Genomic DNA, 230686 nt, shown 5'->3' with positions numbered 1-230686 from the left:
TTACCAATTTGGCACAGGTTCAATATTACGGTACTGGCCGTCGTAAAAGTTCTGTAGCGCGTGTGCGCTTAGTTCCAGGAGAAGGTCGTATCGTCGTTAATAATCGTGAAATCAGCGAGCACATTCCATCTCCAGCTCTAATCGAAGATATCAAACAACCATTAACTTTAACTGAAACAGCTGGTACTTATGATGTTTTAGTAAACGTACATGGAGGCGGCTTATCTGGTCAAGCTGGAGCAATCCGTCACGGTATCGCTCGTGCGTTGCTTGAAGCAGATCCAGAATACCGTGCAACACTTAAACGTGCTGGTCTTCTGACTCGTGACTCTCGTATGAAAGAACGTAAAAAATACGGTCTTAAAGGCGCTCGTCGTGCACCTCAGTTCTCAAAACGTTAATCGTTTTGGATTGCAAAAACCACAACTTCTTGGTTGTGGTTTTTTTGTATTTTTTTCTCATATCGAAGAGGTTATCCAATGTTTTTCTAGAATTGTTTTGTTATACTCTATTCATTACCAATAAGGAGCGCAGTTATAATGAATCAGTTAGCCATACATAACAGCAAGGCATGGGATAAAAAAGTCGAAACGGGCAATGAATGGACGGTTGCGGTTGATTCCCATACGATTGGGGAAGCGAAAAAAGGCAATTGGAGCATCAGAATGACCCCCGGGAAAGACGTGCCGGAGGATTGGTTCCCATCCATAGACGGTTTGAAGGTTCTTTGTCTCGCTTCAGGAGGAGGACAGCAAGGCCCGATGCTGGCTGCTGCAGGAGCTGATGTCACCGTCTTTGACAATTCGGAAAAGCAGCTTGCGCAAGACAGAATGGTTGCCGAACGGGATAACCTTACACTTCGGACTGTTAAAGGCAGCATGAATGATCTGAGCTGTTTTGATGATGAGTCATTTGATTTTATCGTGCATCCGGTATCGAATTGCTTTGTTGATTCAGTTCTTCCGGTATGGAAAGAAGCCTATCGCGTATTAAAAAAGGGCGGATCGTTAGTCTCCGGTTTTGTAAATCCCGTCGTGTTCTTATTTGATATGGATTTAGAGCAGGAGGGCGTCCTAAAAGTAAAGTATTCCATTCCGTTTTCGGATGAAAAAGATCTGAGCAAGAAAAAAGTACAGGAACTCATGGAGAATCATGAAGCATTTGAATTCGGCCATACGTTAGAGGATCAAATTAAAGGCCAGATTGACGCAGGCTTCATGGTTGCGGGCTTTTATGAGGACAAGGGCGGCCTCGTTCTGGATGAATACATTAATACATACTCCGTAACAAGAAGCATCAAAATATAAAAACAGCATCCCGTCATAGGTGCTGTTTTTTTGCAGCTTTTTACTGCAGGCGGCTGATCACATTAGCTGAAACCGGTTCTATTCCAATTTCTCTGGCCCAAACCGATAGTTGTCCCATATGGTGAATCTCATGCGCAAGGATGTGGCGGAGAATATCATCTTTATGAAAGGTTTGGTCCATCCAGCCTGGCTTAACAAGGTCCGTTCCTTTGCCGGAGACCGCTTGAATGACATCCTCCCGATACTGTTCAGAGAGCTTCCTGAGACCCTGTATGCTGGCATCATCAGACTCAGCGGGCAAAACATCAGCTTTACCTAAAATGGCACGAGCCCAGCTGATTTCGACATCAATGATATGAAATAAAGTCCGCAAGATGCTCTCCATTCCGCCCGTCCGGGATTTCGTCAGTTCCTCTCGGCTCAGCTTTTCACATATCGCAAACCACTCATCACGCACCGTCCAATTGTATTGAAACAGCTTTTTCATCACGTCACCTCTGCTCTTTATTCTCCCAGTTAACATGAAACCCCTTCATTTGGGAGGATTTCCACTATCAACAAAGCATGCTTTTTCCTTATTCCTTTCAAAATAACAGTAAAAAGGAGAGTGAAATGGCAATGGCAGAGGTTTTATCTTTTTCAGACGTGAAACGGCAGAAGGATTATGAGCTTGAGAAAAACTTACTCAAGGAGCTGTCACTGACGCAAATCATTCAATCCGTAAAAGCGTGTCTCACCCCCTTATTTCCCTTTTTTCAGGACGAAAACGGCATTCTCAGTGAAGGGTGCATAGACTTTGCAATCGAAGCGTATTTATTAGGCGGCCGGTTCGGCGTTTTTGGCTATTATGGTGAGTCCTTGCAGAGGGCAAACGCGCGTTCGGCTGAAGAAGAGGAAGAACTGACAGTCGATTTTTTTGAATATCTTTGCAATTGGACGCATGAGCAATATTCTTCCGTAGAACAAAAAGAAATCTATGAAGCGTCCTGCCGGTTTATCAACAGCTGGTGGACGGAAGGATTCCTGCAAAGAGAAAAACAATGTAAGCTCCGCATGAGGTAATCATAATTTCTTCCCTTGTCCCATACTTATTAATAACGGGGACAAGCGGGAGGGAAAAGTATGAGAAAAAAACTGAAATGGCTCGGTTTTTTACTTGGCTTTATCATATTATTGTGTTTATTCCGGTTTCAATTTCATAATGATGATTCCTGGCGGCCGTGGAGCCTGCCGCTGAGCGGGAAAATCATCTATCTCGATCCGGGACACGGCGGACCGGACGGCGGCGCCACGGGAGGCAGTCATCTTGAAAAAGATATTACTCTTGAGGTGGCCTCCAGGGTGAGAGACTATTTACAGGAGCAAGGGGCTTTGGTCATCATGACGCGAGAAACGGATACCGACTTGGCGCCTGAAGGGACGAAAGGCTACAGCAGACGCAAAGCGGAAGACCTTAGAAAGCGTGTGGAACTCATCAACCGTTCAGAGGCGGAGCTTTATATCAGCATTCATCTGAACGCCATACCGTCACCGAGATGGAGCGGCGCCCAAAGTTTTTACTATGGAAAATACGAAGAGAATGAAAAAGTGGCAAAGTATATACAAGATGAACTGAGAATTAACCTGGAGAATACGACGAGAAAGGCGAAACGGATACACGGCATATACTTAATGCAGAATGTAACCAAACCGGGCGCGCTGGTGGAGATCGGATTTTTATCCAATCCGGCAGAAGCGAAAAGGCTCGGCCAGCCAAAATATCAGGATATCATCGCTTCTTCCGTGTATAAGGGCGTATTGAGATACTTCACAGAGAAAGGAGACCCTCCAGAGTAAGGAGGGTTTTTCGCCGATTCTATAATTAATATATGGTATAATATCACTTGTAAACGAATACACAAAGGGTGAGGGTTCGATGATAAGAGAAGATGAAGTTAGAAATATAATCGGAAAAATGCGCGAACCTTTTCTTCATAGACCGCTGGGAGAATTGGATGCCGTTAAGGAAGTAAAGATCAAGCCGGAAAAACGGCATGTCAGTGTGAAAATTGCATTGGCAAAAACGGGGACGGCTGAGCAAATGAGCATTCAGCAAGAAATGGTATCTGTTCTGAAAGAAGCAGGAGCGGAAACTGTCGGTCTTCGGTTTGAAGAGCTGCCGGAAGAGACATTGGCGAAATTCAGCCAGCCGGCGTCTGAAAGTGAAACCTTACTGAATAGGAAACATCTGCCGGTCTTTCTGGCAGTGGCAAGCGGAAAAGGCGGGGTCGGCAAATCAACGGTTTCCGTCAATCTGGCCATTTCTCTTGCTCGGCTCGGCAAAAAAGTCGGTCTGATCGATGCGGATATATACGGATTCAGCGTGCCTGACATGATGGGTATTACAGTTCGTCCGACAGTAGAAGGAGAAAAACTGCTTCCTGTCGAAAGATTTGGAGTAAAGGTCATGTCTATGGGCTTTTTCGTCGAAGAAAACGCTCCAGTTGTTTGGAGAGGGCCTATGCTCGGTAAGATGCTGAACAATTTCTTCCATGAGGTTGACTGGGGAGAGGTTGACTATATCGTTCTCGATCTGCCGCCGGGTACGGGTGATGTTGCGCTCGATGTACACACGATGCTTCCGAGCTGCAAAGAGATTATCGTATCAACGCCGCACCCTACGGCTGCATTTGTAGCGGCGAGAGCGGGTTCTATGGCGATTAAGACAGATCATGAAGTTGTAGGGGTCATTGAAAATATGGCTTACTATGAAAGTGCAAAAACCGGCGAGAAAGAATATGTGTTCGGCCAAGGCGGAGGGGATAAGCTTGCAGAGGAATTGCAGGTGCCGCTGCTTGGCAGAATTCCTTTAAAACAGCCTGATTGGGACAAAGACCAGTTTGCGCCTTCTGTTTATGACAGAAGCCATCCGATCGGAGAAATTTATATGGGGATCGCCCAAAAAGTCACTGAAAAAACAGCTGAATAAAAAAGGGGCCGGGATCAATACGGCCCGGCCTTTTATTAGCTTTCTTTTTCTGAGCTTGAAGCCGCTTTTTTCAGTTCATCCTCAAATTGCTTTTTGAAAAGCGGGCTGGAAAGTGTCTCTGTAATCACATCTTCTAAGTAACTGCGGAATTTTTGGCTTTTCACCAGCTCGTAGTATTTTTTATCCATGCCGGGGTCCTGCATGATCTGCATAAAACTTTTCTGATAATCAGGGTCTTTCATCAGTTTTTTTATGATTTTTTCGTGCTCGGGCTGAAGTGTCTTTGCAAAGCTCTCGGCGAACTTTGAGTCTTCAAAGATGGTTTTCCAGAACTCCGCCCCTTTTTTAGAGGTGAGGGTTTTCTCTATTGTGCCTTTAATGGCATTCTGATCAATCACCAATGCCTCATTCATCGCATCGTCATTTAATATTTCCTTAATTGCTTTTTTTCCATCATCTGTTTTTAATATATCGACAACCATTTTTTTAGTCTGGTCATAATCCATATCCGCTGCTTGGTCTTTTGGAGCGCAAGCTGTTACAGATAATACAACAAAACAGCTTATCAATAGCGTTTTGGCTTTTGACATGCGTAAGCTCCTTCCTTACTTGTTCTTACTTTTAATATGATTCACCGGAATGGATTTATACATAACAAAATATCGCTGAACGCGATTGTCAGGGGGATGAATAAGAGATGAAAAGCCGCGGGCTTGTTCGATTTTTCTTTTCGATTTTAGCTGTGGGCGCTCTTATTACAAGCGTCGTGGGATTTGCACTGAAGTGGGGGGAGTACAAGGGGTTCTTTCTGAATTTTGAGGCCGGTCAGATTTTCTCCGTTCTGATCTGGTTTATCGGAGTAGGCATGATCTTCAGTGTGATCAGTCAAATGGGATTTTTCGTATTTTTGACAGTGCACCGTTTTGCCCTTGAAATCCTCAGATCAAGCTCGCTTTGGAATCTGCTTCAGCTGTTTATCATTCTGTTTGTTGCTTTTGATTTAATGTATGTGAGATTTTTGTTTTTTGGTGAGCGGGATGACTCGATTGCAGGGTTTGTCTGGCTTCCGCTTGCTCTTCTTGCTGTCGGCCTGTTGACGGCGTATATAAAACAAAAGCAGTCCTCAAAAAATACGTTCGTTTCATCATTATTTTTAATGGTCGTTATTACAGCGCTTGAATGGGTTCCTGCGTTAAGGGTGAATAATGAGGACTGGCTTTATTTGATGCTGATTCCGCTGATGGGCTGCAACGCATTTCAGCTTCTAATGCTGCCGAAGTTTGCCCAGAGGTAGCCTATTTCACTTCTGATGACTTGACATCAGTATTTGCGATCAGATCACCGACAGTCACGTTTTTAAGACCCTTTTGCTTTAAATTGTGAATGATGGCGGGGAGCGCTTCTTCCGTTTGCGTTGCTGAATCAGAAGCGTGCAGCAGAACAATGTCGCCGCCTTTTATATGACTGTTTACATTTTCAATGATCTTATCAGGGCCGGGATTTCTCCAATCCTGTGAGTTAATGCTGTAATGAACCACTGAATAGTGGTACTGCTGTGCAATGGTAAGAACCTTTTTATTAAATTGTCCGGTCGGCGGGCGGAGTAAATGAACATTCTTCACACCCATTTTCTTAAATGCTGTCTGGGCTCTAAGGATGTCCTTCTTGATGTCTTGATCCTCTAGACTGGTATAGTTCTTATACGCATAGCCCATGCTTCCGATTTGATGCCCGTCTTTAATCATACGTTCGACTGTGTCCGGGTGCCGTTCCGCCCAAGAAGCTGACAGAAAAAAAGTGGCGTTTTTAATGCCGTTTGCCTTTAGCGCGTTCAGAATCGGAACCGCCTTTTCATCGCCCCAGCTGATATCGAATGTTAATGCCACTTCGTCTAATTTCGTCTCCCCTTTAGAAATCGCTTTTGGACCGTTATCAGTTAAAAATACAGGAAGGGGGACAGCTCTCTGTATATAAAAAAAGCTGGCTGCTGCAAATGCGGCAATAATAATAATAAGCAGCTGTTTTATCCTTTTGATGTGCCACACGTAGAAGTGGTTCACTGATGACGCCTCCTTATCTTGTCCATGCTTGATTACATCGTATGCCGCAGCGGAGATGAATATAACGAATTATAGTTTTAAAAAAAGATGAAAAAAACACTTGCTATATTTAGCGGGTGCATGGTATATTATTAAACGTCGCTGATGAACAGCAGACAAAACAAAAAGCTTAGAAAACGACTTGAAAAAAGTTGTTGACATAAAAGAAGCTGAGTGGTAAGATAATAAAGCTGCTTCAACAAGCAGTAATGATCTTTGAAAACTAAACAAGACAAAACGTACCTGTTAATTCAAAGTTTTAAATAAATCGCACAGTGATGTGCGTAGTCAGTCAAACTACTTTATCGGAGAGTTTGATCCTGGCTCAGGACGAACGCTGGCGGCGTGCCTAATACATGCAAGTCGAGCGGACAGATGGGAGCTTGCTCCCTGATGTTAGCGGCGGACGGGTGAGTAACACGTGGGTAACCTGCCTGTAAGACTGGGATAACTCCGGGAAACCGGGGCTAATACCGGATGGTTGTTTGAACCGCATGGTTCAGACATAAAAGGTGGCTTCGGCTACCACTTACAGATGGACCCGCGGCGCATTAGCTAGTTGGTGAGGTAACGGCTCACCAAGGCGACGATGCGTAGCCGACCTGAGAGGGTGATCGGCCACACTGGGACTGAGACACGGCCCAGACTCCTACGGGAGGCAGCAGTAGGGAATCTTCCGCAATGGACGAAAGTCTGACGGAGCAACGCCGCGTGAGTGATGAAGGTTTTCGGATCGTAAAGCTCTGTTGTTAGGGAAGAACAAGTGCCGTTCAAATAGGGCGGCACCTTGACGGTACCTAACCAGAAAGCCACGGCTAACTACGTGCCAGCAGCCGCGGTAATACGTAGGTGGCAAGCGTTGTCCGGAATTATTGGGCGTAAAGGGCTCGCAGGCGGTTTCTTAAGTCTGATGTGAAAGCCCCCGGCTCAACCGGGGAGGGTCATTGGAAACTGGGGAACTTGAGTGCAGAAGAGGAGAGTGGAATTCCACGTGTAGCGGTGAAATGCGTAGAGATGTGGAGGAACACCAGTGGCGAAGGCGACTCTCTGGTCTGTAACTGACGCTGAGGAGCGAAAGCGTGGGGAGCGAACAGGATTAGATACCCTGGTAGTCCACGCCGTAAACGATGAGTGCTAAGTGTTAGGGGGTTTCCGCCCCTTAGTGCTGCAGCTAACGCATTAAGCACTCCGCCTGGGGAGTACGGTCGCAAGACTGAAACTCAAAGGAATTGACGGGGGCCCGCACAAGCGGTGGAGCATGTGGTTTAATTCGAAGCAACGCGAAGAACCTTACCAGGTCTTGACATCCTCTGACAATCCTAGAGATAGGACGTCCCCTTCGGGGGCAGAGTGACAGGTGGTGCATGGTTGTCGTCAGCTCGTGTCGTGAGATGTTGGGTTAAGTCCCGCAACGAGCGCAACCCTTGATCTTAGTTGCCAGCATTCAGTTGGGCACTCTAAGGTGACTGCCGGTGACAAACCGGAGGAAGGTGGGGATGACGTCAAATCATCATGCCCCTTATGACCTGGGCTACACACGTGCTACAATGGACAGAACAAAGGGCAGCGAAACCGCGAGGTTAAGCCAATCCCACAAATCTGTTCTCAGTTCGGATCGCAGTCTGCAACTCGACTGCGTGAAGCTGGAATCGCTAGTAATCGCGGATCAGCATGCCGCGGTGAATACGTTCCCGGGCCTTGTACACACCGCCCGTCACACCACGAGAGTTTGTAACACCCGAAGTCGGTGAGGTAACCTTTATGGAGCCAGCCGCCGAAGGTGGGACAGATGATTGGGGTGAAGTCGTAACAAGGTAGCCGTATCGGAAGGTGCGGCTGGATCACCTCCTTTCTAAGGATTTTAACGGAATATAAGACCTTGGGTCTTATAAACAGAACGTTCCCTGTCTTGTTTAGTTTTGAAGGATCATTCGATTCTTCGAGATAATGTTCTTTGAAAACTAGATAACAGAAGTAATTCACATTCAATTGTAATGCAAGAAATCACGTAGTGATTCTTTTTAACGGTTAAGTTAGAAAGGGCGCACGGTGGATGCCTTGGCACTAGGAGCCGATGAAGGACGGGACGAACACCGATATGCTTCGGGGAGCTGTAAGCAAGCTTTGATCCGGAGATTTCCGAATGGGGAAACCCACCACTCGTAATGGAGTGGTATCCATATCTGAATACATAGGATATGAGAAGGCAGACCCGGGGAACTGAAACATCTAAGTACCCGGAGGAAGAGAAAGCAAATGCGATTCCCTGAGTAGCGGCGAGCGAAACGGGATCAGCCCAAACCAAGAGGCTTGCCTCTTGGGGTTGTAGGACACTCTGTACGGAGTTACAAAAGAACGAGGTAGATGAAGAGGTCTGGAAAGGCCCGCCATAGGAGGTAACAGCCCTGTAGTCAAAACTTCGTTCTCTCCAGAGTGGATCCTGAGTACGGCGGAACACGTGAAATTCCGTCGGAATCCGGGAGGACCATCTCCCAAGGCTAAATACTCCCTAGTGACCGATAGTGAACCAGTACCGTGAGGGAAAGGTGAAAAGCACCCCGGAAGGGGAGTGAAATAGATCCTGAAACCGTGTGCCTACAAGTAGTCAGAGCCCGTTAACGGGTGATGGCGTGCCTTTTGTAGAATGAACCGGCGAGTTACGATCCCGTGCAAGGTTAAGCAGAAGATGCGGAGCCGCAGCGAAAGCGAGTCTGAATAGGGCGCATGAGTACGTGGTCGTAGACCCGAAACCAGGTGATCTACCCATGTCCAGGGTGAAGTTCAGGTAACACTGAATGGAGGCCCGAACCCACGCACGTTGAAAAGTGCGGGGATGAGGTGTGGGTAGGGGTGAAATGCCAATCGAACCTGGAGATAGCTGGTTCTCTCCGAAATAGCTTTAGGGCTAGCCTCAAGGTAAGAGTCTCGGAGGTAGAGCACTGATTGGACTAGGGGCCCCTACCGGGTTACCGAATTCAGTCAAACTCCGAATGCCGATGACTTATCCTTGGGAGTCAGACTGCGAGTGATAAGATCCGTAGTCGAAAGGGAAACAGCCCAGACCGCCAGCTAAGGTCCCAAAGTATACGTTAAGTGGAAAAGGATGTGGAGTTGCTTAGACAACCAGGATGTTGGCTTAGAAGCAGCCACCATTTAAAGAGTGCGTAATAGCTCACTGGTCGAGTGACTCTGCGCCGAAAATGTACCGGGGCTAAACGTATCACCGAAGCTGCGGACTGTTCTTCGAACAGTGGTAGGAGAGCGTTCTAAGGGCTGTGAAGCAAGACCGGAAGGACTTGTGGAGCGCTTAGAAGTGAGAATGCCGGTATGAGTAGCGAAAGACGGGTGAGAATCCCGTCCACCGAATGCCTAAGGTTTCCTGAGGAAGGCTCGTCCGCTCAGGGTTAGTCGGGACCTAAGCCGAGGCCGAAAGGCGTAGGCGATGGATAACAGGTTGATATTCCTGTACCACCTCCTCACCATTTGAGCAATGGGGGGACGCAGGAGGATAGGGTAAGCGCGGTATTGGATATCCGCGTCCAAGCAGTTAGGCTGGGAAATAGGCAAATCCGTTTCCCGTGAAGGCTGAGCTGTGATGGCGAGCGAATTATAGTAGCGAAGTTCCTGATTCCACACTGCCAAGAAAAGCCTCTAGCGAGGTGAGAGGTGCCCGTACCGCAAACCGACACAGGTAGGCGAGGAGAGAATCCTAAGGTGATCGAGAGAACTCTCGTTAAGGAACTCGGCAAAATGACCCCGTAACTTCGGGAGAAGGGGTGCTCTGTTAGGGTGCAAGCCCGAGAGAGCCGCAGTGAATAGGCCCAGGCGACTGTTTAGCAAAAACACAGGTCTCTGCGAAGCCGTAAGGCGAAGTATAGGGGCTGACGCCTGCCCGGTGCTGGAAGGTTAAGAGGAGCGCTTAGCGTAAGCGAAGGTGCGAATTGAAGCCCCAGTAAACGGCGGCCGTAACTATAACGGTCCTAAGGTAGCGAAATTCCTTGTCGGGTAAGTTCCGACCCGCACGAAAGGCGCAACGATCTGGGCACTGTCTCAACGAGAGACTCGGTGAAATTATAGTACCTGTGAAGATGCAGGTTACCCGCGACAGGACGGAAAGACCCCGTGGAGCTTTACTGCAGCCTGATATTGAATGTTGGTACAGCTTGTACAGGATAGGTAGGAGCCTTGGAAACCGGAGCGCCAGCTTCGGTGGAGGCATCGGTGGGATACTACCCTGGCTGTATTGACCTTCTAACCCGCCGCCCTTATCGGGCGGGGAGACAGTGTCAGGTGGGCAGTTTGACTGGGGCGGTCGCCTCCTAAAAGGTAACGGAGGCGCCCAAAGGTTCCCTCAGAATGGTTGGAAATCATTCGCAGAGTGTAAAGGCACAAGGGAGCTTGACTGCGAGACCTACAAGTCGAGCAGGGACGAAAGTCGGGCTTAGTGATCCGGTGGTTCCGCATGGAAGGGCCATCGCTCAACGGATAAAAGCTACCCCGGGGATAACAGGCTTATCTCCCCCAAGAGTCCACATCGACGGGGAGGTTTGGCACCTCGATGTCGGCTCATCGCATCCTGGGGCTGTAGTCGGTCCCAAGGGTTGGGCTGTTCGCCCATTAAAGCGGTACGCGAGCTGGGTTCAGAACGTCGTGAGACAGTTCGGTCCCTATCCGTCGCGGGCGCAGGAAATTTGAGAGGAGCTGTCCTTAGTACGAGAGGACCGGGATGGACGCACCGCTGGTGTACCAGTTGTTCTGCCAAGGGCATCGCTGGGTAGCTATGTGCGGACGGGATAAGTGCTGAAAGCATCTAAGCATGAAGCCCCCCTCAAGATGAGATTTCCCATTCCGCAAGGAAGTAAGATCCCTGAAAGATGATCAGGTTGATAGGTCTGAGGTGGAAGTGTGGCGACACATGGAGCTGACAGATACTAATCGATCGAGGACTTAACCATTTTTGAATGTATGCTTACTGTTATCTAGTTTTGAGAGAACACTCTCAATGGTTTGGTGGCGATAGCGAAGAGGTCACACCCGTTCCCATGCCGAACACGGAAGTTAAGCTCTTCAGCGCCGATGGTAGTCGGGGGTTTCCCCCTGTGAGAGTAGGACGCCGCCAAGCTTTTTGTTTTATCTACCATGTTTTTGTTTATGAAGCTTATAATATTCCGCAGTAGCTCAGTGGTAGAGCTATCGGCTGTTAACCGATCGGTCGTAGGTTCGAGTCCTACCTGCGGAGCCATTGCTTCCATAGCTCAGCAGGTAGAGCACTTCCATGGTAAGGAAGAGGTCAGCGGTTCGAGCCCGCTTGGAAGCTTATCTAAATACGTTGATCTGAAGCAGTTTCCGCGCGTTATGAAACTGTTATTTTTGTATTTAAATAGGCAAAGACCCTGTTACTGCTCTCCGCAGAAATTAAGGTGAAAATATAACAGCAGCCTTCTTAGGAAGTCTGCTTTCTTCATTTTCAAAGAGATATGGCTCCCGTGATATAAATAGCATAATTAGGTTAACTTAATTGTATGTATAATAGATCTAAGTAGTTTAATTTCTTGAATGGCCAAGTTCTGACCCAGAGAACGAAGTTTTCTTTTTTGCAGCCTTAGGTTAGTACAGATTTAGATTATTATTAAATTGTTAAACGGTATTGACTTTTATCAAAACCCTGATATAATTACTTTTGTCATAATGCACTGTATGAATTTCCGGATATGCTTTTGCTTTAGATTAAGCAGAGAGCTACACCGGTTGGAGCATAACTGAGTTTTCCTTTTTCTGATGCTGTTGTTTTTATTTTGAACAGTTCATTATTTATTTCTTGCGGAAGTAGTTCAGTGGTAGAACATCACCTTGCCAAGGTGGGGGTCGCGGGTTCGAATCCCGTCTTCCGCTCCATTTATTTTTGCGCCCGTAGCTCAATTGGATAGAGCGTTTGACTACGGATCAAAAGGTTAGGGGTTCGACTCCTCTCGGGCGCGCCATAATGCACTTGAAAATCGGGAAGTAGCTCAGCTTGGTAGAGCACATGGTTTGGGACCATGGGGTCGCAGGTTCGAATCCTGTCTTCCCGACCATTCTCAAACTTTAAGATAATGTACTGATTATATTTTTTCTCTTTATTTCAAAAAACACTTGATTTATAGAGAGATAGCATGGTATATTATTAAACGTCGCTGATGAACAGCAGACAAAACAAAAAGCTTCGAAAACGACTTGAAAAAAGTTGTTGACATAAAAGAAGCTGAGTGGTAAGATAATAAAGCTGCTTCAACAAGCGGTGATGATCTTTGAAAACTAAACAAGACAAAACGTACCTGTTAATTCAAAGTTTTAAATAAATCGTACAGCGATGTGCGTAGTCAGTCAAACTAAGGTCTGCACGATGCAGATCACACAGACGTTACTGCAGGATGCAGTGAACTTAGTCTGTGATCCATTTATCGGAGAGTTTGATCCTGGCTCAGGACGAACGCTGGCGGCGTGCCTAATACATGCAAGTCGAGCGGACAGATGGGAGCTTGCTCCCTGATGTTAGCGGCGGACGGGTGAGTAACACGTGGGTAACCTGCCTGTAAGACTGGGATAACTCCGGGAAACCGGGGCTAATACCGGATGGTTGTTTGAACCGCATGGTTCAGACATAAAAGGTGGCTTCGGCTACCACTTACAGATGGACCCGCGGCGCATTAGCTAGTTGGTGAGGTAACGGCTCACCAAGGCGACGATGCGTAGCCGACCTGAGAGGGTGATCGGCCACACTGGGACTGAGACACGGCCCAGACTCCTACGGGAGGCAGCAGTAGGGAATCTTCCGCAATGGACGAAAGTCTGACGGAGCAACGCCGCGTGAGTGATGAAGGTTTTCGGATCGTAAAGCTCTGTTGTTAGGGAAGAACAAGTGCCGTTCAAATAGGGCGGCACCTTGACGGTACCTAACCAGAAAGCCACGGCTAACTACGTGCCAGCAGCCGCGGTAATACGTAGGTGGCAAGCGTTGTCCGGAATTATTGGGCGTAAAGGGCTCGCAGGCGGTTTCTTAAGTCTGATGTGAAAGCCCCCGGCTCAACCGGGGAGGGTCATTGGAAACTGGGGAACTTGAGTGCAGAAGAGGAGAGTGGAATTCCACGTGTAGCGGTGAAATGCGTAGAGATGTGGAGGAACACCAGTGGCGAAGGCGACTCTCTGGTCTGTAACTGACGCTGAGGAGCGAAAGCGTGGGGAGCGAACAGGATTAGATACCCTGGTAGTCCACGCCGTAAACGATGAGTGCTAAGTGTTAGGGGGTTTCCGCCCCTTAGTGCTGCAGCTAACGCATTAAGCACTCCGCCTGGGGAGTACGGTCGCAAGACTGAAACTCAAAGGAATTGACGGGGGCCCGCACAAGCGGTGGAGCATGTGGTTTAATTCGAAGCAACGCGAAGAACCTTACCAGGTCTTGACATCCTCTGACAATCCTAGAGATAGGACGTCCCCTTCGGGGGCAGAGTGACAGGTGGTGCATGGTTGTCGTCAGCTCGTGTCGTGAGATGTTGGGTTAAGTCCCGCAACGAGCGCAACCCTTGATCTTAGTTGCCAGCATTCAGTTGGGCACTCTAAGGTGACTGCCGGTGACAAACCGGAGGAAGGTGGGGATGACGTCAAATCATCATGCCCCTTATGACCTGGGCTACACACGTGCTACAATGGACAGAACAAAGGGCAGCGAAACCGCGAGGTTAAGCCAATCCCACAAATCTGTTCTCAGTTCGGATCGCAGTCTGCAACTCGACTGCGTGAAGCTGGAATCGCTAGTAATCGCGGATCAGCATGCCGCGGTGAATACGTTCCCGGGCCTTGTACACACCGCCCGTCACACCACGAGAGTTTGTAACACCCGAAGTCGGTGAGGTAACCTTTATGGAGCCAGCCGCCGAAGGTGGGACAGATGATTGGGGTGAAGTCGTAACAAGGTAGCCGTATCGGAAGGTGCGGCTGGATCACCTCCTTTCTAAGGATTTTAACGGAATATAAGACCTTGGGTCTTATAAACAGAACGTTCCCTGTCTTGTTTAGTTTTGAAGGATCATTCGATTCTTCGAGATAATGTTCTTTGAAAACTAGATAACAGAAGTAATTCACATTCAATTGTAATGCAAGAAATCACGTAGTGATTCTTTTTAACGGTTAAGTTAGAAAGGGCGCACGGTGGATGCCTTGGCACTAGGAGCCGATGAAGGACGGGACGAACACCGATATGCTTCGGGGAGCTGTAAGCAAGCTTTGATCCGGAGATTTCCGAATGGGGAAACCCACCACTCGTAATGGAGTGGTATCCATATCTGAATACATAGGATATGAGAAGGCAGACCCGGGGAACTGAAACATCTAAGTACCCGGAGGAAGAGAAAGCAAATGCGATTCCCTGAGTAGCGGCGAGCGAAACGGGATCAGCCCAAACCAAGAGGCTTGCCTCTTGGGGTTGTAGGACACTCTGTACGGAGTTACAAAAGAACGAGGTAGATGAAGAGGTCTGGAAAGGCCCGCCATAGGAGGTAACAGCCCTGTAGTCAAAACTTCGTTCTCTCCAGAGTGGATCCTGAGTACGGCGGAACACGTGAAATTCCGTCGGAATCCGGGAGGACCATCTCCCAAGGCTAAATACTCCCTAGTGACCGATAGTGAACCAGTACCGTGAGGGAAAGGTGAAAAGCACCCCGGAAGGGGAGTGAAATAGATCCTGAAACCGTGTGCCTACAAGTAGTCAGAGCCCGTTAACGGGTGATGGCGTGCCTTTTGTAGAATGAACCGGCGAGTTACGATCCCGTGCAAGGTTAAGCAGAAGATGCGGAGCCGCAGCGAAAGCGAGTCTGAATAGGGCGCATGAGTACGTGGTCGTAGACCCGAAACCAGGTGATCTACCCATGTCCAGGGTGAAGTTCAGGTAACACTGAATGGAGGCCCGAACCCACGCACGTTGAAAAGTGCGGGGATGAGGTGTGGGTAGGGGTGAAATGCCAATCGAACCTGGAGATAGCTGGTTCTCTCCGAAATAGCTTTAGGGCTAGCCTCAAGGTAAGAGTCTCGGAGGTAGAGCACTGATTGGACTAGGGGCCCCTACCGGGTTACCGAATTCAGTCAAACTCCGAATGCCGATGACTTATCCTTGGGAGTCAGACTGCGAGTGATAAGATCCGTAGTCGAAAGGGAAACAGCCCAGACCGCCAGCTAAGGTCCCAAAGTATACGTTAAGTGGAAAAGGATGTGGAGTTGCTTAGACAACCAGGATGTTGGCTTAGAAGCAGCCACCATTTAAAGAGTGCGTAATAGCTCACTGGTCGAGTGACTCTGCGCCGAAAATGTACCGGGGCTAAACGTATCACCGAAGCTGCGGACTGTTCTTCGAACAGTGGTAGGAGAGCGTTCTAAGGGCTGTGAAGCAAGACCGGAAGGACTTGTGGAGCGCTTAGAAGTGAGAATGCCGGTATGAGTAGCGAAAGACGGGTGAGAATCCCGTCCACCGAATGCCTAAGGTTTCCTGAGGAAGGCTCGTCCGCTCAGGGTTAGTCGGGACCTAAGCCGAGGCCGAAAGGCGTAGGCGATGGATAACAGGTTGATATTCCTGTACCACCTCCTCACCATTTGAGCAATGGGGGGACGCAGGAGGATAGGGTAAGCGCGGTATTGGATATCCGCGTCCAAGCAGTTAGGCTGGGAAATAGGCAAATCCGTTTCCCGTGAAGGCTGAGCTGTGATGGCGAGCGAATTATAGTAGCGAAGTTCCTGATTCCACACTGCCAAGAAAAGCCTCTAGCGAGGTGAGAGGTGCCCGTACCGCAAACCGACACAGGTAGGCGAGGAGAGAATCCTAAGGTGATCGAGAGAACTCTCGTTAAGGAACTCGGCAAAATGACCCCGTAACTTCGGGAGAAGGGGTGCTCTGTTAGGGTGCAAGCCCGAGAGAGCCGCAGTGAATAGGCCCAGGCGACTGTTTAGCAAAAACACAGGTCTCTGCGAAGCCGTAAGGCGAAGTATAGGGGCTGACGCCTGCCCGGTGCTGGAAGGTTAAGAGGAGCGCTTAGCGTAAGCGAAGGTGCGAATTGAAGCCCCAGTAAACGGCGGCCGTAACTATAACGGTCCTAAGGTAGCGAAATTCCTTGTCGGGTAAGTTCCGACCCGCACGAAAGGCGCAACGATCTGGGCACTGTCTCAACGAGAGACTCGGTGAAATTATAGTACCTGTGAAGATGCAGGTTACCCGCGACAGGACGGAAAGACCCCGTGGAGCTTTACTGCAGCCTGATATTGAATGTTGGTACAGCTTGTACAGGATAGGTAGGAGCCTTGGAAACCGGAGCGCCAGCTTCGGTGGAGGCATCGGTGGGATACTACCCTGGCTGTATTGACCTTCTAACCCGCCGCCCTTATCGGGCGGGGAGACAGTGTCAGGTGGGCAGTTTGACTGGGGCGGTCGCCTCCTAAAAGGTAACGGAGGCGCCCAAAGGTTCCCTCAGAATGGTTGGAAATCATTCGCAGAGTGTAAAGGCACAAGGGAGCTTGACTGCGAGACCTACAAGTCGAGCAGGGACGAAAGTCGGGCTTAGTGATCCGGTGGTTCCGCATGGAAGGGCCATCGCTCAACGGATAAAAGCTACCCCGGGGATAACAGGCTTATCTCCCCCAAGAGTCCACATCGACGGGGAGGTTTGGCACCTCGATGTCGGCTCATCGCATCCTGGGGCTGTAGTCGGTCCCAAGGGTTGGGCTGTTCGCCCATTAAAGCGGTACGCGAGCTGGGTTCAGAACGTCGTGAGACAGTTCGGTCCCTATCCGTCGCGGGCGCAGGAAATTTGAGAGGAGCTGTCCTTAGTACGAGAGGACCGGGATGGACGCACCGCTGGTGTACCAGTTGTTCTGCCAAGGGCATCGCTGGGTAGCTATGTGCGGACGGGATAAGTGCTGAAAGCATCTAAGCATGAAGCCCCCCTCAAGATGAGATTTCCCATTCCGCAAGGAAGTAAGATCCCTGAAAGATGATCAGGTTGATAGGTCTGAGGTGGAAGTGTGGCGACACATGGAGCTGACAGATACTAATCGATCGAGGACTTAACCATTTTTGAATGTATGCTTACTGTTATCTAGTTTTGAGAGAACACTCTCAATGGTTTGGTGGCGATAGCGAAGAGGTCACACCCGTTCCCATGCCGAACACGGAAGTTAAGCTCTTCAGCGCCGATGGTAGTCGGGGGTTTCCCCCTGTGAGAGTAGGACGCCGCCAAGCGATCTTGACCCAGTTCATCATGAACTGGGTTTTTTATATGAAAGATGTGTATATATAAAGCTAATGCCTTTCCAAGGCATTAGCTTTTTTGTTTATATTGATTTTGTTTTGCTGGTGTGATTTTGAAGACTGTTTGATTTTATTGTCTCGAGCATTTTTAAACTGAACACAATCAGCAGCATAAGAAGCATCAGTGCAGTAAACAGCCAGAATGCAGTTTGGGCAGGATATTCATCTAAGCTCCAGCCGACGGCGATCGGAAGGAGTGAACCTCCTAGTCCATTTGAGGCGAGCAGAATACTGGTGGTCGTTTCTGTCTTTCCGGGGTAAAAATGATTGGTGATGATCAGGGTAATTGCAAACATGCCGGCCATGAACAATCCTAAGAAGAAACAAAGGGCAAAACCAAACCATACGTTTTTACTTAAAGCTAGTACAGCAAGTGCAGCCAGACCGCCAATACTTATGATCCGGAGATAACGGTGATAGGTCAGCTTTTCAGATACCGGGCCTGTTAATAACCTGCCGATAATCATGCCGCTCCAATACACTGTTACTGTTATCGTTGCCAAGGAGCTGGGGATATCCCATTTTTCAGCGAAGATGGAGGGGATAAAATGCACAATTGAAACTTCACTGCCGCCGTAAAAGAAGAAATAAGCAGCCGCCAGCGCAATAAACAGCAGTCCGTGTGACCGATACCCGGGGCTTTTCTTTTTCGTATCATCAGAAGAGACCTCTTTGCGTATGAGAAGCTCATCAATGCTGCCGAAACTCATTTGCTTCCATGCGATTAAAAGTGCAAAACTGGATAACCCTAATACTAAGAAAGCAATTGTCCACATGTGATTGTTGATAAGAAAGCCTGAGAGCAGAGGCATGAACAGCGCCCCTAATCCGTATGCCACTTCCATCTTGCTCATGGCCACGGCTTGTCTTTCTTTTATAGCCGTGAGGATGATTGTGCCTACGCAGGATTCCACCAATCCCGCGCCAAGTCCTGCGAGGCTGACGAGAAGAAAGAGCAGCGGCCAAGGCGGCAGGAAGGTGATGAAAATTTCACAGCTGATGAGCGCCAGCCCAAAGATAACGGCGTTTTTGCGTCCGAGTTTTTTCACCATGTAAGGCATTCCGATAACACCTATGAGGAAGCCCATGAACTGAGAAAATACTAATACTCCGCCATTACTGTAGCTTTGTGAATAATGTGTGAGTAACTCAGGCAGTACGGCTCCAAGAATGACAAGTGTAAAAGCAATCGATCCATAAGAGAAACAGCTTATCCACAGCAGACGAGTTTTCATCATTTTATCTCCTTATTGGTAAAATAATTTTTCTCTCTACATGTATGACATGTTGTTTTTACAAAAAATCCAAGTATTGTTACTATATCACATAACCTTTTCACGTACATCCCTTATGGTAACGTTAACAAATTGTTAACATTTTTTACAAGAAAGATCGTTGACATTATTTTCAATAATTAATACGATAAAAAGCGAGTTTCTAATAATTTCATAGGGGTGGTATTTGTGGGAACGAAGGAAATCACGAATCCAGACAGCTTGTATTACAGTGTTGACGATGTAGTCATGGAGCGCGGAGAAGGGATTTACCTGTACGACCAAGAGGGAAATGAGTATATTGATTGCGCCTCTGCCACGTTTAACTTGAATTTAGGATACGGTAACAAAGAGGTCATTGATACGGTTAAAGATCAAGCCGACAAGCTGATCCATGTGACATCGTCCTTTCAAACAGATGCCGTAAATAAACTAGCAGAAAAACTAGTAGAAATCGCCCCCGATAATCTCACAAAAGTACACCCTAAAGTCAGCAGCGGTTCCGGAGCAAATGAAGGAGCTATTAAAATGGCTCAGTATTACTCCGGAAAAACCGATGTCATCTCCTTATTTCGAAGCCACCTCGGACAAACGTATATGACTTCCGCTTTGTCCGGCAACTCATTCAGAAAAGAACCTTTCCCGCCGCAAATTTCTTTTGGCTTACAAGTTCCAGATCCCTATTGCAGCCGCTGTTTTTATAATCAGAAACCGGATTCATGCGGTATGCTGTGCGTAGAAAGAATTAACGATTTTATTGAGTATGCGAGCAATGGAAAAATTGCCGCCATGATTATTGAGCCGATATCCGGAAATGGCGGAAACGTCGTCCCGCCTAAAGAGTATTTTAAACAGCTGAGAAAGCTTTGTGATGAACATGAAATCGCCCTGATCTTTGATGAAATTCAGACCGGGTTCGGACGGACGGGCAAAATGTTTGCCGCGGACCATTTCGATGTGAAACCTAATATGATGACGGTAGCAAAAGGTCTCGGAGGCACAGGCTTCCAAGTCGCCGCCACTCTGACGGAGGACAAGTACACCGGGCTTCCGGGGTATACGCACTCCTTCACGTACGGGTCAAATGTGATGGCCGCCGCTGCCGCTTGTAAAACCATAGATATCATGCAGCGTCCGGGATTTTTGGAGAACGTAACGACAGTCGGTCATTATATTATGGATTGCTTAGAAACGATGAAAGAGGATTTTGCTTTTATTTCTGAGGTAAGAGGCGTCGGTCTGATGATCGGTGTGGAAATTGTCAAAGAGAACAATGAACCGGATGTGGAATTGACCAATTATATTGCCAAACGGGCGATGGATTACGGGCTGATTCTCCGGACATCCCGTTACGGATTCGGAAATGTATTTAAAATCCGTCCGCCTTTAACCATTACACTTAGTGAAGCTGAGGTGCTCTGCTACAGACTTCGCAAGCTATTGGAGGAAATCAAGTGAGAGACTATATCATTGAGCTTGGACAATTTGTTTATCAAAAGGTGAAAAATCAAAAGGGCACACTGAAAAACCGGCTTGTTAACGGATATTCACCTGGTGGCGACGCGCAATTTAATATAGACGCCGCTGCTGAGGAGGCGGTGCTGGATTATATCCAAGAAAAGGGCCATCCGGTTACCTTTTACACGGAGGATGGCGGTCTGAAGCTGATTGGAGAAGATCCGCAATATATTTTAATTGTAGATCCGATAGACGGAACACGTCCGGCCGCCGCGGGGCTTGAAATGTCATGTATTTCGATTGCGCTTGCTTCATATAAGCCAAACGCAAAGATTAAGGATATCGAATTTGCTTTTTTGCTTGAATTGAAATCGGGCGCTTATATGTATGGTGATATTTACAGCGATGCTATTCAGTTTGAGGGGTATCAGGGAGAATTGCCGAATTTGAGCGGAGTGCAGGATATTAAGAATATGTTTTGGAGCCTTGAGTTTAACGGGCATCCGGCGCAGCTGATGACGGAGGCATACGGTCATTTGATTGACCGGTCGGCCAATAACGGCGGAGTCTTTGTTTTCAACAGCGCTTCTTATTCGATTTCACGAATTATTACGGGGCAGATGGATGCTTATGTGGATATCGGCAATCGTCTGCTGAAAGATGATCCGGAACTGCTTTCAGATTTTCAGCAGGTCGGGAACGGACAGGTGCTGCACTTATTTCCTTATGATATTGCCGCCAGCGTCTTTTTGGCAAAGAAAGCGGGAGTGGTCATTACAGATGCGTACGGCCGGTCTTTAGACGAAACGCTTCTGACAGATTTAAGTTATCAGAATCAGCAATCGTGTATTGCGGCATCAACGAAGGAGCTTCATCAAACATTATTAGACCAAATCCGCTGGGGCAGAAAGGAAGAGAGATATGAAAGCGTTGGTCTGGACTCCTAATGATAAGCTTGAATATCAAGAGGTGGACGAGCCTCAAATTCGAAAATCCAATGATGTGAAGGTGAAAATTTTCGGCACCGGAATCTGCGGCACGGACTTAAATGTGCTGAAGGGAAAAATGAATGCGACCCATCATATGATTATGGGGCATGAATCGGTGGGAGCGGTCACGGAAGTCGGACCGGACGTGACAAATGTAAAAGTCGGAGACCGCGTCGTGATAGATCCTACGCAATTTTGCGGGAAATGCCATTATTGCCGGAGAGGGCTGACGTGTTATTGCGAAACCTTTGAGGATTGGCAGCTCGGAATCGGGGCGCACGGGACGTTTGCGGAATATTACGTGGGGGAAGACAGGTTCATGTACAAAATTCCGGATTCAATGGAATGGGAGCGGGCCACATTGGTTGAACCTCTCTCCTGTGTGCTGAATGTTGTGGATAAGGCTTCGATTCAGCCGGAGGACTCGGTTTTGGTTTTGGGGTCCGGACCGATCGGACTGCTTGTGCAAATGATGGTAAAAAAACTGGCGCGATTGACGGTTGCGACTGAAATAGGCAGTTTCCGGAGCGAGGCGGCAAGCCGGATATCGGATTATGTCTACCATCCTGAAGCATTGACTGTAGATGAAGTGAAACGGATTAATCAAGGAAGAAAATTTGATGTGATATTTGACGCGATCGGCAACCAGCTTGATTGGGCTTATCCCTTTATTGAAAAGGGAGGCAGAATTGTGCCGATGGGCTTTGATGATACGTATGAGATGACGGTCAGGCCGTACCAGCTGCTGTCAAACGGCGTGACGATTGTGGGCACAGGTGAAGCCCGGCAGATCATGGAAGCCGCGTTAGCATGCGCATCCGATCTCCCCCAGCTCTATGACTTCATTACTGAAAAGACAGAACTGAAGAATTATGAAGAAGCCATTGATCATCTCATGGGCATCGACCCGGTGACAAAAGAAAGAAAGGATATCAGTGCAATAAAAACCATTCTTGTGTCTGATCCGGAACTTTTATAAAAGCGGAAGCGGCTCCAGTGAGAGCCGTTTTCTTTTCTGATTTACCCGGTCTTGTGCATTCTCTTAACATTTAATATGATACTCTTTGTTAACCATTCCTTTCCTCAACGACATAATACTCTGAGCGTGTCCTCTTTTGCCCCGTAAGCCGTCCTCATATTCCTCATGTGAAAATCAATGCTTCCAACTGATATGGTGCGGATTTTTATAGTGAAAAGGAGTCGTTATCATTTGAAAGATTATACGTTACAGCAGCAGTGGTTCGGGAATGTCCGGAAAGACATTCTGGCGGGTATTCTTGTTGCTCTTGCTCTGATCCCTGAGGCGATCGGGTTTTCAATTATTGCAGGTGTCGATCTGATGGTCGGCCTTTATGCATCATTTTGTATCGCGGTTATTATTTCTATCTTCGGCGGCAGACCGGGAATGATTTCAGCCGCTACGGGTTCGATGGCGGTTGTCATGGTGACATTAGTGGCCGATTACGGGCTGCAGTATTTGTTTGCGGCAACTATTTTGACAGGTATTATTCAATTTATTCTTGGTGTCAGTAAGATAGCGAAATTGATGAAATTTATTCCGCGTTCGGTCATGATCGGATTTGTGAACGCCTTGGCAATCTTGATTTTTTCTGCGCAGCTCCCGCAGTTCAAAGGGGCTTCATGGGTCATGTATGCCATGCTTGCCGGATCACTGGCTATCATATATCTATTGCCGAAGATCACGACTGCCGTGCCGTCTCCGCTGGTGGCGATTATTGTCATGACGATAATTGCGGTGGTCTTCCATGCGGATGTCCGCACAGTCGGTGATATGGGCGGGATTACAAGTTCACTTCCACATTTTTTGATACCGGATGTTCCGTGGACGTTTGAGACATTTCGGATTATTTTCCCGTATTCATTGGCGCTTGCATTCGTCGGATTGCTTGAGTCGCTGCTGACTGCCCAGATCATTGATGAAATGACGGATACGGATAGTGATAAGAACAAAGAAAGCCGCGGACAAGGCATCGCCAATATTGTGAACGGCTTTTTCGGAGGTATGGCCGGATGCGCCATGATCGGCCAGTCTGTCATTAATACGAAAGCCGGCGGACGCGGCCGGTTATCGGCTTTTACGGCCGGAGCGTTTTTAATGTTTTTAATTGCCGTATTAAGCGGCATCGTCGTGAAAATTCCGATGGCTGCGCTGGTGGCGGTGATGGTTATGGTGTCCATCGGCACGTTTGACTGGTCGTCGATTAAAGGTTTGCGGAAAGCGCCCCTTACTGATTCGATCGTTATGGTTATTACTGTCGTGACGGTCGTTCTGACAAATGATTTATCAAAGGGTGTTTTTGCGGGTGTGCTGCTAAGCGCGATCTTTTTCACGGCTAAAATTTCAAAGCTGAAGATTGTGTCACATTCCGAACACAATGATGTCAGAACATATAAGGTAACGGGACAGATCTTTTTTGCTTCCGTGTCTGAGCTGATGAATGCCATCGTTTATGATGAAGGTGTGAAGCGGATTGTCATTGATTTGACTGATGCCCATGTCTGGGATGATTCTGGAGCGGCGGCTCTTGAGAAAATTGTCGGCAAATGTAAAGAATATGGGATTGAAGCTGAATTAAAGGGATTAAATCAGAAAAGCCGAGATTTAATGAAACAAATGGCATAGAATTTGTGAAGTCCGGATGAATATATCCGGGCTTTTTTTCGGTTAAATTCGCCGGTGTGCATTGTTATAATGAATGAGACTTGAAAACCGTATATAGGGGACTTGCATATGATGTGGCTTCAGAAGTTGAACCAAGTGTTGGGGAGAATCATGCCGCTGTTGACTCCGTCAAGTGTGGCGGCGGGTGTGCTGTTATCTCAGCATATCAGCTGGATGGCCGGGGCTGTGCCGTGGATTTTTGCATTTATTACATTTACGGGCAGTCTGAGTGCCAATTTTCAATCGCTGAAGCGCAGTATTGAGCAGCCGCTCCCGATGATTATGGCATTGTTTGTTCTGCATATTTTTATGCCTGTTTTTGCATGGGGAAGCGGCCATCTGATATTCAGCGGTGACCCTTTAACCGTGACGGGGCTGATTATGGGTGTGGTAATCCCGACCGGAATTACGAGTTTGATTTGGGCTGCGATGTATAAGGGAAATGTCGGATTGACGCTGTCTATTATTCTTGTTGATACCGTGCTGTCTCCTTTTATCGTACCGTTAAGCCTTTCTGTCCTGGCCGGGGCAAATGTTCAGATGGATGTATGGGGAATGATGAAAGGGCTGGCGGAAATGGTGGTGATCCCGTCTATTGCAGGGATGATGGTCAACCAGTTTTCTCCGCCGCTAAGGACTCAGGCGATAAGCCGGACGCTGTCTCCATTTTCAAAAATCTGTCTGATGATTGTCATCGCCATTAACAGTTCGGAAATCGCGCCGTATATCACGCACGTGGATATCAAGTTTGCGGGCATCGCGGCTATGGTATTTTTTATTGCCATGACGGGTTATGCCGTGGCTTGGCTGATCGGAAGGCTGATGAAGCGGAGCCGGGATGAAATTGTGTCTCTGATTTATACGGGAGGCATGCGTAATATCAGTGCGGGAGCAGTTCTTGCCGTTTCTTTTTTTCCGTCCCAAGTGGCGGTTCCGGTCGTCATCGGGATGCTTTTTCAGCAAATCCTTGCCGCTTTGTTCGGCTATTTGCTGAGACGTTTTGAACTTAAACCGGTCGTGATGAAGTATGAAAAAAACCGCTCAGCCACGTGAGCGGTTTTTTCCGTATAGCCAGCTTAGAGCTGAATTGAATTGTCTTTTGAACGCTTCTTGATGGTGCACAGCGCCCCCTTCGACCGTGAAAGAGAGCTGCGTTTGAGAAAAGCCTTTTTGCCTCAGGCTTTCATGCACGTCTCGATTTTTTTGGATCATGGTGTTTTGAATGTTGTTTTTATGCTCTGCTTCACGGCTCCCGACAGACATGTAGATACGCTGCCGTGCCTGCTGCAAAGACGCGGAGCGGACAAAGTCAGCCGATTTTTCATACCAAAAGGACCCGGAAATACAGCCGATTCTGCCGAATGTCTCAGGCTTCAGTAACATCGCATATATCGAAAACAGTCCTCCTAATGATGCGCCGATCAGTCCTCTTGTATCCGGATCGGCAGACATGGGATGCATACTTTCAACCGTTGGAATGATGACGTTTGTCAGCTCCTCAAGAAAGAGGCTCCCTTTGCCGCCGAAATCAGGAAACGCAGGACTCAGGGAAGGCACAGGCCATGGCGTGTACTCATCGAGCCTGTTATCCGGTTTGATGCCGGCGAGAATCAATTCAGGGAGTTTTCCGTTTGCGAATCGGAGTTCAAGCTTCTCCATCTGCTCTAAAAACAAATCGCCCCCATCAAGCACGTAGGCACAGGGTAAAGCCTTTGTTTGAACCGGAGCGGAGGGAGGAAGGTACACCGTGCATTCCTTTCCGTATATCCGGTGTTTTGTAAGTGTGCCTCTCAAGCATCCAACTCCTTTTTTTGCTTAAACAGAAGAAAAAAGAAATAAGGAACGCCGAGAATCGCAAGAATAATGCCCGCCGGAACCTCTGAAGGCTGAAAGAATAATTTGCCCGCAAAATCAGCGGATATGACGAGCAGCATACCGACCAGTCCGCTGACAGGTAATGAATATCTGTGTTCAATGCCGGCAAGCCTGCGGGAAATATGAGGCGCGATCAGTCCGACAAATGCCATGCTGCCCGCTGCGGTTACACATGCGCTGATCAAAGCGATGCAGGCAACGAGTAAAATGGTTTTTTCTTTATTGGTTGAGACTCCGAGGCTTTTCACCGTGTCCTCATCGAAACGAATGGTATCCAGCAATGACGTTTTCGCCATCAGCAGAGGAATGAACACGATCAGCCACGGCAGTATTGCGGTAATGGTCATCCAGTTTGCCGACCAGATGCTGCCGTTCTTCCAGACCATCGCCATCTCATAATCCTGCGGGTCCATTTTTAATGAAAGAAATAAAGACAGCGCGCTGAATCCGGAATTCATGGCGATTCCCACAAGAATAATTCTTCCGGATTCTAAATGCCCCCGGTGCCAGGCGAAAATATAAATCAGCACGGCCGCCATCAATCCGCCGATGAGCCCAAAGACAGGCATGCCCATTGCGGAGGCAAGCGCCGTCGCTTCAGATTGACCCTGAAACAGAAGCATAAACGTGACGATTCCCGCACCGGCTCCGGCATTGATGCCCAAAATGCCGGGATCGGCAAGCCCGTTCTTGGTAACGGCCTGAATAACGGCTCCGGCTACCCCCAATCCGAGTCCGACGGCAGCCGCCATGACAATACGCGGCAGCCTCAGTTGAAACAGCAAAATGTCATATTGAGGATTCGGATGGATGCGGAAAAGCGCACTGAGCAGTTCACCCGGTTTTGCTGAAAAAGACCCGCTGGTCATGCTGAAATAACTTACGAGCAGGATGAGAGCAATCAGAATGATATAAATTCCGGCCATTTTACGCACCACGCTGATCCCCTCCTTTTCTTTTAATCAAATAAAGAAAGAAAGGAACACCGATGATAGAAGTGACAACTTCAATAGGCGTCTCAAACGGATAATTGATCAATCGGCTGGCGAGGTCGCAAAGGGTCAGGAAGACGCCGCCGATGATGCACGCACAGGGAATCAGCCGGCTGTAGTCCGATCCGACGAGAAAACGGGTGATGTGCGGAACGACCAAACCGACAAAGGCAATTTTTCCGGCGAGCGCCACCGAGCTTCCGGTCAATATGACAACGGCCGCCATTGCCATGAGTTTGATGGTTCTTTTCTGCTGTCCCAGACTTTTTGAAATGTCGTCTCCTAATGATACGGCTGTGACCTTTTTGCTGAGAATTATGGCTGTGATGATTCCGAGTGCAAAAAACGGGACGGCCAGTTTCAAAAAATCAGGGTTCATTTGATGCAGTCTCGCACTGTACCAAAAACTGAGATCCTGCGAGATTTGAAAATAAATCGAAAGCGCAGCCGACAGACTGCTGAGAAGCATACTGGTCACCGTTCCGATAATGGCAAGCTGCACCGGGGTAAAACCGCCGGGAAGAATGGAGGCCAGCCCGAAAACAAGGGCAGCGCCGAATGCGGAACCGATAAACGAGTATATGATCATTTCAATGGATGTTGATTGAGGGAGCAATACCATGCAAAGGGTAATGATAAAAGCGGAGCCGTCCGACACACCCATGATCGAAGGCGAGGCCAGATAGTTCCGTGTGATTCCCTGCATGAGCGCCCCGGAAACAGCAAGGGCGGCGCCGATAAACATAGCGCCAACCGCCCTCGGGATTCTTGAATGCCATATGATCTGATGGTCGGTATTCTCCGGATTAAAGTGCAGCAATGCGGAGAACACGGTATGGAAGTCAAGCTGCTTCGCGCCGTATAAAACGGAAAGCAGCAGTGACAGAACAATGGCAATCGGTGAAGCGATGATAATCATGTGTGTCCGCCGTTTTGCATACATGTGAAAAACCTACTCTTTATTAGTCTTGAGTCAATTTGTCAGCCGCAACCTGTAAGAAGCGGATTTTACTCCAAGCCGTTCCGCCTTGGGCTAATGGATCGATCGTATTGACGTATACATGGTCTTTTTTGACTGCCGTCAGGCTCTTCCAAATCGGATTTTTCTCTAAGTCCTTCAAAGCGTCCGGCTTATCTGCGTTTTCATCATCAGAAAATTGTACGAATATATGGTCGGGGTTCATTTCGCTTAATTTTTCAAGAGAAATCAGCTCCTGCGCTTTCGCCGCTTTCACTTCGTCCGGCGCCTTCAGGCCTAAATCACCGTAAAGCGTAGAGTTGAAATAAACTTGTTCAGGATAAATGTAAATATTGCCTTGTCTGATTCTGATGACCAGCGCGTTTGCCTGTTTTGCTTTGCTGTTCATCTTTGTTTTCGTCTTTTTCAGATCCTGGTCGTAATCAGCAATGATTTTTTTCGCTTTTTCCTCTTTGCCTGTAAGCTGGGCAAGCAGCATCATGTTCTCTTTCCAGTTTGATGAGATATGAGAGACAGGAATGGTCTCAGCCGTGCCGCTCAATTTTTTTATCGTTTTTTCAGGGAATTTGGTAGATGCCAGAATGACGTCCGGCTGCAGTTCAAGGATCTTTTCCATATTCGGCTGCATTTTTTCACCTGTTGACACGGATTTATCTGTAATATCTTTAAACAGTTCCGGGAATTTGCCGGAGAATGATATCGCTCCTGCCGGATGGACGTCGAGCAATTTGGCGTCTTCCATTGATTCTACGCTGCCCGTAATGGCGATTTTGTCAGTCGGCGCTTTGACTTCATATGTTTTTCCGAGATATTCGATTTTCTTTTTATTTGAAGAAGCGTCCTTACCTTTACTTGCTGTATCAGATGTTTCTGAGCTTCCGCAAGCCGCGGCCGTGAAAGCCAAAAGCAAAATCATGAAAGCGAATGCCAATTTCTTCATCTATTGTTCCTCCTGTTCAATTGATAACTATTATCAATTGGAATTATAGAGAATGAACAAAGATAAGACCATGGACAATTTCCGGTATTACCATGGACGATCTTCGGAAAAAAAGGAAATGCTTTGTTCAATCATCCGCTGATGCCCGCTTGGAGAATATTCAATCCACGGGTCAGATGAAACGGGAAACACACGTTTATTGCTGACGGCTCTAAGGTTCTGCCATATTTCAGACTGCTGAATGCGCTGAAAATAGCGAAGCGTTTCCGGTTCTTTGCAAGTGAAAAGCATGATGCAGTCAGCCTGGCAATCCGCCAGCATTTCCAATGAAATCTTTTCGTCGGGAGCAAAAGATTCCGGTTTTGCGGAGGCAAAGCCCAGATCACCGAAGAAAACATCCTCAATGCTGTTGTTATGGGCAATATACATATTTTCTTTATATATACGGACAAATAAGAAACGCTGATGCCGCACGTGTTCAAGAGCGTCTTTTGCTGAGTGTACGAGATTTTGATAGGCTTCAAGCCAGTGCCGGGCTTCCTGTTCTTCATTCAAGTATGCAGCTGCGTGAAGAAACTGGTCTTTCCAATTGTCTTGAGTCGGAATGTAGAAAACTTCGGTGATGTCATTCAGACGCTGTTTTTCTTCTTCACTGACAGAATCCAGACTGAAAATGATGTCCGGCGCAGCTTGAGACAGCGTATGCAGGTTCTCTTCCCAATTTGCGTTATAGCGGTAAGCGCTGAGGTGCACGGGAATGTCTGAAGAGAATTGTTTATAGTAATAGGCCGTCCATTTCGGATGAAGCGTTGCAGCGTATGGCACGTGATGCAGAGGAATCAGGTGTCCCATCATTTCTTTCCCGTACGCGGCCATTTTTGTGCGCCTTTTTTTCATATAGCTTGTAGGTGAGCTGCCCGTATGTTTTTTAAAGATGCGGCTGAAATAAAATTCGTCTTGGTAGCCGATTTGATGAGCGATTTCCCGCAGTTTGCAGCTGGCCTTGGCCATCAGTTTTTTCGCATTGGTTATGCGGATGTCTGTGATATATTCTGTTACGCTTTGTCCATATAGTTTTTTAAAGGTTTCACTGTAATGCTTAGGACTGATTCCCGCCATTTGAGCAAGCTGGGTAAGTGTGATTTTTGTGTCGGATTGTGCATGTATGAATTGTTTTGTCTGTTCGATTGCCGCTTTCGTATTGTTTTGATGGCAAACTTTTGCGGCATAAAGGTCGTACATCAGCTGCTGAAAGTCGGCTGTTGATTTCATTTTCTGCAATTCATCCGCCGATCGCGCGTTTTCGGAAAGTGACTGAAGCCGGCTTGTCAGGTGTTCAACCGTTTGCAAATTCATTTGCTGAAGTCCGCGGAAGATGTCTCCCCCGTTATCCGGAAGCATCGCTTTATCATCTGATGAATATGAGAAAATACGGAGTCTGACGATATACAAATGGATGCCGTCTGACGATGCAGGGTCAATATTGAATGTCTCATCACAAGGACAGATGTAGAGCGTCTCCTTCTGCAGCGGGAAGCTGTCTGTTCCGATATCAATTTGTCCCTCGCCTGTCACATGAAAGATCAGTACCGGGGAATCAGTGAGCTGATGCTCTGACAAAAGGTCTGCTGTTTTTTTTAGGGAGATGATATCAATTGGGTGAAAGAATAATGTGTTTTTCATGAGAAACCACCTTTTAGGAAACATTCATTTAAATGATAACTGTTATCATTTGAATTGTACCAAATAAATGAATGTTTTCCTATAAAAAGCGGAAATGTGAAATACGTCAAAATGTTACACGTGTAACACGAATGTTGTCAGTATATGAGGTATTGCTTTCTTACAAGCTTGAATTGATCAAGCCGGCGTTGATAGGTGGTGGTGATGTCTTGAATGGAAGCGCCTTGTTCTATTTTTTTGCGTACCCAGCCGTTGCCAATCAGCTTGTCAAAAGCTCCTGTCGGCAGAAATGAGAAGTCATTCGGATATAAGTCATGCATGGTTTTCAGAATGGAGAGCCCTGTTTTTGCCGCTTCAAAGGTGTTTCTGTTCGTTACGTAGACTTGTACGCCGTGGCATAGCTTGCCCTGGTGCTTGGAGAAGCTGGGGATAAATGAAGCGGCTCTGAAGGTGACGCCCGGAAGCTTGAGACTGTTAAGGCGTTCTTCGAGCTCGGTGCTTTTCATATAAGGTGCGCCGATAAGTTCAAACGGCTTTGTCGTGCCCCTTCCTTCAGATACGTTCGTGCCTTCGATTAATCCTGTCGCCGAATAAGCGAATATGCTGTCGGGGGTCGGGATGTTAGGCGAAGGGAGGACGAACGGCAGGCCGGTATCTTCAATGGTCATCGTCCGCTTCCAGCGCTTCATCTTTACGACGGTGAGGTCGGCGCCAATATGAAACTCTTTATTGAATAAAAGAGCAAGCTCGCCGATGGTCATGCCGTGTTTCAGCGGGATTGGATACAGTCCGACAAATGAAGCGTAGTCAGGTTCAAGAACCGGGCCGTCCGGATGTCGTCCGCCTTGCGGATTCGGCCGGTCCAAGACATAAAAAGGAATGCCTTTTTCTTTGGCCGCCTCCATGGCATAGGCCATTGTATAAATGTAGGTGTAGTATCGCATTCCGACATCCTGAATATCGAAAATCAGCACATCGGTATCTTTCAGCATGTCAGGCGTCGGTTTCCTCGTTTCTCCGTACAGGCTGTAGACGGGAAGCCCTGTTTTTTCATCTATATAGGATGTGACTTTGTCTCCGGCCTGAGCGTCGCCGCGAACACCGTGCTCGGGTCCGAATAATGCCGTCAAATGCATGTCTTGTGCCTCATAAAGCACGTCAACGCTGCTTTTTAATGTTGAGTTCACACCGGTCGGATTAGTGATCAGTCCGATTCTTTTTCCCTTCAGTTCTTGTTTATAATCTTTCAGCAGGCGGTCAATGCCTGTTTGGATGCTTGGTTTTTTGGCAGTGTGTGTGTTTCTGTCAGAAGCCGCCGAGACTGCCGTCATAGCACTGATGACGACCAGTCCGGCGAGAAGTGCAGCCGTATGTGTTTTCATGATCAGCCCTCCTGTTTAAAGCGGTTTTCCGGTCTTCAGGTTGATACCGAAACCATAAGGATACAGTGTCGTTCCCGGATGGGTGACGGAAGGAATAGCAGCGGGCAGCCTGCCTTTCGGTTTTGTCTGCCCGAATATCGCTTCAATGCCTGCCGGAATGTTTGGCTGGAGAAATTGTCCGTCTGCATATCCTTTAAACCCGTAGACTGCGATAAGGGCGTCAGCTTCTTCAAAATTCGCGGCGTCGTAAGGATTCCGAAGACTCATCAGCACAAAGGGTTTTTGGTTCGACTGCGCAGCCTTCATGACGGCCCGCGGAAACGCGGTCGTCCATTTGCCGGGATCTGTGACGGAATCGTCAATGACGCCGTCGTTTACGACAGGATCATTTTTTACGACATATGAGCCTGTAATGACGTAATCAGCGTCTGATACCAGTTTTTTGTGCTCATCATGAAATGTGCGCTCGGCGAAGTTCATTTTACTGATGGTTACCGGCCGGATTTTTTTCTTTTTGATGAGCTGCCGAATGGTTTGTTCCATTGACGCTGTTTGATCTTCATAAGGAGCGGCAAGGAGAACGCGGCTGTTCTTTTTCGGTTTGAATGGGAGCGTGCGGTTTTTGTTTTGTAAGACGGTGACGGATCTTTCCGCGATTTGTTTTTCAGCCTTCAGATGGTTTTTGCTGCCGACGGTTTTATGCGCTTGTGCCATCTTCTTTTTCAGACTTGTTTCTTTCGGAGTGGGATATATCCCTCGTTTTATTTTCAGGGAAATGATGCGCTCCACCGATTTGTTGATTTGCTGAAGAGGAATATCCCCTTTTTGAACCGCCTTTTTTAAAGCGGAATGAACTTGGGCAAAGCGGTTTTCTGTTTGCAGCGATGTCACTTGGGCCGGCATCAGGGCGATGTCGACTCCTGCTTTTATTGCCATGACGACCGCCTCTTCCTGGCCGAAATGATCGGCAATGGCTTTCATGTTTAATGCATCCGTCACGATGACGCCGTTAAACCCCATTTCCTCACGGAGAAGATGAGTCATCACTTTTTTCGAGAGTGTGGCGGGTACAAGAATGTCTGAACCGTCCAGCTTGCTTTTATAGGTTGTATCGTCAAAAGCGGGAAATTGCACATGGGCTGTCATGATCATATCGGCCCCCGCCTGAATGGCCTGACGGAACGGATAAAGTTCGATCTGCCGCAGCCTTTCTTGACCGTGGGTGACAAGCGGAAGGCCGTAGTGGCTGTCGACATCCGTGTCGCCGTGTCCCGGGAAATGTTTGACGGCGGAAGCGACATTCTGTTTTTGCTGAGCCTTCATTGAGGCAAGGCCGAGTGTTGCTGTCAGATCACGGTCTGAACTGAATGACCTGACGCCGATGACCGGATTTCCGGGATTATTATTGATATCGAGAACGGGAGCGAAATTCGTATTAATGCCGAGTGCTTTCAATTCTTTCCCGATAATTGCGCCGGTTTGGGATGCGTAGGCTGTTTTTCTTGCGGCTCCGAGTGCCATATTGCCTGGGAAATGAGTGCCCTCACCAAGTCTTGTTACGATGCCGCCTTCTTGATCAATGCTTAATAATAGCGGAATGTCAGGGCTTGCTTTTTGAAAGGCATCTGTCAGGCGGACCGTTTGTTCAGTGTTTTTTACATTTTCTGCAAATAAGATAACGCCGCCGAACCGGTACTTTTGAATAAGCCCTGCGACTTCGTCATTCATTTGAGTAAGAGCCTCAGGTGATGACTGCCCCTTTTTTTGCCAATTGCGAAAGTCAGGCATGAGCATCTGCCCTAATTTCTCATCTAATGTCATGCGGGATACCGTTTGTTCCGCCTGTGACGGAATATCCGGTTTTGTCGATGCATGATGCGTGCCGAAAACAATAAACAACAGTAATACAGCTGAGATGACAAGTTTCAAAATGGCGCCCTCCTGCCGTCATAGTTTGGACAAAAGACATAGGTTGTCATTCAATGGCTTCGTAAATCGCTTTTACGACGCTGCCGTAGCTTCCGGTCGGGAAAAGGTCCCCTTCAAAAACATTCGGATTTTCACCGGGGCTGACGACGGGGGAATGCTTTTTGTTGGTCAAAAGCGCGATCCCGAGATGATAAGCGGGGTCAATGATCGTGACGGTGCCGGTCCATCCGGTATGGCCGTAAGCCTGCCTGCTTGCATAAGGGCCGAACATCCACTCCATATCAGGGCTGCCGTTTTTCCGCCAGCCGAGAGCGAAAGTCGGGTCAGAGGATGCCGCTGTTGTGAACAGATCGGCCGTTTGCCGAGTGAAGAGAGAAACGTGTTTGTAACTGCCGCCGTTCAGCATGACTTGAAGAAGGACGGCCATGTCATCAGCGCTTGAAAACAGTCCTGCATGGCCGGACACCCCTCCCATTGAGTAAAATGCTTTTTCGTCATGAACCTCCCCTTGCAGCGTATACGTCCTGATATGAGGAAACTGGATAACCCCGTCACGTGTGTTGCCTAAACGTTCAGTAGCTGCGAATGTTTTTTCTTTGAAGCCTTTTTGCAGCGGGTTAAACAGTGTGTGCGTCAGTTTCAGCGGTCTGTACAGTTCTTGTTCCGCATAGGCATCAAGGGTTTTTCCGGTTATGTTTTCAATGATGCAGCCGAGCAGCATGTAACCGATATCGCTGTATACGTGTTTTGTTCCCGGTTTGTATTCAAGCGGGATCCGGGTGAGAAAACGAATCGTTTTGTCCCGTTCTTGTGAATAAAAAGGGCCTGCGGTGTCCGGCTTATAAAAATAAAAGCTTGCCGGCAGACCGGATTGATGCTGCAGCACATCAATGACGCGTATGCGGTCTTTTCCTTGTATCGGATCGCTTTTCCTGTCTTTGAAATCGGGAAGGTAAGCCGAGATTTTTTGATACACATCCAGCTTTCCCTGGCTGACGAGGCGCTGTAATGCAAAATTCGCCGCAAACATTTTTGTATTGGAAGCTAAATCAAACATGGTTGACGTTTTCATTTTTTTCGGACGGGATAAAAGGCTGTTCCCGTCATATTTTTTGCTGTAGCCGTATGCTTTCTTTTTGATCACCCGTCCGTCCTTTACGACGACGAGGACGGCTCCCGGGAATCCTGCTGCGATGTCTTTTTCAATCATTTGATCAACCTTTCTGAGTTTTGCTGTGTCGTATAATTTAGATTGGGCTCCGGCTTTGTGCTGCGGCAGAAAAGAGAGGCTGATGACCATGGTGAGTACGGCGGCTACCAGTGTTTTCATATTCTGTTCCCTCCCGGCTTATTCAAATTCAGCAGCCATGTCATCCTTAAATCCGAAAGCATAGGTGAAGACAAAGCCCGCCGCATAAGAGATGAAGAGACCGATGATATACAAAACGATTTGAGCCGGCTGTACGAGAAAAGAGAGCGGAAGGCCGGAGACACCGATTGAAAAAGTCGCTACTTGAAAATGAGCTTGAAAGGCGCCTCCGATACCCGCCCCTAAACACGCTGTTAAAAACGGCCGGCCGAGCGGGAGTGTGACGCCGAAGATGAGCGGCTCCCCGATTCCGAGCAGACCGGATGGAAGTCCGCCTCCAATCGCTCTTTTCAATGAGGCTTTTTTTGTTTTCATAAAGATGGCGAAGGCCGCGCCTACTTGACCTGCGCCTCCCATTGCGAGAATCGGCAGAAGCGGGTCATCCCCGATGGATCGGATGAGCTCCAAATGCACGGGAGTCAAGCCTTGATGCAGGCCGGTGATGACAAGCGGCAGGAAGGCGGCTCCTAATACAAATCCCGACAGCACTCCCCCGACATTCAGCAGCGACAATAAACCTGATGTAATCAAATCAGAAATAAAACCGCCTGCAGGGATGAAGATGACATATGTCACCAGTCCGGTGATGAGCAAAGACAGAGTAGGCGTGACGATAATGTCGATGGATTGATGGACATACTTTCTGATAAACCGTTCAGTATAAGCGATAAAAATCGCAGCGAAAAGAACGCCGATTAAACCTCCCCTGCCAGGGAGCAGATTCTCTCCGAATAAACTGATATTGGCGATCTCGGGGTTTAAGATCAATATGCCTGCAAGGCCGCCCATTGCGGGTGTTCCGCCGAATTCCTTCGCCGCATTGATACCGACAAGGACGCCGAGGTAAGCGAATAAGCCTGAACCGATAACCGTTAAAATAAGTGCGATTTGAGATTCTTTCGGGAGCCAGCCGGCCTGAATGACGGCTTTCGTCATGCCGGTGATTAAACCTGATGCAATGAGTGCGGGAATTAGAGGAATGAAGATGCTTGATATTTTTCTCAGAAGCAGTGTGATGGGTGTTGTATTTTTTCTGTTAAGATCGGCTTTTTTCCGTGAGGCGGCTTCTTTTAAATCAATGTTTTTTCCGGGTGACACCAGTTTTGCGAAAGCGTCGGCGACATGATTGACGACACCCGTGCCGAGAATGATCTGCAGTGTTTCGGCTTCGACGACGCCTATTACCCCGTCAAGACGTTTCAGCGCTTCAATATCCGTTTTGTCCTGATCTAAAGGCGTAATTCTCAGGCGTGTCATACAGTGGGTAAAGCCCGAAATATTCGTTGAACCGCCGCAGTTGTCCAGAATATCTTTGGCCAGCGACTGATAAAATGCCTCTTTGCTCATGAAGACCCTCCTCTTTCCGTACCATTTGTCCCGCGGAGCTGTGCCTGAAACGCGTCCTGAAAGCGCCTGCGCCGATCATGAAAACGGCGCGGGCTGGTAAAAGGCACATTATGCGGAGCCAAAAGAATGATCAGCGATTTTTTTCGCTTGAAACATGCTGTTCTATGGCTTTGTCAATGAAGCCTTCCGATTCTTCGAGCAGTGCTTTCGCGTGTGTTGCGTCCGAATTCGTCTTCAGCATGACGATTGCCGTTTTGACATGGCTGCCTGCGGCCTCAAGGGTTTCTTTTGCTTTATCGTACGGAACGCCCGTAATGCTTTGGATAATGCCGATTGCCCGTTCTTTCAATTTTTCGTTGCTGACATGAACGTCCACCATTAAATTTTCGTACACTTTGCCGCTTTTAATCATCACGGCCGTGGAAATCATGTTCAGAATCATTTTATGTGCCGTCGCGGCTTTCATTCGTGTTGACCCTGTAATCACTTCGGGGCCGACGACGACTTCAATGCTGTGATCGGCAAAGGTGCTGATCAATGAGTGCTTATTGCATGTGAGCGCGACGGTTTTGGCGCCGATTGTTTTTGCGTATTTCAGCGCACCGGCCGCATACGGTGTGCGCCCGCTTGCAGCGATGGCAATCACGGTGTCTTCAGCGGTAAGGCCGATCGTTTTGAGATCGAGAGCGCCGGTTTCCTCGCTGTCTTCTATGCCTTCAGCCGCTTGCAAAAAGGCGTCTGCCCCTCCGGCCATCAGACCGATGACGGTGCCGGGACTTACGCTGTATGTAGGCGGGCATTCAACCGCATCAAGTACACCAAGTCTGCCGCTTGTGCCCGCTCCCGCATAAATCAGCCTGCCGTTTCGCCGCAAAGACTGATGGGCAAATTGAACGGCAATTTCAATATCAGGCAGCACCTGCTGAACGGCGTCCGCCACTTTGAAGTCCTCTTGGTTAATGATGCGGAGGATTTCCATCGTGTCTGCTTGATGGATTGAAGCGGTCTGCGGATTTCTTGTTTCTGTGGTCAATCTGTGAATGTTAAGCCGGTCTGTCATGAATGTACCCTCCCAAGTCGTTATTACTTGAAGTATATGGGCTTCTGAATATATGTTTCAAGAAAAAAATCAAACGCTTTCACAAAAAAAGATGCAGAATGTGCTGTTCGCCGATGGGGCCGATCCTGCGACGCCCTTTATCAATAAAACCGGAAGACTGGTACAGGTTCTTTGCGCGATGATTGCGATGGTTCACTGCAAGCACGATTTCGTCACACCAAGGAAAATAATTTGCGGCAAAAGCGGGGAGCTGCAGCATCGCTTGTTTGGCATAACCTTTTTCTTGCTGCCGCGCATCTATGGACAGTGCGCTCAGTAAAATGGCAGACACGCTGTTCGAATATGGAGCTATGGTTTCCTTTGAGGTATGTAAAATGAAAAAACCGACGGGGGTGTCTTCTTTTAAAATGACTGTAGGATAGCGCTCCCGGATGACAAGAGCCTGCGGCAGTACATCCTTCGGGAGAGCTGTGAACATTTTATCTTCTTCACTGAGTACAAACCCGTTCAGGCCGTCTGCATGCTCCGGTTTATAAAAGGATAGGGCTGCAACCATGATATCTACTCTCCTTTTTATAGTTGATCCAGTTCATTTTCTGATAACACGCGGCAGCCTGCCCGTTTTAATAGAGCGGAAGTGATGCCGTCCCCGATTATCTTTTTCCCGGAGAAAGTGCCGTCATAGATGAAGCTGCTGCCGCAGGACGGACTGTTTTCTTTAAGGATGACCGCTGCGGCGCCTATTTCTTTTGCGTATGCTAACGTTTTTTCCGCGCCGTCTATATATAAAGATGTAACGTCTTCACCTGATGCCGTTACGATTCTTGCTGTTCCGTTCAGCACGTCTTCGCCCGTGCCGCCGATGATTTCCGCCGGTTCGCGGGGAGTGGTGAAGCCGCCCAAAAGTTCGGGGCAGACCATAACAGCTTTCTTTTCCTCTACGAGTCTGCGGATTTTTTCCGAGGCGGCGTGGGAGCCGTTATACCTGCATTCGATACCGCCGAGACAAGAGCTGACTAAGATCATCTGTGTCCATTCCCTTCAATATTTTGATACTTTCATCTTAAATGAAATAAGAGAGAAGGGACGAGTTTTTCAGTTAAAAAACGGGTAAAAAAGTTTGAAAATAAAAAAAATAAATTTTCTCTTTACAAAAGGGGTATAACCTGTATATAATAACTTTTGTCAGCTCGACGCGGACATAACGGCCCGTTGGTCAAGCGGTTAAGACACCGCCCTTTCACGGCGGTAACACGGGTTCGAATCCCGTACGGGTCATATGGAGGATTAGCTCAGCTGGGAGAGCATCTGCCTTACAAGCAGAGGGTCGGCGGTTCGAGCCCGTCATCCTCCACCATATTTGCCGGCCTAGCTCAATTGGTAGAGCAACTGACTTGTAATCAGTAGGTTGGGGGTTCAAGTCCTCTGGCCGGCACTGTTTTCCAAAAAATACGGAGGGGTAGCGAAGTGGCTAAACGCGGCGGACTGTAAATCCGCTCCCTCAGGGTTCGGCAGTTCGAATCTGCCCCCCTCCACCATTTTTGGGCTATAGCCAAGCGGTAAGGCAACGGACTTTGACTCCGTCATGCGTTGGTTCGAATCCAGCTAGCCCAGTCTCAGACACCTTTTGTATAAGGGTGTCTTTTTTTATCGGTATTTTTTCTCGAATTCTGATTGTTCATCAGATATACTATTTTTAAGCTGCTGTTAAGGCAGTATATTCTGTATTTTCCATCTACACCCTGCCTGAAATTTGGTAAAATAAATGTAATAAAAAAAATGAAACCTTTTAAAACAATCAACGTATAGATACAGACCGGTGAAGGGCAGAGGTAAGATAAAACATGGAAAACCTGATTAAAAAAAGAATCAAGCAAGTCAAAAAAGGCGATCAAAATGCGTTTGCGGAAATCGTTGACCTTTATAAAGATAAGATTTACCAGCTTTGCTACCGCATGCTCGGCAATGTCCACGAAGCGGAAGATATTGCGCAGGAAGCTTTCATCAGAGCGTATGTCAATATCGACAGTTTCGACATCAACAGAAAGTTTTCAACGTGGCTTTACAGAATTGCGACCAACCTGACCATTGACCGTATCCGCAAGAAAAAGCCTGATTATTATCTGGACGCAGAAGTGGCGGGCGCAGAGGGGCTGACGATGTATTCGCAGATCGCCGCGGACGGGGTTCTCCCTGAAGACGCCGTGTTGTCATTGGAGCTTTCGGACACAATTCAGAAAAAGATTTTAAAGCTGCCTGACAAGTACAGAACGGTTATTGTATTAAAGTATATTGATGAACTCTCTTTAATTGAAATCGGGGAGATTCTGAATATCCCTGTCGGCACCGTCAAGACAAGGATACACAGAGGCAGAGAGGCTCTTAGAAAACAATTAAGGGATCTTTAAGTGGGGTGATGAAATGAGCTGTCCTGAACAGATCGTGCAGCTTATGCATAAGCATCTTGATGGAGATATCCTTCCTGAAGATGAAGACGTATTAAAACAACATTTGCGGTCATGCGGGAATTGCAAACGGCATTTTCATGAAATGGAGAAATCCGTAGCGCTCGTCCGGAGCACATCGCATGTCACAGCCCCTGCTGATTTTACTGCCAAAGTTATGGCGAATCTTCCAAAAGAGAAAAAACGCGCTTCTGTAAAACGATGGATCAAAACTCATCCGATAATTGCAGCCGCGGCGGTTTTTGTGATTTTAATGGGCGGCGGTTTTTTTAACAGCTGGCATAACGACCACAATTTCAGTGTGTCAAAGCAGCCGAACCTTGTCGTGCAGAATCACACGGTCACCGTCCCTGAAGGCGAGACCGTAAAGGGCGATGTCACAGTAAAAAACGGCAAGCTGGTCATTAAAGGGAAAGTCGACGGCGACGTGACCGTGGTTAACGGAGAAAAATACATGGCCTCAGCCGGACAAGTCACCGGGCAGATTGAAGAAATTAACGAATTGTTTGACTGGGTCTGGTACGAACTGAAAACAGCGGGTCAGGGCGTCGTGAGTGCTTTAGACTCCGATTAAAGATGAGTAAAGCGTATAATCGCTTTACTCTTTTTTTACGCAGCACCGCGCTGGCTGATTTCACTTGATAAATCAAAATGTGGTATAATGAGCACGCTATATGATGTACATATTGCTCATGCAGCACAATTCATAACAAAAAAACGAAATGACTGAATTCTTGGAGGACGAGGAAATGGCTTTTGAGGACATCCCATTTTTGCAATACCTCGGCAATGCCGTTGATATTCTCCTTGTTTGGTATGTGATATATAAATTAATCATGGTCATACGCGGAACGAAAGCGGTTCAGCTTTTAAAAGGAATCGTCGTCATCGTGTTGGTCCGGATGGCCAGTTCATATTTGGGACTCAGTACGCTTCAGTGGCTGATGGACCAAGCGATAACATGGGGATTTTTAGCGATCATTATTATATTCCAGCCTGAGCTGAGACGGGCGCTTGAACAGCTCGGACGGGGCCGGTTCTTTTCAAGGAGCGGCACCCCCGTGGAGGAAGCGCAGCATAAGACAATTGAAGCGATTACAAAATCAATCAGCTACATGGCGAAACGCCGCATCGGCGCCCTCATCGCCATTGAGCGCGACACGGGAATGGGCGATTATATTGAGACGGGCATCCTGCTTAATGCGCAGGTCAGCTCGGAGCTTTTGATTAATATCTTCATTCCGAATACGCCGCTGCACGATGGAGCGGTCATTATGAAAAATAACGAGATCGCGGCGGCTGCCTGTTATCTGCCGCTTTCTGAAAGCCCGTTTATTTCAAAGGAGCTGGGGACGCGGCACAGAGCGGCTGTCGGCATCAGTGAAGTGACGGACAGCTTAACCATTATCGTATCTGAAGAGACGGGCGCCATCAGCGTGGCCAAAAACGGAGACCTTCACAGAGAATTGACGGAAGAAGCACTGAAAGAAATGCTTGAAGCTGAGTTTAAGAAAAACGCCAGAGATACTTCTTCTAACCGCTGGTACTGGAGGGGCAAGAAAAATGGATAAATTCTTAAACAACCGCTGGGCTGTAAAGATCATTGCATTGCTCTTTGCGCTCCTGCTTTATGTTGCGGTTAACAACAACCAGGCGCCGACTCCGAAAAAGCCGGGGGAATCCTTTTTTCCGACATCAACGACTGACGAGGCTACGCTTACTGATATTCCTGTAAAAGCATATTATGATGAAGCGAATTACGTGGTCACCGGCGTGCCTCAGACCGTAAATGTCACGATTAAAGGATCGACAAGCGCGGTGAAAAAGGCGAGACAGACGAAGAATTTTGAGATATACGCCGATATGAACAAGCTGAAGACCGGGACTCATAAGGTCGAATTGAAGGCGAAAAATGTATCGGACGGACTGACGATATCCATTAACCCGTCAGTCACGACGGTTACGATTCAGGAAAAAACGGCTGAGAGTTTTCCGGTTGAAGTTGAATACTACAATAAAAGCAAAATGAAAAAGGGGTATACGCCCCAGCAGCCGATCATCAGCCCGAAAAACGTACAGATTACGGGTTCGAAAAATGTGATTGACAACATTTCGCTTGTCAAAGCATCCGTGAACCTTGAAAATGCAAATGAAACCATTGATAAGGAAGTGAAGGTGACCGTCTATGACAAAGACGGCAACGCACTTCCTGTTGATGTTGAACCGTCAGTCATCAAAGTGACGGTTCCCGTGGCCAGTCCGAGCAAAAAGCTCCCTTTCAAAATCGAAAGGAAGGGAAGTCTTCCTGACGGGGTGAGCATTGCAAGCATTGACTCGAATCCGAGTGAGGTGACGGTTTACGGCCCGCAGGACGTACTGGATTCACTTGAGTTTATCGACGGCGTATCTCTTGATTTAGGCAAAATTGATAAAGATACGGATATAGATGCCGACATCCCGCTTCCTAAGGGTGTGACAAAGGTGTCACCGGGGAAAATTACGCTTCATGTTAAGGTGGACAGTGAAGACAAAAAGGATTTTGACAATGTTGCAATCAAGACGGTCGGATTGGGAGGCTCGCAGCAGATTGAGTTTCTCGACCCAGAATCGCGGGCGATAAATATTACGGCCAAAGGCTCTCCGGCCAACATTAAGGCGCTGAAAAAGTCGGACATTGAACTGTACGCCAATGTCTCAGACTTAGAGGACGGAGTGCATTCTGTAAAGCTTGCAGTAAACGGACCGCAAAACATCACATGGTCCCTGTCCAAAGACACGGCTAAAATCAAGCTGACTTCTAAGAAAAACACAAGTTCAAATAAAAATAACGGCGGCTCCGCCGATTCCGGCAATAATGACGGCACAAGCGGAGACGCAGACAAAGACAAGAACAAGAACCGGGAAGACGACACTGACAGCGATCAGAATAAAAGTCAAAACCAGGATCAAAATCAAGACCAGGATGAAGGCGGATCAAGCGCTGATTCATCTTCAACAGAATGAAAAAGGAGCGATACAAAATGGGCAAGTATTTTGGAACAGATGGTGTAAGAGGTGTTGCCAACAGCGAGCTTACGCCAGAGCTGGCCTTTAAAGTGGGGCGTTTTGGCGGTTATGTCCTGACCAAAGATAAACAGCGCCCGAAAGTGCTGATCGGCCGTGATACACGCATCTCCGGACATATGCTGGAGGGAGCCCTTGTCGCCGGACTTTTATCGATCGGAGCTGAAGTGATGCGCCTCGGCGTCATTTCTACACCGGGGGTATCCTATTTAACGAAAGCCATGGATGCTGAGGCGGGCGTCATGATTTCCGCTTCTCACAATCCCGTACAGGATAACGGAATTAAATTTTTCGGAGGAGACGGCTTTAAGCTTTCTGATGAGCAGGAGGCCGAGATTGAACGTCTCATGGATGAACCGGAAGATAAGCTGCCGAGACCGACAGGCGCGGATCTCGGGCTTGTGAACGATTATTTCGAAGGTGTTCAAAAATATCTGCAATTTTTAAAGCAGACGGCCGACGAAGATTTCACGGGTATTCATGTAGCGCTTGACTGCGCCCATGGTGCGACATCTTCCATTGCGACTCACCTTTTTGCCGATCTTGATGCTGACGTGTCTACAATGGGAACGTCTCCGAACGGATTAAATATCAATGACGGCGTCGGTTCTACACATCCGGAAGCGCTGAGTGCTTTCGTCAAAGAAAAAAACGCCGACATCGGCCTTGCATTTGACGGCGACGGTGACCGCCTCATTGCCGTTGATGAAAAAGGAAACATTGTCGACGGCGATCAGATCATGTACATATGCGCGAAGTATTTGAAATCAGAGGGCCGTCTCAAAGATGATACCGTCGTATCAACCGTGATGAGCAATCTCGGTTTCTACAAAGCGCTTGAAAAAGAAGAAATCAAAAGCGTTCAAACGGCAGTCGGAGACCGCTATGTCGTAGAAGCGATGAAAAAAGACGGCTACAATGTCGGCGGCGAGCAGTCAGGGCACCTTATTTTCCTTGATTACAACACTACCGGTGACGGTCTTTTGTCCGCGATCATGCTTGTGAATACGCTGAAGGCGTCCGGCAAAACCCTTTCAGAGCTTGCGGCTGAAATGAAAAAATTCCCGCAGCTTTTAGTAAATGTGAAAGTGACGGATAAATATAAGGTGGAAGAAAACGCTAAGGTGAAGGCCGTTATTTCTGAAGTGGAAAAAGAAATGAACGGAGACGGCCGGATATTAGTGCGTCCGTCAGGCACCGAGCCGCTCGTCCGCGTGATGGCGGAAGCGAGAACAAAAGAGCTTTGTGACGAATATGTCACAAAAATCGTGGATGTCGTGCGGACAGAAATGGGAGCGGAGTAACGAAGTTTATAAACAGAGAGCGAACAAGACAAGTGCGACCAGCATAATATGATAGTAAACATGATGCCGGGGCGGCAAAAAATAATTGACCGTCCTTGGCACATGCTGTAAAATCAAGCTTGTCCGGCCTTTGTTTTTCACTTGCAGGGAAGGCGGAATTGTTTGCATCTTTTATAATTACAGCGCCCGAACTAAGCGCCCGAAAAACGGCTTAGTTGACGAGGATGGAGGTTATCGAATTTTCGGCGGATGCCTCCCGGCTGATTCATTTAGATCACAGCCGTAAGGATTTCTTCAAACCGGAGGGGCGACTCTCCGAACAAAGGGAAATCACATGATCTTCCAAAAAAACATGTGGGAGGGGACGATTGAAAGTCCCCTTGTAATTCGGCTTTCTTCGTCTCCTTTTACACCTTTAGGAGGAAGAAAAAATGTGTGGAATTGTAGGTTATATCGGTCAGCTTGATGCGAAAGAGATTTTGTTAAAAGGATTAGAGAAGCTTGAGTACCGCGGCTATGACTCTGCCGGTATCGCTGTGGCGAACGAGCAGGGCGTGCATGTGTACAAAGAGAAAGGCCGCATCGCCGACCTTCGTGAAGTGGTGGACCCCGCGGTTGAATCTCAAGCGGGAATCGGCCATACACGCTGGGCGACTCACGGCGAACCAAGCTTCCTGAACGCTCACCCGCATCAAAGCGCACTCGGCCGCTTTACACTTGTTCACAATGGTGTGATCGAGAACTATGTTCAGCTGAAGCGCGAATATCTTGAAAACGTTGAACTGAAAAGCGACACGGACACTGAAGTCATCGTTCAAATGATCGAGCAATTTGTGGCGGGAGGTCTTAATACAGAAGAAGCGTTCCGAAAAACACTCACTCTGTTAAAAGGCTCTTACGCGATTGCATTATTTGACGGCGAAAACACAGACACCATTTTCGTTGCAAAAAACAAAAGCCCTCTGTTAATCGGTCTTGGAGATACGTTTAACGTCGTGGCATCTGATGCGATGGCTATGCTTCAAGTAACGAATGAATACGTTGAGCTTTTGGATAAAGAAATGGTGATCGTGACAAAAGACGAAACCGTGATTAAAAACCTTGACGGTGAAGTCATGACACGTGCGTCTTATATCGCTGAGCTTGACGCCAGTGATATCGAAAAAGGCACATACCCTCACTACATGTTAAAAGAAACGGATGAGCAGCCGCTTGTTATGCGCAAAATCATCCAAATGTATCAGGACGAAAATGGCAGACTGGCTGTGGCCGGCGATGTCGCTGACGCCGTGGCGGAAGCGGACCGCATTTATATCGTGGCTTGCGGAACGAGCTACCATGCCGGTCTTGTCGGGAAACAATATATTGAAATGTGGGCAAACGTCCCGGTTGAAGTGCATGTAGCGAGTGAATTCTCTTACAACATGCCGCTTCTGTCTAAGAAACCGCTCTTTATCTTCCTTTCTCAAAGCGGAGAAACAGCGGACAGCCGCGCCGTGCTTGTTCAAGTCAAAGCGCTGGGCCACAAAGCGCTGACAATTACAAACGTTCCGGGATCCACGCTTTCCCGTGAAGCGGATTACACATTGCTTCTCCATGCAGGCCCTGAAATCGCGGTTGCATCAACAAAAGCGTATACGGCTCAGATTGCCGTGCTTGCGATCCTTGCATCAGTTGCGGCAGAACGCAACGGCGTTGATATCGGCTTTGATTTAGTCAAAGAATTAGGTATCGCGGCAAATGCCATGGAAGCTCTCTGCGACCAGAAGGACGAAATGGAAATGATCGCGCGTGAGTACCTGACTGTTTCAAGAAACGCTTTCTTCATCGGCCGCGGCCTCGACTACTTCGTATGTGTCGAAGGCGCCCTGAAGCTGAAAGAGATTTCTTACATTCAGGCGGAAGGCTTCGCCGGCGGCGAGCTGAAGCACGGAACAATCGCCCTGATCGAAGAAGGAACACCGGTCTTTGCACTGGCGACACAAGAACACGTCAACCTGAGCATCCGCGGAAACGTGAAGGAAGTCGCAGCCCGCGGCGCCAACACTTGCATCATCTCGCTGAAAGGCTTAGAAGACGCAGACGACAGATTCATCCTGCCGGAAGTCAACCCTGCACTTGCTCCGCTGGTTTCTGTTGTACCATTGCAGCTGATTGCTTACTACGCTGCACTGCACCGCGGCTGTGACGTTGATAAACCGCGCAACCTTGCGAAGAGTGTGACTGTGGAATAATATATTTAACCCCTTTGGTTATTAGCCAGAGGGGTTTTTTAATGCGGAAATGAGAAATCCATACTCTTTGCGATTTTAAGGAAATCCCCGTTTATATATTGAAAAGGAATAACACCTGTTTTATAATACGAGATGCATTTCAGTTAACATCCATAAATGTAATCATTAGTAAATCGTTTTGTGTATGCCTCATCGGAAAGTCATCACCTCCAGCAATTTTTCATCATGAATATCCATTATATAAACGTAATCAATCGATTGCACTTCCACATTATGCTTAAGACTTTAAAATCTCTTTTGTGTTTGCCGACTCTTGCTTCATTATGAATTCCTCGACCAGATATAAAAATCACAATATTTTTGCAATAATCCGGTTCAATTCTTAAAAAAGTCCTGACAACAGTGATAGGAGTGGAATGATGTCAAATCTTTTAGAAGTCAGAAACCTCAGCAAATCTTTTGGTCATAAAGCTGTTTTAAAAGATGTCACATTCAATGTGCCTGCCGGGTCCATTGTCGGTTTTATCGGTGATAACGGCGCAGGCAAATCAACAACATTTAAAACGATATTAGGGTTAATCTCTCAAGATAGAGGAAAAGTGAAAATCTTTGGTGAGGAGAATCTGGATAAACATATAAAGTTCAAAGAAGATATAGGGGTCGCATTTGATGCGATGAATCTGCCCGCGCATCTTACGATAAAGCAGCTGAATCATGTATTTAAAAAACTATTCGGTGCTTGGGACCAAGACAATTTTTATCGGTTGGTTCAATCTTTCTCTTTACCTATGGACAAAAAAGTAAATACATTCTCGCGCGGCATGTCAATGAAGTTATCCGTAGCTGTTGCTTTGTCGCATAACGCAAAATTATTAATCTTGGATGAAGCAACGGGAGGGCTTGATCCCTCTTCAAGAGATGATCTGTTAAATGAATTAAAAAGCTTTGTGAGTAAATGCAACGGCGGTATTTTACTTTCATCACATATTATGTCTGATGTTGAGAAGATAGCAAGCCATATCATTATTATGAAAGATGGCGAGATTTTATTAAATGAAGAGAAAGATAAGGTTCTTGAAAGCTATACTGTTATAGATGTTGATGAAGGTCAATTGGCTGAGCTCAACGAAGATATCATTCTTGCAAAAAGGAGCCATGGATCTTATTGGAGTGTGCTTGTATCGGATCGACAGAAATTGCCGAATGGCGTAACGGCCAAAACCATTTCAATAGAAGAAATCAGTGTCTTTTTAACGAGGAGTGAAAAACATGAGAGGTCTGTTATTGACTAACTATTACTTAGTTTATCGAAGTTTCTTTGCATACACGGGGTTGGCCATATTGGTATCAGCAGTCATCTTTTATTTTGGAGACGCTTCAATGCATCGTTTTGTTGCTATGCTGATTATTTTGTTTGTCGTCATGCCCGCACTTGAGGTTATAAAGTATGAGAGTAAGTCTGGCTATGACAAGTATGTGCTGACTTTACCGGTCAGCAGAACAAATATTGTTCAAAGCCACTATGTCTTCTATCTTTTAGTTGTTGTGATCGGAGCTGTGATATCTTATGGTGTCTTCTTTGTATACAGCCTGGGTTCTGATGATCGAATTGACGGCATATTGAATATTGTCTCTTTTGGAACGTTCATCGTGCTCTTTGCCGGTGCAATCGTTTATCCTCTTCTCTATATGATAGGCCCGGAAAAGTCTGATGCTATTGTAATTGGAGGTGCAATGGGGGGACTTTTTGCTACCTTTGGATTGCAAAGTGTCGTTGGTTATGTAGCAGAACAATTATCGCCGTCATTTTTGCACATAGATCCTTCTTTATATGTCCCGATTATATATCTCATGATCGGCGTTATCTTATATCTCGTTTCATTTTTCATTGCCGCAGCTATCTATCATAAAAAAGAATTCACAACAGGATAAGGCATGGCACAGGCTCATAAATTCACTTAAACTCCAAGCATAAAGCCGCCCGCACAATGGGCGGCTTTTCTTCTCATTAATACTGTGATGTCACATCGTACTCATAATCAATCTTCAATTTCACATTTTTCATAGTCGATTTTGCTGTTGCAAGTGTGTTGAATTTAAAATTCCAGATGCTTGAGACTGAGAGGTTATCATCCTGTGTGATACCGTAATTTCCTTGAGTGGAGCTGTTTGCGAGTGCACGGTGCCACACTTTATTTTCTTCAGACATTATGTTGTGTTTTGTGTTTCCTTGACTTGGTATTTGAGTCGCGGTGGTGCTGATTCTTTTCACTATGGCGTCTTTTGGAATGCTTGTCTGTTTGGTTAAGTCGAGCCTGAGAACGGTTGAATCCGATCCGTTCGGACTGAGGCTTGTATTTCCTTTATTTTCAGCTGTGCCGCTGAATGCGAAGGTTTCGCTTCCGGCTTTGATTCGATCGTAAATGGAGAGTGTAAAGTATATATCGTCAGTGTATGAGCCGCGGGACACTTTCACGTAGAACGTCTCGTTATTTTCTTTCGCATCTGTAATGGCATAGATAAAAGGAAGCAGCGTATCAGGGTTTATCACTTCTGTGCCTTTACTGACCAGCACTTTATTTTTATTGTAAATTTCAATGCTCATTCCCTTGTATTCACTTCTTGCTGAGCTCCTGACATAGAGTCTTTCTCCCTTATTGGCAGTGAAAGTGAAGTACGATTCTTTTTCCCCTTCCGGCAATACGGCTGTATCAATATTTTTATATTTCCAGTAGCCTACTGGATTGGCAGTTTCAAATGAGTGATTTCCTGTAATAGTGCTTACTTGAAACGCAGAGGCTGAAGCTGAAGGTGCAAACAATACGCCTGATAATACGATTGCAGTGACAAATAGAATAGATATATACTTTTTCATGGAAAAATCCCCCTTTTTACTTCATCATATATAAAAACGACTATTATGTAAACATTTGTTATTTAAGGTTAAAATCAACTGGGAAACAGCCGATAAAAACACTAGAACATCATCTCAAGCGGAGGTTAAAAACATGCGCCTAAACGCTCGTTATATAAAAAATCAAATAATGGCTCAGCAAGTGCTTCAGCAGTATTCTTCTAAAACAAATGTGAAAGATGCGGCAAAAAGGCCGGACCGCTTATTGATTCAATCAGGCGGGACCCGCGATCTGAGCCAGGTGAATTATTCAAGGAGCGGTGTCACTGAGAAAGGGAGCAGCCTGTCCCGTTTATATCAATCCGCAAATCAGAAAACGATTACGGATAATGGGAATGAGACAGTAATAGCCGCTGATAATCCGTATGAGTCTGAGAGTGATATTGCAAGCAGGATTCTTGATGAGAAATACAGCCGTATCAATGAAATCAATAAACGAAAATCAGATCCTTTACGTTTTATTAAGGACAAATACCAGCGTCCCGATTCACCTTATTTCAGGAGTGATTTATCCGAATCAGAGCGTCAGGCCGCTTATCATAATGAAACGGAATGGCTGTTTAAGGGGAAAGCCCAAAGCTATGATTTCCGTGATGCTGCGTTTCGGGGTGAAACACTCAATGGAGAGATTCAAGGAGAAAATGAAAAGGTGTTTCAGAGAGGACAGGTCAATCAGCAAATCGGTGTGCTTTTTCATCGGAATCATATTCAGATTCCGGAGGATGCGAATCTTACATTTACGATATCACCGATTGATTATCTGTTAAAAGTGAGCGGGACTGACGATCAAGAGCTCACTCAGCAGATCGAAGCCGTCTTAAACTCCGGGGAAAACAGCAAAGAGCTGTTTGCGCACATCATTCGCAGCCGGAGTGATGACTCCTCGCAGTTTACGCCGGAAGCGTATGAGAAATATCAAGTCGTTCGGGAAATGTATGAGGTGACCGGCTATCATCTGAAAGACTTGCAGACTGTGGGCGGGAAGTACGTCACAGAAGACGGACGCGACCTTTTAGAGATTTATAAGGAAGCGCTGCAGCAAGATCCTTTACTGAAACATACGGCGGCAGAAGCGGCTGCCCATTACGGACAGGCGCTTACGAAGCTGGCGAGAACGGGTTATGATGCCATTCCTGATTTGGTGCTGTCCATTGATTACAAAGACGGATCTCTGCGTGATACCGGCCAAAGCAGGCAATACGGATCTGGGGATACGGATTGGCTTTCTGAATGGAAACGGGAGCTGGGTGTGCGTATATAAAATGAGAAAAAAGCTGACGAATGATGCCGTCAGCTTTCTTTATGCGTTTGCTTAAAACTCCTCATACTCCGCCGGGTCTTGGCCGTTTATGCGTCCGTCCGGGCGGGTAAGCGAATCGATAAGTTTCATGTCGTTTTCATCAAGGGAGAAATCAAAAACAGAGATGTTTTCGAGCTGGCGTTCTGGGGATGATGATTTTGGAATCGGGATGGCGCCCAGCTGGATATGCCAGCGTAAAATGACTTGAGAAATGGTTTTGCCGTATTTGTCCGCAATCTGTCCGAGTTTTTGATCGTTCAATACTTCACCGGCGCGGGCTAACGGACTCCATGATTCTGTCACGATGCCCTGTTCTTCATGCCATTGCCGCTGCTGCTGCTGATTAAAAGCGGGATGCAGTTCAATTTGGTTGATGCCTGGCTTTACGCCGGTTTCACGTTCAAGCCGTTCGATATGCTCAGGCAGGAAATTGCAGACACCGATGGAGCGGATCAGGCCCCATTTTTTCGCATCAATCAGTGCCTGCCATGCTTCAGTGTAGCGGTCTTGTTTCGGATTCGGCCAATGAACGAGATACAGGTCATAGTAATCCAGACTTGCGCGGTATAAAGATTCTTGAATGGTTTGTACAGCTTTGTCATATTCATGGTAGCGTCCCGGAAGCTTGGACGTCACGTATAGCTGCTCTCTCGGAACAGAGCTTCTCTTGATGGCTTCTCCGACCGCCCCTTCATTTTCATAGTTATAAGCGGTGTCAATCAGACGATAGCCGATATCAATGGCGCTGGTAACGGCATGAACGCCGTTGTTTCCATGAAGAGCGTATGTACCGAAGCCGATCGCGGGAATGCTTGTCCCATCCAGCAGTTTGTTTTGCGGAATTGCTGCAGTCATCTTAAATCCCTCCTTGTTTTCTACTTTACCATTCTTTTTACAAATGAAACATCAATATTGGAAGAAAATGAGATAATCTGCATATAAAAAAGCTGGCGGAGAACCGCCAGCTTTAAATTTGAAACATCCATGCCACGACAGGGCCGAAGACCGACCCTAACACGGCGCAGAGCGTCATGGAGACAGAACTCATGGAGACTGTTAATTCTCCGTATTCCATTGCTTTTGAGGTGCCGAGCGCATGGGAGGCGCTCCCGAATGCAATTCCTTTCCCGAGTGAGCTGCGGATGCGGATCCACTTGAGAAGCAGCGGCCCTAAGATGACGCCGGAAAACCCTGCGATCATGACGAACACGACTGTCATGGAAGGAACACCGCCGATGCCGGACGCGATCTGAATGGCGACGGGAGTCGTGATTGATTTTGGGATGATAGACAAAATCAAACTCCGGCTGATGCCGAACAGCTCTGCAAATAACAGGCCGCTGACCATTCCGGAGAATAAACCGGCCAATACGCCGCCGATAATCGGAAACATATACTTGATTAATACCCGGCGCTGCTTATAAAGCGGGTATGCCAAAGCTACCACGGCGGGGCCGAGCAGTGAATTGATCCATTGTCCGCCGACCATATACTCTTTATACGGAATATGAAAAACAAGCAGCACGGCAATAATGAAAATCGTAGTCGTCAACACGGGTATGAGAAAGGGATATGGAAAGCGCACATATAATTTCACCATGGCCAGATAGGCGGCGGCCGTGAACAAAATTATAAGGATTGCGATACATGCTTGCTGCACTTCTTTTTCTCCTTTCTCTGATTGGCTTTATGCTCTAACAGCTGGCTTGCGTACCCTGCGGCGATCATTGTGACGATGGTGCTCAGCACGACGATTAAAAACAGGGCCGCCCCGCTGGCGGAAAACAGTGACGGATAATTGATGACGCCCGTCATGGCCGGAATGAATAGCAGCGGAAGAAAAGACAGCAAAAATCCGGCTCCGTCTTCAATCATTTTGGCGGGAATGATCTTAACCGATAAACATATGATGAGCAGGATTAAACCGATGATACTGCCGGGAATGGGCAGGTGGAAGAGCTGCTGAACGGCTCCCCCGATAAAGGAAAATGCGAATAAAATAATGATTTGCAGTATGATGCGTATGATTTTCACAACGATGCTGTTCTTTGGAGAAGAGCAGCTTCCCCCTTTCTTGTTGCTTCGATAAGTTTCTTTACTTTCGGCACATATATTTGTACTATACAAATATATGTATGCAAAATCTTTCTATATGTTTTCTGAGTAAATGTGCATATGTTTGTATTATACAACTAATGTTGCTGTTGTCAACGTAAGGAGTGAGGCGTTTGTCAAAACAAGATCCGATTGAATTAATTGAATATGAGCTCACCACTTTTATCAGGAGGGCTGTTTATCTCGATAACTCCGACCGCAAAATCGGACATCTGGAAAGAGCTGCGTATTTGTTATTACGGCAGCTTGATGAATTCGGGCCGGCGCGTGTGAAGGAATTGGCCGAATCCTTTAAACTGGATATATCTACGTTGTCTCGCCAGGCCGCGGCCTTGGAAACGAAGGAGCTGATCCAGCGCTTCTCCGATCCTTCTGACGGGCGGGTCAGTCTGTTTGCGATTACGAAGCTTGGCAAACAGAGGTTAAAAGCTGATAAAAAGATGCGTCTTGAGCGGTATCATCGCATGCTTGACGATTGGTCCGGCGAGGAGAAAGAAATGTTCGGCAGGCTTTTGCTGCGGCTGAATGAGGCATTTATCGATTAGTGAATGATTTTTGCCGGAGTAAGCAGGATGATGGCGTATGAGAGGGAGAATGATAGAGAGTAAGGCTTTACGCCATTCTGCTTAGCAATATTTATAGAATAGGGGGTGGAACCTTTTCTCCCGGGAAATACTGTTTCTCGGAAGCTGTGGTATTTATTATCTTAATATTCTTAATTTAATAAAAGTGAAAGCGCTTTATTTTTAGTCTCTCGGTCTAGGGTGCATGGTGTTTACCTGAAAAAAACAATTGTGTTTTCCACGAAAATTTATTATGATGGAATAAGGAAATTGGAGACTATATAACAATAGGAAGATAGAATATTTCTAATATTGCGGGAAATGAAGATTGAGTTAGGTTCAACAGGTGCACCTTCTGCTTCATTATTTCACATATATCAGAGCTGTTAAGAGGAGGAAGCGAAGTGGCAAACAAGGAATTAAAGAGAGGCTTAGGCGCGCGTCATATCCAGATGATTGCGCTGGGCGGCACGATCGGTGTCGGTTTATTCATGGGGTCATCCAGCACGATTGGATGGACAGGGCCGTCTGTTCTGCTGGCTTATGCGATCTCGGGTATCTTTATCTTTTTTATCATGCGTGCGATGGGCGAAATGCTTTATGTAGAGCCGAGTACAGGGTCGTTTGCGACATTCGGCCATAAGTATATACATCCGTTAGCCGGCTATATGACGGCGTGGAGCAACTGGTTTCAATGGGTGATCGTCGGGATGTCTGAAATTATTGCCGTCGGTTCGTATATGAAATATTGGTTTCCTGATCTGCCGGCATGGATTCCCGGCCTTATCGCCATGGCCATACTCGGTGCGGCGAATTTGATTTCGGTAAAATCTTTCGGTGAGTTTGAATTTTGGTTTGCCATGATCAAAATCGTCACCATTATTCTGATGATTGTTGCGGGTATCGGCATTATTTTCTTCGGTTTCGGCAACGGGGGTCATGCGATCGGATTATCTAATTTATGGTCGCACGGCGGTTTCTTTACAAATGGTTTTACCGGGTTTTTCTTTGCTTTGTCTTTGGTTGTTGCGGCCTATCAAGGGGTTGAGCTGATCGGGATTACGGCAGGAGAAGCGAAAGATCCGCAAAAAACGCTGCGAAGCGCGATTCAGAGCATTATCTGGCGGATTTTGATTTTCTACATCGGTGCGATTTTCGTAATCGTTACCGTATATCCGTGGAATGAGCTTCACTCACTCGGCAGTCCGTTTGTTTCGACATTTGCGAAAGTCGGGATTACGGCGGCGGCCGGTTTGATTAACTTTGTTGTGATTACCGCTGCGATGTCCGGCTGCAACAGCGGGATTTTCAGTGCGGGACGCATGCTTTATACATTGGGCGTGAACGGACAGGCGCCGAAATTCTTTAAGAAAGTTTCATCGAGCGGTGTGCCGATATTCGGTACGCTTGCGGTATTAATCGGCCTTGTGATCGGTGTCGTGCTGAACTACATCGCGCCTCCGAAAATATTTGTCTATGTCTACAGCGCGAGTGTGCTGCCGGGAATGATTCCGTGGTTTGTTATCTTAATCAGCCATCTCGGTTTCAGACGAGCGAAGGGCGCTGAGCTTGATCAGCACCCGTTTAAAATGCCTTTTGCGCCGTTTACCAACTATTTGACGATTGCTTTCTTAATCATGGTATTGGCCGGCATGTGGTTTAACAAAGAGACGCGGATATCTTTGGTCGTCGGGGTGATTTTTATGGCGATTGTGACGATCAGCTATTATGCGTTCGGCATCGGCAAGCGCATGTCTGATGAAGACTCGAAAATAGAAGACGCTGTATAATTCAAAAAGACACCTCTCTTAAAGGGGTGTCTTTTTCGGCTTGTCAACGAGTGGTATACTGGTTAAAAAAAGCAGAACCGGGGGAAACATCGATGAGTCACTACCGTACGTTATTATTTGATATAGACAATACGCTGCTGGATTTTACCGCTTCAGAAACCGATGCTCTTCAAAAATTGTTTCAAGGTTCAAAGCTGGAACTGACGGCAGAGGTGGAAGCCCGTTATAAAGCGTTAAATCAAGGGTTGTGGAAGGCGTTTGAAGAGGGGGACATGACCCGCGATGAAGTGGTGAATACACGGTTTGCCCTTTTGTTTAAAGAATACGGCCTCGAGGCGGACGGCGTGCTGATGAATGAGGCGTACCGCCGATACTTAGAAGAAGGACACCAGATGATAGACGGGGGTTATGAGCTGATTGAAAAGCTGAGTCCTTTATTTGATTTATACATCGTGACGAACGGTGTATCAAGATCACAATATAAGCGACTGGGTGATTCCGGTCTGTATCCGTTTTTTAAAGATGTGTTTGTATCTGAGGATACGGGTTTTCAAAAGCCGATGAAGGAATACTTTGATTATGTATTTGCGAGAATTCCCGGTTTTGCTGCCGAGCGCGGGCTTATTATCGGTGATTCACTGAGCGCGGACATAAAAGGCGGTCAGATGGCGGGAATTGATACGTGCTGGTTTAATCCCGGAAAGAAAATAAATGATTCCGGGGTCATTCCGACGCATGAAATTCATTCGCTTGATGAGCTGTATGATCTGTTGAACGTGGAGCGAAAAGCCGCCGCCCATCTGTAAGGAGAATACGATGAAGATTGCACATACGAAGTTACTGATCAGGGGCTTTGCGTTACTATCAATTTTTCATGCGATTCTTCAGCTTCCTCCCGGCCGGGGGGAGCTGAAGGTTTTTTTGTCTGTACTCGTGATGCTGCTTGCGGCGAATGACTGTCTGCGGCCGATATATATGAAGAGACGGTCCGTCATCTATCACGGATCTTTTCTCCTGAGCAGCGTCATGGCGGGAGTTCTGCTGTACAATGTCTATTGTACGGGGACACAGGCAATAATGGTGCTTTTATTGGTGGAGGTGCTTATTACTGATAAGCAGATTTCGGCTGTTTTGTTAACGATGAACGCCGCCGCATTTGCCGCCGCTTTATACGCCTCCGGAGCGGGTGTCAGTGATATCGTGCTCCCTTACTTCATCATGTTTGCGGTGATTTATTTATACCGGAAGAATCTGAAGGAGAAGTCAAAGGTTGAATCGCTGAATCGAGAGCTGAAGACGGCCAACGCCACACTGAAGGAATACTCAGAACGCATTGAAGAACTGGCGGTTACGAAAGAAAGAACAAGAATTGCGCAGGAGCTGCATGATTCTTTAGGACATTATCTCGCTGCTCTGAAAATGAATTTAGAGTTTGCCGGGAAGACAGCCGGGCATCAGCCGGAAAAAGTAAAGCAGATCATTCATAAGGCGCATGATCTTACGAAAGAATCGATTTTAAAGCTTCGCCAGGCCGTGATGCTGTTGCAGGGTTCTTTGCCGGGGCGGGGATTTGAACAAGCGCTCCGTGACATTTTCAGCCATTTTCAAGAGGCGGGAGGGATACACTTCGAGCTAGAGATGGACGAGGCCATAGAAGCGGCGCAGCCTGATGTGAAGCACTGTCTTTATCAAACCGTCCAGGAAACGATTACGAACGCGGTGAAGCACGGACATGCGTCATATGTTTCTGTCCGGATGAAAAAGGACCTGAACATGATATTGGCGCATATTCATAATAACGGCTCAGCGTGCGGAACGATCATAAAATCAAATGGTCTGAAAGGAATTGAAAAAAGAGCGGCCGCGCTTGGCGGAGAAGCTGTTTTCTCTTCCGGAAATGAAACGGGTTTTGACGTGAAAATAAGGATACCGTGCAAGGAGGAATGATCTAGTGAATGTCATGATCGCAGACGACCAGTCCATTGTCAGGGAGGGGCTCAAAATGATTCTGAGCCTTCACGAAGGAATTCAAGTATCGGGAGAAGCTTCTTGCGGCGAAGAAGTTCTGCAGCTGCTTCCGCAAACCGAAACCGATGTAATTTTGATGGATATCAGAATGCCCGGCATGGACGGAATCGAAGCGACAAAAGCGGTAAAAGCCAGCTATCCGTCCGTAAAAGTCATCATTCTCACAACCTTTGAGGATGATCACTATATTTTTGCCGGGCTGAAAAGCGGGGCTGACGGCTATATCTTGAAAGATGCTGATTCAGAAGAAATCATTGCCTCTCTTCAGGCCGTTTATGAAGGAAATATGATGCTGAATCCCAAGGTTACGGTTCAAGTCGTAAAAGCGCTGAATCATATCGGCATCCCGGCCGTTCAGGAGGAGCCGCAGCCAAAGCTGACGGAGATTCTCACGCCGAGAGAGCTTGATGTCGCAAAACACATTATGGAGGGCAAAAGCAATAAACGCATTGCCGCAGACTTATTCCTGACTGAAGGCACTGTGAAAAACTATGTATCCAGAATCCTCGATAAACTCGAAGTGACAAACAGAACTGAGCTTACATTATATTTGCAAAACATGATATAACCCCGCTTCACCCCCTCTCTCTTTTCATCACCAAACATATGACGAAAGTAATACTCATATCGAGTACAAAAGTGAATAGAAAACAAGGATCGCCAAGAGTAGAATAAGTGCAGACATGACACAAGGAGTGCTGCACGAATGCTTGAATTAACCGATTTGACAAAGAAGTACGGCGATTTTACCGCTGTCAATCATATATCGCTGCACGTCGAAAAAGGAGAGATATTCGGTCTGCTGGGACCAAACGGCGCCGGTAAATCAACAACGGTGTCAATGATCAGCACCGTGCTCTCACCGACGGACGGAACAATTTGCATTAATGGAATGTCATTACAAAAACAGCCTGCGGCCATAAAAAAAGTGATGGGTATCGTCCCGCAGGAAATAGCCTTGTATCAAGCGCTAAGTGCAAAGGATAATTTGGCTTTTTTCGGGAGCCTGTACGGACTTTCCGGTAAGGAGCTCGATAAGCGGGTCGATGAAGTGCTGGACATCATCGAATTAATGGAACAGCGAAATCAAAAGGTGTCTGAATTTTCAGGCGGTATGAAAAGACGGGTGAATATCGGTGCTGCCCTGATGAACGAACCGAAACTATTCATTTTAGATGAACCGACCGTCGGAATTGATCCGCAATCCAGACACCATATTCTTGAAACCGTTAAGACGTTAAATCAAGAAAAAGGAATGACCGTCATCTACACGAGCCATTACATGGAAGAGGTCGAATATCTATGTGAAAGAGCGGCGATCATGGACCGCGGCTCAATCATTGCCTGCGGAACGAAAGACGAATTGAAACAGTCAGCGGAAGCCCCTGATACCCTGATCGTGAATGCAGAGGGTCTGAATGATGATGCCGTACAAAAAATCCGCCGCATTCCCGGTGTTTCCGAAGCCGCCATCAGCCATCAGACCATTTCGATGCTCGTTTCCGCGGCAGAGCGGAATATCCTTGATATTGCGGATGATATCAGAAGAACCGGTATCATCATTAAGGGCATTCATTTCGAGGAAGCCAATCTGGAAAGCATTTTCCTCCGGCTTACCGGCAAAACGCTGCGGGATTCACAGGGGGCGTCATGAAAACACTGCTCAGGCTGATTTTATTAGATTTTCGGTTAATGGCCGGAGAAAAGTCCTTCTATATAAAACTGATTCTATTTCCGGCGGTGATGATTTTTATTTTAGGAACGGTTTTTCACGGCGATTCGAAAGCGAAGTCATTTAAAATCGCGTTTTATAATGCGGATCACGCGGAGAGTGCTTTGGGAGACACATTAAAGAATGACGTTCTGAAACAAAACGATCTGATCCGTGTAAAAGACATAAGCGGTTATCAAGCAGGGAAACAGCTTGTCGAAAGCGGCAAAGTCTCGGTTTTTGTATACGTGCCGAAAGGCTTTGCAAGAGCGGCGGAACACAATGAAAAAACAAGTATCAACGTCATTTCAGACCAACAAGGCTCTGTAAACGGAGACATTGTTGAGATGATGGCCGATTCGTTTGTCACCAGAGTAAAGATGGAAAGCAGCGAAGAAAAAACGGTGCTGAAACAGTCGGGACATCTGTCAAAGGAGGAAGTCGGCAGCATAATGAGCGGACTTTCCGCTGAGCGCGGACAGGCTGTGTCCATTCCGAAACAGTCGGCCGGCCATCACGCGGCTCCGATTGATGCGATGCAGTATTATTCAATCGCGATGGTCGTCATGTTCTCTATCATGACCGCTTTTGCGCTCATTCACGGCATAGTGGAAGAAAGGCAGCAGCACACATTCTTCAGAATCAAATCAATGCCTGTATTACATATCCAGTACGTGGCTGGAAAGCTTTTGGGGATCATGTTTGCCATCCTTATACAAATGGCTGCCGTCATCATCGCAAGCAGCATCTTGTACCATGTGAAATGGGGCAATTTGTTTGAAATATTGCTGGTGACGATCGTTTATTCATTTGCGATCGGCAGTATCGTGCTTCTTTGGGGGTTTACTGCAAAAAACCATGAGACCGTCTCAAGCATGGCGGCTCCTATTCTGTATGGGTTCAGTTTTTTAGGCGGAAGTTTTATTGCGAAAGACAGCCTGCCTGCCGGTTTGAAAATCGTGCAGGAGCTGATACCGAACGGCAAAGCGATCAACAGCTACGTAAGTGTCACGCAGCATGCCGGCCTGAGCGGTATTTCGGCGGATTTGGCAGAGCTCTCCGTCATCGGCGCCGTGTTTTTATGTCTGACCATATGGGTGTTTAAGCGGAAGGAGGCTGTTTCATGACGCAGCTGTTATTCATGATCAGACATCAGCTGAAACTGATGTTACAGAATCGGATTGCGATCTTTGCGACCATTTCCGTCCCGCTCCTTCTCACATATTTCTTTTCCTTTTCTGCGGATGGCAGTCAGCAGAAGGAAGTCTATGTGGCTGATAAGGATCAGAGCGTCTTTTCAGGACAATTGATGAACATGATTCAGACGGCCGGCCATGTAAAAGTCACGAAGGTCACGGAGGATGTTTTAAAAACAAAGGTTAATCATCAGGATATTTCCTTCGGATTGCTGATCGGAACTCATTTTGAAGAGACATTATTTTCCGGAGATGAATTGAACGTTTCATTCATTCAGAATGAAGAAAAGGGTGATGCTGTTTTGACAGAGCGGCTGATTGCGCAGCAGGTGGGCACGCTGAAAAAGATCGTCCGCGATGCGGCAGTGATGTCCCGCACGCTGCACACTGACGCTAAGCAGGCGGCGGCTGACCTGTTGAAGGATACCCAAAGCCATTCTGCCGTAAGCGTTGACCGCCAGCACGTTTATGCAGGCGGACAAGCGGCTGACAGGCTTATCGGATTTTTAGTGATGTTTATCTGGTTCGTTGCGGTTCAAAGCTTGCGATCATTTATAGACGAAAAAGAAAATCATACATATGCCAGATTGCTGAGCACGCCCGTGTCCTATACGGCATATGCAATCTCTAAGTTTGCGGCGGCGTATCTTTTCGGACTTCTCCATATTATCGTGATTCTCGGTGCCGGAACATTCATGCTGCATATCCGTTTTGCCGATCATGTTCTTGCTGCGGGAGCGATGCTTGCGGCCTGTGTATTTGCGCTGACTGCTGTAACGATGGCGGTGATTCCGTTTATGAAGAGCCAAAAGCAATTCACATCGCTTGCTTCTGTTTTTATCGCTGTCACGGGTTTATTGGGAGGGGCTTTCTTCACTTTAGATGCGGCTCCGGAGTATATGCGGACGCTGTCGTTGTTTACCCCTGAAAAATGGGTAATCAGCGCATATCAAAACAATGGCGGAGACAGCGCACAGATTGCGCCCTTGAGCCTATTTCTTGCTGCCGGCGCAGCGGCACTGGCCTTATCACTCTATTTGATAAACCGCAATATGAAAAAACACAGTTAGGAGGATGGCTGCTTTGTATATGGCAGAAATCATCGGAATGATAGAATTGCTCGCTGGAGCCGCAATGAACGTATGGATCGGCTGGCTCGGAAAAACCTTTTTCGGTAAAGATGACAGAAGTTCAAGAGTCGTGTTAAGAATCTGCGGCATCTTTCTGATCATCAATGGTGTTTCCAGAGCGTTTCATATCTAGTTCACAAAGTTTTCCAGACTCTTTTTTGGAATGTAATCTTTTTCCTTTGGAATCATGTAAAATAGAATAGAGTTCTATGAAAATATGACAAGAGGAGGAAGAAACATGAAAAAGAGAATCTTGATGTTATTCGCCGCGGCCGCCGCTGTATTGATGCTTGTGAGCGGGTTGTGGATGCCGTCAGCGTCTGCGGCGCCTGCTCCTGCTTTAACACAAATCCGTATTATCGGTGTGACGTCTGACGGACAGAATTATCAATGGGAGAATATCGGCCCGAACCAAATCAGCGCATCAAAACCGATGAAGGGCACAACGGGGTATTTAGCTGTATATTTCCAAGGGTATCCGAACAATAACACAATTCAGGCGTTTAACAACGGAACGAATATTACAAATCTCACAGCAAAAGCGCTGGAAGATGAATATACGAAAAACGGCAATATCATTACAGGCTACATTAAATATTACAGCGTTCCTCTTTCTTATGTCAGTTCAGGAACGTTCTCTTTCTCCGCAACGGGGCTGAATGGGCCGTACACACCGTTAAGCAGCGGATTTTTCTCCATTCAGGTACAGAGTTAAAACAGCCGCGCTTTCATGTATAGTTTTTCTCTCTTTCCGGGAAGCTATTCCTAAAGAAAAGGGAGGGCTTACATGATGGACACGACACTCGGGTATTTGCGCGAGTCGCTTTCGAACCACTTGGAGCATGATGTTTGCCGCGGGATTTATAAAAAGCTGCAGGTGAAGCATTATGCAAATGAGGGCGAGTTCGTGAAGGATCTTAATGATCTGGAAATGGATGCGCTGAATCAGGTGCTTGAGAAGGAGATCAAATATGCTGAGAACGAGCAGGATGAGAAGCGTACGATGGAATTGAATGAAGTGTATGAACTGCTGTTTTAAAAAGCCTCCCGCTGACGGAGGTTTTTTTGTGCCGGAAACAGTTTACAGTATCATCCAACCCTTTGTATAATGGATTGCTGTAACAAATACAGATGGAGGAGAAAAATGAACGAAACAAAAAAACAGACGGTTCTTGAGTTGTCATCGGTTGAGAAAGCTTTGATTTTCCTTGTGCCGCCATTATTGGGTCTGGTCATCGGCTGGTTTCTGCCGGTCATTGCGAAATGGGCCGTTACATTGGATTGGCTGCCTTTTCACGGGCCTCTGGAAATTATCGCTTCTTTTCACGGATGGAAGGCTGCGGCTGCAACCGCCGTTATCGGCTTAATTGGGGGAGTGTGGCTGACGCGGGCAGCTTTTAAAGAAAGTCTTGTGGCAGTCGTGACGGACAGCGAGGTGTCCTTAACCATATATAATGAAGAAAGCGTGTTTTCGAAAGACAGCATTTCCGGTGTGTTTACGGATGGGAAGTATCTTGTCTTATTGGGGACTGAAGGGCAGGAGCTTTTTCGGGAAAAGCTTGAGCCGGCGGTTGAAAAAGCGGCTGATGCGTTTCGCGGGCATGGGTATGTCTGGCTGGGGACGGAAGATCCTTTTAAAGAAGAGTACAAACGGTGGGTGCCGGACATGCCGGATTTGGAGCCTGGGGCAAACGCTCTCTTAAAAGCGAGGGAAAAGGCGCTGAAGCAGGATGAAACCGCAGATGCGAAAGAACTGAAAGCGGAAATATCCAAACTGGGCATTACCGTGCGGGATCAAGGGCCGCGCCAATATTGGCGGATCTATAAGAAGCCGTCTGCATAAAAAAGCTGCCGCCGTTTATACGGCCGGGCAGCATGGGAACAGATTATTTCTTCTTGTCATCGTAGTATTGAACCGGATACATGGAGCCTTCGGATACCATTTTGTTATCTTCAATATCTTCGGGATGCGGGTTGCCTGCTTTGTGGACGGGAAATGATTCAATATCGTGCTTCCCTGAAAGCGATGTTTTCATATTGCGGATAAAGTCCTTCACCTTTTGGCGGTTTGATTTATCTTTGAGCAGGTAGGAAGTCACTCCGACAGTCGACACGGCAAGTCCTGAAATGAGCAGTTTTTGTTTCATGATAAAAACTCCTTTCTATTTCTGGCTTGAAGTAGTTATTCCCGCTTGACGGCTGTTTAAACATCAAAGGGTAATTTTGGATTCCTGCTTTAATGCGATAAAGATTGACAAAACTATTTTCAGAATAATATTATAAATATATGATAGCGCTGGAGTCATATTTTAATTGAAAGGTGTTAACTTTATGAATCAATTACATCGCAGAATGGGAACGTTTGCACTCATGATGGTCGGACTTGGGTCAATGATTGGCTCTGGCTGGTTATTCGGGGCATGGCGGGCGGCTCAGATTGCGGGACCTGCCGCAATTATTTCTTGGATTATCGGTATGATCGTTATTTTGTTTATCGCACTTTCTTACAGTGAATTAGGTTCAATGTTCCCGGAAGCCGGGGGAATGGTAAAATATACTCAATATTCTCACGGATCATTTATTGGATTTATCGCAGGATGGGCAAACTGGATAGCGATTGTTTCCGTTATTCCGGTGGAAGCGGTCGCGTCCGTTCAATATATGAGCTCATGGCCGTGGGAGTGGGCGAAATGGACAGGCAATCTCGTTCACAACGGCACACTTACGGGAGAGGGTCTCGGCTTTGCTTCCGTATTGCTGATTATTTACTTTTTACTGAATTATTGGACAGTTAACTTATTTTCAAAAGCGAATTCATTGATTACTATCTTTAAAATCATTATTCCGGGGCTGACAATCGGAGCGCTGCTGTTTACCGGTTTTCACGGCGGAAATTTCACATCCGGGTCAAGCATTGCGCCGAATGGCTGGGCGAGCGTGCTGACAGCAGTGGCCACATCAGGTATCGTCTTTGCGTTTAACGGGTTTCAAAGCCCGATTAACATGGCCGGAGAAGCAAAAAATCCCGGTAAATCGATTCCGATTGCGGTTGTCGGTTCGCTGTTGGTCGCAACTGTCATTTACGTCCTGCTGCAAATTGCGTTTATCGGTGCGGTTGAACCTTCTATGATCGTTCACGGCTGGAGTCACCTGAACTTTAACTCTCCATTTGCCGATTTGGCGATCGCCTTGAATATCAACTGGCTTGTCATTATTCTTTATGCGGATGCGTTCGTATCTCCGTCAGGAACCGGTATCACTTATACCGCTACGACGTCCCGCATGATTTACGGCATGGAAAAAAATAAATATATGCCGAGCATTTTCGGAAAGCTTCATCCGCTGTACGGCGTGCCGCGCCAAGCGATGATTTTTAACCTGATCGTATCGTTTATCTTTCTGTTTTTATTCAGAGGATGGGGCGTGCTTGCTGAAATTATTTCCGTTGCGACACTGATTTCTTATATCACAGGTCCTGTGACGGTGATGACGCTGCGGCGGACGGCGGGGGATTTGTACAGGCCTCTCCGTCTGAAAGGCCTCAGCGTGGTTGCTCCGCTCGGCTTCGTGTTCGCGTCTCTCGTGCTGTATTGGGCGCGCTGGCCGCTAACGGGACAGGTGCTGTTTATCATCTTGATCGGCCTGCCGATTTACTTCTACTACCAAGCGAAAGCGAAGTGGAAAGGATTCCGCAGAAACTTTAAAGGCGGCGTCTGGATGGTTGTCTATCTGCTCAGCATGATGACCATTTCATGGCTCGGAAGTGAAAAATTCGGCGGTCTGAACATTATTCCGTACGGCTGGGATATGGGGCTGATCGCAATCGTTGCCCTTGTCTTCTATACGTGGGCGCTGAAGAGCGGATTCAAGACTGAGTATTTGAAAGACGCCAAAGCAATCAACGATCAATTAAAAGGCGGACAGGCCGAAGCCGCTGCCGGAAAAGAATAATGATTGATACAAACCTTGCGGTAACGTTCCCGCAAGGTTTTTTGATCGGGCAAAAAAATATGGGTTCGGCATCATCTCCGAACCCATGCTGGCTTTATGATTTGTATTCTTTTTTAACCTTTTGGAATATATCCGCATAGTTGGTGAACACACCGGTTACGCCCCAATCCAGCAGGCGGCGCATGTCCGCTTCGGTGTTTACGGTATAAGGGTGGAGCAGAAGGCCGTGGCTGCGTATGCTCCGGACGTTTTGAGCGTTCAGCGCTTTGTAATCCGGTCCGATTCCGACGGCATAGGTTTTGATGTCCGCTAAATCAGCGTCAGTCATTGACGTCATCTGATCCGCTTCAAGCAATTGGACGGCGGGAAGTTTCGGATCGAGCTTTTTGATTTTCAGAAGGCTGTCCCTGCTGAAAGACTGAATGATAACCTGTCCAAGTTTCGCATGCTTACCTGCCAATTTGTATTTTTTCAGTGAAGCGATCAATTTTTCTTCCATACCCGGATACGTTTCAGGCGCTTTCGTTTCAATATAATAATTTGCGTGTCTGCCGAATCGTTTTAACACGTCATCAAGTGTGGGAACGTGAAGTCCGGCGTATTGCGGTTTAGCTTTTTCCGGATAGGCTTTATTGAACCAAGAGCCGGCGTCGAGCTTTTGAATCTCGGCTGATGTATGGTCCTTCACCCAGCCGTGTCCGTTTGTGGTGCGGTCCAGTTTTTCATCATGCATGACGATCAGCTTGCCGTCTTTTGTCATTTGTAAATCCAATTCAATATAGTCTGCTTTCATTTTTTGCGCAGTTTCATAAGAAAGGATCGTGTGCTCCGGGACATACCCCGAAGCACCGCGATGGGCAATGGTTAACATTCTGTCAGGAGACAAAAGGTTTCCTTTTCCCGCCGCCGATACAGGCGTGACGATGAATGATAATAAACCGAATGAAAGCAACACTAAAGCAAACAACTTATGTTTCCGCATGTTTTCTTCCCCCTTAAAAAATCAATATCTGTCTCTAGCGTAGAAAATCGTTGTAAATTCTGTACTGCAAAAATATTAATCTTTTATGTTGTTTTCTTACACATGCTCCGCCCGCTTGCCGGTATTCCACGTCATAGCCAAAAAGACGATGGACAGCGCACATGAGGTGACAAGCATGATAAAGCCTCCGTTCCAGTCAAAGCGGTCTACAACATAACCCATGATGGCGTTGGCAAAAGCCGAGCCTCCGATGTAGCCGAAAAACCCGGTTAAACCGGCTGCCGTTCCCGCCGCTTTTTTAGGCGCAAGGTCAATGGCCTGAAGCCCGATAAGCATGACAGGTCCATAGATTAAGAACCCGATGCTGATGAGCGCGATATTGTCGATGAGCGGATGACCGGCAGGGTTAAGCCAGTAGACCAATACAGCGATAAATACGCCGGCCATGAACAGTACGCCAGCTGGCGCGCGGCGGCTTTTGAAAAACCGGTCGCTGATCCAGCCGCACAAAATCGTGCCCGGAATTCCCGCATATTCGTAAAGGAAATAAGACCATCTGGAGTCTTCAGGAGAGAATCCTTTCGCTTCCGTCAAATAAGTCGGCGCCCAGTCAACGACTCCGTACCGCACGAAATAAACAAACACATTGGCAAATGCGATATACCACAGAAATTTATTATTCAGCACGTATTTAAAAAGAATTTCTTTGGTCGTCATTTCTTTTTCCTGGTCTTTAAACGCATGTTTCGGATAGTCATTCCGGTATTCTTCAATCGGCGGCAGCCCGCAGGATTGCGGCGTGTCCCGAACGAGAAGAACGATGACAAATGAAATGACAATGGCGATAATAGCCGGAAAGAAAAACACGCTTTTCCAAGTAACAAACATGGCGATGCCGAGAGTCACGAGCGGGGCGAGAATACCTCCGCCGATGTTATGGGCGACATTCCATATCGACATTTTCGTGCCGCGTTCACTGATGGAAAACCAATGAGCCATCGTCCGTCCGCAAGGCGGCCAGCCCATCCCTTGAAACCACCCGTTAATAAACATAAAAATAAACATAATCGTCACGCTTGATGTGACCCATGGCATGGAAACAAATAAAATGTTTACGACACCTGACAAAAACAGACCCGTTGCAAGGAAATATCTCGGGTTGCAGCGGTCAGACACCATCCCCATAATAAATTTGCTGAAGCCGTAAGCGATTGATACGGCCGCAAGCACCAAGCCAAGTTCCCCTTTTGAAAACCCTTGCTCCTGAAAGTAAGGAATAGCGAAGGCAAAGTTTTTGCGGAGCAAATAATACCCGGCATACCCGATGAAAATCCCCAAAAATACTTGCAGCCTGAGCCGTTTATAGGCCGCATCCGTCTTTGAATCATCCAATCTCTCAATATGCGGAGCCGGCTTGAACAACTGAAACATCATATCCTCCCCTTTGCTGAACGTCTATCATGATGTATGTATGACTCCTTTCCTTAAAAATAACAAAAAGAACCAGAAATCACCCTCGTGCAAGGGCGGGTTTTTCTGGCTCTCCTCATCTCCATCCAAAAATCATTAACTTGTGTATGATAGCGCTTTCTTAAATTATCACAGTCTGCCATAAATGTAAACGCTTTAAGAAAAGTTTTCATTTTTTTGAATAAATAACCGAAGGGAATATCAGCGTGAGCGCGAAAGGATTTGAAGTACTTGTTTTTGTACTCAGGCATAAGATGTGGTAGGCCGAATTAAGAAAAGGGAAAGGAGTGCATCTGTTGATTGATGAATTGGATTTTGCGTTCGGTGTTCTGCCGCTTTGTATCATCATCTTGTCAGTCGCCGGAACATATCTGTTTAAAAACGTGTTTATTATGCCGGCTGCCGCTTTGGCCGTTTGCCTTATATGCACTTTTACCGTATTGAATTTCTCGTTTATCGGATGGGCCGTTGTGTACACGCTTGTCTCTTTCGCGTTATCGCATATTACGATGGTGGTGATCAGTCAAAATAAAAAATAGGATCGGCGGCAGCCGATCCAGCTATGATAAGCAGAGATGAGGCTCTGCTTTGTTTTATTTATGAATGTTCAGGAAGTCCTTGATGACAGCGGTCTGTTCTTCTTTCGGATAGCTATTGTACAGATGGCTGGCCAAGCGGACGGGGTCACCGAAGAAGTACCGCTCATATTGTGTCTGTCTTGTTCCGAAGGGGCTCATGGTCAAATCCCATGCCAGACGGAACACTTTCACCCGATCCTCAGCATTCAATTCGGTTGCCTGTAAATATTGGTCAAGGTCTCCTCTGATGTCTGAATGAAACGCTTTTTCAGTCGGCAAAGTCACCATTCCGCTTGCCCCGATCAGCTGAATGATCTCTGTGAAACGCGGGTAGATGTCAGGGAAAATCGCGCTGACCACACGAAGCGGAGTCACACTCGGCCGCATATATCCCCATTCATCTGTTTCGGCATCATTCTCCGACTTTTCCAAAAGGGCTTTCATCGTTTCCAGACCAGTGATGATTTCAGCCATCTTAGCCTGAATATGCTGAAACTCGCTGACATCTATCGCATCGACAAGTGTTTGGGCAAGACCCAGGAGAAACTCCGTCTTTACAATTTGTCTCGTGATGACTTGATGAAATGCGAAGGCGTTAAAAGAGCTTTTCATATTGAAGTCATAAGCCGCCTCGTAATTATCATAAAAAAATACGCGTTCCCAAGGGACTAAAACGTTATCGAATACAACGATGGAATCCATTTCTTCATATCTTGAGCTGAGCGGATAATCAAATGATGATTTTCCCAGTACGAAAGATTCCCTGCAGATGAATTTTACGCCCTTTGTATTGGAAGGAATGGAAAAAGCGAACGCTTCATCTGATTCAAAATACATCTTAGGCAGGGAAACCACGAGCACTTCATCCGTCAGGCCGCCTTGTGTGGCCAAAATCCGGGCGCCGTGAATGACGAGGCCTTTTTCATTTTTTTCGACGACTTTTGCGGAGATCGGTGTTGGTGATACGTTTACGCTCATTTGTGAACGATTCACCTGAGGGGTGATAAACGTGTGTGTAAAAGAAAGATCCTGTGTGACAGCGCGTTCGTACAGCGCCTGAACATGCTCCGGAAAACAATGCTCCCGGTCTTTCAAAAGCGCGGCAGAGGAGGCGAAGCTCATCAGCACGGTATTCATGTAATCCGGGCTTCGTCCCATCATGCCGTGCGTGTGCCTGGCCCAATGCTCGAACATCTTTCTTCTTCTTTTGACGTCTTCTTTCGTTTTCGGCTGCAGGTATGAAAGCCCGGCCCGCTCTTTTTTACCGGGGAGACTGTATGTCATCTCGTCTTTCATGCCCGGTTTCGTTTGTAAATCATAAAGAGAGCGCTTCGTTTCCAGAAGGCCCTTAAATGCGGGATGTTCAGAAATAAGTCCCTCGATCTTTTCACCGTCAAGCCAAATCTCATTTTTAAGCTGGTTCAATCGGTCAATATACATTTTGCCATTAATGATACCCATCATGTAGCCCTTCTTTCTTTACAGATCCACTACCACATTATATTGAGAATGAAATTGGGTGTTCCGGTTATTTCCAGTGGGGAAGAGCCTTTTTTGACAAGGGGGATGAGTGGATTGCATAATAAAAAACCCCTTAAGCGGAGGGGTTTTTTAACTGATCATGTCTTTGTATCTTTGTTCAAGGACAAAGTCTATCATTCCGGTAATACGGGTGTTTTCAGATTTTTGTCTGAAACGGTCAGACACTTGGATTTTCCTTGAAAACGGAAATACGGCAAAAATCCAAACAAGGCCGGCCAGACCAAAAACCATTTGCAGCGCCATTTCAATCAAATCATTAAAATGAGTGCTGAAAAAAAAGATATATAACGTGATGAATGTGACGGTGCATACAATCTTGACTGTATGGTTGAAGGTGAGCTGCGGTTCAGTGAAACACATTTTCATTTGATTGAGTGTGAGCGAATCTTGTGTCGTTAAATATGTAAGCAGTTCTTTGTCATTTTGACTTCGCGGAAGCAAATCGCTTTCTATTTTTTGAACGGTTTCCTTGTATGTCTGCATGTCAATCTTCATACGAATCCTCCTTAAAAAATAACTCCAAGAATACTCATTGAGCATTCCCGGAGCAAGGAGCTGCCTGTTCAATTATAGAAATAGTGATAAAACCGTGCTGAACAAGGCTGCAGCTCCCCCTAATTCAGGCGCTAAAACGACTAAAGCACCGATACCTACAATAACAATAATTCCTGCGCCTGCAATGGCCATGGTATTCACGACAGAATCCCAATCCGGAGAGTAAACCTCTTCGGAATCCGGCAGCCTGAAGCTCTTTTGTTTTATTTTAAATGTAATGGTCGTTGTTAGTCCAGTTGTAGCACTGTCACCGACCGGAATATCAGGTGTATAGATTTTAAATTGGATATTCAGCGATCCCGCAGCCGGATTGACGTATACTTCTAAATAACCGTTGCGGACTGACAAGCTCAGACTGTTAAGCAGGTTTTGATAGGAATCAATTTGTGATGCTGTAAAAGAGACTTGTGAATCTCCCATCAGACCGGTAATATAAGCTCCCGGTTTGCCATTTGTAATGGTAACTGTGTTGGGAGAACCTTCACTCGGCACTGTTGCCAAAAGTGAAGTTGATAATAGAATATCCATTTCAGGTGATGCATAAATGGTTTCAGTCTTGTCGAATTCAAACATGGCATTCGCAAGATTCGGTACATTTTCTAAAGCGGGAATGGTTGTTAAAATGTCCGTCAGTGTACGCAGTCTTGCGTCATACACAGGATCAGAAGGCGGATGGACGCTGCTTACACCTGAGTCTTTTCCGGAGTAACCGTCTTTGTCAATGGCGACTTTTCCCGCTCCGCTTCCGATCGTTCCTTCATAAAATTGATCAAAAGCCCAGTTTTTCGGCATCGGGTATCCGAGGTTGCCGCTGAATCCGGTCGACATGTTAGCTGTAAAGCTATATTTGGTCAGACCTGCTTCTGCCGTACGGATACAAATGTTTCTCGGTCCGTATACCCCGATTTCATATTTCGGCGCAGTTGAAAACGCCTGCATTTTCATAAAAGCTGACTTGATTTCTTGAAAGTAAGGGATGATTTTATCTGTGACTTCATAATCATACGCATCGAAATCGACGGCAAAGTAGATGGTCGTGCCTGACGGAAAACCTAATCTTCGGGCGGCTGATGCAGCGCTGTAAGCATCTCTCGTTCCTTGATCTTTTACAAAATAAGAAGATTCATAGCCGCCGTCCTGATAAATCGGAAAAACGCTTAAGCCGGCATCGAAAATAGTGGAAAGCTCTTTTGACGTCAAGGCCTTCGATGTCAGTCCGCTGCTTGTCCGCACATTCCCGGTCAAATATCTTCCCACGATTTTATAGCCATTCTCACGCAAAGTTTTAGCCGTATCTGCCGTTATAATTGCAGCAGTGTCACAAGCCGAAGCAGCCCGCGTTGTGTCGCCTGAGCTTGATAATAAAGCTTTAATCGTCGGCATGTCCGCATAACCTGTTTGCGGCAGGCACATAAACTCTTGGAAAGCTTTCACTGCCGATACAACGCTGACGCCGTATTTTCCGTCGAATTCACCGGGGTCAAATGATTTCCCATTACAGTAAAGCGCGTATTGAACAATCAAAACAAAGCCTGTCCGTGAATCGCCGGGAGTCAAGGTAGGACATAAGCTGGTCGTTCCGTTCCCGAAAAATCCATTGGCGACGCTTGTGCTCATGCCTTCTTCTTTTTGGAGGGCATAAATGAGAGCCTTGTTTGTATCGCGGGCATATAAGCCGTCACAAGGCATCAATCCGATGTAGTCATTGTAATCCCGGTTCAGGTTCTGCTGGATTTGGCGAATTCTTTTGTCGCCTCCCGCTACTAACCGAAAAGCGCTCATATCCAGCAAGGCTTTCATAATGAGTGCCGTGACGATGCCGTCTTGCTTAGTGAGCCCGGCCGCTTTTTGAAACTCTTTTACAGCACTTTCGGTATTTTCATAGAAAACGCCAGAAAATCCGCCCGGGTTAAATCCTTTACACCAAAGCGCCCCTTGCAGAATGTAATTCATGTTTGTCGGCTTAGAATCGGGAGCCTGCTTTTTCAACGGTTTAAACAATCTTTGTGTCGTCGGTCCGAAGTTATCGGCAGGTTCAGAGATACCAAGCTCGATTTGAAGCGCCCGTGTCAGACCGTAAATGGTATCCCAGCCCGTTTTTCCGTTTTCCGGCACTTTGCTGTACCCGTGTCTGCCTTTGTACGTCTCATTCAGCCATTGCTGTGTTTCCAGGACCATTTCGTCCATTGCAATCCCTCCATTACGTGTAGTGTGCGTTCATTTATAGATGGCAAACGTATGACGAGAAAAAAACAGATCGCCATCACGATCCGTTTATTGCTTAAATCTATTGAGCCGCTCTCTTATAACAATATTGAAAAAATCGTTCACATAGGTCTAAAATATCTTGTTTTCTTGTCAGTGTATTAATCCACTCTTCCGGAATACTATTGATCTCATAGCACATGCCGGCTAACGTACCTGTAAGAAAAGCGATAGTATCTGTATCTCCTCCCAGGTTAACTGCTTCTAAGACTGCATCTCTATAGTTTGTATGTTTAAAGAAACACCACAATGCAGCCTCAAGGGAATGTACAACATAGCCGTCAGAGATAATATCTTCTTTTTTCGCATCTAAAATAGATTGATCAAACACGCGTCTGTAATGTACCAATTCATCTCTATATTTTATATCCTTGGATAGTTCTGACCTGCAGGTTTCTGCTGCTCGTTCAAAAGCCCGAGCTGGAGTATTATTATTAAATAAATGGATGAGAAATTGTATATAAACAATACAGGCTAGTGTAGATCTTGGATGCGCATGTGTTAATTCCGCCCACCGTTCAATTTCCCTTTTTCTTGTCGTGAAGTCTTTTTCATTGCATAAGATAAAAACTAAAGGAGAAATGCGCATTAACGCGCCGTTGCCGTTATCAAACTCAGTGATTCCGCCGCATTGACGAACGTTTTTCTCTTTTAAAAAGCGCTCAATGGCTTCATCAGTTGTTCGACCGATATCAAACATATGGCCGTGCGGTGTCCAATAACCATCTTCTCGGTATGAGGTGAATTTTTCCATCAATTCAATTTCGCCATTTTCCTCAATTAAATTTTCTATCAAGCATAATGTCAATGATGAATCATCTGACCACGTTCCCGGGGGCTGATTGTAAGTACCGTATCCGGTCATGCCGTTTACTTCTAAATTCCTGTTCTTGAATTCCACGGGTACACCCAGTGCATCCCCGACAATACCTCCCAATATCGTTGGGAAAAGTTTCTCTTTTATAGATAAGCCCAGGTAAATACGGTCATCGTCGTTCCATCTGTCTGTCATTTTTCTTCTCATTGGTTTGCACCTACTTTTTAATTAAATCTAATACTAAATGTATTTTTTCATCTGCATCAAGTTTAGCACCTCTAATAATCATCTCATGTCCGGAGTTTAAAAGAATCTCTGCCTCTTCTGGAAAGTGGCTTACTTTCGCAATATAGGCTCCGTTAGTTCCTTTAGGAACATTGATGGAATAGGAAACCTTCTTATAATCAAAAGCTGATTCCTTAAGGAGGGCAGTGCTCATGAAAGCATCGTCTTTTATTCTCTGCCCAACTAAATTATTTATGAGCCCTTCTGTCAGCACTTCGTCTCTAGGCAGGATCTTTCTTAAAGCAATTAAGTCTGTACCGCGATAAACAACAATGTCTTCGGGGATTTTTGACTTTTCTAGTGCACTATGAATATCAGTAATTTTTGTAGGATTAATTCCATTTAATGAGCTATTAACGCCGCGCAAATACGCATTGATATCTTCATAATAGTCTCCGGTATAATCAATTAGAGCTTGTTTTTCTTCCGCAGTAAGAGAATTTATCCATTTGTCATAATGTTTTTCTCCCCAAATATGTGCCTGTTCTAGATTATCTATTTTTCGAGGACTTGTTTCACTTATATCCAGATCCCTTTTGTCCCTGAAGGACCCGTTAAAATTTAATAAGGTCTCCTGCTTCACATCAATCGCTTTCCCCGCCGGAGAAGGTGATTCTCCAATTCCGGCAATCGCAGGCTTCCAGGGTTGAGAAATCGAGCTTTTTCCTTTTGCGTAAATTCCAGCTGCTGCTTTTTTCTGATCCGCAATAAACGTCTTCGCTTCCTTTGTCACAAATCTCCCGGCCCTTGTCACCCCGGTGACTTCTCCGGCGCCTTTTGCTCCTAAGAGGGAGACAGCAGCGTAAGCGATATAGTGAGTGCGGCTGTAGGTGTCACCGTGAATGATGTTTTCATTCCATGAAGTTTTGAAGGATTGAACCATATAATCGAATGTTTCCGGTGCATTGTAAATGGCGCCGATGAGTTCTTGTCCGGCTTTGGCCTGTTCTATTGTTCCTGCGTGTCCTTGTGCTCTTTGCAGCCAGATTGCGAAATCGTAAGCGCCGATGACGGTGTCTTTTCCTGCATCCCATATCCCCAGCGTAATGCCTTTTGCCCCGTCGACGAGCATTTGTCCGGCTTGGCGCATGGCTTTTAGCTGGACGAGGCTTGAGTAATATTGTAATTGTTCGGCGCTCATGTTGTCAGCCCCGAGTTTTTCTGCAATGTTTATATATTCATCCGGGTCAGAAATGCGGTCCAGTTTTTTCTGTAAAAAGGCGGTTTCTTCCTGCTGTTTCATTTTGATGTATTGATGGGCTTGTTTTTGTATGCTGTCTTTTCTTTTATATACGTCAGTATCGTGAAATGCTTTGGCGTTAAAAGATTGCGGACCGCCTGCTTTACTTGTTAAGTCGGCCAGCGTCCGGAAGAAGGCTTCAACTTCGTGTTCAAGCGCTTCAGATTGAGCGTACTCGTGAACCAGTTTTGCGTCGAGTTTATGTAAGTGTTCTGCCGTTTGCCGTTTTTTGTGATCGGAGGCATCAAGTTTGCCGGTAACCGAAGATTTGTCAAACGGTGATAAGGACAAAATGTCGTCAATTGATCCTAAAATTCGGCTGATCTCATCGTGCTGGCCATCAATGATATGGTAAGCTCTTTGCCCGGCATGCTTAAGCTCACTATCAAGGAACGATTCTTCCAGCAAGTCATGCCGGCCGAAGCCCGCCTGTTCTATTTCTCTTGGGATGCTTTTGAAAAAAGTAATTTTCATGTCGCAGAGATCAAGCCAAAGCTCTGCTCCGGCGGCCTGTTCAGTATAGAAGGCTTTAATGGCGTCCGCGCCTTTCCCTGACATGGCGTCCGTATTTGCAATGCCGTGAAACTGCTGTTTTAAAGCAATCATGTCATCTTTCGTTTTTTGATAAGCTTTCAGACGGCTGTTTGCTGATTGAATGAGGGTATTGGTTTCGAGTAATTTCATATACAGTGTCCTTTCGCCTGATTTTCTCCGACCGCATTTTACCATGAAGATGCCAATTTCTGTTCGTGAATTGAGAAAAAGAGGAAAAGGGTACTTTTTTACCGATTCTTTTGATTCATTTAAACATGTGCCGATATAAAAATGGCGTCACGCGGTGTAAAATGGCTATATTGATAAATATGGAGGTTGAGATGGATCAAGATTATATGACTGAGCTTGTCTCGGTCCAGCTGAAGAAAATCCGGTCGGAGAGAGGCTATACGCAAGAGAAAATGGCGGATGTGATCGGTCTTTCCAAAAAGGCGCTGGTGCAGATTGAGAAAGGGCGGGCGCTTGCGGAATGGCCGCATGTTGTGGCGGTTTGCGCGCTTTTCAGATCAAGTGAAACACTGCAATCCGTATTAGGAGATGATCCGCTGGAGGTCATTGAAGCGGTTGCCCATCGCACAATTGACAGGCCGAAGGGGAAGACGATGGGCGGCAAGGTGTGGTGGAAAACCATCGAGAAAAAAGGTGAGTTCCGCTTGCAGCAGCATTTGATTTCCCACCATTACCGCATCCTGGATTCTTATGATGATCTGTGGTTCAGCAGTTTTGAAAAGGCAGAGGCTTTGGAGCGGCTTGATGAGCTGTTTTTGGAGGCGGAGGAAGCGAAGCGCTGACGCACCTCCGGTTGATGTATTTTCTGACAAGTGAGAAAATATATATAAATTCCAGCCAGAGGAGAGATTCGAATGAAGCCTGAAGATATCGTGCGAAGCGGCCCGAATCAATATATATGTAAGGAAGGAATCGCAAAAGAGCTTCCGGGGCTGCTGGAGACATTCAGAAAACCCGTGATTGTGACCGGAATCAAATCCTATCAGGCGTTCTCCGATTACAGCGGCGGTTCTTCCTGGGATGTGATTCAGCATAAAGGATACTGTTCACCTGAGGCGGTGCGTAAGGTCTGTGAGCAGGCGGAAGATGCGGATGTGATCATCGGTATCGGAGGCGGCACGATGTTGGATTTGGCAAAAGCGGCGGCAGACCGGCTTGATATTGAGGCTGTGATGGTTCCTTCCATCGCGGGAACGTGTGCGGCAAGTACGCCGTTAAGTGTCATATATGATGAGAGCGGCAATTTTATCAGAGTGGATTATCATAAGCGTTCAAGCTACTTGACGATTGTTGATCCGCTGTTTTTGCTTTCCTCTCCCATTGAATATATGAAAAGCGGGATCGGTGATACGCTGGCGAAATGGTATGAGGCCGAAGCGGTCATCAGAAATACGGGGATGGCGCCGCTGATGGCTCAGGCGGGGCTGAGACAGGCGGAATATATCCGTGATCTGTTATTGCGTAACAGTGAAGCAGCCGTCGGAAGCATGGAGAAAGGCGAGCTGTCAGTACCGTTCATCCAGACGGCGGAAACGATTATTATGCTCGCGGGAACGGTCGGCGGCTATGGGGGCCGTTTGTGCAGGATGGCAGGGGCGCATGCGGTGCACAACGGACTCAGCTTTATTCAGGAGATACATCAGGTGCTGCACGGCCAGAAGGTTGCTTACGGCATATTGGTGCAGCTTGCGCTTGAGAATCGGAGACATGAGATTGAAGAGCTGCTTCCGTTTTACCGCCGGCTCGGATTTCCCGTCAGTCTCCAAGATCTCGGCATCCGTGACATGCATGAGGAAGCCAAGCGCCGCATCTCTTCTCACGCCTGCCGGGCGGAAGAATCGTTATGCTTAATGGGGCAATATGGCGAGAAGGACGTATCAGCGGCGATTGAATCGCTCGAATCAGCGCAAAAGACAGGATAGAGCTTGGTTATCTGTCTTGTCTTTATTTTTTGAATATTTCCGTTATAATGAGGGAGGTATAGAAAGGGAGGGGCCAAAGGACATGTATCAGGCGAAAAAGATGTTGTTATTGGGATCAGGCGAGCTGGGGAAAGAAGTCGTCATTGAAGCGCAGCGGCTCGGGGTTGTCACTGTAGCCGTTGACAGCTATGAGCATGCCCCTGCCATGCAGACCGCGCACAAAAGCTATGTCATCGATATGCTCGATAAAGCGCAGGTCAGAGAAGTCATTGAAAAAGAAAAACCGGACTTGATCGTACCGGAAGTGGAAGCCATTGCGACGGATGAGCTGCTGAAGCTTGAGGAAGAAGGCTTTCACGTCATCCCGAATGCGCGTGCGGCGAAGCTGACGATGGACCGTGAAGGCATCAGACGGCTTGCGGCGGAGAAGCTGCACCTTCCGACTGCCGGCTATGAATTCGCGAATACATATGAAGAATTTAAAGAAGCGGCAGAAACAATCGGCTTTCCGTGCGTGGTGAAGCCGCTGATGAGCTCTTCCGGAAAAGGGCAAAGCGTGTGCCGCTCGGCTTCCGGGCTGGAAAGCTGCTGGAATATGGCGATGGAAGGCGGCCGGGTGAAAAACGGCCGGGTCATCGTTGAGGAATTCATTCCGTTTGAATCCGAAATCACTCTTTTGACAGTGCGCGCGGCGAACGGTACATCCTTTTGCGCACCGATCGGACATGAACAAAAAGACGGTGACTATATTGAATCATGGCAGCCTCATCATATGACAGAACAGCAGATCGAAGAGGCGAAACACATTGCGAAAAGCATAACGGACGAGCTCGGCGGATACGGTTTGTTCGGAGTTGAGCTTTTCCTTACTGAAGATAAGGTATATTTCAGCGAAGTGTCTCCCCGTCCGCATGATACGGGGCTCGTCACACTTGTGACGCAAAATTTGTCAGAGTTCGCGCTGCATGTCCGTGCGATAATGGGGTTCCCGATTCCGGAAATCACACAGCTGTCGCCGGGGGCAAGCCGTCCGCTGAAGGCGCCCAAAGAGCTTGCTGATTACGCGGTTGAAGGTGTTGAGAAGGCCTTGGCGGTAAAAAGCACTCAGGTCCGCATATTCGGAAAACCCGTCACGAAAGCCGGACGCCGTATGGCGGTTGCGCTTTCTGCAGCCGAGACGGCTGAGGAGGCGAGAGAAAGAGCGGCCGAAGCACTTAGTTATTTATCTGTTACATAAACCTATTTTAAGAGGCGTTTTTACCGTAATGGTAAGGCGCCTTTTTTGTGTGGGCAGACTATATACTGGAAAACGGGGTTGTGAGATAATGTATGAGGCCGTTTTGTGCCGGCTTTTCAATTCATGAAACTTTTTATGTCCGCAATCGTTATATGTCATGTTCTCATTTAACGGAGAAGGAAATAACTATACATCATAAGGCTTTTCATTCGTGAAGCGCGGACAGACCGTATCATCAGCATGTAATATTTAAACAGGGTCATCCGGAATAGAGATAACCCCGATTGCTTACCTTAATATGAACGGAGAAAAACAAAAATCACCAGATTAGATTGTTCAAATAACACCAAATGCTGTATAATAAAAGAATTTGAATGATAGCATTGAAAGAATTTCATTTTATGTTTCCGTAAAATGGAGTCTTTATGCATACGCAGTCCGATTTGATATGGTTTTAATTGGAGGTTTGTGTAAACTGTGAATTATATACCTAGTATGATTACAATTGGAAATTTTATTTGCGGGCTTCTATCGATTCATTCCCTTTTGTATCATAATATTCACTCCGCGGTGATCTTTATTTTCACCGGGATGTTTCTTGATTTTTTTGACGGTTTGGCCGCCCGTAAGCTGAACGCGGTATCGGAGATGGGAAGGGAGCTTGACTCTTTTGCTGATCTCGTGACGTTCGGCGTAGCGCCGTCCATGCTCGCTTACAGTGTTTCACTATATACGATTCCGTTCGTCGGAATTTTAATCGCGCTTTCCTACAGCATCTGCGGGATGATCCGGCTCTCGAGATTTAATATCGGACAAAGCAAGCTGCCGACGTTTATCGGGATGCCGATTCCATTTGCGGGGATGTGTCTTGTCATTTTGAGCTTCATCAATAACGCTTTTCTTCTGGGGGCGGGAACGATAGCGCTCAGTTATTTAATGGTCAGCAATCTTAAATTTCCCCACTTTAAAAAACAGGCGCCTGAAAACCTGGAGAGCAGAAGATGGAATTAGTTCAGCAATTAATTTCCGATTACGGATATATCGCGATTTTTCTCATGCTGACACTCGGTATTATCGGATTGCCTATTCCGGATGAAGTCATGATGACGCTTGTGGGCTACTTCGCCCATATAAAAGTGCTGAATTACGAGCTCTCCATTCTGATCAGCTTTATCGGAGCTCTCGTGGGGATGATTATCAGCTACTTCATCGGCAGAAAAGCCGGCCGGCCGTTTATTAATAAGTTCGGGAAATGGGTCGGCCTGAAGGAAAAGAGGATGGAGAAAGTAGACAGGTGGATGAAAAAGTACGGGCCGTACACCATTATTTTAGGTTATTTCATCCCAGGCATCAGACACGTGACCTGCTACTTTTCTGGAATCGGCAGAATGGATTTCAAAACCTACTTATGCTTCGCCGCCATCGGAGCGTTTTTATGGTGTTTTATTTTTATTACTATAGGAAAATTCATAGGAGTAATCAATGTTTAATACTGCAGCTAAAGTTCTTTATCGTTCATTGATTGAACTGACTAATAATCCATTGACGTCCCATCTCATTAAAAACTTCTGTGAATCGAAACTGAGCAAGCCGATGATTCCGCTGTTTTCCAAACACTATCGCATCAACTGGAATGAAACGGAACGCACAGCCTCTGACTTTGATTCACTGGCGTCATTTTTCATTCGTGATATTAATTTGAATCTCCGCCCCGTGGCAACAGAGAAGAACGCCATCGTCAGTCCTGTGGACGGCGTCGTTCAGACGGTAGGCATGATTAATCCGAATCAAACCTTCATGGTAAAAGGGAAGGATTATTCGTTCGCTGAACTGACGGGGTTTAAAAACGCCGATCACAAATACAACGGCGGCCGTTTTGCCGTGCTTTATCTGAGCCCGAGACATTACCACCGCTTCCATTCCCCCATCAGCTGCACGTATCAGAAGCTGGCCGAGCTGGGGAAACGCTCCTATCCTGTCAATACGATGGGATTGAAGTACGGGAAAGACGTGCTCTCAAAAAATTACCGTTATGTGTACGAGCTCACCCGTGGTGACCAGCAGATGCTCATGATTCCGGTAGGTGCGATGAATATTAATTCCATCGTTCAGACAAACACCGGAAACAGGCTTGAAACGGGTGAAGAGCTGGGCTATTTTTCATTTGGATCGACCGTTATTTTAGTATTCGAGAAGGATATGTTTACCCCTTCGGATAACCTCATTGAAGGCCGGGAATTACAGGTCGGCCAGATCATCGGTTATGCGGAGTCACAGGAGGAGGCGTCCGCTTTATAAAAGCTGCTCCTCTTTTTTATATGGTGTAAGGAAGTGAACAATATGGAAGAAAAGGATTTGGCAAAGCTGATAGAGCAATATCGGCTTATAGGCAGTCAGCAAGCTCTGGAAGCCGTGCGGGATGCCTGCTGGCCGGTCATCGAGTCGCTCATCTCGGAACTGGGTGAAGACAGCGCCGATGTCCTGCGGGAAAAAGGCCGTGACCGTTTTCCGTTTATCATCGGCAAGTATCAGACTGCCGCCGGCCTTTCGCTTGAAACCTTTTTGCGCAATACGTATCGGTTTTATTTTCAGCAGATAATAAAAGGAGAAGCGTGACTGGAAGAAAGAGTCCGGACGGAAATGTTCATCTTTCGCCCGTTTTCCTGTATGATATAGTATAGTGTGCGTGATCATTAATATAATTGAACAGGGTGTATAAATCATGGAAAAACAATATAGAGTTTTACTTTATTATAAATATGTAAAGATTGATGAGCCTGAGGAATTCACGGCTCAGCATTTGAAGTTCTGTAAGGAGCTCGGTCTGTTAGGCCGTATTTTGATTTCTGAGGAAGGCATTAACGGTACGGTGTCCGGAACGGTTGAACAGACGGATCAATACATGAATGCGCTGAAAGCTGATCCGCGTTTTGCCGACATGCCGATCAAAATTGATGAGACTGACGGACATGCGTTCCGCAAAATGTTTGTCCGCCATAAAAAAGAGCTGGTGACGCTTCGTCTCGAAGATGATGTTGATCCGAATACCACGACGGGCAAACACTTGAAACCGAAAGACTTTTATGAGCAAATGCAGAATCCTGACACGATCGTGATTGACGCCAGAAACGACTATGAGTATGACCTCGGTCATTTCCGCGGAGCGGTCAGACCTGATATTGAGGCGTTCCGTGAGCTGCCGGACTGGATTGAAGAGCACAAAGACATGCTCGAAGGCAAAAAAATCCTCACGTACTGCACAGGCGGCGTACGCTGTGAGAAATTTTCCGGCTGGCTGCTGAAGCAGGGCTTTGAAGACGTGTCCCAGCTTGACGGCGGTATCGTCACTTATGGTAAAGATCCTGAAGTCCAAGGCAAACTGTGGGACGGACAGTGCTACGTATTTGACGAAAGAATCAGCGTACCGGTCAACCGCGTAGAGCATGTCATTATCGGAAAAGATTATTTCACGGGCGAGCCGTGCGAGCGTTATGTGAACTGCGCAAATCCGGCATGTAATAAAAAAATGATCTGCACACCTGAGAATGAATACAAATACATGCGCAGCTGCAGTCACGAATGCCGTACGAACGAACGCAACATGTATGTGAAAGAGCACGAAATGACTCAGGAAGAAATTAATGAACGCCTCGCTTTGATTGAAAAAGAAGATCATGCGGCGATTGATTAATAGAAAAGACCACCAATAAGGTGGTCTTTTTTGTGTTTACATACTTTCTGTCCGGGCGGTCTGGTCCGCTGTGACGGGCCCTTTATATGTGAAGGCTTTTTCCCATTTGGATACGACGATGCAGGCGACCGCATGGCCGGGCACGTTGACGCCGGTTCTCGCCATGTCCATGACGCGGTCGACACCGGCAATGATGGCGACGCCTTCCGCGGGGAGACCGACGGCATTCGCTGTCGCCAGAAGCACGACGAGTGAGCCTGACGGGACGGCGGCAATGCCTTTGCTTGTCATGACGAGCACAAGCATCATCAGAAGCTGCTGAGAAAGCGGCATCTCCACATGAAAAGCCTGCGCCAGAAAAATACATGACACCGATAAATAGAGACTGGAGCCGTCACAATTCAGCGATAAGCCTGACGGAACCACAAAGGAGACGACCCGCTTCGGGCAGCCGTATTTCTCCATCCGATCCATCAGCTGAGGCAGAATGGTTTCTGTGCTTGTCGTGGAAAAAGCAATCAAAAACAGATCCCAAATCATTTTCAGCACTTCAAAGTACTTAATTTTAAAGATAAGCCCGACAATCGGAAACAGAACGAAGAGTATCAAAAAAAGCCCGAGAAACACAGTGCCGATCAGCTTCAGCATCGGGAGCAAAAGCGCGATTCCGAATTGTCCGACTGAGGCGGCCATAAGGGCAAGAACGCCGATCGGAGCCGTGACCATCACCATTTGCGTCAGTTTGAACATAATATTTGCCGTTGATTCAAAGAAATTCATGACAGGTGCGGAGGCTTTGCCGATGCCGGCTGCGGCAACACCGAATAGGATCGCGAAAAAGATGACGGCGAGAAGATCGTTTTTCGCCATAACGTCAATGATATTAACGGGGATAATATCGAGAAGCATTTGTTTCAGGTCGACTACTTTTTCCGTATAGCCGGAAAGCTCGTGAATGTCTTTTTTAGCAAGGTGAGAGAGGTTAAGGCCGACTCCAGGCTTCAGGACGTTTGCCAATAGGAGGCCGAGCCCCAGAACAAGTGTCGTAATGACTTCAAACCAAATAATCGTTTTGATGCCGAGACTGCCCATCTTCTTCATACTGCCGCTCCCGGCGGCTCCGATGACAATGGTCGAGAACACGATCGGCACGACAATCATTTTAATCAGGCGGATAAATCCGTCTCCCACGGGCCGCAGCGCCATCCCGAAATCCGGGAAGAAATGGCCGATCAGTGCTCCGATGGCTAAGGCGATCAAAATCTGAAATGCGATAAATTTTTTCAAGCGAATCCCCCTTTTACTTGCGCATTTCTTACGTAATTCGTGAAGCAGGCGGCAACCACCTTCCTCTCCGCCATAAATTTGTCACAAAATTGACTTTGCGAAAGAGAGGATTTCTTTACATTATGTAAGCGCAATCATTTAATATGACAGAAAGTCCTCATTGAAAAAAATGAAGGAGAATAAAATAAAGTTAGATTTTCGCTTGAAAATATCAAAAATTGTGATAATTATCCTCTTATAAGTGGTATATTTAATATGATACGGTCAACTGCATCCTCATATATCTGTGCATACACGATTCAGGCAGAGAAAACAGGCAGCTTATAAAAGACTGAAAATTTAAACAATTACAAGAAAGGTGTGCTTTTGTTGAATCAACTGATTGAAAGACGTAAGGTCACAGCTAGAAAAGAAAAACCGGATTCCGCTTCATTGGGATTTGGCAAGTACTTCACTGATTACATGTTTGTCTTGGATTACGAAGAAGAAAGAGGCTGGCATGATCCGAGAATCACACCATATGAACCGGTTCATCTTGATCCGTCCGCATCCGTTTTCCATTACGGGCAGGCCGTATTTGAAGGGCTGAAGGCTTACAGATCAGAAGACGGACGGGCATTGATGTTCCGTCCTGACCAAAATATAAAGCGGCTGAATAAATCGTTGCGGCGGATGAGCATGCCGCCTCTCGATGAGAAGCTTGCGCTGGAAGCATTGGTACAATTGGTGGAGCTGGAGCAGGAATGGATTCCGACAGAAAAAGGAACCTCTTTATATATCCGTCCGTTTGTAATTGCGACCGAGCCTTCTTTAGGCGTCCGGCCTTCCAAGCGGTATAAATTCATGGTTGTCCTGACGCCGGTCGGTTCGTATTACGGCGATCAGCTGAAACCGATCCGTATTTATGTGGAGGATGAGTATGTGCGCGCCGTCACCGGCGGAGTGGGCGATGTTAAAACGTCCGGAAACTATGCGGCCAGCTTACAGGCTCAGCGGAAAGCCGAAGAGCTGGGTTATGATCAGGTGCTTTGGCTCGACGGAGTGGAAAAGAAATATGCCGAAGAGGTAGGCAGTATGAATATCTTTTTCATTATAAACGGAGAGGCTGTAACGCCGGCGCTAAACGGAAGCATTCTCGGGGGCATCACCCGCGCATCTGTGATAGAGCTGTTAAAAAGCTGGGGCATCCGTGTCAGGGAAGAACGGGTTGCCATTGATGACATCTATCATGCCGCGATGAGAGGCGAGGTGTCAGAAGTATTCGGTACGGGAACTGCAGCTGTCATCTCACCGGTCGGCGAGCTGCACATTCACGGAGAAACAATTGAGCTGAATAACGGTTTGATCGGTGAAGTGTCAGAAAGGCTCTATGAAACGATTACCGGCATCCAGGTCGGGAAGGTGCCGGATTCGTTCAGATGGGTGGTTGAAGTATAAACAAAAAAAGAACCCTTGCGCGGCAGGGTTCTTTTTTTGTTTATTGAGATTTTGCGGCTTGAACACGGGTGCGGCTGTTCCGGTTTTTTAAGTAATAAACGCTGTAACAGACGGCCATAAAGGCAATTCCGCAATAAAGGGCGATGGCCTGATTCGGATCAAAAGCAATGCCGATACAGGAGGCAAGGCACAGGATAAAGGCCGCTATCGGCACGGCCGGATATCCCGGTGTCCTGTATTTCAAGTCTGAAAGCTGATGGCCTTCTTTAAGAAACCGTCTTCTGAACAAAAATTGCGATGCGGCAATGCTCATCCACACCGCCACTACCGCAAATCCTGAGACGGAGACGAGAACAAGATACACTGTATCCGCTGCAAACACGCTTGACAGCAGTGACAGAATGCCGCCGATCATACTGAAAATCAGGGCGTTAAAAGGAATGCCTTTAGACGTCAGCCTGGCAAAGGCGGGGTGAAGCTCACCTTCTTTAGACAGGGACCACAGCATTCGTGATGATGCATACAGCCCCGAATTCGCCGCAGACAGAAGCGCCGTCAAAATGACAAAATTCATCAGATCGGCCGCATACGGCACGCCGATTCTGTCGAATACCGTAACGAACGGGCTTTCAATCACACCCGCTTCTTGGATGGAGATCATGCCCGACAGCACAAAAATCGTTCCGATAAAGAAAAGCGCCAGCCGCCAGACTGTAGTCTTAATGGCGCGCGGAACGGTTTTTTCCGGATCAGCGCTTTCCCCGGCGGCAATTCCGATCAATTCCGTCCCTGAAAAGGCGAAGTTTACTGACAGCATCGTCATCAGTATCGGAAAAAAACCATTTGGAAAAAGACTGCCGCCATCCGTAAAGTTCGACAGCATAGGTGCCGCTTCACCGCTTTTCATCGGGACGATGCCGAACATCGCCGCTCCGCCCAATAAAATAAACAGCAGGATGGCTAAGACTTTAATGCTTGAGAACCAAAACTCCGATTCAGCAAAAAATTTCACGGAGAAGGCGTTTAATAAAAAGATGAAAAGAGCGAATACGGCACTCCACATCCAAACCGAAGTATGCGGGAACCAGCGCTGCATGAAGAGCCCGGCTGCCGTGAATTCAGAGCCCAGCGCCACTGCCCACGTCAGCCAGTACAGCCATGCGACCGTAAAACCCGTCGCCGGCCCGATATAGGTTTTCGCATAGGTGTGGAAGGAACCCGTGACCGGCATGGCCACTGACAGTTCACCGAGGCAAAGCATGACAAGATAGACGATGCCCGCGCCCAAAAGGTATGCAAAAATGGTACCCGCCGGACCCGCCTGATGAATGGTATACCCCGAGCTTAAAAACAGCCCCGTTCCGATTACACCTCCGAGTGAGAGCATAAAGAGGTGCCTGCTTTTCATACTTCTCTGAAAATTCGTCTCGTTCTTGTTGTTCATTGTTTTCCAACTTTCTGCGAGAGCCGTTCTAATAAAAAATCTCATGCCGGCGAACGGCACGAGATTCCGGCGAACCGGCTTTTTGAATAGAATATACAAACTATTCCGATTAGTCAAGTTGTTTTTAAGGTTTTGGCCCAAGCCGCAATGGCCTGAATATCCGCGGGCTTCGTCCGGCAGCAGCCTCCGATCAGGCTTGCGCCGTTTTCGTACCAGCTTTGCGCGCTCTCTCCGAAATGTTTTGCGCACGCTTCGCCTTTCCAGGTTTTTGTTTCCGGGTCATATTGTTCGCCTGAGTTCGGATAGACGATAATCGGCTTGGGCGCTGCCCGTTTGATTTCTTCTATCAGCGGCGGAATATGTTCGATCGGTGTGCAGTTGATGCCGATCGCCGCGATCTGATTGCAGGAGCCGAGCAGGGCCGCGCATTCGGAAATAGGTGTGCCTTCGCTGATATGCCGTCCGTCTTTGGCGCTGAAGCTCATCCACGCATAAGTGCCTGGGAATTCCTCCAGCAGCCTTACGATCGCTTTTGCCTCTGACAGGCACGGAATGGTCTCGCACGCCAAAAGATCGGCGCCGGATTCTATAAGGGCTTTCATCCGGGGGCGGTGAAAGCTGATCAGTTCATCCTCCGTCAGTCCGTAATGCCCGCGATATTCAGAGCCGTCGGCAAGGCTCGCGCCGTAAGGTCCGATAGAAGCGGCGATCAAAGGTTTGGGACGGTCTGAACGGTTTTCTTCATGCGCCCAAAATTCATCGCGAGCTTGGACGGCGAGCTCAACTGATGTCTGTATCAGGCGGATCGCATCGGTTTCTGAGATGCCGCGTGCCGCAAATCCTTCAATCGTCGATTGATAGCTGGCAGTAATCGCGCAATCAGCGCCGGCGGCAAAATATTCGGCATGCACCTGTTTGATCAGTTCGGGTTTCTCCAAAAGAATTTTGGCCGACCACAGATCGTCATGTAAATCACAGCCCATCCGTTCAAGCTCGGTTGCCATTGCTCCGTCTATGATCATAACCGGGTATTCATCTAATATGTGTGTAATGGGGTTCATAGGCGCTCCTTTCTGACTTTCTTGAAAATATATGAAAAGGGTAATGGACGCTTTCCTCTTTGTCAATCAACCGGCAGAAAAAAAGATGTTCAGGACGCTGCCCGAACACCTTTTGTTTAGGAAATATGTTTGCCTTTCGCACTTTTCGCGATGTCTGAATACTCCCAGCAGTCGATCCCGTCATCATCAGGGAGCACATCTCTGTAAAAGACGGGGTCCTTTCCGGCTTTCTTTTGCCGGGCATAATCGCTCAAAGCGGCAAACGCTTTTTTCGACAGAAGGAAAATCGCAATTAAATTCACGACCACCATTAAGCCCATGAACAAGTCAGCCATATCCCACACAAGCTGGACTTTGGAAATGCATCCGAACAGAACCATTCCGAGTACACAGATGCGGTAAATGAACAGCCATTTTTTGTTCTGGCTTAAAAATCCGATATTGGTTTCTCCGTAATAATAGTTGCCCATCAGAGCGCTGAAGCCGAACAAAAGTATTAAGACGGCAAGGAAACCTGATGCCCACGCGCCGACATGGTCGCTCAAGGCAGCCTGAGAAAGCGCGATGCCGCTCAGTCCCGGCTGGTGATAAGCGTCTGAAAATAAAATGATTAGTGCCGTGCTTGTACAAATGACGAGCGTATCCGTCAGGACGCCGAAGGCCTGAATGAGCCCCTGTTTCACCGGATGGCTCGTCGTAGCTGTCGCCGCCGCGTTCGGAGCGCTTCCCATTCCCGCTTCATTTGAGAAAATGCCGCGTCTCACACCTTGCATCAAAGCCGCACCTAAAGCGCCGCCCGCTGCCTGATCAATACCGAACGCATTTTTTACGATAAGCGACAGAACGCCGGGCAATTGGGTGATGTTCGTCAGAATGACAAAGAAAGCGACACCGATATATAAAACGGCTAAGACGACTACGATGTATTCCGCCATTTTCGCAATTCGTTTGACGCCTCCGAAAATCACGCAGCCGAAAACCAAAATTAAAATAATGCCCAATGTAAGCCGGCTGGTGCCGAATGCGTTTTGAAAGGCGACGCTGATCGTATTGGACTGAACGGAATTAAAGACGACTCCGAATGACAGCGTGATTAAAACGGCGAACAGCGCGCCCATCCAGCGTTTCTTCAGGCCTTTTTCCATGTAATAGGCCGGGCCGCCGCGGAATCCGTTTTGATCTTTTACTTTATAAATTTGGGCCAGCGTGCTTTCAACAAAGCTTGAAGCCGAACCGATGACGGCGATAATCCACATCCAGAAAATAGCGCCCGGGCCGCCGAGTGCGATCGCAATGGCGATTCCGGTAATATTCCCGGTTCCGACACGCGCCGCCATGCTGATGCAAAATGCCTGAAACGGGGAAATGCTGTTTTTTGACCGGGCGGCCGCGCCTTCTTTCAAAACCCGGATCATTTCCCTCAGCATGCGGACTTGCAGACCCTTTGATCTGAACGTAAAAAACAGTCCCAGAGAAAGAAGCAGTACGATTAACAGTTTTGACCATAAAAAATCATTTGCCGAGCCGATTACATTTTCAAGGAATTCCTGCATCCAATCACCTCTTGGTTCGTTTGATTAAAAAATACTGAGCTCCCACTCCTGTGCGATATGTTTCAGCAGCATGCCGCCGGTCAGGCTGTTGCCGTATTCATCAATGGCCGGACCGTAAATGCCGATGCCGCAGCCGTTATGAAAAGGCTGTTCTCTTCTGGCGCTTGGGGGAACCAATGCCATAATGCCGCCGGATACCCCGCTTTTGGCCGGGACGCCGACGAAAGCCGCATATTTGCCTGACGCATTGTACATCCCGCACGTCAGCATCAGGGCTTTGGCGAGTTTCGCGACATCTTTCGGAATGACCTGTTCCCTGCGGATGGGATGGTAGCCGTCATGCGCAAGAATCAATCCGATTAAAGCGATGTCCTCGGTTGTCCCCTCCATGGCGCATTGCTTTAAATACACTTCAAGCGTTTCTTCCACATCCGCCTCGAGAAAGTTCGTTTCTTTTAAATAGTAGGCGAGCGCTCTGTTCCGGTGTGCGGTCTGCCATTCAGAGCGGAAGACCTCCTCGTGTATGTGAGGCCGTTTTCCTATCAATTTTTCAAAAACGGAAAAGAGATATTCCAATTTATCATGCGCCGTTTCACCGGGAAGAAGCGAGGCGACGGTAATGGCGCCGGCATTGATCATCGGATTGAAGGGCTTCCCGGGTTTATGGATTTCAAGCCGGATGATAGAATTAAACGCATCACCTGTCGGCTCCACGTCCACACGATCGAGTACATAAGGAATGCCCCTGGACATGCAGGCGGCAATAAAGCTGATGACTTTTGAGATGCTCTGCAATGTGAACGGCACATTCCATTCACCGGCATGAATCATTGAGCCATCCGGCTCTAATATGCAAATGCCCAGCTGAGAGTCATTGATTTCTCCTAGGGCGGGGATATAATTTGCGCTTTTTCCATTGACGGAAAACGGTCGGTAATGTTCGACCCAATCTTGTAAAAGTGAAGCCAGTTCCTCTTTTTCAAGGCGCTCTCTGACCATATCTTTCATAACATTCCTCCTCTATTACAAGCCTGTCCGCAAGCGGAACCCGGTCTTGGAAAACGTTTTCAAATATAGCGTGTTCCATGTTAATGTATAATGACATCTACAGAATCATATAAAATACGACAAAATCATTCTTAAAATAAGCCGATAGATTTATAAATCTGCAGGAGCGTCCCGCCATACGGGTCTAAAGAAATTTGCGGACTCACTCGGTCTTATTCAAAATAGATAGAAGAAGGAAGTGATTGTGATCAGGCTCGACTATTTACTAAAAAAAGACGGCTATCTTTTCGCACTTATGCTGATCACCGTGCCGCTGGCGGGGGAACTGAAATTTTACCCCCTGAATGAGGTGTACCGGATCAGCTTCGGCGCCCCGGCTTTTTTCTTTTTTCTGCTGCTGCTGCGGCATGTGCCGGCAGTATTGTCAGGGCTGTTGACAGGTGCAGCCGTTGTGGCATTCCGGATCGGCCTGTCGTGCTGGGGAGGAGAGCATGCCGGCTTTACGGAGGCTTTTTTCAGCCAATATCCCAGTTTCTTTTTTTACTTTACATATGCCTGCTTGTTTTATGTGCTGAGGGTCAGGTTCTTTCGGGATCGGCCGCTCATGATCGGTTTCCTCGGCTTTCTCATTGAAATCGCTTCCGACACCGTTGAAATGGCGGTTCAGTTTTCAGGAGGCCGGCTGATTATGATGCCGGGCAAACTGGCGGATATTGCGGTCATCGCCGTTTCTCACACATTTATTGTGCTGAGCTTTTTCAACGTGATGAAGCTGCACGAATCCCAGGTCAGGGAAAAGCAAACGAGAAAGCAGCATGAACACATGCTGATGATTGTGTCTAACTTATACGAAGAAACAATTCATTTGAAAAAAACGCTGAAAACGACGGAGCATGTGACGAAAGAATCCTATCAGCTGTATCGGGAAATGAGCGGGAACGACCGGGAGCTCGGCAGCCGAATGCTGCGCCTTGCGGGAGAAATTCATGAAGTGAAAAAAGACAATCAGCGGATATTCGCCGGCCTGTCGAAGCTGATTTCAAATGAGAGATTCCGGGATTACATGGATGCCGCCGCTCTGATCGGAATCGTCCTCCGAATCAATGAAAAATACGCCGAATCTTTAGGCAAGGATATTCAATTCCGGAGCGTGGTTGAAGGAGATCATCCCGATTATCACGTCTTTACCGTCCTGTCGATCTTGAATAACCTGACCGCCAATGCCGTAGAGGCCATGGGGGACAGAGGTGAGATCCGCCTCACGCTGCGCAGGGCGGAGGGGGAGATGGCCGAATTTCAGGCGGAAGATGACGGTCCCGGCATTTCGGAAAAAATCGGAGAGGTAATCTATGATCCCGGATTTACGTCCAAATACGATGAATTCGGCACCCCTTCAACGGGCATCGGGCTTTCATACGTGAAGGAAATCGTAACCGAACTTGAAGGCGGCATCTCCTTTCACAACAAGCCAAAAGGCGTCATATTTACGATTCAGCTGCCGGTGAGGCATTTAATTGCAGAAAGGGTGAGTTCATAATGCGCTTTTTTATAGCTGATGATGACCGGGCGATCCGTTCCATTTTGAGACAAATCATTGAAGATGAGGACTTAGGCGAAGTCGTCGGCGAGGCGGAGGACGGAAGCCAGATTGAAGGGCATTATCTCCATTTTAAACAAGTCGATATTTTATTAATTGACCTGCTGATGCCGGGGCGGGACGGGATTGAGACGATACGGCATCTTCAGGATTCGTACACCGGAAAAACGGTGATGATATCCCAGGTGGAAGCGAAGGAAATGGTGGGGGAAGCCTATTCTCTCGGTATTGAATATTATATCCACAAACCGATCAACAAAATTGAAATCATCACCGTGCTCCGAAAAGTGAAAGAGCGGATCGAACTGGAAACCTCGATCGGCGATATCCAAAATTCGCTAAGACGGCTTGTTCAGCGCAATGAACCGCAGCAAAGCCGCTCTTTTAAATCCTGCGAAAAATCCGTGAAAGAGACCGGGAAATTTCTGTTATCAGAACTAGGGATTGTGGGAGAAAGCGGCGCGCACGACCTGATGGCCGTGCTGCATTTTTTATTTGAGGATGAGCAGGCGCAAAAAAGCGTCCCGTCGCTGAAGCGTGTGTTTACAAACGTCGCGCTGCGGAAACTGGGACCCGTGGCGTCGGAAGCAGACGTCAGCAGGGAGACAAAAGCCTCCGAACAGCGGATCAGAAGAGCGATCATTCATTCGTTAAACCATTTCGCCTCATTGGGCACAACTGATTTTTCAAACCCCAAATTTGAATATTACGCCTCGAAATTCTTTGATTTCCCTGCCGTCAGCAAGAGAATGAAAGAAATGCAGTCGAAAGAAACGGTGCCGCTTTCTCCGGTTAAAGTGAATATGAAAAAATTTATTCACGTCTTCTATTTGGAGGCGAAAGATTTACGCGAAGGATCGAAGTTTGTCAGCGGAGGGAGCAGGTAAGCCGATAAATGAGGTTTACTTATATAAGGTCTTTGTGTAAAATCATGTTAACTAAGAAGGAACGTAGGGATCCTGATGGCTGATCAAATTCCGGTTTTCGCACTAATGAAATAGTGTCAAAGTCTCTGCCTTGAGTGCGGAGGAAACCGGGATTGTCTGCCTGAATAAAGGAACCTGACAGTAATAGTGAGGGGGCGGCGATTATGCCGCCCTCTTTTTGGCGTCTTCACATATCTCTTTCTCCTCCGCCTCAGGCGAAGCTCTGTGTCAGTAAATAAGGGAAATGGGGAAACAAGATGACAAAACAAAGGGAAATAGAATCCGTTCTGAACATCGCAAAGGAAAATGGCTTACGGTTAAAATATGAAGGGGCGGACATAAATGAAACGGGAATATATAAAGAAACAGCACAAAACAAAAAAGCTTGTAGAGAAACATCATTTTCTCTACAAGCTGCTTTTTCATTCTTCAAAATAAGGATTCACATGGATGAGCACTTCTTCAACATCTGAAAAGTGTCTTTTGATGTCATTTCGGATTTCGCGGGCAATATCGTGTCCCTGCTTAATCGTCAAATCATGATCTAAAGATAACCGGACATCAAGCAATTTATAGTGGCCGTGTTCTCTCGCTCGGATTTTATCGAGCCGTTTGACTTGAGGACAATGCAAAATAACCGCTTTATATTCCTCTATCAGTTCGGGATCAACACTTTTTTCCATGAGAACGTCAACAGACGGCCTGATTAATTCCATTGAAATCTTAAAAATGAGGTACGCTACGATGACACTGGCAATTGCATCGGCGTACAACAGATAGGACCACCCGCGGGCGTTCCCGATAATCGCCAATAGGACGCCGATAAAAGCGGCAAGAGAGGCAACGATATCGCCTTTATGATCGTATGCAATCGCTATAATCGCTTTACTGTTCCATTTTTCTCCTTGTTTGATCGAATAACGATATAAGATCTGCTTAGCCGCATAGGATATCAGAGCCGCAAACAATGCGCTGTATTGCGGGATGCTTGGACCTTCAACAAAGGACGAAATCGCTTCTATTAGAATATACACGGAAACGAGCACTAATATTATTCCTACAATCGCTTCGCTGATGACCTCAGCTTTGCCATGCCCGAAAGGATGGTCTTGATCGGGCGGCTTATTAGAAATGCCGATGACGGCCAGGACAGCAATCGAAGCCACGACATCCGCTGCAGAGTGTATACCGTCGGCAAAAACGGCTTCACTATCGCCTATCAGTCCAAAAAAGATCTTTCCTGCCATTAAGATCAGATTGGCTATCAATGCAATCAAAGCAACTTTTTTGCTTATTTGTTCTCTTTCACTTGTCATTTTGTCCTCCTATAAAACTGCGCAAAAAAAGAGGAGCGCTTTTGATTCGCTCTCCGTATCCTTTCTTGTGTAATCACTTTGCTTATCATACCAATTCAGTTTCGAGTGGGTCTATAGCAAGGTTTTTTCCTGTTTACTAATAAATAAGGTGACAGAAAAAAAGTTGGAGCAGGGCTAAACAGTACGCAGACAAAATGGCGCTGAATTTAAAAATGAACTGTTGACATTTAAGTATTTATCCTTTATTATTATCTCGAATTCAAGATATTTTAATTCAAGGTAAATTAATTAGAGTGCAGGATAAAAACCTGCCGATCGCTTGAATCACGAAAAGATCAGTGAAGAGAACGTTTCGTTTTTTGATTATATGCTATTTGATTTTTTATACGATAATATCTCGAATTCGAGATAAAAGGGAGTGCAAGAGAAATGGCTGAATTTGTAAAGCTAGTGAATGAAAGAAGATCTGCAAGCAACTTTCTTCCGGATCATCCAATCACAAGAGATGAACTCAATGAAATGTTTGAATTGGTTGCGTTGACTCCATCAGCTTTTAATTTGCAGCACACAAAATATGTGACGGTTCTTGACCCGGATGTAAAAGAAAAGCTGAAGCAGGCCGCAAACGGACAATATAAAGTGTTTAGCTCATCAGCGGTTCTTTTGGTTTTAGGGGATAAGCAGGCATATCAGCAAGCGGCTGACATCTATGAAGGATTGAAGATGCTGGGGGTATTAAATAAACAAGAGTATGATCATATGGTTCAAGACACCGTTTCGTTTTATGAAAACAGGGGAGAACCATTTAAGAGAGATGAGGCGATAAGAAATGCTTCACTTTCTGCGATGATGTTTATGCTGAGTGCTAAGGAAAAAGGCTGGGACACCTGTCCGATGATAGGGTTTGATGCTGAAGCCGTGAAACAGATTTTGAATATAGATGATCAATTTGAGGTCGTCATGATGATTACAATCGGGAAAGAAAAAACAGAAAGCAGAAGGCCGCGCGGCTACCGAAAGCCTGTGAATGAGTTTGTGGAGTATATTTAACTATTTGTAAAGGAGCGGATAAAAATGGCTAAAAAAACGATGGGAATCCATCATATTACAGCAATTGTCGGTCACCCTCAAGAGAATGCTGATTTCTACGCTGGAGTTCTGGGGCTGCGATTGGTCAAGCAAACGGTCAATTTTGATGATCCGGGTACGTATCACCTTTATTTTGGGGATGAAGGCGGGAAGCCGGGAACAATCATCACCTTCTTTCCGTGGGCGGGCGCCCGCCAAGGCATCATTGGAGACGGACAGGTCGGCGTGACATCTTACGTCGTGCCGAAGGGTGCCATGGCGTTTTGGGAAAAGAGACTTGAAAAGTTCAACATTCCATACACCAAAATCGAGCGTTTTGGAGAACAATATATAGAGTTTGATGATCCGCACGGTCTGCATTTAGAAATCGTGGAAAGAGAAGCAGGGGAGGCCAATACGTGGACTTTCGGAGATGTAACCCCGGATGTTGCCATTAAAGGCTTTGGCGGTGCAACCCTGTTATCAGCACAGCCTGAAAAAACAGGTGAACTGCTAGAAAACATCATGGGGCTTGAGCGAGTCGGTAAAGAAGGAGACTTCGTTCGTTATCATTCTGCCGGTGATATCGGAAATGTGATTGACCTTAAATTAACGCCTATCGGCCGCGGGCAAATGGGTGTCGGCACGGTCCATCACATCGCTTGGCGTGCTCAGGATGACGAAGATCAATTAGATTGGCAAAGATTCATTGCTGCGCACGGATATGGTGTAACTCCTGTTCAGGATAGAAACTATTTTAATGCGGTTTACTTCAGAGAACATGGGGAAATCTTATTTGAGATCGCCACTGATCCGCCGGGCTTTGCCCATGATGAGTCCCAAGAAACAATGGGCGGAAAACTGATGCTCCCTGAGCAGTATGAACCGCACCGGGCACAAATTGAACAAGGGCTGCTGCCGTTTGAAGTGAGAGAATTAGATTGATTTATAGATCAACGTGAAGCATGAAGAAAAATAAAAAGACATACATTTAACAGATGTTTGCTGGAAGCGGCTGTTGGTAAACAAGCTGCCTTGCAGCACATCCTATAATATGAAACATAAGGAGAGATAAAAATGGAAGATGCAGGACTATTACTTATTCGAATCATGATTGGTGTGGTGTTTCTGTTTTACGGATCACAAAAATTATTCGGCTGGTTTGGCGGATACGGGATTAAAGGAACCGGACAATGGTTCGAGTCAATTGGAGTTAAACCAGGCAATGCCGCGGCCGCTTTATCAGGTCTCGGGGAACTCGCAAGCGGAATTTTATTTATTTTAGGTGTATTCCTCCCGCTCGGAGCTGCTATTATAACGATTATTATGTTAGGTGCTATCGTAAAAGTTCATGGAGCGAAAGGGTTTGCGAACGGTGCCGGCGGTTTTGAATATAACTTGGTGCTGATTGCAGTCTCCATCGGAGTTGCACTCATCGGTTCAGGAGCTTACGCTTTGCATTTTTAATATAAGGATCTAAGAACAGTTACTGAAAAACGGTAACTGTTCTTTTATGTTTCAAGCACAACGTTCAGGTGCTCTGAATAGCAAAAAAGCGGATATGTTCAATATAAATGTGTATAGTGAATGATATGCATATTGAAAGTCATGAAAGACGAGTCAATTGAAGGAGGAATTTGATGAAAGAGATGGCAGAATTACATTCATTAGATTCTATCGAGAATTTTATTAAACAGCATCAATTCAGTTTTATTTACATTTCAAGACCCGCCTGTACAGTATGTCACGCTGTTCTGCCGCAGCTCAGAAAAGTATTGGATCAGTTTCCGAATATCAAATTGGAGCATATCAATGCTGACGAGGCAGAAGAGGTGGCCGGCAGATTTTCAGTCTTCACTGTTCCCGTGCTTCTTTTGTTCATTGATGGGACTGAGTTTCTGAGAGAAGCCCGCTTTGTTCATTTTGAACAGCTCGAAGAAAGGCTGAAAAGGGTTTATCAGTTATATCAAGATGTATAAAGCGTTTATACCTTTACAAATAAAAAGCCCCCTTTAAGGGGGCTTTTATCCGGCCTTTTTTGCGTTATTCGGACCGGGGCTCTAAAAAACGGGACCCGCCCAAGTCTTTTCTCATCAGATAAATATGGAAAAAATATTCTCCGACCGCGATGATAATGGCGGAAATAAGAGCGGCAAACGCCAGTCTTCCTCCTGAAATGCCCATGGACAGCGGCATTCCCATCAGCCAGACAACAAGAAACGCGATTCCGAAATCAGCGGACGCCGCCGTGATATTATTCCATCTCGGAAGCACGTACAGGTCGCCCGTAAAGTAGGAAACAGCTCCCAACACAATGGTCATCAGCAGCACGTCGCCGAATGTAAAGCGAAAACCTAAGCCGAGTACGAGATACAGAATAATAATGGTCATGATGCCTTTAATGGCAAGCGCTTTAATATGTTCCATGCGAATTCCTCCTTATGGAAATCATGTTAGTATGTTTCCTCATCACGTGAAATATAAACCTTTTTTTGTGAACATTTGTTTTCTGGCTTTTGGCTGTCATCACTGGGCCGCGGCTGAATATGATGAAGGGAGAAAAACGGGAGGTGTCATGATGGCAGTCGTAAAAGCGTCGAGCGCCGATGTCGATCTAATGGCAAGGCTGCTCAGGGCGGAAGCGGAAGGCGAAGGAAAGCAGGGAATGCTTTTGGTCGGCAATGTGGGCATCAATAGGGTGCGGGCGAATTGTTCTGATTTTAAAGGCCTGCGCACCATCAGACAGATGGTGTTTCAGCCGCACGCGTTTGAAGCGGTGACTCACGGATATTTTTACCAAAGGCCGCGCGAATCAGAGCGGAGGCTTGCCCGCCGTAATATTAACGGAGAACGGTTTTGGCCGGCTAAATTCAGCCTGTGGTATTTTAAGCCGCCGGGAAACTGCCCGCAGACTTGGTATGGTCAGCCGTTTGTCGCCAGATTCAGATCCCACTGCTTCTATCAGCCGACAGGTGAAACGTGCGAAAACGTGTACAATACATTTTAATCCCGGAGCACCGTTCTCAGAATGAACGGTGTTTTTTAATTTCTTGTGAAGAAAAATAGGAACAAAGTGCGCTTGACGGATGAAAAGCCAAACAGAAACAGAGGGGGATTTCTCCCGGACGGGAAAGATTTGTCGAAACAATGTGAAAAATGTCTCCCGCCGTTCACTTTCCGCCCTTACAAATCCTTCACACTTCTTCATAACGGTTTAACATTTCTTTTCTATAATGGGGGCGATCAATGAGACGAAAGGGGAACTGACATGACACATGACGGCCGTTTAGATGAATGGATCAAGGAATTGGAGAACAAAAGCTTTCAAAACAATACGTTTGACCGCCGCGCATTTATACAGGGCGCCGGGAAAATCGCAGGCCTTTCCCTCGGGCTGGCGATCGCGCAATCCATCGGCGCGTTTGAAGTGAATGCCGCTCCGATATTTTCAAACTATCCGTTCACCCTCGGCGTGGCCTCCGGTGATCCGCTGTCTGACAGCGTCATTCTCTGGACACGTCTTGCCCCGGACCCGCTGAATGGGGGAGGAATGCCGAATCAGGCCGTTCCGGTTAAATGGGAAATCGCCACTGATGAACATTTCCGCCATGTCGTTAAACGCGGAACGGAAATGGCTAAACCGAATCTCGGACATTCCGTCCATGTTGAAGCGGACGGGCTTAAGCCCAATAAAGTGTACTATTACCGATTTAAAAGCGGGCATGAGCTCAGCCCCGTCGGCCGGACGAAAACGCTGCCCGCTCCCGGTGCTGACGTATCCGCCATGACGTTTGCGTTTGCCTCTTGCCAGCAGTATGAACACGGCTATTATACGGCGTATAAACATATGGCGAAGGAAAAGCTTGATCTCGTATTCCATCTCGGAGATTACATTTATGAATACGGGCCGAACGAATATGTGGCAAAGACGGGGAATGTCAGGACGCACAGCAGCGCCGAAGTATACACGCTGTCAGATTACCGCAACCGTCACGCCCAATACCGCTCTGATGCCAATCTGAAAGCCGCCCACGCCGCTTTTCCGTGGGTCGTAACTTGGGACGATCATGAGGTGGAGAACAATTATGCCAATGTCATTCCCGAAAAAGGCCAATCGGTTGAAGCATTTGTGCTCAGAAGGGCTGCGGCTTATCAGGCTTATTATGAACACATGCCGCTCAGACGCATGTCGCTCCCGAATGGCCCTGATATGCGGCTGTACAGGCAATTTTCTTATGGCAATTTAGCGTCGTTCAATGTGCTTGATACAAGACAGTACAGAGATGATCAGGCCAACGGCGACGGGAATAAACCGCCTTCTGATGAATGGAGAGATCCGAAGCGCACATTGATGGGGACAGAGCAGGAGCAATGGCTCTTCGACAACTTAGCCGCTTCAAAAGCGAAGTGGAATGTGCTGGCCCAGCAAATCTTTTTCGCGCAATGGAATTTCGGAACAACCGACAAGCCGATATTCAGCATGGATTCATGGGACGGCTACCCGGCGCAGCGGGAGCGGGTCATCAATTTTATAAAAAGCAAAAATCTGAACAATGTCATCGTGCTGACGGGTGATGTTCATGCAAGCTGGGCGTCAAACCTGCATACCGATTTTAATCAAACGAATTCAAAGATCTTCGGAGCCGAATTCGTCGGGACTTCCATCACATCGGGAGGAAACGGGGCGGATAAACGGGCTGATACGGATCAAATCTTAAAACAAAACCCGCATATTAAGTTTTTCAACGATTACCGCGGCTATGTCCGCTGTACGGTGACGCCTGCCCAATGGAGAGCGGATTACAGAGTGGTGCCGTATGTGACGGAGCCGGGGGCTGAGGTATCCACGCGGGCTTCATTCATTTATCAAAAAGACCAGACGGGGATTCGGAAGGTCTCTCAAGCGGCGGTTGCAGGCGGCTTAAAGCAGTCAAATGAGGTGGAAGAGGATCGTTTCTTCGCCCATAACAGTGCGCATGAAAAGCAAATGAGAAAGAAACGGGCCAAAATTTCACAATAAGGGGGCATACTTATGTTTTCAAATATCGGCATTCCCGGGTTAATCTTGATTTTTGTTATCGCTCTGATCATTTTCGGGCCTTCAAAGCTTCCGGAAATCGGCCGTGCCGCCGGCCGCACGCTGCTTGAATTTAAAAGCGCCGCAAAAACACTGGTCTCAAATGAAGAGCCGGACAAGCAGCCGGCTGAGAAAGACAAAACGGCAGGCTGAATCCTGACACGGGGGCAGTGATCCGCTTCTGCCCCTTCTTTGATATAAGGAGGATGTACGATTGGATAAAAAAGAAACCCACTTGATCGGGCATTTAGAGGAAGTCCGGCAGCGTCTCATTAAAACCGTTATCGCCTTTCTCGTGTTTTTTATCGGCGCATGCTGGTTTGTGCAGGATATTTATGACTGGCTGATCAAGGATTTGCATGGAAGGCTGGCTGTTTTAGGGCCGAGCGAGATTTTATGGGTGTATATGATGATTGCGGGAATATGCGCCATTACGGCCACGATTCCGGTTGCCGCCTTTCAGCTCTGGCGTTTTACGGCGCCGGCTTTGACCCCGTTTGAACGCCGTGCCGCTTTGCTTTACATTCCGGGGCTCTCAGTTTTGTTTATTATCGGAATTTCCTTCGGGTATTTTGTGCTGTTTCCGATTGTGCTCGGATTTTTAACACAATTATCCGCCGGCCATTTTGAGATGGTATTTACGGCGGACAAGTATTTTACTTTTATGCTTAACATGACATTGCCGTTCGGGTTTTTGTTTGAAATGCCTCTGGCTGTCATGTTTCTGACGCGGCTCGGGATCGTGAACCCATCCCGGCTGGCAAAGGCGAGGAAGCTTTCGTATTTCGTGCTGATCGTCGTCTCGGTGCTGATTACGCCGCCGGATTTTATGTCTGACTTTCTCGTCATGATTCCGCTGCTCGTCCTCTATGAAATCAGTGTGACGCTGTCTCGCATCGTTTACCGAAAGAAGAAATGGGCCGAGACGGCGTCAGCCGCTTAGTGGAGCTCGCCTCCGCCGGTTTCAATATCGTCCTCATGCGCCGCGGCGGTCACCGCGGCGATTTTGAGCGCTTTTGTGATGTGATCCAGGCTGAGGCTCGGCGCGGACTTCTGCAAGGTTTGTTCCGGAATGTACGGGATGTGAATAAATCCGCCGCGGATGTGCGGATGATGGCGGCTGATTTCATCCATCAGCCCGTAAAAGAGATGATTGCATACAAACGTCCCCGCCGTGTAGGATACAGCCGCGGGAATGCCTTCCTTTTTTATTTCTTCAACGATCCGTTTGATCGGAAGGCCGGTCCAGTAGGCCGCGGGACCGCCTTGAGAAATGTCTTCCCCGACAGGCTGATTCCCTTCGTTATCCGGTATGCGCGCCTCATTCAGGTTGATCGCGACCCGTTCCGGCGTGACCTGCATTCTGCCGCCTGCCTGTCCGGCACAGATGATAATGTCGGGCTGATGTTTCTTGATTGCCTCCCGCAGCACGGCAAGGGACTTATGAAAAACGGTCGGCACTTGTTCAGATACGATAGCAGCGGGGCCTTCAGCGATACCGTCCAGCCGTTTGACCGCTTCCCATGAAGGATTGACCGTTTCTCCGCCGAAGGGGTCGAAGCCTGTCAGCAATACTTTTTTCTCCATCATAAACCCTCCTTTTCTTTTTACCATACTCTATAATGGACATATATTCCTGCCGAAGGGGGAAACATGTCTTGAATTCGTCTCTGGTGCCATACCGATCTTTATTTCCGGCGCTCCGCACACATACGATGCTCGCCAGCTGCTCCCAAAGCGCTCTTGCCCGGCCGGTTTCAAAAGCGATCAATGACTACCAGGAAAGCCTGCTTCAGAACGGCGGAAACTGGGATGAAGCCATGGGCCGCACGGAGCAGGCAAGGTGTGAATTTGCGAAATTAATCGGCGCTCAGCCTGAAGAAATCGCCATTTTACCTTCAGTAACGGCTGCCGCCTCTGCCGTCGTCTCAGCTTTACCGGATTGCCGAAAGAAGCAGGCGGTGTATACGGAATTGGATTTTCCGGCAATCGCCCACATTCTGAAGGCGCAGACTGAGATGGAGCTTTCAGTCATCCCGTCTGAAGAAGGAATGATCCCGTTAGAGCGTTATGAAACGTATATCACGGAGCAGACGCGTATCACCTGCGTTCCGCATGTGTCCTATACATCCGGTTTTGTCCAGGATATGAAGCGCATTGCCGAGATATCCGCAAAGAAGGGATCGCTTCTTTTTGTCGATGCTTATCAATCGGCGGGGCACATCCCGATTGATGTAAAAGAATGGGGAGTTGATATGCTCGCTGCGGGCGCGAGAAAGTATATGCTCGGCATACCGGGAACGGCGTTTCTTTATGTCAGAAAGGAACTTGCCGAACGGATGAAGCCGAAAGTCACCGGGTGGTTCGGACAGCAGGGGGAGTCAATGCTGGATTTGACCGGTTTTTCTTATGCGGACGGAGCCAAACGCTTTGAGACCGGAACCCCGGCATTTATCAGCATATATGCGGCACAGGCGGCTTTATCCCTTTTAAACGATGTCGGCACAGACCGCATTCATCGGGAAGTAAAAAAACTCAGCGCATTTGCGTATGAATACGCTTCTGAAAAAGGACTGACTCTCACAGGCCCGCCGTCTGCCGATGACAGACCCGGCATGATTTCCATACGGGATGAAAAAGCGGCGGAGACCGCTGCGCTTTTGAAGCGGAAAAACATCGTATGCGCACCCAGCGGACAAATCATCCGGCTGGCGCCTCATTTCTATAACACAGCAGATGACCTTATCTGTGCGATTGATGAACTGGCTGAAGCGCTCATGATATAAAAAACAGCAGACCCGCGGGGAGTCTGCTGTTTTCTTATGAGTGATTCACTTTGACCCGTTTCATAAAGAAAGCGCTGATCAGACCGATAACGGCGACAATCATCGCGAAGATAAAGGCGTGCTGGACGCCCGCAATCAGCGCGTGAGAGTATGCGGAAGGATCATTCGGGTTTTTCGCGGTGCTCATATAATTCTTCTGGCCGGCAGCCATGATGCTGACCGCCACCGCAGTGCCGATTGCGCCGGCCATCTGCTGGAGCGTATTCATAATGGCTGTTCCGTCCGGATAAAATTCCGGCGGCAGCTGATTTAAGCCGTTCGTTTGCGCCGGCATCATGATCATGGAAATTCCGATCATCAGGCATGTATGAAGCGCGACAATCAGAAGCGCCGTTGAAGCGCCGTTAATGTTTGAGAAAAAACAAAGCACGGTGGCCGTGATGACAAACCCGGGAATGACAAGCCACTTCGGCCCGTATTTATCAAACAGACGTCCCGTTATCGGAGACATAAAGCCGTTTAAAATACCGCCCGGAAGCAGGATGAGCCCGGACGTAAACGCCGTCAGCAGCAATCCGCTTTGTAAATACATAGGCAAGAGAAGCATTGTTGATAAGATAACCATCATACAGATAAATACAATCACGACACCGAGAATAAACATCGGATAGCGGAAAGCGCGCAGATTCATCATCGGCTGCTTCATTTTCAGCTGCCTGATGGAGAATAAAATGAGCGCGATCGCACCGACAGTAAGCGAACCGATAACCGTCGGGCTTGACCAGCCGCCTGATCCTTCGCCCGCATTGCTGAAACCGAAGACGATGCCGCCGAATCCGATCGTAGACAGAATAATGGAAAGCACGTCAATTTTCGGCTTTGTAATGTCGGATACGTTCTGCATGTAGGCGATGCCGAATAAAAGAGCCAAGACGAGAAACGGCAGGGAAATCCAGAAAATCCAATGCCAGTTCAAATGCTCTAACACAAGCCCTGAAAATGTCGGACCGATCGCAGGAGCGAACATGATGACAAGCCCGATCGTCCCCATCGCAGCTCCGCGCTTATGCGGCGGGAAGATGACGAGGATCGTATTAAACATCAGCGGCAGCAGCAGTCCGGTTCCTAAAGCCTGCACGATTCTTGCCGCCAAAAGAAACGGAAAGCTCGGCGCAAGCGCTGCAATCAGCGTGCCGATAATGGAAAAAGCGAGTGAAACGATAAACAGCTGTCTCGTCGTAAACCATTGCAAAAGCAGACCTGAAACCGGGACAAGAATACCGAGAACGAGCAGATAGCCCGTCGTCAGCCACTGGACGGTCGCGGGAGTGATATGCAGCTCCTTCATCAGGTCGGTCAGGGCAATATTCAGCGCCGTTTCACTGAACATGCCGATAAATCCTGCCATCAGCAAAGAAATCATGATCGGCATAACTTTATATTGTTTGGAAGGCTGAGCGTTTTCCAAAATCATTCTCCTCTCTTTCTATACGTAACATGTCTCTTGTATTTTATGTCTTCAGCAGGTTGGGGATTTGTTTGGAAATATGGATGATCGGCATTTTGTCTTTTTTTGCTAAAGACAAAATGATGCCGCCTTCTATCATGGCATTTAAAACAGTGCTGATTTCCGCCGCTTTCTCATCGGAAAAACCGGCTGATCTCAATTTGCCGGCGAACAGATTCTCCCATTCCTGATAAGCGCATTGGCAGGCCTGCTGGAGCTTTTCGCTCGTTAAAGCCGTCTCGGCAGCCAGTAAACCGACAGGAAACCCTTCGAAATTCTCCGGACATGTGAATTGGCTTGATAAGTCCTGTAAAAACGCTTGAATGCTTTCCGCAGGGTCGGGATATGCATCAAGGCTTTCTTTTATTTTCATACGGATATAATGGCTCATTTCTTTGACAGCCTCAATGGCGAGCTGCTCTTTGCCGTCCGGAAAATGATAGTAAAGAGAACCTTTCGGCGCGCCGCTTTCTTTAATAATCTGATTCAGTCCCGTGCCGTAATACCCCTGAAGCTGAAACAGCCTGGTTGCCGCAGCGAGGATTTTTTCACGAGAATCTCCATAACTCATAATGTTCCCACCTTACTGATTGATGACAAATTTAAAATATAGTGACTGGTCTATTATCTTGATTTCCCATGATGGTGTCAAGGATTTTTACAGTTATTTTCTTCGGAAGATTGCCTGACAAGCGCGTTGACCGATGAGAGGGAAATCTTCATAAATAAAGAAAAGGAGAGAAAAGAATGAAAAAACAATTCATGCCATTCATTACATTTATCACGGCTCTATTCTTCATAGCGGCCGGCTGCTCCCAATCTCCTCAGGCGAAAGAAACACCGCACCAGATGGCAGCCGCAGCCTCAGCAAAAAAAGACAGACTGCCGAAGATTAAAATTCTTGCCACCGGCGGCACAATTGCAGGGGCTGCTCCTTCAAAGACGTCCGCCACGGAGTACACCGCAGGGGCAATCGGAGTTGATGCCCTGATTCAGGCCGTTCCGGAGATGAAGGAGGTCGCGCATGTCAGCGGAGAACAGATTGTGAATATCGGCAGCCAGAATATGAATAATGAGACCCTGCTGAAACTTTCAAAACGGGTAAACAAGCTGCTCAAGTCTGATGATACAGACGGCATTGTCATTACACATGGAACAGACACACTTGAGGAAACCGCCTATTTTCTCAATCTGACGGTCAAAAGTGACAAACCCGTCGTTGTCGCCGGGTCAATGAGGCCGTCCACGGCGATCGGAGCTGACGGGCCGTCCAACTTATATAACGCGGTAAAAACCGCGGCTGCGCCTGATGCGAAAGGCAAGGGGACGCTTGTCGTATTAAATGACAGAATCGCTTCGGCGCGATATGTGACAAAAACCAATACAACCGCGACCGACACATTCAAATCGGAAGAAATGGGTTATATCGGTACGATTGCTGATGACGTCTATTTTAATAACATCATGACCCGAAAGCATACGAAGGATACAGATTTCCAGATCGATAAACTTGATAAACTGCCGCAGGTCGATATTATATACGGCTATCAAAATGACGGAAGCTATCTCTTTGAAGCCGCCGCAAAATCAGGAGCGCAAGGCATTATTTTTGCAGGTCCGGGAAACGGCTCAATGTCTGATGCGGCGCTGAAAGGCGCCGTAAAGTCGGTCAAAAGCGGGCTGGCGGTCGTCCGCTCCACAAGGACGGGAAACGGGGCGGTAACACCTAATCGAGAGTATGAGAAAGACCATCTGACAGCTTCAAACTCTCTCAACCCTCAAAAAGCGCGGATTCTGCTGATGCTTGCGCTGACAAAAACGCATGACCCTAAGCGGATTCAAACCTATTTCAATGAGTACTAGGAGAAGAGCACCAGGTGTTCTCTCCTTTTTTTGTTTGCCGTATTAAAGCATAAGTGTGCTTTTGGGAAAGGGGCGTCTTTCTCATTTTTCCGCCTCTTTTTCAATTTTTGAAAACAGGAAAAAATACTCTATTTTTTCCTTTTCTTCTCTAATAGAATGAAAATTGCAAAAAATTACATAACAGGGGGAAAGTTCATGAAACAAATCAAAAGCAAAATCCTAGCGATTCTTACAGTCTGCATGCTGTCCGTCATTTCCGTATTTGCCTTCCAGCCGACCGTATCGAAAGCCTCCTCAGAGCATAACCCGGTTGTCATGGTCCATGGAATCGGCGGGGCGTCCTTTAACTTCGCGGGAATCAAAACGTACTTGGCATCCCAAGGCTGGTCAAGAAATGAGATGTACGCCATTGATTTTCTGGACAAAACCGGAAACAACAGACACAATGCACCGAGACTGTCAAATTACGTGAAAAAAGTGCTCAGCGAAACAGGCGCGAAAAAAGTCGATATCGTCGCGCACAGCATGGGCGGCGCCAACACGCTCTATTACATTAAAAATCTTGACGGCGGGGACAAAATCGCAAACGTCGTCACACTCGGCGGAGCGAACGGCCTTGTGACCAACAGAGCGCTTCCGGGAACTGATCCGAACCAAAAGATTCTATATACATCGATTTACAGCTCAGCGGACTTAATCGTCCTGAACCCGCTGTCACGGCTGATCGGCGGGAAAAACGTGCAGATTCACGGTGTCGGGCACATCGGACTTTTAATGAACAGCCAAGTAAACGGGCTGATTAAAGAAGGTCTGAACGGCGGCGGACAAAATACAAATTAACTGTTTCAAAGCCCCGGAGAAAGAGAAACTCCCGGGGCCTTTTTTTCTTCCAAATTCTTTTTTAGCCGTAAACCAAGCTCTCTGAAGTTATTTTTGTTAAAATAATAAAGTTATATCAGAATTCGGAGGGTTTATTGTGGGAAAAGTGAAAAGAAATGCCCCTTGCCCATGCGGCAGCGGGAAGAAATATAAAAAATGCTGCGGAAGTAAAGCAGCAGCCATTCCGGCAGACATCGCGGCAAAAGAAGCGAAACAGATTCAGGAAAGCCTAATGGAGTACGCCTTTACAGCACATAGAGACGGCATATCATCATTTATTAACCAGCACGAGTTCATTGCGGAGCTGGACAGACAGACAAAAGACATCGGAGTCTTCAACCTCGGTATCTGGGGGATTTTCTTCCGACCGCTGGCAGGCGGCAAGACGATTTTTGAAGAATACCTTCAGAAAAAAGCCGGCGGCATCAACCGTCCGAAAACAAGGGAAATCGTTGAATCATGGAAAAGCATGACACCAGCGGTTATGGTGCTTGAAGATGTGAAAGAAGGAATGATTCACTTTGAAGATGTGATGACGAAAAAACAATTCAAAGTGGAAATGGACGTCAGCCAGCAGGATCTTCCGCCGGAGGGAAGCCTGATTCTCGGCTATCCGATCCACGAAGCGGAAAAAGCGGAGTTCTTCATGCAATTTACGATCTTCCCTGTGAAGCGGACCGAAGCTTTGATCAGCAAAGTGAAAAAGGCGGCGGCCCCGGCCCTTGCGGAAGGAAAATCGCCTGAGCGCTTTATGGAGGAAAACTTCGACACTGTGCTGGCCGCTCTTTTAGGAACTGCAGAAGAGCCTGAGCAGGCTGCTGAAGAAAAACAGACAGAGTGGGCAAACGACATGGAGAAGGAAACGGCAGACGCCATTGAAAAAGGCCTGAGCGGGGATGAATACCCGGCTGAGCTGGTTCCGGCCGTTATTGATCTGTGGAAAACGTTCTGTGTCAAAAAAGCACCGACAATCAGAAAGCCGGAAGCTTTCGCGGCAGCGGTCGAATATTATGTAAACAGCATTTCTCTGAACGGCGCGTCCGTTTCTCAAGCGAAGCTGGCGAAGAAGTACGGCGTCAGCGCCTCAACGATTTCCAGCCGTTATAAGGAAATCGAGGGTGCTCTCACGGATGAAGCCGAACGCTTCGCCGCAGCTCTGACATCTTAATACACGGCAAAAAAACCTTGAAGGGCAAACGCTTTTCAAGGTTTTTTCTGTAGATAGGCTCTCAGGCAGGATAATTCTAACCGTCTATCTAATACTAAACAGAGGTATAAAAGGAAGGGGACCTGGGCCATGGAGGAAACACGTACGCTCGGCAGGACGGATTTACGGGTAAAGCGTATCGGCTTTGGCGCAAATGCGGTCGGAGGACATAATCTGTTTCCAAATCTCAATGATGAAACGGGAAAAGAACTCATCCGCACAGCATTGGATGGCGGCGTCAATTTTATTGATACGGCGTTTATATACGGTTTGGGGCGGTCAGAAGAGTTAATCGGTGAAGTTGTCGCAGAGCGCGGCGTGCGGGACAGCCTCGTCATTGCCTCAAAGGGCGCGCACAAAGAAGTCAGCGGGCAGATCGAACTGGACAACAGCCGTGAATTTCTTCGAAGTGAGGCGGAAAAAAGCCTAAAGCGGCTGAAAACAGATGTGATTGATCTGTACTACGTTCACTTCCCTGACGGAAAAACACCGCTGTCCGAGGTGGCGGGCACGTTAAAAGAACTGAAGGACGAAGGGAAAATCAGAGCAATCGGCGCGTCCAATCTCAGCTTCCGGCAACTGCAGGAGTTTAACGCGGACGGCTATTTAGAGGTTTTTCAGTCGGAATATTCACTGATTCAGCGTGAGGCGGAGCGCGATCTGCTGCCTTACTGTGAAAAGAACGGCATTTCCTTTATTCCTTATTTCCCGCTTGCTTCCGGCTTGCTGACGGGAAAGTTTACAAAAGACACAGTCTTTGAGGACAGCCGAAAGAACAGGCCGCCTTTTCAAGGAGAAGCTTTTCACCAAAACCTGGAGAGAGTGGATAAGATGCGGGCCGTTGCTGAAGAAAAAGGCGTGCAGACAGCGCATATCGCACTCGCGTGGCTTCTGTCGCAGCCTGCGGTGGATGCGATCATTCCCGGAGCCAAACGCCCTGACCAGCTGAAACACAATCTGGACGCGCTTGATGTGCAGTTAACCGAGGACGAGGTTCAATATATCAGTGACATCTTTAAGTGAAAATAAAAAAAGGAAATAGCCTGCGCTATTTCCTTTCTTGTTGTCAGGACGTTTTCAAAAACGCTTCCGTCAATCCTTCCAGATCGGCATCTGTATCCAGATACCACTGGCCGCGGGCATTTTTCTTCATTTCAATTTCTTTTGTCACTGAAGAAGAAGCCGGTTTCAGGCGCATAAACTCTTCTGGATAGACAGAAAGCAGGTGGCTGACAATTTCGTTTTCATCAGCATCGGGGTGCTTTCCGGCATAGTCTTGCACGCGGTCTTGCAGCCGGCCCGCAAGCGGAGACATATCAAGCGGCGTCACATTGGCTTCAAGGACGGCTTTTTTGCCTGACATGGATTTGGTATGCACCTTGAGCTCTGTGTTATCCCGCAGGGCTGATGACATGGCGTCAATAATAGCGGAAATGGCTTTTGAATCCGCCTGTTCCTGTGAAATGCCTGCTGAAGCGATAAAGCTGGCTTTCGCCGATTCCTGATATGCGGCGGCCGTCATTTTTTCATTTACACCGGTCAGGCGGGTGAAATCTTTATTGTGCTTGCCGTACAGCATCACATCAATGTATGCGGATAATGCGTCCGCCGGTTCAGGTTTTGCTTTTGAGGCTGTGCCTTTGACTTTCAGTTTATAAGATAAAGGCTTCGCGTCTTTTGCCTGCGGCTGATATACCAATTCATATGATTTGCCTTCGTCAGCCGTGAAGTACAGATTGCCCGTCACTGTCTTGCCCCCATGAAGCGTGCCGCTCTGCATCTGGTCTTCCTTATCGGCCGCCGCTGTTTTCGCGTCATCCTGATAAAGCGAGAAGTCGCTGCTTTTGACGGTAAGCGGGTCTTTGCCCGTATTTTTGACGGTGACCGTTATTTTAAGCGCGGCCGGATGTTCGGCATCCTCTGAAGCGGCCCACGCCGTATTTTTTATATTCACTTTCGCCGTGCCGCTTTCCTGGCCGCTGCTCGTTTCGCTGCTGCATGCGGCGGTAAATGCCGTGAGAAGCAAAATGAAAAACACGGCGCTCATTTTTTTGATGGACATCTGGTTAACCCCCTGTTGTTGTAATGGTTGATTCAATAGTCATGAAGAAAGGCAGGTTAATCATACTAGATTTGTTTAAAATAGTCTTGGTAATCATGAATCTTTTTGGAAGAAAAGGAAGTGTTATGATGAAAAAAGAAGAATTGAAACAGCTGGCTCTCAGAATCGGAAACGTACCTGCAGGCTACGAGAGTAATGTGGAAGAATACCAGGAAGATGAGGTTCTGTTTTGGTGGGAAGACAAGAATGATCCGGAAGCCGGCATCATGGTCGAATTGGACGGGGGCGGAAAACTGAAATCCTTATCCCGTCCGGCTTTCCGGACTGATCTGCCGCCTCTTTCGGAATCGGACATAGAAGAACGGATGCGGGCGTTTGTAGAAACCCATCGTCCGGGGGCGTTGGCTGAGTTCGAATTGGAGAAAAAAAGCTCCGTAAATGATGGTGATGTGAGATATTCCTATGTTCAGATGGCTGACGGTCTGCCGCTTCCGATGACCGGGTTTTACATCGACCTGGCTGTGACAGGGGAAGTAACCGGCTTTTCTTATCATGGGAGGGCGGATGAGCTGTTAAGACCCGGGACAATTGCGGACAAGCGGGATGCATTGGATCACTTTGTCAAACAAATAGAAGCTGAGCTATTGTTCGCCGTACTGCATCAGTCCGTCTATGTGCAGGGGGATGACAAGCCCCATCTCGTCTATGAAATCGTGTCTCCGACGCGGCCGATATCGGCTGACCTGAAGGAAGAGAATGAAGAATTAGAAGAGTATGAAGAGCTGGAAGACGACATGCGGCCGTATGTCCCGATTTCACGCCCTGCACCTGAAGCGGAAAAGCTGAGCATCAATGACATGATCGGGCTGCATGACGGTTTTTATAAAGAGAGGGAAACTGATCTTGGAGACGGCCGCATCGGCATTGCCTGGCGTCCAGAAAAAACAAAATCCGTACGGGAAGATAAAAGTTTAGAAAGTCTGTTCAAAGAACGGATTGAACACGTATTGAAAACAATGCATGATAAAGAATCGGGCCGGCTCACCGGGGTGATGTCATTTATACAAAGTGAAGGCGAACCGGCGTTTTCCGAGGAAGAATGCCATCACACGGCCATCCGCTTTTTATTTGCCATGTTTCCGGAAGCGGATCAGTATTTCCGGGTTCAATATGATGAACCGGATGATGAAGGAGAAAACGTGGGACTTACATATAAGGCTTGTTCGGGCGGCGTTGATTTGCGATTCGGAGAGGGGAGAATCTGTGTCAGCAAAAAGACGGGTCTTGTCACTGTATATATGCCGCCGGAAATTGATCCGAAAGAGCTTGATCATATCGATCCCGTTCCTTCATTGACAATGGAAGAGGCGAAGGACGCGATCCGCCGGAATATCAAAGCCGAGCTTGCTTGGGATCGCTGTTACGATGACGACAGCGGCAGAAATGTGTACCGGCTCGTATACAAGCCGGTTTTCCCGCGGTTTATTGAGGCTCATACGGGAGAAGCGATTATGAGTTTAATAGGCTGAAGGTCATAGGCGTTCGTCCCGGGGCTTTTGCGGGAAGTGTGACATTTGTATGAAAAACAGCCGCTTTGAATACGGCTGTTTTCCCTCTTTGCTAAAAATAGACACATAAAAGGCACTTTCTTCCCTTTAAAAGGATAAGGCCGTTTTTATATAATAAAAAACAGTTCTTTTTTATACACTCTTCTGAAAGGATGACCCCATTGCTGAAAGAACATCTGAGAAAAAAAGCGCTGGAGATCGGGAACATACCGCCGCACTATGAGCTTGAAATAGAAGATTTTGATGAAAAACAAAAAACGAGAGCCTATTATATATGGAAAGATCGTAACCATCCGGACAAAACGGTAACGATTGAGCTGGGCGGCGATGGATCTTTGCTTGCATATTCGCGCAATGACCGTCCGGATTCAGACATTCAGCTGTCAGATGCCGAATTAAAGCTGACGGCTCTTCGGTTTGCGGCCAGACACCGTCCGCTTACTTTTATGAACTTCACTTTTCAGGCGAGGGAAGAACGCAATGGGTGCATCCGTTTTAACTATACAAAAAAAGTGTTCGGCAGGCCGCTTCCCGATTCGGGTTTTTTCGTTGATGTAACCGAGAGCGGCTTCGTCGTGCAGTTTATCTATTATGGGGATAAGGGTGAAGCGCCCGTCCCGGAAACATTCGTCGATCAGGAGAAAGTGATCTCGCATTATATGAGCGGGCTGTCATTCAGTCTCGTCTATGACGTTGTCAATTTTGAGAAAACGCCGCGTCTCGTCTATGAACCGATCCTGCCGGCCTACAGCTATCCTGCCGGAGAAGATGAAATCGTTCCGGATCAGCCGCTTTGCGAAGAGAGAAACGAACCGGCAAAACCGCTTCCCGCGCTTAAACATAAAGGGGAAGCCAGCCTCTATGAATTGATGGGGTTTACCGCGGATATGATTCAGACGCGCCGCCGCGGTCTCGGAGATGAGATCGGAACGACATGGCGGAAAGGGTCAGTTCCGGAACGGAAAGATTTGAGTATAGAAAGCTATTTTGAAAGCAGCAACAAAAATACAATGAAGATGAAAACGGACAAAAAGACAGGGAAAATGACGGCCTTTAAGTCTTTTATTGAGCATGCGGGCCCGGCCGTTTATTCAGCAGAAGAGTGTGAGGAAGCCGCACTTCAGTTTTTATACAAGCTTTATCCGAGAGCGGACGAGTTTTTTAAAATGAATCCGCTGAAAACGGACGGCAGAGGCCGGTTCCGCTTCCATTTTTCCGTATGGTATCGGGATATTCCGCTCCGGTTCGGCGCTGCGAGGATCATTGTCAGTCCCGTAACCGGGCTTGTGGAAGCTTACATGGCGCCTGATATTGATCCGGAGCAGCTGGAGCGGATCAATCCGGTGCCGGCCGTTACCCTTGAAGAAGCAAAGGCCGCTTTTTTATCTGATTTCCATCTGCGGCTGGAATGGCAGCGCGATTTTACGCCGTCCGGCAGTGAAGGGTATAAGCTTGTGTACAGGCCTGTATATCCTCCGTATATTGATGCGCAAAAGCGAAAAAAGAAAAGGTTTTATTAGCCAGGGATCATTTGTAAATGAGGATAATCTTTAAAGCCTCTCCAATCGCCTCCCCAATCAAAACCGAGCGTTTTGGCAATCGATACGACCTCAAGCCAATCGGGCGTGCCGTTTCGGTTTCCGTCGTACGTCATATCCCAAATCAGGCTGCCATCCTTTTTCTGCAGGGCAAAGTCGATGGCAAGGCCGTAATTGTGGTATGATTCTCCGCCTTTTGCGTAGGTGACGATGTTTCCTTTTTTTGAACGTCCTTGACGATACAATTCGTTTTGTTCCTCAATTGATCTGAAACCCTCTGTGATAATGACGGTGATGCCTTTTTTCAGTGCGGCCGTCTGCAATAATTGCGCATTCTGTTTAACGAGCGGATGAAGATCGCTTGGTATGTCTCTTTCCTGTAATGCCGTTTGCGGCCTCAGTTCTTTCTGCACATAGGAAAAACATAGGTCTGCGGAAAAGAAGAGGATGAAAATCAGCGCTATTCTGGCTGGTAATCTCATGGCGGAATACTCTCTTTCTTTAATTGGTTAAAATCTTTGTTTGCTCACTGTTATAAATTTGCTATGATAAAATATAACATAATTAGTAGCCGGAGGAAGGAGGCAAATCTATGAAATCCAAGATTCCATCTGAAGAAGTAGCCGTAAAGATGAATGAATGGTATAAGCTGATCCGCGCGTTTGAAGCCGATAAAGCTGAAGCGCTGAAGCGGGAGATTCAATATGAACTCGAAGATATGGAAGAGAACCAGGATTTATTATTGTATTTTTCATTGATGGAATTTCGGCACCGCATCATGCTGGATAAATTAAAACCCATGAAAGACTGCGACGGCCGGCCTCCGTTCTCTGAAATGCTCACTGAGATTGAGATGAACCAGCAAAAGCTGACCGGTTTACTGGAATACTATTTTTACTATTTCAGAGGAATGTATGAATTTAAGCAGAAAAACTTCATCTCAGCGATTTCTCATTACAAACGGGCTGAGGAAAAGCTTGAATATGTGGAAGATGACATAGAGAAAGCCGAGTTTTTGTATAAAATTTCTGAAGTGTACTATCATATCAAGCAGACTTTTTTTTCGATGAATTACGCGGGACAGGCGCTTGATATTTACAAGAAATATGAATTATACGGAATGAGAAGGGTGCAGTGCAAGTTTATCATTGCCGGAAATTTGATGGACGCCCAGCAGCATAAAAAAGCGCTGGAATACCTCGAATGCGCCTTGGAGCACGCGGAGCGGCTTGATGATCAATATATGATTGCTGCGGCCTATTATAATATCGGGCACTGTATGTACAGTCTGGGTGACTTTTGCAAGGCGGCAGATGACTTTGAACGTGCGGCTGCCGGCTTTGAAGCGCACAGCTTCCAACAGATCATCCAGGCTGTTTTTTCACTCACGCATATATACTTTAAAATGGAAAAATACAGTGAAGCCGCCGCCAGCTACGCGCGGGGCATGAAAAGCGCGGCGGAGTGGGAAGATGAGATCTATATGACAAAATTCCGTCTGATTAAAGAGCTTTATCAGGGGGAAGGCGGGCAGGATTCGCTCAAAGAGTATTTTGATATTCTGGAATCAAAGGAACTGTTGGCTGACACGGAGGAGCTGCTTCAGGATGCGGCCCATTTCTTTCATAAACGGGGGAACTACAAAGCGGCATCTTATTTTTTCAGCCGGCTTGTCGGCGTGCAAAAAAGGCTGCAGATGAACAACTACGCATAATGAAAAAAGAACGGGGGAACTTCGGTTTCGTCGTTCTTTTTATGATCCCTTTTGTTTTCAGCCGATCAAAACCGGGTACATCCCCTGTAATAACATCAGGGAGGAATTGAGACAATGTATCAGAATTTACAGGGAAAAACAGCGATTGTAACAGGTTCTTCGAAAGGAATCGGAAAAGCCATTGCCGAACGCTTCGGCAAGGAGCGGATGAATGTGGTTGTAAACTACCTCGGTGATGCTGCCGGAGCAGATGAAACGGCGGACATCATTGAGAAAGCGGGAGGCAGAGCCGTCACCGTAAAAGCCGATGTATCCTCAGAGAAAGAGATTCAGGCGCTGTTTGATGCCGCACAGGAGCATTTCGGCGGAGTGGACGTGATGGTCAACAATTCCGGCTTTAACGGTGTCGAAGCGATGCCCCACGAAATGAGTCTGGAGGATTGGCAAAAGGTCATCGACGTCAACGTGACCGGCACCTTTTTGGGGGCGAAAGCGGCCCTTAAACATATGCTCGATCGCGGGAAAAAAGGAACGGTCTTAAACATATCGAGCGTCCATCAGCAAATACCCCGCCCTGAAAACGTGCAGTACTCAGCATCCAAGGGCGGGATCAAAATGATGACGGAAACAATGGCGCTCAATTACGCAGACAAAGGCATCCGGGTCAATGCCATCGCTCCCGGCACGATCGCCACGGAGTCTAATAAGGACCTGGAAGATGAAACACATAAACAGGCCCAGCTGAAAAAAATTCCGATGAACGCCTTCGGAAAACCGGAAGAAGTCGCAGCCGCCGCCGCTTGGATGGTGTCGGAGGAAGCAAGTTACGTGACCGGAACGACACTTTTCGTAGATGGAGGCATGACGCTTTATCCGTCTCAGCTGGAAAGATAAAAGAGGAGGGAAACCTTCTCTTTTTTGTTTAGGTAAGGATTATAAAGGAAATGGTTCTCTAAAAAACAGGAGGACTCCAAGATGGCGAATGACTGGTGGAAAGACGCCGTTGTCTACCAAATCTACCCGCGGAGCTTTCAAGACACGAACGGTGACGGCATAGGCGACTTGCGGGGAATTATCGCGCGTCTCGATTATATAAAAGAGCTTGGCGCCGATGTGATATGGATCTGCCCGATTTACCCGTCGCCAAACGTTGACAACGGCTACGACGTGACAGATCACCAAGCGATTATGGAATCTTACGGAACGATGGAGGATTTTTGCGATCTGCTTACGGAATGCCGCAGCCGCGGATTAAAGCTTGTGATGGACTTCGTCTTAAATCATACATCCACAGAACATCCTTGGTTTAAAGAGGCGGAAATGAATCCCGACAGCAAATACCGCGATTATTATATTTGGCGGCCGGGCACCGAGGACGGCCCGCCGACCGATTGGGTGTCGGCTTACGGACAATCCGTCTGGCAGTACGAAGAACATACGGGCGAATATTATCTGCATATGAACGCCGTCAAACAAGCCGATCTGAATTGGGAAAATCCCGAAATGCGGCAATCCGTGTACGAGATGATGAGATTCTGGCTCGATAAAGGCGTGGACGGCTTGCGTATAGACCAGCTCCATTTTCTGTCCAAAAAAGAATACCTGCCGCCGTATGAAGATTATATCGCTCGCCGGGCCGATCCGAAGCCTTTCCGGCCAAACGGAGCACGGATACATGATTATTTAAAAGAAATGACGAAAGAGGTATTTTCCAAATATGACGTGATGTCGGTTGGCGAGGCCGGATCAGTGACGCCTGAGGAGGGGCTCGTTTATACGGGAACCGATGAGCATGAGCTGAATATGATTTTTCATTTTCAGCATATGGAGCTTGACCAGAAGCCGGGCCAAGAGCATTGGGATGTAAAGCCGCTTGAGCTGGCCGATTTGAAGAAAGTGCTCACAGACTGGCAGAAAACACTTGAACATCAGGGCTGGAATACGCTGTATTGGTGCAATCATGACCAGCCCCGGATCGTATCCCGCTTCGGAGACGAAGGCAAATACCGAAAGGCATCAGCCAAAATGCTTGCCGCCCTGCTTTATTTCATGAAAGGCACGCCATACATTTATCAGGGAGAAGAACTCGGCATGACAAACGCCCCGTTTGACAGAATTGAGGACTATCAGGATATTCAGACCGTCAATATGTATCACAAAAGGGTATTTGAAAAGGGCCGTGACAGAGAAGAAGTCATGGCGTCTATTATGGCAAAAAGCCGTGACCATGCCCGTACACCGATGCAGTGGGACGGCAGCAAGAATGCCGGATTTACAAAGGGAGAACCGTGGCTGAAGGTCAATCCCAATTACAAAACCGTCAATGCGGCCGAGGCTCAGGATGATCCCGATTCTGTATTGAACTTTTACAAAAAACTGATCCGCCTGCGAAAACAGTATGCTGATGTCATAAAAGGCAGCTACACGCTGCTGCTTCCTGATGACCCGCAGCTGTTTGTATATGAAAGACAGGCAAACGGACAAAAGCTCATCTCCATCAGCAACGTATCGAAAGAAGAAGCCGTCTTTTATTGGCCTGATGGCTCCAAACCTGAAAGCGCCGAGCTTCTTCTCAGCAACTATGAAAATGGCGGCGCGGAATCCCTCATCACATTCCGCCCTTATGAAACAAGAGTCTATCTGCTGGCCTGCTAAGAGTTAGACCGCCCCTGTCCTTACCTGACGGGGGCTTTATAGGTAAATCGGATATCAATTTAGAAAAAATATCTTGCAAAACGTAATTACTTCGTTTTATTATGGTAAAGGTAACAAATGAGCGAGAAAGTACGATTTGGAAATCGTCATCATTCTGATTTGGAACAGGGGGAAACGGCTTGTTTAAAAAATGGAGCGGGATCATCGTTATTGCGGCATGCTTTTTAATTGCGGCGGGCTGCGGCAATTCATCTTCAAAAGGTTCGTCAGGTTCTTCGAAAAACGGCAAACTGCACGTCGTGACGACCTTTTATCCTATGTACGAATTCACAAAACAAATTGTAAAAGACAAAGGCGATGTAGACATTCTCATCCCGTCTTCGATCGAACCCCATGATTGGGAGCCGACGCCGAAGGATATCGCCGGCATTCAAAACGCCGATCTTTTCGTATACAACAGCGAATATATGGAGACATGGGTTCCGTCAGCGGAAAAAAGCATGAGCTCTGATCATGCGAAGTTTGTAAAGGCGTCAAAAGGGATTGACCTGCTCAAAGGCTCGGATGAAGAGGAAGAGGAGCATGAACACGGCGGTCATGACCACAGCATGGACCCTCACGTCTGGCTGAGCCCGGTTCTTGCGCAAAAAGAGGTCAAAACCATTACAGAGCAGATCGTAAAACAGGACCCTAAGAATAAGGCATACTATGAGAAAAATAGTAAAGAATATATTGCAAAACTGAAGGATCTTGATAAACTATACCGTACAACATTAAATAAAGCGGCGAAAAAAGAATTGATCACACAGCATGCGGCGTTCAGCTATCTCGCTAAAGAGTACGGCTTGAAACAGGTTGCGATTGCAGGCCTTTCTCCTGAAGAAGAGCCGAGTGCGGCCAAACTGGCAGATCTCAAAACGTTTGCCAAACAGCATGATGTGAAGATCATCTACTTTGAAGAAGTCGCATCGCCTAAAGTTGCAGATACACTTGCCGGTGAAATCGGCGCGAAAACGGAAGTGCTCAATACACTGGAAGGTTTAAGCCAAAAAGAACGGGATAAAGGCATCGGATATATCGACATTATGGAGAAAAACCTCGATGCACTGAAAGATTCGCTATTGGTTAAATAACATAGTGTGCGCCGCAGGGTGCACACTATTTCTATGCGGGAAAGGAAGGTCAGCATGAATCTCGTTACATTAAAAGATATCGTTTTTGGTTATTCGCATACACCGGTGCTTGACGGCGTGTCGCTGGAAATCAAAAGCGGCGAATTCGTCGGCATTACAGGGCCGAACGGCGCGTCAAAATCGACGCTCATCAAAGTCATGCTCGGCATGCTCAGACCTTGGGAAGGAACGGCCGAGATCAGTAAAAAAAACGCAGCCGGAAAACGCCTGACAATCGGCTATGTTCCGCAGCAGATTTCTTCATTTAACGCAGGGTTCCCGAGCACGGTCCTTGAGCTTGTGCAATCCGGCCGTTATACGAAGGGAAAATGGTTTAAACGATTGAACGAAACGGATCACCACGAAGTGGAAAACGCACTGAAGATGGTAGAAATGTGGGATTTCCGCAACCGGAAAATCGGCGACTTATCCGGCGGACAGAAGCAGAAAATCTGCATTGCGAGAATGCTTGCGAGCAATCCGGATCTGCTGATGCTTGATGAGCCGACAACAGCGGTTGACTATGAAAGCAGACAGGGTTTCTATGAATTTATGCACCATCAGGTGAAAAATCACAACCGCACCGTCGTCATGGTGACACACGAACAAAACGAAGTACAGCAGTACTTGGATAAAGTCATACGGCTTGAGAGGGGGGAAAAAGGCGGATGGAAATGTTTGACTTGGAATTCATGCGACGAGCTTTTCTAGCGGGAAGCATGATCGGAATTATGGCGCCGATATTGGGCGTATATCTCGTGCTGAGAAGACAGGCGCTGATGGCGGATACGCTGTCTCATATTTCATTGTCGGGCGTCGCCATCGGTTTTTTTCTCAGTACCAATATTACGGCGGCGAGCATCGTGGTCGTCACGATCGGGGCCATCGGCATCGAATATATGCGGCGGGCATACCGTACATATTCTGAGGTATCCATCGCAATCTTAATGGCGGCCGGGCTGTCGTTTGCGATGTTTCTGATCAGCCTGTCAAAAGGCGGCGCGTCCATGAGCATCGATCAATATTTATTTGGATCGCTTGTGACGGTCAGCCAGCAGCAAGTCTATATTATCGGCGGAATTACCCTGCTGATCCTGCTTTATTTCATTATTTTAAACAGACCGCTCTATCTGCTTACCTTTGATGAAGCGACGGCGAAGACATCCGGCATTAACACCAATCTTCTGTCAATGTCTTTCAGCATCGTGACGGGGCTTGCGATTTCGGTCATTATTCCGATTATCGGCGTGCTGCTTGTTTCAGCGCTCCTCGTATTGCCCGCGGCTTTTGCGATCCGTATCGCCAAAGGATTTAAATGGGTGTTTACGGCAGCCATTGCCATTTCTCTGTTCAGTGTGTTCACGGGGCTGACGTCTTCATACCAGCTCGGAACGCCTCCGGGGCCGTCAATCACTTTACTGTTAATCATTCTGCTTCTGTTCGGCTTTACGCTGCAGGGGATTTGGAATGCGTTTAAAAAAGGAAAAGAACGAAAAAACCGCCGTTAAGCGGGGCAGCAGACTCATCTGCTGCTCCGTTTGACGGCTTTTTTTTACAGAAATACATCAGCGAGACGTTCATATGACTCTTTTTTTGCTTCGAAATCAAAGACGTTGCACAGCACCATCATTTCTTTTGTCTGATAACGTTCGGAAAGTTCAAGCAGACGGCGTTTGACTGCGGCGGGAGAGCCGATCACCATCCGCTTCCTGTTTTCTTCAATCTGCTTACGGTCCTCCGGCGAATACGGGTAAGCCTTCGCTTCTTCCACACTCGGCACGCGGCTGTCGGCACCTTTGCCGACACGAAGCAGCCATAAATCCTGGCTTAACGCGAGTTCTTCCGCTTTCTCATCCGTAGCCGCGCATATGACGAAAATGGCACAGAGCGAGGTGGGAGCGGAGAAATGGGCGGAGGCCCGGAAATGGTCCCGATAGATCTGAAAAGCTTTTTCCCCGCGTTCCGGATTAATGAAATGGCCGAAGACATAGCCCGCACCCTGAAGAGCGGCTCGCCTGGCGCTGTTTTCCCCGAGGCCGAGCACCCAAAGCTGCGGGGCTGTTTCAATCAAAGGCGCTGTTTTTATTCCGGCATAAGCATGGTCCGAGGGAACCGAATCTGTCAAAAAGGATGACAAATCCTGAAGCTGCCTGTTGAACTCGGTCATGCTTTTTTTTACCCCGTCTGTGAGGGCGAGCCGGATTTTTGTCGTGCCGCCCGGTGAGCGTCCGACCCCCAGATCAATCCGGTTCGGATGGAGCGCCTCAAGCTGGCGGAATGTTTCCGCGACTTTATAGGGGCTGTACTGCGGCAGCAGAACGCCGCCTGAGCCGACCCGGATAGTCGTTGTGGCTGCGGCGGTATGAGCGATCATAATTTCCGGCGAAACGCTTGCGAGCCCTCTTGTGCCGTGATGCTCGGCAAACCAGTACCGCTTATAGCCCCATCCTTCGCTGAGGCGGGCGAGCTCCGTTGAATGGCGGAGCGTCTCGTGCGGCCCGTTTCCTTTGGATACTGGCGCCTGATCAAGTATGCTTAAATCAATCACTCGTCTGCCCCTTTCCTGACATGTATTGATACAAGGATAGGAAAAATGTTCAGTCCCCGTCAATTTCTTTGTTTTTTCTATTCTCTCCGGAACGAAGGAGAATATAGGAAGTGATTTTTCGCCGATTTTCGTCAAAAATTCTTATGTTTTATGAAACTTTGATATAATAAAAGACGTATATCTTAATAAATACCGGGATTCATGTCCCGAATTTTTGTGAAAATGCGCACTTGCAGCGTGCTTAGCGGCACCCTTACAGAATAGGAGTGAATCATATGGCGATCTCTTTACAAAAAGGCCAGCGGATTGATTTAACAAAAGGAAAAGCCGGCCTGTCAAAACTGCTGGTCGGACTCGGCTGGGACCCTGTATCATCCGGAGGCTTTTTCGGAAAACTGTTCGGCGGAGGCGGTGCCAATATCGACTGTGACGCTTCCGTACTGATGCTTGAAAATGATAAAATGACAGACAGTAAAAACGTCATCTATTTCGGCAATCTGAAAAGCCGATGCGGCGGTGTCGTACACACGGGTGACAACCTGACGGGAGAAGGCGACGGCGATGATGAACAAATTCTCATCGATTTGGCGAAAGTCCCCGCTCAGATTAATAAACTTGTGTTTGTCGTCAATATTTACGACTGCGTCAGACGAAAACAGGACTTCGGCATGATTCAAAACGCGTTCATCCGCGTCGTTGATCAGGCTAACCGCGAAGAACTGGTGACTTACAATTTAAGAGATAACTATTCAGGCAGAACGAGCCTGATCGCGGCTGAAATCTACCGCGAGGACGGCGAGTGGAAATTCGCTGCGATAGGTGAAGGCACAAACGATACGAAAATCGGCGATATCGTTAACCGATACGCCTAAACGAAAAAAAGGAGAGTGCACACATGGCAATTTCATTGGCAAAAGGACAAAAAGTAGATTTGACTAAAACAAATCCGGGGCTGTCTAAAGTCGTTGTCGGCCTTGGCTGGGATACAAACAAATACGACGGCGGACATGATTTTGATTTAGATTCCAGCGTCTTTCTATTAAATGAAGCAGGAAAATGCGCATCGCCCGATGATTTCATTTTCTATAATCAGCTTGAAGGCGGAAATGGCTCTGTCGCACATTCAGGCGATAACCTGACAGGCCAGGGCGAGGGCGATGATGAAAGCGTAAGAGTCAACCTGAGCGCAGTGCCTGCCGCTATTGACAAAATTTCATTCGTCATCACGATTCATGAAGCGGAAGCGCGCGGCCAAAACTTCGGACAAGTTTCCAACGCGTTCGTGCGCATTGTCAATGAAGAAACAAATGAAGAGCTGATCCGCTATGATCTGGCTGAAGATTTCTCAATTGAAACAGCCATTATCGCAGGGGAGCTTTACAGACATAACGGCGAATGGAAATTTTCCGCGATCGGCTCAGGCTATCAAGGCGGACTGGCCCGTATTGCGACAGATTACGGTCTGCAAATCGGCTGAACCATATCAAACACAGAAGGGAGAGACGGCACATGGCTATTCAATTGGCGAAAGGACAGCGTGTTGATCTGACAAAAACGAACCCCGGCCTTACAAAAGCGGTGATCGGCTTAGGCTGGGATACGAACAAGTACTCCGGAGGGCATGACTTTGACCTTGACGCGTCGGCTTTTCTGGTCGATGCCCATGACAACTGTGTAAATGATCTTGATTTTGTTTTCTACAATAACCTGGAACACCCGAGCGGCGGCGTCATCCATACGGGAGACAACCGGACGGGCGAGGGTGAGGGAGACGATGAACAAATTATCGTCGACTTCTCAAAAATACCCGCAAATATTGAAAAGATCGGTATTACCGTCACGATTCATGATGCGGAAGCGCGCGGCCAAAATTTCGGACAAGTTTCCAACGCGTTCGTGCGCGTCGTCGATGAAAACACCCAGAATGAACTGCTTCGTTTCGATTTAGGGGAAGACTTCTCGATTGAAACGGCGGTTGTCGTTTGTGAGCTTTACCGCCATGGGGCTGAGTGGAAATTTAACGCCATCGGCAGCGGATTTTCCGGCGGTCTGGCATCACTTTGCCGGAATTACGGCTTGCAGGTGTAAGCAGGAAATTACCGTTTTACTAAATAGGAGGAAAAAACTTGGATTTTCTACATCATATTATGTCGACCTACGCTTCCTTTTTTGATTGGAAAATGTGGGGTGAGGTGCTGACTGACCCTGTATCATGGGGGCTGATCGGTTCTCTGGTTCTGCTGGAGGGGCTGCTGTCGGCCGACAATGCGTTAGTGCTTGCGGTGATGGTAAGGCATCTGCCGGAAAAACAGCGGAAGAAAGCATTAACGTACGGATTGTTCGGGGCATATATTTTCCGTTTTATCTTTATCGGAATCGGAATGCTGCTCATTAAGTTCTGGTGGATCAAAGTGCTTGGCGCGCTGTACCTGGCTTGGCTCGTCATTAAGCATTTCTGGATCGGAGAAGGTGATGACGATACGGAAGGCATGAAGAAAAATTCATGGATGGTCCGTACGTTCGGAATTTTCTGGGCAACTGTCGTTTCAGTTGAGTTAATGGATTTGGCCTTCTCTGTTGACAGCATTCTGGCCGCGTTTGCGGTATCGGAAAAAGTGTGGGTGCTCTTGATCGGCGGTATGCTTGGCATTCTCATGATGCGTACAGTCGCAAAAGTATTCCTTGTTTTAATTGATAAAATCCCTGAGCTTGAAAACACGGCTTTCGTGCTGATCGGGATTATCGCCGTGAAAATGGCGGCGAGCGCCTTTGATTATGAAATGCCGCACGTTGTATTCTTCGGAATCATCATCGCTGCGTTTGTGGTGACGTTTATCATCCACTATTTCAACAAACAAAAGCAGGTTCAGGAGCAGACGGCTGCATCTAAAGAAGAATAAAACCAAAAAAGGAGGGAGAGTTCATTTCCTTCCTTTTTTGTACCGATTATCATGAAGAGAAAGGAGGAAGATCATGAGGCAGGAAGAATTGGTGATCCGAAAAGCCGAGCCGGAAAACGATGACTGGGAAACGTTTCTGATGCAGCCGCTTCCGGAACGCCCCGGTTACGAGCGGGAAAGCGGGCTGGCGTTTACCCGACTAGCCGTCCGGATTCTGGGCACTCCTTATGATGAGACGGAGTACTACAATAAGCTTTTCGAGCTGTCTTCTCATGAAAACATTCATGTGTTGAGCGAGACACTGGATAAGACCATCGCGCCGGAAACGTTTCAGGCGCTGCAGCACATTCATTCGGTCAATCAAAAGGAAAAAGGCCTTTCTGTTTCCAGATTTGTCGCGTTTCTCGACGGGGGCAGGCTGCTTGCCAAACATGCCGATCCGCTTATGCACCGTCGGCTGAGAACCGCGTTTATGACGCTTTTGGAAACCTTTGCAGGCCGGCATGAAAACGGGCTGAATCATCCCGACTTCAGACGGGTGCTCTTAGATGTGTCAAAGTTCTCGCTGAACCACCTGAATCCATGGCTCGAACAAGCCGATATAGAGCGTGAGATGCCGAAGGTGGTGTGGTATGGAGACGCGACCAAAAGCCAGCTTTATTTTCTCTATTATCTCATGCTGATCGGCTGTGATGTCTTATTGTTTCATCCGTCAGCGGAAGATCCGTTCAGCATGATTGATCCGGATGAGGAGCTCAGCTTTGTGATAAAGCTTCCCGCAACAGGCGGCCTTAAGCCTTTTCCGAAAGAAAAGCCGGACAGAACGTCCACGACGGCCTACCGGTCAACGAAAGAAATTGAGCATGTGCTGAACCATGAGGAATCCATGATGTATAAGCCTTGGCAGTTCAGGGAGCACACCCCGCAGTCCGTGACCTTAAAAACGACGTATGATGAGTTATTTCTCATTGCGAAGGAGCGGGCGTTTATCCGGCCGCAATTTAAAGCGGACAGGGAGCGGGTGGCCGTTCCGAACCTTTTTGCGAAAGTGATGGGGGTTTCCAAAGATACGAAGGAATATTGGAACAGACTCCATACCGCCGCGGACTATCAGGAGACACACATGATCCGCAGTTTTCCGTTTACGGAAGAGCTGAAAGCCAACTACCAGTATCACTACAGTCAGGTTTTAAACGAAGAAGGAGCGATTGACGCGGACAGGCTGCAAAGAAGCAACATCTGGCAGTACAAGCATCTCCCGTCAGGCGTGCAGAGCGCGATCGCCAATGTGATTTCTGACATGTGCAGAAACCCAGGGCTGAAGGCTTTGCCCGGGGAGCAGGCAAGGGATGCCGCAATTTATTTGTTCCGCCAGGCGACGAACCTGCCCGCCTCGCTGCTGCAATTGATTCAGACGTTTGATTACGCCCAAACCGTTCCGAAACTTGTTTTATATCATACCGAACAAAATGGCGAACTCACACGTTCGGACGCAGCCGCTCTTTTGTTTTTAAATAAATTCGGGGTTGATATCATCTTGTATAATCCGCCGGGGCATCAAGACATCGAGCATTATATAGAAGAAAGCCAATTCGATGTCCATTGGCTGGAGGACATGGTGTTTCGGCAGGAATATAAAGAGCCGTCACTCGTAAGAAAGCTGTTTAGAACCATTACGCAAAAGCAGGGAGAGTAAATAAACATGACAGAAAATCAAAATCCGCTTGTTCTTGATAAAAATGAAGAGATTTCTGAACAAAAAGCAGATGACATCAGAGTGCAGCTGCGCCAAGACCCTGAGGTGCAGCGCATTGCGCAGCAGATTGACGTGAAAAACCAAATGGAGCTGCTGGAGTACGGAAAAGAACCGGCAGTTGAGATCTCGAAGTTTTCCGACCGCATCTTAAATATGATGAAAACAACAAGTGTCACAGATTCAGGCACAATGCTGACGCAGCTCGGAAAAATCATGGACCGTTTTGACAAGAATGATTTCGATGAACCAAAAGGATTTCTCGCTAAAATGTTCAAGCGCGGCAACAGCATGATTGAAAAGATTTTTCAGAAGTACCGCACCCTGGGCGGAGAAATTGAAAAAATCCATGTTGAAATTTCGAAATACAAAGATGAAATGGCAAAGACGAACCATACACTTGAAGAGATGTACGAAAACAACATTAACTACTACATGGAGCTTGAAAAATATGTCGTTGCCGGGCAGATGAAGCTTGAGGAAATGCAGGCGCTCATCCCTTCTTATGAAGAAAAAGCGGCCGGCGGGAACCAGCTTGCGCAAATGCAGCTCGATACGCTGCGCGACGGGCTTCAAGCGCTTGAGGAACGTGTGTATGATTTAGATATGGCGCGGATGGTGGCGCTGCAAACGGCACCGCAGATCCGCCTCCTTCAGCGCGGGAACACGAAGCTCATCGGAAAAATCAATTCCGCATTCGTCATTACGATTCCGATTTTCAAAAACGGCATCATTCAGGCTGTCACCGTCAAACGCCAAAAGCTTGTGGCTGATTCAATGAGCGAACTGGACCGCCGCACGAATGAAATGCTGAAGCGCAACGCTGAAAATATTTCAAACCAAAGCGTGGAGATCGCCCGTATGGCAGGCCGTCCGAGCATTGACATTGAGACGATCGAAACGTCTTGGAATACGATTGTCAGCGGTATGCAGGAAACAAAACAGATCGAGGAAGAGAACAGACGTATCAGAGAAGACGGAGCGAAACGGATTCAACAGCTTCAGGATAATATTAAAAACGCAGTCTTAAAGAATTAATCTGCACCCCGCTTGCTTACGGCAAGCGGGATTTTTTTTGTGAAAAAGATAATGACAATGTGTAAAGACAGATGTAAACTTATACGGTAATCATTTTCGATTTGAGGTGCTGCTTATGAACAAACAACCTGCCGTTACTCCGCGCAAACTTCTGGCCATCGCCGGAATGGGCTGGCTGTTTGATGCAATGGATGTCGGAATTTTATCGTTTATTATCGCCGCGCTTCACGCTGATTGGAATTTAACGCCTGATCAAATGAAATGGATCGGAAGCGTCAATTCCATCGGTATGGCAGCGGGCGCCTTTGTATTCGGAATGCTGGCTGACAGGATCGGACGGAAAAAAGTGTTTATGATCACGCTGTTGCTCTTTTCTGTCGGAAGCGGCATATCCGCTTTCGCAACGGGATTGACAGTTTTTCTCATATTGCGTTTTCTGATCGGAATGGGGCTTGGCGGGGAGCTTCCTGTCGCCTCGACGCTCGTGTCAGAAGCGTCCGCCCCTGAAAAGCGGGGGAGGATCATCGTGCTGCTTGAGAGCTTTTGGGCGGCGGGCTGGCTTCTTGCGGCGGTTATTTCTTACTTTGTCATACCGGCATTCGGGTGGCAGGCCGCGCTGCTCTTAACGGCGCTTGCAGCGTTTTATGCGCTGTATTTGCGGAGAAGCCTTCCGGAATCACCGGCGCATCAGGCTTTATCGCAGAAAAAAAGTATACGCGGCCAGGCGGGAAGTGTCTGGGTGAAACCGTATATCCGGCCGACGGTTCTGCTGTCTGTCGTTTGGTTCTGCGTCGTCTTTTCCTATTACGGCATGTTTTTGTGGCTGCCGAGCGTGATGCTGATGAAAGGCTTCAGCATGATTGAGAGCTTTGAATACGTGCTGCTGATGACACTTGCCCAGCTTCCCGGATATTTTTCAGCGGCGTGGCTGATCGAAAAAGCGGGGCGGAAGACCATCTTAGTCATCTATTTGCTCGGAACGGCGGGCAGCGCTTATTTCTTCGGTGCCGCAGATTCATTGGGTATGTTATTGGCGGCCGGCATGCTGCTGTCCTTCTTCAATCTCGGCGCGTGGGGCGTGCTTTACGCCTATACACCGGAGCAGTATCCTGCGGCGATCCGTGCGACCGGCTCCGGGACAACGGCGGCCGTCGGCAGAATCGGCGGTATTTTCGGCCCGCTTCTCGTCGGATCGCTTGCAGCCCGGAACGTTTCGTTTACAGCTATTTTTGCCGTCTTTTGTGCGGCCATTCTGATTGCCGTCATCACCATTCTCATTCTCGGAAAGGAAACGAAACAGACAGAGCTTGCGCAATGAGCACCCTTTAGGGGTGCTTTTTTTTGGAGACCTATATTTTTCCTTAATATTCCTTATTTTTAGGAGGAGGAAACTCCTTTAACTAGGACAATGTCGCAAAGAAATTCTTGTAATTGTAAAAAAAGGATAGGAAATCAGTTTGCAGCAGATTTGATGGAAACGTTCTCAAGCCTGATAAAAGCCCGGTTTCCTTTGTGATTTATCCTCATTAAGGAGGATTAGAGAGTATTTAGAAGCATACCAGAGGAAAATCAGACACATGGATGTTTTTAAAGTAATGATACAAAATAACAGGGATTATGATGTTTGTTTGACTTATTACAAACGTGTTACGGTATTAAGGATTGCTTATTATGGAGGGAAAATATGAATTCGGATGAGAAACCAATTAAGATAAAAGTCGAAAATGTATCCAAAGTTTTCGGAAAACAGACAAAAAAAGCCATTCAGATGCTGTCCAGCGGAAAAAACAAAAAAGAGATCCTGAAAGCTACCGGATCAACCGTTGGTGTCAATCAAGCAAACTTTGATGTTTATGATGGGGAGATATTTGTCATCATGGGTCTATCGGGGAGCGGTAAATCAACTTTAGTGCGGCTGTTAAACCGGCTTATTGAACCGACTGCCGGGAATATCTATATTGATGGTGACATGATAACAAATATGTCAAAAGACCAGCTCCGGGAAGTGCGCCGGAAAAAAATCAGCATGGTCTTTCAAAAATTTGCGCTGTTTCCGCACAGAACGATTCTTGAAAATACGGAATACGGTTTGGAGCTCCAAGGCGTTGACAAAAAAGAGCGTGAGCAAAAAGCGCTTGATTCGCTTAAGCTTGTCGGTCTTGAAGGCTTTGAACACCAATTCCCCGATCAGCTCAGCGGAGGAATGCAGCAGCGTGTCGGCCTTGCCCGCGCATTAACGAATGATCCTGACATTCTTCTGATGGATGAAGCTTTCAGTGCGCTTGATCCGCTGATCCGTAAAGATATGCAGGATGAGCTTTTAGACCTTCATGACTCTGTCGGCAAAACGATCATCTTTATCACGCATGACCTTGATGAAGCATTGCGCATCGGCGACAGAATCGTGCTGATGAAAGACGGTAACATCGTTCAGATCGGGACACCTGAAGAAATTCTGATGAGCCCGTCCAATGAATACGTTGAAAAATTCGTTGAAGATGTTGATTTATCAAAAGTTCTGACAGCGGGCCATATCATGAAGCGCGCTGAAACTGTGCGGATTGACAAAGGGCCTCGTGTAGCGCTGCAGCTGATGAAGAACTTGGGTATTTCTTCTATTTACGCCGTTGATAAACAGAAACAGCTTCTCGGCGTCATTCACGCGGCGGATGCGAAAAAAGCGGTGGAATCCGACTTATCGCTTCAGGATATTTTAAATACTGAATTTACGACTGTGCACGAAAGCACCTACTTGACGGAAATTTTCGATGTCGTGTCTGATGCGAATATTCCGATTGCCGTCACGGACGATAAGAACCGCATGAAAGGCATTGTCGTAAAAGGCGCATTAATCGGCGCGCTTTCAGGCAATAACGATTATATAAATGTTGAAGATTCTGCTGAACAAGCTCAGGATTCTTCTGTTCAGGGGGTGAAGTAAATGGACAGATTGCCTAGAATTCCGTTAGCAGATATCGTTGATCGGTTTGTTGACTGGCTTACCATGACGTTCGGAGGTTTCTTTGACGGAATCTCAAACGGTTTGGCCGCTTTCGTAAACGCGATTGTGAGCGGTTTAGGTTTCATCCCGTCTATTTTATTGACTGTTATTTTTGCAGCTCTCGCTTGGTGGATCAGTACGAGAGGAATTGCACTCTTTACGTTAATCGGATTCCTTGTTATTGATTATTTGGGTTATTGGTCGCCGATGCTGCAAACGCTGGCGCTTGTCGTCACATCTGTTTTGATTTCCATTATTATTGGGGTTCCGATCGGCATATGGGCGTCTCAGAAAGAAACGGTCCGCCGCATTGTCACACCGATTCTGGATTTAATGCAGACCATGCCGGCTTTCGTATACCTGCTGCCTGCCATTTTCTTCTTTAATATCGGGGTTGTGCCAGGCGTTGTGGCATCTGTTATTTTCGCGATGCCTCCGACGATCCGCATGACGGTTCTCGGTATTAAACAAGTTCCGGCTGATCTGATTGAAGCGACTGAAGCGTTCGGTTCAACGACGTCTCAGCGTCTGTTCAAGGTTCAGCTTCCGCTTGCCACAAAAACCATTCTTGCCGGTATTAACCAAAGCATCATGCTTGCTTTGTCAATGGTCGTTATCGCGGCCATGGTCGGAGCGCCGGGTCTCGGTTCTGAAGTATACAGCGCCGTGACACAATTGAAAACCGGTGTCGGAGTGGAAGCGGGTATCGCGATCGTCATCGTAGCGATTACACTCGACCGTATCACGCAAAACATTAAAGTGAAGAAAAAGAGCAGGGGGAATGCCTGATGCTTAAGAAAATCATCGGTGTCGGGGTTACCGCTGCGCTGGCTCTTTCTTTGGCTGCCTGCGGTTCGCAGACTGATGGTCAGGCAACGGCTGCGGATCAGGTGAACAAAACCATTATCGGTATTGATCCGGGCTCGGGAATCATGGCCCTGACGGACGAGGCCGTGAAGGATTACGGATTGAAAGACTGGAATGTCGTCACAGCATCAAGCGCCGCCATGACGGCGACATTGAAAAAATCATATGACCGGAAAAAGCCGATCATCGTAACGGGCTGGACGCCGCACTGGATGTTCTCCAGATATAAGCTGAAGTTCCTTGATGATCCGAAAAAAACGTACGGAACTGCCGAGCAGATTCATACGATTACAAGAACCGGCTTCAGTAAGGAACAGCCTAACGCGGCCAAGGTTCTCAGCCAGTTCAACTGGACGCAGGACGATATGGGAGAAGTCATGATTGCCGTTGAAGAAGGCGAAAAGCCGGCCAAAGCCGCTGCTGAATATGTGAAAAAACATAAAGATCAAGTAGCTCAATGGACAAAAGGCGCTCATAAAGTAAAAGGTGATAAAATCAACCTGGCTTATGTCGCGTGGGACAGTGAAATCGCAAGTACGAACGTGATCGGAAAAGTATTTCAAGACCTCGGCTATGACGTGAAGCTGACGCAAGTGGAGGCAGGCCCGATGTGGACTGCGATTGCGACAGGCAGCGCGGATGCGTCACTGTCTGCTTGGCTTCCGAACACTCATAAAGCATATGCGTCTAAATATAAAGGCAAATATGAAGATGTGGGAACGAGTCTGACAGGCGTCAAGATGGGTCTGGTCGTTCCTCAGTATATGAAAAACGTCAATTCAATTGAAGATTTGAAGAAATAAACGAAGAAAAGCAGCCCGGTGACGGGCTGCTTTTTTTATGCTTCAAACGATGCGAGGACGGCGGCTGTTAATATCTCAACACCTGTAAAGATGGCGCTTCGGTCAAATGTCATATGAGGATGGTGGAGCCCCGGCTGAAGTCCGCACCCAAGGCCGAGCATCGTCGTTTTCAAGTTCGGCACCTTCAGTCCGTAGAAATGAAAATCCTCTCCTCCGGTTGTCACGAGAGGCTCATCCACATGTTCTTCTCCGAGAATGCCGCTTATTGCAGACGCCATGATGGTTTCCGCTTCTTTGTTTCGCTCGGCTGCCGGGAGGCTGTGTTCTTTTTGCAGTTCGATCTTTGCGCCGAATGCGGCAGCTGCCGCCTCGCAGGCTCTTTCGGTTTCGGCGGTTAATTTCTCCATGGCGGCATTGGTTTGCGCACGGAGATCAAGGCTGAAGGAGGCTTTTCCCGGAATGATATTGGAACTCTCTCCGCCTGCCTGAAGCTTTGTCATCTTCACCGAATGCGGAATGCCGGGATCGAGATGAATGAAGCTGAGTTTCTGCACGAGAAGGGCGGCGATTTCAATACTGTTAAGCCCGAGATGCGGTCTCGCGCCGTGGGCTTCTTCTCCGATAATCAGGCCTTCAATATGCTGGCTTGAGCCATGCAGAATGGAGGGGGCGCATCGGCCGTTTGCCGTTTCCTGTACGGGGCGTACGTGCACGCCGTATAAGTAGTCAACATCATCAAGCACGCCTTTTTCAATCATTTTCAGCGCCCCGCCGCCTTTTTCTTCTGCCGGCTGAAAAATAAAGCGGATGGTTCCCTTCGGAAGCTTCGGCTGACTCTTTAAAAGCATCATCGTGCCGAGCGCCATCGTCATATGTGAATCATGTCCGCATGAATGGTTGGCCTGAAAAACACCGTCCACTTCCTGCCACAGCGCGTCAATATCCGCCCGGACAGCCACAACGGGGGAGCCTTCTCCGATTTCGCCGACAACTCCGGTACAATCATCAAACGTGCGGGTCCGGCAGCCGGCCGCTTTCAGTTTTTCAGCCAGATATTCAGTCGTTTGATATTCTTTCCAGCTTACTTCGGGATGGGCGTGCAGATGGTTAAAAATATCCATAATGACTTGTTTGTCATGCTCTGTGAGTCTGTTCATGCCGTAAGTCCTCCTTCAAAAGCTGTCTGTTTTTTATTTTTGATATTGAAACAGGCAATCGGTCTGTATATAATATAGCACATATCTGTATTTTCTGAATAGTTTATAAATTTAAAGCGGGATGGTGATGTTATGGCTGTGCCGAAGACCGAACCTGTATTGAAAAAGAAAAAAATGTTTGTCATGCCCGATGCTTATGTGCTGCTGTTCATTGTCGCTTTACTTTGCGCGATAGCGTCGTACATCGTTCCCGCTGGAGAATTCGACAGGGTGACAAAGGGCAGTGTGACGTCTGCCGTCCCTGGAAGTTATCATTCTCTGGATCAGTCCCCGGTCAGCCCGATCGCCTTTTTTACCGCGATTCAGGAAGGGATGACAAGTTCCGCACCGATTATCTTTCTGATCCTGTTTACGGGCGGCACCATTGCGATTTTAGAGAAAACGGGCGCCATCAGTGGATTGATTAATAACGTGATCAGTACGTTCCGCACAAAACAGCTGCTGTTTATTGCGATTGTCGGATCTCTATTTTCGATTCTCGGTACAACCGGCATCGTCGTCAATTCCGTAATCGGTTTTATTCCGATCGGCCTGATCGTCGCCCGTTCGCTGAAATGGGATGCCGTGGCCGGAGCAGCCGTCATTTATATCGGCTGTTATGCGGGGTTTAACGCGACGATTCTATCACCTTCACCGCTCGGGTTATCACAAAGCATCGCGGAGCTGCCGATGTTTTCCGGCATCGGCCTGCGGATTGCCGTCTACATTTGTTTTCTGCTATCATCTATTTTATATATTTATCGGTATACGAGAAGACTCAGAAAAGCAAAGGACGCCAGTCTGTTAGGGAACGATTGGTTTCCGGCGGCAGGCTCAATCCGGCAGGTTTCTGATCAGGAGGACAAGCATGTCCCGTTTACTGTCCGCCATAAGCTGATTCTGGCTGTTGCGGCTTTGTCGCTTGCCGGCTTTTTGTACGGTGCGCTAACCCTTGGCTGGTCTGATTCAGAAATGGCCGCCGTGTTCATTTTTATCTCGATCGTGTCCGGACTGATTGCGGGGATGGCGGCAAATGATATCGCAAAAACGTTTATCACAGGCTGCCAGGGTCTCGTTTACGGCGCGCTGATCGTCGGAATGGCGAGAAGCATTTCCGTTATCCTGGAACACGGAAAGCTGCTTGATACGGTAGTTAATGGACTTGCGTCACTGCTCCACGGTTTCAGCCCGATGGCAGGCGCAATCGGAATGTATATTTCCAGTGCCCTGCTTCATTTTCTGATTTCATCAGGATCGGGGGAGGCGGTCGTATTTATACCGATTTTGGCTCCGCTTGCCGATCTGATGGGCATCACGAGACAGGTGGCAGTTGAAGCGGTCATGCTCGGAGAAGGCGTTGTAAACTGTGTCAATCCGACATCGGGCGTATTGATGGCCGTACTGGCCGCAAGCGGTATTCCGTACGTAAAGTGGCTTCGCTTTATGGTTCCGCTGGCGCTGATCTGGTTTGTGATCGGACTGGTGTTTATCTGCATAGGCGTTTTGATCAAATGGGGTCCTTATTAAACGTTTTTGTCAATGATATTTCGGTTTATCATTATGAATCGGCAAGATATAATGGGAGTTGTAAGCCATTCTTAAAAGTACGGGAGGAAGTCATGAATCAGCGTCGGAACCGACTTTCAAACGTGAATGGAAAGAGTGAGAGTGTGAAAGAGAAAGAACGAATGATTTGGTCAGAAGTCGGAATGCTTGTGGGCACACTGTCTTTGCTTGATATCATCGTACGCGGACTTGTCCTGAACTGTCCGTTTAGGGAATGGGCCGGAAGCTTGGCGGTTTTCTTCATTATAATTGTTTATTATTGTATCAGAGCAGGAGCGTCGGGAATGCTCATGCCGAGAATAGACACCAAGGAAGAACTGCGAAAACGAGTGAAGCAGCAGCGGATCGATTCAATTGCGGTCGCTTTTGCGGCAGCTGCGCTTACGATATACGATAGGGGGCTGCCCCATACATTCTTTGCTTGGCTGAAAATGATCTTTCTTTTTATCGTCTGCGGAGGCGTTCTGTTTTTGCTTCGGTATGTCATTGTGAAGCTGTCTTACAGAAGAGCGATAAAAGAAGTGAAAAAGAAATCATCTTGATAGGTGGTTTCTTTTTTTGTTGATCTGATAGGAATATAGATTTGATTTCACTCTGCCACGTTGCTTTGATAGAGAGAGTGTGATAAGTTGAAATGAAAGCGTTAACAAAATTCTCCAGTCTTCACACCATTCGAAAGGAGGAAGCTGAAGAAAGGGTAAGAGGAATTTTTGACTCCGCAGTCAGTCTTAAAAAAAATCAAATAAGGAGTGTCAAAAATGTTTGAAAAACGATTCAAAACCTCCTTACTGCCGTTATTCGCCGGATTTTTATTGCTGTTTCATTTGGTTTTGTCAGGGCCTGCGGCTGCAAACGCTGAAACCGCAGACAAATCAAATGAGGTGACCGCATCTTCAGTCAAAAGCGGAACCATCCTTCATGCCTGGAATTGGTCGTTCAATACGTTAACACAAAATATGAAAGATATTCGTGATGCGGGCTATGCGGCCATTCAGACGTCTCCGATCAACCAAGTTAAGGAAGGGAACCAAGGAGATAAAAGCATGAGGAACTGGTACTGGCTGTATCAGCCGACATCGTACCAAATCGGCAACCGTTACTTAGGAACTGAACAAGAATTTAAGGACATGTGCGCAGCCGCAGAAAAATATGGCGTAAAAGTCATTGTCGATGCGGTCATCAATCATACGACCAGTGATTATGGCGCGATTTCTGACGAGATTAAGCGTATTCCAAACTGGACCCATGGAAACACACAAATTAAAAATTGGTCGGACAGATGGGATGTCACTCAAAATTCGCTGCTGGGGCTGTATGATTGGAATACTCAAAATACTGAGGTGCAAACCTATCTGAAACGCTTCTTGGAAAGAGCATTAAATGACGGAGCAGACGGATTCCGCTATGATGCCGCCAAGCATATAGAGCTTCCGGATGACGGGAATTACGGCAGCCAATTTTGGCCGAATATCACAAATACAGCGGCGGAATTCCAATACGGAGAAATCCTGCAAGACAGCGCGTCCAGAGATACTGCTTATGCGAATTATATGAATGTGACCGCTTCAAATTATGGGCATTCCATCAGGTCCGCCTTGAAGAACCGCAATCTGAGTGTATCGAATATTTCCCATTATGCATCTGATGTGTCTGCGGACAAATTGGTCACATGGGTGGAATCCCATGATACGTATGCCAATGATGAGGAAGAGTCAACATGGATGAGCGATGACGATATCCGTTTAGGCTGGGCAGTGATCGGTTCCCGCTCAGGAAGTACACCTCTTTTCTTTTCCAGACCTGAGGGCGGAGGAAATGGTGTAAGATTTCCCGGAAAAAGTCAAATAGGCGATCGCGGGAGCGCCTTATTTAAAGATCAGGCGATCACTGCGGTCAATCTATTTCACAATGTCATGGCCGGGCAGCCTGAGGAACTCTCGAATCCGAATGGAAACAATCAAATCTTTATGAATCAGCGCGGCTCAAAAGGCGTTGTGCTGGCAAATGCAGGATCGTCTTCCGTTGCCGTCAATGCTTCAACGAAATTACCTGACGGCAGGTATGATAATAGAGCCGGCACCGGTTCATTTCAAGTAACGAACGGTAAACTGACAGGCACGATCAATGCCAGGTCCGTGGCTGTTCTTTATCCTGACGATATCGGAAATGCGCCTCATGTCTTCCTCGAGAATTATCAAACGGGGGCAGTCCATTCTTTCAACGATCAGCTGACGGTCACCCTGCGTGCAAATGCGAAAACAACAAAAGCCGTTTATCAGATCAATAATGGGCAGCAGACGGCGTTTAAGGACGGGGACCGATTAACGATCGGAAAAGGAGATCCAATCGGCACGGCATACGATATCAAGTTAACCGGAACGAACAGCGAGGGTGCAGAGAGAACCCAAGAATACACGTTTGTCAAAAGAGACCCGTCTCAAGCCAACATCATTGGCTATCAGAATCCGGACCATTGGGGCCAGGTAAATGCTTATATCTATAAGCATGATGGAGGCAGGGCCATAGAATTAACCGGATCGTGGCCGGGGAAAGCCATGACTAAGAATGCTGATGGAATTTACACGCTGACGCTGCCTGAGAATGCGGATACGGCCAACGCCAAAGTGATTTTTAACAATGGCAGCGCCCAAGTGCCCGGACAGAACCAGCCCGGCTTTGATTATGTGAAGAATGGTTTGTATAACAATTCTGGTTTAAATGGCTATCTTCGGCATTAATGAATAGAGAAATCAGGATTTCTCAGAATGCCTGACTAAGCGCCGCCTTCAATAATTTTTAATCAAGCTGAAAAGATGACAGAATCCTAAAACCCAACCGTTTTAGGATTCTGTCAAAAATCTGAGGGGTTTTCAAGACAAAACTTTTCTCTTGCAAAAGTTTGTGAAATAGTGCACAATATAAATGTGAAATACTTCACAATAAAAACAGACACCACGAAACACTGGAGGATAAGCATACATGATGAACGAACGAGTGAACAAAGTAGCATTAATCGGAGCAGGTTTTGTTGGAAGCAGTTATGCATTTGCGTTAATTAACCAAGGGATCACAGATGAGCTTGTGATCATTGATCTAAATAAAGAAAAAGCCATGGGAGATGTCATGGATTTAAATCACGGAAAGGCATTTGCGCCTCATCCGGTGAAAACATCTTATGGAACGTATGAAGATTGCAAGGATGCCGATATCGTGTGCATCTGTGCCGGAGCCAACCAAAAGCCGGGCGAAACGAGACTTGAGCTGGTCGAAAAAAATCTCGCCATTTTCAAAGGCATTGTCGGTGAAGTCATGGCAAGCGGATTTGACGGCATCTTCCTCGTTGCCACAAACCCGGTCGACATTCTCACTTATGCGACATGGAAATTCAGCGGTCTGCCGAAAGAACGCGTCATCGGCAGCGGCACGACACTGGATTCTGCGAGATTCCGTTATATGCTGAGTGAATATTTCGGAGCAGCTCCGCAAAACGTACACGCCCACATTATCGGCGAGCACGGCGATACCGAGCTTCCTGTATGGAGTCACGCCAATATCGGCGGAGTGCCGGTGCAGCAATTGCTGGAGAAAAATGCAGCTTACAAACAGGACGAGCTGGATCAGATCGTTAACGATGTGAAAAACGCCGCCTATCATATTATTGAGAAAAAAGGCGCGACATATTACGGAGTGGCGATGAGCCTCGCCCGCATCACAAAAGCGATTTTGCGTAATGAAAACAGTATTTTAACCGTCAGCACATATCTGGACGGGCAATACGGTGTAAACGACGTCTTTATCGGCATTCCGGCCGTCGTCAATCGGAACGGTATCGCCGGTGTGACGGAACTTGAGCTGAATGAAACAGAACAGGCTCAATTCAGCCATAGCGCAAACGTGCTGAAAGACATTCTCGCTCCGCATTTCGCGGAGTAAACAAAAAAGCAGTACATGGCAAATGCCATGTACTGCTTTTTTTAATTCGCTTTTTTCGCCATTTCCTGAGAGGTTTTCACTCTCGCTTTTCCCATAAACAAAATGGTGATGGCCGCGATGACGATCGGCGCCAGAGCAAGCGTGAATACATACGTGATGCTCTGCGACATTGCGTCAATAATTTGATCCAGAATGTGCGGCGGAATATGAGCGCGCGTGCCGGCCTGGAAAATGTCCTGAGGATTTCCGATATTCTGCATCGCGCCGCCCGCTCCTTTCATGCCGCTGAATGAATCGGTCAGCTTGTTGGTAAACACATTCGTCTGGATGGTTCCGAAAATCGTCACACCGAGTGTCATGCCGAATGATCTCAAAAACGAGTTTGTTGAGTTGGCGCTTCCGCGGTAGCGCGGCTCGAGATTGTTCATGGACGCTGCCGGCAGCAATGAGAAGTTGAAGCCGACGCCGAATCCAGAGATCAGCATGAATACCGTCAGCATCGTGCGCGCCGTATCCGGAGTCATATTGGAAAGCAGCAGCATTCCGATAAAGAAAGCGACCACGGAGATCAGCATCAAATTACGGAACCGCACTTTCGTCTGGAAAATTCCGCCGATCATACTTCCGATAACAGAACCGATCATCATCGGCGTCAAAATAAAGCCCGCGCTTGTCGCGGTGCTGCCGTACACAGCCTGAACGAAAATTGGGATAAATACCGCTAAAATCACAAATGTCGCTCCGTAAAGGAACGCCAGAATCTGTGCCGTGGCAAATAAACGGTTTTTAAACATCCAAAAAGAAATAATCGGTTCTTCCGCTTTTCTTTCTACAATGAAAAAGGCGATAAAGAACACGGCGAACACAGCGAACAGACCGATGATCTGAACGGAGTCCCAATCATACGTTTTCCCGCCGAGCTCAAGAGCGAACATCAGACCGACAATGGAAACCACCAGCGTAATCGCGCCGGCCCAGTCGATTTTCTGTTTCTTGTGCTCAAGTGATTCTTTATAATAACGAAGAATGAAAAATAACGATAGGATGCCGATCGGCACGTTGATGTAAAATACCCAGTGCCAGCTAATGGAGTCGGTAATGAGCGCGCCTAAAAGCGGTCCGAGAACGCTGGACAGGCCGAAAACGGCGCCGAACATCCCCGACATTTTTCCGCGTTTTTCAGGCGGAAATAAATCAAAAATGATGGTGAAAGCGATCGGCATCAGCGCGCCTCCGCCGATTCCCTGAATGACGCGGTAAATAATGAGCTGGTCCATTGTTTGGGCGATTCCGCATAATGCCGATCCGATTAAGAAAAGAATAAGACCGAATAAAAAGAAACGTTTCCGCCCGTACATGTCGGACAGTTTTCCGTAAATCGGCATACCGGCCATAACGGCTACCATGTATGATGCCGTCACCCACGCGAACTTATCGAAACTTCCGAGGTCCGCCACGATATTTCCCATCGCGGTGGCAACGATTGTATTGTCCATAGCCGACATTAAAATGCCCAGCAAAAGGCCGATGACGACAAACTTCGTCGAGGCGTCCTTCGCGGCTGTTTGTTCCATGCTTTTTCCTCCTATACTTACTTTTGATCATCAAATTTGCTATGATCATATTAGATTTGCCGAAAATTATCTTGATCGTCAAGATAAATTGATTTTATAGGGAGGCCTGTCACTTGTCAACAAGAAATACCAGAAGCGAGACGGAGGAAACCGCGATACAGTTATTCCGGAAGATGGCCACAAGGACGATCCTGTTTCATCAGGCAGCCGCTCAATCTCTCGGTCTGTTTCCGACCGATTTGAAATCAGCTGATATTTTAAATGAAGCAGGCCCAATGACCGCGGGTGAGCTTGGGAAAAAAACCGGCCTCAGCACAGGTTCGGTAACGGCGCTCATTGACCGGCTCGAAAAAGCGGGATATGTCATGAGGAAAAAAGATCCCGAAGATAAACGGCGGGTGATCATTGTGCCGCTGACAGCGGGAAAAGCGAACGTGAAACAATTGTTCAGCTCCTTATCCCAATCCACGATCAGCCTTTGCCGGCAATATAAAGAAGAAGAACTGCACCTGATATTCGATTTTCTCAAAAAAGTGACGGACATAATGGAAGATGAGCTTGAGAAATTAAAATAATATATCATAGCCCGGCCCATTCATGAATAATTTGTACAAGTTGCATGAATGAGGGGGAAGCCAATGAACATCTTTTTAAGCTACATCGTTCTCGGACTGTCATTGTCAGCACCTGTCGGCCCGGTCAATGCGGCGCAAATTGACAAAGGCATTAAGAACGGCTTTTGGCATGCATGGATCTTCGGTCTTGGCGCCATGGCGGCAGACGGGCTGTATATGATTCTGATTTATTTCGGGCTGTCTCAATTTTTGACGGCGCCTTTCGTGAAGACGTTTTTGTGGCTTTTCGGTTTTTTCGTGCTGACCTACACGGGCGTCGAAACGTTAAAAAATATAAGGGAAGCCATGAACGTCAGAAGCGGAAAAGGAAAACCGGCTTTTTACAAAACATTCGGTGCGGGGTTTTTTATTTCTCTTTCCAATCCGCTGAGCATTTTATTCTGGCTCGGCATATACGGCAGCATTCTCGCCAAAACCGCTGAATCCTTTGATGCGAACCAGCTTTTGATTTACAGCTCCGGCATTCTTCTCGGCATTTTGATCTGGGATTTCTGCATGGCGATTGCCGCAAGCACTTTCAGAAACCTTCTCCACGAAAAAGCGCTTCGCTGGCTGACGGGAGCGGCAGGTGTGTCTTTGATCGTTTTTGGTTTTTATTTCGGATGGCAGGGGATTCAAATGCTCATCTCATAAATAGAAGGACTGTCACCCATCGCCTATCTCCATCATAACGTATCATGACGATACTGGAGGTGGGCCGATGGCAAGCGGGCTGTACACAAAAAGTTGCCTTGAGGAAAAGTTATTGGATCTGCCAAATTGGCAGAGAATCGCTTTTGAGCTTCTATCAGAAAAAGTAGGCGATGAAGCGGACACCTTTCCGTGCATACCCGGACGTCAGGGATTTCTGACAGATCAGCTTCGGATATCCTTTGCGGGTGATCCCCGTGAGCAGGGGACCCCGGAGGAAGTGGGGATGCTGCTGTCCGAATACGGAAAAATCTCAAGGGAAACCGGAAGATACGCGTCGCTGCTTGTAATTTTTGATACGCCTGAGGATTTAGCTGAACATTATTCCATTGAGGCGTATGAAGAGCTGTTCTGGTCTTTTTTAAACCGGCTGAGCGGCTGCGACCCGAAAGACTGGCCGGAAGATATGCCGGAAGATCCTGAACATTATAAATGGGAGTTCTGCTTTGACGGCGAGCCGTATTTTATTCTGTGCGCAACGCCTGCACATGAAGCGAGACAAAGCAGAAGCTTCCCGTTTTTTATGCTGGCGTTTCAGCCGAGATGGGTTTTCGAAGGGTTAAATGATTCAACCGCGTTCGGACGCAATATGAGCCGGCTGATCAGAAAACGTTTAGAGGCGTATGATGAAGCCCCTCTTCATCCCCGATTGGGGTGGTACGGAGGAAAAGACAATTTAGAATGGAAGCAATATTTCCTCCGTGATGATGAGACGCAAGTATCAAAATGTCCTTTTTCCTATTTGAAAAGATTGTTTAAGCTATGATCCGGCAGGGCTGTGTCCCTGCTTTTTTTGTACGATCCATGTCACGATCGCAATGACGGCAAGAAAACAAAGGCTGACCAGAAAACCGGGCCGGCTCGATTTCTCAAACAGCGTCCCGGAGACGGCTGCCGCAATCAGCACCAGAGCGATAAAAATCTGTGCCGTTCCTACTTTTGTCGGTTCGATCAGTTTCTTGCCTGAGAACAAAATGAACAGCCACGTATACAGAAGCATCAGGCCTGCTGCGGTGGTCATGTGTTCATATATATTTTTCGGCAGCACCAATGACAGGATGATGGAGACGATGAGTCCGGCGAATGTCAATCCGAGCGCAGGCCAGCAGATTTTTTTATTTTCCTTCAATCTGAAGCATTTCGGCGCATCTCCGTCATCAGCCATCGTACAAAGCAATGTCGTCACGGCAAACAGCGAGGCGACGAGCGTAGAAAACCCCGCAATAATAAAAATCCCGTTAAAAATATCAAGAATGACATCTAAATGAAAGCCTTTCAGAGATGTAATAAACGGGCTGTCCTGTTCGGTGAATTTGCCCAGAGGCACTAACAATAGCGCCAGGCCGAGAGAAATGACGTAAATCACTGCAAGAACGATAAGCATCAGTCTGCCTGATTTTGAGGCTTCCTCCGGCTTTTTCAAATGTACGGTCATCAGCCCCAAGACCTCAATTCCCCCGAAAGCGTAAAACGCATAAATCAGCCCCGTCCACAAACCCATCGCTCCGTGCGGGAACAAATCCTTTGATTCATTCGGCATCTGGACATCCGGTTTGTGAGAAAATATACCGCACAGCGCCAAAATGGCGATGACGATAAACATAAAAATGGCCGCCGTCTTGACAACAGCGAGCACATTCTCCGTTTTTTGAAAAACGGACAGCCCCGTAAAAATAATTAAAAGGCCGAGCACCGCATAGATGGAGGCGAGAATCCACAGCGGCATATTCGGAAACCAATGCTTCGTAAACAGCGAGATGGCTGTCAGCTGGCTTCCCGTAATCAGCATTTCAGACGACCAGTACACCCAGCCGTTGCTGAAACCGGCCCAAGAGCCGAAAGCCTTTCTCGCATAAGCGCAAAAAGACCCCTTTTCGGGCTGCTTAGCCGAAAGCTTCGCGAGCTGCTCAAAGACAAAATAGGTGCCGAGCCCGGCAATAAGAAATGAGATCAGCGCGGAATATCCGCTTTTGACAATAGCGATACTGGACCCGAGAAAAAAGCCCGTCCCGATTGTGCAGCCGACGCCGATTAAAGAGAGCTGCCACCAAGCGAGATTTCCTTTAGGCTGGTCCTGTGATTTACCCATGTAATTCAACCCCTTTATCAAAGCTTAGATTGCAGCCGGCAGAACGGGAATATACATCCAATAAATTGCTTTACATGAAACAAACGGCCGGGGTTCATAATAGAAGAAAAAAAGGAGCAGTCTGATGACACAGCAATTTATCGTACCGCCGAAAAAAGGGCTCGGCCTGAAGGTTCACAAAGGGCAGATTATAAAAGTAGTCGATGTGGAAGGACAGCAGGTGGCTGATTTTACGGCGTATCATGCCAAGGACTTCTATGAGCATCTTGATCAGGGCGCGACGATTGATGCCAATCAGTCCATTCATGTAAAAACAGGCGATCATATTTATTCAAATTTATATAAGCCGATGCTGACGCTGATTGAAGATACTGTCGGCAAGCATGACCTGCTGCTTCCCGCCTGCCGCCCGGATATGAACAGGCTTTTATACGGAAAGCATAAAGACGAGCTCCAGGATACGTGCTATGACAATATGAGCAGGGCGCTTGAACCATTCGGGGTGCCGCGGCCGCATATGCATTACCCGTTTGCCATCTTTATGAATACGGTGCTTGATGAGAAGGGGAACTTGTCAGTCGAAACGCCTCTGTCTGACGCGGGTGATTACGTACGGCTCCGTGCGGAAATGGATCTCGTCGTCGCGTTTTCATCCTGCCCGATCGAAAAAGGAAAATGCAACGGTGACAGCATTACGGCGCTTCGGGTGGAAATCAGCTGATCCCGGTGTGTATTTGATTCACTTAAAAACTGCACCTGTGCTATATTTAACAGAGAGTCGTACATAGTGGCATGATTCATTTTCAGCGTGAACGGGAAATGAATCATAAAGAAACAATGCAGGAGGAGTGATTGGGATGAGCATCCAGAAACAAATTATGAATGATCTCCACGTAAAACCCTCAATTGATCCGAAACAAGAAATTGAGGACAGAGTGAACTTTCTGAAACAATATTTGAAAAAAACAGGTGCTAAAGGCTTTGTGCTCGGCATTAGCGGGGGGCAGGATTCCACGCTTGCGGGACGCCTCGCCCAATTGGCGGCTGAAAGCATCAGAGAGGAAGGCGGAGACGCGGAGTTTATCGCCGTCCGTCTTCCGCACGGCGCACAGCAGGATGAGGATGACGCCCAATTGGCACTCAAATTCATTAAGCCTGATCAATCATGGACGTTTGATATTAAGTCCGCTGTCAGCGCGTTCGCCGATCAGTACAAAAAAGAAACGGGCGATCAGCTGACTGATTTTAACAAAGGAAATGTAAAAGCCAGAATGAGAATGATCGCGCAATATGCCATCGGCGGACAAGAGGGGCTGCTTGTCATCGGTACCGACCATGCGGCTGAAGCGGTGACCGGTTTCTTCACGAAATACGGTGACGGCGGAGCTGACCTGCTGCCGCTGACCGGATTAACGAAACGGCAGGGCAGACGTTTATTAGAAGAGCTCGGCGCACCGGAACGCCTGTATTTGAAATTACCGACGGCCGATCTGCTCGATGAAAAACCGCAGCAGACGGACGAGACAGAGCTCGGCATCACATACAATGACATTGATGATTATTTAGAAGGCAAGGACGTTTCTTCCGAAGTGATTGAGGCGCTGGAAAAACGCTATCTCAGTACGGAACATAAGCGTCAGGTGCCGGCCTCAATGTTTGATGATTGGTGGAAATAGAATGAAAAAACCTCCCTTTTGAAAGGGAGGTTTTTTGTTTATCTCATTTTTATTTATCTACACTTTCATAAATCCCTACCCAATATCCCTTGCTGCTGTCATAGTATTTGCTTTTGAAAATCCACTTTGTTCCGTTTAAAACGAAAGAAGCAGCGAAATTGCCGTCAGGGCTTTGAACGAGTTTGATGGCATTAATGCCGGCATCTGCTTTCGTTGAGATTGGGCTATTTTCCACGGATGAAGATGCTGTTGGTGATGCGGCAAAGGCAGGAGCGGCAGACATCAGTAAGGCAAGAGACAGCGCAGAACCGGTTAACACTTTTTTGAATTTCATTTCGAACACTCCCTTTTCAAATGAAATGCATTACAGTGTTAATAATTAGACAATTATCCATAAAATTCCTTCTCTGTTTCTAAAATTTTTTTCTTAATTTGAAAAAACATCCCTTCAGAGGGGATGTTTTTTTATTTCTTAAAGCAGTGCCTGATCTCATTCAGAGATTCTTTCATATGCGTTTCAGCATGACGACCGAAGTATTCGAGTGACACGAATCCGCCGTATTGCCTGTTCAACAGTTCTTTCAGAAAGGGTTCCTGCCGTAAATCGCCTTGCAGAACAGACACCGGCTTGCTGAGATACCAGTTGTCAAAATTCCAGTGATAGTTTTTCAGGTGAATATGGCTGACGGTATGATACAGTTTTTCTAAAGCAGACATTTGGTCCACGTGATTGACGTGAAGGTTGGAGCCGTCAAAAATGATGCGGACCCGCGGATGTCCGACATCCTCTAAAAATGCCAGCGCCGCCTCCGGTGTATCCGCGTACGTATCGTAATGAATCTCAAGCCCGATATTGACGTCATAGTCATCTGCGAGCAGCGCCGCCTCCTGAAATTGATCAACCGCACGCTCCCACTTTTCCGGTGACGTCCGGTGCGAAGCCAGGTTGCCCGCAAAGACTCTGATCAGGGGACTGTGAAGCTGCCGTGCCGCGCTTAATGCCCTTTGAACATCCTTTAACGCCTGCCTTTCATCCTGAGTGGCGAAGTCAGTGTACAAGCTGACAGCGGGCACCTCGAAGCCTTCCTCCTGAAGCTGCTGATCAAGCCTGTCGAGCGGGCCGATTTCTTTTATATATTGTTGGGCGTGGCCGTACCACAGTTCGATTCCGTCAAAGGAGTGCTCTTTTGCGAAAGAAATGACATCGAGAATATGCTTTTTTTTAAACCCTGTCGTGCAAAAGCTCAGTTTCATCGGTAATCCTCCCGTTAACTGTCTATCCTATATGTGTTTTTTCCCCGGATAAGCTGCGGATAAACAGACGAAAAGGGTAAACACTTTTTTTATGGAAGCGGTGCAGTATTGAACACAAATTGTTTAGCGCTTTTTTGCGTCAAAGTATTAAATAATTGCTCGAAGTGTTGTACAATTAATGTCATTCGAGTAAGGGGGAGAAGCCATTGAAAAATGAAACGGAGCTGACGGACTTCAGGCCCGTCCGCAATAAACCGACTCGCGCTCGTTATGTGATACTGATTCTTTTGTTTTTTATCACTGCGATTAATTATATAGACCGTGCAAGTGTATCCATCGCCGCCCCGTCCATTCAGACTTCGCTGAACATAAGCCCCGCGCTTTTGGGCGTCGTATTTTCCGCATTCAGCTGGACCTATACGGGTATGCAGATTCCCGGCGGGCTCATTTTGGACAAATTCGGGTCAAAACGGACGTACGGAGTTTCTTTATTTGTCTGGTCGGTTTTCACCGGAGTGCAAGCTTTTGCGGCCAGTTTCGGATTTTTATTCGGCTGCCGCCTGATTATCGGGCTGGCTGAATCGCCTGCCTTTCCCGCAAACAACCGGATTGTCACAACATGGTTTCCGAGGAGGGAACGCGCCTTTGCGACGGGTGTTTACACAGCGGGGGAATATGTCGGACTGGCGTTCGCCACACCGGTTTTATTCTGGGTATTAACGGCATTCGACTGGCGAGCCGTCTTTATTTCCTCAGGGCTGCTCGGGCTTGTTTTCTCCGTTTTCTGGTTTAAGATGTATCAGGAGCCGAACCGGTATCGGAAAGTGAACCGGGAAGAGCTTGAATATATTAAAGAAGGCGGCGGGCTGACAGAGGTGTCTGAATCAGCCGGCAGTATCACGTGGCGGGATTTCGTTCAGCTTCTTAAATACCGCAAGCTTGTCGGCTTGTATATCGGCCAATTCGCCGTAGCGTCCACGCTGTTCTTCTTTTTGACATGGTTCCCGACTTATCTGGCGGAAGCAAAGCACATGGCCTTCTTAAAAGTCGGCTTCGCCGCATCAATCCCGTATATCGCCGCCTTTTTCGGCGTATTGTTCGGCGGATTTTGGTCTGACGGCATGATGAAGCGGGGCGTATCAGTGAACGTTGCCCGAAAGACGCCCGTTATCCTCGGTCTTCTGTTGACGGGCTCCATCGTGCTCGCGAATGTTACGGATTCTTCCCCGGCGGTTTTGGCGATCTTATCCATTGCTTCTTTTGCGCAGGGCATGTCCAATATTTCCTGGACGATGCTGAGTGAAGTGGCGCCAAGCGAGACAATCGGATTGGCAGGGGGCGTGTTTAACTTTTTCGCCAATATGGCCGGTATTATCACGCCGCTTATTATCGGGTTTATCGTCTCTGCGACCGGTTCATACAACGGTGCGATTCTGTTTGTCGGCGCTGTCGCCTTTATCGGGGCGTTTTCTTATATTTTCATTGTCGGAAAGGTGGAACGTATTACGCTCCGGTAGATCGAAAAACTCATCGTATTATCTCTATATTTCAATATGGAGTTATCATATAATAAACATAACTTTTTCATTCCTTAGGAGGATTTCGCCGAAGATGAACGCAAAACGTGCCATTCCCGTAAGAGAAAGAAATATTGTACTGATCGGATTCATGGGTGTCGGTAAGACAACAATCGGCCAGCTGGTCGCTAAAAAATTATACAGAGACTTCATTGATATTGATTTGCAGATTGAGAAAGATTTCAACATGTCCATCCCGGAAATGTTTGAGAAAAAGGGTGAAGCCTTTTTCCGTCAGACTGAAAAGGACTATATATTAGATATTTGCCGCAATACGAAATTCAAGATCGTGTCTCTTGGGGGCGGTTCGTTTAAACAAGAGGAAATCAGACAATGCTGCCTGGAAAACTGTCTCGTGCTCCATCTTGATTTATCATGGGAGAATTGGAAGCAGCGGGCTGACCTGCTGATTGAAAGCCGTCCCGTTCTGCATAACCGTTCAATGGATGAAATGCAGCAGCTCTTTAACGAGCGCCAAAGCATCTATGATAAACATAATTCAAAAGTGGCAACGGATAATCTGGAACCTGAAGAAATTGCCGATTATATCGTTGAAACGTTAAAAATCGGCTGGGACCTGTATCAGCCGATGTAAAAAGAGCTGTGCCGCTGTGAGCGCACAGCTCTTTTTTGTTTTCTGTTAAACAAACGTTTGATAAAAAGTGAAAGCGTCCGCCGATCATTTATAAAAATGTTTAGAAAATAAGTGTAAAATCGTGTTAAGATAGAGTCAGAAAATTAAATCTTATAAAACAAAGGAGAATAATCGGATATGCAATTATACGACTTGCCGCTTGACCAACTGCAAACCTATAAACCAAATAAAACCGCTCCTCATGACTTTGCGGATTTTTGGGCATCATCATTACATGAGCTTGCAAAGGAAGAGGCAAAGCCTGATTTGACGCCTGAAAGCTACCCGGCTGACGGCGTGAAAGTATTCCGGCTGAAATACCGAAGCTTCGGCAAGGCGGAAATTGAGGGATGGTACGCCGTTCCCGACCGAAAAGGCCCGCATCCGGCCATCGTGAAATACCACGGCTACAACGCAAGCTATGACGGGGATGTACATGACATCGTAAATTGGGCGCTTCACGGATATGCCGCGTTCGGGATGCTTGTCCGCGGCCAGCACAGCAGCACAGATACAAGCGTCTCACCGCACGGACACGTTCCCGGCTGGATGACGAAAGGGATTTTAGACAAAGATACATATTATTACCGCGGTGTGTACTTAGACGCAGTAAGGGCTCTTGAAGTCATCAGCAGCTTTGATGAAGTGGATGAAACGAGAATCGCCGTCATCGGGGGGAGCCAGGGAGGCGGGCTTTCCATCGCCGCGGCGGCGCTTTCCGACATTCCGAGAGCGGTTGCGGCTGATTATCCGTACTTAAGCAATTTTGAGCGGGCGATTGATGTCGCACTAGATGAGCCGTATCTTGAGATTAACTCCTTTTTCAGAAAAAACGGCAGCCCTGAAACGGAGAAGGCCGCGATGAATACACTGGCCTATTTTGATATCATGAATCTGGCGGACCGCGTAAAGGTGCCGGTTCTCATGTCCATCGGGCTGATTGACCGGGTGACTCCGCCGTCGACGGTATTTGCCGCTTACAATCATCTGGAAACGGAAAAAGAATTGAAAGTTTACCGGTATTTCGGCCATGAATATATACCTTCTTTCCATACGGAAAAGCTGGCCTTTCTGAAAGCGCATCTGAAAGGCTGACAGCAGTGAAAAGCCCAAGTGTTTGGGCTTTTTTCATGAATGATGACGGAAAAGGACGGATACAAATGAAACAAAGGATCATTGAAGAATTAAAACGAATGGAGGCAAAGCACGACGTTAAGGTGCTTTACGCCGTAGAATCGGGAAGCCGCGCATGGGGATTTCCGTCAAGCGAAAGCGACTACGATGTACGGTTTCTCTATGTGCCGAAAAAAGAATGGTACTTTTCCATTGAGCCGCATAGGGATGTCATAGAAGAGCCGATCCATGACATGCTTGACGTCAGCGGCTGGGAACTGAGAAAAGCCCTGCGGCTCTTTAAAAAATCAAATCCGCCTCTTTTGGAATGGCTTTCTTCTGAGATGATCTATTATGAAGCTTTCACAGCGGCTGAAAAGCTCCGAAAACTGAAAAACCGCGCCTTTTCGCCCGAAGCATGCCTCTATCATTATCTCAATATGGCAAAGCGGAATGAAAAAACGGAATTGCGGGGCAGTGCAGTGAAGATTAAAAAGTATTTTTATGTCCTGCGGCCTCTCCTTGCCTGCAAGTGGATTGAAACGTTCGGCACCGCACCGCCGATGACATTTCCCGTAATGGCAGATGCCCTATTGACGGATGAAGCGCTCATTTCTGAAATCAGCACACTGCTTACAAGGAAAAAAAGCGGACAGGAACTGGCTCCGGAACCCGGAAATACGATCATTCATGCCTTTATAGAAGAAGAAATGGAACGCATCGGTCAGTATGCCAAAACGGTCAAAACACCGAAACCGGATATAACGGACGAACTGAATCAGCTTTTGATTCAGACCGTCGAAGAGGCTTGGGAAGAAAAAGGCGGGAATTGACGATTTCTGTCATTTCCGTCCGCTTTTTTTCGGCATGATCCGCCTGCTCTCTAAGAAGCTGATTGTGGAAAAACCACAAAAATTTATCAGAATCTTTGTATTTTTAGAATATTGTGAGAGGATGTTTTGTCCATTTACAATAGACTCATACAAATACTTCTTAGATTGCGGGGTGTTAAGGTTGGAAGTGATTACAAGAGATTTTTTCTTATTTTTATCCAAGAGCAGCTTTCTCAATAAGATGGCGCGAGGCTGGGGAAGCCGTGTGGCAGCCGGCAAAATCATCGGAGGAATGGATATCCGCAGTTCTATCCCGACAATCCGACATTTGAACAGCCAAGGGCTGTCAGTTACTGTCGATCATTTGGGTGAATTTGTCAACAGCGGTGATGTCGCGAAAGAACGCACCGAGGAGTGCATGCAGACCATCGCTTTAATCGCTGATGAACAGCTGAATTCCCAAGTGTCATTAAAAATGACGTCTTTAGGTCTTGATATAGATCTCGATCTCGTCTATGAAAATATGACGAAAATCCTCCAGACGGCGGAAAAACATAAAGTCATGGTGACGATTGACATGGAGGATGAGACGAGATGCCAGAAAACGCTGGATATCTTTAAAGACTTCCGAAGCCGGTATGAATACGTAAGCACCGTAGTGCAGGCTTATCTGTACAGAACGGAGAAGGACCTTGATGATCTTGACCCGCTGAATCCGTTTCTGCGCCTTGTCAAAGGAGCCTATAAAGAATCGGAAAAGGTGGCCTATCCTGAAAAAAGCGATGTAGATGAAAATTATAAAAGACTCATCCGCAAACAGCTTTTAAAGGGACATTATACGGCAATTGCCACGCATGACGACAAGATGATCGAGTTCACAAAGCAGCTTGTCAAAGAGCACGGCATTCCACACGACCGCTTTGAGTTTCAGATGCTGTACGGTATGCGCTCGCAAACCCAGCTCAGCCTAGTGGAAGAAGGATACAACATGAGAGTCTACCTGCCTTACGGCGATGATTGGTACGGCTATTTCATGAGACGGCTCGCTGAACGCCCCTCAAATATCGCATTCGCCTTTAAAGGGATGACTAAGAAGTAAAAAAGGGAGAGATGACAATGACTACACCTTATAAACACGAACCATTCACGAATTTCCAAGATCAATCGAACGTTGAAGAATTCAAGAAAGCGCTTGCGAAGGTAAGCGAGTATCTGGGAAAAGATTATCCTCTTGTCATTAACGGTGAAAGAGTGGAAACAGAAGCGAAAATCGTTTCAATCAACCCGGCTGATAAAGAAGAAGTTGTCGGCAGAGTGTCAAAAGCTTCTCAAGAGCACGCTGAGCAAGCGATTGAAGCGGCCGCGAAAGCGTTCGAAGAGTGGAGATACACATCTCCTGAAGAAAGAGCGGCTGTCCTGTTCCGCGCGGCTGCCAAAGTCCGCCGCAGAAAGCATGAATTCTCCGCCCTGCTCGTCAAGGAGGCGGGAAAGCCTTGGAACGAAGCTGATGCGGATACAGCTGAAGCGATCGACTTCATGGAGTACTATGCGCGCCAGATGGTTGAATTGGCAAAAGGCAAGCCGGTCAACAGCCGCGAAGGCGAGAAGAACCAATATGTCTACACACCGACAGGCGTAACGGTCGTCATTCCGCCATGGAACTTCCTCTTTGCGATTATGGCGGGAACGACGGTGGCACCGATCGTAACGGGCAACACGGTCGTTCTTAAACCGGCAAGCGCGACACCGGTCATCGCGGCGAAATTCGTAGAAGTGCTTGAAGAATCGGGCCTTCCGAAGGGCGTTGTCAACTTTGTGCCGGGAAGCGGAGCGGAAGTGGGAGACTATCTCGTCGATCACCCGAAAACAAGCATCATTACATTTACGGGATCACGTGAAGTCGGTACGAGAATTTTTGAACGCGCGGCGAAAGTGCAGCCGGGACAGCAGCACTTAAAGCGTGTCATCGCTGAAATGGGCGGTAAAGATACGGTTGTTGTCGATGAGGACGCGGACATTGAATTGGCGGCGCAATCCATCTTTACATCAGCATTCGGCTTCGCGGGACAAAAATGTTCTGCCGGTTCCCGCGCGGTTGTGCATGAAAAAGTATACGATGCCGTCTTGGAGCGCGTCATCGAAATCACTGAATCAAAAGTGACGGCAAGCCCTGACAGCGCTGACGTGTATATGGGGCCTGTCATCGACCAAGGCTCTTACGATAAAATCATGAGCTACATTGAAATCGGAAAAGAAGAAGGCCGTTTAGTAAGCGGCGGCACCGGGGATGATTCAAAAGGCTACTTTATCAAGCCGACGATCTTCGCTGACCTTGATCCGAAAGCCAGACTCATGCAGGAAGAAATTTTCGGGCCGGTCGTCGGGTTTTCTAAAGTATCAAACTTTGATGAAGCGCTGGAAGTGGCAAACAATACCGAATACGGTTTGACAGGAGCGGTCATTACAAATAACCGCAAACATATTGAACGGGCGAAACAGGAATTCCATGTCGGCAACCTGTACTTCAACCGCAACTGTACGGGAGCGATTGTCGGATATCATCCGTTCGGAGGCTTTAAAATGTCCGGCACTGATTCAAAAGCGGGCGGCCCGGATTATTTGGCCCTCCACATGCAGGCGAAAACAATCAGTGAAATGTTTTAAGAGGGACTGAATGGGCATCCTCCTCGAGGGGGGTGTCCATTTCACCATAAACATATAAAGCGGAGGAGGAAATGCCATAGCAAACATTCAGTTGATTATATCCATTTGTATTTATATGGCGGGCATGCTGTTTATCGGTTATTTCGCCTACAGACGGACGTCAAATCTGACGGATTACATGCTCGGGGGGCGTTCTTTAGGCCCTGCCGTCACAGCGCTCAGCGCGGGAGCGGCGGATATGAGCGGATGGCTCTTGATGGGGCTTCCGGGCGCCATGTTCTCAACGGGGTTAAGCGGAGCTTGGATTGTCATCGGCCTTGTGCTCGGAGCATGGGCGAACTGGCTTTTCGTGGCGCCGAGACTGAGAACGTATACTGAACAAGCGGGGAATTCCATCACCATTCCGGGTTTCCTTGAAAATCGTTTCGGTGATCATACGAAGCTTCTCAGACTGTTTTCGGGTCTTGTCATTCTCGTCTTTTTCACATTTTACGTATCATCGGGCATGGTGTCCGGAGGCGTCCTATTCAACAGCATTTTAGGATGGGATTACCACACCGGGTTGTGGGTCGTGACAGGCGTCGTTGTCGCCTACACCTTGTTCGGGGGCTTTTTGGCGGTAAGCTGGACGGACTTTGTCCAAGGGATCATCATGTTTGCGGCGCTTATTCTCGTGCCGATTGTGACGATTTTTCATACGGGCGGCCCGGGAGAAACCGTTGCCGATATCCGTTCCGTCAACCCGGAACTGTTTAACATGTTCAAAGGAACGACCGTCCTTGGCATTATTTCTTTATTTGCGTGGGGGCTCGGCTATTTCGGGCAGCCGCATATTATTGTGCGCTTTATGGCGATCACATCTGTGAAAGAAATCAAACGCGCCAGACGGATCGGAATGGGATGGATGATTTTGTCTGCACTAGGCGCGCTGTTTACGGGTCTTGCGGGAATCGCGTATTACCATCAGCACGGACTGAAGCTGGCTGATCCGGAAACCATTTTTATTCAGCTTGGCAACATTCTGTTCCACCCGATTATTACGGGATTTCTCATTTCTGCGATTTTAGCGGCCATTATGAGTACGATTTCGTCTCAGCTGCTCGTTACGTCCAGTTCTTTAGTAGAGGATTTGTATAAGTCCATGTTCAGGCGTTCGGCTTCTGATAAGGAACTCGTATTTCTGGGGAGAATGGCAGTGCTTGCGGTGTCAATCATCGCCTTGGTGCTCGCCTGGGAGAAAAACAACACGATACTAGGTCTTGTCAGCTATGCATGGGCGGGATTCGGCGCGTCATTCGGGCCGGTCGTACTGCTCAGTTTATTTTGGAAACGGATGACGAAATGGGGGGCACTCGCCGGCATGATTGCGGGAGCGATTACCGTAATCATTTGGGCGAATGCCGGTCTTTCAGACTTTTTGTACGAAATCATTCCGGGCTTTGCTGTAAGCCTTGCCGCTGTATTTGTCGTCAGCTTATTGACACAGGCTCCGTCAAAAGATGTCACAGATCAGTTTCATGAGTACCGTGATACACTTTCTCAATAAAAGCAAGGAACGAGAGGAAGAAGGGACCGCCCTTTTTCCTCTTTTCACGATACAGAATTCCGGATTATGCTGTTTTGGGAATATATGAATTTTTTTCTATACAAAAAGTCACCCCTCAGAGTATGATAAAGATAAAAAGAGCATAGGAGAAATAGGTATGGAAGAGCTTTTAGAGAGAGTTTTTTCATTTACGGACATTGATAAATTAATTGATTTCATCAGTTACGAATTGCAGAAGCCCGTCATTCTGGAAAGTGCGGATTTCTTTTTGCTTGCCTATAATTCTTATTACATTAATCACTTCGACTCCGCCAACCAGCAGACGATATTTTCAAAAAAATGCCCCGTGCAGATTTTTGAGAGATTTCTGAAGGACGGGGTGATCGAAAAACTGAAAACCGTTCCTGAACCGTTCCGCGTTGAAAAAATAGACAGTATCGGGCTGAATCAAAGGGTGGTCGTAAGCGCAAAACATAAAGGGGAAGTGATGGGCTACATCTGGATTCAGGAGCTCGACCGCGATTTGACGGACGAGGAGCTCGACTTTTTATATGAAACCTCATTCCATGTCGGAAAAATCATCTATAAAACGAACCGGCTGAAACAGGAAAAGGAAGAGAGAGCGGAAGACCTGGTGAAACGGGCAATCTTTCAGCAATTCTCCTCTGAAAAGGAGTTCAGGCGGGAGGCGGAAAAGATGAACGCCGTGCTGCCGTCGGTTTTCTCGGTGGTTGTCCTGCATGCCGCAAATGGGGATGGGGAGGCAGTCGAAGATTTGAAGGAAAATATCAAATCGTACTTGAATTTGCGGGATAAAGTCAGTCATGTCTTAACCATTGATTCCAATATTGTCATCGTCGTCGCAAGCTTCTCGCAAAAAAGCTCCGGCACTTCGGCAGCATCTGAATTCATCCACAAACTGCTGACTCATTTTCACTTTCAGAAGATCCCCACTCCCATCTATATCGGAATCGGCAATGAATACAGCAGCATCCTGAAGCTCGGGAAAAGTTATATAGAAGCCCTTGAAGTCATAAAGGCGGCAGAAATTACCGGAAACCAGGAAAATATCCCGTACGAATACAGCAAGCTCGGGATCTACCGCTATCTTGAAAGCATCGAAGAAAAAAACGCCTCACTGGAATATGTAAACCATGATTTAGCTTTATTAAAAGCCAAGGATAGAGAAAGCAGCACCGAACTGCTGAAAACGTTAGAAATCTATCTCCTCAATAACTGCAAAACAAAACCAGCCGCAGAACAGCTTTTTATTCATCAAAACACATTGAACTACCGTATCAAACAGATTCTTGACATGACATCAATTAATTTAAACGACTTCAGGACAAGGTGCCAGCTGTATCTTGATATCATGCTGATGAAAAAGAAATAAAAAAGAAACCAGTCGCCGTACTGGTTTCAGCTTTAATACCCTCCCGCTTATCAATCTCAGAACCTCAGCCCTTTCCCAAGATGAGAAATGAATGAACACTGCTCCTCAATGTATGTTATACTCTTAGTGATATTGATTCTCAATTAGATATGTTTGAAGTATAGATATAAACGGGAGGCAGAATAATGGCGGGAAATCATGAGGTGTATGACGTCACGATTATAGGCGGGGGCCCGATCGGCCTGTTTACGGCTTTTTATTGCGGGATGCGCGAGCTGAAAACGAAAGTGATTGAATTTTTGCCGCGGCTCGGGGGGAAAGTGTCTATGTTTTTCCCGGAAAAAATTATCCGTGATATCGGCGGAATTCCGGGGATCGCCGGGGCACAGCTGATTAAGCAGCTGAAGGAGCAGGCGGCGACATTTGAGCCGGATATCGTGTTGAATCAGCGGGTGACCGGATTTGAGCGGCTGAATGACGGGACCATTGTGCTGGAAAGTTCTGAAGGGGAAAAGCACTATACACGCACCGTGATTTTGGCTGTCGGCATGGGAACGCTTGAGGTCAATGAGCTCAACAGCGCGGATGCGAGCCGTTATTCAGGGAAAAACCTTCATTATAAAGTGGAGAAGCTGGATGCGTTTGAAGGTAAGCATATCGTGATCTCCGGAGGGGGAGATGCCGCGGTTGACTGGGCGAATGAGCTGGAACCGATTGCGGCGTCTGTTACCGTCTTGCACCGCCGTGAGGAGTTCGGCGGTTTAGAAAGCAGCGTGGCGAAAATGAAGCGGTCTTCCGTGCGGGTGCTTGCGCCGTATCGTCTGAAGCATCTCAACGGCACCGGGGAACGGATCGAGAGCGTCACCGTTTGTCATACCGAGTCTGGCCATTCTGAAGACATCAAGGTTGATGAGCTTATTATCAATCACGGATTTAAAATTGATCTCGGCCCGATGAAGGATTGGGGGCTTGAGATAGAAGAAGGCCGGATTAAAGCCGACAGACATATGCGGACCAATCTTCCGGGCGTGTTTGTTGCAGGTGACGCCGCCCATTATGAAAGCAAGCTCAGATTGATTGCCGGAGGCTTCACGGAGGGACCGACCGCCGTGAACAGCGCCAAAGCATATTTGGACCCGCAGGCGGATCAGATGGCGATGTATTCGACTCATCATAAGAAATTGGTGACACAATAAAAAAGGGAATGGCCCCCGATGTTGAGCCGGGGGTCAGCTGTGAACGAGCATGTCTTTCATTTCATTTTGTATAAACGCAAATAACTGTTCCTGATTTTTCACGGCGGTAAATCCGTAACCGGCGGGTATGTCTTCACCGATGCAGATAACGGGAGGGCGGTTTGCTGTCGGATTGGGTGATATTCCGATCTGTTTTCCGGCGCTGAGCAAATGCTGAGCGGATTCTTTGCCCGGACAGATAATCATTTGCAGAGGAGACTCACTGATTGTGCGTTCGATCATCGAAGTGAACCGCTCATCTGCGATATGTTCATGAGTGATATAAAACGGGCATGATACTGAGTCTGGCATGTTTTCTGCCGCTTGACGGCTTCCGACAATGAGCGAATGCGGAGAATCACCTTGATGGCCGGATAGGCGGAAGCCCCGTTTTGTCAGTTCCGTCTTTGCCGCTTCAGTCGCTGCATTCAGGCTTGCTGTCACCCGGCGGATGTCAATCTGCTTGAAAGCCAGTGTGTCAAAAAATTCACAGACCGCACGGCGTGATGTAAAAAAGATCTGTTCAAAAGTGCTGATACGCTTCAGGATGTTTTCGTTTGCGGGCATTTTTTTAATCATCCGCTTCGGCCATTCGATAACATCAGCGCCATACTCGCGCAGCCTGCCTGTCAATGTATGTTCATCATCGCCATGAGTGACCACCATGATATGCCGCCCGATGAACGGTTTGCTTTCAAACCAGCTGTATGTTTGAAGATTTACGATATCTCCGATGACGATAATGGCGGGGTTGGTGATGTTTTGGCTTTGTACTTTTTCATGAATATCCTGAAGCGTTCCTTTTACGCTGCGCTGCCGGCCCCATGTTCCCCATTGAATGACGAGTACGGGGACGGAGGGGGATTTCCCGTGATCCATAAGCTGCCGGCATATAAATGACAGATTTTTAACACCCATGTAAAACACAAGCGTTTGAACGCTTCGGGCCAGACCTTCCCAATCGAGATTCGGCCTGCCTTGTAATGATGTATCATGAGCGGTGATCATGGCGAAGGACGAAGCGCAATCACGATGGGTGACGGAGACTCCCGCATACAGCGGCGCCGCGATTCCTGAGGTGATGCCGGGCACCATCTCGTAGCGGATGCCGTGCCGATGAAGCGCCTCCGCTTCTTCGCCGACTCTGCCGAACACGCTTGGGTCTCCGCCTTTCAAGCGGACTACGGTGAAGCCTTCCGCCGCTTTTTCAATCAGCAGGGCATTTATCTCCGACTGTTTCATAAAATGGCGGTCGGGCAGTTTTCCGCAATAAATGAACCGGCAGTCTGGAGAGGCATATTCAAGAAATATTGGGTTTGCAAGCCGGTCATACAAAATGATATCCGCTTTCTCCAGAACCTGTTTCCCTTTTACGGTAATCAGCCCCGGGTCTCCAGGTCCGGCACCGACAAAATATACAATTCCGTTTCTCATGGTGGCGTCATCCCTTCATCAATTTAAAAAGTGATCCGACCCTTTGATCAATACAGGAGGTATACATTCTCTCCTTCGATCAGTGTTTCGTATGTTTTAATACAGCCATGATCCGGCTCTTGGACTTTTCCGTCTTCTAAGGAAATTTTCCAGTCATGCATCGGGCAGAAGACGTATTCTCCGCTGACGATGCCTTCAGCCAGGACGCCCCCTTTATGAGGGCAGCGGTTTTCGACGGCGCGGACGCTTCCGTCAGAAAGCTTAAATACGGCAAGCTCTTTATCTTCTATATATACGGTTTTTCCTAACTCCTCAGGTAATTCGTTTAACCTGCCTATGCAAACCTTTGTCATATCCTTATTAACCATGTCCGTTCCTCCTTACTGTTTTATGAAGTCGTGACGACATTTTCAAATAAATCTTTAGAAGCTTTTTTATCTTTAAGGAAATATTGCCACGGATCTTTGTGAACAGAGAGTGTTTCATTCATCCTGCCGTTGAGCTCCTGCCGTTTTTCAGGATCGTTCAACACAGATTGGACATGGGATAAACCGATGCGCTCAAGCCATGCGGATGTACGCTCCAAGTAGTTAGCCGTTTCTCTGTAGTACTGAAGGTAAGCGCCCGCATATTCTAAGACTTCTTCATTCGTTTTCACTTTCATCAGCAAATCACCAGCGCGCAAATGAGTTCCGCCGTTCCCCCCGACATAAAGCTCCCAGCCTCCGTCGATGCCGACAACACCAAGGTCTTTAATGCCGGACTCCGCACAGTTCCGCGGGCAGGCAGACACGGCCATTTTGACCTTATGAGGCGTATTGAGCCCTTCGAATTTTTTCTCAAGCGCAATGCCCAGTGCCATGGAGTCTTGCGTGCCGAAGCGGCAGAATTGTTCGCCTACGCACGTTTTTACCGTGCGGAGTGTTTTTCCGTACGCGTAGCCTGAAGGCATATCAAGCTCGGCCCATACTTTCGGCAGGTCTTCTTTTTTGACGCCGATGAGATCAATTCGCTGGCCGCCTGTCATTTTAACGAGCGGGATCTCATATTTGTCGACGACATCGGCGATCTTGCGGAGATCCTGAGAGTTGGTCACGCCGCCGTACATCCGGGGCACGACTGAGTATGTTCCGTCTTTTTGAATATTGGCGTGCATCCGTTCGTTCACAAAACGGGATGTTCTGTCATCCTCGTATGTAGACGGATTGATCATGCCTAAGTAGTAGTTGAGGGCAGGCCGGCATTTGGAGCAGCCCTCCGGCGTTTTCCAGCCGAGCACGTTCATGATTTCTCTCGTATGTGATAGCCCTTTGGCTTTGATTTCTTCTACGACTTCATCTCTCGAAAGCGAGGTGCATCCGCAAATCGCTTCTTTTTGCGCGGATGCGTCAAATTCTGAGCCCAGTGTATATTGAAGAATGTCTTCCACGAGCGGTTTACAGCCTCCGCAGGAACGGGATGCCCCAGTACATGCTTTGATTTCGTCCGTTGATGTGCAGCCTTTTTCCTGAATGGCTTGAATAATCGCGCCTTTTGATACACCGTTGCAGCCGCAGATGATTTCATCGTCGCTCATCGCCGCGGTCATGCTTGCGCCTGCTTCCTGATCAAGAGGCTGTAAGATTGATATTTTGGAGGTTTCAGAGATATCGGCTTCTTTTTGAATCATGGAAAACAGGCGGCCGCCCTCGCTGCTGTCTCCGAATAAAACAGCGCCGACAATTTGATTGCCTCTCAGGACGATTTTTTTATAGATGCCGTCCTGCTCATCGAAAACTTTAATCGCTTTTTTCTCCTCTGTTTCGTTAAAGTCACCGGCAGAGAATACCTCGACGCCTGATACCTTTAATTGAGTGGAGAGAACGGAGCCTTCATACGGTTTTGTTTCAATGCCGCAAATATGTTTGGCCAGCACTTTTGCCTGTTTATAGAGCGGCGCCACAAGACCGTATGCGATTCCGCGGTGCTCGGCACATTCACCGACTGCGTAAATGTGCGGGATTTCAGTCTGCATATAATCGTTAACAATGATTCCGCGGTTAACCGGAATACCGCTTTCCGCGCCAAGCTGTGTATTCGGGCGGATGCCGACCGCCATGACGACTAAATCAGCTTCGATGCTTGTGCCGTCTTTAAAGCGTACGCCTTCGACACGGTCAGTACCGACAATTTCTTCGGTTTGCTTTTCAAGTAAAAAGGTCATGCCTTGTTTTTCTAATTCGTTTTGCAGCAGGCGCCCTGCAGTTGGATCAAGCTGGCGTTCCATCAAGTATGGAGCGAGGTGGATGACAGACACGTCCATTCCGAGATTCAGCAGCCCGCGAGCGGCTTCCAAACCAAGCAGTCCTCCGCCGATGACGGCTGCTTTTTTATATTGTTTTGACGCGGCAAGCATCGTGTCGGTATCTTTTATGTCCCGGAATGCCGTGACGCCTTTTTTATCTGCGCCCGGAATCGGAAGGATAAAAGGGACAGAGCCTGTCGCCAGGATGAGTTTATCATAGGGCTGGATTCTGTCTGCATCTGTAATGACGGTTTTGCTGTCTTGGTCCACTTTGATGACTGTTTCACCGGTATGCAGCTGAATGTTGTTTTCTTTGTACCAGTCCCAATCGTTTAATGTAATATCTTTAATATCTGTATCGCCTTGAAGCACTTTTGACAGAAGGATTCGGTTATAGTTGGGATGAGGTTCGGCCCCGAATATTGTAATCTCGAATTCGTCTTTTGAAACACGCAGTATTTCTTCAATCGCTTTTACCCCGGCCATTCCATTTCCAACAAGGACTAGCTGTTTTTTTCCCATCAGATGATCCGCTCCTTACCTATGTTTTCTTTAGCGTAGCACAGCGAAAACAGATATTTAAGATACATGTTATGAGATGTAACAAAAAATACTAAAAAATCTAAAAATTTCATGAAAATTATTTTGGGCTGATACGTGCAGCGCACATCTTAAAACCGGGCATTTTTACAGTCCGGGTCCAAGGCATTGCCTGGTGTGCAACCCACAACAGCTTCGCGCTGCTGATGTCTCAAGCGGGTCCGGCGGTCTCAGTTGAGCCTGTCTCTTATTGGGTGGCGGCGATGCCGAAACTTGAGCAGGAGCAGATCAAACAGCAGGAACCGGAGATTCTGGAGGATTGGGACGCTCAATTCGGAGACCGTCATACGAATCTGGTATTTATCGGGATTGATTTAGATGAAGCAGCCATTACAAAGGAATTAGATCAGTGTCTGCTCACGCCGTCTGAGTTCGGTTCTGACTGGTCTCAATTTGATGATCCTTTTCAATGGGACATTCAGCGGGCTGAATAACATACCGGCCAAGTTTAGAAGCATGTGAGAAGGGAAGGAGTGATGAAAAAGGAGCTGAACAATGTGAAAGCACTGACATACCAAGGAAAAGAACATATGGAAGTGAAAGAAGTCCCTGCACCCGTCATTCAAGATGAGAGGGATGTCATCGTTCGAATCACCGCAACCGGAATTTGCGGTTCAGACCTTCATTTATATAAAAACGGAATACCCGCCGATCCGGGTTACATCGTTGGGCACGAGCCAATGGGAATCGTTGAAGAAACGGGCAGTCAAGTTAAAAAGCTGAAAAAAGGCGACCGGGTCGTGATTCCTTTTAACATCGGCTGCGGAGAATGTCATTATTGTAAGCACCAGATGGAAAGCCAGTGTGATGAATCAAATCCCAATCCTCATACAGATGCTGGCGGCTTATTCGGTTTTTCGGAGTTTAACGGTAATTATCCCGGCGGGCAGGCTGAATATTTACGAGTGCCCTATGCTGATTTCTCTTCTTTTCTGGTTCCGGCAGACAGCGAGCTAGAAGATGAACAGGTGCTGCTTCTGTCAGATGTCATGCCGACCGCCTTTTGGAGCGTCCAGCACAGCGGAGTGAAAAAAGGAGACACAGTCGTTATTCTGGGCTCAGGTCCGATCGGTTTAATGGCGCAAAAATTCGCTTGGAAAAAAGGCGCAAAGCGGGTCATCGCAGTCGATCAAGTCCCGCACCGCCTTGAACATGCGAGACGCATAAACGGGACAGAGACCTTCAATTTTTCAGAGCATGAGGAGATCGGGAAACTGCTGCATGAACAAACGTCAGGGGGCGCGGATGTTGTGATTGATTGTGTCGGAATGGACGGCACGCCGCTTTCAAAAGAAAAAGAAAAGCAAAAACCGAATCAGTTCGGAACCATCAGTCCGATTCTTACAGCGTCAGAAGCCGTTAAGAAGTTCGGTACTGTTCAGCTCACAGGCGCATATATTTCCGAAGCGGATGGTTTTCCGATCGGTGATTTTTTCACGCGCAACGTTTCTCTAAAAATGGGCCAGGCACCCGTTATCCATCTGATGCCGTTGCTGTATCAAATGGTCGAACAAAATGAAATTGATCCGACGGATATTATTACGCACAAAATGAGTCTTGCGGAAGCCCCTGCTGCATATGATATATTTGACAAAAAAGAAGATGGCAACATTAAAGTGATTTTGAAGCCATAGAGCGAGGGGAAACACAATGAATATTTACAGACCGGCGGGATTTTGGATCAGATTGGGAGCCGCAGTACTCGACTATTTAATTATTTCAGTGCCTTTGGCGATTATTTATATGCTGGCAACGGGAAAAGATCCGGATGAGAGTGCAATGATCAGCATTATTTTGACTCTTTATTCTATCTTGCTCCCTGTATACTGGAACGGTTATGTTATCGGCAAAAAGATCTGCGGTATCCGCATCGTCAAAAAAGACGGCACTCAGGCAGGCTTTCTCACTATGATTTTAAGAGTGCTTGTGGGCGCCTTAATTTATGGTGTGACGTTAGGAATCGGTGTGATCGTGAGCGCATTTATGGTCGGAATGAGAGAAGACAAACGGTCGATCCATGATTTTGTAGCAGGAACGTATGTCACATACGCATTGCCGGACGAATCGATTGAAAAGAGCGAATAATTTCGCTCTTTTTTTTGCATAAAAACTGGATGGAGGCACAACATATAACAAACGCTAAAGGAGGAAAAAGTCATGAAAAAAGCTGCGTTATCATTGGCTGCGTTTTTCATTACGGCAATGATTTTTATAATGCCGGCACATGCAGTTGAAACAAAAATGCCTTCAACAATGTCACTTACGGTACAGCAGAAAAAAGAAATTGAATCTCTTGAAAAGGAAATACTCGAAAAACGTAAACATGTCATTTCCAAATATGTTGAATACGGTGTCCTGCCGAAAGAAAAAGCAGAGCATATTAAACAGCATTTGGACAGGCACTTTAATATGATGAAACAAAATGGCTTTATCCCGAAGCCTCCTCCTCATAAATTGGAGAAGCGGCATCATCATTCTTAAGCATCCGGCAAGCCGGATGCTTTTTTGTTTTATCGGGATTGCTCTGAAACGCGTTTCATAACCTATGATATCAAATCAGACGCATCAGGAGATGAAACACATGAGACATGAAAAAACGGGTTTTTTACCGGATATATTTCTATGGGGATCGGCATCAGCCGCCTATCAGGTTGAAGGGAGCCTGGAATACAGACGGTAAGGGTTCCTCAGTCTGGGACCATTTCGCAAAAATAACAGGTAAAACGTTTAAAGGCTCAACCGGCGATACAGCAGCCGGCCATTATGAACGGTATAAAGAAGATGTCGCCTTGATGGCAGAAATGGGTTTGACAGCTTACCGCTTTTCTGTCAGCTGGCCGAGGATTTTTCCGAGCTTCGATTATTCATCGGCTTATCCGCTTACAAGTCACTCTGAAGACAGTAAGAGTTCCCTGAGAGAAATATGTTTCTCTCAGGGTTTTCTTTTACATTGCGGCCGCATCGATAATATACGTATCTGCATGCAGATCGGATAATTCGGCTGGCACTGAATAACAAATAAGGCTGTATCGGCCTTTCGGAAGATCGAAGAAAAGCCGTTTTGACATCACGCTTTCAATCTCAATTCCATCTTTTACAGCTTCAAAAGAAACAGCCGCTTTTTTCTCATAGGATGGCACCGGTTCATTTGTATTAAGCCTCAGGACAATAAATGCCTTCGTATTTCTCCTTGCTTCAAATGAAACAGCTCCGTCAGCCTCCGCAAATCCTTTTTCAATGGCTTCATCCGTCCAATCGATAACAGGCGGTTCGGAATCTTTTTGGAAGATTGTAAATTGATGATAAGAAATGATAAGTTCTTGCGGTTTCCATGATTTAATCAATGCGCTGCTCCTCCTGTTTCGTTACTTGATTTTAAATAATACTCTCGTTCCATCTGGATCATTGGTAAGCTGGTGTCCGACCCAAGAGCCGGCCCCGCGGTTGTCTGCCGGAGAAATATATTCTATGGAGGCATTGTTTCCGCCCTGTTTACAAACCGCCATCGGCCATTCATCTCTGTCGTACCCCGTTTTTACAGGCACATGTTTAAGAGATTGCTCACGCCGCTTATGTACTCCGTCTCTGTCAATGGTGCATATGCTGGGATGTCCTTCTTTTATCGCGTCCTTAATATGCTTTGCTGTTTCCGGATATCGATCGGACGGAAATAGGATTACTTTGTCGTAATCGCTTTTCTGAACGGTCTGCTCGTTATCTGAGAAAATATCACCCTTGATCAGGGCCGCAACTGCTCCGGCAATGATGATAAGAACAAGCAGCAGTGCTTTTAATGTTTTCAAGAGTATCAATCACCTCCAGTTTTAAATTGCTGTAAAGCTGGTCCAAGAATAAAGCAGAATCGGCCCGCTGTAAAGCTGTTAAAATATATTTTTCAGCTTCAATTCAACTGAATATCTGTAAAACCGCCTGCACAAATCAGTTTTATCCAATAAAAAATCGGTCAGAAAGTCTTTTTTGCAGTTTCTCTATCCAGAAATGAATGATTGCGGCCGTCTGAATAATTGGCTATTATAGCGATAAGCTCACCGGCAGGGTATCTTCGTCAGCGAATTTCCGGGTGAAAACCTGGCCGGATGTAATCGAGCGCCGCAGGACGATAAAAAGACGGCCATCTGATAAGAAGGCCGTCAGTATATCATTCCAGATTTGCATGATTTGCAAACATGTCTGCCGAATTCAGTTCTTTTTTCTCCATGATTTTTAGAATAACCGCATCGTAAAACAGCAGGAGAGTCTGTTCAAATAAAGAACCCATCGGCTGAATCGTCTTTCTGTCTCCGCCGGTCTCCTCCTTAGGAGAGCCGGAAATCGTTATCGTAAGATCCGCAAGTCTGCCGAGACTCGAATCAGGATTGATCGTTAATGCAGTGATGATGCCATTAAGGCTTTTGGCTTTTTCAGCAGTATGAAGCAGGCTTTTTGTTTCGCCTGAGCCTGATCCGATGATGACGAGACCGCCTTCTTGGAGGGGAGGGGCAAGCGTCTCACCGACGATGTAAGCGTTCAGCCCGATATGCATCATCCTCATGGCGAACGCTTTAGCCATAAAACCGGAACGGCCCGCTCCGGACGTGAAGATCTGATCTGCAGCTAAAATCTGATCCGCCAGCTTGTCAGCTTCATTGTCGGCTATTAACGCTGCAGTACGGGATAATTCATTTAGGATTTCATGTAAGTATTCCGTCGTTTTCATGATCCTTGTGTGATCAGCTGTTTCATTTTAGAAGCAGTATCCGCTTTATTGTCAGCTCCCGTAATGCCTCCGCCGACAATGATTAAATCTGGGTTTTGTTTGATGGCTTCAGGAAGCGTATCAAGTTTAATGCCTCCGGCAATTGCGGTTTTAGCGCTCTTGACCGCTTTTTTAATCGCCGTCAGTTCCTCGAATGAATTTTTTCCTTCTGCTTGAAGATCATAACCTGTGTGGACACAAATATAATCAACACCGAGCTGGTCAATTTCTTTTGCCCGTGTTTCAAGGTCTTTTACGTTGATCATATCGACGAGGATTTTTTTCTGCTGTTTTTTTGCTTCGGCAACCGCTCCTTTGATCGTCGAGTCATCTGTCGCCCCTAAAACGGTGATGATGTCGGCGCCTGCTTCTGCCGCTTTCATAATCTCGTAACCGCCTGCATCCATGATTTTAAGATCGGCAAGCACTTTCAGGTGAGGAAAGGCTGTTTTCATTTCCTGCACGGCTTTCAGTCCTTCATTAATGACGACGGGAGTGCCGATTTCTACAACATCTATATATTGTTCGACCTCTTTCACAAGTTCAATTGCTTCAGGGATATTCACTAAGTCTAATGCCAGCTGTAATTCCACTGTATATTCACTCCTCTTCTTAATGTATCTACATTCTATAGAGTGCCCTGCATGTTGAAAAGTACGCACTTTAAAGTCTAATAGTTACTTTGAGGATACTGTCCCCCGCAGGCAATGTGTTTTGTCTCAGCAAAACTGCGTGGTAGTATAAATGGATGAAAGCTCTGTGAAAAAGTAAGCAAGTGTTTATAGATGATCAACGTACGAAAAGTAAGAGGAAGGAGAATAGCCCGTGAGCCGAATGGATAAGAAAACGTTTAATTGCGAAAAGGAATTGACGCTTGCCGTGATAGGCGGGAAGTGGAAAATGCTGATTATGTGGCACCTGGGAAAAGAAGGGACAAAACGATTTAATGAACTGAAAGCTTTAATTCCTGATATTACGCATAAAATTCTTGTGAATCAGCTCAGGGAGCTGGAGCAGGATCTGATCGTTCACAGGGAAGTTTACCCTGTTGTTCCCCCGAAAGTGGAGTACTCATTAACGGAGCAAGGAGAGACCCTTATGCCGATTTTGGACGCTATGTATAAGTGGGGAAAAGAATATATGGAATTAATCAACATTGATAAAACTGCAATAAAGGAATCTTTTTGAAGCGCTCTATGTAAAATAGAGCGCTTTTTTTTGCGGTTTAATGAAATCATATTGCGAACGATTAAATCTCCTGTTTCGGTTCTTGCGCTGTTTTTTCCCCATCAGCTAATATATGAAAACTATTTTCATTCTGCCATAACTGGATATTTGAAAGATTTATACAATAGTTTAAAGATTTTTAATTTTACATAAATAATATTTTTATAAATAAATTGCGGGATGCCGCAAAATACCCTCTGGAATTGTCGGAATTTTTTTCGGTGTGCCGCATGAAACTTTTCACCCATTTTTCGGTGATAAAAACAATAATTTCATATAAAGTGAACGTAAGTAGATATATAGTAATTCATGAAGAAATAGGTAAACCCTGTTGCTTACAAACATTGGATTCTTGTCTTGATTTCTCATAAATTTGAGCCGAATTTCGGACTGTGCGGGTGAATGGATTGCGGATTTCGGCGGTGATTAAATCGGGATCGTTTTGGAGGTAAGTGGTTCTTTTGGCTTGATAATGAGTTAGGGACATTGAGGGAGGCTGTTTCTAAGGGAGAATTGACAAATTTATCTTAAAAAGGGGAGGCGCACACATATGGAAATAACTTTTTATCCTTTAACAAATGCACAAAAACGTATCTGGTATACAGAAAAATTCTATCCGAACACAAGTATTTCAAATCTTGCGGGTTTCGGAAAGCTCATTTCTGAGGACGGCGTACAAGCTCATATCGTTGAGAAAGCGATACAGGAATTCGTCCGTCGTCATGAGTCGATGAGAATCCGTCTTCGGCTTGATGATGAGGGGGAGCCCGTTCAATATGTGAGCGAATACCGTCCGCTGACGATCGAGCATACAGACATCAGGCAAGCCGGCTGCTCTGCGGAAGAGCTGTCAAAATGGGGACGTGACGAGGCAAGCAAACCTCTGGCGTTATATGATCAGGATTTATTCCGTTTTTCCGTGTACACCATCAGCGAAAATGAGGTCTGGTTCTACGTTAATGTGCATCACGTTATTTCAGACGGAATTTCCATGACGATTCTGGGCAATACGATTACTGATATTTATTTGGAGCTTTCAGGCGGAGCAAGTGAGAACGAGGCGGAGATTCCTTCCTTTATCGAGCATGTGCTGACAGAGCAGGAATATGTGCAGTCGAAGCGGTTTAAAAAGGATCGGGATTTTTGGAACGGACAGTTTGAGACCGTACCGGAGCTTGTGTCTTTAAAACGGAGCCAGGCAGATGCGGGTCTTGATGCGAAACGGTTTTCTCAAGAAATTCCTCATGACCTGTACGGCCGGATTCAATCATTTTGCGGGGAGCATAAGGTCAGCGTTCTTTCTCTGTTCCAGTCAGCTCTGATCGCTTACCTCTACAAAGTGACAGGCCGGGATGATGTCGTCACGGGTACGTTTATGGGAAACCGGACGAATGCGAAAGAAAAGCAGATGCTCGGGATGTTCGTATCCACGGTGCCTGTGCGGACAAGCGTTGACGGAAGCCAGCCGTTCTTGGAATTCGTCAAAGGCCGGATGAAGGATCTGATGAAAATTCTCCGTCACCAAAAGTATCCGTATAACCTGCTTGTCAATGATTTGCGTGCTTCAAAAAGTTCGCTGAGCAGATTGTTTACGGTGGCTCTGGAGTATCAAGTGATGCAGTGGCAGAAAAAAGAGAATCTGTCCTTCCTGACAGACCCGATCTTCAGCGGAAGCGGAACAAATGATATATCGATTCACGTGAAGGAACGATGGGACACCGGGAAATTGACGATTGATTTTGACTATCGCAGTGACATATTTAAGGCGGACGAAATTACTTCTGTTTCTGAACGTTTGATCACGCTGATTGAAGATGCGATATCATCTCCTGACCGTGTAATTGATGAGCTCGCTCTTCTTTCAGAATCCGAGAAAGAGCTGCTCCTGAAGCGTGCTGCCGGCAATCCGGTCGCTTATCGCAAGGAGATGACGATTCCGGCGCTGTTTGAAGAGAGAGCGAAGGCACTGTCTGACAAACCCGCGGTTGTATATGAAGGCTGGACATTGTCCTATCGCACATTGCATGAACAGTCAGGCCGTATCGCCGGGCGCCTTCTTAAATCCGGGATATCAGCTGATTCTCCTGTCGCTGTGCTGCTTGGCCGATCTGACCGTGTTATTGCGGCAATATTGGGAATTTTGAAAGCGGGCGGCGCATATGTGCCGATTGATCCTGACTTTCCGGCGGATCGGATTCAGTACATCTTGGAGGATAGCGGAGCGAAGGCTGTTTTGACAGAGGCGGGAATACAGGCGCCTGAAACGAATGCCGAACAGATTGATTTTGATGAGGCCGTTCAGTATGAGACGGCCGCTGACGGTGTCGGCACACAATCAGACCGGCTGGCTTACATTATCTATACGTCCGGTACAACAGGGCGGCCGAAAGGCGTGATGATTGAACACCGGCAAGTTCATCACCTGGTTCAATCATTGCAGCAGGAGATTTATCAGTGCGGTGAACAGACATTAAGAATGGCGCTGTTGGCCCCGTTTCATTTTGATGCGTCCGTTAAACAGATTTTCGCCTCGCTTCTTTTAGGCCAGACGCTTTATATCGTGCCGAAAACAACCGTAACAAACGGCTCGGCACTGCTGGACTATTATCGTCAAAACCGGATTGAAGCCACTGACGGAACGCCTGCGCATCTGCAGATGATGGTTGCGGCGGGAGATGTCAGCGGAATTGAACTGCGCCACATGCTCATTGGGGGAGAAGGCCTGTCTGCCGCTGTTGCTGAACAGCTGATGGCGCTCTTTCATCAATCGGGCAGAGCACCTCGGCTGACAAATGTCTACGGGCCGACGGAAACGTGCGTAGATGCGTCCGTGCATGAGGTGTCACAAGATAACGGAATGAATCAGCAGGCGGCGTACGTTCCGATCGGAAAACCGCTCGGCAACGCCCGGCTGTATATATTGGATAAGCACAAACGGCTTCAGCCCGACGGCACGGCCGGTGAGCTGTATATCGCGGGAGACGGTGTAGGCCGCGGCTATTTAAATCTTCCGGATTTGACCGCAGAGAAGTTTTTGCAGGACCCGTTTAACGAAAGCGGCCGCATGTACCGCACGGGTGATATGGCACGCTGGCTGCCGGACGGAACAATCGAATATATCGGCCGGGAAGACGATCAAGTGAAAGTCCGCGGCTACCGTATTGAGCTGGGAGAAATTGAAACGGTGCTCAGAAAAGCTCCGGGCGCGGCGGAGGCCGTCGTGCTGGCACGGCCGGATCAGCAGGGCAGCTTAGATGTTTGCGCATATATCGTTCAGGAAAAAGGAACCGAGTTTCACCCTGCCGAGTACCGGGAGTATGTGTCCAAGCACCTTCCTGATTACATGGTGCCCGCTTACTTTACAAAAACGGATAAAATTCCGCTTACGCCGAGCGGGAAGGCAGACCGCAAAAAGCTGTTTGCGCTTGATGTGCAGGCTGTCAGTTCGTCAGAGTATGCGGCGCCGAGAAATGAGACGGAGAAAACGCTCGCCGTCATCTGGCAGGAAGTCCTCGGAATGGACAAAGCGGGTATTTATGACCATTTCTTCGAGTCTGGCGGTCATTCCTTAAAGGCAATGACGCTTTTGACGAAAATTCATAAGCAATTGGGTGTGGAAATCCCGCTGCAATACTTGTTTGAGCATCCGACAATCGCGGCGCTTGCCGATTATGCGGTAAGCCGAAACGAAGGGCCGGATTACAGTGCGATTAAGCCGGCTGAGAAGCAGGCGAGCTATCCGCTTTCGCTCGCCCAGCAGCGCATCTATATCGCGAGTCAATTTGAAGATGCGGGGGTCGGGTATAACATGCCGGCAGCAGCCGTTATCGAAGGCGCGTTAGACCGTGAAAAACTTGAGCGTGCATTTTCTGTCTTAATCAGCAGGCATGAAGCGCTCAGAACATCGTTTCAATCAGAGGACGGCACGCCGAGACAGGTGATTCACGAGCATGTTCCGTTTCATATTGAAATGATCGAAGCGAGCGGGAGAACGAATGAACAGGTAATGAAGGATTTTGTGCGCCGTTTTGAGCTGGCGGAGGCGCCTTTGTTCAGAATCGGCCTGCAAACACTCGGTCACAATCGCCATATGCTGCTGTTTGATATGCATCACCTGATTTCAGACGGAGTGTCAATTTCCATCATGCTGAAGGAACTGGCAGACATCTATGGCGGAAAACAGCTGCCTGACTTGCATATTCAATATAAAGATTACGCCGTCTGGCAAGCGGAACGGGCGGAAGAAGGCTACAAGAAAGAGCGGGCGTATTGGAAAGAAGTCTTTAGCGGCGAACTGCCGGTGCTTCAGCTGCTCCCTGATTACCCGCGGCCGCAGGTGCAAAGCTTTGAAGGTGACCGCGTATCAGTCAAGCTGCCGAAAGAGTTGCGGGACCGGCTGCAGAAGCTCGCCGGGAAAAACGGAGCCACCCTTTATATGGTGCTGTTATCGGCATATTATACGCTGCTTTCTAAGTATTCAGGACAGGAAGACATCATCGTGGGAACACCGTCGGCGGGAAGGAATCATTCCGATACCGAGGGACTGATCGGGATGTTTGTCAACACGCTTGCGCTGCGAAGCTCCGTGAAGCAGGATCAGACATTTACAGGCTTGTTAGGTCATGTTCGCAAGCAGGTGCTGGACGCGTTTTCTCACCAGGACTATCCGTTTGAGTGGCTGACCGAGGAGCTGAATGTGCCCCGGGATATGAGCAGGCATCCGATATTTGATACGATGTTCAGTCTGCAAAATGCTTCGGACGGAATTCCGGAGATCGGCAATCTTTCGCTGTCTCTTCATGAAACCAACTTCAATATCGCCAAATTCGATCTGACAATGCAGGCCCGGGAAACAGCGGAAGGCATTGCGCTCGATCTGGATTATTGCACGAAGCTGTTTAAGCGCTCGACGGCGGATCGCCTGCTTGCGCACTATGTCCGTCTGCTGGAGAGCGCGGCAGCTCAGCCGGATGCGAAAATCAGCGAATATGATTTGCTTTCTGAACGGGAGGCTTTGAATCAATTACAGCGGTTCAATCCAGAGCGCACGGCATACCCGAAAGAGCAAACGATCGTGCAGATCTTTGAAGAACAGGCCCGAAAGAACCCTGACCGGACGGCTCTTCAGTTCGAAGGGGAAACCCTGTCGTATCAGCAGCTGAATGAACGCGCCAACAGGCTTGCGCGGCATATTCTTTCGGTCGGTGGCGGCGGAAAAACCGCGGCTGTTTTATGTGAACGGTCAATGGACATGATTGTTTCCATTATGGCTGTATTAAAAGCAGGGTCAGCCTATGTGCCGATTGATCCTGAACATCCGGTTCAGCGGATTCAGCATTTCTTCCGCGACAGCGGGGCGAGTGTGCTCCTGACTCAGCGAAGCCTCAAGCCGATCGCGGAAAAGGCCGGTTTTCAAGGCGTCATTGTGCTTGCTGATGATGAGGCGAGCTATGAAAAGGACTCTCACAATCCAGCATTGCCGTTTGATTCCAAGACGATTGCCAATCTCACTTATACATCAGGAACGACGGGTACGCCGAAAGGAAACATCGTCACACATGCCAACATTTTGCGGACGGTAAAGAACACGAACTATTTGACCGTTTCTGAAGAAGATACTGTGCTCGGACTGTCAAACTACGTCTTTGACGCCTTTATGTTTGATATGTTCGGTTCGCTGTTAAACGGTGCAAAGCTTGTGATCGTCCCGAAGGATACAGTGCTGGACATGAACCGCCTGTCCCGCGTGATCAAACGGGAGAATGTAAGCATTCTGATGATTACGACGGCCCTGTTCCACCTGCTTGTTGATATGGAGCCGTCCTGTCTGACGACGCTTCGGAAAATCATGTTCGGGGGCGAAAGGGCGTCTGTTGAGCATGTCAAAAAGGCGCTTGCGGCAGTCGGAAAAGGAAAACTGCTTCATATGTACGGTCCGTCTGAGAGCACGGTGTTTGCGACATACCACCCAGTGGATGTGATTGAAGAAGATACGCTCTCCGTTCCGATCGGAAAACCGGTCAGCAATACGGAAATCTTCATCATGAACACGGCCGGACGAATGCAGCCGGCAGGTATTCCGGGCGAGCTGTGCGTCAGCGGGGAAGGTCTCGTGGAAGGCTATTACAACCGTCCTGAACTGACGGAAGAAAAATTTGTGAAGCATCCGTTTAAAGAAGGTGAACGGATGTATAAAACGGGCGACTTGGCCAGATGGCTGCCGAATGGCGATATCGAGTTTATCGGACGTATCGACCATCAGGTGAAAATCCGCGGCCAGCGGATTGAGCTTGGCGAAATTGAGCACCAGATCCAAAGCCATGACCAAATTCAGGAATGCATCGTGCTCGCTGTGGACCAGGGTGCGGGTGACAAACTTCTTTGCGCGTATGTTGTCGGCCTCCGAGAAATCTCTTCCCAGGAGCTGAGGGAGCATACGGCGAAGGATCTTCCGGCTTATATGATTCCGGCTGTCTTTATTCAAATGGATGAACTGCCTCTTACAGGAAACGGGAAGATCGACAGACGGGCGCTGCCGATGCCTGATGTGACCGCAGCGAATGCTGTTTCATATACGGCGCCGCGCAATGAAACAGAACAAAAACTGGCGGATATTTGGGCTGAGGTGCTGCAAATGGAGCGGGTCGGCGTGCACGATCAGTTCTTTGAGATCGGAGGCCATTCGTTAGCGGGAATGAAACTGCTTGCTCTCATCCAGAAGACATTCGGCGTGCAGCTTACATTAAAGGATCTGTTCACTTCCCCGACGGTTGCGGGACTGGCGCAGCTGTTTGAAGGCGCTGAGCGGAAGACAGCTGAAAGCATCGTACCGGCGGCTGTGCAGGAAACGTATCCGGTTTCTTCACCGCAGAAGCGGATGTTCGTGCTTCAGCAGCTGGAAGGCGCTGAAACAAGCTACAACATGCCGTCTGTGCTCCGCTTAAAAGGGAAGCTTGATGCAGAAAAGCTGAAATTTGTGATGAAACAGCTGACAGAACGCCATGAAGCCTTCAGAACGACGTTTGACATAAAGGATGGAGAAACGGTTCAGCGTATATGGGCCGAAGCTGATATTGGCATGGAATATTACGAAGCCTCTGAGGAAGACGCTGGACAAATTATTCAGAGCTTTATCCGGCCGTTCCGCCTGGATCAGCTTCCTCTCGTCAGAACGGGGCTGGTTAAGCTGGCTGAACATGATCACCTGCTGCTGTTTGATATGCACCATATCATTTCAGACGGCGCTTCAGTCGGCGTGCTGATAGATGAACTGTCCCGCCTGTATGGCGGCGAAACGCTTGAGCCGCCGCGGATTCATTATAAAGACTATGCGGTATGGCAGCAGAAATTTATTCAATCAGAGCAGTATCGCAAGCAGGAGGAGCATTGGCTTCGGGAGCTTGACGGCGAGCTTCCGGTATTGACGCTGCCGGCTGATTACAGCCGTCCGGCTGTGCAAACCTTTGAAGGAGACAAGCTGGTCTTTTCTCTGACTGAGGAACAGACGTCGGCTCTTCGCAGTCTTGCGAAACAAACGGATTCTACCATGTACATGGTGCTGCTGGCGTCATACAGCGCTTTTCTCTCAAAATTGAGCGGACAGCATGACATCATTGTCGGCTCCCCGGTTGCGGGACGGTCACATGCGGATCTCGCTAACGTCATCGGTGTGTTTGTGAATACACTCGCGCTTCGGACGTATCCGGAAGCGGACAAAACGTTCACAGATTATCTTGAAGAAGTAAAACAAACCGCTTTACGTGCATTTGATGCGCAGGATTATCCGCTTGAGGACCTTCTGCAAAAGATTGAGGTGCAGCGTGATACGAGCCGAAATCCGCTGTTCGATGCGGTATTCTCAATGCAAAACGCAAATGCTGAAGATCTGGTCATGGAAGGAATTGAGCTGAAGCACCATCCGTTTGACAGAAAAACAGCCAAGTTTGACCTGACGATGACGGCTGATGACACAGACGGAGGCTTAACGTTTGTGCTTGAATATAACACTGCGCTGTTTAAACCGGAAACGGCAGAGACGTGGAAGCATTATTGGCTTCATCTGTTAGAAGCCGCCGCGGAAAATCCGGCAGCGAAGCTTTCTGAGCTTTCATTGGTGAATGAAACAGAAAAACAAGCCCTTCTTGACGCATGGAAAGGAAAAACACTCTCTGTGCCGCGGGACAAAACAGTTCACCGTCTCTTTGAAGAAACGGCCGCCCGCCACGCAAACCGTCCGGCCGTGGCATACAACGGCGCGAAATGGACGTACGGCGAGCTGAACGCAAGGGCGAACCGAATCGCGCGCATTCTCATGGACTGCGGTGTTACGGCTGACGAACGTGTCGGCATTTTGACGAAACCGTCCTTGGAAATGGCCGCGGGTGTACTCGGCGTCCTGAAAGCGGGCGCGGCATTTGTGCCGATTGATCCGGATTACCCGAAAGAGCGGATCAGCTACATTCTGCAGGACAGCGGGGCCAAGCTGCTTCTCACGCAGGAAGCGCCCGACGTGCCGGAAAGCTACACAGGAGATACGATCCTGCTTGACGGCAGCCGCTCTATTCTGAGCCTGCCGCTTGATGAAAATGATGAAGCGAACCCGCAGACGGAAACAACGGCGGATCATCTCGCTTATATGATTTACACGTCAGGAACGACCGGACAGCCGAAGGGTGTCATGGTCGAACACCATGCGCTGGTGAACCTGTGTTTCTGGCATCACGACGCATTCGCCATGACGGCGGAGGATAAAAGCGCCAAATACGCGGGCTTCGGTTTTGACGCCTCCATCTGGGAGATGTTCCCGACATGGACCATCGGCGCGGAGCTTCACGTCATTGACGAAGCGATCCGGCTGGATATCACCCGCTTAAATCACTATTTCCAAGAGCACGGCGTGACCATCACCTTCCTGCCGACGCAGCTGGCCGAACAATTTATGGAGCTGGAAAATACCTCTCTCCGCATGCTTCTCGTCGGAGGCGACAAGCTGAAGCGGGCGGTGAAACAGCCGTACACGATCGTCAATAACTACGGCCCGACGGAGAACACCGTCGTCGCGACAAGCGGCGTCATCAATCCGGAGGAAGAATCGCTTTCGATCGGACGGGCGATTGCCAATACGAGAGCGTATATTCTCGGCGACGGCGATCAGGTGCAGCCGGAAGGCATTGCCGGTGAATTGTGCGTGGCAGGCCGCGGACTTGCGCGCGGATACCTGAACCGTGAAGAAGAAACGGCGAAGCGGTTTACCGCAGATCCGTTCGTGCCAGGCGAGCGCATGTACCGGACCGGCGACCTCGTCAAATGGAACGCGCAGTACGGCATCGAATACATCGGCCGCATCGACCAGCAGGTCAAAGTGCGCGGCTACCGGATCGAGCTTTCAGAAATCGAAGTCCGTCTTGCGCAGCTTGCGGACGTTCATGACGCAGCGGTGACGGCGGTGGAAGACAAAGCGGGCAATACCGCGCTTTGCGCCTATGTCGCACCTCAGCAGGACGATATCGAAGCGCTCAAAGCCGCGCTGAAAGACACGCTTCCGGACTATATGGTCCCGGCGTTCTGGGTGGAGATGGACGAGCTTCCGGTCACCGCAAACGGCAAGATTGACAAAAAAGCCCTGCCGGCGCCGGACATTGAAGCGGGAAGCGCCGTGTACAAAGCGCCGGAAACGGAGATGGAGACGCTGCTTTCTGACATTTGGAAGGAAGTGCTCGGACTGGATCAGATCGGCGTTAGCGATAATTTCTTCACGCTCGGCGGCGACTCGATCAAAGGCATTCAAATGGCGAGCCGCCTGAATCAGCACGGCTACAAGCTGGAGATGAAAGATCTCTTCCAGCACCCGACTATTGAAGAGCTCGTCTCTTACGTGGAGCGGACGGAAGGCAAGCAGGCCGACCAGGGACCTGTCGAAGGCGAAGCGGAATTAACGCCGATCCAGCGCTGGTTCTTTGAGAAAAACTTTACAGACAAACACCACTGGAACCAATCCGTCATGCTTCACGCAAAAGACGGCTTTGAACCGGTTCTGGCGGAAAGAACCCTGCAAGCATTGATAGAACACCACGATGCACTGCGGATGGTTTACCGAGAGCAACAGCCATATTACAAAGGGCTTGAGGAGGCGTCTGTTGAACTGAACGTCTTTGAGCTGAACGGACTCAGCGAAGATCATGAAGACCGTATCGAACGGGAAGCAGATCGTCTTCAAAGCAGTATTTCACTGGAAACAGGACCTCTGCTGAAGGCCGGGCTCTTCCGGGCGGAAGACGGAGATCACCTTCTCCTTGCGATCCATCACTTAGTCGTAGACGGTGTATCTTGGCGGATTTTACTGGAGGACTTCACGTCCGTTTATACACAGCTCAAGCAAGGCAATGACCCGGCGCTGCCGCCGAAAACACATTCATTCGCCGAATTTGCTGAGAGAATCAAAGAATACGCAAATACGAAGGCGTTTCTGAAAGAAGTTGATTACTGGAAAGAGCTTGAGGAGAAAGAGGTGTGCACTCAGCTCCCGAAAGACAGGCAGTCTGGGGATCAGCGCATGAGACATACAAGAACGGTCAGCTTCTCTCTGACGGCTGAACAAACTGAACAGCTGACGACAAACGTCCATGAAGCCTACCACACGGAAATGAATGATATTTTGCTGACGGCGCTCGGACTGGCGCTCAAGGAGTGGACGGGTGAAGACACGATCGGCGTTCATTTGGAAGGCCACGGACGCGAAGACATTCTTGACGGCTTGAATATCACCCGGACGGTCGGATGGTTTACGAGCATGTATCCGATGATCCTTGAGATGAAACACGCCGACGACCTTTCATATCAGCTGAAACAAATGAAAGAAGACATCAGGCATATCCCGAACAAAGGAGTCGGCTACGGCATTCTGCGTTACGTAACCGCGCCTGAGCATAAAGAGAATCTTTCGTTTGAGATTGATCCGGATATCAGCTTTAACTACTTAGGCCAGTTTAATGAGATGTCGGATTCCGGCTTATTTACAAGATCCGATATGCCGTCGGGACAATCGCTGAGCCCTGACACAGAGAAGCCGAATGCGCTTGATATTGTCGGATTTATAGAAAATGGGCAGATGACGATGACGTTTGCCTATCATTCTCTCGAATTTCATGAAAAAACCATTCAATCGTTCAGTGACAGCTTTAAAGGGCACCTCCTGAAAATCATAGATCATTGCCTGGCCCAAGACGGACCTGAGCTTACGCCTAGTGATCTTGGTGATGATGATCTGACGCTTGATGAACTTGATAAATTAATGGAAATTCTCTAACAGAAAAGACAGAGGTGACATATGAGCAAAAAATCAATCCAAAAGGTGTATGCACTCACACCGATGCAGGAGGGAATGCTGTATCATGCGCTGCTTGATCCGCATTCTTCCTCCTACTTCACACAATTAGAGCTTAGGATTCACGGAAGCTTTCAGCTCGAGCTTTTTGAAAAAAGTGTCAATGAGCTGATCCGGACATATGACATCCTGCGAACGGTATTCGTGCACCAGCAGCTTCAAAAACCGCGCCAAGTCGTATTGGCCGAACGGAAGACGAAAGTGCACTATGAAGATATCAGTCAATTAGATGAAGCTCGTCAAACCGAATATATTGAACGCTATAAACGCGACGTGCAGCAGCAGGGCTTTCATCTGGCGAAGGATATTCTTTTTAAAGCGGCGGTATTCAGACTCAGTGAGAAGGAGCTGTATCTCGTCTGGAGCAATCATCATATCGTCATGGACGGCTGGAGTATGGGCGTTTTGATGAAAAGCCTGTTTCAAAACTATGAAGCGCTTCGTGCCGGCCGGCCTGCCGGAGGAAGCCAGGGCAAACCTTACTCTGACTATATCAAATGGCTCGGAGGCCGGGATTATGACGAGGCAGAACAATATTGGAGCAGCCGCTTGGCGGATTTCGAACAGCCGAGCCTGCTCCCGGGCCGTCTGGCAGCAGAAAAGAAAGACTATCAAAATGAAGAATATTCTTTTGTCTGGGATGAAGAGCTGGTTTCGCAGATTCAGCAGACCGCCAACCGGCATCAAGTCACGGGGCCTAACCTGTTTCAAGCGGTGTGGGGCGCAGTGCTCAGCAAATACAACTATACAGACGATGTGGTGTTCGGCACTGTTGTATCAGGCCGTCCTTCAGAAATCAACGGCATAGAAACAATGGCCGGGCTGTTCATCAATACGATCCCCGTCAGAATCAAGATTGACAAAGAAGCAGCCTTTTCTGACGTGATGACGGCAGTTCAGAAAAACGCCGTGGAAGCCGAGCGCTATGATTATGTGCCGCTCTATGACATTCAAAAGCGCTCCGCTCTGGACGGCAGCCTTTTGAATCATTTGGTCGCCTTTGAAAACTATCCGCTGGACAAAGAGCTGGAAAACGGGGGCATGGAGGAAAGACTCGGCTTTTCCATTAAAGTTGAACATGCTTTTGAGCAGACGAGCTTTGATTTCAATCTCATCGTGTATCCGGGAAAAACGTGGACTGTCAAAATCAAATACAACGGAGCGGCTTTTGCTCATGATGCCATCGAACGAACGGCGCACCATCTGACCCGCATGATGAAAGCGGCGGTCGGAACGCCTGACGCGCCCGTTCGGGATCTAGGCCTTGTTTCAGGCGAAGAAGAGCGGCAGATTGTTGACATATTCAACGATACGAAAACGGCGCTTCCGGAAGAAGAGGCCGTTCACCGTTTGTTTGAAGCACAGGCAAACCGGACGCCCGCAAGCATCGCGATAAAAGAAGAGGGGCGCGAATGGACGTACCGTGAAGTGAACGAAGCGGCCAACCGCCTGGCGAGACATCTTGTGAAGAACGGGCTGGAAAAAGGCCGGACCGCCGCTATTATGAACGACCGGTCTGCGGAAACCGTTATCGGCATGCTTGCTGTCCTAAAAGCAGGCGGCGCATATGTGCCGATTGATCCTGCTTTTCCGGAGGACCGTCTCCGCTTTATGGCGGAAGACAGTTCGATTCAGATCGTGCTGACAGTTCAGGACTATCTGGAGCAAGCGGGCACATTGCAAGTCCCGGTCATCATGCTGGATGAAGGCGCGGATGAAACGGTAAGCGGAACAAACTTGAGTCTCCCTGCCGGCGGAAACGACTTGGCGTATATTATGTATACATCCGGATCGACCGGCAAACCGAAAGGCGTCATGATTGAACACAGAAATATCATCAGGCTCGTCAAACATTCGAATTATGTGCCGGTTCATGAAGAAGACCGCATGGCGCAAACAGGAGCCGTCAGCTTTGATGCCGGAACCTTCGAAGTCTTCGGTGCATTGCTGAACGGAGCTGCGCTTTATCCTGTTAAAAAAGAGACGCTGCTTGACGCCGGACAATTCGCCCAATTTTTGAAAGAGCAGCGGATCACGACCATGTGGCTGACGTCTCCGCTTTTTAACCAGCTTGCCCAAAAGGATGCCGGCATGTTTAACACGCTCCGGCACCTTATCATCGGCGGTGATGCGCTTGTACCGCATATCGTCAGCAAGGTGAGAAAGGCGTCACCGGAGCTGTCTCTTTGGAACGGCTACGGCCCGACGGAGAATACGACGTTTTCGACGAGTTTTCTCATTGATCAGGACTACGACGGCTCGGTCCCGATCGGGAAGCCGATCGGAAATTCCACTGCGTACATTATGGACGAAAACCGCAACCTTCAGCCGATCGGCGCTCCCGGTGAGCTGTGCGTCGGGGGAAGCGGAGTGGCAAGAGGCTATGTGAATCTGCCTGAACTAACGGAGAAGCAATTTGTCCGCGATCCGTTCAGACCGGATGAAATGATATACCGGACGGGGGACTTGGCGAAGTGGCTTCCGGACGGCACGATCGAGTTTCTCGGCAGAATTGACAATCAAGTAAAGGTCCGCGGTTTCAGAATCGAGCTCGGCGAAATCGAGGCGAAAATCAGCCAGGTGCAGAATGTGACGGAATCTGCGGCTGTGATCCGGAAAAATAAAGCGGATGAAAATGAAATCTGCGCTTACTTTACCGCAGACCGGGACCTTTCACCGGAAGACCTGCGCAAAACACTTTCGGAATCACTTCCTGAATACATGATTCCCGCGCACTTCATACAGATGAGTCAGTTTCCGCTGACGGCGAACGGAAAAATTGATAAAAAGGCGCTGCCTGAACCGCAGACTGAAGCCGTTCAAAAAGAATACGAAGCGCCGAAAACGGAAGCGGAGCAGAAACTCGCAGACATTTGGGAAGGCATTCTCGGCGTAAAAGCGGGTGTGACTGACAATTTCTTCACGATTGGCGGACATTCTTTAAAAGCCATGATGATGACCGCTAAAATTCAGGAGCACTTTCAAAAAGAAGTGCCGATCAAAGTGTTATTTGAAAAGCCGACCATTCAGGAGCTTGCGCATTATTTGGAGCATGAGAGTGAGGAGGAGCAGCAGTTTGAACCGATCCGGCAAGCACCTCATCAGAAGCATTATCCTGTTTCCTCAGCACAGCGCAGGATGTATATCCTTAATCAGCTCGGACAGGCCAGCACGAGCTACAACGTCCCTGCTGTACTTCTGCTGGAAGGATCAGTAGACAAAAACCGTCTTGAAGAGGCCATGCAGGCATTAATCAACCGTCATGAGACACTGCGTACATCGTTTGACATGGCGGATGGAGAAGTCGTGCAGACCATTCATGAAAATGTGAGCTTTCAGCTGGAAACCGCCGAGGGCCGGGAAGAAGATGCGGAAGAGCTGACAAAAGCCTTTATCAGACCCTTTGCGCTCAACCGTGCGCCGCTCGTCCGTTCGAAGCTGATCCGGCTTGAAGCTGACCGTCATCTTCTGCTGATTGACATGCATCACATTATTACGGACGGAAGCTCTATGGGCATTTTCATCGGTGATCTGGCAAAGCTTTATCAAGGCACGGAGCTTGCACTGCCAAAGATTCATTATAAGGATTTTTCAGTCTGGCAGCGTGAAAAAGCAAATCTGGATCAGCACGAGGCTTACTGGCTCGAAACGTTCAAAGGCGATCTGCCGGTGTTGGATCTGCCGCTTGATTTCCCGCGTCCTGCCGAGCGCAGTTTTGAAGGGGAACGCGTCATCTTCGGACTTGATAAACAGGTGACGGCGCAGATTAAGACATTGCTGGCTGATACGGATACGACGATGTACATGTTCTTGTTAGCCGCTTTTCAAGTGTTGCTGTCCAAATATTCAGGGCAGGAAGACATCATAGTCGGATCTCCGGCGGCCGGAAGACAGCATCCTGATCTCCAAGAGGTGCCGGGCATGTTTGTCAACACAGTCGCGCTTCGGTCGCATCCTGCCGGCAAAAAAACGTTCAAGCAATTTCTGGACGAGGTGAAAACAGCGAGTCTTCAAGCCTTCGAGCATCAAAGCTATCCGCTTGAAGAATTAATTGAAAAACTGCCGTTAACGAGGGATACAAGCCGGAGTCCGCTGTTCAGCGTGTTATTTAATATGCAGAACATGGAGATCCCGTCTCTGCGGCTCGGAGATTTGGAGATTTCTTCTTACTCCATGCATCATCATGTCGCTAAATTTGATCTTTCTTTAGAAGCGGCTGAGCGCGGAGATGAGGTCGGATTGAGCTTTGATTACGCAAAAGCCTTATTTGCGGACGAAACCATCCGCCGCTGGAGCGCTCATTTTGTCAATCTGATTAAAGCCTGCGCTGAAAATCCGGATATTCAGCTGGCCGAAGCAAGCCTGTTATCTGAACCTGAGCGGGAAGCGCTCCTCTCTGATGAAAAACGTACGGAAGCGGATCTCCCTGAGGGCACTTTTGTTTCGCTGTTTGAACGGCAAGCGCAAAAAACGCCTGATCTCACGGCGGTTGCGGGCGGAACAAGTCTGACATACCGGGAGCTTGATGAACAGTCGAACCGGTTTGCGCGCCATCTTCAGGCGTGCGGAGCGGGCAGTGAGGACGTCGTGGCTATTATGATGGATCGTTCGGCCGACTTGATTACCGCGATTCTCGGCGTCATGAAAGCCGGAGCGGCATTTCTCCCGATTGATCCGGAGACGCCTGAAGAGAGAATCCGCTATTCTCTTGAAGACAGCGGAACGAAGCTTCTGGTCGTCAATGAGAGAAACATGACCGCGGCCGCCGTTTATAAAGGAAAAACGGTCGTAATGGAAGGCGGAGAATGGCAGAACGAAAGCGCCGATCGGCTTGAAACAGAACCCGGCGCCGACCAGCTTGCATATATCATTTATACCTCGGGAACAACGGGCAAACCGAAAGGCGTCCAGCTGGAGCACCGCAATCTAGTCAATTATGTCACATGGTTCAGCCGTGAAGCCGGTTTGACCGAAGCTGACAAATCCGTGCTGCTGTCTTCTTACGCATTTGATCTCGGATATACGGCCATATTCCCGATTCTTCAGGCGGGCGGCGAGCTGCACATTGTGCCGAAAGAGACGTACACTTCGCCTGACCAGCTTGGTGAATATATACAGAAAAACGGCATTACGTATATGAAACTGACGCCGTCATTGTTCCATATGATCGTCAATACTGCCCGTTTTACGGCAGAACGCCGTTTCAGCCCGCTTCGTTTAGTGGTGCTTGGCGGTGAAAAAATCATCACGTCCGATGTCCGCAAGTTTCATGACGTATACGCCCATACTGACTTCATTAATCACTACGGGCCGACAGAAACGACGATCGGCGCCATTGCCGGACGGATCAATATGGAGCGGCTTGATCAATATGAGCAGCGTCCCGTCATCGGACGCCCGATCGCAAATACCGGCGCCCTTGTGCTGGACGGATCAATGCAGCTCGTTCCTCCGGGCGCAAGCGGCGAGCTTTATATTACCGGGAAAGGGCTTGCCAGAGGATATCTTCACCGTCCGCAGCTGACGGCGGAGAAATTTCTCCCTCATCCTTTTTCACCGGACAGCCTCATGTACAAAACGGGAGATGTCGTCCGCAGGCTTTCTGACGGGACGATTGAATTTATCGGCCGCGCGGATGATCAGGTGAAAATCCGGGGCTACCGTATCGAATTAAAAGAGGTTGAAACCGTGCTGTTAAGCGTAAACGGCATTCAGGAGGCGGTCGTTCTCGCAGTCAGCGAAGGCGGACTGCCGGAACTGTGCGCGTACTATAAAGCCGACAGCGAGCTGAAAGGCTCTGAGCTTCGCAAACAGCTTTCCGAAACGCTGCCGTCTCATATGCTTCCGGCTTATTTCATGCAAGTAGACCGCATTCCGCTCACAGCCAACGGAAAAACAGATAAAAACGCCCTTCCGAAACCGGGCGCAAGCCAAACGGCGCAAACAGCTTCAGCCTTGCCGGAAACGGAATTGGAGGAAAAGCTGTGCCGCATTTGGAAACAGACACTCGGTGCGGATACACTCGGCATCGACGATAATTTCTTTGATTACGGCGGACACTCTTTAAAAGGCATGATGCTCCTTGCCAATATCCAGGCTGAACTGGACAAAACGGTTCCGTTAAAAGCGCTGTTCGAACAGCCGACGGTCCGTCAGCTTGCCGCATATATCGAGAATTCAGCGGTATCTGAGAAATATCGGATGATCTCACCGGCAGACAGCGCTGACGCGTACCCTTTATCATCCGCCCAAAAACGGATGTACGTCCTGAACCAGCTTGACCGGGACACAATCAGCTACAATATGCCGTCCGTTCTTCTGATGGAGGGAGAAGTCGATATTTCAAGGCTTCAGGAAGCGCTCAATCAGATGATCAATCGTCACGAATCTTTGCGGACGTCCTTTATCGATCAAAATGGCCTGCCGATGCAGCGGATCACAGAACAGGCTGACATCGAGCTTCACATCTTTGAAGCAGCGGATGAAGAGAAAGCCGATCTTATCATTCGGGCATTCATTAAGCCGTTTGATTTGAGTGTGGCTCCGCTCATTCGGGCCGCTCTTGTCAGACTGAATGAACAGAAACACCTGCTGCTTTTGGATATGCATCATATTATTGCTGACGGCGTGTCCAGAAGCATGCTGGTCAAAGAGCTCGCTCAGCTTTACAAAGGCGGAAGTCTGCCGGCGCCGAGACTGCATTATAAAGACTTCGCCGTCTGGCAGAATGAGCCCGGGCAGGCCGAACGGATGAAAGAGCACGAGCAATATTGGCTCTCCGAGTTCTCCGGTGAGCTTCCTGAACTGAACCTGCCGACCGATTTTCCGCGTCCTCCGGTTCAAAGCTTTAAAGGACAGTCCGTCCGCTTCAGAGCGGGGCGTGAAACGGAAAAAGCGGTGCGTGAATTAATGGAGCAATCGGGAGCGACTCTTCATATGGTGCTTCATGCCGCGTTCCATGTCTTTTTAGACAAAATCACGGGACAGCGCGATATCATTATCGGCTCGGTGACTGCCGGAAGAACGAGCGCCGAAGTTCAGGAAATGCCGGGGATGTTTGTCAATACGCTTGCGCTTCGCAATGAAACGCGCAAAGAGCAGACCTTCGCCGGGCTGCTCGAACAGGTGAAACAAACCAATCTCGACGCGCTGGCGCATCAGGATTATCCGTTTGAAGATCTGATCGGAAAGCTTGACCTGCCGAGAGATATGAGCCGAAATCCGTTGTTCCAAGTCATGGTGACGACAGAAGATCCGGATAAAGAAACATTGGAACTGGAGAACCTGCGCATCACTCCGTATGAGTCGAACCAAGGCACGGCGAAATTCGATCTGACACTCGGCGGCTTTACGGATCAAGAAGGCCTCGGTCTTCAGTTTGAATATGCGACTGATCTGTTTAAAAAAGAAACAATTGAAAAGTGGAGCGCCGGGTTCCTGCGGATTTTGAAGCAAGCGGCAGAAAACCCGGACAGAAAGCTGCCTGAGATTTCCCTGATCAGTGATGCCGAGAAACAAGCCCTCCTTGACGCATGGAAAGGAAAAACAATTTCCGTGCCGCGGGACAAAACGGTTCACCGTCTCTTTGAAGAAACGGCCGCCCGCCACGCAAACCGTCCGGCTGCGGCATACAACGGCGCGAAATGGACGTACGGCGAGCTGAACGCAAGGGCGAACCGAATCGCGCGCATTCTCATGGACTGCGGCGTTACGGCTGACGAACGTGTCGGCATTTTGACGAAACCGTCCTTGGAAATGGCCACGGGTGTACTCGGCGTCCTGAAAGCGGGCGCGGCATTTGTGCCGATTGATCCGGATTACCCGAAAGAGCGCATCAGCTACATTCTGCAGGACAGCGGGGCAAAGCTGCTTCTCACGCAGGAAGCGCTCGACGTGCCGGAAAGCTACACAGGAGATACGATCCTGCTTGACGGCAGCCGCTCTATTCTGAGCCTGCCGCTTGATGAAAACGATGAAGCGAACCCGCAGACGGAAACAACGGCGGATCATCTCGCTTATATGATTTACACGTCAGGAACGACCGGACAGCCGAAGGGTGTCATGGTCGAACACCATGCGCTGGTGAACCTGTGCTTCTGGCATCACGACGTATTCGCCATGACGGCGGAGGATAAAAGCGCCAAATACGCTGGCTTCGGTTTTGACGCCTCCATCTGGGAGATGTTCCCAACATGGACCATCGGCGCGGAGCTTCACGTCATTGATGAAGCGATCCGGCTGGATATCACCCGCTTAAATCACTATTTCGAAGAGCACGGCGTGACGATCACTTTCCTGCCGACGCAGCTGGCCGAACAATTTATGGAGCTGGAAAATAGCTCTCTCCGCATGCTTCTCGTCGGAGGCGACAAGCTGAAGCGGGCGGTGAAGCAGCCGTACACAATCGTCAACAACTACGGGCCGACGGAGAACACCGTCGTCGCGACAAGCGGCGTCATCAATCCGGAGGAAGGATCGCTTTCGATCGGACGGGCGATTGCCAATACGAGAGCGTATATTCTCGGCGACGGCGATCAGGTGCAGCCGGAAGGCATTGCCGGTGAATTGTGCGTGGCAGGCCGCGGACTTGCGCGCGGATACCTGAACCGTGAGGAAGAAACGGCGAAGCGGTTTACCGCAGATCCGTTTGTGCCAGGCGAGCGCATGTACCGGACCGGGGACCTCGTCAAATGGAACGCGCAGTGCGGCATCGAATACATCGGCCGCATCGACCAGCAGGTTAAAGTGCGCGGCTACCGGATCGAGCTTTCAGAAATAGAAGTCCGTCTCGCCCAGCTTGCGGACGTTCATGACGCGGCGGTGACGGCGGTGGAAGACAAAGCGGGCAATACCGCGCTTTGCGCCTATGTCGCACCTCAGCAGGACGATATCGAAGCGCTCAAAGCCGCGCTGAAAGACACGCTTCCGGACTATATGGTCCCGGCGTTCTGGGTGGAGATGGACGAGCTTCCGGTCACCGCAAACGGCAAGATTGACAAAAAAGCCCTGCCGGCGCCGGACATTGAAGCGGGAAGCGCCGTGTACAAAGCGCCGGAAACGGAGATGGAGACGCTGCTTTCTGACATTTGGAAGGAAGTGCTCGGACTGGATCAGATCGGCGTTAGCGATAATTTCTTCACGCTCGGCGGCGACTCGATCAAAGGCATTCAAATGGCGAGCCGCCTGAATCAGCACGGCTACAAGCTGGAGATGAAAGATCTCTTCCAGCACCCGACTATTGAAGAGCTCGTCTCTTACGTGGAGCGGACGGAAGGCAAGCAGGCCGACCAGGGACCTGTCGAAGGCGAAGCGGAATTAACGCCGATCCAGCGCTGGTTCTTTGAGAAAAACTTTACGGACAAACACCACTGGAACCAATCCGTCATGCTTCACGCAAAAGACGGCTTTGATCCGGTTCTGGTGGAAAGAACCCTGCAAGCATTGATGGAACACCATGATGCACTGCGGATGGTTTACCGTGAAGAAAGGGAAGGCATCATTCAGACATATCTCCCTGTCAGTGAATGCAAGGCAAGCTTTGAAATCGTTGATCTGTACGGAACAGACGAAGACATGCTGAAAAGCCAGATTCAGCGGCTTGCCGATCAGCTTCAGGGCAGTCTTGATCTGAAGAACGGCCCGCTGTTAAAAGCGGAGCAATATCGGACAGAACAAGGCGATCATCTGTTAATTGCGGTTCACCATCTCGTCGTGGACGGGGTTTCATGGAGAATTTTGCTTGAGGATTTCGCTTCAGGTTATAAACAGGCGCAGCAGCAAAACAGCATCGTCCTCCCGCAGAAAACACACTCCTTTAAGGATTGGGCAGAGGCGCTGAGCACGTTTGCGCAATCAGAAGAGCTGAAGAAGCAGGCGGATTATTGGGCGCAGGCAGATGCAGAAGAACTCCAGCCGCTGCCGAAAGACCATGAGCCGACAAAACGGCTCGTCAAACATACGGCGGCCGTGAAATGTGAACTAACTGAGGAAGAAACGGCGCAGCTGCTTACAGATGTTCATCATCCGTACGGAACGGAAATCAACGACATTCTGCTCAGCGCGCTCGGCTTAACGATCGGTGAATGGACGGAAAACGGTAAAGTCAGCATCAACTTAGAAGGACACGGCCGGGAAGAAATCATACCGAATGTCAATATATCACGGACGGTCGGCTGGTTTACGGCCCAATATCCGTTGATTCTGCAGATCAGCAAGGAAGACGGCGTCTCTTCCGTCATTAAAACGGTAAAAGAGACGGTGCGGCGCGTACCTGATAAAGGCGTAGGATACGGGATTCTCCGGTATCTGTCATCCGATGAAACAGAAAAAGGCGTCACGCCTGAAATCAGTTTTAACTACCTAGGGCAGTTTGACAATGAAGTGAAAACCGAATGGTTTGAACCGTCTCCATATGATATGGGACGCCAAGTCAGCGAAGAGTCAGAAGCGTTATACGCACTGAGCTTCAGCGGGATGGTTACAGGCGGCCGCTTCGTCATTTCCTGCTCATACAATCAGGAAGAATATGAAAGAAGCACCGTCGAAGCACAGATGCAGCGGTTTAAAGACAACCTCCTAATGATCATCCGCCATTGCACGGCCAAAGAAGAGAAAGAATTTACGCCGAGCGACTTCAGCGCGCAGGATCTGGAGATGGATGAAATGGGAGACATCTTTGACATGCTTGAGGAGAATTTAACGTGATAAAAACAGTTAACAGAAGGGGGGAGCGGAGCAGATGAGCCAGTTCAAAAAAGATCAAGTTCAGGACATGTATTATTTGTCGCCGATGCAGGAGGGAATGCTGTTTCATACTCTCCTGAATCCCGGCCAAAGCTTTTATATCGAACAAATGACAATGAAAGTAAAAGGCAGCTTGAATATCAAATGCCTTGAAGAAAGCATGAATGTGATCATGGACCGGTACGATGTATTTCGTACCGTGTTCATTCACGAAAAAGTAAAAAGGCCGGTCCAAGTCGTATTGAAAAAACGGCAGTTTCAGATAGAAGAAATCGATCTGGCACACTTACCGAGCAGCGAGCAAGCAGCCAAAATCAATGAATACAAAGAACAGGATAAGATCAAGGGGTTTGATTTGACGCGGGATATCCCAATGCGTGCGGCTATTTTTAAAAAAGCTGAAGAAAGCTTTGAATGGGTGTGGAGCTATCATCACATGATTTTGGACGGCTGGTGCTTTGGCATCGTCGTGCAGGATCTGTTTAAGGTATACAATGCCCTGCGCGAACAAAAGCCATACAGCCTGCCGCCGGTCAAACCGTACAAGGACTATATCAAGTGGCTTGAAAAGCAGGATAAACAAGCATCACTGCATTACTGGCGCGAGTACTTAGAGGAATTTGAAGGACAAACGACATTTGCGGAGCAAAGAAAGAAACAAAAGGTCGGCTATGAGCCGAAAGAGCTGCTCTTCTCACTGCCGGAGGCGGACACAAAGGCGTTTAACGAGCTTGCAAAATCACAGCATACCACTTTGAGTACGGCGCTGCAGGCAGTGTGGAGTGTATTAATCAGCCGCTACCAGCAGTCCGGCGATTTGATCTTCGGCACAGTCGTTTCCGGACGTCCCGCAGAAATCAAAGGCGTTGAACATATGGTCGGGCTGTTTATCAATGTTGTCCCGAGGCGGGTGAAACTGTCTGAGGATACCACATTTAACGGATTGCTCAAGCAGCTGCAGGAGCAATCGTTGCAGTCTGAGCCGCATCAATACGTGCCGCTCTATGACATTCAAAGCCAGGCCGATCAGCCAAAGCTGATTGACCACATCATTGTGTTTGAAAATTATCCGCTTCAGGATGCAAAAAATGAAGAAAACAATGAAAACGGCTTTGAAATGGAGGATGTCCATGTTTTTGAGAAGTCGAATTATGATCTCAACCTGATGGCTTCCCCGGGAGATGAGATGCTGATTAAGCTTGCCTATAATGAGAATGTGTTTGATGAGGCATTTATCCAGCGCTTAAAATCACAGCTTCTCACAGCGATTCAGCAGCTCATCCAGAAGCCGGATCAGCCTGTTCATACGATCAGTCTTGTTGATGAAAAGGAAAGAGCGTTTCTGCTTACAGGCTTAAACCCGCCGGCTCAAAACCATCAGGCGAAGCCTCTGACAGATTGGTTCAAAGAGGCGGTGAATGTTCATCCTGATGCGCCGGCGCTTACGTATTCCGGCCAGACTCTTTCCTATCGCGAATTAGATGAGGAAGCGAACCGCCTTGCACGCCGTTTGCAAAAGCAAGGTGCGGGTAAAGGCTCCGTTGTCGCGTTGTACACGAAGCGCTCGCTTGAACTGGTGATCGGCATTCTCGGCGTACTAAAAGCAGGAGCGGCTTATCTCCCTGTTGATCCGAAGCTGCCGGAGGACCGAATCTCGTATATGCTGACTGACAGTGATGCAGCCTGTCTGCTGACACATCAGGAGATGAAAGAAAAAGCGGATCAGCTGCCGTATACAGGAACAACACTTTTCATCGATGATCGAGCACGGTTCGAAGAGCAGGCAAGCGACCCTGCAACCTCAATTGAACCCGATGATCCGGCATATATTATGTATACGTCCGGCACAACCGGAAAGCCGAAGGGCAATATCACCACTCATGCCAATATTCAAGGATTGGTCAAGCATGTAGACTACATGGCATTTTCTGAAAAAGATACGTTCTTATCCGTTTCCAATTACGCCTTTGACGCATTTACCTTTGATGTCTACGCGTCAATACTGAATGCGGCACGGCTCATTATCGCGGATGAACAGACAATGCTTGATACAGAACGGCTGACTGATCTGATCCGGCAGGAGAATGTCAATGTCATGTTTGCGACGACCGCACTTTTCAATCTTCTCACCGATGCGGGAGAGGATTGGCTGAAAGGGCTTCGCTGCGTGTTATTCGGAGGTGAGCGCGCGTCTGTGCCTCACGTCAGAAAAGCGCTTGAGATCATGGGGCCGGGCAAGCTGATTAATTGCTACGGGCCGACTGAGGGCACGGTGTTTGCGACAGCTCACGTCGTGCATGATTTACCGGATGCCATCTCTTCATTGCCGATCGGAAAGCCGATCAGCAATGCCAGTGTTTATATTCTTAACGAGCAAAACCAGCTCCAGCCATTCGGAGCTGTCGGTGAACTGTGCATCAGCGGAATGGGTGTATCAAAAGGGTATCTGAACCGTCATGATCTGACAGAGCAAATGTTTATCCCAAATCCGTTCAAGCCGGGAGAAAAGCTTTACCGCACAGGGGATTTGGCACGCTGGCTGCCGGATGGGACGATTGAATACGCCGGCCGTATTGACGATCAGGTCAAAATTCGCGGGCACCGGATCGAGCTTGAAGAAATTGAAAAGCAGCTGCAGGAATACCCGGGTGTGAAAGATGCGGTTGTTGTTGTTGACCGCCATGAGTCTGGAGATGCATCAATCAACGCCTACCTCGTGAACCGGGCGCAGCTGTCAGCCGAAGACGTAAAGGCGCACCTGAAAAAACAGCTTCCTGCTTACATGGTGCCGCAAACCTTTACTTTCTTAGAGGAGCTTCCTTTAACGACAAACGGGAAGGTCAATAAACGGATGCTGCCAAAACCGGATCCCGCTCAGCTGGCGAAAGAATGGATTGGGCCCCGAAATGCGACGGAAGAAACGATTGCACACATCTGGTCCGAAATTCTCGGCAGACAGCAGATAGGCATTCATGATGATTTCTTTGCACTCGGCGGGCACTCCTTAAAAGCGATGACGGCTGCGTCCCGTATTAAAAAAGAGCTCGGTACGGACATCCCGGTGAAGCTGTTGTTCGAAGCGCCGACAATCGCAGGCATTGCCGATTATCTGCTTCACGGTGAAGAAAAAGGGATGAAAGACCTCACCCTCATGAATAAAAATCAGTCTGACACACTGTTTGCGTTCCCGCCTGTTCTCGGTTACGGGCTGATGTACCAGCCGCTGGCAAAACATCTGTCCGGCTATAGAATCTGCGCGTTCGATTTTATCGAGGAAGACAGCCGTATCGAACGCTACACAGAGCTGATCAATCAGCTGCAGCCGGAAGGCCCGGTCAAGCTGTTCGGATACTCGGCAGGATGCACGCTCGCCTTTGAAACCGCCAAACGGCTTGAAGCCGGGGGACGTAAAGTGGAGCGGCTGATCATGGTTGATTCCTATAAAAAACAAGGCGTCAGCGACTTGGAAGGCCGCACCGTAGAAAGTGATGTCGAGGCGCTGATGAAGGTAAACAGGGACAATGAAGCACTGAATAACGAAGCCGTCAAAGAAGGGCTCGCGAAAAAAACAAATGCATTTTATTCTTATTTCGTGCATGCCGTCAGCACCGGCACCGTCAATGCGGATATAGATCTATTAACATCAGAACCGGACTTTGCGATGCCGCCGTGGCTCGCTTCGTGGGAGGAAGCTACGAAAGGTGAATACCGTGTGAAGAAAGGCTGCGGGACTCACGCAGAAATGCTTCAGGGTGAATATCTCGAAAGGAATGCGGCATTTTTGCTCGAATTCCTAAGAAATGAACATCTGAAGCTGACAACTTCACGATAGAAAAGGAGGAAGCCGCCAATGGTCCAGCTCTTTAAATCGTTCGATACCACAGAAAAAACGCAGCTCATCTGTTTTCCGTTCGCAGGAGGCTATTCCGCATCATTCCGCCCGCTCCACACTTATCTCCAAGGGGAATGTGAGATGCTTGCCGCGGAACCGCCTGGACACGGGACAAATCAAATGTCCGCCGTTGAGGATTTTGAACAGCTCGTCAGCTTGTACAAGCAGGAGCTGAATCTCCGTCCTGACCGTCCGTTTGTGCTGTTCGGGCACAGTATGGGAGGCATGGTCGCTTTCAGGCTGGCGCAAAAGCTGGAGCGGGAAGGCATTTACCCTGAGGCCGTGATCATCTCAGCCATTCAGCCGCCGCATGCGGAAAGGAAAAAGGTTTCTCATCTTGATGATGAAAAATTTCTCGCCCATATTATCGAGCTTGGCGGAATGCCGCAGGAGTTAGTGGAAAATAAGGAGGTCATGTCATTTTTCCTGCCTTCTTTCAGATCCGACTACCGCGCGCTTGAAAGCTTCCGGCCGTCTGATCTTCACACCATTCAATCACCCGTCCATATTTTTAACGGGCGGAAGGATAAAAAATGTATCAAAGATGCGGACGGATGGAAAAAATGGGCCGCAAATCCCGTATTTCACGAGTTTTCCGACGGCCACATGTTCATATTAAGTGAAACTGCAAAAGTAGCGGAACGAATCTATGAGATTATTAACAGAAGCACTGCAGGCCAATTGTTATAGGTTATGACAGACAGCATTCGCTGTCTGTTTTTTGTAACAAAATCTGCCCGATCGTTTTCTCATTTATCAAAAATTTTATGTTATGATTTGATGGAATATAATTTTGAAGGGATTGTCGTACATGAATGATGCAGCAAAAGAGCTGAACAGAACATTATCTGAAGAAAACCCGCACGTGCTTCATATGCTTTCTGATTTGGGCAAAGATTTGTTTTATCCGAAAGGGGTGCTGACACAATCCGCAGAAGCGAAAGCCAAGGCCGGAAAGTATAATGCCACGATCGGAATCGCCACCTCACAAGGGGAGTCCATGCACTTTTCCCATATTCAAGAGACATTGTCCGCCTATAACCCCGATGATATCTACGATTATGCTCCTCCGCAGGGAAAAGAGCCGCTCAGACAGGAATGGCTGAAAAAAATGCGTCTCGAAAATCCTTCATTAGCCGGCAAAGACATCAGCACGCCGATCGTGACAAACGCTTTGACACACGGGCTGAGTATTGCCGCCGACTTGTTCGTCAATGAAGGGGATACGCTCCTTCTGCCTGATAAATATTGGGGAAATTACAACTTCATTTTCGGTGTCCGGCGCAAGGCATCTATTGAGACGTACCCGCTTTTTCAGCACGACGGGCGTTTTAATGCGGCAGGGCTGTCCGAGCTGCTGAAAAAGCAGGAAGAAAAGGCGATTGTCGTGCTGAATTTCCCGAATAATCCGACAGGCTATACGCCGGGAGAAGAGGAAGCGTTAGAAATCGTGAGCGTGATCTTGGAGGCGGCGGAGGCCGGCAAAGAGATTGTCGTGCTCGTAGACGATGCGTATTACAATCTGTTTTACGATGAAACGGCCATTCAGGAATCCATCTTCAGCAAACTCGCCCAAGTGCACGACCGGGTGCTTTGCGTGAAAATAGACGGCGCGACGAAGGAAAATTACGCGTGGGGCTTCCGCGTCGGTTTTATTACGTACAGCACAAAAAGCGAAAAAGCGCTGCGCGTGCTCGAGGAAAAAACAAAAGGAATCATCAGGGGGACGATTTCAAGCGCCCCGCACCCTTCCCAAACATTTATGCTGCGGGCGATGCAGTCACCGGAATACGAGAAAGAAAAATCGCTGAAATATAACATTATGAAAAAACGGGCTGACAAAGTAAAAGCCGTTCTTGCAGAAAACAAGCACTATGAAGACGTATGGACGCCTTATCCGTTTAACTCGGGCTATTTCATGTGTGTCCGGCTGAAAGATATAAACGCCGGTGAATTGAGAGTCTCATTGCTTGAAAAAAGAGGAATCGGGACGATATCCATCAATGAGACGGATTTGCGAATCGCATTTTCATGCGTCGAAGAAGAACACATCGCGGATCTGTTCGAAGAAATTTATCAAGAAGCAAAGCAGCTGCAGAAACAGGCGGAAATATCAGGCTGACAAAAAAGGAGGGGGACACCCTCCTTTTTCTATGCTTACAGCAGCTCTTCATATGTTTTCATCTCAATTCCGTCACAAAAATCGGGATGAGCGGCACAAACGGCCAGCTTATATTCCTCGTCCGCATCATATGTGCGGATGAAACAAGGTTCATGTCCCTCCGGGAGCTCAATGGACACATGGCCGTCGTCTTTGAGGCGGACGCTGAATGAATCAAGCGGCAGGGAAAGCCCTTTTCCGGCCTGTTTGATAAAGCTTTCTTTCATCGACCACAGGTGATAAAAATAATCAGTCTGCCGGTCAGGGTGTTTTGCTTGCAGGTCACTGTATTCCGTCGGCGAAAAAAACCGTTTGGCGATATCGATCGTGCCGGGCTTCATTTTTTCAATATCAATGCCGATCGGTTTTGAATCAACGGCACACACGACCCAGCGCCCGGAGTGGGAAATGTTAAAGTGCATGTCCGGAAGCGCGGGGATGTACGGTTTTCCGTATTCCTGGACGCTGAATGAAATCGCGGCCGGATCAAGTCCGTAAGCCTTCCCTGCGGCGGTGCGGATCAGCATATCGCCGATCAAGGTGCGGTGAGCATCCTCCTTATGGTAAAAGCGCCGGCATTTTTCCCGCTTATTGGCGGACACGGCTGCCATCATCCGATCTTCTTCTTCTGGAGAAAGCGGCCGGTCCATATATACTCCGTAAATCTTCATGTCCAGATCCTCCGTCTGCAAATATTGTCAAAACCATCCTATCATATCAGACGCAAGCTGTCCGAAAATAAAAAAACAAAACCATTTCGGCTTTGTTTTTAATGAATGGACGTTGCCCGCCCGGAGATCGCATATGTTAACAGTTTAGAGGACTGCGGCAAAGAAAAGCGCAGAATCAGCCCGGTTAAAACTGCCGTAATAATCGTTCCGGCTCCGATCGGTCCGCCCATCGTCCAGGCTGCGGCCAGAACCGTCAGCTCAATGCCGTTCCGCACCCATTGCACGTTCCAGCCCGTTTTTTCAGATATCAGCATCATCAGAGAGTCACGGGGGCCCGCACCGAGCCCGGCTGATACGTAAACCCCGACGCCGCAGCCGATCAGCAGCAATCCGAAAGAAAAAAACACGGCTGCTAAGGAAAAAGCGTGCGCCTCAGGAAGCAGAAACGAAAAGAAATCAATAAACATTCCCATCAGCACCATATTCAAGATGGCGCCGATTTTCGGGAGCGTCCTCGTGAACAGGCAGGTTAAAACGACGATCACCGCCCCGACCAAGATGGACCATTGGCCGACGGAAAGCCCGAAATGCTGAAAAAGCCCATAATGAAAGGCATCCCAAGGGCTGATGCCGAGAGCTTTTCCTTTAATGGTTAAAGATACCCCGAAAGACAAAATCAACAGACCGGCAAAATAAAACGTCCAGCGCATCACGAATTCCCGCTTCAAAGAGGTCCCTTCTTTCATAAAATTTCATTAATTGTCATTGTAGCATAAACGCCGAAAAAAAGAAGAAGCGAAATCAGTGTTTCGCTTCTTCTCCGGCTCCTACAAAGGATTCAGTATACGATTTAAGAACCGCTGCGTACGTTCTTCTTTCGGCGCGGAAAAAATTTGGGCCGGCGGTCCTTGTTCCACAATGACGCCGCCGTCAATGAAGATGACTTCATCGGCCACTTCCTGCGCGAATTTGATTTCGTGCGTGACGACAACCATCGTCCACCCTTCGTTCGCCAAATCCTTAATGACTTTAAGCACCTCGCCGACCAGCTCCGGATCAAGCGCTGACGTCGGTTCGTCAAACAGCATCAGCTCGGGCTGAATCGCAAGCGCGCGGGCGATGCCGACACGCTGCTGCTGACCGCCGGAAAGCTGGAACGGGTATAAGTTCATTTTGTCTTTCAGCCCGACTTTTTCAAGAAGCTCCATCGCTTCTTTTCTGACTTGCTCCTTGTCACGCTTTTGCACTTGAATGGGTCCTTCCATGACGTTTTCAAGCGCCGTGCGGTGAGGAAACAGATGATACGCCTGAAAGACCATGCCTGATTTGCGGCGGAGGCGGAGGATATCAGCCTGCTTCACTTTTTTAGAGAAATCTATAGAAAAATCGGAGAATGCCAGTTCGCCGCGGTTGGGGATTTCAAGCGCGTTCAGACAGCGCAGAAGCGTCGTTTTTCCTGAACCGGACGGTCCCAAAATGGCGATGACTTTCCCTTTTTCTATCTCCATATCTATCGTTTTTAAAATTTCATTCTGGCCGAATGATTTATTCAATCCTTTGACGGAAAGCATATCGAAACCTCCTTATTTGGCCACATAACGGTCGAGACGCCGTTCGATCACATGCTGTACGATTGACAGCAAGAAGCAGATGATCCAATAAATAAAGGCGGCTTCAATATAGATGACCAAGATTTGATCAAGGTTTTGCGCGCCGATCTCCTGCGCTTTTCTGAACAGCTCTGCGACGAGAATCTGTGACGCGAGAGACGTATCCTTGATCAGGCTGATAAATGTATTTGATAATGGCGGAATGGACACGCGAAACGCCTGCGGCAGGATCACGCGGAACAATGTCTTGCGATAGGTCATGCCGATCGTATAACCGGCTTCCCATTGCCCTTTCGGCACGGATGAAATAGATGCCCGGATGATTTCAGAAGCATAGGCGCCCACATTTAATGAAAACGCGATGACTGCGCTTGGGAAAGGGTCCAGCGTAATATTAAAGGTCGGGAACAGATAAAAAATGATGAACAATTGAACAAGAAGAGGAGTGCCGCGCACTGCTGATACGTATACGCTGAACACCCATCTCAATGGTTTCATATTTGACATTCTGGCGAGCGCCGTAATCAGCGCGATGATCATTCCGAAAATAAAGGAAAGAATAGTAAGGGGAATCGAGTAATAGATTCCCCCGGAAAGAATCGGCCAGAATGACTGCTGCACCAGGTCCCAAGGAATGGCTGCCGCAATCACCGGCTCGGGCATGTTACTTAGAAACATCTTCGCCGAACCATTTTTTAGCTATTTTAGAAAGAGTCCCGTCCTCTTTCATGTCTTTTAACGCTTTGTTGACGTGAGTCACAAGTTCGCCGCTTCCTTTTCGGAATGCGAAATATGTCTGCTGCGGCTGGCCTGCTTCAAACGCGATTTTAACGTTTTTATTGCCGGACGTTTTTAAGTAGTTCAGTACGGCAAGCTTATCGTTGTAAGTCAGATCAGCGCGGCCCTGCTGAATGAGCTGAAGGGATTGCGCCATGCCTTCAACGCCCTCAACTTTCGCGCCGGCATCTTTCGCTAATTTATTGTAATTGCTTGTTAATGACTGAGCCGCTGTTTTTCCTTTGACATCAGCTTCTTTCGCAATCGTGCTGTCTTTTTTCGTCACGACGACTGCATTTGACGTTGTGTATTTATCAGAAAAATCATATTGGTTCTCACGGCCTGTTTTGCCGACTTGGTTGGCGACGACGTCAAACCGTTTCGAGTTTAAACCGGCAAACATGCTGTCCCATTGCGTTTCTTTGAAGTCAGCTTTCAGACCGAGACGTTTCGCGACTTCTTGAATCACTTCCACATCATATCCGGTCAGTTTATCAGTCTTTTTATCATGGAAGGTAAACGGTTCGTACGTTCCTTCTGTACCGACGGTCAGTACGCCTTTTTTCTTGACAGAAGCCCAAAGATCGCTGTCTTTTGACTTAGATCCGCTGCCCTGTGAGTTTCCGCAGGCTGCAAGCACCGCGATGCTGACCATCATGAATAAAGCGAACAATGCTTTTTTCATCTTCTTTATTCCCCACTTTTCTGAGTAGTTTTATTGAGAAAAAATAGCTCCCAATTGTAAAGGATAACTTTTTTTTAGTATGAGTCAAGTAATTGGTTTTCATGAGTATGAAATCTTCGTGTTTCACGATCAAAATAATTCCAAAAACTGTCTGACAGGCTTCGGGAGATAGCTGTCTTTTCTCCAGATGACGGCCGGCGTCATGACAAACGGGTTGTCCTCGATGATAACCGTTTTGACATGCGAGCGCATATGGACGGGAATCATCGTCAAAGGCAGAATGGTGGCGCCGAACCCTGATGATACGAGGCTCAAGAGCGTCGCGGAATCATGGCATTCACAGACAACCCGAAGGTCGAGACCGTACTGTTCACAAACATGGAGGACTTGATCATATACCCCCCTTCCATTGACGGTGCGCAAAAGGATCAGAGGCAAAGAGGCGATATCATTCAGCTTAATCGTTTCTCCGCACAGACGTTTCGTATGCTCGGACAGCACCAAGACGCACGGAATGTCTTCAAGTTCCTTCGATTCAATGCCGTCGTTTTTAATCAAGGTGGTGGTGACGGCGGCGTCAATCTGTCTGGATTCCAATAGCTCCAGCAGTGAGACGGGTTCATCTTCCCAAATGTTAAAGGTAAGATGCGGATACCGTTCTTTCATCTGTGACACTTTTTCAAGCATGAGCGCGGCGCAGTAAATGGTAGACCCTACGGCAAGCGTGCCGGCCACTTCCTCCTTCAGCTCTTGTACCTCGATAATGGCATCCTCAAACTTATGAAGAATCTCTTTCGCTCTTTTCAAAAAGACATTTCCTTCATATGTAAGGGTCATTTGTTTCTTTTTATTGCGGTCAAACAGGATGACGCCCAATTCATCTTCCAGCTGTTTCAGCTGTCTGCTTAACGGCGGCTGCGCCATATGAAGCTTTTTGGCGGCCGTCGTGATTTTCTGCTCTTGGGCGATGGTGACGAAATAACGCAATTGCCTGATATCCATGAGAACGCGCTCCCTTCTATTATACCTTTAAGGTATGATACATAGATTTAACGAATATTTTTCATATGGATATATCAGGAGTATGATGGTTTTGACACCATATTTCAAGCGTAAAGGAGGGTCAATATGAAGCTCGTCATCGGAATGACCGGGGCTACGGGGGCCATATTCGGGATCAGGCTTTTAGAATATTTAAAAGCCGCGGAGATCGAAACCCATCTTGTCGTGTCACCTTGGGCAAATGTCACCATTACACATGAAACAGATTATACGTTAAAAGATGTCGAGAAACTGGCGTCCTATACGTATTCTCACAAAGACCAGGCGGCAGCGATTTCAAGCGGCTCGTTTGAAACGGACGGGATGATCATCGCTCCGTGCAGCATGAAATCACTTGCAAGCATCCGCACCGGAATGGCTGATAATCTGCTGACAAGAGCGGCAGACGTCATCCTGAAAGAGCGGAAAAAACTTGTGCTGCTGACAAGAGAAACGCCGCTCAGCCAAATTCATTTAGAAAACATGCTAGCGCTTACAAAAATGGGTTCCGTCATTCTTCCGCCGATGCCGGCCTTTTACAACAAGCCGGCTGACATGGATGAATTGATCGACCACATCGTATTCCGGACGCTCGACCAGTTCGGGATCCGTCTGCCGGAAGCGAAACGGTGGTACGGAATTGAAAAACAAAAAGGAGGAATCTGATAATGGCCTATCAGGATTTTAGGGAATTTCTCGCCGCTCTTGAAAAAGAAGGGCAGCTCTTAACAGTCAACGAAGAGGTAAAACCGGAGCCGGATCTGGGCGCCGCCGCGCGTGCAGCCAGCAACCTCGGGGATAAAACCCCCGCGCTTTTGTTTAACAATATTTACGGACATCACCATGCGCAGGTCGCCCTGAATGTCATCGGATCATGGCCGAATCACGCGATGATGCTGGGCATGCCGAAAGATACGCCTGTAAAAGAACAATTCTTTGAGTTCGCCAAACGGTACGATTCATTCCCGGTAGCGGTCAAACGTGAAGAAACCGCGCCGTTTCATGAAAATGAAATTACTGAGGACATCAACCTTTTTGACATCCTTCCGCTATTCAGAATCAACCAGGGGGACGGCGGCTATTACTTGGATAAAGCGTGCGTCATTTCCCGCGATCTTGAAGATCCGGACAATTTCGGCAAGCAGAATGTCGGCATTTACAGAATGCAGGTGAAGGGAAAAGACCGCCTCGGCATTCAGCCCGTGCCTCAGCATGATATTGCGATTCATCTTCGCCAGGCTGAAGAACGCGGCGTCAATCTTCCCGTTACGATTGCGCTCGGCTGTGAGCCGGTGATTACGACAGCTGCATCAACTCCGCTGCTATACGACCAATCCGAGTATGAAATGGCCGGCGCGATTCAAGGGGAGCCCTACAGAATCGTCAAATCTAAGCTGTCTGATTTAGACATCCCTTGGGGCGCTGAAGTCGTTCTGGAAGGAGAGATCCTCGCGGGAGAACGGGAATACGAAGGCCCTTTCGGTGAGTTCACGGGCCATTATTCAGGCGGCCGCAGCATGCCGGTCATCAAAATCAAACGGGTATATCATAGAAACAATCCGATCTTTGAACATTTATACTTAGGCATGCCATGGACGGAGTGCGATTATATGATCGGCATTAATACGTGCGTGCCGCTTTACCAGCAGCTGAAGGAAGCCTATCCGAACGAAATCGTCGCCGTCAACGCGATGTATACGCACGGTTTGATCGCCATCATTTCAACGAAAACGCGCTACGGCGGCTTTGCCAAGGCGGTCGGCATGCGTGCCCTGACGACGCCGCACGGACTCGGATACTGCAAAATGGTCATTGTCGTGGATGAGGATGTCGATCCGTTTAACCTCCCGCAAGTCATGTGGGCGCTCTCAACGAAAATGCATCCGAAACACGACGCAGTCATCATTCCTGACCTGTCCGTCCTTCCGCTTGACCCGGGATCTGATCCGGCTGGGATGACACACAAAATGATTCTTGACGCCACGACGCCTGTCGCGCCGGAAACAAGAGGCCATTATTCGCAGCCGCTTGATTCTCCGCTGACAACGAAAGAGTGGGAACAAAAACTGATGGACTTAATGAATCAATAAGAAAGGATGAGTTTGCTATGAAAACATGCCCGCGCTGTGAATCGAAAAAAGGAGAAACCGTCAGCCAATCGCCGGTCAAAGGCGCTTGGGAAATATACCAATGCCAAACCTGCTTTTTCACATGGAGATCCTGTGAACCGGAAAGCATCACGAATCCGGCGGCATTCAACCCGGCATTTAAAATTGATCCGAAAGAAACGGAGACGGCCATACATGTTCCCGCTGTCCCGGAAAGAAAAGCGTAATGCTGACGGAGCACTTGCCGGAGGCGCTTTACACGCTTTTAGACGGAACGGAGCTTGAAAAAAAACAGCACGACGCATTTGTGCTGCAATCCGTGACAAAAGAAGGCCGTCCGCACGCGGCCATGATCAGCGCCGGTGAAATACTGGCTGTAAGCAGCACAAATCTCCGGCTCGCCTTATGGAAAAACACGACGGCCGTAAACAGCCTGCTGCATTCGGGACAAGCTCTTTTCATCGCCTGGCACGGAGGAGCCGCATATTACGTGACATTGGAATGTGAGGCGCTTCCGCCGCTGAAAGAGGCGAAATACGAAAGGGAGCGGTTCAGCTGCCGCGTGATCACCGTCAAGGAAGATCGGGCGAAATACGCAGATCTGACATCCGGACCGGTCATCCGGCTTCACGAGCCGGATGGTGTCCTGAAGAGGTGGAGCGAAACGCTTGAGGAATTAAAACGATAGACGCACAAAAAAAGCCTGCGGACGGTTCCGCAGGCTTTTCTCTTATTGTACGCCTTTCATCGCCCGTTTAATAACGGGAGAAAGAAGTACTAAAATAATACCGAGAATGATCGAAATAAGACCGATTGAGCCGAAGTAGGCCGCTTCAGAAACCTTATCAAACAAACCGACTACTTTTGCGTTCAAGGCTTGACCGCAGGCGTTTGTTAAGAACCACATGCTCATGGTCTGCGCTGAGAAGGCGGCAGGCGCGAGCTTCGTTGTGACGGATAAACCGACCGGTGAAAGGCAAAGCTCACCAAGCACAACCAAAAGGAAGCTGAGCACAAGCCAAAGCGGGCTCACAAGCTCGCCGCTTCCGCCCATAACAGGAAGCACCATGACTAAAAATGACAATCCGGCAAGAATAATGCCGATCGCGAATTTAATCGGTGTTGAAGGCTGGCGTTTGCCGAGCTTCAGCCAGATCCAAGCGAACACCGGTGCGAAAATGACGATGAATAATGGGTTCAGAGACTGGAACCATGATGACTCAAGATGTATGCCCGCAAAAGAAAGTCTCGTGCGCTGATCGGCATATAAAGCAAGAATCGTTGCGCCCTGCTCCTGAATCGCCCAGAACATAACCGCCGCAATAAACAGCGGAATATAAGCCGCAAGCCGTGATTTTTCCGTTTTTGTCGCTTTTTTGCTCATGAACATCACAATAAAGTAAATAATCGGAATGGCAATGCCGAGGATACTGACGATGTCAATCACACGCTGGATCGTCAGCCAGCCGGTTTGAATCAGAACAATGATAATGGCTGCTGCGATGATTATTCCGATTCCCGTTCCGATCACTGATGATTTAGAAATCGGATTCGGTACATTGGAGCCTGCTTTGCCGAGGTATTTCTTTCTCGTAAGAGCGAAAACAATCAGTCCGAGGAACATACCGGCCGCGGCGCATCCGAAGCCTAAGTGGTAGTTGTACTTCTGTCCGAGTGTTCCGACAATTAGCGGCGCAAGCAATCCGCCGAGGTTGATCCCCATGTAAAAGATACTGAAACCTGAGTCGCGGCGCTCGTCTTCCTTCGTATATAAAGCTCCGACAACGCTGGATACGTTTGGTTTAAGCAGGCCGGTTCCGATAATGATCAGAGTCATGCTGGTAAAAAACGCCGCCGTGCTGCCAGGGAAGGCAAGAGCGATGTGCCCGAACATAATTAAAATTCCGCCGTAAAAAACGGTGTTTGCCGTACCGAATACCCGGTCGGCCAGCCACCCGCCGATGACGCTCGACATGTATACGAGAGACCCGTATATGGACATGATGGCAACTGCGGTGGTTTTATCAAATCCGAGACCGCCATGAGCGACTTCCGTGTATAAATAGTAAAGCAGTATAGCTCTCATACCATAGTAGGAGAAACGCTCCCAAAATTCAGTAAAAAACAGTGTGAACAGGCCGCGGGGATGACCGAAAAAGCCTCGTTGCGGCACAGTTTCTGTTATAGATTCCTTTTCAATAGATGCCACCTGAGCCAACCCTTTCTTAAAAAAGTGTATTACAAAAATCATATTCTTATATAATACTTGTGTCAATATAATTTATACTGAATTCAAAAAATTCCAGAATGAAAAGATATTAAAACGTTGAATATAGATGGATTTTCCTAATTCCAATGGCTTATTTTGTCATATAATCTGACTAAACTATCTATATAAACTTTTTTAATAAAATTTAAAGTATGTACAGGCGGAGCGGATTATGACGGAATAAGATGAAATAAGAGAGGAAGGAGGAGATTATGACTTGCCGAATCGTATTTTAGATATAACGGATTGCGGTGTGGCAGCAGACGGGACTGCCGATGTGACGGCCGCCATCAATCAATGCTTGGCCAAGGCTGTCAGCGAGGGCAGTCATACTGTGTTTTTTCCGCCCGGAACATATAAAATCAACGGCACGCTCGGCGGTGACAAAAGCCAGCCGTTTAGGAACGCGGGAATTAATGTGCCGAGCCATCTCTCCATCATCATGGATCCGGAATGCACGATTAAAGTGGCGCCGAACAGCTCCTGGGGTTATTCGGCTTTCTATATAGGCAGGCGGGAAAATGTCACCATCACCGGCGGCCGCATCATCGGGGAACGGGATGAACACACGTATACCAATGTTCCTTTGCGGTCGACTCATGAATGGGGGTTTGGCATCTGTATTGAAGGCAGCAGCAATGTGCTGATCGAAAATGTGAAAATATCGGATTTTACGGGAGACGGCATTATTGTCAGCCCGCTCGGTTTAAAAACAAACAGTGATTACGAAACATCAGAACATGTGACCATCCGCCGCTGTGAGATCAGGGAGTCAAGACGGAACAACATTTCAATCACCGGCTGCAATACCATTACGGTGGAAGAATGCGTGATTGAAGACGCCGGGCAAGGGAACGGAACGGCTCCGAAATTCGGAATCGACATTGAATCGTACGGAGAAGGCGATGTTGATTATGAAGAGGCTCTTCATATTACGATCCGCAACAACTTCTTTTCCGGTAATGCCGCAAGCTCAGTCACCAACTTTAACGGATATCATGTGTTAATTGAAGGAAATCATTCCGACAACACAATCAGCTACGGATACGGCGCACATACCGTCATTTCCGGGAATGTTCTCTTTTGGTCAAACGGCGGCTCAAGGACCGGAATCGCCGGACAAGGTGTATCCCAAGGACAGGACAGCTGCAATGCCGTCATTTCCAACAATCTGATTACCGGTTTTTCCACGGGAATAGATGTAAGAGGAAAAAGCGTCCTCGTCACTCACAACAAAATCAATCAGTTTGAAAATGCGGGTATTTCCGTCTATCAGGCGGAAGATGTGACCGTTGACGGCAATGTCATTGAAAACGGACGTTCCGAAACGAGACGAAGCACGGGGATGCGGGCGACGCTCTCGGACAACGCCGTCTTTATGAATAACACTCTGAATCAGGTAACAGACGGAATCAGCATGTCAGCCGGCAATATCACTATAAAACAGAATGTGCTGAAATCATTCAGCCGGGGCATATGGGTCACAGGCGGAAATGCCGTCATTGAAGGAAATACGCTCATCCCGAATGCGTTTCAGGGCGCCGCGGAGTCCTATGCCGTATCTGTTACAAATGACGCCAGGGCTGTCATCAAGGGAAATCTCTTCAAAAGCTACAAAAACTACCCCATTTTCAGTTCAACATCCTCAGGGACCTCTGTCATCGGCAACCGCTTTGAATCATCACCGCTTATCGTTACCGTGTATCTGAACTCAGGCACGCATGAAGTCATAGACAATACGATCACGATCAACCGAACGGCGGGCAGCCCGATCGGCATCTATTTGAACGGTGCCTCCAATTCCCTCATTTCGGGCAATACCATCAACAACCTTTCCGCCGCTTCTGCTTCCGCCATCCAAACGAGTTCCTCGGCAAGCACCAAAATCATCGGCAATCGCATTATTAAAGGCGTCATTGTGAAACACACGACAGATACGGAGATCGGAAATATTGTCATCTGAAAACAATCCCCGCCGGAAAAATAAAAAGAACACATGAACTCCGACAAAGGGAGGGATGTGTTCTTTTTTGACACCATACAGCCGTGCGCCTGTCAGGCATCTTTTTTACCTGATTTATATAAAGCCAGCATTTCTTTCATTAAAAAGAGGGCGAAGAAAAACAGCATCAGCCACTCTGAGAAGGTCATCAATTTAAAAGCGGACAGGTTGTTTCGAACCGCTCCATAGAGACTGAAACCTTGCAGCATATCCGTTCCTATCGAAATCATCAGACAGACAGCCAGCAAAAAAATTGAAACTCCTAATATTTTCATGCACATCACTCTCCCTTTTTATCCTTTTCGATTACGCAAAACTTATACAGACTATCCGCCGTGCATAATCTTTTTGCCGTACAGGAAGAATATGAAAAAAACAAGGAAAGGTTTTTTGCGATATGCCGCCATTTTTTAAGCAGAAGAAACGAAAAAAAGACGATCAAAAGAACGGTGACAATGAAGATAGAAAAGAAGCGGAAACCAAATCAGATAAAGAGCGGGAAGAGCCGATCTCCGCAAGCTTAAAGGAAAATATGAAGAAGCTGTCTGAGAGATTCGGCAACAGTGCCGATGTCGTCATCCGCCGGCTGAAAATCGGAAAAGAAGAGCTTCCGGCTGCGATCGTGTATATCGCCGGTTTGGTAGACGAGCAGCTTGTCAGCCAATCCCTGCTGGAGGATTTAATTGACATCCCGTCCGTTCAGCCGGAACAGGCGGTCTGCCTGATATATGAAAAAACGCTTGCGATCGGCGGAGTAAAAGAAGAAGAGAAATGGAAAAGCCTTTATGCCGGGCTGGTGGCGGGCAGCACGCTCATTTTTGTCGACGGAGCTGACAAGGCGCTGATCGCCAGCACGGAAGGGGGAAAGCAACGGTCCATTGAAGAACCGAGCACTCAGGTGTCCTTCCGCGGACCGCGGCAGGGATTCACTGAATCTCTGCAAACCAATATTTCCATGATCCGCAGGTATGTAAAAAATCCTGATGTATGGGTGGAAAAAATGGAGATCGGGCACGAAACGAATACGGACGTCGCGCTGATGTATATTAACGGAATCTGCGAAAAAAAGCTGATTAAGGAAGTCCGCAGCCGGCTCAAGCACATTGACATCGACAGCATTCTGGAATCCGGCTACATTGAACAGCTTATTGAAGACGCGCCGTTTTCCGTATTTCCCACTGTGTATCATACGGAACGGCCGGACGTTGTGGCGGGCAATCTGCTGGAGGGAAGATTTGCGATTATTGTGGACGGAACGCCGTTTGTTCTTATCGCGCCGGCCTTATTCATTCAATTTTTTCAATCGGTTGAGGATTATTATTCCCGATTTGATATCGCTACGAGCATCCGGCTGCTTCGGGTTTTGATTTTCTTCATTTCACTGGTGGCGCCGGGGATTTACGTGGCGGCGACGACCTTTCATCAAGAAATGATTCCGACGCAGCTGCTGATTGTCATCGCGGCCCAGCGGGAGACCGTGCCGTTTCCGGCCGTAATTGAAGCGCTGACGATGGAAGTGGCCTTCGAGATTCTCAGGGAAGCGGGTGTCCGTCTTCCGAGAGTGGTCGGCTCCGCCGTTTCCATAGTCGGAGCGCTTGTCATCGGCCAGGCCGCCGTACAGGCCGGCATCGTCTCCCCGGCCATGGTGATCGTCGTCGCGCTGACGGCGATTGCCAGTTTTGCGACTCCGGCTTTTGACATGGCGATATCTGCGCGCCTGATCCGGTTTGTCTTTATTCTGACCGCGGCCGTCATGGGATTTTACGGGCTGATTCTGGGCATTATCATGATGTTTGTCCATCTGTGCGGACTGCGTTCGTTCGGTTTTCCGTATATGTCCCCGCTCGCTCCTTTGACCCCGGGTGGGCTGAAGGATTCCATTTTCCGCGCTCCGTTATGGGCGGATGAAAAAAGGCCGGGGCTGCTCGTGCAGAAAAACAACAGGCGCCAAGGAGAACATCAAAGACCGAAACCGGAGACATCCAGAGGAATGGTTAATAAAGATGTAGAAGAGGGCGGCGGCAATGAAAAGACGTAAATGGATACTCCTCCTTTGTACGATGGTTTCTCTTATGTTTGTATCAGGATGCTGGGATAAAAGGGAGCTGACCGATTTGGCCGTAATCTCCGCCATCGGTATTGACCGTACCGAATCGGGAAAATACGTCCTTCACTTTCAGATTATCAACCCGGGAAACGTAGCCGGCGGCCTGCAGGGCGGCGGAGCGGGAGACCGGCCGCCGGTTTCCGTCTATTCCGTGTCCGGAGACAATATGACGGAAGCTTTGAGAAAAGCCTCGATGAAGGTGTCCAGAAGGCTCTATTTTGCGCATACGAATCTTGTGGTGTTCAGTGAAAAGCTCGCGAAAGAGGAAGGACTCAATTTTATTCTGGACAATCTTGACCGTGATACCGAATTCAGAACAACCGCAACCGCGGTTATTGCGCATAATTGCAAGGCTGAAGACATTATTAAAGTACTGACGCCGATTGATAAAATCCCTTCCAATAAAGTGAACAAGACGCTCAGCTTCACACAGGAACAATACGGCAGAGTCGTGAAAACAAGCCTTCAGGACGTTCTGATTGATCTCGCTTCTCCGACCGGGTCGCCGTTTATTCCGGGTTATGAAATGCACGGAGACGATAAAGCCGGCCCTACGATGGAAAATACGCAGACGACTGAACCGAAAGCGGTGCTGTCAGCGGACGGACTGGCGGTGTTCAAAAAGGATGGGAGACTGGACTACTGGATTGAGGATGACGACAGTGTCGGCGCGGTATGGCTGCTGAACAAAATCAAGCATACGTTTATCAATGCGGATTGGAAGAACGTGAAGCATGCCATCAGTCTGCAGGTCACCCGCCAGAATACAAAGGTGACGGCCACTTTTCCGAACGGAAAACCGCATATTCACGTTCATGCTGAGGTCGAAGGGCTTGTGGATGCTGTCAGATACCCATTCCATCTGTCCGATCCGAAAGTGATCATGGTCATGCAAAAGGCGCTCAGCACGCAGCTTGATAGAGATATCACCAAATCAATTGAAGGTATTAAAGCCCATAAGAATGATTTCGTCGGGTTCGGAGACCTGATCTATCGAAAGCATCCGGACAAATGGAAAAAGCTCGAAGGGAAGTGGGATGAAGAAATTTTCCCCAACATCCCCGTGGACGTAAAAACGGAAGTCATTATCAGAAGAACGGGCTTGCGGAATAACCCTCTCTCAGACAAGCTTGAGCACGATTGATTTGAGGAGAAAGGAGCGAAGCGTATGGAAAATGCGAAAATCGGCACACGCCAGCTGTTTGTTATGATCATTTTGTTTGAATTGGGCAGTTCGTTATTGATCCCGCCGGGCACGATGGCCGGGCGGGATGCATGGCTGTCCGTGCTTCTCGGGTGCGTTACCGGTCTCGGACTTTTCTACGTATATCAGGCGCTGTATCAATATTTTCCTGAGTCCTCTCCGAGAGATTACATGACCGAACTGATCGGCAGGCATCTGAGCTGGGCGGTCTCTCTTCTTTATATTCTCTATTTTGCTTATATCGCCGCCCGCATATTGAGGGATTTTGGCGAAATGCTTGTCACCTTCGCATATCAGGACACGCCCCTTCTAATTGTGAATGGCATGCTGATGCTCGCCGCGATATTTGCGGTCAGAAAGGGAATTGAAGTCATAGCGAGAGCCGGCGAGCTGCTGTTTGGCATTATGTATTTCCTGACGGCCATCGGGCTGATCCTCATTATCAGCTCCGGCACGATAAACCTGAGATTTCTCCAGCCTGTTTTGGCGGACGGGATGGGGACGGTCATTTATTCCGTATTTAAACAGACCATGTTCATCCCGTTCGGTGAATTAATCGTGTTTGTCATGATATTCCCCTACTTAAGAGATCGGAAAAAGGTGAAGAAAACAGGATTTCTGGCGATTATCATCAGCGGCCTGTTTTTGGCGATGTCAGTGGCGATTAATATTTGTGTGCTTGATGTCAACTTAATGCTCCGCTCTCAATTCCCGCTGCTGAGCACCATACAGACGATTAAAGTGGAAGAGTTTTTAGACCGGCTGGATGTCTTTTTCATGCTCGTGCTCGTCATCGGCGGTTTTTTCAAAGTCAGCCTCTTTACATATGCGGTAGTCGTGGGCGTGTCCACGCTGTTTAAAGAAAAAAATCCGTCCCAGCTGGCCTTCCCGGTCGGATTGGGGGTGCTGATTCTCTCCATCAGCATCGCAAGCAATTTTTCGGAACATATGAATGAAGGCTTAAACATTGTGCCGATCTATATTCATCTTCCGTTTCAAGTGCTGTTCCCCGTCTTGCTGCTTATCATTGCCGTCATCAAGAAAAAAGTCAAAGGGAGCGTCTATACAGTTTCGAAGAAATAACCCGGCCGGTGCGCCGGGTTATTTTTAAAATCATGATTTTTTTCTTAATGCATTGACAAACTTGCCCGACAATTGTACATTTTGATTTATTCTTATAAATTTAATAGGAAATATAGGTTTAGTGGTGTTAATATGTTCCGCACCGTATTTCATTATAGAAGGAGATCCGTCATGACAAAGAAAAAAGAAATCAAACTCGGTGTGTTTCTCGCAGGCACCGGCCATCATGTCGCCTCTTGGAGACATCCTGAGGCGCCGGCGGACGCGAGCATGAATTTGGATTATTTCAAAGAACTGGCGAAAACAGCGGAGCGGGGGAAATTGGACATGCTGTTTTTGGCGGACAGTTTATCAATAGACAGCAAATCGCATCCGAATGTGCTGACGCGCTTTGAGCCGTTTACCCTGCTGTCGGCGCTCGCTCAGGTCACATCCCGCATCGGTCTGACGGCGACCGCGTCTACCACATACAGCGAACCGTTCCATATCGCGAGACAATTTGCATCGCTGGATCATCTTTCCAACGGCCGCGCGGGCTGGAATGTCGTCACATCCTCAATTGAATCGACCGCGCTTAATTTCAGCGGCGAAACGCATCTTGAGCATCATCTCAGATATCAGCGCGCGGAAGAATTCGTGGAAGTCGTCAAAGGATTATGGGATTCGTGGGAGGAAGACGCCTTTATCCGCGACAAAGAGTCAGGGACATTTTTCGAAAAAGACAAAATGCATGAATTGAATCATAAAGGAACCTATTTTTCCGTGAGAGGGCCGTTAAATGTCGCCCGCACACCGCAAGGCCGCCCGGTCATTATTCAGGCTGGCTCATCAGGTGACGGAAAGGCGCTGGCAGCTAAAACGGCGGAGGTCATTTTCACCGCGCAAAATCATCTGGAATCCGCGCAGGAATTCTATCAATCTATTAAAGAACAAGCGGCTTCTTACGGCCGTGATCCTGAAAAAATCGCGATCATGCCGGGGATTTTTCCCGTTATCGCCGATACCGAAGAAGAAGCGCGGGCCAAATATGAAGAGCTTCAAGACCTCATCATCCCGTCTGTCGGCCTGAACATTCTGCAAAACTATCTGGGCGGCGTCGATCTTTCCGCCTATCCGCTTGACGGCCCGCTGCCTGAATTGGATGCGGAAGCGTCAAATGCCGTTAAAAGCCGGTTCAAGCTCGTTCAGGAGATGGCCAAACGCGATAACATGACCATCCGCGAGCTGTACAAATATGTGGCGGGCTCAAGAGGCCATCATATCTTTGTCGGAACGCCTGAACAGCTTGCCGATAAGATGGAGGAATGGGTCGGAAAACAAGCTTGTGACGGCTTCAACATCATGCCGCCGCTGTTGCCTGAAGGTCTCGCTCTTTTTGTAGACAAAGTGATTCCGATTTTACAAGAGCGGGGCGTGTTCAGAAAAGAGTATGAAGGAACGACGCTGAGAGAACATTTTGGACTGGAAAAACCGGCAAACCGATATGCCGATTAAAGGAGGGCTCATTATGTCAAAACGATACCGGCTCGCAACGGAAGCGGACGCTGATGAACTGCTTTCACTGACACTGAGGGCATATGAACCGATCCGTAAGCTCGGCATCAACTTTGCCGCGGCAACGGCGGACAAAGAGCTCGTTTTGAATAATATACAAAAAAACGCCTGTTACGTTCTGGAGGAAGACGGACGCATCGTGGCGACGATTTCTCTGCGGATGCCGTGGGGGCCGAATCCCGGTCCGTACGGTGTCCCTCATATTTGGTGGTTCGCCGTCGACCCTGAAACCGGAAAAAAAGGGACAGGCTCAGACATGCTGGAGTGGCTGGAGAATACAGTGCTCCGCGATACACTAAAAGCGCCCTTCGTATCATTGGGCACAGCGGACAAGCATCCGTGGCTGATCGGCATGTACGAGCGGAAAGGCTACGTCCGCGCAGGCGAAAAGGATTTAGGAAAAGGGCACATCACCATCTATTTAAAAAAACAATTGCACGATTAACATATGAATAGGAAAAGGCGGGATTTCAATGAAGAAGAAAACATGGGCTTTGCTGCTCTCTGCCGCTCTTCTGGCGGTCTTATCAGCATGCGGAAACGGCAAAGAAAGCGAAGGCGGCGCTAACGTGCTGCATGTCGGCGCCACGGGGCAAAGCTATCCGTTCGCATATAAAGAAAACGGCAAGCTGACCGGCTTTGACGTGGATGTCATGGAAGCCGTTGCGAAAAAAATCAACATGAAGCTGGACTGGAAGCTGCTTGAATTCAGCGGACTGATGGGAGAGCTCCAGACCGGCAAACTCGACACCATCTCAAACCAGGTCGCTGTCACGGACGAACGCAAGAAAACGTATAACTTCACAGAACCGTATTCGTATGCGGGCACTCAAATCGTCGTCAAAGACGACAACAAAGACATCAAATCAGTCAATGATCTAAAAGGAAAAACAGTGGCGGCCGTTCTCGGCTCAAACCACGCGAAAAACCTTGAGAGCAAGGACCCGGATAAAAAAATCAACATTAAAACGTATGAAACACAAGAAGGCACGCTGAAAGACGTGGCTTACGGGCGTGTTGACGCTTATGTAAACAGCCGCAGCGTCCTGATCGCCCAAATCAAAAAGACCGGCCTGCCTCTGAAATTAGCAGGAGATCCGATTGTCTATGAAAAAGTCGCCTTCCCGTTTGCAAAGGATGCGGCTCACGATAAAATCCGCAAAAAAGTAGACAAAGCCATTGAAGAACTGCGGAAAGAAGGCACGCTGAAAAAGCTGTCTGAAAAGTACTTTAAAGAAGACATTACAACGGAAGCAAAGCATTAAGAAACGGCGGTGAAAATCGAGAATGAACAGCATTGATTGGGGATTTATGTTTTCAGCTTTTCCCGCGTTAATCGAAGCCCTGCCGATCACATTACTAATGGCTGTCGCGGCCATGGTATTTGCCGTGATCGGCGGCCTTATATTAGCGCTTATCACAAAAAATCGTATTCCTGTGCTTCACCAGCTGTCAAAGGTGTATATTTCATTTTTCCGGGGTGTGCCGACGCTCGTCCAGCTTTTCTTAATTTATTACGGCCTGCCTCAGCTGTTCCCCGGAATGAGCAAGATGACGGCGTTAACGGCGGCGATTATCGGGTTAAGCCTGAAGAATGCCGCCTACTTGGCTGAAATTTTCCGCGCCGCGCTCAACTCAGTCGATGAAGGGCAGCTTGAAGCCTGCCTGTCCGTCGGAATGACAAAATCACAGGCGTACAGACGGATCATTTTCCCGCAGGCCGTCAGAAACGCGCTTCCCGCAACGGGAAATACGTTTATCGGCCTGTTAAAAGAAACATCGCTCGCCTTTACATTAGGAGTGATGGAGATGTTCGCCCAAGGAAAAATGTACGCATCAGGCAACCTCAAATATTTTGAGACGTATTTAGCCGTTGCGGTCATGTACTGGATTCTTACGATTATTTACAGCGTGCTGCAGGATCTGCTCGAACGGGCGATCAGCAAGCCTTATCGCACATAGGAGGAGGCTCAGGATGATACAAGTCAGACATATTCGAAAAGCATTTAAAGACCTTACCGTACTTGACGGGATCGATCTTGAGATCAAAAGCGGCGAAGTCACGGCCATCATCGGTCCGTCCGGCTCAGGAAAATCAACGCTCCTCCGCTGCCTGAATCTGCTGGAGCGCCCGGATGACGGCATTATTGAAATCGGTGATGCCAAGCTGAATGCAGTGTCCTATTCGCGCAAAGACGTACACAAGCTTCGCCAGCAGACGGCGATGGTGTTTCAGAATTACAATCTCTTCAAAAACAAAACCGCGCTGCAAAACGTGACAGAAGCGCTGATCACCGCGCAAAAGAAACCGAAAAAAGAAGCGGAACAGATCGGTATGGATCTGTTGCGGCAAGTCGGTTTAGAGCAAAAAGCGGACAGCTACCCGATTACGATGTCAGGCGGGCAGCAGCAGCGGATCGGCATTGCGCGCGCCTTGGCCGTTGACCCTCACGCGATTTTACTGGATGAACCGACTTCGGCCCTTGACCCTGAGCTTGTAACCGGGGTGCTTCAAGTCATCAAATCAATTGCCGAAAAACAGACAACCATGGTCATCGTCACACATGAGATGGCTTTTGCGCGTGAAGTGGCCGACCAGGTCATTTTTATGGCGGACGGACGCATCATCGAGCAGGGAACACCGGAAGAGCTGTTTGACAATCCGCAGAACGAACGGACGAAAAAATTTATAAAGCAAGTGGGAGAGCCTGCTGAGCTTGTATAGGAAGGGACGAAGAAGAAATGGCAAGAGAAACGTATGAATCATTAAACAAACGTTTAATCAATATTCGCCGCGACCTTCATGAACACCCTGAGCTGTCAGGCGAGGAATACGAAACGACGAATAAAATCCGCCGCTGGCTGGAGGAAGAGGGGATCACGGTTCTTGATATTCCAAAACTTCAAACCGGAGTGATCGCCGAAATCAAAGGAGACAAAAGCGGCCCGGTCATCGCCGTCAGAGCGGACATTGACGCATTGCCGATCGAAGAGAAAACAAACCTTCCGTTTGCTTCGCGAAACAGCGGCGTCATGCATGCCTGCGGCCACGACTTCCATACGGCATCTATTCTCGGCACGGCTTTCTTATTAAATGAGAGAAAGCACGAGCTGAAAGGAACGGTGCGGTTTATTTTTCAGCCCGCGGAAGAAATCGCCGCCGGAGCGAGACAGGTCATTGAAGCCGGCGCGCTTGACGGTGTATCGGCAATTTTCGGCATGCATAACAAACCCGACCTCCCCGTCGGTACGGTCGGTCTGAAAGAAGGCCCGCTGATGGCAAGTGTGGACCGCTTTGAAATCACTGTTAAAGGAAAAGGCGGCCACGCCGGAATCCCTGATAACAGCATTGATCCGATTCAGGCGGCAGGGCAGATCATCGGCGGCCTGCAATCAGTTGTCAGCAGAAATATCAGCTCGCTTCACAACGCCGTCGTCAGCATCACAAGAGTTCAAGGCGGCAGCTCTTGGAATGTCATCCCGGACCATGTGGAAATGGAAGGCACCGTCCGGACGTTTCAAAAAGAAGCGCGTGACGCTGTTCCGAAACATATGAAGCGGGTTGCCGAAGGAATCGCGGCCGGATTCGGGGCAGAAGCCGAATTCCGCTGGTATCCTTACCTTCCGTCAGTGATGAACGACGCCCGTTTCATCCATGCGGCGGAACAGACGGCTGAAGATCTCGGGCTTCAAACGGTTCGGGCAGAACAGTCTCCCGGCGGGGAAGACTTCGCGTTATATCAAGAAAAAATCCCCGGCTTCTTCGTCTGGATGGGAACAAACGGAACGGAAGAATGGCACCATCCCGCCTTCACACTCGACGAAAAAGCGCTCACGAAAGCGGCTGAGTTTTTCGCCCGGCTGGCCGTTAATGTATTGGAGCAGGGGGAATGAATACGGAACATCTGACGGCCGGGCTTGCTCAGGCCGTCATGTCGTCTGTACCGGAAACATCCGCCGAAGCGATGAAAGAAGCGCGCAAAGGCCTGCTTGATTTTACAGCGGCAGCCTTTGCGGGGAGACGGGATAAAGGCATTGAGAAGCTGATTAAACTGGCCGAAGAAGAAGGCGGGGCGCCGACAGCTCCGCTTATCGGCAGAAATCAAAAAACAACGCCGTCCCAATCCGCGCTGATTAACGGATTCATTGCCCATGCGCTTGATTTTGACGATGTTCATTCTGATGTAAGAGGACATCCGAGCGCGGTCATCCTTCCGGCTCTGATCGCAGCGGCATCATCCGGCCATATAGACGAAAGCCGTTTTCTCGGTGCTTACGTGACAGGCATCGAAGTGATGGCGCGGCTCGGTGAGTCAGCGGGAAGACACCATTACGAGAAAGGCTGGCACAATACGGGAACGTTAGGCGCGATTGCGGCGGCCTGCGCCGTCGGTTTCATGGAGAACCTCAATCAAAACGAATTGCAAAAAGCGATCGGCTTTGCGGCCGCCCGTTCCGGAGGCATGCGGGTGCAGTTCGGCACAGAAATGAAGCCGCTTCATGCCGGACTGGCCGCTCAAGCCGGGTTGTTCGCCGTAAAGCTTGCGAAGGCCGGTTTTGGCGGGTCGGATCATGCGCTTGACGGGGAGAAAGGCTTCTTCGGGCTGTACGGCGATCTTGAACGGGCAGAAACCGTGCTTTTAAACGGATGGGGAAACCCTTGGCGGATTGTGAGCCCGGGGCTTTGGTTTAAGGTTTATCCGTTTTGTTCGGCAGCCCATCACGCGGCGGACGCCATTCTCAAGCTGAAGGCTGAGCACGGTCTCACTTTCGGCCAAATGGAACGGACCGACGTTATTTATCCGCCGGGCGGGGATGCCGCATTGACAGAACGGCGCCCGAAAACAGGCGAAGCGGGGCGCTTCAGCGTGGAATATGTGATTGCCCTGGCTCTGCACGGTAAAGATTTTTCAGCAAAACACTTTACCTCCGAGCTGATTCCGGAATCCCTTCAAAAGGGGTTTGCGAGGATTCACCGAAGCTATGATGATCAAATTCAGCCGGCTGACAACGCCGTTCCGAAGGGCCGTTTTACAATTGTACGGGTCACGGCTTCCGGCAATCATGTCTATGAAACACGTATCGACTGTCCGAAGGGAGCGCCGGGAAACGGTCTTTCTGAAAAAGACATTGAAGACAAACTCCGGCTCGCTTTGCCGGGGGAAGAGGAAAAGGCGGAAGAATTGATTAAAGCAGCCGGCCAATCAAATATTGAACGCTATTTACAGCTGATATAAATAAAAAAAGCGAGGGGATGCAGCCCTCGCTTTTTTTACGTTCACTTCTATTGAATAGGGGGGATATAGGGTGCGCCCCTGTCTGCGCTGGCAGGGGCGCGGTATCAGGAAACGGCCGTGCCGTTTGTTTTTACCGTGAAACTTCCTCTTGATAAGCGGATGTTGATATCCGAAACTTTGGCGATTTGTTCGTCGTGCGTGACCATGATGACGCATTTGCCGCCTTTATGCGCCAGGTCCTGAAAGAGCCGGACGATTTCCTTTGACGTATCCTCGTCGAGATTTCCCGTCGGCTCGTCCGCGCAAATCAAATCCGTGTCACAGCAGAAAGCCCGCGCAATCGAAACCCGCTGCTGCTGTCCTCCGCTTAATGTCAGCACCCGCTGCCGGGCCTGCTGTTCCGTGATGCCGACCCTTTCCAGCATGCTGAGCGCGAACGCATCTTTGTTTTTCCCCTTAGAACCGGTAATCTCCATCGCCGTTGTGACGTTCTGGAGCGCCGTCATATACGGAATCAGATTATAAGATTGAAAGACGATAGAAACATATTGATTTCTGAATTTAGTTAATCCGATTTTGGAGATGTCTTCTCCGTTATAAAGGATGCTTCCCTCTTTAGGTGTATCAAGGCCGCCCGCCAGTGACAGAAACGTGGTTTTTCCCGTTCCGGAGGCGCCGGCAATTGTATAAAACTTCTCTTTTTCAAAGCTGATCGTTATATTCTGAAACAGCGGCTGTGTTTTGTCTTTGTACCAATAGCCGGCCTGCTGAAAGGTTAATAAGCTCATTACGCTGCCTCCTCTTATTCCTGCTTGGTCAGAATGGTTTTAGGATGAAGCCGCATGACTGATACAGACGGCAGTAATGTGGCGATGACGGCAATCGCGATGCCGATTCCGCCAAGAATCAGAAGATCATTCAGCGAGACGTTTACCTGCATCGTACTGATGACGTCCGCGCTGGATGAATGCTGGCCGAACATGCCGCCTCTGTGCGACATTTCTCCGCCGCCCCAGCCGCCTGCTGATTGCTGCTGTGAATCATCGGCTGAGCTGATCTGCTGGGAAAGAAGCTGGTTTCCGAGCTGATTCGCCACAAGGCTGCCTGCTGCGGATGCGATGCCGATGGCAATGACAGCGACAGCCAGAATTTCCGTTAAAAATTGTCCGATGAGCTTCCAGCGCTTTTCACCGATCGCCATTAAGACACCCATTTCATATTTGCGTTCCCTGATCGACATCATCACGATTAATCCGAGAATGACCGCGCCCGCGATGGATACCAGATACACCACGCTTTTAGAAAACGATGCGACATTTTCAATCGGGCCGACCATTTGCTGATACACCTGATCGTTCGCCGTCAGCGTGTAGGTGTTATAATCTATGGATGTTTTTTTCGCAGCCGCAACGAATGAGTCAATATATTTGGCATCATCCATGTAATAAACGGCTGAACTGATGTTGTTTTTGTTATCAGATCCTTTTAACGCCGCCGCGGCGGTGTAAGGTGTATAGATTTTATTGTCAGGATTTAAGAACGAAAAATGCTGTGCCTGATCGTCTCCTGATGATGTTGTTTTATAGATTCCCACAATTTTAAGCTTCGTTTTCACCGAATCATCTGTCGCTGAAGAAACCGTGATGGAGCCGCCGACCTTCAGCTTGTTTTGATCTGCCAGCGTTTCATTGATCACGGCGACTTTTGCGTCCGCATCTGTTTTTGTGATATTGCGTCCGTCAGTGATTTTTGAGCCGCCGCTCGTGAAATCGTCAAGCAATGCCGCAGAGAGCACGCCTTCGACCGAAATATCCGCTGAAATCATCTGTCTTCCGCCGCCTTGAAAACGGCTGCCGCCGGAATTATTATTGGCTGACTCGTCTGAGCTTTCAATCGCCTCAAAGCTTTCTGCATTTGCTGACGCTGTCGTGAGAAAGTTGTAATTTTTAACGTGCTGTAAGGATGTAAGCTTCTTTGCATCCGAGACGGAAATCGGCGTTGACTCAAACGACCTCTTTTCACCGTCTTTTTGCTGCTGCGCCATTTGCTTTTGGCGGTCAGCCTGGAGTGTGACGCTTCCGCCGAGCTGCTGCCTTGCCAGTTCGCTTGATTTCTTTGCCGCAGTTTGAATCGTAAGACCGGACAGGACAAAAATGCAAATCACTGAAAACACAACCAGCTGCAAAAATGTTTTTCCCTTTTTTGCCTTCATGCTCCAAAAGGCTCTTTTTATAAAGTTCATGTCGGTTCCTCCGTGCGGGTGTCAGATATTGTAAAATAGGCCTTCTTTAGCACCGGTCATCCGATATGTATATAGTAGGAGAAATGTATGAAAAAAATATGAACAAACTATTTCCGGGTGATGAAATAAAAACTAACAATTGTGAAACGCGAAAATATCCGGGTAAAATGGTGCTATTATAAGTAAAAGCGTCAAGATAAGCGGAGGAACCAATGAAGATATTAATGATAGAAGACAATATAAGCGTATGCACCATGACGGAAATGTTCTTTTTTAAAGAAGGATTTGAAGCCGAATTTGTCCATGACGGAGTGGAAGGCTATCAGCGGTTCACAGAAGAGGAGTGGGATTTGGTCATTCTGGACATTATGCTTCCGTCCATGGATGGAGTGACGATCTGCCGGAAAATAAGAGAGACGAGCAGTGTGCCGATTATTATGCTGACCGCAAAGGACACGGAGTCTGATCAGGTGATCGGGTTTGAAATGGGGGCCGACGACTATGTCACCAAGCCGTTCAGCCCGCTGACGCTTGTAGCGCGGATTAAAGCGGTGATCAGAAGATACCGGGCGACGGGGCAGGCCGTAAAAAGCGATGACTTGATCGAAACGGCGTGTTTCTCAATCAATAAGAAGACGCGGGAAGTGTTTCTGCACGGAAAACCTGTCGAGAATCTGACACCGAAGGAATTTGATCTGCTCTTTTATCTCGCACAGAACCCGCGCCAGGTTTTTTCAAGAGAGCAGCTGCTTGAGCAGGTGTGGGGCTATCAATTTTACGGCGATGAACGTACGGTTGATGTTCATATTAAACGGCTGCGCAAAAAACTGTCCAGTGACGAAAAAACGTTTTTATACACGGTGTGGGGGGTAGGATACAAATTTGATGAGGATTAAATACTTATATCAGCTGCTGCTGAGCCATGTCAGCATTTTGATTTTGGCCTTTTTCATCATCATTTCCCTGTTTTCACATTTTGTGAAAGATTTTGCGTATCAAAACAAAGTGGATGAGCTGTCATCCTATGCCCAACAGATCACAAGTGAGCTGAACGGGCGCGAACTTGATCTGCGCCGCTTGTATCCGTATCAGGACATGTTAAAAACGCGCGAGACAAGGTTTATTATTTTTGATGAACATCAGCGGCCTTACTTTTTTCCTGACGATATGCCGCCGCGCGAGAAGCTGAAAAGCAAAGAGTGGCGCATGCTGAAGCAAGGGAAAACCGTTCAGATCAGAGCGGAGATGAATCGTTTTAATACGGAAGGCTTAGAAGTATCGCTCGTCGCAAAACCGCTTTTTATCAACAATCAATTTAAAGGCGCGGTGCTGCTCGTGTCTCCTGTCAGAGGGGTCGAGCAGATGATCAGCCAGGTCAACCGCTATATGATTTACGCGATTATCAGCACCCTTATCATCACGATTCTGTTAAGCTGGCTTTTATCTAAGTTTCACGTCAAGCGGATTCAGACATTGCGGGATGCGACGGGAAAAGTGGCTTGCGGTGATTACGATATTTCGCTCAAGAACAGCGGCGGCGATGAAATCGGCATGCTGGCGTCCGATTTCAATACGATGGCTAAAAATCTGAAGCAATCGAGAGAGCAGATTGACCGCCTTGAAAAGCGGAGGCGCCAATTTATCGCCGATGTTTCCCATGAGCTGAGAACGCCTTTGACGACCATTAACGGGCTGGTGGAGGGCCTTAACAGCAACACCATCCCGGAAAAAGATAAAGAGAAATGCTTCTCGCTGATCAGCGAAGAAACGAAGCGGATGCTCAGGCTCGTGAAAGAAAACCTGGATTATGAAAAAATCAGATCCCAGCAGATCAAGCTGGACAAGCTGAGCCTGCCGCTCATCGAGGTGTTTGAGATTATTAAAGAGCATCTCAATCAGCAGGCCGAGGAAAAACAAAACCGGCTCCGGATTGAAGCGGAGGACGGCGTCAAAGTGTTCGCCGATTATGACAGGCTGATCCAGATTCTCGTCAACATTACGAAAAACAGCATTCAATTCACGCAAAACGGAGACATTACGCTGCGCGGGTATGAAGGCTATAAGGAAACGGTTATTGAAATCGAAGACACCGGAATCGGTATTTCGAAAGAAGAAATTGAGCACATATGGGAGCGTTTTTATAAGGCGGATGTGTCCCGAACGAATACGGCATACGGCGAATACGGACTCGGCCTGTCCATCGTCAGGCAGCTCGTCGAAATGCACAAAGGCACGATAGACATTGACAGCGAAAAGGGAAAAGGCACAACCTTTACAATCCGCCTTCCGCTGAATACGAAACATGAATCATTTTAAAACCGGAAGTCCTGTTTGGCTGCCGGCTGTTTCATCTTCACTGCGAAAAATTGCGCTCTGCCGAAACAAAGTTTGCGTGTTTTTCGGGATGGAAAGACACGGAAACGTGATAAAATAACTGGTAAACAGGTCTTGGATGGGGAGGGTGAAGGAATGAAGAGCGGGTTAATTCCTTCTTCAGCAGTCGGGCAGAAGATTAACGAGTGGTATCGATACATAAGAACATTCAGCGTGCCGGATGCGGAGATCTTGAAGGCCGAGATCAAACAAGAGCTTGACCATATGGAGCCTGATTCGAACTTGGTGCTTTATTATTCCCTCATGGAATTTCGCCATCAGCTGATGCTGGACTACTTGGAGCCGCTGGAAAAACTGAAGATAGAAGACCAGCCGACCCTGTCGGAAATTCTTGATAACATTGATAACAGCCAGGCCGGACTCAAAGGGCTTCTCGATTATTACGTCAACTTTTTCAAAGGCATGTTTGAATTTGATAAAAGAGAATTTATATCAGCGATTACGTATTATAAACAGGCTGAGAAAAAACTGGCCTTCGTATCGGACCACGTGGAGCGGGCAGAGTTTTATTTTAAGGTGGCCGAAGCTTATTATCATATGAAACAAACGTATTTTTCTTTGATACATATAAAGAATGCTTATGAAATTTACGTAGAGCAGGACACATACAACGTCCGGATCATTCAATGCCATTTTGTGTTCGGCGTCAATTTAATGGATGAAAGACGTTTTGAACAGGCGGCCAAACATTTTCAGCACGCTCTGCAAATGGCTGAAAAAGAACAAAAAGCGCAGCTTGTCGGGAGGGCGCTGTATAACCTCGGACTGTGCTACTACAATCAGGACCGCACCGACGAAGCGATTCCTTACTTTGAACGGGCGGTTGATACATTTGAATCACAAAGAATCGTCAATTCTCTTCCTCAAGCATATTTTCTAATCACACTCATTTACTTTAAACTCGGAAAAAAAGATAAAGCGTCGGAATATCACAGGCGGGGATATGAATATGCTAAAGAAACAGACGATCCCGTTTACACGGTAAAATTCGAATGGCTGCAGGCTCTGTATCAGGCGAAACCGGATGAGGAAAAAATCAGCGCATGTTTCCGCTACCTGGAGAATAAAAATTTGTACGCCGATATAGAGGATTTAGCACTAGAAGCAGCTAAATATTACTATGAACAAAATTGCTTTAAAATTTCTTCTGACTATTTTCTGAAAGTCGAAGAGGCAAGAAAACAAATACAAAGGAGTGAGGGTTTGTATGAAATTGAAATCTAAATGGTTTGTTATTTGTTTAGCAGCCGCCGCGATTTTTACAGTTGCAGGTGCAGGCCAGACAGATCAGGCTGACTTCCATGTAACTGAAAGAGGAATGACGTGAGAAGAAAATAACCTGAACAAAGAAAAAGACTGCCTGAGAATGTTCTCAGCAGTCTTTTTTTGTGTGCATGGAAGCGGCTCAAAGAAAAAAAGAAAACGCCGCAGGTCAAAACCCGCAGCGTCCTCATATAGACGGAGTGATGCTTAGAAACCGCCAACAAAGGCAGTACCTACGATTACTAACAGGATAAATAAAACAACGATCAAAGCGAAAGAGCTAATTCCGCCTCCTGAGTATCCCATCATTTGCTTCACCTCCACATTGTCTATACCATACAATATGTTTCAGAAGCTGTTTTGTAAGGGATATTAGTGGACAAGAGAAAAAAGAGGCTGTGCCCTATGAGAGTAAGACCCCGGCGAAAAATTCGTCATACAGCGCCCGCACCGCGTGTTTTTCCTGTTCTTCTTTCACCCCGAACATCATGCTGACTTCCGATGATCCCTGATTGATCATCTCGATGTTGACGCCGGCTCCCGACAGCGCTTTGGATGCCCTGGCGGTTGTGCCGACATTATGGCGCATCGCTTCGCCCACTACCATAATCAGCGCCAGATTGTGCCTGACGGTGACTTCATCTGCTTGAAGTTCCTGCTTCAGACGGGTGACGAGCTTCTCTTCCAGCTCTAAGTCCATCTGATTGTGCCGAAGGATGATTGTGATATCGTCAATTCCGGATGGAACGTGCTCATACGTCAATCCCTCTTCCTCCAAAATGTGAAGGGCTTTGCGGCCGAAGCCGATTTCCCGGTTCATTAAATATTTGCTTATGTAGATGCTGCAAAAGCCCGTGTCGCTTGCGATGCCGATGACAGGCCCGTTCGTATTGTCGCGGCTGCTGACGACGCGCGTTCCTTTCGCATCAGGATTATTCGTGTTTTTAATCTGAACGGGGATGCCGGCCCGAAAAGCGGGAATCAGCGCTTCATCATGAAAAACGGAAAACCCGGCATAGGAGAGCTCACGCATTTCCCGATACGTCAGTTCGTTAATTTCTTTCGGATGCTGCACGATCGACGGGTTGACGGAATAGACGGCGTCCACATCGGTAAAGTTTTCGTACAGATCGGCCTTTAAGCCGTTGGCGAGAATGGAGCCGGTAATATCTGAACCGCTCCGGGAAAACGTCACAATCTCATTCTCCTTCGTATAGCCGAAAAAACCAGGAAAAATGATCAAGCCTTCACGGTTTCTCAGACGGTACAAATGATCATAAGACTCAGGGAGCACCTGCGCGCTGCCGGGTTCATTCGTCACAAACAGCCCCGCTTCTTTCGGGCTTACGTATTCGGCTTTCACGCCCTGCCTGCGGAAGTAGGCCGCGATCAGCTTCGCGTTATTGTCCTCGCCGCTCGCTTTCACCGCATCCATATACTGATCGGGATTGGCTTTGCTGCTGTTTAAGAGAGCGAATAAGTCACGGCGGATTCTTTCTATAATAGAGGGATCGAGATCCAGCTCGCGCGCGATGGCGGCGTACCGCTCAATGACCGCTTCGGCGAGCTCGGGAGCCGCTCCTTTTTGCAAATAATGCTCCGCACAGCGGATTAACAGATCCGTCACCTTTGTATCGTCCGAGAAGCGTTTTCCCGGCGCCGATACGACGACGGCTTTCCGCGCGGGATCGGCCGTCACGATTTGAAACACTTTCTCAAGCTGGGCTCCTGACGCAAGGGAGCTGCCTCCGAATTTTACAACTTTCATGATTTACATCCCCTAATATTTAAATTTTCTCACAAATTTAATTTTTATTATCTCTCTTTCAAAGAGGTAAATCAAGGGTTTTTTCTACGTGGAAAGCACATTTGTATTCACAGAGAGGAATTTCGTCGCTGTTTGTCAGATTTGCTTCCTTAAAGTGTGTCATCCTGTGCAAAAAATGATAAGCAGCCAAATGAAGGTTATAGTAAATCCTGCAAATTCTTGATAGACTGATTGTAAAAGAATTTAGTGTACGGCCCGCGGATGACCGCTTTTAAAAGCAAAACCGTATTGACTGCGCTTGGAAAGATGATAAGATTATAATTGTCGTTGATAATGATAATCATTACGAGTGGGGATGTATGGGAGTTGTTTGGCAATGAGTCATACCGTTTGTGATGGGTGCGGGGAGGCAGCATGAAGCTACGTTACTTACTTTTGCTACTGGCGGTATTGGCGTGTACTTCTATTTTTATCGGTGTAGAAGACTTGTCGCCGCTGGATATTTTTCATTTAAATAAAGAACAGGCAAGTACATTATTTGACAGCCGGCTGCCGCGTTTGGTGAGCATTATTATTGCCGGCATGAGCCTGAGCATCTGCGGATTAATCATGCAGCAGATCAGCCGGAATAAATTTGTATCGCCGACGACTGCGGGAACGATGGACTGGGCAAGGCTCGGGATTTTGATTTCATTAATGCTTTTTACGTCAGCGAGTCCGCTTGTGAAAATGTCTATCGCTTTTATTTTCGCGTTGGCGGGAAATTTCCTGTTCATGAAAATCCTCGAGAGAATCAAGTTCAATGATGCGATTTTTATTCCTCTCGTCGGTTTAATGCTTGGGAATATCGTCAGTTCAGTCGCCACGTTTATCGCGTATAAATACGATCTGATCCAAAATCTGTCGTCCTGGCTGCAGGGGGATTTCTCATTGGTCGTCAAAGGCCGGTACGAGCTTTTATATCTGAGTATCCCGCTTGTGATCATCGCTTATGTCTATGCGGATAAATTTACGGTGGCGGGAATGGGAGAGAGCTTTTCCGTCAATCTCGGCCTGAAATACAAACGCGTCGTCAATATCGGTCTGATTATCGTGTCGCTTATCGCTTCACTTGTGATTCTGACCGTCGGGATGCTGCCGTTTCTCGGTTTGATCATTCCCAATATCGTGTCGATCTACAAAGGGGACAACCTGAGGAGCAGTCTGCCCCACACAGCTCTCTTGGGCGCTGTTTTTGTGCTCTTTTGCGACATTTTGGGAAGGGTGATCATCTTCCCTTACGAAATTTCCATCGGCCTGATGGTCGGTGTGATCGGCAGCGGCATCTTCCTGTATATGCTGTTAAGGAGAAAAGCATATGAGTCATAATAAAAAAATTACGCTGCTGGCGGCGCTCGCCATGATATGTATCGGATTCTTTTTGTTCTACGGACTGGGCAACTGGGAATACTCCCTGCCGAGACGGTGCTTCAAAGTGCTTGCCATGATGCTCACCGGGGGAGCGATCGCATTTTCAACGGTCATCTTCCAGACGATTACAAATAACCGCATACTGACACCGGGCATTCTAGGCCTCGATTCCCTGTATATGCTCATTCAGACCGTCATCGTGTTTCTGTTCGGTTCAATGAATATCGTCATGATGAACAAAAACCTTAATTTCGTCATCTCCGTCGGGCTGATGGTGCTCTTGTCACTCGTTTTATATCAGCTCATGTTTAAAGGCGAGGGGCGGAACGTGTTTTTCCTTCTGCTTGTCGGCGTCGTGTTCGGCACGCTGTTCAACAGTCTGTCATCCTTTATGCAGATGCTGATTGATCCGAATGAGTTTCAGGTTGTTCAGGACAAAATGTTTGCCAGCTTTAACAATATCAACACCGATCTTTTAGGATTTGCCGGTGCCGTCTTTCTTCTGACAGGCATTTATGTCTGGCGGTTCACGCGGTTTTTTGACGTGCTGTCGCTCGGCAGGGAACACGCCGTCAACCTTGGGATTGATTACGATAAGCTTGTGAAACAGATGCTCATTGTCGTCGCTGTTCTTGTGTCTGTCTCTACGGCTCTTGTCGGGCCGATTATGTTTTTAGGACTGCTTGTCGTCAATCTGGCGAGAGAGTTTTTAAAAACCTTCAGGCACACGTATTTAATCGCGGGGTCTGTTCTGATCAGCATCATCGCGCTTGTCGGAGGCCAGTTCGTCGTGGAAAAAGTGTTCACGTTTTCCACAACGCTGAGCGTCATCATTAATTTTGCCGGCGGGATTTATTTTATCTATCTGCTGTTAAAGGAGAATAAATCATGGTAGAGGTCAAAAATGTAAGCAAACAATACGGCGGGAAAGTTGTCCTTGAGAAAACGTCTCTTTCCATTCAAAAGGGCAGGCTTACCTCGTTTATCGGTCCGAACGGCGCGGGAAAAAGCACGCTGCTGTCTATCATGAGCCGGCTGATTAAGACGGATTCCGGAGAAATCACGGTTGACGGTCAAGAGATCGGTTCCTGCAAAAGCAATGAGCTGGCGAAAAAAATCAGCATCCTGAAGCAGACGAACCAAATCAATATCAGGCTGACGATTAAAGACCTGGTCAGCTTCGGCCGATTTCCGTATTCCCAGGGGAAGCTGACGGATGAGGATTGGGTGCACATCAACCAGGCCCTCAGTTATATGAAGCTTGACGACTTAAAGGATAAATATCTCGATCAGCTCAGCGGAGGCCAGTGCCAGAGGGCGTTTATCGCGATGATTATCGCTCAGGATACGGATTATATTTTTCTCGATGAGCCGCTGAACAATTTAGATATGAAGCATTCCGTTGAAATGATGAAGCTGTTGAAGCGGCTTGTGGAGGACTTCGGAAAAACGGTCGTCGTAGTGATTCACGATATCAACTTCGCTTCCGTATACTCAGACCATATCGTTGCTCTGAAAAACGGCCGGATCGTCAAAGAAGGGCCGGCGGAGGAGATTATTGACACTTCCGTGCTTGAAGACATTTATGATATGACTATTCCGATTCAAGAGATTGACAGTCAGCGGATCGGTGTGTATTTTTCTTAAAAACCAGATGAGGTGAGAGACATGAAAAAATTCGCATTGCTATTTATTGCGCTCGTTACGATTTTTGTTGTTTCTGCATGCGGAAACGGGGACAAAACATCCGGCAAATCAAAAGAAATGGTCACGATTAAGGACGACATGAACAAAGAAGGAGTCAAAGTGCCGAAGAACCCGAAAAAAGTCGTCGTATTCAACTTCGGAATGCTGGACACGATGGATGAACTCGGTTTACAGGATCATGTGGCGGGACTTCCGAAACAAAACCTTCCAAAATACTTATCTTCATATAATAGTGATAAATACGCCAATACAGGCGGTTTAAAAGAACCGGATTTTGAAAAAGTCGCAGATATTGATCCGGATTTAATCATTATCGCCCACAGACAATCTGATTCTTATAAAGAGTTCTCAAGAATCGCGCCGACGATTTATCTTGATGATGACTATACAAACTACGTTGACAGATTCAAACACAACACCGAAGTGATCGGCAAAATCTTTAACAAAGAAAATGAAGTGAAAGATAAGCTTGCGAACATTGACAAGTCCATTGCCGATCTGAAGAAAAAGACAAGCAGCACGGATAAAAACGGTCTAGTGGTGATGGCGAACGACGGCAAAATCAGCGCGTTCGGATCTAAATCAAGATACGGCTTCATTCATGATGTGTTCGGCGTTAAACCAGCTGACAAAAACATCGAAGCATCACTGCACGGACAAAGCATTTCCTATGAATATATCGCCAAAACAAACCCTGATTACATGTTTGTCGTTGACCGCGGAACAGCGATCGGCACAAAATCTTCAACGAAACAAGTGGTTGAAAATGATTATGTAAAATCGGTGAAAGCCGTGAAAAACAACCATGTTGTCTACCTTGACTCAGCTACATGGTATTTATCAGGAGGCGGCCTGGAATCCATGTTGCAAATGGTGAAAGAAGTAAAAGACGGAATCGAGAAATAAAAAAAGAACCCGGTCACATAAGTGATCGGGTTCTTTTTCGTTTAGCGCGTGACGGCCTGCTGCTCAGGCTGACGCGGTTTTTTCTTCAAAGTGAAAGATAGCAGGAAGCCGGCCAGCGCGATGCAGGCGGCCACGACAAATGCCGCATTCATGCCGTGCAAGGCGGCGTTTGCCGGAGCTGACGTATTTGCGTGCGCAGCCTGACTGCTCATAATGGAAACAAGCAGCGCCGTACCGATAGAACCGCCGATTTGGCGGACGGTATTGTTCATGGCTGTGCCGTGCGGAATTAAGTGGCGCGGCAGGGCGTTGATTCCCGCTGTCGTCACCGGCATCATAATCATGGCTGTTCC

General features: G+C 47.9%; 191 protein-coding genes, 10 tRNA genes, 6 rRNA genes and 3 pseudogenes (1 of these 210 cut by a window edge). 144 read left to right on the top strand and 66 right to left on the bottom strand.

Translation table 11 applies throughout. From position 1 onward, the window contains the following. Positions 1 to 8: 8 nt before the first annotated feature. Together rpsI and ACQE26_RS03370 are read left to right on the top strand one after the other, a co-directional pair. Positions 9 to 401 (top strand): 30S ribosomal protein S9, encoded by a 393-nt coding sequence (rpsI, locus tag ACQE26_RS03375; RefSeq protein WP_438421089.1) that lies wholly within the window; start codon positions 9 to 11, stop codon positions 399 to 401. Positions 402 to 539: 138 nt separating this feature from the next. Further along, positions 540 to 1307 carry a class I SAM-dependent methyltransferase gene (locus ACQE26_RS03370; RefSeq protein WP_500470687.1) on the top strand — a complete coding sequence of 256 codons (768 nt, stop codon included), beginning with the start codon at positions 540 to 542 and terminating at the stop codon, positions 1305 to 1307. 40 nt (positions 1308 to 1347) lie between these two features. On the opposite strand, the gene ACQE26_RS03365 is transcribed toward ACQE26_RS03370, so the two are convergent. Next, on the bottom strand, positions 1348 to 1794 hold the full coding sequence (locus ACQE26_RS03365) for a DinB family protein (RefSeq protein WP_500470686.1): 447 nt from the start codon (positions 1792 to 1794) through the stop codon (positions 1348 to 1350). A 131-nt stretch (positions 1795 to 1925) separates the two neighbouring features. On the opposite strand from ACQE26_RS03365, the gene ACQE26_RS03360 reads away from it, so the two are divergent. From ACQE26_RS03360 to salA, 3 genes are all read left to right on the top strand, one after another. After that, positions 1926 to 2369: a DUF2521 family protein gene (locus tag ACQE26_RS03360; RefSeq protein WP_029575198.1), complete on the top strand. Its 444-nt coding sequence runs from the start codon at positions 1926 to 1928 to the stop codon at positions 2367 to 2369. A gap of 60 nt (positions 2370 to 2429) precedes the next feature. Beyond that, the gene (gene cwlD / locus ACQE26_RS03355) at positions 2430 to 3143 is read left to right on the top strand and encodes an N-acetylmuramoyl-L-alanine amidase CwlD (RefSeq protein ID WP_016935889.1); all 714 of its coding nucleotides are present in this window, start codon (positions 2430 to 2432) and stop codon (positions 3141 to 3143) included. A 79-nt stretch (positions 3144 to 3222) separates the two neighbouring features. Beyond that, positions 3223 to 4275 (top strand): iron-sulfur carrier protein/transcriptional regulator SalA, encoded by a 1053-nt coding sequence (gene salA / locus ACQE26_RS03350; RefSeq protein ID WP_500470685.1) that lies wholly within the window; start codon positions 3223 to 3225, stop codon positions 4273 to 4275. 35 nt (positions 4276 to 4310) lie between these two features. On the opposite strand, the gene gerD is transcribed toward salA, so the two are convergent. Beyond that, the gene (gene gerD, locus ACQE26_RS03345) at positions 4311 to 4865 is read right to left on the bottom strand and encodes a spore germination lipoprotein GerD (RefSeq protein ID WP_016935887.1); all 555 of its coding nucleotides are present in this window, start codon (positions 4863 to 4865) and stop codon (positions 4311 to 4313) included. 107 nt (positions 4866 to 4972) lie between these two features. Here gerD and kbaA point away from each other — a divergent pair, with 107 nt between their 5' ends. Further along, complete coding sequence (gene kbaA / locus ACQE26_RS03340; protein WP_007410420.1) at positions 4973 to 5569, top strand: KinB-signaling pathway activation protein; 597 nt, start codon at positions 4973 to 4975, stop codon at positions 5567 to 5569. Between the two features lies 1 nt (position 5570). Here the strand turns inward: kbaA and pdaB are convergent, their stop codons facing one another. Continuing rightward, complete coding sequence (gene pdaB / locus ACQE26_RS03335) at positions 5571 to 6335, bottom strand: polysaccharide deacetylase family sporulation protein PdaB (RefSeq protein ID WP_500470683.1); 765 nt, start codon at positions 6333 to 6335, stop codon at positions 5571 to 5573. Between the two features lie 341 nt (positions 6336 to 6676). On the opposite strand from pdaB, the gene ACQE26_RS03330 reads away from it, so the two are divergent. From ACQE26_RS03330 to rrf (ACQE26_RS03280), 11 genes are all read left to right on the top strand, one after another. Further along, a 16S ribosomal RNA gene (locus ACQE26_RS03330) occupies positions 6677 to 8226 on the top strand. A gap of 174 nt (positions 8227 to 8400) precedes the next feature. Continuing rightward, positions 8401 to 11329, top strand: a 23S ribosomal RNA gene (locus tag ACQE26_RS03325). Between the two features lie 51 nt (positions 11330 to 11380). After that, a 5S ribosomal RNA gene (rrf, locus tag ACQE26_RS03320) occupies positions 11381 to 11496 on the top strand. A gap of 45 nt (positions 11497 to 11541) precedes the next feature. Then, positions 11542 to 11616 (top strand) — tRNA-Asn (locus tag ACQE26_RS03315). Positions 11617 to 11618: 2 nt separating this feature from the next. Continuing rightward, positions 11619 to 11691, top strand: a tRNA-Thr gene (locus ACQE26_RS03310). Positions 11692 to 12194: 503 nt separating this feature from the next. Beyond that, positions 12195 to 12269: transfer RNA gene (locus ACQE26_RS03305), tRNA-Gly, on the top strand. A gap of 9 nt (positions 12270 to 12278) precedes the next feature. After that, positions 12279 to 12355: transfer RNA gene (locus tag ACQE26_RS03300), tRNA-Arg, on the top strand. A gap of 16 nt (positions 12356 to 12371) precedes the next feature. After that, positions 12372 to 12448, top strand: a tRNA-Pro gene (locus ACQE26_RS03295). Between the two features lie 363 nt (positions 12449 to 12811). Further along, positions 12812 to 14361, top strand: a 16S ribosomal RNA gene (locus ACQE26_RS03290). Positions 14362 to 14535: 174 nt separating this feature from the next. Further along, positions 14536 to 17464 (top strand): 23S ribosomal RNA (locus tag ACQE26_RS03285). Between the two features lie 51 nt (positions 17465 to 17515). After that, positions 17516 to 17631 (top strand): 5S ribosomal RNA (rrf, locus tag ACQE26_RS03280). Together the 16S, 23S and 5S rRNA genes with 5 tRNA genes alongside form the textbook arrangement of a ribosomal RNA operon. Before the next feature lie 92 nt (positions 17632 to 17723). On the opposite strand, the gene ACQE26_RS03275 is transcribed toward rrf (ACQE26_RS03280), so the two are convergent. Next, positions 17724 to 18935: an MFS transporter gene (locus tag ACQE26_RS03275; RefSeq protein WP_500470682.1), complete on the bottom strand. Its 1212-nt coding sequence runs from the start codon at positions 18933 to 18935 to the stop codon at positions 17724 to 17726. 228 nt (positions 18936 to 19163) lie between these two features. On the opposite strand from ACQE26_RS03275, the gene ACQE26_RS03270 reads away from it, so the two are divergent. The 5 genes from ACQE26_RS03270 to ACQE26_RS03250 all read left to right on the top strand — a co-directional run bounded on the left by ACQE26_RS03270 (position 19164) and on the right by ACQE26_RS03250 (position 25157). Continuing rightward, positions 19164 to 20432 (top strand): aspartate aminotransferase family protein, encoded by a 1269-nt coding sequence (locus ACQE26_RS03270; RefSeq protein ID WP_016936939.1) that lies wholly within the window; start codon positions 19164 to 19166, stop codon positions 20430 to 20432. Continuing rightward, positions 20429 to 21379 (top strand): inositol monophosphatase family protein, encoded by a 951-nt coding sequence (locus tag ACQE26_RS03265; protein ID WP_500470681.1) that lies wholly within the window; start codon positions 20429 to 20431, stop codon positions 21377 to 21379. Before ACQE26_RS03270 ends, ACQE26_RS03265 begins: the two co-directional genes overlap by 4 nt. After that, positions 21354 to 22400: a zinc-dependent alcohol dehydrogenase gene (locus tag ACQE26_RS03260; RefSeq protein WP_060963734.1), complete on the top strand. Its 1047-nt coding sequence runs from the start codon at positions 21354 to 21356 to the stop codon at positions 22398 to 22400. The genes ACQE26_RS03265 and ACQE26_RS03260 overlap by 26 nt, the downstream gene beginning before the upstream one ends. A gap of 192 nt (positions 22401 to 22592) precedes the next feature. Beyond that, a complete protein-coding gene (locus ACQE26_RS03255) occupies positions 22593 to 24065 on the top strand; it encodes a SulP family inorganic anion transporter (protein ID WP_500471443.1) in 1473 nt (490 codons plus the stop codon). Positions 24066 to 24215: 150 nt separating this feature from the next. Then, on the top strand, positions 24216 to 25157 hold the full coding sequence (locus tag ACQE26_RS03250; protein ID WP_101605622.1) for a bile acid:sodium symporter family protein: 942 nt from the start codon (positions 24216 to 24218) through the stop codon (positions 25155 to 25157). Here ACQE26_RS03250 and ACQE26_RS03245 read toward each other — a convergent pair. The 12 genes from ACQE26_RS03245 to ACQE26_RS03190 all read right to left on the bottom strand — a co-directional run bounded on the left by ACQE26_RS03245 (position 25146) and on the right by ACQE26_RS03190 (position 38686). Beyond that, complete coding sequence (locus tag ACQE26_RS03245) at positions 25146 to 25898, bottom strand: alpha/beta hydrolase (protein WP_500470680.1); 753 nt, start codon at positions 25896 to 25898, stop codon at positions 25146 to 25148. The two genes, ACQE26_RS03250 and ACQE26_RS03245, sit on opposite strands and share 12 nt — an antisense overlap. Further along, complete coding sequence (gene feuC, locus ACQE26_RS03240) at positions 25895 to 26905, bottom strand: iron ABC transporter permease FeuC (RefSeq protein ID WP_500471442.1); 1011 nt, start codon at positions 26903 to 26905, stop codon at positions 25895 to 25897. Before feuC ends, ACQE26_RS03245 begins: the two co-directional genes overlap by 4 nt. 1 nt (position 26906) lies before the next feature. Next, positions 26907 to 27914, bottom strand: coding sequence for a FecCD family ABC transporter permease (locus ACQE26_RS03235; RefSeq protein ID WP_500470679.1), 1008 nt, complete (start codon positions 27912 to 27914; stop codon positions 26907 to 26909). Positions 27915 to 27933: 19 nt separating this feature from the next. After that, positions 27934 to 28890 (bottom strand): iron-hydroxamate ABC transporter substrate-binding protein, encoded by a 957-nt coding sequence (locus tag ACQE26_RS03230; protein ID WP_045926353.1) that lies wholly within the window; start codon positions 28888 to 28890, stop codon positions 27934 to 27936. A gap of 87 nt (positions 28891 to 28977) precedes the next feature. Further along, the gene (gene btr / locus ACQE26_RS03225; RefSeq protein ID WP_500470678.1) at positions 28978 to 30573 is read right to left on the bottom strand and encodes a bacillibactin transport transcriptional regulator Btr; all 1596 of its coding nucleotides are present in this window, start codon (positions 30571 to 30573) and stop codon (positions 28978 to 28980) included. A 137-nt stretch (positions 30574 to 30710) separates the two neighbouring features. Beyond that, complete coding sequence (locus ACQE26_RS03220; protein WP_438421099.1) at positions 30711 to 31955, bottom strand: exo-beta-N-acetylmuramidase NamZ family protein; 1245 nt, start codon at positions 31953 to 31955, stop codon at positions 30711 to 30713. 15 nt (positions 31956 to 31970) lie between these two features. Beyond that, a complete protein-coding gene (locus ACQE26_RS03215) occupies positions 31971 to 33884 on the bottom strand; it encodes a glycoside hydrolase family 3 protein (protein ID WP_500470676.1) in 1914 nt (637 codons plus the stop codon). A 46-nt stretch (positions 33885 to 33930) separates the two neighbouring features. Next, positions 33931 to 35214 (bottom strand): penicillin binding protein PBP4B, encoded by a 1284-nt coding sequence (gene pbp4b, locus ACQE26_RS03210; protein WP_500470675.1) that lies wholly within the window; start codon positions 35212 to 35214, stop codon positions 33931 to 33933. Positions 35215 to 35232: 18 nt separating this feature from the next. Beyond that, positions 35233 to 36600, bottom strand: coding sequence for a PTS transporter subunit EIIC (locus tag ACQE26_RS03205; protein ID WP_500470674.1), 1368 nt, complete (start codon positions 36598 to 36600; stop codon positions 35233 to 35235). A 130-nt stretch (positions 36601 to 36730) separates the two neighbouring features. After that, the gene (murQ, locus tag ACQE26_RS03200) at positions 36731 to 37660 is read right to left on the bottom strand and encodes an N-acetylmuramic acid 6-phosphate etherase (RefSeq protein WP_060963724.1); all 930 of its coding nucleotides are present in this window, start codon (positions 37658 to 37660) and stop codon (positions 36731 to 36733) included. 79 nt (positions 37661 to 37739) lie between these two features. Continuing rightward, positions 37740 to 38216 carry a GNAT family N-acetyltransferase gene (locus ACQE26_RS03195; RefSeq protein ID WP_500470673.1) on the bottom strand — a complete coding sequence of 159 codons (477 nt, stop codon included), beginning with the start codon at positions 38214 to 38216 and terminating at the stop codon, positions 37740 to 37742. 17 nt (positions 38217 to 38233) lie between these two features. Next, complete coding sequence (locus ACQE26_RS03190; protein WP_060963723.1) at positions 38234 to 38686, bottom strand: 2-thiouracil desulfurase family protein; 453 nt, start codon at positions 38684 to 38686, stop codon at positions 38234 to 38236. Positions 38687 to 38866: 180 nt separating this feature from the next. On the opposite strand from ACQE26_RS03190, the gene ACQE26_RS03185 reads away from it, so the two are divergent. The 13 genes from ACQE26_RS03185 to ACQE26_RS03125 all read left to right on the top strand — a co-directional run bounded on the left by ACQE26_RS03185 (position 38867) and on the right by ACQE26_RS03125 (position 48658). Then, positions 38867 to 38938, top strand: a tRNA-Glu gene (locus ACQE26_RS03185). Positions 38939 to 38941: 3 nt separating this feature from the next. Then, positions 38942 to 39017 (top strand) — tRNA-Val (locus ACQE26_RS03180). Positions 39018 to 39022: 5 nt separating this feature from the next. After that, positions 39023 to 39095, top strand: a tRNA-Thr gene (locus ACQE26_RS03175). Between the two features lie 18 nt (positions 39096 to 39113). After that, a tRNA-Tyr gene (locus tag ACQE26_RS03170) sits at positions 39114 to 39198 on the top strand. A 4-nt stretch (positions 39199 to 39202) separates the two neighbouring features. Further along, positions 39203 to 39274 (top strand) — tRNA-Gln (locus ACQE26_RS03165). Positions 39275 to 39504: 230 nt separating this feature from the next. After that, the gene (sigW, locus tag ACQE26_RS03160) at positions 39505 to 40068 is read left to right on the top strand and encodes an RNA polymerase sigma factor SigW (RefSeq protein WP_003156766.1); all 564 of its coding nucleotides are present in this window, start codon (positions 39505 to 39507) and stop codon (positions 40066 to 40068) included. Positions 40069 to 40081: 13 nt separating this feature from the next. Then, a complete protein-coding gene (gene rsiW / locus ACQE26_RS03155; RefSeq protein WP_500470672.1) occupies positions 40082 to 40699 on the top strand; it encodes an anti-sigma-W factor RsiW in 618 nt (205 codons plus the stop codon). A gap of 175 nt (positions 40700 to 40874) precedes the next feature. Then, positions 40875 to 41696, top strand: coding sequence for a diadenylate cyclase CdaA (gene cdaA, locus ACQE26_RS03150; protein ID WP_500470671.1), 822 nt, complete (start codon positions 40875 to 40877; stop codon positions 41694 to 41696). Next, the gene (gene cdaR / locus ACQE26_RS03145; protein ID WP_500470669.1) at positions 41689 to 43128 is read left to right on the top strand and encodes a CdaA regulatory protein CdaR; all 1440 of its coding nucleotides are present in this window, start codon (positions 41689 to 41691) and stop codon (positions 43126 to 43128) included. The genes cdaA and cdaR overlap by 8 nt, the downstream gene beginning before the upstream one ends. A gap of 17 nt (positions 43129 to 43145) precedes the next feature. After that, complete coding sequence (gene glmM, locus ACQE26_RS03140) at positions 43146 to 44492, top strand: phosphoglucosamine mutase (RefSeq protein ID WP_016936920.1); 1347 nt, start codon at positions 43146 to 43148, stop codon at positions 44490 to 44492. A gap of 431 nt (positions 44493 to 44923) precedes the next feature. Next, entirely contained in the window at positions 44924 to 46726 is a 1803-nt protein-coding gene (glmS, locus tag ACQE26_RS03135; protein ID WP_438421104.1) for a glutamine--fructose-6-phosphate transaminase (isomerizing), read from the top strand. A gap of 419 nt (positions 46727 to 47145) precedes the next feature. After that, on the top strand, positions 47146 to 48018 hold the full coding sequence (locus ACQE26_RS03130; protein ID WP_500470668.1) for an ABC transporter ATP-binding protein: 873 nt from the start codon (positions 47146 to 47148) through the stop codon (positions 48016 to 48018). Beyond that, positions 47996 to 48658 (top strand): ABC-2 transporter permease, encoded by a 663-nt coding sequence (locus ACQE26_RS03125; protein WP_500470666.1) that lies wholly within the window; start codon positions 47996 to 47998, stop codon positions 48656 to 48658. The genes ACQE26_RS03130 and ACQE26_RS03125 overlap by 23 nt, the downstream gene beginning before the upstream one ends. Before the next feature lie 76 nt (positions 48659 to 48734). Here ACQE26_RS03125 and ACQE26_RS03120 read toward each other — a convergent pair whose 3' ends face one another. Beyond that, complete coding sequence (locus ACQE26_RS03120; RefSeq protein ID WP_500470665.1) at positions 48735 to 49601, bottom strand: hypothetical protein; 867 nt, start codon at positions 49599 to 49601, stop codon at positions 48735 to 48737. Between the two features lie 133 nt (positions 49602 to 49734). Here ACQE26_RS03120 and ACQE26_RS03115 point away from each other — a divergent pair, with 133 nt between their 5' ends. After that, on the top strand, positions 49735 to 50901 hold the full coding sequence (locus tag ACQE26_RS03115) for a DUF4885 family protein (protein WP_500470664.1): 1167 nt from the start codon (positions 49735 to 49737) through the stop codon (positions 50899 to 50901). A gap of 51 nt (positions 50902 to 50952) precedes the next feature. Here the strand turns inward: ACQE26_RS03115 and ACQE26_RS03110 are convergent, their stop codons facing one another. From ACQE26_RS03110 to ACQE26_RS03100, 3 genes are all read right to left on the bottom strand, one after another. After that, positions 50953 to 51795 carry an aldo/keto reductase gene (locus tag ACQE26_RS03110; RefSeq protein WP_500470662.1) on the bottom strand — a complete coding sequence of 281 codons (843 nt, stop codon included), beginning with the start codon at positions 51793 to 51795 and terminating at the stop codon, positions 50953 to 50955. A gap of 112 nt (positions 51796 to 51907) precedes the next feature. After that, positions 51908 to 52600, bottom strand: a complete 693-nt coding sequence (locus ACQE26_RS03105) for an LrgB family protein (protein WP_438421110.1) — start codon at positions 52598 to 52600, stop codon at positions 51908 to 51910. Then, positions 52570 to 52974 carry a CidA/LrgA family holin-like protein gene (locus ACQE26_RS03100; protein ID WP_060963715.1) on the bottom strand — a complete coding sequence of 135 codons (405 nt, stop codon included), beginning with the start codon at positions 52972 to 52974 and terminating at the stop codon, positions 52570 to 52572. The genes ACQE26_RS03105 and ACQE26_RS03100 overlap by 31 nt, the downstream gene beginning before the upstream one ends. 194 nt (positions 52975 to 53168) lie before the next feature. Between ACQE26_RS03100 and ACQE26_RS03095 the strand changes: the two genes are divergently transcribed. The 12 genes from ACQE26_RS03095 (at position 53169) to ACQE26_RS03040 (ending at position 63316) form a co-directional block, all read left to right on the top strand. Further along, positions 53169 to 53600, top strand: coding sequence for a MarR family winged helix-turn-helix transcriptional regulator (locus tag ACQE26_RS03095; protein ID WP_016936907.1), 432 nt, complete (start codon positions 53169 to 53171; stop codon positions 53598 to 53600). A 422-nt stretch (positions 53601 to 54022) separates the two neighbouring features. Further along, positions 54023 to 55408 carry an amino acid permease gene (locus ACQE26_RS03090; RefSeq protein ID WP_047476089.1) on the top strand — a complete coding sequence of 462 codons (1386 nt, stop codon included), beginning with the start codon at positions 54023 to 54025 and terminating at the stop codon, positions 55406 to 55408. A 92-nt stretch (positions 55409 to 55500) separates the two neighbouring features. Next, the gene (locus tag ACQE26_RS03085) at positions 55501 to 56214 is read left to right on the top strand and encodes a YjjG family noncanonical pyrimidine nucleotidase (protein WP_500470661.1); all 714 of its coding nucleotides are present in this window, start codon (positions 55501 to 55503) and stop codon (positions 56212 to 56214) included. Positions 56215 to 56224: 10 nt separating this feature from the next. Then, the gene (locus tag ACQE26_RS03080; RefSeq protein WP_500470660.1) at positions 56225 to 57355 is read left to right on the top strand and encodes a sensor histidine kinase; all 1131 of its coding nucleotides are present in this window, start codon (positions 56225 to 56227) and stop codon (positions 57353 to 57355) included. 4 nt (positions 57356 to 57359) lie between these two features. Next, positions 57360 to 58004: a response regulator transcription factor gene (locus tag ACQE26_RS03075; protein WP_500470659.1), complete on the top strand. Its 645-nt coding sequence runs from the start codon at positions 57360 to 57362 to the stop codon at positions 58002 to 58004. 138 nt (positions 58005 to 58142) lie between these two features. Beyond that, entirely contained in the window at positions 58143 to 59090 is a 948-nt protein-coding gene (locus tag ACQE26_RS03070; RefSeq protein WP_500470657.1) for an ABC transporter ATP-binding protein, read from the top strand. Further along, positions 59087 to 60274 (top strand): ABC transporter permease, encoded by a 1188-nt coding sequence (locus ACQE26_RS03065; protein ID WP_500470655.1) that lies wholly within the window; start codon positions 59087 to 59089, stop codon positions 60272 to 60274. The genes ACQE26_RS03070 and ACQE26_RS03065 overlap by 4 nt, the downstream gene beginning before the upstream one ends. Then, on the top strand, positions 60271 to 61413 hold the full coding sequence (locus ACQE26_RS03060; protein ID WP_500470654.1) for an ABC transporter permease: 1143 nt from the start codon (positions 60271 to 60273) through the stop codon (positions 61411 to 61413). The genes ACQE26_RS03065 and ACQE26_RS03060 overlap by 4 nt, the downstream gene beginning before the upstream one ends. 13 nt (positions 61414 to 61426) lie before the next feature. Then, positions 61427 to 61606, top strand: coding sequence for a hypothetical protein (locus ACQE26_RS03055; protein WP_060963708.1), 180 nt, complete (start codon positions 61427 to 61429; stop codon positions 61604 to 61606). Positions 61607 to 61711: 105 nt separating this feature from the next. Then, positions 61712 to 62188 (top strand): DUF4879 domain-containing protein, encoded by a 477-nt coding sequence (locus tag ACQE26_RS03050; RefSeq protein WP_448814637.1) that lies wholly within the window; start codon positions 61712 to 61714, stop codon positions 62186 to 62188. Positions 62189 to 62263: 75 nt separating this feature from the next. Continuing rightward, a complete protein-coding gene (locus ACQE26_RS03045; protein ID WP_029575245.1) occupies positions 62264 to 62512 on the top strand; it encodes a sigma-G-dependent sporulation-specific acid-soluble spore protein CsgA in 249 nt (82 codons plus the stop codon). Between the two features lie 105 nt (positions 62513 to 62617). Then, entirely contained in the window at positions 62618 to 63316 is a 699-nt protein-coding gene (locus ACQE26_RS03040) for a YqeB family protein (protein WP_500470652.1), read from the top strand. Between the two features lie 43 nt (positions 63317 to 63359). Here the strand turns inward: ACQE26_RS03040 and ACQE26_RS03035 are convergent, their stop codons facing one another. After that, positions 63360 to 63620 (bottom strand): YbyB family protein, encoded by a 261-nt coding sequence (locus ACQE26_RS03035; RefSeq protein ID WP_016936895.1) that lies wholly within the window; start codon positions 63618 to 63620, stop codon positions 63360 to 63362. Between the two features lie 184 nt (positions 63621 to 63804). Here ACQE26_RS03035 and aimA point away from each other — a divergent pair, with 184 nt between their 5' ends. Beyond that, complete coding sequence (gene aimA / locus ACQE26_RS03030; protein WP_500470651.1) at positions 63805 to 65424, top strand: glutamate/serine transporter AimA; 1620 nt, start codon at positions 63805 to 63807, stop codon at positions 65422 to 65424. A gap of 94 nt (positions 65425 to 65518) precedes the next feature. Here aimA and ACQE26_RS03025 read toward each other — a convergent pair whose 3' ends face one another. After that, complete coding sequence (locus ACQE26_RS03025) at positions 65519 to 66406, bottom strand: glycerophosphodiester phosphodiesterase (RefSeq protein ID WP_438421124.1); 888 nt, start codon at positions 66404 to 66406, stop codon at positions 65519 to 65521. Positions 66407 to 66502: 96 nt separating this feature from the next. Then, complete coding sequence (glpT, locus tag ACQE26_RS03020) at positions 66503 to 67837, bottom strand: glycerol-3-phosphate transporter (RefSeq protein WP_016936892.1); 1335 nt, start codon at positions 67835 to 67837, stop codon at positions 66503 to 66505. 335 nt (positions 67838 to 68172) lie between these two features. Between glpT and ACQE26_RS03015 the strand changes: the two genes are divergently transcribed. After that, the gene (locus ACQE26_RS03015) at positions 68173 to 68415 is read left to right on the top strand and encodes a DUF2651 family protein (protein ID WP_438421125.1); all 243 of its coding nucleotides are present in this window, start codon (positions 68173 to 68175) and stop codon (positions 68413 to 68415) included. A 54-nt stretch (positions 68416 to 68469) separates the two neighbouring features. Here the strand turns inward: ACQE26_RS03015 and hpaB are convergent, their stop codons facing one another. The 5 genes from hpaB to ACQE26_RS02990 form a co-directional block, all read right to left on the bottom strand. Continuing rightward, complete coding sequence (gene hpaB, locus ACQE26_RS03010; RefSeq protein WP_488460064.1) at positions 68470 to 69915, bottom strand: 4-hydroxyphenylacetate 3-monooxygenase, oxygenase component; 1446 nt, start codon at positions 69913 to 69915, stop codon at positions 68470 to 68472. A gap of 150 nt (positions 69916 to 70065) precedes the next feature. Beyond that, complete coding sequence (locus ACQE26_RS03005) at positions 70066 to 70491, bottom strand: hypothetical protein (RefSeq protein WP_045926326.1); 426 nt, start codon at positions 70489 to 70491, stop codon at positions 70066 to 70068. Between the two features lie 72 nt (positions 70492 to 70563). Next, positions 70564 to 72738 carry a glycoside hydrolase domain-containing protein gene (locus tag ACQE26_RS03000; RefSeq protein WP_500470648.1) on the bottom strand — a complete coding sequence of 725 codons (2175 nt, stop codon included), beginning with the start codon at positions 72736 to 72738 and terminating at the stop codon, positions 70564 to 70566. 100 nt (positions 72739 to 72838) lie between these two features. Next, a complete protein-coding gene (locus ACQE26_RS02995; RefSeq protein ID WP_500470647.1) occupies positions 72839 to 73840 on the bottom strand; it encodes an ADP-ribosylglycohydrolase family protein in 1002 nt (333 codons plus the stop codon). Positions 73841 to 73850: 10 nt separating this feature from the next. After that, the gene (locus ACQE26_RS02990; RefSeq protein WP_500470646.1) at positions 73851 to 75842 is read right to left on the bottom strand and encodes an ADP-ribosyltransferase; all 1992 of its coding nucleotides are present in this window, start codon (positions 75840 to 75842) and stop codon (positions 73851 to 73853) included. 191 nt (positions 75843 to 76033) lie between these two features. On the opposite strand from ACQE26_RS02990, the gene ACQE26_RS02985 reads away from it, so the two are divergent. The 8 genes from ACQE26_RS02985 to trhO all read left to right on the top strand — a co-directional run bounded on the left by ACQE26_RS02985 (position 76034) and on the right by trhO (position 82572). After that, positions 76034 to 76504, top strand: coding sequence for a helix-turn-helix transcriptional regulator (locus ACQE26_RS02985; protein WP_016936884.1), 471 nt, complete (start codon positions 76034 to 76036; stop codon positions 76502 to 76504). 72 nt (positions 76505 to 76576) lie between these two features. Beyond that, the gene (locus tag ACQE26_RS02980; RefSeq protein ID WP_500470644.1) at positions 76577 to 77644 is read left to right on the top strand and encodes an iron-containing alcohol dehydrogenase family protein; all 1068 of its coding nucleotides are present in this window, start codon (positions 76577 to 76579) and stop codon (positions 77642 to 77644) included. 82 nt (positions 77645 to 77726) lie between these two features. Continuing rightward, positions 77727 to 78881, top strand: coding sequence for a phosphoribosylglycinamide formyltransferase 2 (purT, locus tag ACQE26_RS02975; protein ID WP_060963695.1), 1155 nt, complete (start codon positions 77727 to 77729; stop codon positions 78879 to 78881). 477 nt (positions 78882 to 79358) lie between these two features. Then, entirely contained in the window at positions 79359 to 79892 is a 534-nt protein-coding gene (gene pssA / locus ACQE26_RS02970) for a CDP-diacylglycerol--serine O-phosphatidyltransferase (protein ID WP_060963694.1), read from the top strand. After that, positions 79883 to 80371 carry a DedA family protein gene (locus ACQE26_RS02965; protein WP_489201773.1) on the top strand — a complete coding sequence of 163 codons (489 nt, stop codon included), beginning with the start codon at positions 79883 to 79885 and terminating at the stop codon, positions 80369 to 80371. Before pssA ends, ACQE26_RS02965 begins: the two co-directional genes overlap by 10 nt. Next, positions 80364 to 81179, top strand: coding sequence for a phosphatidylserine decarboxylase (locus ACQE26_RS02960; protein ID WP_060963692.1), 816 nt, complete (start codon positions 80364 to 80366; stop codon positions 81177 to 81179). The genes ACQE26_RS02965 and ACQE26_RS02960 overlap by 8 nt, the downstream gene beginning before the upstream one ends. A 42-nt stretch (positions 81180 to 81221) precedes the next feature. Continuing rightward, positions 81222 to 81497 (top strand): hypothetical protein, encoded by a 276-nt coding sequence (locus ACQE26_RS02955; RefSeq protein ID WP_500470642.1) that lies wholly within the window; start codon positions 81222 to 81224, stop codon positions 81495 to 81497. A gap of 106 nt (positions 81498 to 81603) precedes the next feature. Then, positions 81604 to 82572 (top strand): oxygen-dependent tRNA uridine(34) hydroxylase TrhO, encoded by a 969-nt coding sequence (gene trhO / locus ACQE26_RS02950; protein WP_060963690.1) that lies wholly within the window; start codon positions 81604 to 81606, stop codon positions 82570 to 82572. A 36-nt stretch (positions 82573 to 82608) separates the two neighbouring features. Here the strand turns inward: trhO and gltP are convergent, their stop codons facing one another. Further along, entirely contained in the window at positions 82609 to 83859 is a 1251-nt protein-coding gene (gene gltP / locus ACQE26_RS02945) for a glutamate-aspartate/proton symporter GltP (RefSeq protein ID WP_049627826.1), read from the bottom strand. A gap of 369 nt (positions 83860 to 84228) precedes the next feature. Between gltP and ACQE26_RS02940 the strand changes: the two genes are divergently transcribed. Next, positions 84229 to 85296 (top strand): branched-chain amino acid aminotransferase, encoded by a 1068-nt coding sequence (locus tag ACQE26_RS02940; RefSeq protein ID WP_500470640.1) that lies wholly within the window; start codon positions 84229 to 84231, stop codon positions 85294 to 85296. Positions 85297 to 85336: 40 nt separating this feature from the next. Here ACQE26_RS02940 and ACQE26_RS02935 read toward each other — a convergent pair whose 3' ends face one another. The 4 genes from ACQE26_RS02935 to ACQE26_RS02920 form a co-directional block, all read right to left on the bottom strand. Further along, on the bottom strand, positions 85337 to 86740 hold the full coding sequence (locus ACQE26_RS02935) for an amino acid permease (protein WP_438421132.1): 1404 nt from the start codon (positions 86738 to 86740) through the stop codon (positions 85337 to 85339). Between the two features lie 113 nt (positions 86741 to 86853). Further along, positions 86854 to 87801: a homocysteine S-methyltransferase gene (gene mmuM, locus ACQE26_RS02930; RefSeq protein WP_500470638.1), complete on the bottom strand. Its 948-nt coding sequence runs from the start codon at positions 87799 to 87801 to the stop codon at positions 86854 to 86856. Positions 87802 to 87917: 116 nt separating this feature from the next. After that, complete coding sequence (locus ACQE26_RS02925; protein WP_500470636.1) at positions 87918 to 89354, bottom strand: alanine/glycine:cation symporter family protein; 1437 nt, start codon at positions 89352 to 89354, stop codon at positions 87918 to 87920. 24 nt (positions 89355 to 89378) lie between these two features. Beyond that, a complete protein-coding gene (locus tag ACQE26_RS02920; RefSeq protein ID WP_016936871.1) occupies positions 89379 to 90362 on the bottom strand; it encodes a glutaminase in 984 nt (327 codons plus the stop codon). A 244-nt stretch (positions 90363 to 90606) separates the two neighbouring features. Between ACQE26_RS02920 and glnK the strand changes: the two genes are divergently transcribed. Together glnK and glnL are read left to right on the top strand one after the other, a co-directional pair. Next, positions 90607 to 91899, top strand: a complete 1293-nt coding sequence (gene glnK / locus ACQE26_RS02915; RefSeq protein ID WP_500470635.1) for a two-component system sensor histidine kinase GlnK — start codon at positions 90607 to 90609, stop codon at positions 91897 to 91899. Beyond that, positions 91899 to 92846: a glutamine utilization two-component system response regulator GlnL gene (gene glnL, locus ACQE26_RS02910; protein ID WP_500470633.1), complete on the top strand. Its 948-nt coding sequence runs from the start codon at positions 91899 to 91901 to the stop codon at positions 92844 to 92846. Before glnK ends, glnL begins: the two co-directional genes overlap by 1 nt. A gap of 461 nt (positions 92847 to 93307) precedes the next feature. On the opposite strand, the gene ACQE26_RS02905 is transcribed toward glnL, so the two are convergent. Then, on the bottom strand, positions 93308 to 94201 hold the full coding sequence (locus tag ACQE26_RS02905; protein ID WP_060963683.1) for a cation diffusion facilitator family transporter: 894 nt from the start codon (positions 94199 to 94201) through the stop codon (positions 93308 to 93310). 429 nt (positions 94202 to 94630) lie between these two features. Here ACQE26_RS02905 and ACQE26_RS02900 point away from each other — a divergent pair, with 429 nt between their 5' ends. The 4 genes from ACQE26_RS02900 (at position 94631) to ACQE26_RS02885 (ending at position 97248) form a co-directional block, all read left to right on the top strand. Further along, positions 94631 to 95251, top strand: a complete 621-nt coding sequence (locus tag ACQE26_RS02900) for a nitroreductase family protein (RefSeq protein WP_500470632.1) — start codon at positions 94631 to 94633, stop codon at positions 95249 to 95251. 24 nt (positions 95252 to 95275) lie between these two features. Beyond that, entirely contained in the window at positions 95276 to 96214 is a 939-nt protein-coding gene (locus ACQE26_RS02895) for a ring-cleaving dioxygenase (RefSeq protein ID WP_500470630.1), read from the top strand. A 132-nt stretch (positions 96215 to 96346) separates the two neighbouring features. Beyond that, complete coding sequence (locus ACQE26_RS02890; RefSeq protein ID WP_007609195.1) at positions 96347 to 96736, top strand: DoxX family protein; 390 nt, start codon at positions 96347 to 96349, stop codon at positions 96734 to 96736. Between the two features lie 173 nt (positions 96737 to 96909). Next, positions 96910 to 97248 (top strand): thioredoxin family protein, encoded by a 339-nt coding sequence (locus ACQE26_RS02885; protein WP_500470628.1) that lies wholly within the window; start codon positions 96910 to 96912, stop codon positions 97246 to 97248. A 64-nt stretch (positions 97249 to 97312) separates the two neighbouring features. Here the strand turns inward: ACQE26_RS02885 and ACQE26_RS02880 are convergent, their stop codons facing one another. Continuing rightward, positions 97313 to 97696: a DUF2512 family protein gene (locus tag ACQE26_RS02880; protein WP_016936861.1), complete on the bottom strand. Its 384-nt coding sequence runs from the start codon at positions 97694 to 97696 to the stop codon at positions 97313 to 97315. A gap of 151 nt (positions 97697 to 97847) precedes the next feature. On the opposite strand from ACQE26_RS02880, the gene ACQE26_RS02875 reads away from it, so the two are divergent. The 4 genes from ACQE26_RS02875 (at position 97848) to tatC (ending at position 101289) form a co-directional block, all read left to right on the top strand. Further along, positions 97848 to 98276: a cell wall hydrolase gene (locus ACQE26_RS02875; RefSeq protein ID WP_003156683.1), complete on the top strand. Its 429-nt coding sequence runs from the start codon at positions 97848 to 97850 to the stop codon at positions 98274 to 98276. A gap of 261 nt (positions 98277 to 98537) precedes the next feature. After that, positions 98538 to 100289, top strand: a complete 1752-nt coding sequence (gene phoD / locus ACQE26_RS02870; protein ID WP_500470627.1) for an alkaline phosphatase PhoD — start codon at positions 98538 to 98540, stop codon at positions 100287 to 100289. A gap of 12 nt (positions 100290 to 100301) precedes the next feature. Then, positions 100302 to 100499 carry a sec-independent protein translocase protein TatAD gene (tatAD, locus tag ACQE26_RS02865; RefSeq protein ID WP_438421137.1) on the top strand — a complete coding sequence of 66 codons (198 nt, stop codon included), beginning with the start codon at positions 100302 to 100304 and terminating at the stop codon, positions 100497 to 100499. A gap of 61 nt (positions 100500 to 100560) precedes the next feature. Next, the gene (gene tatC, locus ACQE26_RS02860) at positions 100561 to 101289 is read left to right on the top strand and encodes a twin-arginine translocase subunit TatC (RefSeq protein WP_500470625.1); all 729 of its coding nucleotides are present in this window, start codon (positions 100561 to 100563) and stop codon (positions 101287 to 101289) included. Here the strand turns inward: tatC and pcp are convergent. Next, positions 101286 to 101933 carry a pyroglutamyl-peptidase I gene (pcp, locus tag ACQE26_RS02855; RefSeq protein ID WP_438421139.1) on the bottom strand — a complete coding sequence of 216 codons (648 nt, stop codon included), beginning with the start codon at positions 101931 to 101933 and terminating at the stop codon, positions 101286 to 101288. The two genes, tatC and pcp, sit on opposite strands and share 4 nt — an antisense overlap. A 71-nt stretch (positions 101934 to 102004) precedes the next feature. Here pcp and ACQE26_RS02850 point away from each other — a divergent pair, with 71 nt between their 5' ends. Continuing rightward, complete coding sequence (locus ACQE26_RS02850) at positions 102005 to 103132, top strand: aminotransferase class V-fold PLP-dependent enzyme (protein ID WP_500470623.1); 1128 nt, start codon at positions 102005 to 102007, stop codon at positions 103130 to 103132. Between the two features lie 34 nt (positions 103133 to 103166). Here ACQE26_RS02850 and lmr(B) read toward each other — a convergent pair whose 3' ends face one another. Both lmr(B) and lmrA read right to left on the bottom strand, forming a co-directional pair. Further along, positions 103167 to 104606, bottom strand: a complete 1440-nt coding sequence (gene lmr(B), locus ACQE26_RS02845) for a lincomycin efflux MFS transporter Lmr(B) (RefSeq protein ID WP_500470622.1) — start codon at positions 104604 to 104606, stop codon at positions 103167 to 103169. Between the two features lie 37 nt (positions 104607 to 104643). Beyond that, positions 104644 to 105210 (bottom strand): transcriptional regulator LmrA, encoded by a 567-nt coding sequence (gene lmrA / locus ACQE26_RS02840; RefSeq protein WP_016936853.1) that lies wholly within the window; start codon positions 105208 to 105210, stop codon positions 104644 to 104646. Between the two features lie 176 nt (positions 105211 to 105386). Between lmrA and ACQE26_RS02835 the strand changes: the two genes are divergently transcribed. The 4 genes from ACQE26_RS02835 to ACQE26_RS02820 all read left to right on the top strand — a co-directional run bounded on the left by ACQE26_RS02835 (position 105387) and on the right by ACQE26_RS02820 (position 109611). Next, positions 105387 to 106502: a type II asparaginase gene (locus tag ACQE26_RS02835; RefSeq protein ID WP_500470620.1), complete on the top strand. Its 1116-nt coding sequence runs from the start codon at positions 105387 to 105389 to the stop codon at positions 106500 to 106502. A gap of 195 nt (positions 106503 to 106697) precedes the next feature. Continuing rightward, complete coding sequence (gene estA, locus ACQE26_RS02830) at positions 106698 to 107342, top strand: lipase EstA (protein WP_007409033.1); 645 nt, start codon at positions 106698 to 106700, stop codon at positions 107340 to 107342. 136 nt (positions 107343 to 107478) lie between these two features. Then, positions 107479 to 108549 carry a helix-turn-helix domain-containing protein gene (locus ACQE26_RS02825; protein WP_016936850.1) on the top strand — a complete coding sequence of 357 codons (1071 nt, stop codon included), beginning with the start codon at positions 107479 to 107481 and terminating at the stop codon, positions 108547 to 108549. Between the two features lie 129 nt (positions 108550 to 108678). Next, positions 108679 to 109611: an aldo/keto reductase gene (locus ACQE26_RS02820; protein ID WP_500470619.1), complete on the top strand. Its 933-nt coding sequence runs from the start codon at positions 108679 to 108681 to the stop codon at positions 109609 to 109611. A 43-nt stretch (positions 109612 to 109654) separates the two neighbouring features. Here the strand turns inward: ACQE26_RS02820 and ACQE26_RS02815 are convergent, their stop codons facing one another. Continuing rightward, complete coding sequence (locus ACQE26_RS02815) at positions 109655 to 110650, bottom strand: DUF5105 domain-containing protein (RefSeq protein WP_500470618.1); 996 nt, start codon at positions 110648 to 110650, stop codon at positions 109655 to 109657. Between the two features lie 128 nt (positions 110651 to 110778). On the opposite strand from ACQE26_RS02815, the gene ACQE26_RS02810 reads away from it, so the two are divergent. Both ACQE26_RS02810 and ACQE26_RS02805 read left to right on the top strand, forming a co-directional pair. Continuing rightward, positions 110779 to 112179 (top strand): YcdB/YcdC domain-containing protein, encoded by a 1401-nt coding sequence (locus ACQE26_RS02810; protein WP_500470617.1) that lies wholly within the window; start codon positions 110779 to 110781, stop codon positions 112177 to 112179. Positions 112180 to 112379: 200 nt separating this feature from the next. After that, entirely contained in the window at positions 112380 to 113738 is a 1359-nt protein-coding gene (locus tag ACQE26_RS02805) for a YcdB/YcdC domain-containing protein (RefSeq protein WP_500470616.1), read from the top strand. On the opposite strand, the gene cwlK is transcribed toward ACQE26_RS02805, so the two are convergent. Further along, positions 113735 to 114238, bottom strand: coding sequence for a peptidoglycan L-alanyl-D-glutamate endopeptidase CwlK (gene cwlK / locus ACQE26_RS02800; RefSeq protein ID WP_438421147.1), 504 nt, complete (start codon positions 114236 to 114238; stop codon positions 113735 to 113737). The two genes, ACQE26_RS02805 and cwlK, sit on opposite strands and share 4 nt — an antisense overlap. A 110-nt stretch (positions 114239 to 114348) precedes the next feature. Here cwlK and ACQE26_RS02795 point away from each other — a divergent pair, with 110 nt between their 5' ends. The 6 genes from ACQE26_RS02795 (at position 114349) to ACQE26_RS02770 (ending at position 120805) form a co-directional block, all read left to right on the top strand. After that, positions 114349 to 115470, top strand: a complete 1122-nt coding sequence (locus ACQE26_RS02795; protein WP_438421148.1) for a Rap family tetratricopeptide repeat protein — start codon at positions 114349 to 114351, stop codon at positions 115468 to 115470. Positions 115471 to 115584: 114 nt separating this feature from the next. Then, the gene (locus tag ACQE26_RS02790) at positions 115585 to 116364 is read left to right on the top strand and encodes a glucose 1-dehydrogenase (protein WP_438421149.1); all 780 of its coding nucleotides are present in this window, start codon (positions 115585 to 115587) and stop codon (positions 116362 to 116364) included. Between the two features lie 81 nt (positions 116365 to 116445). After that, positions 116446 to 118125: a glycoside hydrolase family 13 protein gene (locus ACQE26_RS02785; protein ID WP_500470615.1), complete on the top strand. Its 1680-nt coding sequence runs from the start codon at positions 116446 to 116448 to the stop codon at positions 118123 to 118125. 179 nt (positions 118126 to 118304) lie between these two features. Then, complete coding sequence (locus tag ACQE26_RS02780; RefSeq protein WP_438421151.1) at positions 118305 to 119258, top strand: metal ABC transporter substrate-binding protein; 954 nt, start codon at positions 118305 to 118307, stop codon at positions 119256 to 119258. A 54-nt stretch (positions 119259 to 119312) separates the two neighbouring features. Next, on the top strand, positions 119313 to 120008 hold the full coding sequence (locus ACQE26_RS02775) for a metal ABC transporter ATP-binding protein (RefSeq protein WP_438421152.1): 696 nt from the start codon (positions 119313 to 119315) through the stop codon (positions 120006 to 120008). Beyond that, positions 119966 to 120805 (top strand): metal ABC transporter permease, encoded by an 840-nt coding sequence (locus tag ACQE26_RS02770; protein WP_500470613.1) that lies wholly within the window; start codon positions 119966 to 119968, stop codon positions 120803 to 120805. The genes ACQE26_RS02775 and ACQE26_RS02770 overlap by 43 nt, the downstream gene beginning before the upstream one ends. A 44-nt stretch (positions 120806 to 120849) precedes the next feature. Here ACQE26_RS02770 and ACQE26_RS02765 read toward each other — a convergent pair whose 3' ends face one another. Next, a complete protein-coding gene (locus ACQE26_RS02765; RefSeq protein ID WP_500470611.1) occupies positions 120850 to 121845 on the bottom strand; it encodes an LLM class flavin-dependent oxidoreductase in 996 nt (331 codons plus the stop codon). A 275-nt stretch (positions 121846 to 122120) separates the two neighbouring features. Between ACQE26_RS02765 and ACQE26_RS02760 the strand changes: the two genes are divergently transcribed. From ACQE26_RS02760 to ACQE26_RS02715, 10 genes are all read left to right on the top strand, one after another. Further along, positions 122121 to 122717: a TerD family protein gene (locus ACQE26_RS02760; RefSeq protein WP_011996286.1), complete on the top strand. Its 597-nt coding sequence runs from the start codon at positions 122121 to 122123 to the stop codon at positions 122715 to 122717. Positions 122718 to 122740: 23 nt separating this feature from the next. Continuing rightward, a complete protein-coding gene (locus ACQE26_RS02755) occupies positions 122741 to 123322 on the top strand; it encodes a TerD family protein (protein WP_007409047.1) in 582 nt (193 codons plus the stop codon). Between the two features lie 32 nt (positions 123323 to 123354). After that, positions 123355 to 123933 carry a TerD family protein gene (locus ACQE26_RS02750; RefSeq protein WP_038456899.1) on the top strand — a complete coding sequence of 193 codons (579 nt, stop codon included), beginning with the start codon at positions 123355 to 123357 and terminating at the stop codon, positions 123931 to 123933. A gap of 38 nt (positions 123934 to 123971) precedes the next feature. Then, entirely contained in the window at positions 123972 to 124745 is a 774-nt protein-coding gene (locus ACQE26_RS02745) for a TerC family protein (RefSeq protein WP_003156644.1), read from the top strand. A 73-nt stretch (positions 124746 to 124818) separates the two neighbouring features. Then, on the top strand, positions 124819 to 126441 hold the full coding sequence (locus tag ACQE26_RS02740) for a YceG family protein (RefSeq protein ID WP_438421154.1): 1623 nt from the start codon (positions 124819 to 124821) through the stop codon (positions 126439 to 126441). A gap of 6 nt (positions 126442 to 126447) precedes the next feature. Next, complete coding sequence (locus ACQE26_RS02735) at positions 126448 to 127536, top strand: toxic anion resistance protein (protein ID WP_064777966.1); 1089 nt, start codon at positions 126448 to 126450, stop codon at positions 127534 to 127536. A gap of 115 nt (positions 127537 to 127651) precedes the next feature. Next, positions 127652 to 128854, top strand: a complete 1203-nt coding sequence (locus ACQE26_RS02730; protein ID WP_438421155.1) for an MFS transporter — start codon at positions 127652 to 127654, stop codon at positions 128852 to 128854. A 366-nt stretch (positions 128855 to 129220) separates the two neighbouring features. Further along, a complete protein-coding gene (opuAA, locus tag ACQE26_RS02725) occupies positions 129221 to 130477 on the top strand; it encodes a glycine/proline betaine ABC transporter ATP-binding protein OpuAA (protein ID WP_060963659.1) in 1257 nt (418 codons plus the stop codon). After that, positions 130478 to 131326: a glycine/proline betaine ABC transporter permease subunit OpuAB gene (gene opuAB, locus ACQE26_RS02720; RefSeq protein WP_003156639.1), complete on the top strand. Its 849-nt coding sequence runs from the start codon at positions 130478 to 130480 to the stop codon at positions 131324 to 131326. It begins immediately after the preceding gene. Further along, complete coding sequence (locus ACQE26_RS02715) at positions 131326 to 132207, top strand: glycine betaine ABC transporter substrate-binding protein (protein ID WP_099744967.1); 882 nt, start codon at positions 131326 to 131328, stop codon at positions 132205 to 132207. The genes opuAB and ACQE26_RS02715 overlap by 1 nt, the downstream gene beginning before the upstream one ends. A 35-nt stretch (positions 132208 to 132242) precedes the next feature. On the opposite strand, the gene ACQE26_RS02710 is transcribed toward ACQE26_RS02715, so the two are convergent. Further along, positions 132243 to 133364 carry a M20 peptidase aminoacylase family protein gene (locus ACQE26_RS02710; protein ID WP_500470608.1) on the bottom strand — a complete coding sequence of 374 codons (1122 nt, stop codon included), beginning with the start codon at positions 133362 to 133364 and terminating at the stop codon, positions 132243 to 132245. 132 nt (positions 133365 to 133496) lie between these two features. Here ACQE26_RS02710 and ACQE26_RS02705 point away from each other — a divergent pair, with 132 nt between their 5' ends. From ACQE26_RS02705 to ACQE26_RS02690, 4 genes are all read left to right on the top strand, one after another. Then, a complete protein-coding gene (locus tag ACQE26_RS02705) occupies positions 133497 to 134930 on the top strand; it encodes a YfcC family protein (RefSeq protein WP_060963657.1) in 1434 nt (477 codons plus the stop codon). A 92-nt stretch (positions 134931 to 135022) separates the two neighbouring features. Then, the gene (locus tag ACQE26_RS02700; RefSeq protein WP_500470606.1) at positions 135023 to 135511 is read left to right on the top strand and encodes a DUF6773 family protein; all 489 of its coding nucleotides are present in this window, start codon (positions 135023 to 135025) and stop codon (positions 135509 to 135511) included. Positions 135512 to 135727: 216 nt separating this feature from the next. Next, a complete protein-coding gene (amyE, locus tag ACQE26_RS02695; protein ID WP_500470605.1) occupies positions 135728 to 137707 on the top strand; it encodes an alpha-amylase in 1980 nt (659 codons plus the stop codon). Between the two features lie 241 nt (positions 137708 to 137948). Continuing rightward, on the top strand, positions 137949 to 138902 hold the full coding sequence (locus ACQE26_RS02690; protein ID WP_060963654.1) for an L-lactate dehydrogenase: 954 nt from the start codon (positions 137949 to 137951) through the stop codon (positions 138900 to 138902). A gap of 41 nt (positions 138903 to 138943) precedes the next feature. Here the strand turns inward: ACQE26_RS02690 and ACQE26_RS02685 are convergent, their stop codons facing one another. Further along, entirely contained in the window at positions 138944 to 140476 is a 1533-nt protein-coding gene (locus ACQE26_RS02685) for an MDR family MFS transporter (protein WP_500470604.1), read from the bottom strand. A 113-nt stretch (positions 140477 to 140589) separates the two neighbouring features. Here ACQE26_RS02685 and ACQE26_RS02680 point away from each other — a divergent pair, with 113 nt between their 5' ends. From ACQE26_RS02680 to ACQE26_RS02670, 3 genes are all read left to right on the top strand, one after another. After that, positions 140590 to 141051 carry a MarR family transcriptional regulator gene (locus ACQE26_RS02680; protein WP_016936822.1) on the top strand — a complete coding sequence of 154 codons (462 nt, stop codon included), beginning with the start codon at positions 140590 to 140592 and terminating at the stop codon, positions 141049 to 141051. A 63-nt stretch (positions 141052 to 141114) separates the two neighbouring features. Continuing rightward, complete coding sequence (locus ACQE26_RS02675) at positions 141115 to 141744, top strand: LysE family translocator (RefSeq protein ID WP_014469715.1); 630 nt, start codon at positions 141115 to 141117, stop codon at positions 141742 to 141744. A 67-nt stretch (positions 141745 to 141811) separates the two neighbouring features. After that, complete coding sequence (locus ACQE26_RS02670; protein WP_438421161.1) at positions 141812 to 142567, top strand: YqcI/YcgG family protein; 756 nt, start codon at positions 141812 to 141814, stop codon at positions 142565 to 142567. On the opposite strand, the gene ACQE26_RS02665 is transcribed toward ACQE26_RS02670, so the two are convergent. Further along, the gene (locus tag ACQE26_RS02665; protein ID WP_500470601.1) at positions 142562 to 143890 is read right to left on the bottom strand and encodes an amino acid permease; all 1329 of its coding nucleotides are present in this window, start codon (positions 143888 to 143890) and stop codon (positions 142562 to 142564) included. The two genes, ACQE26_RS02670 and ACQE26_RS02665, sit on opposite strands and share 6 nt — an antisense overlap. A 124-nt stretch (positions 143891 to 144014) precedes the next feature. Between ACQE26_RS02665 and ACQE26_RS02660 the strand changes: the two genes are divergently transcribed. Together ACQE26_RS02660 and nadE are read left to right on the top strand one after the other, a co-directional pair. Further along, on the top strand, positions 144015 to 144611 hold the full coding sequence (locus tag ACQE26_RS02660) for a DUF1989 domain-containing protein (protein WP_500470600.1): 597 nt from the start codon (positions 144015 to 144017) through the stop codon (positions 144609 to 144611). Between the two features lie 136 nt (positions 144612 to 144747). Continuing rightward, positions 144748 to 145566, top strand: coding sequence for an NAD(+) synthase (gene nadE / locus ACQE26_RS02655; protein ID WP_500470598.1), 819 nt, complete (start codon positions 144748 to 144750; stop codon positions 145564 to 145566). Positions 145567 to 145615: 49 nt separating this feature from the next. Here the strand turns inward: nadE and ACQE26_RS02650 are convergent, their stop codons facing one another. Further along, on the bottom strand, positions 145616 to 145900 hold the full coding sequence (locus ACQE26_RS02650) for an antimicrobial peptide LCI (protein WP_500470596.1): 285 nt from the start codon (positions 145898 to 145900) through the stop codon (positions 145616 to 145618). 131 nt (positions 145901 to 146031) lie between these two features. Further along, positions 146032 to 146820: a sugar phosphate isomerase/epimerase family protein gene (locus ACQE26_RS02645; RefSeq protein WP_500470595.1), complete on the bottom strand. Its 789-nt coding sequence runs from the start codon at positions 146818 to 146820 to the stop codon at positions 146032 to 146034. Positions 146821 to 147026: 206 nt separating this feature from the next. On the opposite strand from ACQE26_RS02645, the gene ACQE26_RS02640 reads away from it, so the two are divergent. The 9 genes from ACQE26_RS02640 (at position 147027) to ACQE26_RS02600 (ending at position 157776) form a co-directional block, all read left to right on the top strand. Further along, the gene (locus tag ACQE26_RS02640; RefSeq protein WP_500470593.1) at positions 147027 to 148337 is read left to right on the top strand and encodes an MFS transporter; all 1311 of its coding nucleotides are present in this window, start codon (positions 147027 to 147029) and stop codon (positions 148335 to 148337) included. Positions 148338 to 148431: 94 nt separating this feature from the next. Then, positions 148432 to 148992, top strand: a complete 561-nt coding sequence (locus ACQE26_RS02635) for a shikimate kinase (protein WP_003156609.1) — start codon at positions 148432 to 148434, stop codon at positions 148990 to 148992. 177 nt (positions 148993 to 149169) lie between these two features. Next, on the top strand, positions 149170 to 150126 hold the full coding sequence (gene cah, locus ACQE26_RS02630; protein WP_500470592.1) for a cephalosporin C deacetylase: 957 nt from the start codon (positions 149170 to 149172) through the stop codon (positions 150124 to 150126). A 65-nt stretch (positions 150127 to 150191) separates the two neighbouring features. Further along, complete coding sequence (locus ACQE26_RS02625) at positions 150192 to 150977, top strand: nucleotidyltransferase domain-containing protein (protein WP_500470591.1); 786 nt, start codon at positions 150192 to 150194, stop codon at positions 150975 to 150977. 187 nt (positions 150978 to 151164) lie between these two features. Next, positions 151165 to 152076, top strand: coding sequence for a proline dehydrogenase family protein (locus tag ACQE26_RS02620; protein ID WP_101605621.1), 912 nt, complete (start codon positions 151165 to 151167; stop codon positions 152074 to 152076). 17 nt (positions 152077 to 152093) lie between these two features. After that, entirely contained in the window at positions 152094 to 153641 is a 1548-nt protein-coding gene (gene pruA, locus ACQE26_RS02615; RefSeq protein ID WP_064777953.1) for an L-glutamate gamma-semialdehyde dehydrogenase, read from the top strand. 91 nt (positions 153642 to 153732) lie between these two features. Beyond that, the gene (gene putP / locus ACQE26_RS02610) at positions 153733 to 155187 is read left to right on the top strand and encodes a sodium/proline symporter PutP (RefSeq protein WP_500470590.1); all 1455 of its coding nucleotides are present in this window, start codon (positions 153733 to 153735) and stop codon (positions 155185 to 155187) included. 157 nt (positions 155188 to 155344) lie between these two features. Further along, on the top strand, positions 155345 to 156580 hold the full coding sequence (gene putR / locus ACQE26_RS02605; protein ID WP_016936810.1) for a proline utilization transcriptional regulator PutR: 1236 nt from the start codon (positions 155345 to 155347) through the stop codon (positions 156578 to 156580). A gap of 185 nt (positions 156581 to 156765) precedes the next feature. Then, positions 156766 to 157776: an NAD(P)/FAD-dependent oxidoreductase gene (locus tag ACQE26_RS02600; RefSeq protein ID WP_500470588.1), complete on the top strand. Its 1011-nt coding sequence runs from the start codon at positions 156766 to 156768 to the stop codon at positions 157774 to 157776. 33 nt (positions 157777 to 157809) lie between these two features. Here ACQE26_RS02600 and cobA read toward each other — a convergent pair whose 3' ends face one another. Genes cobA through nasD form a run of 3 tightly spaced genes read right to left on the bottom strand, consistent with a single transcriptional unit; the run spans position 157810 to position 162055 of the window. Next, positions 157810 to 159249 carry a uroporphyrinogen-III C-methyltransferase gene (gene cobA, locus ACQE26_RS02595; protein WP_500470586.1) on the bottom strand — a complete coding sequence of 480 codons (1440 nt, stop codon included), beginning with the start codon at positions 159247 to 159249 and terminating at the stop codon, positions 157810 to 157812. Between the two features lie 47 nt (positions 159250 to 159296). Next, a complete protein-coding gene (gene nirD, locus ACQE26_RS02590; protein WP_264819596.1) occupies positions 159297 to 159617 on the bottom strand; it encodes a nitrite reductase small subunit NirD in 321 nt (106 codons plus the stop codon). A 20-nt stretch (positions 159618 to 159637) separates the two neighbouring features. Beyond that, on the bottom strand, positions 159638 to 162055 hold the full coding sequence (gene nasD, locus ACQE26_RS02585; protein WP_500470584.1) for an NADPH-nitrite reductase: 2418 nt from the start codon (positions 162053 to 162055) through the stop codon (positions 159638 to 159640). A 170-nt stretch (positions 162056 to 162225) separates the two neighbouring features. Here nasD and ACQE26_RS02580 point away from each other — a divergent pair. The 5 genes and pseudogenes from ACQE26_RS02580 to ACQE26_RS02560 form a co-directional block, all read left to right on the top strand. Continuing rightward, a pseudogene (locus ACQE26_RS02580) lies at positions 162226 to 162567 on the top strand (CobW C-terminal domain-containing protein); the annotation flags it as partial. 63 nt (positions 162568 to 162630) lie between these two features. Continuing rightward, positions 162631 to 163767 carry a zinc-dependent alcohol dehydrogenase gene (locus tag ACQE26_RS02575; protein ID WP_500471441.1) on the top strand — a complete coding sequence of 379 codons (1137 nt, stop codon included), beginning with the start codon at positions 162631 to 162633 and terminating at the stop codon, positions 163765 to 163767. A 16-nt stretch (positions 163768 to 163783) separates the two neighbouring features. Beyond that, positions 163784 to 164218 (top strand): RDD family protein, encoded by a 435-nt coding sequence (locus ACQE26_RS02570; protein ID WP_060963638.1) that lies wholly within the window; start codon positions 163784 to 163786, stop codon positions 164216 to 164218. Between the two features lie 117 nt (positions 164219 to 164335). Further along, positions 164336 to 164614 (top strand): YckD family protein, encoded by a 279-nt coding sequence (locus ACQE26_RS02565; RefSeq protein ID WP_438422093.1) that lies wholly within the window; start codon positions 164336 to 164338, stop codon positions 164612 to 164614. Between the two features lie 100 nt (positions 164615 to 164714). Beyond that, positions 164715 to 164985, top strand: a pseudogene (locus ACQE26_RS02560) (family 1 glycosylhydrolase); the annotation flags it as partial. Between the two features lie 93 nt (positions 164986 to 165078). On the opposite strand, the gene nin reads toward ACQE26_RS02560, so the two are convergent. The 4 genes from nin to hxlA all read right to left on the bottom strand — a co-directional run bounded on the left by nin (position 165079) and on the right by hxlA (position 167482). Further along, the gene (nin, locus tag ACQE26_RS02555; protein ID WP_438421172.1) at positions 165079 to 165477 is read right to left on the bottom strand and encodes a DNA-entry nuclease inhibitor; all 399 of its coding nucleotides are present in this window, start codon (positions 165475 to 165477) and stop codon (positions 165079 to 165081) included. A gap of 21 nt (positions 165478 to 165498) precedes the next feature. After that, positions 165499 to 165936: a sporulation protein gene (locus ACQE26_RS02550; protein WP_438421173.1), complete on the bottom strand. Its 438-nt coding sequence runs from the start codon at positions 165934 to 165936 to the stop codon at positions 165499 to 165501. 356 nt (positions 165937 to 166292) lie between these two features. Then, complete coding sequence (gene hxlB / locus ACQE26_RS02545) at positions 166293 to 166850, bottom strand: 6-phospho-3-hexuloisomerase (protein WP_438421174.1); 558 nt, start codon at positions 166848 to 166850, stop codon at positions 166293 to 166295. Next, positions 166847 to 167482 (bottom strand): 3-hexulose-6-phosphate synthase, encoded by a 636-nt coding sequence (gene hxlA / locus ACQE26_RS02540; RefSeq protein ID WP_016936796.1) that lies wholly within the window; start codon positions 167480 to 167482, stop codon positions 166847 to 166849. The genes hxlB and hxlA overlap by 4 nt, the downstream gene beginning before the upstream one ends. Positions 167483 to 167714: 232 nt before the next feature. Between hxlA and hxlR the strand changes: the two genes are divergently transcribed. The 6 genes from hxlR to ACQE26_RS02510 all read left to right on the top strand — a co-directional run bounded on the left by hxlR (position 167715) and on the right by ACQE26_RS02510 (position 196256). Beyond that, positions 167715 to 168077: a transcriptional activator HxlR gene (hxlR, locus tag ACQE26_RS02535; protein WP_016936795.1), complete on the top strand. Its 363-nt coding sequence runs from the start codon at positions 167715 to 167717 to the stop codon at positions 168075 to 168077. Between the two features lie 589 nt (positions 168078 to 168666). Further along, entirely contained in the window at positions 168667 to 179421 is a 10755-nt protein-coding gene (gene srfAA / locus ACQE26_RS02530) for a surfactin non-ribosomal peptide synthetase SrfAA (RefSeq protein WP_500470582.1), read from the top strand. 21 nt (positions 179422 to 179442) lie between these two features. Continuing rightward, positions 179443 to 190203: a surfactin non-ribosomal peptide synthetase SrfAB gene (gene srfAB / locus ACQE26_RS02525; RefSeq protein WP_500470581.1), complete on the top strand. Its 10761-nt coding sequence runs from the start codon at positions 179443 to 179445 to the stop codon at positions 190201 to 190203. A gap of 34 nt (positions 190204 to 190237) precedes the next feature. Further along, entirely contained in the window at positions 190238 to 194074 is a 3837-nt protein-coding gene (gene srfAC, locus ACQE26_RS02520; protein WP_500470580.1) for a surfactin non-ribosomal peptide synthetase SrfAC, read from the top strand. Between the two features lie 18 nt (positions 194075 to 194092). Beyond that, positions 194093 to 194824 (top strand): surfactin biosynthesis thioesterase SrfAD, encoded by a 732-nt coding sequence (srfAD, locus tag ACQE26_RS02515; protein ID WP_016937291.1) that lies wholly within the window; start codon positions 194093 to 194095, stop codon positions 194822 to 194824. A 121-nt stretch (positions 194825 to 194945) separates the two neighbouring features. Then, a complete protein-coding gene (locus tag ACQE26_RS02510; protein WP_500470579.1) occupies positions 194946 to 196256 on the top strand; it encodes an aminotransferase class I/II-fold pyridoxal phosphate-dependent enzyme in 1311 nt (436 codons plus the stop codon). A gap of 35 nt (positions 196257 to 196291) precedes the next feature. Here ACQE26_RS02510 and ACQE26_RS02505 read toward each other — a convergent pair whose 3' ends face one another. The 6 genes from ACQE26_RS02505 to bsdA all read right to left on the bottom strand — a co-directional run bounded on the left by ACQE26_RS02505 (position 196292) and on the right by bsdA (position 201040). After that, the gene (locus tag ACQE26_RS02505) at positions 196292 to 196966 is read right to left on the bottom strand and encodes a 4'-phosphopantetheinyl transferase family protein (protein WP_500470578.1); all 675 of its coding nucleotides are present in this window, start codon (positions 196964 to 196966) and stop codon (positions 196292 to 196294) included. A 98-nt stretch (positions 196967 to 197064) separates the two neighbouring features. Further along, positions 197065 to 197694, bottom strand: coding sequence for a YczE/YyaS/YitT family protein (locus ACQE26_RS02500; protein WP_438421181.1), 630 nt, complete (start codon positions 197692 to 197694; stop codon positions 197065 to 197067). Between the two features lie 99 nt (positions 197695 to 197793). Next, positions 197794 to 198537: a cystine ABC transporter ATP-binding protein TcyC gene (gene tcyC, locus ACQE26_RS02495; protein WP_060963627.1), complete on the bottom strand. Its 744-nt coding sequence runs from the start codon at positions 198535 to 198537 to the stop codon at positions 197794 to 197796. 12 nt (positions 198538 to 198549) lie between these two features. Next, positions 198550 to 199254 (bottom strand): amino acid ABC transporter permease, encoded by a 705-nt coding sequence (locus ACQE26_RS02490; RefSeq protein WP_016937285.1) that lies wholly within the window; start codon positions 199252 to 199254, stop codon positions 198550 to 198552. Next, positions 199241 to 200038 (bottom strand): cystine ABC transporter substrate-binding lipoprotein TcyA, encoded by a 798-nt coding sequence (gene tcyA, locus ACQE26_RS02485; RefSeq protein WP_016937284.1) that lies wholly within the window; start codon positions 200036 to 200038, stop codon positions 199241 to 199243. The genes ACQE26_RS02490 and tcyA overlap by 14 nt, the downstream gene beginning before the upstream one ends. A 129-nt stretch (positions 200039 to 200167) precedes the next feature. Then, positions 200168 to 201040, bottom strand: a complete 873-nt coding sequence (gene bsdA, locus ACQE26_RS02480; RefSeq protein WP_438421182.1) for a transcriptional regulator BsdA — start codon at positions 201038 to 201040, stop codon at positions 200168 to 200170. A gap of 85 nt (positions 201041 to 201125) precedes the next feature. Between bsdA and ACQE26_RS02475 the strand changes: the two are divergent. From ACQE26_RS02475 to ACQE26_RS02460, 4 genes and pseudogenes are all read left to right on the top strand, one after another. Beyond that, positions 201126 to 201745 (top strand): annotated as a pseudogene (locus ACQE26_RS02475) (non-oxidative hydroxyarylic acid decarboxylases subunit B). A 2-nt stretch (positions 201746 to 201747) separates the two neighbouring features. After that, entirely contained in the window at positions 201748 to 203169 is a 1422-nt protein-coding gene (gene bsdC, locus ACQE26_RS02470; protein ID WP_016937282.1) for a phenolic acid decarboxylase BsdC, read from the top strand. Positions 203170 to 203186: 17 nt separating this feature from the next. After that, positions 203187 to 203414 (top strand): non-oxidative hydroxyarylic acid decarboxylases subunit D, encoded by a 228-nt coding sequence (locus ACQE26_RS02465; RefSeq protein WP_060963624.1) that lies wholly within the window; start codon positions 203187 to 203189, stop codon positions 203412 to 203414. Beyond that, a complete protein-coding gene (locus ACQE26_RS02460) occupies positions 203414 to 203875 on the top strand; it encodes a pyridoxamine 5'-phosphate oxidase family protein (RefSeq protein ID WP_500470576.1) in 462 nt (153 codons plus the stop codon). Before ACQE26_RS02465 ends, ACQE26_RS02460 begins: the two co-directional genes overlap by 1 nt. Before the next feature lie 42 nt (positions 203876 to 203917). Here ACQE26_RS02460 and ACQE26_RS02455 read toward each other — a convergent pair whose 3' ends face one another. Beyond that, positions 203918 to 205396 (bottom strand): peptide MFS transporter, encoded by a 1479-nt coding sequence (locus ACQE26_RS02455; protein ID WP_500470575.1) that lies wholly within the window; start codon positions 205394 to 205396, stop codon positions 203918 to 203920. Positions 205397 to 205673: 277 nt separating this feature from the next. On the opposite strand from ACQE26_RS02455, the gene ACQE26_RS02450 reads away from it, so the two are divergent. Then, positions 205674 to 207419 (top strand): right-handed parallel beta-helix repeat-containing protein, encoded by a 1746-nt coding sequence (locus tag ACQE26_RS02450; protein WP_500470573.1) that lies wholly within the window; start codon positions 205674 to 205676, stop codon positions 207417 to 207419. Between the two features lie 92 nt (positions 207420 to 207511). On the opposite strand, the gene ACQE26_RS02445 is transcribed toward ACQE26_RS02450, so the two are convergent. Next, positions 207512 to 207733, bottom strand: a complete 222-nt coding sequence (locus ACQE26_RS02445) for a YczF family membrane protein (protein WP_500470572.1) — start codon at positions 207731 to 207733, stop codon at positions 207512 to 207514. Between the two features lie 122 nt (positions 207734 to 207855). Between ACQE26_RS02445 and gerKA the strand changes: the two genes are divergently transcribed. The 10 genes from gerKA (at position 207856) to ACQE26_RS02395 (ending at position 218643) form a co-directional block, all read left to right on the top strand. Beyond that, complete coding sequence (gene gerKA / locus ACQE26_RS02440; RefSeq protein WP_500470570.1) at positions 207856 to 209496, top strand: spore germination protein GerKA; 1641 nt, start codon at positions 207856 to 207858, stop codon at positions 209494 to 209496. Beyond that, positions 209483 to 210709 (top strand): Ger(x)C family spore germination protein, encoded by a 1227-nt coding sequence (locus ACQE26_RS02435; RefSeq protein ID WP_438421187.1) that lies wholly within the window; start codon positions 209483 to 209485, stop codon positions 210707 to 210709. The genes gerKA and ACQE26_RS02435 overlap by 14 nt, the downstream gene beginning before the upstream one ends. A 24-nt stretch (positions 210710 to 210733) precedes the next feature. After that, entirely contained in the window at positions 210734 to 211852 is a 1119-nt protein-coding gene (gene gerKB, locus ACQE26_RS02430) for an endospore germination permease GerKB (RefSeq protein ID WP_500470569.1), read from the top strand. Between the two features lie 171 nt (positions 211853 to 212023). Then, positions 212024 to 213346: an LLM class flavin-dependent oxidoreductase gene (locus tag ACQE26_RS02425; RefSeq protein ID WP_500470567.1), complete on the top strand. Its 1323-nt coding sequence runs from the start codon at positions 212024 to 212026 to the stop codon at positions 213344 to 213346. 13 nt (positions 213347 to 213359) lie between these two features. Beyond that, entirely contained in the window at positions 213360 to 213851 is a 492-nt protein-coding gene (locus tag ACQE26_RS02420; RefSeq protein ID WP_016937272.1) for a GNAT family N-acetyltransferase, read from the top strand. Positions 213852 to 213879: 28 nt separating this feature from the next. Continuing rightward, the gene (locus ACQE26_RS02415) at positions 213880 to 214671 is read left to right on the top strand and encodes an amino acid ABC transporter substrate-binding protein (protein ID WP_500470566.1); all 792 of its coding nucleotides are present in this window, start codon (positions 213880 to 213882) and stop codon (positions 214669 to 214671) included. Positions 214672 to 214693: 22 nt separating this feature from the next. Beyond that, complete coding sequence (locus tag ACQE26_RS02410) at positions 214694 to 215368, top strand: amino acid ABC transporter permease (RefSeq protein ID WP_003156350.1); 675 nt, start codon at positions 214694 to 214696, stop codon at positions 215366 to 215368. A 13-nt stretch (positions 215369 to 215381) separates the two neighbouring features. Further along, positions 215382 to 216131 (top strand): amino acid ABC transporter ATP-binding protein, encoded by a 750-nt coding sequence (locus tag ACQE26_RS02405; RefSeq protein ID WP_060963614.1) that lies wholly within the window; start codon positions 215382 to 215384, stop codon positions 216129 to 216131. A 17-nt stretch (positions 216132 to 216148) separates the two neighbouring features. Then, a complete protein-coding gene (locus ACQE26_RS02400; RefSeq protein WP_500470564.1) occupies positions 216149 to 217300 on the top strand; it encodes a M20 peptidase aminoacylase family protein in 1152 nt (383 codons plus the stop codon). Further along, a complete protein-coding gene (locus ACQE26_RS02395) occupies positions 217297 to 218643 on the top strand; it encodes an MmgE/PrpD family protein (protein WP_500470562.1) in 1347 nt (448 codons plus the stop codon). Before ACQE26_RS02400 ends, ACQE26_RS02395 begins: the two co-directional genes overlap by 4 nt. Positions 218644 to 218747: 104 nt before the next feature. Here ACQE26_RS02395 and ACQE26_RS02390 read toward each other — a convergent pair whose 3' ends face one another. Together ACQE26_RS02390 and ACQE26_RS02385 are read right to left on the bottom strand one after the other, a co-directional pair. Next, entirely contained in the window at positions 218748 to 219431 is a 684-nt protein-coding gene (locus ACQE26_RS02390) for an ABC transporter ATP-binding protein (protein ID WP_500470560.1), read from the bottom strand. Between the two features lie 14 nt (positions 219432 to 219445). Beyond that, positions 219446 to 220885 (bottom strand): ABC transporter permease, encoded by a 1440-nt coding sequence (locus ACQE26_RS02385; protein WP_500470559.1) that lies wholly within the window; start codon positions 220883 to 220885, stop codon positions 219446 to 219448. 212 nt (positions 220886 to 221097) lie between these two features. Here ACQE26_RS02385 and yclJ point away from each other — a divergent pair, with 212 nt between their 5' ends. The 4 genes from yclJ (at position 221098) to phrC (ending at position 224606) form a co-directional block, all read left to right on the top strand. Further along, positions 221098 to 221781, top strand: a complete 684-nt coding sequence (yclJ, locus tag ACQE26_RS02380) for a two-component system response regulator YclJ (RefSeq protein ID WP_016937264.1) — start codon at positions 221098 to 221100, stop codon at positions 221779 to 221781. Beyond that, positions 221768 to 223201 (top strand): two-component system sensor histidine kinase YclK, encoded by a 1434-nt coding sequence (gene yclK, locus ACQE26_RS02375; RefSeq protein WP_162492439.1) that lies wholly within the window; start codon positions 221768 to 221770, stop codon positions 223199 to 223201. Before yclJ ends, yclK begins: the two co-directional genes overlap by 14 nt. 153 nt (positions 223202 to 223354) lie before the next feature. Next, complete coding sequence (locus ACQE26_RS02370; RefSeq protein ID WP_045926250.1) at positions 223355 to 224503, top strand: Rap family tetratricopeptide repeat protein; 1149 nt, start codon at positions 223355 to 223357, stop codon at positions 224501 to 224503. Beyond that, complete coding sequence (gene phrC, locus ACQE26_RS02365) at positions 224487 to 224606, top strand: phosphatase RapC inhibitor PhrC (RefSeq protein WP_016937261.1); 120 nt, start codon at positions 224487 to 224489, stop codon at positions 224604 to 224606. Before ACQE26_RS02370 ends, phrC begins: the two co-directional genes overlap by 17 nt. Positions 224607 to 224749: 143 nt before the next feature. Here phrC and ACQE26_RS02360 read toward each other — a convergent pair whose 3' ends face one another. Then, positions 224750 to 224851: a YjcZ family sporulation protein gene (locus ACQE26_RS02360; protein WP_500470556.1), complete on the bottom strand. Its 102-nt coding sequence runs from the start codon at positions 224849 to 224851 to the stop codon at positions 224750 to 224752. Positions 224852 to 224945: 94 nt separating this feature from the next. Then, entirely contained in the window at positions 224946 to 226310 is a 1365-nt protein-coding gene (locus tag ACQE26_RS02355; protein ID WP_500470554.1) for an aspartate kinase, read from the bottom strand. A 414-nt stretch (positions 226311 to 226724) separates the two neighbouring features. On the opposite strand from ACQE26_RS02355, the gene ACQE26_RS02350 reads away from it, so the two are divergent. Genes ACQE26_RS02350 through ACQE26_RS02335 form a run of 4 tightly spaced genes read left to right on the top strand, consistent with a single transcriptional unit; the run spans position 226725 to position 230333 of the window. Next, on the top strand, positions 226725 to 227678 hold the full coding sequence (locus tag ACQE26_RS02350) for an ABC transporter permease (protein WP_016937258.1): 954 nt from the start codon (positions 226725 to 226727) through the stop codon (positions 227676 to 227678). Then, entirely contained in the window at positions 227668 to 228615 is a 948-nt protein-coding gene (locus ACQE26_RS02345; protein WP_045926247.1) for an iron chelate uptake ABC transporter family permease subunit, read from the top strand. The genes ACQE26_RS02350 and ACQE26_RS02345 overlap by 11 nt, the downstream gene beginning before the upstream one ends. Beyond that, complete coding sequence (locus ACQE26_RS02340; protein WP_016937256.1) at positions 228609 to 229367, top strand: iron ABC transporter ATP-binding protein; 759 nt, start codon at positions 228609 to 228611, stop codon at positions 229365 to 229367. The genes ACQE26_RS02345 and ACQE26_RS02340 overlap by 7 nt, the downstream gene beginning before the upstream one ends. A gap of 21 nt (positions 229368 to 229388) precedes the next feature. Next, positions 229389 to 230333, top strand: a complete 945-nt coding sequence (locus tag ACQE26_RS02335) for a siderophore ABC transporter substrate-binding protein (RefSeq protein WP_438421196.1) — start codon at positions 229389 to 229391, stop codon at positions 230331 to 230333. A 41-nt stretch (positions 230334 to 230374) separates the two neighbouring features. On the opposite strand, the gene ACQE26_RS02330 is transcribed toward ACQE26_RS02335, so the two are convergent. Continuing rightward, positions 230375 to 230686, bottom strand: the 3' portion of a protein-coding gene (locus ACQE26_RS02330) for an MDR family MFS transporter (protein WP_500470551.1). It continues 1110 nt past the right edge of the window; 312 of the gene's 1422 nt are visible here — the last part of the coding sequence; the start codon falls outside the window, past its right edge — the gene reads right to left on this strand; its stop codon occupies positions 230375 to 230377.

It is taken from the genome of Bacillus sp. 5RYD7K (genome assembly GCF_059831465.1).
The sequence above is the reverse complement of the archived record's forward strand: the minus strand, read 5'-3'. Positions and strand labels throughout refer to the sequence as shown.

Excerpts from the sequence above, each read along its gene's own strand:
- ACQE26_RS03370 (WP_500470687.1), top strand. The coding sequence starts at position 540 with ATGAATCAGTTAGCCATACATAACAGCAAGGCATGGGATAAAAAAGTC.
- ACQE26_RS03365 (WP_500470686.1), bottom strand. The coding sequence starts at position 1,794 with ATGAAAAAGCTGTTTCAATACAATTGGACGGTGCGTGATGAGTGGTTT.
- ACQE26_RS03360 (WP_029575198.1), top strand. The coding sequence starts at position 1,926 with ATGGCAGAGGTTTTATCTTTTTCAGACGTGAAACGGCAGAAGGATTAT.
- cwlD (WP_016935889.1), top strand. The coding sequence starts at position 2,430 with ATGAGAAAAAAACTGAAATGGCTCGGTTTTTTACTTGGCTTTATCATA.
- salA (WP_500470685.1), top strand. The coding sequence starts at position 3,223 with ATGATAAGAGAAGATGAAGTTAGAAATATAATCGGAAAAATGCGCGAA.
- gerD (WP_016935887.1), bottom strand. The coding sequence starts at position 4,865 with ATGTCAAAAGCCAAAACGCTATTGATAAGCTGTTTTGTTGTATTATCT.
- kbaA (WP_007410420.1), top strand. The coding sequence starts at position 4,973 with ATGAAAAGCCGCGGGCTTGTTCGATTTTTCTTTTCGATTTTAGCTGTG.
- ACQE26_RS03275 (WP_500470682.1), bottom strand. The coding sequence starts at position 18,935 with ATGAAAACTCGTCTGCTGTGGATAAGCTGTTTCTCTTATGGATCGATT.
- ACQE26_RS03260 (WP_060963734.1), top strand. The coding sequence starts at position 21,354 with ATGAAAGCGTTGGTCTGGACTCCTAATGATAAGCTTGAATATCAAGAG.
- ACQE26_RS03255 (WP_500471443.1), top strand. The coding sequence starts at position 22,593 with ATGGTGCGGATTTTTATAGTGAAAAGGAGTCGTTATCATTTGAAAGAT.
- ACQE26_RS03250 (WP_101605622.1), top strand. The coding sequence starts at position 24,216 with ATGCCGCTGTTGACTCCGTCAAGTGTGGCGGCGGGTGTGCTGTTATCT.
- feuC (WP_500471442.1), bottom strand. The coding sequence starts at position 26,905 with ATGGCCGGAATTTATATCATTCTGATTGCTCTCATCCTGCTCGTAAGT.
- ACQE26_RS03235 (WP_500470679.1), bottom strand. The coding sequence starts at position 27,914 with ATGTATGCAAAACGGCGGACACACATGATTATCATCGCTTCACCGATT.
- ACQE26_RS03230 (WP_045926353.1), bottom strand. The coding sequence starts at position 28,890 with ATGAAGAAATTGGCATTCGCTTTCATGATTTTGCTTTTGGCTTTCACG.
- btr (WP_500470678.1), bottom strand. The coding sequence starts at position 30,573 with ATGAAAAACACATTATTCTTTCACCCAATTGATATCATCTCCCTAAAA.
- ACQE26_RS03220 (WP_438421099.1), bottom strand. The coding sequence starts at position 31,955 with ATGAAAACACATACGGCTGCACTTCTCGCCGGACTGGTCGTCATCAGT.
- pbp4b (WP_500470675.1), bottom strand. The coding sequence starts at position 35,214 with ATGAAAACACTGGTAGCCGCCGTACTCACCATGGTCATCAGCCTCTCT.
- ACQE26_RS03205 (WP_500470674.1), bottom strand. The coding sequence starts at position 36,600 with ATGAGCAAAGAGGCATTTTATCAGTCGCTGGCCAAAGATATTCTGGAC.
- murQ (WP_060963724.1), bottom strand. The coding sequence starts at position 37,660 with ATGACAGACCGGCTTAACATTCACAGATTGACCACAGAAACAAGAAAT.
- ACQE26_RS03195 (WP_500470673.1), bottom strand. The coding sequence starts at position 38,216 with ATGGTTGCAGCCCTATCCTTTTATAAACCGGAGCATGCAGACGGCCTG.
- ACQE26_RS03190 (WP_060963723.1), bottom strand. The coding sequence starts at position 38,686 with ATGATCTTAGTCAGCTCTTGTCTCGGCGGTATCGAATGCAGGTATAAC.
- sigW (WP_003156766.1), top strand. The coding sequence starts at position 39,505 with ATGGAAAACCTGATTAAAAAAAGAATCAAGCAAGTCAAAAAAGGCGAT.
- rsiW (WP_500470672.1), top strand. The coding sequence starts at position 40,082 with ATGAGCTGTCCTGAACAGATCGTGCAGCTTATGCATAAGCATCTTGAT.
- cdaA (WP_500470671.1), top strand. The coding sequence starts at position 40,875 with ATGGCTTTTGAGGACATCCCATTTTTGCAATACCTCGGCAATGCCGTT.
- cdaR (WP_500470669.1), top strand. The coding sequence starts at position 41,689 with ATGGATAAATTCTTAAACAACCGCTGGGCTGTAAAGATCATTGCATTG.
- glmM (WP_016936920.1), top strand. The coding sequence starts at position 43,146 with ATGGGCAAGTATTTTGGAACAGATGGTGTAAGAGGTGTTGCCAACAGC.
- glmS (WP_438421104.1), top strand. The coding sequence starts at position 44,924 with ATGTGTGGAATTGTAGGTTATATCGGTCAGCTTGATGCGAAAGAGATT.
- ACQE26_RS03130 (WP_500470668.1), top strand. The coding sequence starts at position 47,146 with ATGTCAAATCTTTTAGAAGTCAGAAACCTCAGCAAATCTTTTGGTCAT.
- ACQE26_RS03125 (WP_500470666.1), top strand. The coding sequence starts at position 47,996 with ATGAGAGGTCTGTTATTGACTAACTATTACTTAGTTTATCGAAGTTTC.
- ACQE26_RS03120 (WP_500470665.1), bottom strand. The coding sequence starts at position 49,601 with ATGAAAAAGTATATATCTATTCTATTTGTCACTGCAATCGTATTATCA.
- ACQE26_RS03115 (WP_500470664.1), top strand. The coding sequence starts at position 49,735 with ATGCGCCTAAACGCTCGTTATATAAAAAATCAAATAATGGCTCAGCAA.
- ACQE26_RS03110 (WP_500470662.1), bottom strand. The coding sequence starts at position 51,795 with ATGACTGCAGCAATTCCGCAAAACAAACTGCTGGATGGGACAAGCATT.
- ACQE26_RS03085 (WP_500470661.1), top strand. The coding sequence starts at position 55,501 with ATGAGTCACTACCGTACGTTATTATTTGATATAGACAATACGCTGCTG.
- ACQE26_RS03080 (WP_500470660.1), top strand. The coding sequence starts at position 56,225 with ATGAAGATTGCACATACGAAGTTACTGATCAGGGGCTTTGCGTTACTA.
- ACQE26_RS03070 (WP_500470657.1), top strand. The coding sequence starts at position 58,143 with ATGCTTGAATTAACCGATTTGACAAAGAAGTACGGCGATTTTACCGCT.
- ACQE26_RS03065 (WP_500470655.1), top strand. The coding sequence starts at position 59,087 with ATGAAAACACTGCTCAGGCTGATTTTATTAGATTTTCGGTTAATGGCC.
- ACQE26_RS03060 (WP_500470654.1), top strand. The coding sequence starts at position 60,271 with ATGACGCAGCTGTTATTCATGATCAGACATCAGCTGAAACTGATGTTA.
- ACQE26_RS03050 (WP_448814637.1), top strand. The coding sequence starts at position 61,712 with ATGAAAAAGAGAATCTTGATGTTATTCGCCGCGGCCGCCGCTGTATTG.
- ACQE26_RS03045 (WP_029575245.1), top strand. The coding sequence starts at position 62,264 with ATGGACACGACACTCGGGTATTTGCGCGAGTCGCTTTCGAACCACTTG.
- ACQE26_RS03040 (WP_500470652.1), top strand. The coding sequence starts at position 62,618 with ATGAACGAAACAAAAAAACAGACGGTTCTTGAGTTGTCATCGGTTGAG.
- ACQE26_RS03035 (WP_016936895.1), bottom strand. The coding sequence starts at position 63,620 with ATGAAACAAAAACTGCTCATTTCAGGACTTGCCGTGTCGACTGTCGGA.
- aimA (WP_500470651.1), top strand. The coding sequence starts at position 63,805 with ATGAATCAATTACATCGCAGAATGGGAACGTTTGCACTCATGATGGTC.
- ACQE26_RS03025 (WP_438421124.1), bottom strand. The coding sequence starts at position 66,406 with ATGCGGAAACATAAGTTGTTTGCTTTAGTGTTGCTTTCATTCGGTTTA.
- glpT (WP_016936892.1), bottom strand. The coding sequence starts at position 67,837 with ATGTTTCAGTTGTTCAAGCCGGCTCCGCATATTGAGAGATTGGATGAT.
- hpaB (WP_488460064.1), bottom strand. The coding sequence starts at position 69,915 with ATGGGTATCATTAATGGCAAAATGTATATTGACCGATTGAACCAGCTT.
- ACQE26_RS03005 (WP_045926326.1), bottom strand. The coding sequence starts at position 70,491 with ATGAAGATTGACATGCAGACATACAAGGAAACCGTTCAAAAAATAGAA.
- ACQE26_RS03000 (WP_500470648.1), bottom strand. The coding sequence starts at position 72,738 with ATGGACGAAATGGTCCTGGAAACACAGCAATGGCTGAATGAGACGTAC.
- ACQE26_RS02995 (WP_500470647.1), bottom strand. The coding sequence starts at position 73,840 with ATGAGAAGAAAAATGACAGACAGATGGAACGACGATGACCGTATTTAC.
- ACQE26_RS02990 (WP_500470646.1), bottom strand. The coding sequence starts at position 75,842 with ATGAAATTACTCGAAACCAATACCCTCATTCAATCAGCAAACAGCCGT.
- ACQE26_RS02985 (WP_016936884.1), top strand. The coding sequence starts at position 76,034 with ATGGATCAAGATTATATGACTGAGCTTGTCTCGGTCCAGCTGAAGAAA.
- ACQE26_RS02980 (WP_500470644.1), top strand. The coding sequence starts at position 76,577 with ATGAAGCCTGAAGATATCGTGCGAAGCGGCCCGAATCAATATATATGT.
- purT (WP_060963695.1), top strand. The coding sequence starts at position 77,727 with ATGTATCAGGCGAAAAAGATGTTGTTATTGGGATCAGGCGAGCTGGGG.
- ACQE26_RS02965 (WP_489201773.1), top strand. The coding sequence starts at position 79,883 with ATGGAATTAGTTCAGCAATTAATTTCCGATTACGGATATATCGCGATT.
- ACQE26_RS02960 (WP_060963692.1), top strand. The coding sequence starts at position 80,364 with ATGTTTAATACTGCAGCTAAAGTTCTTTATCGTTCATTGATTGAACTG.
- ACQE26_RS02955 (WP_500470642.1), top strand. The coding sequence starts at position 81,222 with ATGGAAGAAAAGGATTTGGCAAAGCTGATAGAGCAATATCGGCTTATA.
- trhO (WP_060963690.1), top strand. The coding sequence starts at position 81,604 with ATGGAAAAACAATATAGAGTTTTACTTTATTATAAATATGTAAAGATT.
- ACQE26_RS02935 (WP_438421132.1), bottom strand. The coding sequence starts at position 86,740 with ATGAACAACAAGAACGAGACGAATTTTCAGAGAAGTATGAAAAGCAGG.
- mmuM (WP_500470638.1), bottom strand. The coding sequence starts at position 87,801 with ATGAACCCCATTACACACATATTAGATGAATACCCGGTTATGATCATA.
- ACQE26_RS02925 (WP_500470636.1), bottom strand. The coding sequence starts at position 89,354 with ATGCAGGAATTCCTTGAAAATGTAATCGGCTCGGCAAATGATTTTTTA.
- ACQE26_RS02920 (WP_016936871.1), bottom strand. The coding sequence starts at position 90,362 with ATGAAAGATATGGTCAGAGAGCGCCTTGAAAAAGAGGAACTGGCTTCA.
- glnL (WP_500470633.1), top strand. The coding sequence starts at position 91,899 with ATGCGCTTTTTTATAGCTGATGATGACCGGGCGATCCGTTCCATTTTG.
- ACQE26_RS02905 (WP_060963683.1), bottom strand. The coding sequence starts at position 94,201 with ATGACAAGTGAAAGAGAACAAATAAGCAAAAAAGTTGCTTTGATTGCA.
- ACQE26_RS02900 (WP_500470632.1), top strand. The coding sequence starts at position 94,631 with ATGGCTGAATTTGTAAAGCTAGTGAATGAAAGAAGATCTGCAAGCAAC.
- ACQE26_RS02895 (WP_500470630.1), top strand. The coding sequence starts at position 95,276 with ATGGCTAAAAAAACGATGGGAATCCATCATATTACAGCAATTGTCGGT.
- ACQE26_RS02890 (WP_007609195.1), top strand. The coding sequence starts at position 96,347 with ATGGAAGATGCAGGACTATTACTTATTCGAATCATGATTGGTGTGGTG.
- ACQE26_RS02885 (WP_500470628.1), top strand. The coding sequence starts at position 96,910 with ATGAAAGAGATGGCAGAATTACATTCATTAGATTCTATCGAGAATTTT.
- ACQE26_RS02880 (WP_016936861.1), bottom strand. The coding sequence starts at position 97,696 with ATGGAACATATTAAAGCGCTTGCCATTAAAGGCATCATGACCATTATT.
- ACQE26_RS02875 (WP_003156683.1), top strand. The coding sequence starts at position 97,848 with ATGGCAGTCGTAAAAGCGTCGAGCGCCGATGTCGATCTAATGGCAAGG.
- phoD (WP_500470627.1), top strand. The coding sequence starts at position 98,538 with ATGACACATGACGGCCGTTTAGATGAATGGATCAAGGAATTGGAGAAC.
- tatAD (WP_438421137.1), top strand. The coding sequence starts at position 100,302 with ATGTTTTCAAATATCGGCATTCCCGGGTTAATCTTGATTTTTGTTATC.
- pcp (WP_438421139.1), bottom strand. The coding sequence starts at position 101,933 with ATGGAGAAAAAAGTATTGCTGACAGGCTTCGACCCCTTCGGCGGAGAA.
- lmrA (WP_016936853.1), bottom strand. The coding sequence starts at position 105,210 with ATGAGTTATGGAGATTCTCGTGAAAAAATCCTCGCTGCGGCAACCAGG.
- ACQE26_RS02835 (WP_500470620.1), top strand. The coding sequence starts at position 105,387 with ATGAAAAAACAATTCATGCCATTCATTACATTTATCACGGCTCTATTC.
- estA (WP_007409033.1), top strand. The coding sequence starts at position 106,698 with ATGAAACAAATCAAAAGCAAAATCCTAGCGATTCTTACAGTCTGCATG.
- ACQE26_RS02820 (WP_500470619.1), top strand. The coding sequence starts at position 108,679 with ATGGAGGAAACACGTACGCTCGGCAGGACGGATTTACGGGTAAAGCGT.
- ACQE26_RS02815 (WP_500470618.1), bottom strand. The coding sequence starts at position 110,650 with ATGTCCATCAAAAAAATGAGCGCCGTGTTTTTCATTTTGCTTCTCACG.
- ACQE26_RS02810 (WP_500470617.1), top strand. The coding sequence starts at position 110,779 with ATGAAAAAAGAAGAATTGAAACAGCTGGCTCTCAGAATCGGAAACGTA.
- cwlK (WP_438421147.1), bottom strand. The coding sequence starts at position 114,238 with ATGAGATTACCAGCCAGAATAGCGCTGATTTTCATCCTCTTCTTTTCC.
- ACQE26_RS02795 (WP_438421148.1), top strand. The coding sequence starts at position 114,349 with ATGAAATCCAAGATTCCATCTGAAGAAGTAGCCGTAAAGATGAATGAA.
- ACQE26_RS02790 (WP_438421149.1), top strand. The coding sequence starts at position 115,585 with ATGTATCAGAATTTACAGGGAAAAACAGCGATTGTAACAGGTTCTTCG.
- ACQE26_RS02785 (WP_500470615.1), top strand. The coding sequence starts at position 116,446 with ATGGCGAATGACTGGTGGAAAGACGCCGTTGTCTACCAAATCTACCCG.
- ACQE26_RS02775 (WP_438421152.1), top strand. The coding sequence starts at position 119,313 with ATGAATCTCGTTACATTAAAAGATATCGTTTTTGGTTATTCGCATACA.
- ACQE26_RS02770 (WP_500470613.1), top strand. The coding sequence starts at position 119,966 with ATGGAAATGTTTGACTTGGAATTCATGCGACGAGCTTTTCTAGCGGGA.
- ACQE26_RS02760 (WP_011996286.1), top strand. The coding sequence starts at position 122,121 with ATGGCGATCTCTTTACAAAAAGGCCAGCGGATTGATTTAACAAAAGGA.
- ACQE26_RS02755 (WP_007409047.1), top strand. The coding sequence starts at position 122,741 with ATGGCAATTTCATTGGCAAAAGGACAAAAAGTAGATTTGACTAAAACA.
- ACQE26_RS02750 (WP_038456899.1), top strand. The coding sequence starts at position 123,355 with ATGGCTATTCAATTGGCGAAAGGACAGCGTGTTGATCTGACAAAAACG.
- ACQE26_RS02740 (WP_438421154.1), top strand. The coding sequence starts at position 124,819 with ATGAGGCAGGAAGAATTGGTGATCCGAAAAGCCGAGCCGGAAAACGAT.
- ACQE26_RS02735 (WP_064777966.1), top strand. The coding sequence starts at position 126,448 with ATGACAGAAAATCAAAATCCGCTTGTTCTTGATAAAAATGAAGAGATT.
- ACQE26_RS02730 (WP_438421155.1), top strand. The coding sequence starts at position 127,652 with ATGAACAAACAACCTGCCGTTACTCCGCGCAAACTTCTGGCCATCGCC.
- opuAA (WP_060963659.1), top strand. The coding sequence starts at position 129,221 with ATGAATTCGGATGAGAAACCAATTAAGATAAAAGTCGAAAATGTATCC.
- opuAB (WP_003156639.1), top strand. The coding sequence starts at position 130,478 with ATGGACAGATTGCCTAGAATTCCGTTAGCAGATATCGTTGATCGGTTT.
- ACQE26_RS02715 (WP_099744967.1), top strand. The coding sequence starts at position 131,326 with ATGCTTAAGAAAATCATCGGTGTCGGGGTTACCGCTGCGCTGGCTCTT.
- ACQE26_RS02710 (WP_500470608.1), bottom strand. The coding sequence starts at position 133,364 with ATGAACAGACTCACAGAGCATGACAAACAAGTCATTATGGATATTTTT.
- ACQE26_RS02705 (WP_060963657.1), top strand. The coding sequence starts at position 133,497 with ATGGCTGTGCCGAAGACCGAACCTGTATTGAAAAAGAAAAAAATGTTT.
- ACQE26_RS02700 (WP_500470606.1), top strand. The coding sequence starts at position 135,023 with ATGAATCAGCGTCGGAACCGACTTTCAAACGTGAATGGAAAGAGTGAG.
- amyE (WP_500470605.1), top strand. The coding sequence starts at position 135,728 with ATGTTTGAAAAACGATTCAAAACCTCCTTACTGCCGTTATTCGCCGGA.
- ACQE26_RS02690 (WP_060963654.1), top strand. The coding sequence starts at position 137,949 with ATGATGAACGAACGAGTGAACAAAGTAGCATTAATCGGAGCAGGTTTT.
- ACQE26_RS02685 (WP_500470604.1), bottom strand. The coding sequence starts at position 140,476 with ATGGAACAAACAGCCGCGAAGGACGCCTCGACGAAGTTTGTCGTCATC.
- ACQE26_RS02675 (WP_014469715.1), top strand. The coding sequence starts at position 141,115 with ATGAACATCTTTTTAAGCTACATCGTTCTCGGACTGTCATTGTCAGCA.
- ACQE26_RS02670 (WP_438421161.1), top strand. The coding sequence starts at position 141,812 with ATGGCAAGCGGGCTGTACACAAAAAGTTGCCTTGAGGAAAAGTTATTG.
- ACQE26_RS02665 (WP_500470601.1), bottom strand. The coding sequence starts at position 143,890 with ATGGGTAAATCACAGGACCAGCCTAAAGGAAATCTCGCTTGGTGGCAG.
- ACQE26_RS02660 (WP_500470600.1), top strand. The coding sequence starts at position 144,015 with ATGACACAGCAATTTATCGTACCGCCGAAAAAAGGGCTCGGCCTGAAG.
- nadE (WP_500470598.1), top strand. The coding sequence starts at position 144,748 with ATGAGCATCCAGAAACAAATTATGAATGATCTCCACGTAAAACCCTCA.
- ACQE26_RS02650 (WP_500470596.1), bottom strand. The coding sequence starts at position 145,900 with ATGAAATTCAAAAAAGTGTTAACCGGTTCTGCGCTGTCTCTTGCCTTA.
- ACQE26_RS02645 (WP_500470595.1), bottom strand. The coding sequence starts at position 146,820 with ATGAAACTGAGCTTTTGCACGACAGGGTTTAAAAAAAAGCATATTCTC.
- ACQE26_RS02635 (WP_003156609.1), top strand. The coding sequence starts at position 148,432 with ATGAACGCAAAACGTGCCATTCCCGTAAGAGAAAGAAATATTGTACTG.
- cah (WP_500470592.1), top strand. The coding sequence starts at position 149,170 with ATGCAATTATACGACTTGCCGCTTGACCAACTGCAAACCTATAAACCA.
- ACQE26_RS02625 (WP_500470591.1), top strand. The coding sequence starts at position 150,192 with ATGAAACAAAGGATCATTGAAGAATTAAAACGAATGGAGGCAAAGCAC.
- pruA (WP_064777953.1), top strand. The coding sequence starts at position 152,094 with ATGACTACACCTTATAAACACGAACCATTCACGAATTTCCAAGATCAA.
- putR (WP_016936810.1), top strand. The coding sequence starts at position 155,345 with ATGGAAGAGCTTTTAGAGAGAGTTTTTTCATTTACGGACATTGATAAA.
- ACQE26_RS02600 (WP_500470588.1), top strand. The coding sequence starts at position 156,766 with ATGGCGGGAAATCATGAGGTGTATGACGTCACGATTATAGGCGGGGGC.
- cobA (WP_500470586.1), bottom strand. The coding sequence starts at position 159,249 with ATGAGAAACGGAATTGTATATTTTGTCGGTGCCGGACCTGGAGACCCG.
- nirD (WP_264819596.1), bottom strand. The coding sequence starts at position 159,617 with ATGGTTAATAAGGATATGACAAAGGTTTGCATAGGCAGGTTAAACGAA.
- nasD (WP_500470584.1), bottom strand. The coding sequence starts at position 162,055 with ATGGGAAAAAAACAGCTAGTCCTTGTTGGAAATGGAATGGCCGGGGTA.
- ACQE26_RS02570 (WP_060963638.1), top strand. The coding sequence starts at position 163,784 with ATGAATATTTACAGACCGGCGGGATTTTGGATCAGATTGGGAGCCGCA.
- ACQE26_RS02565 (WP_438422093.1), top strand. The coding sequence starts at position 164,336 with ATGATTTTTATAATGCCGGCACATGCAGTTGAAACAAAAATGCCTTCA.
- hxlB (WP_438421174.1), bottom strand. The coding sequence starts at position 166,850 with ATGAAAACGACGGAATACTTACATGAAATCCTAAATGAATTATCCCGT.
- srfAA (WP_500470582.1), top strand. The coding sequence starts at position 168,667 with ATGGAAATAACTTTTTATCCTTTAACAAATGCACAAAAACGTATCTGG.
- srfAB (WP_500470581.1), top strand. The coding sequence starts at position 179,443 with ATGAGCAAAAAATCAATCCAAAAGGTGTATGCACTCACACCGATGCAG.
- srfAC (WP_500470580.1), top strand. The coding sequence starts at position 190,238 with ATGAGCCAGTTCAAAAAAGATCAAGTTCAGGACATGTATTATTTGTCG.
- srfAD (WP_016937291.1), top strand. The coding sequence starts at position 194,093 with ATGGTCCAGCTCTTTAAATCGTTCGATACCACAGAAAAAACGCAGCTC.
- ACQE26_RS02510 (WP_500470579.1), top strand. The coding sequence starts at position 194,946 with ATGAATGATGCAGCAAAAGAGCTGAACAGAACATTATCTGAAGAAAAC.
- ACQE26_RS02505 (WP_500470578.1), bottom strand. The coding sequence starts at position 196,966 with ATGAAGATTTACGGAGTATATATGGACCGGCCGCTTTCTCCAGAAGAA.
- tcyC (WP_060963627.1), bottom strand. The coding sequence starts at position 198,537 with ATGCTTTCCGTCAAAGGATTGAATAAATCATTCGGCCAGAATGAAATT.
- ACQE26_RS02490 (WP_016937285.1), bottom strand. The coding sequence starts at position 199,254 with ATGTTTCTAAGTAACATGCCCGAGCCGGTGATTGCGGCAGCCATTCCT.
- tcyA (WP_016937284.1), bottom strand. The coding sequence starts at position 200,038 with ATGAAAAAAGCATTGTTCGCTTTATTCATGATGGTCAGCATCGCGGTG.
- bsdA (WP_438421182.1), bottom strand. The coding sequence starts at position 201,040 with ATGGATATCAGGCAATTGCGTTATTTCGTCACCATCGCCCAAGAGCAG.
- bsdC (WP_016937282.1), top strand. The coding sequence starts at position 201,748 with ATGGCCTATCAGGATTTTAGGGAATTTCTCGCCGCTCTTGAAAAAGAA.
- ACQE26_RS02465 (WP_060963624.1), top strand. The coding sequence starts at position 203,187 with ATGAAAACATGCCCGCGCTGTGAATCGAAAAAAGGAGAAACCGTCAGC.
- ACQE26_RS02460 (WP_500470576.1), top strand. The coding sequence starts at position 203,414 with ATGCTGACGGAGCACTTGCCGGAGGCGCTTTACACGCTTTTAGACGGA.
- ACQE26_RS02445 (WP_500470572.1), bottom strand. The coding sequence starts at position 207,733 with ATGAAAATATTAGGAGTTTCAATTTTTTTGCTGGCTGTCTGTCTGATG.
- gerKA (WP_500470570.1), top strand. The coding sequence starts at position 207,856 with ATGCCGCCATTTTTTAAGCAGAAGAAACGAAAAAAAGACGATCAAAAG.
- ACQE26_RS02435 (WP_438421187.1), top strand. The coding sequence starts at position 209,483 with ATGAAAAGACGTAAATGGATACTCCTCCTTTGTACGATGGTTTCTCTT.
- gerKB (WP_500470569.1), top strand. The coding sequence starts at position 210,734 with ATGGAAAATGCGAAAATCGGCACACGCCAGCTGTTTGTTATGATCATT.
- ACQE26_RS02425 (WP_500470567.1), top strand. The coding sequence starts at position 212,024 with ATGACAAAGAAAAAAGAAATCAAACTCGGTGTGTTTCTCGCAGGCACC.
- ACQE26_RS02420 (WP_016937272.1), top strand. The coding sequence starts at position 213,360 with ATGTCAAAACGATACCGGCTCGCAACGGAAGCGGACGCTGATGAACTG.
- ACQE26_RS02415 (WP_500470566.1), top strand. The coding sequence starts at position 213,880 with ATGAAGAAGAAAACATGGGCTTTGCTGCTCTCTGCCGCTCTTCTGGCG.
- ACQE26_RS02410 (WP_003156350.1), top strand. The coding sequence starts at position 214,694 with ATGAACAGCATTGATTGGGGATTTATGTTTTCAGCTTTTCCCGCGTTA.
- ACQE26_RS02405 (WP_060963614.1), top strand. The coding sequence starts at position 215,382 with ATGATACAAGTCAGACATATTCGAAAAGCATTTAAAGACCTTACCGTA.
- ACQE26_RS02400 (WP_500470564.1), top strand. The coding sequence starts at position 216,149 with ATGGCAAGAGAAACGTATGAATCATTAAACAAACGTTTAATCAATATT.
- ACQE26_RS02395 (WP_500470562.1), top strand. The coding sequence starts at position 217,297 with ATGAATACGGAACATCTGACGGCCGGGCTTGCTCAGGCCGTCATGTCG.
- ACQE26_RS02390 (WP_500470560.1), bottom strand. The coding sequence starts at position 219,431 with ATGAGCTTATTAACCTTTCAGCAGGCCGGCTATTGGTACAAAGACAAA.
- ACQE26_RS02385 (WP_500470559.1), bottom strand. The coding sequence starts at position 220,885 with ATGAACTTTATAAAAAGAGCCTTTTGGAGCATGAAGGCAAAAAAGGGA.
- yclJ (WP_016937264.1), top strand. The coding sequence starts at position 221,098 with ATGAAGATATTAATGATAGAAGACAATATAAGCGTATGCACCATGACG.
- ACQE26_RS02370 (WP_045926250.1), top strand. The coding sequence starts at position 223,355 with ATGAAGAGCGGGTTAATTCCTTCTTCAGCAGTCGGGCAGAAGATTAAC.
- phrC (WP_016937261.1), top strand. The coding sequence starts at position 224,487 with ATGAAATTGAAATCTAAATGGTTTGTTATTTGTTTAGCAGCCGCCGCG.
- ACQE26_RS02360 (WP_500470556.1), bottom strand. The coding sequence starts at position 224,851 with ATGATGGGATACTCAGGAGGCGGAATTAGCTCTTTCGCTTTGATCGTT.
- ACQE26_RS02355 (WP_500470554.1), bottom strand. The coding sequence starts at position 226,310 with ATGAAAGTTGTAAAATTCGGAGGCAGCTCCCTTGCGTCAGGAGCCCAG.
- ACQE26_RS02350 (WP_016937258.1), top strand. The coding sequence starts at position 226,725 with ATGAAGCTACGTTACTTACTTTTGCTACTGGCGGTATTGGCGTGTACT.
- ACQE26_RS02345 (WP_045926247.1), top strand. The coding sequence starts at position 227,668 with ATGAGTCATAATAAAAAAATTACGCTGCTGGCGGCGCTCGCCATGATA.
- ACQE26_RS02340 (WP_016937256.1), top strand. The coding sequence starts at position 228,609 with ATGGTAGAGGTCAAAAATGTAAGCAAACAATACGGCGGGAAAGTTGTC.
- ACQE26_RS02335 (WP_438421196.1), top strand. The coding sequence starts at position 229,389 with ATGAAAAAATTCGCATTGCTATTTATTGCGCTCGTTACGATTTTTGTT.